Annotated in this window: 179 protein-coding genes and 9 tRNA genes (1 of these 188 running past the window's edge); 125 read left to right on the top strand and 63 right to left on the bottom strand. The window is 34.8% G+C overall.

The annotated features are described in order from the left end of the window. Positions 1-172: 172 nt before the first annotated feature. Both K5R64_RS08800 and K5R64_RS08795 read right to left on the bottom strand, forming a co-directional pair. The gene (locus K5R64_RS08800) at positions 173-376 is read right to left on the bottom strand and encodes a hypothetical protein (protein ID WP_220762720.1); all 204 of its coding nucleotides are present in this window, start codon (positions 374-376) and stop codon (positions 173-175) included. 395 nt (positions 377-771) lie between these two features. Then, a complete protein-coding gene (locus K5R64_RS08795; RefSeq protein ID WP_220762718.1) occupies positions 772-2,022 on the bottom strand; it encodes a 3-deoxy-D-manno-octulosonic acid transferase in 1,251 nt (416 codons plus the stop codon). A gap of 153 nt (positions 2,023-2,175) precedes the next feature. Between K5R64_RS08795 and K5R64_RS08790 the strand changes: the two genes are divergently transcribed. Next, entirely contained in the window at positions 2,176-3,306 is a 1,131-nt protein-coding gene (locus tag K5R64_RS08790) for a DegT/DnrJ/EryC1/StrS aminotransferase family protein (RefSeq protein WP_220762715.1), read from the top strand. Between the two features lie 50 nt (positions 3,307-3,356). On the opposite strand, the gene K5R64_RS08785 is transcribed toward K5R64_RS08790, so the two are convergent. The 8 genes from K5R64_RS08785 to K5R64_RS08750 all read right to left on the bottom strand — a co-directional run bounded on the left by K5R64_RS08785 (position 3,357) and on the right by K5R64_RS08750 (position 8,997). Continuing rightward, entirely contained in the window at positions 3,357-4,469 is a 1,113-nt protein-coding gene (locus K5R64_RS08785; RefSeq protein ID WP_220762714.1) for a T9SS type A sorting domain-containing protein, read from the bottom strand. 6 nt (positions 4,470-4,475) lie between these two features. After that, positions 4,476-5,360: an alpha/beta hydrolase gene (locus K5R64_RS08780; RefSeq protein ID WP_220762712.1), complete on the bottom strand. Its 885-nt coding sequence runs from the start codon at positions 5,358-5,360 to the stop codon at positions 4,476-4,478. 205 nt (positions 5,361-5,565) lie between these two features. Next, entirely contained in the window at positions 5,566-6,438 is an 873-nt protein-coding gene (gene fabD, locus K5R64_RS08775; protein WP_220762710.1) for an ACP S-malonyltransferase, read from the bottom strand. Between the two features lie 119 nt (positions 6,439-6,557). Beyond that, complete coding sequence (locus K5R64_RS08770; protein ID WP_220762708.1) at positions 6,558-6,782, bottom strand: (4Fe-4S)-binding protein; 225 nt, start codon at positions 6,780-6,782, stop codon at positions 6,558-6,560. A gap of 11 nt (positions 6,783-6,793) precedes the next feature. Beyond that, positions 6,794-7,087, bottom strand: a complete 294-nt coding sequence (locus K5R64_RS08765) for a GNAT family N-acetyltransferase (RefSeq protein WP_220762706.1) — start codon at positions 7,085-7,087, stop codon at positions 6,794-6,796. Between the two features lie 9 nt (positions 7,088-7,096). Beyond that, entirely contained in the window at positions 7,097-7,813 is a 717-nt protein-coding gene (locus K5R64_RS08760) for a pirin family protein (RefSeq protein ID WP_220762704.1), read from the bottom strand. Positions 7,814-8,013: 200 nt separating this feature from the next. Continuing rightward, positions 8,014-8,589 (bottom strand): Crp/Fnr family transcriptional regulator, encoded by a 576-nt coding sequence (locus tag K5R64_RS08755; RefSeq protein ID WP_220762702.1) that lies wholly within the window; start codon positions 8,587-8,589, stop codon positions 8,014-8,016. A 45-nt stretch (positions 8,590-8,634) separates the two neighbouring features. After that, on the bottom strand, positions 8,635-8,997 hold the full coding sequence (locus K5R64_RS08750; RefSeq protein ID WP_220762700.1) for a DUF983 domain-containing protein: 363 nt from the start codon (positions 8,995-8,997) through the stop codon (positions 8,635-8,637). A gap of 91 nt (positions 8,998-9,088) precedes the next feature. Here K5R64_RS08750 and K5R64_RS08745 point away from each other — a divergent pair, with 91 nt between their 5' ends. Then, positions 9,089-9,952: a helix-turn-helix transcriptional regulator gene (locus K5R64_RS08745; protein ID WP_220762699.1), complete on the top strand. Its 864-nt coding sequence runs from the start codon at positions 9,089-9,091 to the stop codon at positions 9,950-9,952. A 43-nt stretch (positions 9,953-9,995) separates the two neighbouring features. On the opposite strand, the gene K5R64_RS08740 is transcribed toward K5R64_RS08745, so the two are convergent. Both K5R64_RS08740 and rlmN read right to left on the bottom strand, forming a co-directional pair. Next, positions 9,996-11,870 (bottom strand): U32 family peptidase, encoded by a 1,875-nt coding sequence (locus K5R64_RS08740; RefSeq protein WP_220762698.1) that lies wholly within the window; start codon positions 11,868-11,870, stop codon positions 9,996-9,998. A gap of 205 nt (positions 11,871-12,075) precedes the next feature. Then, on the bottom strand, positions 12,076-13,119 hold the full coding sequence (gene rlmN, locus K5R64_RS08735; protein WP_220762697.1) for a 23S rRNA (adenine(2503)-C(2))-methyltransferase RlmN: 1,044 nt from the start codon (positions 13,117-13,119) through the stop codon (positions 12,076-12,078). 84 nt (positions 13,120-13,203) lie between these two features. On the opposite strand from rlmN, the gene K5R64_RS08730 reads away from it, so the two are divergent. Then, on the top strand, positions 13,204-13,845 hold the full coding sequence (locus K5R64_RS08730) for an O-methyltransferase (protein WP_220762696.1): 642 nt from the start codon (positions 13,204-13,206) through the stop codon (positions 13,843-13,845). Between the two features lie 222 nt (positions 13,846-14,067). Here the strand turns inward: K5R64_RS08730 and K5R64_RS08725 are convergent, their stop codons facing one another. The 3 genes from K5R64_RS08725 to K5R64_RS08715 form a co-directional block, all read right to left on the bottom strand. Continuing rightward, complete coding sequence (locus K5R64_RS08725; protein ID WP_220762695.1) at positions 14,068-14,634, bottom strand: phosphatase PAP2 family protein; 567 nt, start codon at positions 14,632-14,634, stop codon at positions 14,068-14,070. Continuing rightward, positions 14,634-14,960 carry a twin-arginine translocase TatA/TatE family subunit gene (locus K5R64_RS08720; RefSeq protein ID WP_220762694.1) on the bottom strand — a complete coding sequence of 109 codons (327 nt, stop codon included), beginning with the start codon at positions 14,958-14,960 and terminating at the stop codon, positions 14,634-14,636. Before K5R64_RS08720 ends, K5R64_RS08725 begins: the two co-directional genes overlap by 1 nt. A gap of 97 nt (positions 14,961-15,057) precedes the next feature. Beyond that, complete coding sequence (locus K5R64_RS08715) at positions 15,058-15,807, bottom strand: hypothetical protein (protein WP_220762692.1); 750 nt, start codon at positions 15,805-15,807, stop codon at positions 15,058-15,060. A gap of 297 nt (positions 15,808-16,104) precedes the next feature. On the opposite strand from K5R64_RS08715, the gene pepE reads away from it, so the two are divergent. Continuing rightward, entirely contained in the window at positions 16,105-16,812 is a 708-nt protein-coding gene (pepE, locus tag K5R64_RS08710) for a dipeptidase PepE (RefSeq protein WP_220762690.1), read from the top strand. A gap of 43 nt (positions 16,813-16,855) precedes the next feature. On the opposite strand, the gene K5R64_RS08705 is transcribed toward pepE, so the two are convergent. From K5R64_RS08705 to K5R64_RS08695, 3 genes are all read right to left on the bottom strand, one after another. Continuing rightward, a tRNA-Gly gene (locus K5R64_RS08705) sits at positions 16,856-16,928 on the bottom strand. Between the two features lie 35 nt (positions 16,929-16,963). Then, positions 16,964-17,036 (bottom strand) — tRNA-Gly (locus K5R64_RS08700). Positions 17,037-17,206: 170 nt separating this feature from the next. After that, a complete protein-coding gene (locus K5R64_RS08695) occupies positions 17,207-17,929 on the bottom strand; it encodes a murein L,D-transpeptidase catalytic domain family protein (protein ID WP_220762689.1) in 723 nt (240 codons plus the stop codon). 194 nt (positions 17,930-18,123) lie between these two features. On the opposite strand from K5R64_RS08695, the gene K5R64_RS08690 reads away from it, so the two are divergent. The 13 genes from K5R64_RS08690 (at position 18,124) to pruA (ending at position 36,068) form a co-directional block, all read left to right on the top strand. Continuing rightward, positions 18,124-20,529, top strand: a complete 2,406-nt coding sequence (locus K5R64_RS08690) for a DUF5916 domain-containing protein (RefSeq protein ID WP_220762686.1) — start codon at positions 18,124-18,126, stop codon at positions 20,527-20,529. A 123-nt stretch (positions 20,530-20,652) separates the two neighbouring features. Then, the gene (gpmI, locus tag K5R64_RS08685; RefSeq protein ID WP_220762684.1) at positions 20,653-22,170 is read left to right on the top strand and encodes a 2,3-bisphosphoglycerate-independent phosphoglycerate mutase; all 1,518 of its coding nucleotides are present in this window, start codon (positions 20,653-20,655) and stop codon (positions 22,168-22,170) included. A gap of 128 nt (positions 22,171-22,298) precedes the next feature. Then, positions 22,299-22,964: a TetR/AcrR family transcriptional regulator gene (locus K5R64_RS08680; protein ID WP_220762682.1), complete on the top strand. Its 666-nt coding sequence runs from the start codon at positions 22,299-22,301 to the stop codon at positions 22,962-22,964. Between the two features lie 5 nt (positions 22,965-22,969). Further along, positions 22,970-24,628, top strand: coding sequence for a peptidase domain-containing ABC transporter (locus K5R64_RS08675; protein ID WP_220762680.1), 1,659 nt, complete (start codon positions 22,970-22,972; stop codon positions 24,626-24,628). A 4-nt stretch (positions 24,629-24,632) separates the two neighbouring features. After that, positions 24,633-25,988, top strand: a complete 1,356-nt coding sequence (locus tag K5R64_RS08670) for an HlyD family secretion protein (RefSeq protein ID WP_220762678.1) — start codon at positions 24,633-24,635, stop codon at positions 25,986-25,988. Next, entirely contained in the window at positions 25,988-27,397 is a 1,410-nt protein-coding gene (locus K5R64_RS08665) for a TolC family protein (RefSeq protein WP_220762733.1), read from the top strand. Before K5R64_RS08670 ends, K5R64_RS08665 begins: the two co-directional genes overlap by 1 nt. Positions 27,398-27,439: 42 nt before the next feature. Then, complete coding sequence (gene map, locus K5R64_RS08660; RefSeq protein WP_220762676.1) at positions 27,440-28,258, top strand: type I methionyl aminopeptidase; 819 nt, start codon at positions 27,440-27,442, stop codon at positions 28,256-28,258. Between the two features lie 68 nt (positions 28,259-28,326). Continuing rightward, positions 28,327-28,743, top strand: coding sequence for a GxxExxY protein (locus K5R64_RS08655; RefSeq protein WP_255580331.1), 417 nt, complete (start codon positions 28,327-28,329; stop codon positions 28,741-28,743). Positions 28,744-28,793: 50 nt separating this feature from the next. Then, positions 28,794-29,558, top strand: coding sequence for a class I SAM-dependent methyltransferase (locus K5R64_RS08650; RefSeq protein ID WP_220762674.1), 765 nt, complete (start codon positions 28,794-28,796; stop codon positions 29,556-29,558). A 17-nt stretch (positions 29,559-29,575) separates the two neighbouring features. Next, a complete protein-coding gene (locus K5R64_RS08645; RefSeq protein ID WP_220762672.1) occupies positions 29,576-32,473 on the top strand; it encodes a DEAD/DEAH box helicase in 2,898 nt (965 codons plus the stop codon). Between the two features lie 83 nt (positions 32,474-32,556). Next, the gene (locus K5R64_RS08640; protein WP_220762670.1) at positions 32,557-33,816 is read left to right on the top strand and encodes a DUF5103 domain-containing protein; all 1,260 of its coding nucleotides are present in this window, start codon (positions 32,557-32,559) and stop codon (positions 33,814-33,816) included. 84 nt (positions 33,817-33,900) lie between these two features. Further along, the gene (gene apaG / locus K5R64_RS08635; RefSeq protein WP_220762668.1) at positions 33,901-34,287 is read left to right on the top strand and encodes a Co2+/Mg2+ efflux protein ApaG; all 387 of its coding nucleotides are present in this window, start codon (positions 33,901-33,903) and stop codon (positions 34,285-34,287) included. A gap of 152 nt (positions 34,288-34,439) precedes the next feature. Further along, positions 34,440-36,068 (top strand): L-glutamate gamma-semialdehyde dehydrogenase, encoded by a 1,629-nt coding sequence (gene pruA / locus K5R64_RS08630; protein WP_220762666.1) that lies wholly within the window; start codon positions 34,440-34,442, stop codon positions 36,066-36,068. Between the two features lie 181 nt (positions 36,069-36,249). On the opposite strand, the gene rsmG is transcribed toward pruA, so the two are convergent. Next, a complete protein-coding gene (gene rsmG, locus K5R64_RS08625; protein WP_220762664.1) occupies positions 36,250-36,879 on the bottom strand; it encodes a 16S rRNA (guanine(527)-N(7))-methyltransferase RsmG in 630 nt (209 codons plus the stop codon). 112 nt (positions 36,880-36,991) lie between these two features. On the opposite strand from rsmG, the gene K5R64_RS08620 reads away from it, so the two are divergent. The 3 genes from K5R64_RS08620 to K5R64_RS08610 all read left to right on the top strand — a co-directional run bounded on the left by K5R64_RS08620 (position 36,992) and on the right by K5R64_RS08610 (position 40,008). After that, the gene (locus tag K5R64_RS08620; RefSeq protein ID WP_220762662.1) at positions 36,992-38,089 is read left to right on the top strand and encodes an acyl-CoA desaturase; all 1,098 of its coding nucleotides are present in this window, start codon (positions 36,992-36,994) and stop codon (positions 38,087-38,089) included. Positions 38,090-38,158: 69 nt separating this feature from the next. Next, positions 38,159-39,349 carry a pyridoxal phosphate-dependent aminotransferase gene (locus tag K5R64_RS08615; protein ID WP_220762661.1) on the top strand — a complete coding sequence of 397 codons (1,191 nt, stop codon included), beginning with the start codon at positions 38,159-38,161 and terminating at the stop codon, positions 39,347-39,349. 200 nt (positions 39,350-39,549) lie between these two features. After that, complete coding sequence (locus K5R64_RS08610; RefSeq protein ID WP_220762660.1) at positions 39,550-40,008, top strand: PA2169 family four-helix-bundle protein; 459 nt, start codon at positions 39,550-39,552, stop codon at positions 40,006-40,008. A gap of 254 nt (positions 40,009-40,262) precedes the next feature. Here K5R64_RS08610 and K5R64_RS08605 read toward each other — a convergent pair whose 3' ends face one another. Both K5R64_RS08605 and K5R64_RS08600 read right to left on the bottom strand, forming a co-directional pair. After that, positions 40,263-41,027 (bottom strand): carboxypeptidase-like regulatory domain-containing protein, encoded by a 765-nt coding sequence (locus K5R64_RS08605; RefSeq protein WP_220762659.1) that lies wholly within the window; start codon positions 41,025-41,027, stop codon positions 40,263-40,265. Positions 41,028-41,277: 250 nt separating this feature from the next. After that, positions 41,278-42,117: a hypothetical protein gene (locus tag K5R64_RS08600; protein ID WP_220762658.1), complete on the bottom strand. Its 840-nt coding sequence runs from the start codon at positions 42,115-42,117 to the stop codon at positions 41,278-41,280. Between the two features lie 197 nt (positions 42,118-42,314). Between K5R64_RS08600 and K5R64_RS08595 the strand changes: the two genes are divergently transcribed. Continuing rightward, the gene (locus tag K5R64_RS08595) at positions 42,315-43,292 is read left to right on the top strand and encodes a polyprenyl synthetase family protein (RefSeq protein WP_220762657.1); all 978 of its coding nucleotides are present in this window, start codon (positions 42,315-42,317) and stop codon (positions 43,290-43,292) included. 160 nt (positions 43,293-43,452) lie between these two features. Next, positions 43,453-45,423 (top strand): DNA primase, encoded by a 1,971-nt coding sequence (gene dnaG / locus K5R64_RS08590; protein ID WP_220762656.1) that lies wholly within the window; start codon positions 43,453-43,455, stop codon positions 45,421-45,423. Here dnaG and K5R64_RS08585 read toward each other — a convergent pair. Both K5R64_RS08585 and nadE read right to left on the bottom strand, forming a co-directional pair. Then, positions 45,420-46,049 (bottom strand): response regulator transcription factor, encoded by a 630-nt coding sequence (locus tag K5R64_RS08585; protein WP_220762655.1) that lies wholly within the window; start codon positions 46,047-46,049, stop codon positions 45,420-45,422. The genes dnaG and K5R64_RS08585 overlap by 4 nt on opposite strands. 124 nt (positions 46,050-46,173) lie before the next feature. Further along, on the bottom strand, positions 46,174-46,974 hold the full coding sequence (gene nadE / locus K5R64_RS08580; RefSeq protein ID WP_220762654.1) for an NAD(+) synthase: 801 nt from the start codon (positions 46,972-46,974) through the stop codon (positions 46,174-46,176). 101 nt (positions 46,975-47,075) lie between these two features. Here nadE and gldB point away from each other — a divergent pair, with 101 nt between their 5' ends. The 3 genes from gldB (at position 47,076) to K5R64_RS08565 (ending at position 48,943) form a co-directional block, all read left to right on the top strand. Further along, complete coding sequence (gene gldB / locus K5R64_RS08575) at positions 47,076-48,032, top strand: gliding motility lipoprotein GldB (RefSeq protein WP_220762653.1); 957 nt, start codon at positions 47,076-47,078, stop codon at positions 48,030-48,032. Next, the gene (gene gldC, locus K5R64_RS08570; protein ID WP_220762652.1) at positions 48,032-48,373 is read left to right on the top strand and encodes a gliding motility protein GldC; all 342 of its coding nucleotides are present in this window, start codon (positions 48,032-48,034) and stop codon (positions 48,371-48,373) included. Before gldB ends, gldC begins: the two co-directional genes overlap by 1 nt. Before the next feature lie 201 nt (positions 48,374-48,574). After that, entirely contained in the window at positions 48,575-48,943 is a 369-nt protein-coding gene (locus tag K5R64_RS08565; RefSeq protein WP_220762651.1) for a hypothetical protein, read from the top strand. A 95-nt stretch (positions 48,944-49,038) separates the two neighbouring features. On the opposite strand, the gene yihA is transcribed toward K5R64_RS08565, so the two are convergent. Together yihA and K5R64_RS08555 are read right to left on the bottom strand one after the other, a co-directional pair. Then, a complete protein-coding gene (yihA, locus tag K5R64_RS08560; RefSeq protein ID WP_220762650.1) occupies positions 49,039-49,662 on the bottom strand; it encodes a ribosome biogenesis GTP-binding protein YihA/YsxC in 624 nt (207 codons plus the stop codon). A gap of 140 nt (positions 49,663-49,802) precedes the next feature. Then, positions 49,803-50,567 carry an alpha/beta fold hydrolase gene (locus tag K5R64_RS08555; protein WP_220762649.1) on the bottom strand — a complete coding sequence of 255 codons (765 nt, stop codon included), beginning with the start codon at positions 50,565-50,567 and terminating at the stop codon, positions 49,803-49,805. A 377-nt stretch (positions 50,568-50,944) separates the two neighbouring features. Between K5R64_RS08555 and mraZ the strand changes: the two genes are divergently transcribed. The 17 genes from mraZ (at position 50,945) to K5R64_RS08470 (ending at position 69,294) form a co-directional block, all read left to right on the top strand. After that, positions 50,945-51,418 (top strand): division/cell wall cluster transcriptional repressor MraZ, encoded by a 474-nt coding sequence (gene mraZ / locus K5R64_RS08550; protein ID WP_220762731.1) that lies wholly within the window; start codon positions 50,945-50,947, stop codon positions 51,416-51,418. Next, a complete protein-coding gene (rsmH, locus tag K5R64_RS08545; RefSeq protein ID WP_220762647.1) occupies positions 51,393-52,301 on the top strand; it encodes a 16S rRNA (cytosine(1402)-N(4))-methyltransferase RsmH in 909 nt (302 codons plus the stop codon). Before mraZ ends, rsmH begins: the two co-directional genes overlap by 26 nt. Before the next feature lie 14 nt (positions 52,302-52,315). After that, positions 52,316-52,663 carry an FtsL-like putative cell division protein gene (locus tag K5R64_RS08540; RefSeq protein ID WP_220762645.1) on the top strand — a complete coding sequence of 116 codons (348 nt, stop codon included), beginning with the start codon at positions 52,316-52,318 and terminating at the stop codon, positions 52,661-52,663. Next, positions 52,654-54,657, top strand: a complete 2,004-nt coding sequence (locus tag K5R64_RS08535) for a penicillin-binding protein (RefSeq protein ID WP_220762643.1) — start codon at positions 52,654-52,656, stop codon at positions 54,655-54,657. Before K5R64_RS08540 ends, K5R64_RS08535 begins: the two co-directional genes overlap by 10 nt. Positions 54,658-54,693: 36 nt before the next feature. Beyond that, positions 54,694-56,160 (top strand): UDP-N-acetylmuramoyl-L-alanyl-D-glutamate--2,6-diaminopimelate ligase, encoded by a 1,467-nt coding sequence (locus K5R64_RS08530; protein ID WP_220762641.1) that lies wholly within the window; start codon positions 54,694-54,696, stop codon positions 56,158-56,160. 106 nt (positions 56,161-56,266) lie between these two features. Further along, positions 56,267-57,496 carry a phospho-N-acetylmuramoyl-pentapeptide-transferase gene (mraY, locus tag K5R64_RS08525; protein WP_220762639.1) on the top strand — a complete coding sequence of 410 codons (1,230 nt, stop codon included), beginning with the start codon at positions 56,267-56,269 and terminating at the stop codon, positions 57,494-57,496. A 2-nt stretch (positions 57,497-57,498) separates the two neighbouring features. Further along, positions 57,499-58,830, top strand: coding sequence for a UDP-N-acetylmuramoyl-L-alanine--D-glutamate ligase (gene murD / locus K5R64_RS08520; RefSeq protein WP_220762637.1), 1,332 nt, complete (start codon positions 57,499-57,501; stop codon positions 58,828-58,830). An 88-nt stretch (positions 58,831-58,918) separates the two neighbouring features. After that, complete coding sequence (locus tag K5R64_RS08515) at positions 58,919-60,211, top strand: FtsW/RodA/SpoVE family cell cycle protein (RefSeq protein ID WP_220762635.1); 1,293 nt, start codon at positions 58,919-58,921, stop codon at positions 60,209-60,211. A 19-nt stretch (positions 60,212-60,230) separates the two neighbouring features. After that, on the top strand, positions 60,231-61,319 hold the full coding sequence (gene murG / locus K5R64_RS08510; protein ID WP_220762634.1) for an undecaprenyldiphospho-muramoylpentapeptide beta-N-acetylglucosaminyltransferase: 1,089 nt from the start codon (positions 60,231-60,233) through the stop codon (positions 61,317-61,319). 88 nt (positions 61,320-61,407) lie between these two features. Then, positions 61,408-62,760 carry a UDP-N-acetylmuramate--L-alanine ligase gene (murC, locus tag K5R64_RS08505; protein ID WP_220762633.1) on the top strand — a complete coding sequence of 451 codons (1,353 nt, stop codon included), beginning with the start codon at positions 61,408-61,410 and terminating at the stop codon, positions 62,758-62,760. Further along, positions 62,744-63,469: a cell division protein FtsQ/DivIB gene (locus tag K5R64_RS08500; protein ID WP_220762632.1), complete on the top strand. Its 726-nt coding sequence runs from the start codon at positions 62,744-62,746 to the stop codon at positions 63,467-63,469. Before murC ends, K5R64_RS08500 begins: the two co-directional genes overlap by 17 nt. 7 nt (positions 63,470-63,476) lie before the next feature. Next, positions 63,477-64,865 (top strand): cell division protein FtsA, encoded by a 1,389-nt coding sequence (gene ftsA, locus K5R64_RS08495; protein WP_220762631.1) that lies wholly within the window; start codon positions 63,477-63,479, stop codon positions 64,863-64,865. A gap of 54 nt (positions 64,866-64,919) precedes the next feature. After that, positions 64,920-66,878, top strand: coding sequence for a cell division protein FtsZ (gene ftsZ, locus K5R64_RS08490; RefSeq protein ID WP_220762630.1), 1,959 nt, complete (start codon positions 64,920-64,922; stop codon positions 66,876-66,878). A gap of 287 nt (positions 66,879-67,165) precedes the next feature. After that, positions 67,166-67,615 carry a GatB/YqeY domain-containing protein gene (locus K5R64_RS08485; protein WP_220762629.1) on the top strand — a complete coding sequence of 150 codons (450 nt, stop codon included), beginning with the start codon at positions 67,166-67,168 and terminating at the stop codon, positions 67,613-67,615. Positions 67,616-67,780: 165 nt separating this feature from the next. Beyond that, positions 67,781-67,854 (top strand) — tRNA-Arg (locus tag K5R64_RS08480). A 122-nt stretch (positions 67,855-67,976) separates the two neighbouring features. Then, a complete protein-coding gene (locus K5R64_RS08475; protein WP_220762626.1) occupies positions 67,977-68,408 on the top strand; it encodes a CBS domain-containing protein in 432 nt (143 codons plus the stop codon). A 145-nt stretch (positions 68,409-68,553) separates the two neighbouring features. Then, positions 68,554-69,294, top strand: coding sequence for a zinc-dependent peptidase (locus K5R64_RS08470; protein ID WP_220762624.1), 741 nt, complete (start codon positions 68,554-68,556; stop codon positions 69,292-69,294). A 90-nt stretch (positions 69,295-69,384) separates the two neighbouring features. On the opposite strand, the gene K5R64_RS08465 is transcribed toward K5R64_RS08470, so the two are convergent. The 11 genes from K5R64_RS08465 to K5R64_RS08415 all read right to left on the bottom strand — a co-directional run bounded on the left by K5R64_RS08465 (position 69,385) and on the right by K5R64_RS08415 (position 84,011). Beyond that, the gene (locus tag K5R64_RS08465) at positions 69,385-70,305 is read right to left on the bottom strand and encodes a polysaccharide lyase family 7 protein (protein ID WP_220762622.1); all 921 of its coding nucleotides are present in this window, start codon (positions 70,303-70,305) and stop codon (positions 69,385-69,387) included. A gap of 6 nt (positions 70,306-70,311) precedes the next feature. Further along, the gene (locus tag K5R64_RS08460) at positions 70,312-71,271 is read right to left on the bottom strand and encodes a PKD domain-containing protein (RefSeq protein ID WP_220762620.1); all 960 of its coding nucleotides are present in this window, start codon (positions 71,269-71,271) and stop codon (positions 70,312-70,314) included. 20 nt (positions 71,272-71,291) lie between these two features. Beyond that, complete coding sequence (locus K5R64_RS08455) at positions 71,292-72,761, bottom strand: RagB/SusD family nutrient uptake outer membrane protein (protein WP_220762618.1); 1,470 nt, start codon at positions 72,759-72,761, stop codon at positions 71,292-71,294. A gap of 32 nt (positions 72,762-72,793) precedes the next feature. Further along, the gene (locus K5R64_RS08450) at positions 72,794-75,907 is read right to left on the bottom strand and encodes a TonB-dependent receptor (RefSeq protein WP_220762616.1); all 3,114 of its coding nucleotides are present in this window, start codon (positions 75,905-75,907) and stop codon (positions 72,794-72,796) included. A 661-nt stretch (positions 75,908-76,568) separates the two neighbouring features. After that, positions 76,569-77,231 carry a ribulose-phosphate 3-epimerase gene (rpe, locus tag K5R64_RS08445; RefSeq protein ID WP_220762614.1) on the bottom strand — a complete coding sequence of 221 codons (663 nt, stop codon included), beginning with the start codon at positions 77,229-77,231 and terminating at the stop codon, positions 76,569-76,571. 86 nt (positions 77,232-77,317) lie between these two features. Continuing rightward, complete coding sequence (locus K5R64_RS08440; RefSeq protein WP_007804760.1) at positions 77,318-78,181, bottom strand: RNA polymerase sigma factor RpoD/SigA; 864 nt, start codon at positions 78,179-78,181, stop codon at positions 77,318-77,320. Between the two features lie 224 nt (positions 78,182-78,405). Beyond that, on the bottom strand, positions 78,406-78,942 hold the full coding sequence (locus K5R64_RS08435) for a hypothetical protein (protein WP_220762612.1): 537 nt from the start codon (positions 78,940-78,942) through the stop codon (positions 78,406-78,408). Between the two features lie 354 nt (positions 78,943-79,296). Further along, positions 79,297-81,441 carry a polyribonucleotide nucleotidyltransferase gene (locus K5R64_RS08430; RefSeq protein ID WP_220762610.1) on the bottom strand — a complete coding sequence of 715 codons (2,145 nt, stop codon included), beginning with the start codon at positions 81,439-81,441 and terminating at the stop codon, positions 79,297-79,299. A 174-nt stretch (positions 81,442-81,615) separates the two neighbouring features. Further along, entirely contained in the window at positions 81,616-81,885 is a 270-nt protein-coding gene (gene rpsO / locus K5R64_RS08425; RefSeq protein WP_035661095.1) for a 30S ribosomal protein S15, read from the bottom strand. Between the two features lie 161 nt (positions 81,886-82,046). Next, positions 82,047-83,048: an energy transducer TonB gene (locus tag K5R64_RS08420; protein ID WP_220762608.1), complete on the bottom strand. Its 1,002-nt coding sequence runs from the start codon at positions 83,046-83,048 to the stop codon at positions 82,047-82,049. A gap of 33 nt (positions 83,049-83,081) precedes the next feature. After that, on the bottom strand, positions 83,082-84,011 hold the full coding sequence (locus K5R64_RS08415; RefSeq protein ID WP_220762607.1) for an energy transducer TonB: 930 nt from the start codon (positions 84,009-84,011) through the stop codon (positions 83,082-83,084). Positions 84,012-84,202: 191 nt separating this feature from the next. Here K5R64_RS08415 and xrtF point away from each other — a divergent pair, with 191 nt between their 5' ends. The 6 genes from xrtF to K5R64_RS08385 all read left to right on the top strand — a co-directional run bounded on the left by xrtF (position 84,203) and on the right by K5R64_RS08385 (position 89,148). Next, positions 84,203-84,757, top strand: a complete 555-nt coding sequence (gene xrtF, locus K5R64_RS08410; RefSeq protein ID WP_255580329.1) for an exosortase family protein XrtF — start codon at positions 84,203-84,205, stop codon at positions 84,755-84,757. Beyond that, a complete protein-coding gene (locus K5R64_RS08405) occupies positions 84,732-85,175 on the top strand; it encodes an exosortase F system-associated protein (RefSeq protein WP_220762604.1) in 444 nt (147 codons plus the stop codon). The genes xrtF and K5R64_RS08405 overlap by 26 nt, the downstream gene beginning before the upstream one ends. 60 nt (positions 85,176-85,235) lie before the next feature. Next, positions 85,236-86,066, top strand: coding sequence for a restriction endonuclease (locus K5R64_RS08400; protein ID WP_220762602.1), 831 nt, complete (start codon positions 85,236-85,238; stop codon positions 86,064-86,066). A gap of 31 nt (positions 86,067-86,097) precedes the next feature. Next, a complete protein-coding gene (locus tag K5R64_RS08395; protein ID WP_220762600.1) occupies positions 86,098-87,453 on the top strand; it encodes an MBL fold metallo-hydrolase RNA specificity domain-containing protein in 1,356 nt (451 codons plus the stop codon). Between the two features lie 179 nt (positions 87,454-87,632). Then, positions 87,633-88,319: a DedA family protein gene (locus K5R64_RS08390; RefSeq protein ID WP_220762598.1), complete on the top strand. Its 687-nt coding sequence runs from the start codon at positions 87,633-87,635 to the stop codon at positions 88,317-88,319. Positions 88,320-88,392: 73 nt separating this feature from the next. After that, complete coding sequence (locus tag K5R64_RS08385; RefSeq protein WP_220762596.1) at positions 88,393-89,148, top strand: DUF2490 domain-containing protein; 756 nt, start codon at positions 88,393-88,395, stop codon at positions 89,146-89,148. A gap of 184 nt (positions 89,149-89,332) precedes the next feature. On the opposite strand, the gene K5R64_RS08380 is transcribed toward K5R64_RS08385, so the two are convergent. The 9 genes from K5R64_RS08380 to K5R64_RS08340 all read right to left on the bottom strand — a co-directional run bounded on the left by K5R64_RS08380 (position 89,333) and on the right by K5R64_RS08340 (position 100,495). Next, entirely contained in the window at positions 89,333-91,696 is a 2,364-nt protein-coding gene (locus tag K5R64_RS08380) for a hypothetical protein (RefSeq protein WP_220762594.1), read from the bottom strand. A gap of 336 nt (positions 91,697-92,032) precedes the next feature. Further along, complete coding sequence (groL, locus tag K5R64_RS08375; protein ID WP_220762592.1) at positions 92,033-93,661, bottom strand: chaperonin GroEL; 1,629 nt, start codon at positions 93,659-93,661, stop codon at positions 92,033-92,035. Between the two features lie 64 nt (positions 93,662-93,725). Next, a complete protein-coding gene (gene groES / locus K5R64_RS08370; RefSeq protein ID WP_026712295.1) occupies positions 93,726-94,001 on the bottom strand; it encodes a co-chaperone GroES in 276 nt (91 codons plus the stop codon). Between the two features lie 146 nt (positions 94,002-94,147). After that, positions 94,148-94,468 carry a preprotein translocase subunit SecG gene (gene secG, locus K5R64_RS08365; RefSeq protein WP_220762591.1) on the bottom strand — a complete coding sequence of 107 codons (321 nt, stop codon included), beginning with the start codon at positions 94,466-94,468 and terminating at the stop codon, positions 94,148-94,150. A gap of 7 nt (positions 94,469-94,475) precedes the next feature. Continuing rightward, the gene (locus K5R64_RS08360) at positions 94,476-95,333 is read right to left on the bottom strand and encodes a tetratricopeptide repeat protein (RefSeq protein ID WP_220762590.1); all 858 of its coding nucleotides are present in this window, start codon (positions 95,331-95,333) and stop codon (positions 94,476-94,478) included. A gap of 53 nt (positions 95,334-95,386) precedes the next feature. Then, positions 95,387-95,890 carry an LptE family protein gene (locus K5R64_RS08355; protein ID WP_220762589.1) on the bottom strand — a complete coding sequence of 168 codons (504 nt, stop codon included), beginning with the start codon at positions 95,888-95,890 and terminating at the stop codon, positions 95,387-95,389. A 122-nt stretch (positions 95,891-96,012) separates the two neighbouring features. Then, entirely contained in the window at positions 96,013-97,269 is a 1,257-nt protein-coding gene (locus tag K5R64_RS08350) for a sigma 54-interacting transcriptional regulator (RefSeq protein ID WP_220762588.1), read from the bottom strand. Between the two features lie 78 nt (positions 97,270-97,347). Further along, positions 97,348-98,793, bottom strand: coding sequence for a tRNA (N6-isopentenyl adenosine(37)-C2)-methylthiotransferase MiaB (gene miaB / locus K5R64_RS08345; protein WP_220762587.1), 1,446 nt, complete (start codon positions 98,791-98,793; stop codon positions 97,348-97,350). A 127-nt stretch (positions 98,794-98,920) separates the two neighbouring features. Continuing rightward, positions 98,921-100,495, bottom strand: coding sequence for a glycerol-3-phosphate dehydrogenase/oxidase (locus tag K5R64_RS08340; RefSeq protein WP_220762586.1), 1,575 nt, complete (start codon positions 100,493-100,495; stop codon positions 98,921-98,923). Between the two features lie 266 nt (positions 100,496-100,761). Between K5R64_RS08340 and topA the strand changes: the two genes are divergently transcribed. The 7 genes from topA (at position 100,762) to K5R64_RS08305 (ending at position 110,386) form a co-directional block, all read left to right on the top strand. Next, on the top strand, positions 100,762-103,281 hold the full coding sequence (topA, locus tag K5R64_RS08335) for a type I DNA topoisomerase (protein ID WP_220762585.1): 2,520 nt from the start codon (positions 100,762-100,764) through the stop codon (positions 103,279-103,281). A gap of 3 nt (positions 103,282-103,284) precedes the next feature. Then, positions 103,285-104,436 (top strand): formimidoylglutamase, encoded by a 1,152-nt coding sequence (locus K5R64_RS08330; protein ID WP_220762584.1) that lies wholly within the window; start codon positions 103,285-103,287, stop codon positions 104,434-104,436. Between the two features lie 129 nt (positions 104,437-104,565). Next, on the top strand, positions 104,566-105,975 hold the full coding sequence (gene gldK / locus K5R64_RS08325) for a gliding motility lipoprotein GldK (RefSeq protein ID WP_220762583.1): 1,410 nt from the start codon (positions 104,566-104,568) through the stop codon (positions 105,973-105,975). 72 nt (positions 105,976-106,047) lie between these two features. Next, positions 106,048-106,701, top strand: a complete 654-nt coding sequence (gene gldL, locus K5R64_RS08320) for a gliding motility protein GldL (RefSeq protein WP_220762582.1) — start codon at positions 106,048-106,050, stop codon at positions 106,699-106,701. 57 nt (positions 106,702-106,758) lie between these two features. Continuing rightward, positions 106,759-108,306 (top strand): gliding motility protein GldM, encoded by a 1,548-nt coding sequence (gldM, locus tag K5R64_RS08315; RefSeq protein WP_220762581.1) that lies wholly within the window; start codon positions 106,759-106,761, stop codon positions 108,304-108,306. Between the two features lie 42 nt (positions 108,307-108,348). Beyond that, positions 108,349-109,242: a gliding motility protein GldN gene (gene gldN / locus K5R64_RS08310; RefSeq protein ID WP_220762580.1), complete on the top strand. Its 894-nt coding sequence runs from the start codon at positions 108,349-108,351 to the stop codon at positions 109,240-109,242. 91 nt (positions 109,243-109,333) lie between these two features. Next, positions 109,334-110,386, top strand: coding sequence for an FAD-binding oxidoreductase (locus tag K5R64_RS08305; RefSeq protein WP_220762579.1), 1,053 nt, complete (start codon positions 109,334-109,336; stop codon positions 110,384-110,386). On the opposite strand, the gene K5R64_RS08300 is transcribed toward K5R64_RS08305, so the two are convergent. Beyond that, positions 110,387-110,776 carry a DUF983 domain-containing protein gene (locus tag K5R64_RS08300; protein WP_220762578.1) on the bottom strand — a complete coding sequence of 130 codons (390 nt, stop codon included), beginning with the start codon at positions 110,774-110,776 and terminating at the stop codon, positions 110,387-110,389. It lies immediately after the preceding gene. Between the two features lie 65 nt (positions 110,777-110,841). Here K5R64_RS08300 and abc-f point away from each other — a divergent pair, with 65 nt between their 5' ends. Further along, complete coding sequence (gene abc-f / locus K5R64_RS08295) at positions 110,842-112,749, top strand: ribosomal protection-like ABC-F family protein (RefSeq protein WP_220762577.1); 1,908 nt, start codon at positions 110,842-110,844, stop codon at positions 112,747-112,749. Positions 112,750-112,895: 146 nt separating this feature from the next. On the opposite strand, the gene K5R64_RS08290 is transcribed toward abc-f, so the two are convergent. Beyond that, a complete protein-coding gene (locus K5R64_RS08290) occupies positions 112,896-113,864 on the bottom strand; it encodes an App1 family protein (protein ID WP_220762576.1) in 969 nt (322 codons plus the stop codon). A gap of 64 nt (positions 113,865-113,928) precedes the next feature. On the opposite strand from K5R64_RS08290, the gene K5R64_RS08285 reads away from it, so the two are divergent. Then, a complete protein-coding gene (locus K5R64_RS08285) occupies positions 113,929-114,798 on the top strand; it encodes a diacylglycerol kinase family protein (protein ID WP_220762575.1) in 870 nt (289 codons plus the stop codon). 1 nt (position 114,799) lies between these two features. On the opposite strand, the gene K5R64_RS08280 is transcribed toward K5R64_RS08285, so the two are convergent. Further along, entirely contained in the window at positions 114,800-115,948 is a 1,149-nt protein-coding gene (locus K5R64_RS08280; RefSeq protein ID WP_220762574.1) for an 8-amino-7-oxononanoate synthase, read from the bottom strand. A 100-nt stretch (positions 115,949-116,048) separates the two neighbouring features. Here K5R64_RS08280 and K5R64_RS08275 point away from each other — a divergent pair, with 100 nt between their 5' ends. Then, positions 116,049-116,327, top strand: a complete 279-nt coding sequence (locus K5R64_RS08275) for a 4a-hydroxytetrahydrobiopterin dehydratase (RefSeq protein ID WP_220762573.1) — start codon at positions 116,049-116,051, stop codon at positions 116,325-116,327. A 47-nt stretch (positions 116,328-116,374) separates the two neighbouring features. Here K5R64_RS08275 and K5R64_RS08270 read toward each other — a convergent pair whose 3' ends face one another. Next, a complete protein-coding gene (locus K5R64_RS08270) occupies positions 116,375-116,857 on the bottom strand; it encodes a DUF1761 domain-containing protein (protein WP_220762572.1) in 483 nt (160 codons plus the stop codon). Between the two features lie 181 nt (positions 116,858-117,038). Here K5R64_RS08270 and K5R64_RS08265 point away from each other — a divergent pair, with 181 nt between their 5' ends. The 5 genes from K5R64_RS08265 (at position 117,039) to K5R64_RS08245 (ending at position 124,352) form a co-directional block, all read left to right on the top strand. Continuing rightward, positions 117,039-117,899 (top strand): leucine-rich repeat domain-containing protein, encoded by an 861-nt coding sequence (locus K5R64_RS08265; protein WP_220762570.1) that lies wholly within the window; start codon positions 117,039-117,041, stop codon positions 117,897-117,899. 300 nt (positions 117,900-118,199) lie between these two features. After that, positions 118,200-119,645, top strand: a complete 1,446-nt coding sequence (locus K5R64_RS08260; protein WP_220762568.1) for an MFS transporter — start codon at positions 118,200-118,202, stop codon at positions 119,643-119,645. Between the two features lie 198 nt (positions 119,646-119,843). Then, the gene (gene uxaC, locus K5R64_RS08255; RefSeq protein ID WP_220762566.1) at positions 119,844-121,244 is read left to right on the top strand and encodes a glucuronate isomerase; all 1,401 of its coding nucleotides are present in this window, start codon (positions 119,844-119,846) and stop codon (positions 121,242-121,244) included. A 15-nt stretch (positions 121,245-121,259) separates the two neighbouring features. Then, entirely contained in the window at positions 121,260-122,723 is a 1,464-nt protein-coding gene (locus K5R64_RS08250) for a tagaturonate reductase (RefSeq protein ID WP_220762564.1), read from the top strand. Between the two features lie 12 nt (positions 122,724-122,735). Beyond that, positions 122,736-124,352, top strand: a complete 1,617-nt coding sequence (locus tag K5R64_RS08245; RefSeq protein WP_220762562.1) for a UxaA family hydrolase — start codon at positions 122,736-122,738, stop codon at positions 124,350-124,352. A gap of 113 nt (positions 124,353-124,465) precedes the next feature. Here the strand turns inward: K5R64_RS08245 and K5R64_RS08240 are convergent, their stop codons facing one another. Then, a complete protein-coding gene (locus K5R64_RS08240) occupies positions 124,466-125,494 on the bottom strand; it encodes a LacI family DNA-binding transcriptional regulator (RefSeq protein WP_220762560.1) in 1,029 nt (342 codons plus the stop codon). Between the two features lie 310 nt (positions 125,495-125,804). Between K5R64_RS08240 and K5R64_RS08235 the strand changes: the two genes are divergently transcribed. Continuing rightward, positions 125,805-126,338, top strand: a complete 534-nt coding sequence (locus K5R64_RS08235; RefSeq protein WP_220762558.1) for a glycoside hydrolase family 28 protein — start codon at positions 125,805-125,807, stop codon at positions 126,336-126,338. Positions 126,339-126,482: 144 nt separating this feature from the next. Here K5R64_RS08235 and K5R64_RS08230 read toward each other — a convergent pair whose 3' ends face one another. The 4 genes from K5R64_RS08230 to K5R64_RS08215 form a co-directional block, all read right to left on the bottom strand. Continuing rightward, positions 126,483-127,340, bottom strand: a complete 858-nt coding sequence (locus tag K5R64_RS08230) for a fumarylacetoacetate hydrolase family protein (RefSeq protein ID WP_220762557.1) — start codon at positions 127,338-127,340, stop codon at positions 126,483-126,485. A 17-nt stretch (positions 127,341-127,357) separates the two neighbouring features. After that, entirely contained in the window at positions 127,358-128,137 is a 780-nt protein-coding gene (locus K5R64_RS08225; RefSeq protein ID WP_220762556.1) for an SDR family NAD(P)-dependent oxidoreductase, read from the bottom strand. Positions 128,138-128,167: 30 nt separating this feature from the next. Next, positions 128,168-129,829: a UxaA family hydrolase gene (locus tag K5R64_RS08220; protein ID WP_220762555.1), complete on the bottom strand. Its 1,662-nt coding sequence runs from the start codon at positions 129,827-129,829 to the stop codon at positions 128,168-128,170. Positions 129,830-130,010: 181 nt separating this feature from the next. Continuing rightward, on the bottom strand, positions 130,011-130,892 hold the full coding sequence (locus K5R64_RS08215) for an AraC family transcriptional regulator (RefSeq protein ID WP_220762554.1): 882 nt from the start codon (positions 130,890-130,892) through the stop codon (positions 130,011-130,013). Between the two features lie 722 nt (positions 130,893-131,614). On the opposite strand from K5R64_RS08215, the gene K5R64_RS08210 reads away from it, so the two are divergent. The 15 genes from K5R64_RS08210 to K5R64_RS08140 all read left to right on the top strand — a co-directional run bounded on the left by K5R64_RS08210 (position 131,615) and on the right by K5R64_RS08140 (position 153,287). Beyond that, complete coding sequence (locus tag K5R64_RS08210; protein ID WP_220762553.1) at positions 131,615-134,755, top strand: TonB-dependent receptor; 3,141 nt, start codon at positions 131,615-131,617, stop codon at positions 134,753-134,755. 10 nt (positions 134,756-134,765) lie between these two features. After that, positions 134,766-136,571 carry a RagB/SusD family nutrient uptake outer membrane protein gene (locus tag K5R64_RS08205; RefSeq protein WP_220762552.1) on the top strand — a complete coding sequence of 602 codons (1,806 nt, stop codon included), beginning with the start codon at positions 134,766-134,768 and terminating at the stop codon, positions 136,569-136,571. 14 nt (positions 136,572-136,585) lie between these two features. Then, the gene (locus tag K5R64_RS08200) at positions 136,586-137,062 is read left to right on the top strand and encodes a hypothetical protein (RefSeq protein WP_220762551.1); all 477 of its coding nucleotides are present in this window, start codon (positions 136,586-136,588) and stop codon (positions 137,060-137,062) included. A gap of 302 nt (positions 137,063-137,364) precedes the next feature. Next, the gene (locus K5R64_RS08195) at positions 137,365-138,228 is read left to right on the top strand and encodes an AraC family transcriptional regulator (RefSeq protein ID WP_220762549.1); all 864 of its coding nucleotides are present in this window, start codon (positions 137,365-137,367) and stop codon (positions 138,226-138,228) included. A 420-nt stretch (positions 138,229-138,648) separates the two neighbouring features. Further along, positions 138,649-139,593: a family 16 glycosylhydrolase gene (locus K5R64_RS08190; RefSeq protein ID WP_255580328.1), complete on the top strand. Its 945-nt coding sequence runs from the start codon at positions 138,649-138,651 to the stop codon at positions 139,591-139,593. Between the two features lie 29 nt (positions 139,594-139,622). Beyond that, a complete protein-coding gene (locus K5R64_RS08185; RefSeq protein ID WP_220762546.1) occupies positions 139,623-139,979 on the top strand; it encodes a hypothetical protein in 357 nt (118 codons plus the stop codon). A gap of 256 nt (positions 139,980-140,235) precedes the next feature. Next, positions 140,236-141,180, top strand: coding sequence for a 2-dehydro-3-deoxygalactonokinase (locus K5R64_RS08180; protein ID WP_220762545.1), 945 nt, complete (start codon positions 140,236-140,238; stop codon positions 141,178-141,180). A 12-nt stretch (positions 141,181-141,192) separates the two neighbouring features. After that, complete coding sequence (locus tag K5R64_RS08175; RefSeq protein WP_220762544.1) at positions 141,193-141,831, top strand: bifunctional 4-hydroxy-2-oxoglutarate aldolase/2-dehydro-3-deoxy-phosphogluconate aldolase; 639 nt, start codon at positions 141,193-141,195, stop codon at positions 141,829-141,831. Between the two features lie 130 nt (positions 141,832-141,961). After that, positions 141,962-143,119 carry a mandelate racemase/muconate lactonizing enzyme family protein gene (locus K5R64_RS08170; protein WP_220762543.1) on the top strand — a complete coding sequence of 386 codons (1,158 nt, stop codon included), beginning with the start codon at positions 141,962-141,964 and terminating at the stop codon, positions 143,117-143,119. A 9-nt stretch (positions 143,120-143,128) separates the two neighbouring features. Next, positions 143,129-144,583, top strand: coding sequence for an aldehyde dehydrogenase family protein (locus K5R64_RS08165; RefSeq protein ID WP_220762542.1), 1,455 nt, complete (start codon positions 143,129-143,131; stop codon positions 144,581-144,583). 12 nt (positions 144,584-144,595) lie between these two features. Next, a complete protein-coding gene (locus tag K5R64_RS08160; RefSeq protein ID WP_220762541.1) occupies positions 144,596-146,494 on the top strand; it encodes a CRTAC1 family protein in 1,899 nt (632 codons plus the stop codon). Between the two features lie 33 nt (positions 146,495-146,527). Then, positions 146,528-148,093, top strand: a complete 1,566-nt coding sequence (locus K5R64_RS08155) for a sugar porter family MFS transporter (RefSeq protein WP_220762540.1) — start codon at positions 146,528-146,530, stop codon at positions 148,091-148,093. A gap of 41 nt (positions 148,094-148,134) precedes the next feature. Beyond that, positions 148,135-149,619, top strand: a complete 1,485-nt coding sequence (locus K5R64_RS08150; protein ID WP_220762538.1) for a family 16 glycosylhydrolase — start codon at positions 148,135-148,137, stop codon at positions 149,617-149,619. 39 nt (positions 149,620-149,658) lie between these two features. Next, complete coding sequence (locus K5R64_RS08145; RefSeq protein WP_220762536.1) at positions 149,659-151,644, top strand: glycoside hydrolase family 127 protein; 1,986 nt, start codon at positions 149,659-149,661, stop codon at positions 151,642-151,644. Between the two features lie 215 nt (positions 151,645-151,859). Further along, a complete protein-coding gene (locus K5R64_RS08140; RefSeq protein WP_220762534.1) occupies positions 151,860-153,287 on the top strand; it encodes a sulfatase in 1,428 nt (475 codons plus the stop codon). 78 nt (positions 153,288-153,365) lie between these two features. Here the strand turns inward: K5R64_RS08140 and K5R64_RS08135 are convergent, their stop codons facing one another. Further along, positions 153,366-155,012 (bottom strand): sulfatase, encoded by a 1,647-nt coding sequence (locus K5R64_RS08135; protein ID WP_220762532.1) that lies wholly within the window; start codon positions 155,010-155,012, stop codon positions 153,366-153,368. A gap of 264 nt (positions 155,013-155,276) precedes the next feature. Between K5R64_RS08135 and K5R64_RS08130 the strand changes: the two genes are divergently transcribed. The 3 genes from K5R64_RS08130 to K5R64_RS08120 all read left to right on the top strand — a co-directional run bounded on the left by K5R64_RS08130 (position 155,277) and on the right by K5R64_RS08120 (position 160,259). Then, positions 155,277-157,169: a CRTAC1 family protein gene (locus K5R64_RS08130; RefSeq protein ID WP_220762530.1), complete on the top strand. Its 1,893-nt coding sequence runs from the start codon at positions 155,277-155,279 to the stop codon at positions 157,167-157,169. Between the two features lie 187 nt (positions 157,170-157,356). Further along, the gene (locus K5R64_RS08125; protein ID WP_220762528.1) at positions 157,357-158,835 is read left to right on the top strand and encodes a sulfatase-like hydrolase/transferase; all 1,479 of its coding nucleotides are present in this window, start codon (positions 157,357-157,359) and stop codon (positions 158,833-158,835) included. A 194-nt stretch (positions 158,836-159,029) separates the two neighbouring features. Further along, the gene (locus tag K5R64_RS08120; RefSeq protein WP_220762526.1) at positions 159,030-160,259 is read left to right on the top strand and encodes a T9SS type A sorting domain-containing protein; all 1,230 of its coding nucleotides are present in this window, start codon (positions 159,030-159,032) and stop codon (positions 160,257-160,259) included. 70 nt (positions 160,260-160,329) lie between these two features. Here the strand turns inward: K5R64_RS08120 and K5R64_RS08115 are convergent, their stop codons facing one another. From K5R64_RS08115 to K5R64_RS08105, 3 genes are all read right to left on the bottom strand, one after another. Then, positions 160,330-160,587: a GIY-YIG nuclease family protein gene (locus K5R64_RS08115; protein ID WP_220762524.1), complete on the bottom strand. Its 258-nt coding sequence runs from the start codon at positions 160,585-160,587 to the stop codon at positions 160,330-160,332. 57 nt (positions 160,588-160,644) lie between these two features. Next, positions 160,645-160,717 (bottom strand) — tRNA-Met (locus K5R64_RS08110). Positions 160,718-160,751: 34 nt separating this feature from the next. Further along, positions 160,752-160,824 (bottom strand) — tRNA-Met (locus tag K5R64_RS08105). A 121-nt stretch (positions 160,825-160,945) separates the two neighbouring features. Between K5R64_RS08105 and era the strand changes: the two genes are divergently transcribed. From era to K5R64_RS08090, 3 genes are all read left to right on the top strand, one after another. Continuing rightward, positions 160,946-161,827, top strand: coding sequence for a GTPase Era (gene era, locus K5R64_RS08100; protein ID WP_220762522.1), 882 nt, complete (start codon positions 160,946-160,948; stop codon positions 161,825-161,827). A gap of 127 nt (positions 161,828-161,954) precedes the next feature. Then, positions 161,955-163,268, top strand: coding sequence for a ribosome biogenesis GTPase Der (gene der, locus K5R64_RS08095; RefSeq protein WP_220762520.1), 1,314 nt, complete (start codon positions 161,955-161,957; stop codon positions 163,266-163,268). Between the two features lie 127 nt (positions 163,269-163,395). Next, entirely contained in the window at positions 163,396-166,239 is a 2,844-nt protein-coding gene (locus K5R64_RS08090; RefSeq protein ID WP_220762518.1) for an outer membrane beta-barrel protein, read from the top strand. A gap of 36 nt (positions 166,240-166,275) precedes the next feature. On the opposite strand, the gene K5R64_RS08085 is transcribed toward K5R64_RS08090, so the two are convergent. Further along, on the bottom strand, positions 166,276-167,697 hold the full coding sequence (locus tag K5R64_RS08085; RefSeq protein ID WP_220762516.1) for an alginate export family protein: 1,422 nt from the start codon (positions 167,695-167,697) through the stop codon (positions 166,276-166,278). Positions 167,698-167,820: 123 nt separating this feature from the next. Then, positions 167,821-168,234: an Rrf2 family transcriptional regulator gene (locus K5R64_RS08080; protein WP_220762514.1), complete on the bottom strand. Its 414-nt coding sequence runs from the start codon at positions 168,232-168,234 to the stop codon at positions 167,821-167,823. Positions 168,235-168,617: 383 nt separating this feature from the next. Here K5R64_RS08080 and K5R64_RS08075 point away from each other — a divergent pair, with 383 nt between their 5' ends. The 6 genes from K5R64_RS08075 (at position 168,618) to K5R64_RS08050 (ending at position 175,401) form a co-directional block, all read left to right on the top strand. Then, complete coding sequence (locus K5R64_RS08075; protein WP_220762512.1) at positions 168,618-170,231, top strand: PQQ-like beta-propeller repeat protein; 1,614 nt, start codon at positions 168,618-168,620, stop codon at positions 170,229-170,231. 343 nt (positions 170,232-170,574) lie between these two features. Further along, positions 170,575-171,624, top strand: coding sequence for an MFS transporter (locus tag K5R64_RS08070; protein WP_220762510.1), 1,050 nt, complete (start codon positions 170,575-170,577; stop codon positions 171,622-171,624). Between the two features lie 120 nt (positions 171,625-171,744). Then, a complete protein-coding gene (locus tag K5R64_RS08065) occupies positions 171,745-173,961 on the top strand; it encodes a molybdopterin oxidoreductase family protein (RefSeq protein WP_220762508.1) in 2,217 nt (738 codons plus the stop codon). Positions 173,962-173,984: 23 nt separating this feature from the next. Further along, the gene (locus tag K5R64_RS08060) at positions 173,985-174,554 is read left to right on the top strand and encodes a 4Fe-4S dicluster domain-containing protein (protein ID WP_220762506.1); all 570 of its coding nucleotides are present in this window, start codon (positions 173,985-173,987) and stop codon (positions 174,552-174,554) included. Between the two features lie 53 nt (positions 174,555-174,607). Further along, the gene (locus K5R64_RS08055) at positions 174,608-175,120 is read left to right on the top strand and encodes a ubiquinol-cytochrome c reductase iron-sulfur subunit (RefSeq protein ID WP_220762504.1); all 513 of its coding nucleotides are present in this window, start codon (positions 174,608-174,610) and stop codon (positions 175,118-175,120) included. A 17-nt stretch (positions 175,121-175,137) separates the two neighbouring features. Continuing rightward, complete coding sequence (locus K5R64_RS08050; protein ID WP_220762502.1) at positions 175,138-175,401, top strand: DUF6755 family protein; 264 nt, start codon at positions 175,138-175,140, stop codon at positions 175,399-175,401. Positions 175,402-175,478: 77 nt separating this feature from the next. Here the strand turns inward: K5R64_RS08050 and K5R64_RS08045 are convergent, their stop codons facing one another. Both K5R64_RS08045 and lysS read right to left on the bottom strand, forming a co-directional pair. Beyond that, the gene (locus K5R64_RS08045) at positions 175,479-175,949 is read right to left on the bottom strand and encodes a hypothetical protein (protein ID WP_220762500.1); all 471 of its coding nucleotides are present in this window, start codon (positions 175,947-175,949) and stop codon (positions 175,479-175,481) included. 161 nt (positions 175,950-176,110) lie between these two features. After that, positions 176,111-177,814, bottom strand: coding sequence for a lysine--tRNA ligase (lysS, locus tag K5R64_RS08040; protein WP_220762499.1), 1,704 nt, complete (start codon positions 177,812-177,814; stop codon positions 176,111-176,113). Between the two features lie 313 nt (positions 177,815-178,127). On the opposite strand from lysS, the gene K5R64_RS08035 reads away from it, so the two are divergent. From K5R64_RS08035 to lipB, 9 genes are all read left to right on the top strand, one after another. Then, positions 178,128-178,652, top strand: a complete 525-nt coding sequence (locus tag K5R64_RS08035) for a hypothetical protein (RefSeq protein ID WP_220762497.1) — start codon at positions 178,128-178,130, stop codon at positions 178,650-178,652. Between the two features lie 110 nt (positions 178,653-178,762). Then, a complete protein-coding gene (locus K5R64_RS08030; protein WP_220762494.1) occupies positions 178,763-179,311 on the top strand; it encodes an RNA polymerase sigma factor in 549 nt (182 codons plus the stop codon). 19 nt (positions 179,312-179,330) lie between these two features. Next, entirely contained in the window at positions 179,331-179,615 is a 285-nt protein-coding gene (locus K5R64_RS08025; protein WP_220762492.1) for a hypothetical protein, read from the top strand. Then, positions 179,608-180,093 carry a Spy/CpxP family protein refolding chaperone gene (locus K5R64_RS08020; RefSeq protein WP_220762490.1) on the top strand — a complete coding sequence of 162 codons (486 nt, stop codon included), beginning with the start codon at positions 179,608-179,610 and terminating at the stop codon, positions 180,091-180,093. The genes K5R64_RS08025 and K5R64_RS08020 overlap by 8 nt, the downstream gene beginning before the upstream one ends. A gap of 65 nt (positions 180,094-180,158) precedes the next feature. Next, the gene (locus tag K5R64_RS08015; RefSeq protein ID WP_220762487.1) at positions 180,159-180,908 is read left to right on the top strand and encodes a YHYH protein; all 750 of its coding nucleotides are present in this window, start codon (positions 180,159-180,161) and stop codon (positions 180,906-180,908) included. A 71-nt stretch (positions 180,909-180,979) separates the two neighbouring features. Further along, entirely contained in the window at positions 180,980-181,585 is a 606-nt protein-coding gene (locus K5R64_RS08010; protein WP_220762485.1) for a toxin-antitoxin system YwqK family antitoxin, read from the top strand. Next, entirely contained in the window at positions 181,569-182,219 is a 651-nt protein-coding gene (locus K5R64_RS08005) for an SCO family protein (RefSeq protein ID WP_220762483.1), read from the top strand. Before K5R64_RS08010 ends, K5R64_RS08005 begins: the two co-directional genes overlap by 17 nt. A 41-nt stretch (positions 182,220-182,260) precedes the next feature. Continuing rightward, entirely contained in the window at positions 182,261-183,013 is a 753-nt protein-coding gene (locus K5R64_RS08000; protein WP_220762481.1) for a hypothetical protein, read from the top strand. Between the two features lie 5 nt (positions 183,014-183,018). Beyond that, on the top strand, positions 183,019-183,723 hold the full coding sequence (gene lipB, locus K5R64_RS07995; protein ID WP_220762479.1) for a lipoyl(octanoyl) transferase LipB: 705 nt from the start codon (positions 183,019-183,021) through the stop codon (positions 183,721-183,723). Between the two features lie 289 nt (positions 183,724-184,012). Here lipB and K5R64_RS07990 read toward each other — a convergent pair whose 3' ends face one another. Then, complete coding sequence (locus K5R64_RS07990) at positions 184,013-184,711, bottom strand: ribonuclease HII (RefSeq protein ID WP_220762477.1); 699 nt, start codon at positions 184,709-184,711, stop codon at positions 184,013-184,015. A 287-nt stretch (positions 184,712-184,998) separates the two neighbouring features. Between K5R64_RS07990 and K5R64_RS07985 the strand changes: the two genes are divergently transcribed. The 25 genes from K5R64_RS07985 to rpoC form a co-directional block, all read left to right on the top strand. Next, entirely contained in the window at positions 184,999-186,936 is a 1,938-nt protein-coding gene (locus tag K5R64_RS07985; RefSeq protein WP_220762475.1) for a putative porin, read from the top strand. 132 nt (positions 186,937-187,068) lie between these two features. Continuing rightward, positions 187,069-187,551, top strand: a complete 483-nt coding sequence (locus K5R64_RS07980; RefSeq protein ID WP_220762473.1) for a 3'-5' exonuclease — start codon at positions 187,069-187,071, stop codon at positions 187,549-187,551. Positions 187,552-187,623: 72 nt separating this feature from the next. Next, the gene (locus K5R64_RS07975; RefSeq protein WP_220762471.1) at positions 187,624-188,895 is read left to right on the top strand and encodes a DUF2851 family protein; all 1,272 of its coding nucleotides are present in this window, start codon (positions 187,624-187,626) and stop codon (positions 188,893-188,895) included. 207 nt (positions 188,896-189,102) lie between these two features. Further along, positions 189,103-189,333 carry a PspC domain-containing protein gene (locus K5R64_RS07970; RefSeq protein WP_220762469.1) on the top strand — a complete coding sequence of 77 codons (231 nt, stop codon included), beginning with the start codon at positions 189,103-189,105 and terminating at the stop codon, positions 189,331-189,333. Positions 189,334-189,360: 27 nt separating this feature from the next. Then, complete coding sequence (locus K5R64_RS17180) at positions 189,361-190,275, top strand: hypothetical protein (protein WP_255580327.1); 915 nt, start codon at positions 189,361-189,363, stop codon at positions 190,273-190,275. Positions 190,276-190,291: 16 nt separating this feature from the next. Continuing rightward, a complete protein-coding gene (locus K5R64_RS17175; RefSeq protein WP_255580326.1) occupies positions 190,292-191,026 on the top strand; it encodes a hypothetical protein in 735 nt (244 codons plus the stop codon). 32 nt (positions 191,027-191,058) lie between these two features. Continuing rightward, complete coding sequence (locus K5R64_RS07960) at positions 191,059-191,199, top strand: hypothetical protein (protein WP_220762467.1); 141 nt, start codon at positions 191,059-191,061, stop codon at positions 191,197-191,199. A 34-nt stretch (positions 191,200-191,233) separates the two neighbouring features. Continuing rightward, positions 191,234-192,115, top strand: a complete 882-nt coding sequence (locus tag K5R64_RS07955) for a helix-hairpin-helix domain-containing protein (RefSeq protein WP_220762465.1) — start codon at positions 191,234-191,236, stop codon at positions 192,113-192,115. 16 nt (positions 192,116-192,131) lie between these two features. Next, positions 192,132-193,274: an acyl-CoA dehydrogenase family protein gene (locus K5R64_RS07950; protein ID WP_220762463.1), complete on the top strand. Its 1,143-nt coding sequence runs from the start codon at positions 192,132-192,134 to the stop codon at positions 193,272-193,274. A 342-nt stretch (positions 193,275-193,616) separates the two neighbouring features. Further along, positions 193,617-193,811 carry a 30S ribosomal protein S21 gene (gene rpsU / locus K5R64_RS07945; protein WP_220762728.1) on the top strand — a complete coding sequence of 65 codons (195 nt, stop codon included), beginning with the start codon at positions 193,617-193,619 and terminating at the stop codon, positions 193,809-193,811. Positions 193,812-193,883: 72 nt separating this feature from the next. Beyond that, positions 193,884-194,789: a tyrosine-type recombinase/integrase gene (locus K5R64_RS07940; RefSeq protein ID WP_220762461.1), complete on the top strand. Its 906-nt coding sequence runs from the start codon at positions 193,884-193,886 to the stop codon at positions 194,787-194,789. A gap of 26 nt (positions 194,790-194,815) precedes the next feature. After that, positions 194,816-195,118 carry a ribosome hibernation-promoting factor, HPF/YfiA family gene (gene hpf / locus K5R64_RS07935; protein WP_220762458.1) on the top strand — a complete coding sequence of 101 codons (303 nt, stop codon included), beginning with the start codon at positions 194,816-194,818 and terminating at the stop codon, positions 195,116-195,118. 93 nt (positions 195,119-195,211) lie between these two features. Continuing rightward, positions 195,212-195,285: transfer RNA gene (locus K5R64_RS07930), tRNA-Thr, on the top strand. A gap of 44 nt (positions 195,286-195,329) precedes the next feature. Continuing rightward, positions 195,330-195,410 (top strand) — tRNA-Tyr (locus K5R64_RS07925). Between the two features lie 82 nt (positions 195,411-195,492). Further along, positions 195,493-195,564: transfer RNA gene (locus K5R64_RS07920), tRNA-Thr, on the top strand. Between the two features lie 54 nt (positions 195,565-195,618). Further along, positions 195,619-196,806, top strand: coding sequence for an elongation factor Tu (gene tuf, locus K5R64_RS07915; RefSeq protein ID WP_220762456.1), 1,188 nt, complete (start codon positions 195,619-195,621; stop codon positions 196,804-196,806). Between the two features lie 58 nt (positions 196,807-196,864). Next, positions 196,865-196,935: transfer RNA gene (locus tag K5R64_RS07910), tRNA-Trp, on the top strand. Positions 196,936-196,954: 19 nt separating this feature from the next. Beyond that, entirely contained in the window at positions 196,955-197,152 is a 198-nt protein-coding gene (gene secE, locus K5R64_RS07905) for a preprotein translocase subunit SecE (RefSeq protein ID WP_220762455.1), read from the top strand. An 8-nt stretch (positions 197,153-197,160) separates the two neighbouring features. Next, a complete protein-coding gene (gene nusG / locus K5R64_RS07900) occupies positions 197,161-197,712 on the top strand; it encodes a transcription termination/antitermination protein NusG (protein WP_220762454.1) in 552 nt (183 codons plus the stop codon). 66 nt (positions 197,713-197,778) lie between these two features. Further along, on the top strand, positions 197,779-198,216 hold the full coding sequence (gene rplK / locus K5R64_RS07895; protein WP_220762453.1) for a 50S ribosomal protein L11: 438 nt from the start codon (positions 197,779-197,781) through the stop codon (positions 198,214-198,216). A 13-nt stretch (positions 198,217-198,229) separates the two neighbouring features. After that, positions 198,230-198,919: a 50S ribosomal protein L1 gene (gene rplA, locus K5R64_RS07890; RefSeq protein WP_220762452.1), complete on the top strand. Its 690-nt coding sequence runs from the start codon at positions 198,230-198,232 to the stop codon at positions 198,917-198,919. 22 nt (positions 198,920-198,941) lie between these two features. Further along, a complete protein-coding gene (rplJ, locus tag K5R64_RS07885; RefSeq protein ID WP_220762451.1) occupies positions 198,942-199,460 on the top strand; it encodes a 50S ribosomal protein L10 in 519 nt (172 codons plus the stop codon). A gap of 91 nt (positions 199,461-199,551) precedes the next feature. Next, positions 199,552-199,923, top strand: a complete 372-nt coding sequence (gene rplL / locus K5R64_RS07880; protein WP_220762450.1) for a 50S ribosomal protein L7/L12 — start codon at positions 199,552-199,554, stop codon at positions 199,921-199,923. A 269-nt stretch (positions 199,924-200,192) separates the two neighbouring features. After that, positions 200,193-204,005, top strand: coding sequence for a DNA-directed RNA polymerase subunit beta (rpoB, locus tag K5R64_RS07875; protein ID WP_220762449.1), 3,813 nt, complete (start codon positions 200,193-200,195; stop codon positions 204,003-204,005). Between the two features lie 310 nt (positions 204,006-204,315). Continuing rightward, a protein-coding gene (rpoC, locus tag K5R64_RS07870) for a DNA-directed RNA polymerase subunit beta' (RefSeq protein WP_220762448.1) crosses the window boundary here: on the top strand, positions 204,316-205,581 show its 5' portion. The gene runs 3,042 nt beyond the window's last position; the window shows 1,266 of its 4,308 coding nt (coding positions 1-1,266); its start codon is at positions 204,316-204,318; its stop codon lies beyond the right edge, outside the window.

The following is a 205,581-nucleotide window of genomic DNA, read 5'->3' as shown; positions in this document are numbered from 1 at the left end:
TTTTAATAATTCCAGATAGGATTCCACGCTAATTTGTTTTTAGCAAATATCTATATTTTTATTAAATCCTCCCCAAGTTTTGTTCCTGATCCTTTTTTTGTTTTAAATGGAATAGGGATATAAAAAAAGCCATCACTAGGATGGCTTTGATTTTTTTAGAATAAAATTCTGATTAGTGAGCAGCAGGAGCTTCAGCAGCAGGAGCCTCAGCAGCAGCAGAATCAACAGCTACAGCAGCAGTATCAACAGCAACAGTATCAACAGCAACAGCAGTTGAATCAACAGCTACAGCCTCTTCAGCAGGAGCCTCAGCTTTTTTACAAGATACAACAGTTAAAACAGCAACTACAGCTAAACTTAAAAATACTTTTTTCATCTTACTTTAATATAAAAGGTTAATTATTAATTCGAGGCAAAGATATAAAATTTTTGATATGTAAAATATATTTTCATTTTTTTTTTAAAATATTATTAGAATTTTTTGGATTTAGCTTGGTTTTAATACTCAAATGCCTTGTTTAGAGGGCTTAATACCTTCATTTCATGTGGATTCTATTTCTTGGTTTAGAAAGGAAATATGAGTAAAATAGGTTGGTGGTAAAGGTGATTTGGTTGGTTAGATTTAAGTTGAGGCATTTGCAATGGATAGGGTGTTTTTAAGGTAGTTAATAAGGTTGATTCATATAGAAAATTGCTATTGGCAAACAAATACAACTTAAATAGTTTTGGATTTAATTTCTCGATAGTAAGAAGTAGGTTTCCAAGTGATGTTTAATGAATGGTATTCCAATTGTGGTTTATGGTGTTAAGAATACAAGTAGTAGCCCCTTGGTTGTTAGTTATGAATTGACGGCAAATACTTCCTTTCTCTTTTCGTGCCTCTGTATCGATAATGAGATTGTCAAATTGCTTTTTGAGTTCAGTGGAGTTGTGGATAACAAGGCATCCTTTTAAGTTAACCAACGCTATTGCCTCGGCAAAATGACTGTAGTTTTTCCCAATAACAATGGGGACACCAAAGGTAGCAGGCTCCAAAATATTATGAACACCAGGATTACCAAACCCGCCTCCTACATAAGCGATGTCGGCATAACTGTAGATTTTAGTAAGTATCCCAATTGTGTCTATTATGAATACTTCGTATTGTGACAAATCATGATTGTTCTTTTCAGAAAAAAGGATTACTTTTTTAGTAATGGATTGTTGTAATTGTTGTATTTGTTCTGGTTTAATATTGTGAGGCGCAATAATAAATTTTACTTTTTGTGTCGTTGTATTGATGTAGTCAATTAATAGTTCTTCGTCTTTTGGCCAAGAGCTTCCAATTACGATAGTGGTAGTGTTGTTTTTGAATTCTGCAATATAATCTAATGTGTTGTCTTTTTTTACAATAGTTGCCACCCGGTCAAATCGTGTGTCTCCTGATACGAATACATTATTTTTGCCCAATCGTAGAACTAATTGTTTGGAGGATTCGTTTTGAACAAAAAAATAGGTAAAAGCTTCCAATGCCTTTCTGTAAAAACCGCCATACCATTTAAAAAATAATTGGTTTTCTCTGAAAATACCCGAAATTAAATAGGTTGTAGTGTTTCTTTTTTTTAATTCCTTTAGATAATTAATCCAAAATTCATATTTGATAAAAAATACTACCTCAGGATGTGCTAAGTCAAGAAATTGTTTTGCATTGGATACGCTATCTAAAGGGAGGTATAGGGTAAGGTCTGCGATAGTGTTGTTTTTTCTAACTTCATACCCCGAAGGGGAAAAGAAGGTTAAAATGATTTTATGTGAAGGATAGCGTTCTTTTATTTTTTCCATTACAGGTAAACCTTGTTCGTATTCGCCTAAGGAGGCTGCATGGAACCAAATGGTTTTATCTGTGGGTTTTATTTTTTGAGTGAGCGTTTCGAAAACTGTTTTTCTTCCGTCAACAAAGAGTTTCATTTTAGGACTAAAAAACGTTGTTATTTTTAGAAACAACGAGGCAATTGTAAGTGTGATATTGTATAGAAAATGCATCAGTTTGTTTTTTGGGGCTAAAATACATTTTCTTTAGTTTAAAAACATTGGTTTAAAATCAATAATACCTATTTTTGTTGTCGTTTTAGGAGCGTTTGAATGTTTTTTGCTTTAAAAAACAAGCTCGCGTTCTAATTTATAAATCAAATGGAAATGAAGAAAATTCAAATGGTTGACTTAAAAGGTCAATACGATAAAATAGCTGCCACTGTAAATACTTCTATTCAGGAAGTTTTGGATACTACCACTTATATCAATGGTCCTCAAGTACATCAGTTTCAAAAAAATCTCGAAACCTATTTAGGCGTAAAACATGTAATTCCTTGTGCTAATGGAACGGATGCCTTACAAATTGCAATGATGGGGTTGGGGTTGCAACCTGGGGACGAAGTGATTACTGCTGATTTTACTTTTGCTGCTACTGTTGAGGTCATTGCACTATTACAGTTGACTCCTGTTTTAGTCGATGTCGATTTGGAAAATATGAATATTTCCTTGGAGCGAATTAAGGCCGCGATTACACCCAAAACAAAAGCGATTGTTCCTGTTCATTTGTTTGGTCGCGCCGCTAATATGGAGGCAATAATGGAGTTGGCAACTGCACATAATCTCTTTGTGATTGAAGATAATGCACAAGCTATTGGAGCTGATTTTGTTTCAAGTGTAGGTGTGAGTTCAAAACTTGGAACTATAGGACATGTAGGTGCTACCTCTTTCTTTCCATCAAAAAATTTAGGTTGCTATGGCGATGGTGGGGCAATTTTTACCAATGATGATGCTTTGGCACATACCATCAGGGGGATCGTTAATCACGGAATGTATGAGCGCTATCATCATGATGTAGTAGGGGTTAATTCTCGTTTGGATAGTGTTCAAGCCGCTGTTTTAAATGCCAAATTGCCTTTATTGAACGATTATAATCAAGCACGACGTACAGCAGCAGCAAAATATAATGCAGCTTTAGCGGGGCATGTAAATATTGTAACCCCAAGTTTTGATAACGAAAAAAATAATCATGTTTTTCATCAATATACCTTACGTATCTTAAATGCAGATCGAAATGGATTGATGCAGCATCTGTTAGACAAGGGCATTCCGTGTGCGATTTATTATCCGATTCCGTTGCATTCGCAAAAAGCCTATAGGGATGTTCGTTATAAGGAAGAAGATTTTCCAATAACCAATCAATTGGTAAAAGAAGTGATTTCGTTGCCAATGCACACCGAATTGGATGATGAACAAATCCAATTTATTACCGATAGTGTATTGGAATTTTTGAAATAAATCCACTACTTATATATAGAAAATGCCTCGTGAAATTTACGAGGCATTTTTTATTTTTTTAGAAATTGAATGGTTTTGTTAGTTTTATTTTTGTCTACTATTTGGATGAAATAATTACCAGTTTTGAGAGTAGAAACATCGATTTGTTCTGTTTTTATTTCTCCCAATTTAATGGTCTTTCCGTTAATATCAATTATTTTATATTGATTAAAACTTTTTGAAATAGCTTCTGTAAAAGATAATTTGTCATCAACAGGATTTGGGAAAACAGCTATAGTAGTCATTGTGTTTTTAGAGTCATCTAAGCCCAAATTGGTTAGTTCTTCGATGCTGAAATCTGCAAAAAGGAGGTTTTCGTCTTTCATAGTGGAAGGCGATGCAATGCTTCTATATATTCCCCATTTGGGTCTTGCAAAAGTATTGTCAGCTCTAATAGTAACATGAGTGTTGTTGTTGTAGGTGGCGATAGTTGTATTGTCGCTTAATTTTTTTATAATAATGTTGTAAGCACTGGCTGAGGCCGAACCATAAGTGATGGTTTCGGTTATTTCTACCCATTGATTTTCAAACAATGATAGGTCTAAATTTAGGAGTTTATTAGCAGATGAGCTTGCAGGAGGGTAATAATTAAGTTCTAATTTGCTTATTGCAGAAGGGGATGATTTGCGTAGCGTTATTGCAAATATGGGATGTGAATCGTCTCCACCTACAGCCTTTATTTGATGAATATGGGTGAAGTTAGAAGTAGGTATAAATCCTGATGGAATTTTGAGTTTCCACTTGTAGCGTACCGTTTCACCTGAAATTCCTTTTAAATTGGCAGGTGAGGAGGCGTGGGTCTTAATTTCTAAACGTTGTCTATCAGTCGAATTGGTAGAAGTGTCGTTATCTTCGTTGAGATGAATTGTAAAATTGAAAACATGTTTGTTTAATATTGCATCAAAAATTTCGGTAATGTGTTTGCCAAAACTTTTGTGCGTAGCAGTATTGTCTCCATCTAAATCTGGTGTTTCAATGGAGTTAGGTCCAAATGTATTGTTAATTAAAGTGTAGGTGTCAACGCCTTCAGGTCCATCAGCAGAAAGAACAGTTTGTCCGTAATTAAAAAAAGGACTTGTAAATAGGGTGCTGTATAAAAGGATAAAGTAAAAATTGCTTTTCATGAGGCGTTAATTAATTAGGTTGATGTCAGTTAAAAACTGAATAATAGCGTGGTTGATTTCCGAATTTTTTTCTTTATCAAATTTTCCGTGAAGACCACCTGCAACCGTTATGAATTGAGATTTTACACCACATTGTTGGAGTTTTTTGTACAAATCAACTGATTGTTGGTATGGAACAATGGGATCAGCATCACCATGTACAATAAAGGTTGGCGGACTATTTTTGTTTACGTGAGTAATAGGAGAAACTGATTTGATAAAAGCGTCATCAGTAATTTTGCTTCCTAGCCATTGTAAAGCCGATTTGCTTTTTTGTTTTCCAAATGACCAGTCCCATAAATCAGTAATGCCATATTTGTCAATAATAGCAGCGACCTTTACATTGCTAACTCCTTTACAATTGCTGTCAAATCGGGAGTCGTTAGCGAGTAATCCGCCCATTAATGCTAGATGTCCACCTGCACTACCACCCATAATTACAATTTTGTCTGGGTCGATATTCAATTCTTTAGCGTGCTGGATTAAATAAATAATCAGGCATCTAGTGTCTTCTACAGCCGCAGGTGCAGGGGCTTGTTGCGATAATCGATATGCCATATTGGCTACAGCAAAACCAACTTTGAAAAAAGTATTGAAGCTTGTTTGTGATTCTTTTGTTCCTTTGTTCCAACCACCACCGTGAATGTTTATGACTACAGGTGTTGGTTTACTGGCTGTAGGGTTAAAATATAAGTCGGTACGCCCTTCCCAGTTCCCAACTTTGGTGTAAACAACATCAATTTTGGAATTATAATTTGCTGGAAAATCAACAGGTTTATAGGCAGGTGCTTCCTGAGCGAACATGCTTATGGTGAGAAGTACTGTGTGAAATAATATAAATAGTCTTTTCATAAGCTGGGTTTTTGGATTTCCAAATTGGTAAACCAAATATACTGCGTTTTTTGGTAAAAATCTAAAGTATGGTTGCTTAATCACCATTTGAGAAGTTAAAATAAAAAAATCCCCACAAGCTATTGCCTGTGAGGATGGTAAGTAAATTGTGTACCGTCTTGAAATAACGATACACAAAAAGCATCGTTATGGAATTAAAAACTAATTAAGCATTTGCTGTAGCAGCTTCCTTATTGATTTTTCCAATTAATCCAGTCAACACTTTTCCTGGGCCTACTTCGGTAAACAAAGTTGCGCCATCAGCAATCATTTGTTGTACCGACTGTGTCCATTTTACTGGAGCAGTCAATTGGATGATTAAGTTTTTCTTGATTTCGTTAGCATCTGAAACAGCGTTTGCAGTAACATTTTGGTACACAGGGCAAATTGGAGTGGAGAAAGTAGTCGCTTCAATAGCTGCTGCTAATTCTTCACGTGCTGGTTCCATCATAGGGGAATGGAAAGCGCCACCTACAGGCAATAACAAAGCACGTTTAGCTCCTGCTTCTTTCATTTTTTCACAAGCCAATTCAACCGCTTTAAATTCTCCAGAAATTACTAATTGTCCAGGGCAGTTGTAATTAGCAGCAACAACAACTCCGTCAATGGATGCGCAAACTTCCTCGACAACGTTGTCGGCTAAACCTAATACGGCAGCCATTGTTGATGGAGTGATTTCGCACGCTTTTTGCATCGCAAGTGCTCTTTGTGAAACTAATTTTAATCCGTCTTCAAATGACAAAGCTCCATTGGCTACCAAAGCTGAAAACTCTCCTAATGAGTGTCCCGCTACCATTTCGGGTTTGAAATTTTCGAGCGTTTTAGCCAAGATAACCGAGTGTAAAAAAACCGCTGGTTGTGTTACTTTGGTTTCTTTTAACTCTTCTGCGGTTCCTTCAAACATGATATCTGTAATGCGGAAGCCTAATATTTCGTTTGCTTTTTCAAATAAATCTTTGGCCAAAGCCGAGTTTTCGTATAAGTCTTTACCCATACCTGTGAATTGTGCGCCTTGTCCTGGAAATACGTATGCCTTCATATTTTTTTATTTAAAGATTTTTTAGGTGAAGATTGAAAAACAACTTCAATCGGAGGGCAAAAATAATACTTTTTACTATAATGCCATTTGTATCCCTATTTTCTTTGAAACGATTTGAACTATTTGTTCTTATAAAAAGACAAGGCTCCCGAGGGACATTTGTTCACAGTATCAATTATTTTCTCAGTAGTGGAAGCATCCATTGTAATCCAAGGTTGCTCTTTTGGTCTAAAAACATCGGGATTGTTACGAACACAGTTGCCTGAATGAATGCATTTTCCAGCTTGCCATACTACGGTTACTTCTCCGTTAGTATATTCTTTTTTGAGGTCTTTTGGTTCCATAACTAATAATTTTAATTGGTGAATACAATTGAATTCCATTCGGGGTGCTTATCAAAATACGCTTTTGCAAAAGGACAAAGTGGAAGAATTTTTAGAGCGCTTTCTTGGGCAAATGCAATCGCGTTCGAAAGTAATAATTTTCCCAAACCTTGTCCTTTGTATTCTGAATCCACCTCTGTATGAAGAATGATGATTTTTGTTGCGCCAGAAAAACGAAACGTCATTTGTGCTACAGTTTTTCCATTATTATTAATTTCAAAAGCGCCATTATGTTTGTTCTTGTCAATCTGTGTTGTAACGTCCATAAGCTATTTTTAAATTGTCATCGGGATGTCCATAATTAAAAATTTAGCATCCGTTTTTGCACTGATGGTGATTGATTCAAAATCGGTTATTCCGATGGCGTCTCTGCGGTTTAATTCCTGTCCGTCAACATTAAGAGTTCCTGAAATTACGATAAGATAAACACCATTTCCATCTTTTTTAACTGTGTAGTTTTTGCTGTAATCAGCATCAAAATCAGCCAGATAAAACCACGCGTCTTGATGAATCCAAACGCCTTCATCTTCTGGTTTTGGGGATAAAATTTGGGCGAAGTCATTTTTTTGTTTGCTCGCATCCAGCGAGATTTGTTGGTAACGTGGAGTTACGTTTTGTGTTTTTGGGAACAACCAGATTTGGAATAATTTGGTTGGTTGGTCAGCATTAGGATTGAATTCAGAATGTTGAATCCCTGACCCAGCACTCATTACCTGGATATCGCCACTTTTGATGATGGACGAATTACCCATGCTGTCTTTGTGTGCCAAATCACCTTCAAACGGAATGGTGATAATTTCCATATTGTTATGAGGATGCGTACCAAATCCCATGCCTGCGGCAATCGTATCATCATTCAAAACACGCAGTGTACCAAACTGAATTCGATCGGGATGGTACCAATTGGCGAAACTAAAACTGTGATAAGCGTTTAACCAGCCGTGGTCTGCGTGTCCTCTTGTGTCTGCGGTATGTACTACTTTTGTTGCCATAACTATAAATTTAGTGATTATTATAATACAAATTTACAATTGAAGCTACGGTTTAGCACTTAACCTAGATTAAGAAGTGTTCAGTTTTGAAGATTCGGAACTAGTATTCAGTAAACAGAGGAGGAGTGTTCAGCCTTGGAACATAATGAAGGAATACTGTATTTTCTTTTGCGACTGCCTACCAAACAACTGAACACTGATCACTTTTTCAATATTCGGGATTTCATTTTACTAAAAAATTCTGGGGTCACGCCAATAAAAGATGCAATTTGTTTTTGAGGGATTTTGTATTGTAGGTCTTGGTATTTGGCTTGGAATTTTTCAAAACGTTCTTCGGCAGATAAACTTAAATTATCCATCAAACGTTCCTGATTGGCAACCAGAGAATTTTCGATTAAGATTCTGAAAAAGCGTTCTAGTTTTGGGATTTCGCGGTATAAAATTTCTTGGTTTTCTTTCGAAAGAATAACTACTTCGGCATCTTCTAATACTTCGATAAAAAGGTTTCCAGGCTTTTGAGAAAGCAAACTGTACATGTCACTAATCCACCAGCCCGAACAGGCAAAACTCATAATATGTTCGACAATATTATCGTTAATACTAAAACTTCGCAAAATCCCTGAATAGACAAAATAAGAATTCTTGCAAACTGTTCCGCTTTGTTGCAATATTGTTTTGGCTTTAAATTTTTTGACTTCAATTTTTGACAATAACAGTGCTTGCTCTTCAGGTGACAGCGTAATTTGTTTGGCAATATTTTCGAGAATTAACGACATGAAATAAGGTTTCTATCGCTAAGATAGTCGTTTTTAGGGACTTTTTTAAGCGGAATACCCTTTGAACAAATAAATCCATAATAATCTAGAAAAGCGAATATTAAAAGAAGCCATTACTACGATGACCACCGCAATGATAGGAATAATTCGTATATCAAAAGTTTCTTTAAAGAAAATTTGTGCAATGCCGTATGTTGCAATAGATTGTGCTACTGTTAAGCCATAATTCATGTACATTGCTCCAAAAAAATAACCGGGCTCTTTTTCAAATTTAAAATGACAATGAGAACAATGTGAATGCATTGTAGGGAACCCAAGTTTTAAAAAAGGTTTTTTTTCATTGAAAACAGAACCTTTATGACAATTAGGACATTTGTTTTTGAAGAGGTGATATAGAGTGTCTATCATTTCGATTATTTTTAGCAAAGGTATTTTTTATCTATATGTATTTTGTTTTCTATATTCGCTATTTATAGCACAATAAAGACATTTTTGAATAATGAAAAAATATCCAGTTTATTCGATTCAGAATTTTGACTGCAATTCAGTACACAGTGATTTGTATGTGAATACATTTAAAAATCATTTGTTGAGTCATAGTTTTATAGAAAAGCCACATCGACATGATTTCTATGTTTTAGTCTTTTTTACTTCAGGTACAGGAACTCATGTGGTCGATTTTGACCATTTTATAATTCAGTCAGGTAGTGTTTTTGTGTTGCAACCTGGGCAAATGCATCATTGGTGTTTGACTGAAAATACAGATGGGTATATTGTGTTTTTTTCAAAAGAAATCTACAACCTGTATTTTGGACAAAAAGGGATTGACGATTATCCGTTTTATTCCAAAGTGAATAGTTCACCTGAAATCGTTTTGGATAAAGAAGACTTAAAAGTGATTATTCCTTTTTTTGACGCCTTGATAGCGGAAAGTAATCAGAATCAATTACTACAACGCGATAAAATAATGAATTTGTTAGATATTATTCATATTGAATTGGCTAGGAAATATGCGAGTGCTTTTAAGAATGAAGTTCACTCTTATAATAGAAAGTTAACTCTTTTTGCTATTCTTTTGGAGCAAAAATATAAAACAGAAAAAGCCCCTTTTTATTATGCGGAACAACTTCACATTAGTTTGAAACATTTGAATAGAATTACGAAAGAAGTTCTTAATAAAACAACTACTCAGGTTATTACTGATAGAGTGATACTAGAAGCGAAACGTATGTTGATGGAGAAACAATTTTCAGTTAACGAAATCGCTATAACTTTAGGCTACGATGATTGCTCTTATTTTTCTAGGTTGTTCAAGAAAAATACGGGAATGACAGCTACTGAATTTAGGACACAAAAAGTATAAAAAAAAGAAACCGATACTATATAATAAGCATCGGTTTAGTATTTTAATGAAAATGGTCTTCTTCAATTTCAAATTCGGCATCTTTTTCCCAGATTTCCATTTCACAAGGTTTACAGTTGAATTTGAGTTTGTATTCCAATTCGCCTTGTTTTAATACCAAGGGCTCTTTGACTTTTTTGTCCATGTTTTCACGATGGTATTTTGGGCATCTTTCTAATTCGTATTTGATGCAATATTTGGTTGTCATCACACGCGATTTTCCTGGATCCCATTGCAGTTCGAATGCTTTTTCGATTTCGGTTACACCGTGGCGTTCGTAGAATTTTCGAGCCAATTTATTAGACACATTGTACATGAAATCCAATTTGGTTTCTGGGTAAGGATGGTCTGTTTTGACCAATTGGTGTTCTTCACGTTTGTAGTTTGCCAAACGTATTTCCGACAATTGTTCGTAAACCGTTCTACGCATTTCGTTGATTTTCGAAATCGGTAAAAACCAGTTATCCGAGAACATGATTGTGATTTCGTCTGCTTTATAGGGAGTGAATCCTGTTTTGCCTAATTGAGTTTTGATATTTTCCTCAATCGAAAGTCCGTTTTTGGTTTGCTCTTTGGCGTGAGCCAAAGTTACGGTACTTACATAGCCGTCTTCATCCGTAGCGATGAGTTCAAAACCATTTTCGTTTTCGGTCAATAACAAGGTTGTACTAATTTTGCGTACCGCACTGTCTTCACGTTCAACGATTTTGATGAAAGCAGCATCGTTGTTGCGGTAAATAAATGTTCCAGGTTTTATTTCTTTCAAGACATTTGGATACGCCAAACCGTTTTCGACTTTGTTTACGTAAATTCCGTCGGCTTCGTTTTCTTCGTTGATGTAGCAAAGACCGTCTCCATTGTTTAGTAATGCTCCATTTTCAATTTGGTAAGCTCCTCCAACAGTTTGAATGAGTTTTCCAATATATTGTCCTTTTGATTTTGGACTTTCCCAAGAACCAATAGCTTGGTGTCTTTCGTTAACAAAATAATCCGTATAACCACGGTTAAAGCTTTTGTTTAATGCCGAATCAAAGGTGTAGGTGCAGGTTCCTGAAGAAGCTTTAGCGTATTTTTCACTTCCTTCGTTTTCAAGAAAAGCATCTAGTTTTTTACGTAAATACGACACATTGTTTTTTACATAAACCACATCTTTCAAGCGGCCTTCAATTTTGAAAGAGCAAACCCCTGCTTCAATTAAACTCGGAAGTTGGTCTGAAACATCCAAATCTTTTATCGAAAGCAAATGGGAGTTTTTGATCAAAGTATCGCCATTACCATCAATTAAGTTATACGGCAAACGGCAGTTTTGCGCACAAGAACCACGATTAGCCGAGCGCTCTCCATTGGCCACGCTCATATAGCAGTTTCCGCTAAAAGAAACGCACAAAGCTCCAGTAACAAAGAATTCTAATTCTACATCAGCAGTGTCGGCAATTTCTTTGATTTGGTGTAAGTTCAACTCACGAGCTAGAACCACACGTTTCATTCCTGCATCTTTCAAAAACTTGATTTTATGTGGGTCGCGGTTGTTCGCCTGTGTACTAGCGTGAAGTACGATAGGAGGTAAGTCCATTTCCATAATCGCCATATCTTGTACGATTAAAGCATCAACACCAATATCGTACAATTTCCAAATCATCTGTCGACAGGTTTCCAATTCGTTGTCGTATAATATCGTATTGATAACTACAAAAACCTGTGCATGATACAAATGAGCGTATTTTACTAATTCCGCTACATCTTCAATAGAATTGTGAGCGTTTGAACGAGCTCCAAATTGAGGGGCGCCAATATAAACGGCATCGGCACCTGCGTTGATGGCTGCCATTCCATGAATCAAATCTTTGGCAGGAGCTAGTATCTCTATTTTCTTCTTCATCTGTTTAGGGATGGTAATTTGTTAATTTCTAAAACCTTAGCTTTTTTGGAGTAGTGTCCAAAAAGTTTGCAAAGGTCTGATAAATTATCCAAGATTTCTAATTAAAAATGGATTTTTTGAATGAAATGAAAATGATAATTCACACGCTAGTTGTGAAAACAAAAAACGGTTTAATAGTAAGTTCCGTTGGGTTGTTGGAGATTTATTAATTCTCTTTATTGGCCAATTGTCCGCAAGCAGCATCAATGTCTTTCCCTCGGCTACGTCTTACTTTTACCACTATTCCTATGTTTTCTAAACCTTTTATGTAAGCATTAATTGCTTCTTCTGATGCTTGTTGAAATTCACCGTCATCAATAGGGTTGTATTCAATTAGATTGACTTTGCAAGGAACATATTTGCAAAATTTCACCAATGCTTCTACTGATTCCTTGTTGTCATTGATTCCTTTCCACACTACATATTCATAAGAAACTTTTGATTTGGTTTTGCGATACCAATATTCTAAGGCTTCTCGTAATTCAGATAAAGGAAAATTAGAGCTAAAAGGCATGATGCGTGCTCTTATTTCGTCAATTGCAGAGTGTAAGGATACCGCTAATTTGAATTTTACTTCATCGTCAGCGAGTTTCTTGATCATTTTAGGAATTCCAGAAGTGGATACGGTAATGCGTTTTGGGGACATACCTAAGCCTTCTTCAGAAGTTATCATTTCTATGGCTTTGAGGACATTGTTGTAATTCATCAAAGGCTCACCCATTCCCATAAAGACAATATTTGAAAGGGGGTGGTTGTAATAGAGTTTGCTTTCTCGGTCTATGGCAATTACTTGGTCGTAAATTTCAGCTGGCTCAAGGTTTCGCATCCTTTTTAAGCGAGCAGTGGCACAAAAATTACAGTCTAAACTACAACCTACTTGACTAGAGACGCATGCAGTAGTACGAGTTTCGGTTGGAATTAAAACAGATTCTACTACTAATCCGTCGTGTAATCTTACGGCATTTTTTACGGTTCCGTCTTCTGAACGTTGCATATTGTCAACCTTAATGTGATTGATTACAAAATGCACTTTTAACATGGCTCTAGTTTCTTTGGATACATTAGTCATGTCTTCAAAACTATGTGCTCCTTTGCTCCATAGCCATTCATACACTTGATTTCCGCGAAATGATTTGTCGCCATTAGCGACAAAAAACGCACGCAGTTCGTCTTTGCTTAAAGCCCGTATGTCTTTTTTTTCTATTTGCATACTGCAAATTTAATGACTATTTATCGAATTGTTGTTTTGATATTTTAATAACTTTGGAACAAATTGATTCTAAAAAAACGCCCTATGCATTTTCTATCACAAGACTTAGAAGATTATATTGAACAACACTCAGAAAAAGAGCCCGCTTTGTTAGCAGCATTAAACAAAGAAACTTACCAAAAAATACTGCTGCCTAGAATGTTAAGTGGTCATTTTCAGGGGCGTGTTTTGAGTATGTTGTCCAAATTGATTCGTCCGGTAAATATTCTTGAAATCGGGACTTATACAGGGTATTCGGCATTGTGTTTGTGTGAGGGTATGCAGGAAAATGGAGTTTTACATACGATTGATATTAAGGAAGAATTGGTTGATTTTCAACGCAAACATTTTGATAAGTCACCTTGGGGTGCACAAATAATCCAACATCTTGGGGAGGCTGCGGCGATTATCCCAACACTTGAAGAAAAATTTGATTTGGTTTTTATTGATGCTGATAAAGAAAATTATATCAATTATTTTGAGATGATTTTGCCTAAGATGAACAAAGGAGGTGTCATTCTTTCAGATAATGTGTTGTGGAGTGGAAAAGTGTTGGAGGAAATTCATCCTAATGATGTAAGTACTCAAATATTGGTGCAATACAATCAATTATTGCGTGACGACCCTAGAGTGGAAACGGTTTTGCTGCCCATACGTGACGGCTTAACGGTGAGTAGGGTGTTGTAGCAATAAAAAAAACAGAAAGTGTGTTGTGAAATTTGTATTAATCTTAATCGTGTTGTTGCTCTGAATCCTTAGCCCAGACCGTAATGAAAATCCTTAGTGTCAAAAATGGAATTTTTTTCTTGCCAGAAAAGAGCGACTGCAAGAAGCTCCTTTTATGGTGTAGAAAAAACCATTTTTTTGACACTAAGATTGTAATGTAGGGCTGGAAAATGCTCCAAATAATTATCGAACAGGGAAATATTTTTCTTGAATTAAGGTGTAGATTTTATAAAATCCATAACCTGATAGGAGCCCGAATAAAAATCCGCAAAGGATGTCCAAAGGGTAGTGTAAGCCTAGGTAGATCCTGCTATAAGCAAAAATAAATGACCATATAAAAATCAGGTAGGCATGCGTGTAATGTTTTTTTAAGACTTGAAATAAAAACATCATTGTAGCCATGCTATTGGCGGCATGACCTGAGAAAAAACTAAATGACTGACTTGATTTTACGACCCGTATGGTGGTGTTGATGTTGGGGTTACTACAAGGACGTAACCTTTCAAAACTGTACTTGAATAAATTTGTGATTTGGTCTGTCCAAGCGATTAATACGGCTACAAACAACAACAGATAAAGAGTTTGTTTGGGGCCTATTTTTTTGTAAATAAGGTATAAAAAGAACAAAAATAAAGGAGTCCAATGGCTTTGTTTGGTGATAAATAACCAAAGTGCATCGTATTGCTCAGAACCCAAACCGTTAAGGAAAATCAGTAGTTGGGTGTCTAATGAGAGGATTTTTTCAATCATTACATTTGACGCTTTATTGGGCCAGAAACCTCTTCGATGTCTTCTTTGATTTTGTTGGCTTGAGTTACGGTATCTCCAAAGATGTCTTCAGTAGCTTTATTGATTTGAGAATTGATGTTTCCGGACATTTCGGTCAACGACTTTGTGTCAATTCCCTGATTTTCTGCTCCTTTTTGGATTTCGTTTTTGATGTCGTTTGTTGCATTTTTAACTTGTGCAATTGTCTTGCCTAATGTGCGTGCAATTTCAGGTACTTTGTCTGCACCAAAAAGCATTAACACGATAAACATGATAAAAAGTATTTCTCCTCCGCCTATGCCAAACATAATTATTCTGTTTTAAACCACAAAGATATCATTTTTTGATTCCTTGTCTTTTAATTTTTTCATAAAAAAAATGTTGTAGGGAGTGGCACATTGGGGTTTAATTGGCGATGATGCGTTTGAATTCTTTGTTTTTATTGGTGAGGAAATCTAATAATTGAAATTCTAATGCAGGATTCATGTAGGTTCTGGACTTAGAATCATTTTCGCAATAAACAAGAAATAATTTTATTTCGTGGTCTTTTAGTTGTAACGTATTTGCTAAAAAAGAATAATCTACATGGGTGATAACATAGTCTGAAAAGGTGGTGTCTTTGTAAAAATCTTTTTTTTCTGGATATTCCGTTTTTAGGGTCTTTAATACACCTTTAAATATTTTTACAAAATCCATTCCTTTCTCAATACTGCCGTCTGAGGGCATAACAGTGTTTTTTGGAGAGGATTGGGTGTCATCAAAGTATTGTAAATCAACGATTTTTTGCGTGTTGCCGCTTATGGGGTTTATTTGTTTTTTGGATAAAATGACAATTTCAGCTAGTTCATTAGTAAAAACATCCAAAGGCACAATTAATTGGTTTTTTATAAAATCTTTTTCAGTTAAAACCACTCTTTTGGATTTAAATACCAAGCTCGAAAAAACCAATGTGTCATTTATGCTGGCTCTGATTTCAAAAGAGCCAAATGCGTTAACATTTACTCCTGAATGGTCTTTAGTGTTGAATACAATAACGTCTTCAACTGGAATTAAGTTGTTTTTGACTTGGCCTTTGATAAGTTTGCTTTGTTTTATTTGAGCAAAACAAAACGGTGTGATTGATAAAAGTAGTAGGGTTGCTATTTTAGTCTTCATTTGTTTTTGTTTTAATATGAAAAGTTAGGTGACTTTGATGTTGTATTATTGGAGTAAAAGGACATTGCATAAAGTTACGAGTTTAATGCTAAAAATGAAAACAAATCCTACTTAGTTTTGTTTGAGTTATGTAAATGATTTTTTTCTAAATTTTAGTGAACAACCAGGATGTGGGCTGTTGTTGTTTCTGTATTTTTGAATTTTATCTGCTTTATGAGGAATGCCTTGAAAGTAAATTGTAATTTACAAAAGATGATTCTTGTATGAGATGATTTTTTAAATGCTAAAATATAATACATGAAAAATGTGATAATTGCCAGTACTTCTACTTTGCATCGTGAAAAGCCACTGGATTATTTGAGTTCAGCAATCAAAGCGTTGTTTAAGGGGTGCGATGAAATTTTGTTTATTCCTTATGCAAGGCCTAGTGGAATTACACATGAGGAATACACGGAAAAGATGGTTGCGATATTTGGGGAATGGGGAATTGGTGTGAAAGGAATTCATGAATTTGAAAATCCGATAAAGGCATTGCAGGAAGCTTCAGGGATTTTTACTGGGGGAGGGAATACTTTTTTATTGGTTTCTCAATTGTATGCGAACAAAATTATGGCAACCCTATCTGAGGTTGTGAAAAAGGGTACGCCCTATTTAGGAACTAGTGCAGGAAGTAATATTTGTGGATTGACCATGCAAACCACAAATGATATGCCTATTGTTTATCCACCGAGTTTTCAAACTTTGGGTGTTGTGCCTTTTAATATAAATCCACATTTTCAAGATGCAGATCTGTCATCTACTCACATGGGGGAAACTAGAGAAACAAGAATTCATGAATTTCATGCCTTTAATGCAATTCCTGTGTTAGGATTGCGGGAAGGGAGCTGGTTGGAGGTGAATAATAATGCGATTGTGTTAAGGGGAAATTTGTTTGCGCGTCTTTTTCAAAAAGGAAAACAAGCAGAAGAAGTGGCAAGTGGTACAGATTTGACTTTTTTGAAATAAAAAAAAACCGCCATTATATTAATAAAGACGGTTTTTATTGAAGAGCGGAAGACGAGGCTCGAACTCGCGACAACCAGCTTGGAAGGCTGGAGCTCTACCAACTGAGCTACTTCCGCAAAAAAAAATATGTTAACAGTAGTACTGCTCTAAGAGCGGAAGACGAGGCTCGAACTCGCGACAACCAGCTTGGAAGGCTGGAGCTCTACCAACTGAGCTACTTCCGCATTACTGGCGCAAAGATATACAATAAGTTCAATTTGAAACAAATTTTTTTTAATGTTTTTAATAAAAAAATAATGCCTGATGCTAACCTTTTTAAAATTAAAATGTTAGCTTTAGTCTTTTTTTGTTTTTTCTATTTTAGGGTCAATTCTTAAAGTAAAAAATGGAAGTGTTAAGAGATTAAATGCGACATTATTTCTTCGTTGTTTGAAGGGTGATAAATAAACAAGCAAGATTTGTCTTTTATGGTTTCAATTATTTTATTAGTCAATTCGACTGGAATTGCGGGACAGCCTAGGCTTCTTCCTAGTCTCTTGTTGTTTTTTATAAACGAATTAGAAACATAATTAGCACCATGTATAACTACTGCTCTTTGTCGTGCATTGTCGTTTAGGCCTTTTTCTAGTCCGTCTAAGCGAAGTGATTTTCCGTGTTTTCCGATGTATTCCTCGCCAGTGACATAAAATCCTAAACTGCTTTTGAAAGATTCGGCTGTATTGGAAAAGCTAGTTGCAAATTCTTCCCCTGAGTTTCTTCCGTGGGCTACTAAGGAATTGAATAAGACGGTGTTGTTCTCTAAATCAATTACCCAAAGACGTTGCGTATTGGATGAAAGACTAAAGTCAATTAGGGTGAGAATGTTTTTTTGGATTAATCCTTTTTCTTTTAAAAGGTAAAAACCATTTAAGGCTTTGGCAAAAATTGGGAAGTTGGGTAGATCAAATTGGTTTGACTGCAAACTTTCATAAACCCTTTCTTCGTTTGATACGGGATTAATAGAGGCTGTTTTTTTAGGATTAATTTTGGTAGCCTCTTTAGCTTTAATAAAAAATAAACTCCCAATTGGTAATAGGAAAAACAGTAAAAAAAGACGAACGGTAAACTTACAACGCATTGATATAGATTGAATTACAAAATAGAAATGGGATGGCAAATATAAAATATGTTTTCTGATATAACAAACCTATTGCAGTTGTAAATGAATAATTAACAACTTTTTACGTAATTAGTACTATAAAAACTACAGACTTGCATTATATTTGCCATTAGTTAAAATTATGTTATTTTTGTTTGAACAAGGCTACTTTTATGACGCATAAACACCTCTTATTATTGATTATTTGCTGGGTCATAAACAGCAGTGTTTATAGTCAAAAGAAAACACTTCAATCTAAGTTGTTGACTTCGGACATTTCTATAGATGGCAGAATCAATGAGAATGCTTGGTTTAAAAATAGCTCTGTAGCAACTGACTTTGTCATGTATGAGCCTGATAATGGTAAGCCTATCTCGAATGAAAAACGAACTGAAGTAAAGGTTTTACATGATAATACGGCCATATACATTGCGGCCGTTCTATATGATGATGAACCTCATAAAATATTGAGAGAAGTTACTAATCGAGATGTTTTTGGTGCATCAGATCATTTTTCAGTTTTTATTAATGGGTTTAATGATGGGCAACAAGACTATCGTTTTTATGTAAGTGCTGCTGGTGTACAGATGGATTGTCTTGCTACTAAAGATGCCGAAGATTTTACTTGGGATGCTATTTGGGAAAGCAAAGTAAGAATTGCCAGTTTTGGATGGGTTGTCGAGATGAAAATCCCGTATGCAGCATTGCGATTTACTGATACCCAAAAACAAATTTGGGGTGTTAATTTTATGCGTGAAATAAAACGCAATGTTCAAAAATATACTTGGAATTTTATCGATACACGAGTAGGGAATGTGACCAATCAAGCAGGGGTGTTAGAGGGGATTAATGATATTTCGCCTCCTACACGACTATTCTTAATTCCGTACACTTCGGCTTATTACCAACAAGATAAAACTACTTCTGACAGGACAGTGAAAGCGGGGTTGGATATCAAGTATGGTATTAATGCCTCATTTACACTTGATGCTATTTTGATACCCGATTTTGGACAAACAAAATTTGATAATTCCATACTGAATCTTGATCCTTTTGAGCAAAATTTAACTGAAAACAGACCTTTTTTCACAGAAGGTACCAATTTGTTCAGTAAGGGAAATATATTTTATTCCCGAAGAATTGGAGGTAGTCCTGTGGTGGAAAAAGAAACCTTAGAGGGCGAGTTGAATACTAATGAAGAAATTACGAATTATCCTAGTAGTGTGGATTTAATTAATGCTATCAAAATTTCAGGTAGAACCAAAAAAGGATTGGGTATAGGGGTGTTGAACGCAGTAACTGAAAAAACTGTGGCTAAGATTAGTAACAAAGTAACAAATGAAAATCGGGAGAGTGTAATTCAGCCGTTGACTAATTACAATATAGTGGTGTTAGATCAACGTTTTAGGCAAAATTCGTCTGTAACCTTTTTGAATACCAATACTATGCGAAATGGTGCTTTTAGAGATGCCAATGTTTCAGCCTTGTTGTTCGATTTGAACACAAAAGAAAACACCTATAATTTATACGGTGATTTTAAATATAGTACTACTCAAGATGTTGAAAATTTGAACGGAATAAAATCACAGCTTGGTTTTGCAAAAACAAGTGGGCAATATCGATATGCTTTTTTGTCTAAATACGTTTCTAAAGATTATGATTCAAATGATTTAGGACTTCTGTATTTTACCAATTACCATAGTGGGTATGCAGAAGGAAGTTACAGGATTATCAATCCCACTCGCGTGTTCAACACTTTTAAAATAAAAGAGTCTGTAAATGTAGAGTTGGATAACCCCTCTGGTAAATTGCAAAATGCTACCTTAGAAACCGAGTTGAAAGCGACTAATTTAAAGAATGATTACTATGAATTCATTTTGGACATTAATCCCATGAAAACCTATGATTTTTATGAGCCTAGAGTAGTAGGGAGGTATTCTTATATTCCAGCAAATATTTTTTGGCTTTTTAATTATAGTTCTAATGAAAATAGGCCTTTTTCAATTGTACTTCAGCCTTCAACTACATTTTATAAGGAAAAAAATCGCATCAACTACTGGTTTTATTCGGTTCTTAAATACCGTTTCAATACTAGATTGTCTTTGTCCCTTACGTCAGAATACCAAGGGAGAATCAACGACCGAGGTTGGGCGGCTTTTGATAACAATGATATTGTTTACAGCAAAAGAAAACGCCAATTTGTTCAAAATGACCTTATAGGGAAATACGCGATTAATAATAGAATGACATTGAATTTAACGGCTCGTTACTATTGGTCATATTCGGATATTGACGAATTTTCAACTTTGCAGAATAACGGCGAACTTACACCTAATACCAGTTTTTCGATGAACAAAAATCGAAATTTCAACTCTTGGAATTTTGATTTGTCTTATTCTTGGTGGTTTGCTCCAGGTAGTGAAATATCTGTTCTTTATCGTAACTATACTCAATTAGATAGCAATAATGTTGAGCGTAATTTTAGCACTAATTTTAATAATGTTTTTAAAGGGAATATGACGGATATTTTTTCTGTTAGATTGCGTTATTTTATTGATTATAATTCTATTTCCAAATAATCAGGTTGTATTCTGCAACAAAACGCTATAACTTTGTTAGCCCTACTTTAAATCCGTAAGTTTATCCTATTTGCAAGCCTTGTCCATTTTAAAAAATTTTATATTTGCATAAAACTTGACAAAATGAACAAAAAAGTAATCTTAATGATTTTAGACGGCTGGGGGAAATCTCCAGACCCAAAAGTATCTGCAATTGATAATGCCAATGTACCATTTATAAATAGCCTTTACAAAAACTACCCAAGTGCCCAACTTCGCACTGATGGACTACATGTAGGTCTTCCTGAAGGACAAATGGGAAATAGCGAAGTAGGTCACATGAATCTGGGAGCAGGAAGAATTGTGTACCAAGATTTAGCCAAAATTAATTTGGCTGTAGCCAATAATACACTAGCACAAGAGCAAGTTCTTAAAGATGCTTTTCAATACGCCAAAGACAATAATAAAAAAGTTCACTTCCTAGGATTGGTATCTGATGGAGGAGTGCATTCTCATACTTCTCATTTGCGTGGCTTAATTGACGCTAGTCAAGCTTACGGATTAGAAAATGTATTTGTTCACGCTTTTACGGATGGTCGTGATGTGGATCCAAAATCAGGAAAAAAATACATCCAAGATTTACAAAACTACATTTCGAATACACCTGTAAAAATAGCTTCAGTAATTGGACGTTACTATGCCATGGATCGTGATAAAAGGTGGGAAAGAGTAAAATTAGCTTACGATTTAGTTGTAAACGGTGTGGGTACCCCTACGCATGATATAGTTACATCCATTGCTACAAGTTATGGAAATGATGTTACAGACGAATTTATCCAGCCACTTGTAGCTGTTGATAGCAACGAGAAACCTTTGGCTACCATTCAAGAAGACGATGTTGTTATCTTCTTCAATTTCAGAACTGATAGAGGTCGTGAATTAACAGAAGCACTTTCGCAACAAGATTTCCATGAGCAAAACATGCACAAATTAAACTTGTATTATGTTACATTGACTAACTACGACGAAACCTATCAAAATGTTAAAGTAGTTTACAACAAAGATAATATTACCGAAACATTAGGTGAAGTTTTAGAAAAAGCAGGTAAAAAACAAATTCGAATTGCTGAAACTGAGAAATACCCACACGTAACTTTCTTTTTCTCGGGAGGCCGTGAAGAAGCTTTTATAGGTGAAAGCCGTATCCTTAAAAATTCTCCCAAGGTAGCCACGTACGATTTACAACCTGAAATGAGCGCTTATGAACTTGCTGATGCATTAGTTCCTGAAATCGAAAAAGGTGAGGTTGATTTTGTTTGTTTGAACTTTGCCAATGGTGACATGGTTGGACATACTGGAGTAATGGAAGCTGCTATCAAGGCCTGTGAAGCGGTTGATCAATGTGCTGAAAAAGTAATTACTGCAGCTATTGCCAATGATTATAGTGTATTGGTAATTGCAGACCATGGTAACTGTGAAACCATGATTAATCCTGACGGTAGTCCAAATACGGCTCATACTACAAATCCTGTTCCGTTCATTTTGGTTGACAAAGAAATTAAAAAAGTAAATGATGGTGTGTTAGGAGATATAGCTCCTACAATCCTTGATTTGATGGGGGTACCACAACCTGCAGTGATGACACAACATTCGTTGTTGTAATTCATACAATGATATAGTTATTAATAAAAGCTGCCTTTCGGGTGGCTTTTTTTATAAAAAAAAGTTAAAGTCAAAAACTTGATAGTAATACTATTATATTTGCATAAATAACTCTCATTAAACTCTCTATGTTATCTGGATTAAAAATAAAAGTCAATGAGAAAATTTATGTCAAAGACCCTGAAACATCTGTTTTAGGAAAAAAAATTTTGCAAGAAAGTATCTTTCTCATTAACGAAATAGGATTTGATAATTTTACTTTCAAAAAATTAGGAGACAAAATAGGTTCTAATGAAAGTTCTATTTACCGCTATTTTGAAAATAAACACAAATTATTAGTCTATTTATGTTCGTGGTATTGGAGTTGGGTAGAGTATAAAATGGTTTTTAAAATGACCAATATCGATGACCCATTCGAGCGTTTGAAACGTGCCATAACGGTTGTAACAGAAAAAGCCGAAGAAGATTTGTCTATTCCACACATTAACGAATCGGTTTTAAATACCATCATTATTGCTGAATTTACAAAAACATTGCATACCAAAGAAGTAGATGACGAGAATAAAGAGGGCTTTTTTTTAATTTATAAAAGTGTCATCAATCGTCTTATACAACTTATAGAAGAAGTTAACCCAAAGTATCCGTATCCTAAAAGTTTGGCTTCTTCCATCATTGAGGGAGGACTCCATCAGTACTTTTTGAAAGACCATTTAAAAACAATTACGGACTGTAACGAACAGGTTTCGCCTACAGATTTCTATTTGAATCTCATTTCAACTGTTTTAAAAAAATAAACTATATGAAACCATTACAACGATTTTACAATCTCTTAGAATTAGATAAAAAAGATGTTTACCAATTATTCTTTTATGGTATTCTTTCGGGGGTGATAAGCTTGTCTTTGCCATTAGGAATACAAGCCATAACAAATTTTATACAATCTGGGAGGGCTAGTGTTTCTTGGATTGTATTGATTGTATTGGTGGTTTTTGGTGTGGCCTTGGTTGGGATATTGTCCTTTATGCAATTGCGAATTATGGAGAATTTGCAACAAAAAATATTCATCCGTTCTTCTTTTGAGTTTGCTGTACGATTACCAAAAATTAAATTCGAAGAATATTACAACAGTTACCCTCCTGAATTAGCAAATCGTTTTTTTGATACTTTGATGATTCAAAAAGGAACGGCTAAATTATTAGTAGGTTCAACTGCCGCTTTGCTACAAATTATATTTGGAATTATCCTATTATCGCTTTATCATAATTACTTCATCATTTTTGGAATGTTATTAATGGTAATGTTGTATTTCATCTTTAGATTTTCATACAAGCCCGGTCTAGAAACCAGTTTAAAAGAATCTAAATACAAGTACAAAGTAGCAGGATGGTTGCAGGAATTGGCTCGTAACAACTTTAGTTTTAGAAACCAATTGCATCATGAATATGCACTTCATAAAAACGATGGTCTCGTTTCGGATTACTTGTACAACCGCGAAAAGCATTTTACGGTAATTAAGACACAATTTAGCCAATTGGTTATTTTTAAAATAATCATTACTGCTAGTTTGTTGTCAATCGGAGGGTTTTTGGTACTATCCCAACAAATGAATATCGGTCAATTTGTGGCTGCTGAAATTATTATCTTATTGGTTATTAATTCGGTCGAAAAAATTGTTTTAGGATTAGAAACTTTCTATGATGTATTGACTTCTTTAGAAAAAATAGGAACAATTACTGATATGACTTTAGAAGAAGATTTTCCTGTGGATTATAATAATTGTTATACATCCATAACGCTGGATTTGGATCAGGTGAGTTTTCAGTTTCCTGATTCTAAAAAGAAAATACTGGATACAATAACGTTAAAAATTGACCAAGGAGAACGTATTTTTATCGATGGTGAAAATGGTTCTGGGAAAACAACTCTAATGCGTATCTTGTCAGGGTTGATGCAACCTACCCAAGGAAATGTATATATTAATGATGATACTTTTAAAAAGATTAATCTTAACCAATACCGCTCTCAAATCGAAAGTATAGTGTATGGAGAAACACCATTTGAAGGTAGTGTTATTGATAATATTACTTTTAAAAATGAATTCATTAATGATGAAACCTTAAAATGGGCCATTGATGCAGTGCAGTTAAAAGACTTTATTAAGTCCTTGCCACAAGGTTTGTTTACTCCTATTTTTCCCGAAGGAAAACAATTGTCGTCTTCTAATGCTCAAAAAATTCTATTGGCCAGAAGCATTGTGAGCAAGCCAAAAATTTTGTTTTATGAAGACCCAACAGACACAATGGACGAAAAAGTGGCAAATGAAATTATTGATTTTATAACCGATGAAAAACACCAATGGACAATAATTGTTTCCTCTAAAAATCCTTATTGGAAAACAAAATGCAATAGACACATTACGATGCAAAAAGGAAGAATCATTTTAGATACTAAAAAATAATAACATGCTAAATATCTCAAACAACAATAGAGTTGCTCCAGAAAATTTGGATCGTTACAAAACTGTCAAAGAGCTCAAAACAAGGCCTCATTATAGAATCTTAAACCGTATTATAACCATTCTTTCGATATTGGCTTTTGTTGCTTTGTTTCTGCCTTGGACCCAAAATATTTCAGGAAAAGGAGCGGTCACGACGTTAAAACCAAACCAGCGACCACAATCGATACAGAGTGTGATTTCGGGTCGAATTGAAAAATGGTATGTACAAGAAGGAGATTTTGTTAAAAAAGGAGACACCATCTTGTTTATATCCGAAATCAAAGAGGATTATATGGATCCTAATTTGGTAGAAAACACCAAAAACCAACTCGAAGCCAAACAACAGGCATTAGAATCTTATGGGTCAAAAGTAGGCGCTTTGGATAATCAAATTCAAGCGATTCTAAGCGAACAAAAATTAAAATTAGAACAAGCAAACAACAAATTGCAACAAGCGCAATTCAAAATTAAAAGTGATTCTATTGATTTGGTAGCGGTTAAAACCCAACTAAAAATTGCTACTACCCAATACAATCGAGCGGTACAACTTAATAAGGAAGGCTTGAAACCCTTGACAGATGTAGAGGAAAAACGCCTAAAATTACAGGAAGTTGAGGCTAAAATAATTACTCAGGAAAACAAATTGCTAACAAGTAAAAACGAATTAATTAATACAAAAGTAGAACTAAGTCGTATTGATGCTGAATATGGAGAAAAAATAGCAAAGGCTAAAAGCGATCAATTTACTGCTTTAAGTAGTCAATATGATACAGATGCTCAGGTGAATAAATTAAAAAATCAATATGCAAATTACAGTATTCGTAATGGGATGTATTATATTAGAGCGGCACAAAACGGGTACATCAACCGTGCGCTACAAGCGGGTATAGGGGAAACTATAAAGGAAGGAACACCTATAGCGACCATCATGCCATCAGAATACGATATTGCTGTGGAAACTTATGTGAATCCACTTGATTTGCCTTTGATTTCAAAAGGAGCCAAAGTACGAATCTGGTTTGACGGTTGGCCTACCATTGTATTTTCAGGTTGGCCTAATATGTCCTATGGAACTTTTGGGGGGCAAATTGTTGCTGTAGAAAATTTCATTAGTGACAACGGTAAATTCAGAGTCCTTATTGCGCCTGACCCTGATGATTTGCCTTGGCCTAAACAAATTAGCATAGGCTCGGGTGCACAAACTATTGCTTTGTTGAATACCGTACCTGTATGGTTTGAAATATGGAGAATTTTGAACGGTTTCCCTCCAGATTACTACGTAGCCAATGAACAACCGAGTAAATCTAAAGAAAAAAAATGATGAAATATCTCGTACTGTGTTTTCTGCATTTCACTTTCATTCTTCAGGCTCAGGTAATGAACAGTGGTGTTGAAACAAAACAAAAACAGGAATTTACATTTAATGAATACTTGGGGTATGTCAAAAAATTTCATCCCTTAGTAAAGACCGCTAACTTAGAAATCAATAAGGCTCAAGCTAATTTAATGGCTGCAAGAGGTGCCTTTGATCCAAAGATTGAAGTTGATTTTGATAAAAAACAATTTAAAGGCAAAGACTATTATTCGTTACTGAATAGCAGTTTTAAAATTCCTACTTGGTATGGTGTCGAAATCAAAGCGGGTTTCGAACAAAACGAAGGGTATTATTTGAATCCCGAAAATACAGTTCCCAATCCTGGATTAACCTCCATTGGGATTTCTGTTCCTATTGGGCAAGGTTTGTTTATTAACCAACGAATGGCTGATTTACGAAAAGCCAAAATGCAACTCCAATTGAGCCAAGCCGAACGAAAACTATTAGCGGTTGGAATTTTGTACGATGCCTCAGTTGCTTATTTCAATTGGAAAAAAAACTATGAAGAATTCCAAATGTACGCTCAGTACAATACCAATGCACAAACTCGGTTTGACGCTATTAAATCATTGATTCAACAAGGTGACAAAAGAGCGATTGATAGTATTGAAGCGAGTATTAGTTTAAAAAGTCGTCAATTGAGCATGGAGAACTCTCGATTGAAATTGTTAAAATCAAAACTGGAACTTTCTAATTTTCTTTGGTTAGACAATTCTATTCCTATGGAGCTTTCGGATACGCTTTATCCTGAACTGCTGTTAGAGAATACCATTCAAGAAACTTTAAAAACTAACGATTTGCTAGCGCAGGATTTTACGATTGAGAAACATCCTAAAATCAATGCACTTGAAACCAAAATCGATATGCTGGAAGTAGAACGAAAATTAAAAGCCAATTTGCTGCTACCTAAGATTGACCTTTCGTATTCGTATTTATCGGAGCCGCAATACATCGATAGTTATAAATTTGAAAATTATAAAATAGGAGTCAATTTTGCTTATCCTCTCTTTTTGCGAAAAGAAAGAGGTGGGCTAAAATTAGCTGAATTTAAAATTCAAGAGACGACCAATAGCTTACAATTAGAGCGTCAGCAATTGACCAATAAAATTAAAGCGCAAAATGAAGTGATTCAGTCGTTAAATAAACAACGCTTAATGGCCAACGATTTGGTGAGTAGTTACAATACGATGTTGCAATCCGAAGAACGCTTGTTCTCCTTTGGTGAGAGTTCGTTGTTTTTAATCAATAGTCGCGAAAGCAGTTTGATTACAGCCCAACTTACTGCAATTGCTTTGCGTAATGAGTTTTGTGTTTCTAATGCTGAACTCTATAAAATCATGGCAAATCCTGATTAAATCAATTAATATTGTACTTTTGCCAATTCAAAATTTATAATCATGATTATAGTAAAATCTCGTGAAGAAATAGAATTAATGCGCGAAAGTGCCCTAATTGTATCTAAAACATTAGGAATGCTTGCTTCTGAAATAAAAGAAGGAGTAACCACTTTACATTTAGACAAACTAGCCGAAGCTTTCATCCGTGACCATGGAGCAGAGCCTAGTTTTTTAGGGCTGTATGGTTTCCCAAATTCTTTGTGTATGAGTCCAAATGCTCAAGTTGTTCACGGAATTCCAAACAATACCCCCTTAGTGAGTGGTGATATTATTTCTGTTGATTGTGGTGCTTTCAAAAATGGTTTTCACGGTGACCATGCCTATACTTTTGAAGTAGGTGAAGTGGCTCCTGAGACTAAAAAATTACTACAAGTTACTAAGGAATCTCTATATGTTGGAATTCGCGAATTCAAAGCTGGAAACCGAGTTGAAGACGTAGGGAATGCTATTCAAAAATATAATGAGGCTCATGGTTATGGTGTGGTACGAGAATTAGTAGGTCATGGATTAGGAAAAAAAATGCACGAAGACCCGGAAATGCCTAACTATGGAAAAAAAGGAAGAGGTAAACTTTTTGTTGAGGGAATGGTTGTTGCATTAGAGCCAATGATTAATCAAGGAACCCGCAACATCAAGCAACTAAAAGACGGTTGGACCATCCTAACCGCCGACGGAAAACCCTCTGCTCACTTTGAACATGATGTGGCACTTGTAGATGGAAAACCTGAATTACTCTCCACATTCGCTTATATATACAAAGAACTAGGAATCGTTAGCAATGAAGAGGATGAATTTAGAAAAGTACCATTAGTGATTTAAGTTATTACGCTAAGATCCACAAAGACATCACAAAGATTCACAAAGATTTTATTTTTAAATTAGTACCAATGGATAGTGAACAACCAATAGTTACTTCCGAATACATGGAGACTCTTTCTTATAAAATTATAGGTCTTGCAATTGAAGTTCATCGACAGCTAGGTCCTGGACTTTTAGAATCAGCATATCAAGAATGTCTTTTTTACGAAATAAAAAATGCAGGTTTAAACGTCAAAAAGGAAATAACGCTACCCATAACTTATAAAGAAATAGAACTCGATCATGGATATCGAATTGATTTACTAGTTGAAGATCAACTAGTGATTGAATTAAAAACAGTTGAGAACTTTACCTCTGTTCATTTTGCACAAATACTTACCTACTTGAAATTAGGTAAATATCCATTAGGGCTTTTAATGAATTACAATAGTAAAATACTAAAAAACAATATAAAACGATTTATAAACACAACACCTGATTCTTAAAAAAACTTTGTGAATCTTTGTGATGTCTTTGTGAATCTTTGTGAAAGAAAATGAAAAAAGCATTCAAACTTATACTCAATACCATTCCGCGTCCTATCTTGATTCGTTTAAGTTATGTGGTCCGTCCTGTTTTAGCAATGGCTTTAAAAGGAAATACTTATACAGACCCGATTGACGGGAAAAGTTTCAAGAGCTTTTTACCTTATGGATACGGAACGCAGCGTACCAATGTTTTGTCGCCAAGCACCCTTTCCTTAGAAAGACACCGTTTGTTGTGGTTGTATTTGAATGAAGAGACAGATTTTTTCACCGCACCGCTAAAAGTATTGCATTTTGCACCTGAGCAAGCTTTTTATAAGTTGTTTCGAAAGCAAAAAAACCTCGATTATACTACCACTGATTTGTTTTCCCCTTTGGCGGATGTCAAAGCAGATATTTGCAATTTGCCTTTTGAGGACAATCAATATGATGTGATTTTGTGCAACCACGTTTTGGAACACATTCCTGATGATACCAAAGCGATGCAGGAACTATATCGCGTATTAAAACCAGGCGGAATGGCGATTTTACAAATCCCACAAGACTTGAATCGGGAAACTACCTTTGCAGATGATTCGATTACCGACCAAAAAGAGCGTGCTAAAATTTTTGGACAATACGACCATGTGCGTATTTATGGACGTGACTATTTTGACAAACTGCGTTCCATTGGTTTTACTGTAATCGAAGAAGATTATACCAATAAAATCGCCCCAGAATTAGTCGAAAAGTATTGTTTAGCCAAAGGCGAAGTGATTCCTGTCTGTTTTAAATAAATCCTACTTATTGCGTGGTGGAGTATCAATTTTGTTTTGATGTAAGTAGTGATGTAAAAACGGGTTTCTACATTCCTACTGCTTATGTTGTTCGCAAAAACGGACCCATTAACTATGTAGATAAAAAAGCGACAGCCGAAGTCTTACAAGCTCTGAATATCACTAGTTCAGCTTTAGATTCCAATATTCAAAAAGCATTAGCCTTTTGCGAAGCGTTAAAACCAGAAACGTTAATCAAAAAATTCAATGCCAATGGAAAATCCAAAAAAAGCATTGAAGAACTTCTTAAAGATGCCAAAATAGCAGTTGGAATTCAGCATTATTACCAGCTCAAAATGGTGGCTTTTTTAGATTTAATCACCACTTTGAACTACCCATTATCTGTTCAATTAAATAAGGATAAGGATTTTAGAAAAAGCTGTGTAGCTACACAAAACGCCCCACTCGAAGCCAAACTTAAATTTCAAAAAACAGAAGAAGGTATCATCTATACACTTTTTTTGAAGGATGAAACAACTGTCTTTTCGCCATGTGATAAAAACGTTTTGATTCTGTTAACCGAACCAAGTTGGCTGGTTGTTGACCAAAAACTATTTCGCCTCAAAGACATTGATGCTAAGAAAATCAAACCTTTTTTGAATAAAAAAACTATCGCTATTCCTTCGAGAATACTGCCTGAATATTTTGAGAAATTCATCAAAGACATGGTCAAAAAAACGACTATTGAGGCGGAAGGGTTTGAAATCATTCAAAAAAGCAGCATACAAAACTGTGTCATTGAAATAGTTCATGACTTTTTCAAAAACAGCTATTATCTGAATCTGCTTTTTGACTATCAAGGCTGTATTTTTGATGCTTCAAAAGCGAAACTAAGCCATTCCGAAATTGATGTAAGCCAACCCGAACACATCAAAGTCATTCAGTACAAGCGTAATCCAACCAACGAATTCATTTTTGAACAAAAACTAGAGTCAATGGGCTGTGCCAAAACTGAAAATGGCTTTTGGGAAGTTTGTCCAAAAACTGAAAAATCCGAAACTTACCAAACAATACAATGGTTAATTGATCAGCAACAAGAGTTGGTAAAACTGGGATTTACTTTAAGTCATTTGAAAATAGAAGGCAAAAAACTTCAAATTGAAAAGCCAAAAATTCATTTTTCAAACAGCATTGAAAACGACTGGTTTGATTTGAAGATTACCATCAGTTGTGGCGAATTTGAGTTTAGTTTTGCGGATATTATTCCGAATATCAAACAGCAAAACCAAGTTTACATTCTCCCCGATCAAAGTTGTTTTTTGATTCCAAAAGAATGGATGACGCAATATGCCTCTTTGGCAAAATTAGCCAAAGTCAAACAAGGTAATTTACAACTGCCTAAAAGTAATTTTGCCGTTTTACAGAATATCCCTGAACTCAAAATAGAAACGGCACCAACTGAAAAAAAAGAATTTCAGCTTTCGCCTTTAGTCAAAGCAACCTTACGTCCGTATCAAATGGAAGGCGTTCAATGGCTCTTAGAACATTACCACAATCAGCTAGGAGCCTGCTTAGCTGATGATATGGGATTGGGAAAAACACTGCAAACCCTTTCGGCTTTAGTCAGTGTCCAAGAACTATTGGAAGAACAACAAAGAGAGGCGGAACAATTGGATTTATTTGGCAATGTAATACCGCAAGCTAAAGAATATTTGAAAGCACTTATTATTCTTCCGTCTTCCTTAGTTTTTAACTGGTACAATGAAGCTCGAAAATTCACTCCGCACCTTAGACGCATCCAATACGTAGGAAACGAACGAAAACTGATTGCCAAAAAACTAGCGCGTTACGATTTAATTTTTACCAGTTACGCCGTAGCCTCACGGGATATTAGTATTTTAGAAAAATACAATTTTAGATTTTTAATCTTGGACGAAAGTCAATACATTAAAAATAAAAACTCTAAAATATTTAAGGCCATCCAGCAAATTCAAGCCCGCACCCGATTTTCGTTAAGTGGAACGCCTATTGAAAATTCACTTGATGATTTGTGGTCTCAAATGGAATTTATCAATCCTGAAATTCTGGGGAGCTATTCTTTTTTTGTGGAACATTACAAAAATCCAATTGAAAAACAACAAGACCCAATTGTTTTAGCGGAACTAAAAGCATTGATTAGTCCGTTTATTTTAAGGCGTACCAAGGAACAAGTATTGAATGATTTGCCCGAAATGACCGAGCAAATTTATTATTGTGAAATGGAAAAAGAGCAGGAGAAACTATACGAAGAAGAAAAATCCAAAGCACGCAATTCTCTTCTAAAAACGGATGGCTCAAAAACAGACAAAATCAATATCATCAACACCTTGATGCGTTTAAGACAATTGAGCAATCACCCCAAAATGATTGATGCTAAATCCGAATTGGATTCAGGGAAATTCAATGCGGTTACCGATTATTTGACGACTTTGATTCAAGCGAAACAAAAAACGATTGTATTTAGTTCCTTTGTTTCAAATTTAGATTTTTACAAAAAATGGTGTCAACAACACAGCATCAAATTCAAGGAACTCACAGGTAGTACGGCGCAACAAGACAGGGAAAACGCAGTGAATCAATTTCAAGAACAAGATGATGTTTTATTGTTTTTTATTTCCTTAAAAGCGGGAGGTGTGGGACTTAATATTACTAAAGCTTCTTATGTGTTGTTCCTAGACCCTTGGTGGAATCCTTTTGCTGAAAAACAAGGAATAGGACGTGCGCATCGCATGGGGCAATTAAATAAAGTCAATGTGGTTCGGTTTATTACCAAAAACACCGTCGAAGAAAAAATTATTCGTTTGCAAGAAAACAAAAAACTTTTATCTGACTCGCTATTAAATGAAGATAGTGTTAGCATCGAAATTGAAACGCATCTAGATTATATTTTAGAATAAAGAACCTTAGGATTTGCATTATTGCAAAATAATCTAAACTATATTTTGTTATATTTACGCAATAGTCATATCAATCATCGTTTATGTTTTCTAAATTCACTTTCCATTTTATTTTATTATTGGCTGTAGTTTCTAAGTTAACTGCACAAGTTGAAAATGAAGTGGCTCCTCCCTTTAACATCAAGACCATTTCGTTTATTCAAAACAATCAAAATGTGGTTCCTGTTTTCGAACTTGGTTCAGGATTCCAATTGCAGTTTGATGACTTATATGGGAATAATGGAGATTATTTTTACGAAATTGTTCATTGTGATTACAACTGGATACCAACAGATATTCCAAAAAATGAATATATGTTGGGTTTTGATAATCAACGTATTCAAGATATTGTGACATCATTCAATACCTTACAGATTTATTCTCATTTTAAATTATCAATTCCTAATCAGCATACCCAGCGCTTAAAATTAAGTGGAAATTACATTTTAAAGATTTTAAACGAAAATAGAGAAGTTGTTTTTAGTCGAAGATTCATTCTTCATGAAGATCTTGCTTCTGTTCCGGTTCAAATTAAAAGAGCTAGAACCATTCAAAATTTACCCTACAAACACAATTTGGATTTTTCCATAAATTCGAATACGATTACTTTTCAAAACCCCATTAAAAATGTTAAAGTTGCTTTATTTCAAAATGGAGTTTTTAATCAAGCTATCAAAAACATTGTGCCACAATATACGATGGGAAACAATTTGATTTACAAATACGATACGGAAACACAATTTTGGGCGGGAAATGAGTTTCATTATTTTGAAAATAAAAACATCCGATTTCCGTCTAATTTTGTGGCAAAAGTTGATGTGAATACCGCCATTTATAGCAGTTATTTGTTTACGAATGAAGCAAGAGCTAATTTTCCTTATACCTTCTACCAAGATGTGAATGGTAATTTTGTGGTTTTGAATGCCAATGCGGAAAATAACGAGATTGAATCGGATTATTCTTGGGTGTATTTTAGCCTCTCTGTACCCACTTTCAGACTTAAAAAAGACATTTATGTGGTAGGAATGTTTAATAATTATGTGTTAAGTAATGAAAATAAAATGGAGTATAATCCAGAAAAAGGGGTTTATGAGAAGCCTATTCTAATTAAGCAAGGTTTTACTAATTTTAAGTATGTTGTGGCAGATAGCAAAGGTGTAATTGATCATGAAAATGCGGTGGATGGAAATTTTTATCAAACTGAAAACGAATATACTATACTTGTTTACTATCGTGACAACACCGCGAGGTACGATAGAATCATTGGGAAAGGCAAAGCCAGTTCTGTAAATGTGGTGAATTAAAAAAAACCATCAACAAAATCGTCCAAACGAAAGCTTTTTTTTGTATTTTTGTTTCCTAAACACATAACTATTCGCTAGTTCAGTATGGTTTCTCAAATTACAAGAGGTATAAAAATTTCAGTTTTGACTAGTTTTGAAGGTACTTACTTCAAGAACTATAAGATTCATTTTGCCTTTAGTTATGAGATTACTATTGAAAATCACAGTAAAGATTCGGTACAACTTACCTCTCGTCATTGGGAGATTTTTGATTCATTGAACGATCTTGAAGTTGTTGATGGCGAAGGTATAATAGGTAAAAAGCCAGTTCTAAAACCTGGAGAACAACATACCTATAGTTCAGGATGTCTATTGGCTTCTCCTTATGGTGCTATGCAAGGTCATTTTAATATGATTAACTTTAGTAATGCCAAAAACTTCAAGGTTTATATACCTACTTTTAAGCTTTGTGCTCCTTTTGCTTTGAATTAAAAACCTTTATTTCACATCTAAATCCCGTCTTTTCGGATTAAACTACGTATTTTTGTGTTTATCACATTTGGTTTACAATTGGTCTAAATCATTTATTTTCTACAATGTAATTTGTGTCAAAGGATACAAATAGCTTAAAAAAACACACAACTATGTTAAAAGGATTTTTCAAAACACCAAAAGCAATTAATGAACCTGTAAAAGCCTACGCACCCAATTCTCCTGAAAAGAAAGCGGTATTAGAAGCTTATTCTGCTATGTGGCATTCAAAAGTTGAGGTCCCTTTGTATATTGGAAATGAAGAAATAAAAACGGGTACAACTCGAAAGATAACGGCACCACACCAGCATCAGCATTGCGTAGGGATATACCATCTAGCAGAAAAGAAACATGTTGAAAAAGCCATAACTAACGCACTTGAATCGAGAACCAAATGGGTGAGCATGGCTTGGGAACAACGTGCAGCTATTTTTTTAAAAGCCGCTGAACTCATTGCTGGGCCATATCGTGCTAAAATTAACGCAGCTACGATGATTGGGCAATCCAAAAACATCCATCAAGCTGAAATAGACGCTGCTTGTGAGCTGACTGATTTTTTGCGTTTTAATGTAGAATTCATGACGCAAATTTATGCGGATCAACCTCTGTCAGATTCCTCAACTTGGAATCGATTAGAGTATCGTCCTTTGGAAGGATTTGTGTATGCTATTACCCCCTTTAATTTTACGGCAATTGCGGCTAATTTGCCTGCAAGTGCTGCTATGATGGGAAATGTGGTGGTTTGGAAGCCAAGTGATAGTCAGGTGCTATCAGCAAAAGTTATAATTGATGTTTTCAAAGAAGCAGGTGTTCCTGATGGTGTAATTAATGTGGTGTTTGGTGATGCCTTGATGATTACAGACACTGTTTTGGCAAGTCGTGATTTTGCAGGAGTGCACTTTACTGGTTCTACTCATGTTTTTAAAGATATTTGGGCTAAAATTGGAGCTAATATTCATCATTACAAAACCTATCCTAGAATCGTAGGAGAAACAGGCGGTAAAGATTTTATAATAGCACATCCTTCTGCTAATGTCAAACAAGTTACCACTGGAATCATACGTGGAGGATTTGAATTTCAAGGACAAAAATGTTCTGCAGCTTCTAGAGTTTATCTGCCTAAAAGTTTGTGGCCTGCTATCAAAGAACAGCTCACTAAAGACGTGCAATCATTACAAATGGGGTCTCCAGAGGATTTGAATAATTTTATTACAGCAGTTATTCACGAAGGTTCCTTTGATAAATTAGTGCGCTATATTGAGCAAGCCAAAAAAGACGCTGATGCCGAAATTATTCTTGGTGGGAATTACGATAAATCAGTGGGATATTTTGTTGAGCCAACCGTTATTGTTACAACAAATCCTAAATACGAAACAATGGAAACTGAATTGTTTGGTCCTATTGTAACGATTTATATCTATGAAGACGAAAAATGGGAAGAAACCTTGGCTTTGGTGGATACTACATCTGATTATGCTTTAACAGGGGCTATTTTTAGTAAAGACCGTTATGCTATAGAGCAAGCCACTGTCGCTTTACAAAATGCTTCTGGTAATTTGTATATCAATGATAAACCCACTGGTGCTGTGGTGGGGCAACAACCTTTTGGTGGTGCAAGAGCTTCAGGGACTAATGACAAAGCAGGTTCTGCTTTAAATTTATTACGTTGGGTGTCACCAAGAACGATTAAAGAAGTTTTTGTAAGCCCAGAAGATTATAGATATCCTTTTTTGGGAACGTAAATTCCACTATCTCGAAGAGGAAACTAAAAAAAGCCCACAAGATTCAAATTAATGTGAATTTTGTGGACTTTCTATTTTTTGACCGCATAACTATCAAAAACAGAATATCCTTCTGTCAATATGTTAACCGTATTTTCAACTTTAAAGGTTAAACTTTTAAACACTCCAACAATAAAATTTTTTAAACCACAAACTTCAACGGTAAATGCACCACTTTTTTGGTTTCAAAAAATTCATCTTCAAAAAAAGTAGCTAAATCATATAGGGTTGCTTTTGGGAAATCTTTTAATTCTTCAGTCAAATCGCCTCCTTTTAGATAGAGTATTCCATTTTTCAATTCGTGTTTTTGTTGTTTTTTGATTTTGGTTTTTACCCAAGAAACAAAATCTGGCATATTCGTTACGGCTCTGCTTACGATAAAATCAAAATCTCCTTTTACATTTTCGGCTCTAATCTGTTCGGCTTTTACATTTTTTAAGCCCAAAGCATCTGCAACACCTTGTACTACTTTAATTTTTTTTGCAATAACATCAATCAAATAAAAACGAGTTTCAGGAAACAAAATTGCCAATGGAATCCCTGGGAAACCACCTCCTGTTCCTACATCTAAAACATAGGAGCCAGGCTCGAATTTCATAATTTTAGCAATTCCTAATGAGTGTAAAACATGCTTAGTATAAAGGGAATCAATATCTTTTCTTGAAATAACATTAATTTTTTCATTCCAGTCGTGATACAAAAAATCCAACCTTGCAAATTGTTCTTTTTGAACTTCAGTCAAATCAGGAAAATACTTCAAAATCTCGTCCATTATCTTAAATTTTTAACAAAAGTAGTATTTTTAAATCTTAAATAGTAGATGATTTTTGCAAATAGAAAATTTTAATAATTACCTTTGCAAACTATTACAACCTAAACTATTTATGAATTCGAATGCGCCGACTTTTCCACGACATGATGCTTTAAAATTTTTTAAAATTTTAAACTCGCGAGTGAATGAATATTTCAAGGAAAATAACATTAAAAAAACAGGTAACTGGAAATTGTACACAAAGACTGTTGTGATGTTCTCCATCTTATTTGTGCCCTATTTTGTTTTATTATTAACGCCTACAATTCACTTTGGTATCCATATTTTATTGAGTTTTGTTATGGGGATTGGAATGGCAGGCGTAGGAATGAATGTCATGCATGATGGGAATCACGGTTCCTATTCGTCCAAACCCTGGTTGAATAAAATTATGGGGGGAAGCATTTATATATTAGCAGGTAATGTATATAACTGGCAGGTACAGCATAATGTGTTGCATCATACGTATACCAATATCCCAGGTCATGACGAGGATTTAGAAGCAGGACGAATTATTCGTTTTACCAAACACGCTAAATGGTACAGCTTTCACCGTTTTCAACAATATTATGCCATTTTACTTTATGGATTGTTAACAATCAATTGGTGTTTGACAACTGATTTTAAACAGATGAGAGATTATCTAAAAAGAAAGTTGTCTTACGGTGGGCCAGCGAATCCTAAAAAATTATGGACAGGTTTGGTTATTTCTAAAATTATCTATTTTTCTTTCTGGTTGGTGGTACCAATGGTATTTATCACTTGGTGGAAAGTCCTCATTGGTTTTTTTATAATGCATTATACCGCTGGATTAATTTTAAGTGTTGTTTTTCAATTAGCACACGTAGTCGAAGAAACAGACAATCCAACACCAAATGAATTGAATGAAATGGACAATACTTGGGCTATTCATCAATTATATACCACTACTAATTTTGCGCCCAAAAGTTGGTTGCTTAACTATTACACAGGTGGTTTAAATCATCAAATTGAACATCATTTGTATCCTCATATTAGTCATATTCACTATGGTAAAATTGCCGAATTTGTCAAGCAAACAGCCAAAGAATGTAATTTGCCTTATTTTGAATATAAAACCATGTTTAGTGCTGTCATCGCGCACATGAAACATTTGAAGGAGTTGGGGATGCAACCTGAAATATCGCAATAAGAAAACAAAAATAAATCATTAACCGCTTCAATTTCTTTACTGAAATTAGAGCCTTTTAAATCAACTTTAATGAACCATATTCTTTCAGACAGAATTAACAATTTGGCTACTTCGCAAACATTAGCAATGGCAGCATTGGCTCGCGAATTAAAAGCACAAGGCAAAGACATTATCAGTTTAAGTTTAGGAGAACCTGACTTCAATACTCCAGACTTCATCAAAGAAGCTGCTAAAAAAGCAATTGATGAAAACTACAGTACCTATTCACCAGTAGATGGTTATGCTGAGTTAAAAGATGCTATTTGTCGAAAATTTAAAAGAGACAATGACTTAGACTACAAACCAGCAAATATTGTGGTTTCTACAGGGGCAAAACAATCATTATATAACATTGCACAAGTAATGTTAAACGATGGAGATGAAGTTATTTTGCCAGCACCTTACTGGGTTTCTTATTTCGAGATCGTAAAATTATCAGGGGGAGTTCCTGTAGAAGTTCCTACTTCTGTTGAATCAGATTTCAAAATTACTCCTGAGCAATTAGAAGCTGCAATCACACCTAAAACAAAAATGATGTGGTTTTCTTCACCATGTAATCCATCAGGTTCCGTATATAGTCGTGAGGAATTAACTGCTTTAGGTAAAGTATTAGAAAAATACCCAAACATCTATGTTGTTGCGGATGAAATCTATGAGCATATCAATTTTTCTGGAACATTTTGTAGTATTGCCTCAATACCAGGAATGTTTGAAAGAACAATTACCGTAAATGGAGTTGCTAAAGCTTTTGCTATGACAGGTTATAGAATTGGATACATTGGAGCGCCTGAATTCATTGCTAAAGCGTGTACAAAAATTCAAGGTCAAGTAACTTCTGGAGCTAACTCTATTGCGCAACGTGCTACCATTACGGCTGTTGATGCTGATCCTTCCGTGTTGAATCACATGGTACAAGCATTCCATTCTCGTAGAGATTTAGTGGTTGGCTTGTTAAAAGAAATTCCAGGAATTAAAATCAATGTTCCAGAAGGGGCATTCTACGTATTCCCAGATGTTTCTTCTTTCTTTGGAAAAACATTAAAGGGGACTGAAATTAAGGATGCTAATGATGTTTCTATGTACCTTTTGGCTGAGGCCAACGTAGCAACTGTAACTGGTGATGCTTTTGGTAACCCAAACTGTATCCGTTTTTCTTATGCAACCAGTGATGAATTGTTAAAAGAAGCTTTAAGACGAATCAAAGACGCTTTGGCGGGATAGTTGGTAAGGTTAAAAATATGAAGTTAGTGGTTCTAAGGATCACTTACTTTAAATAATAAAAATGCCTCAAGGAAACTTGGGGCAATTTTTTTAGTTAATTGATCAGCAGATAATTCTATAATAAAACCGTAGAATTTTATAAGACAAAAACTTAAGGCAATCTTCATCTTTGTATTATCAAATCAATTAAAAAAAAAGTTATGATACATACAGATGAAACAAGAGAAGAAATAGTTGCGGTATTAAATGGATTAATTTCAATTTTGGAAGATGGTAAATTAGGATATACCTCCGCAGCTGAACAGGTAGAAAGTCCAGCTATTAAATCGGATTTCTTAGAATATGCAAGAGAACGCGCTTTGTATATAGTGGAATTGCAGGACGAAATTAATAGGTTAGGGAAGTCAACGGATACTGCCGGAGGTGGGCCATTGGGCGCCATGCATCGTGCTTGGATAGATATCAAAGCGTCTTTTACCAGTGGCGATACAGAAGCAATCATTAATGCTTGTATTACAGGGGAAGAAGCTGCAATTGAGGAGTATAAAAATGCTTTAGAAAAAGGTCATTTAGAGTTAAATCAAATTGCCATTGTTTCCAAACAATTAAACGGTATTCAAAACACCCTGATGAAAATTAAGTCAAAAAAATTGTCTTAACATTCAGAACCATTTTTATTAAAAACTACTTGGTCAGTAAGCTAAGTAGTTTTTTTATTTCTTTTTATCAGAGTGGTCATGAAATTTTATTTCTAATAAAATTCGATTGAAATCCGATGAAACCTCTTAAGTTGTGATTATTTTGTAACGAAAATGATTTTCATTCCAGTTTGATGGTGTCAATAATAATCTTAAATTTAATTAACGGTCTATTAAGAGCCAATGTTAGAAACTAAATTGGCATTCTAAAAAAGTTACAACTTGGTTTTTCCTTGAATCAGTTGATTGTATTCTAAGGCCAATTTCGTCATCAAAAAATCAATTTGTATCTTATTTTTTGATTTTAAAACGGTCTCATTATTTTTGTCTTCAATCCAGTAATACAGGAAGCCTTTGATGTAGTCTTTTGGAATTTTCAGTCTTTTGGTAAAATAATCTTCGTCGAAAAGCGGGGTTATTTGATTTAAAACTTCCGATTTTTTTTCGACTTGGAACATTCTTTTAATTGATTTAGTTCTGCCATTGATGGCATTCAAAAGGGGATCTATGGCCAAGCATCCTCCTAATAATCCTAAAAGATGAATGGGTTTGAAATCACCTGCTGTTTCCAATTTTCTTTCCATTTGAGTAAAACTTTTTGGTTTTTTTGAAAGTACTCCAGTAGATAGGGCATTTATTTCAGGTTGTTTGTTGATGACAACAGTTTCAAGGTTGTTGACTTTATCCTGCATCTCTATTATCATAACAGCGTCGTTTAAATCTTCTAGTTCGATTAGTTTAGTTTGTTTTTCTAATGCAATGGAAGAGAATATTAACGAGTCGCCTTTTTTTACTTCAATATGAAATTCACCGTTGTTATTGGTTAGAGTGCTTGTTTTGTTTGATAAATTTGTAACGGTTATACCTTCAGTAGCATTCTGATTGGCGATGATTTTTCCATGAACGACTTTATCGTTTCTGTTTTGTCCATAATTTATTTGGATAAAGAAAAATACCCAAATGAAAACCTCTTTGCACATAAAATAGTGTTGCGTTGCTTGTTGTAAATGTAATTCAAGATTACTAGTTGTAGTTGCATTTTAGTAATAAAATCTTGTTAAAAACTGTGTTTTGTGCAACATAGAGTTTGTTTGGTGCCTTATTATGCAGATGTTATATTTTATAAATGAAGTAAAGAGATTGTAATCTCTTAAAATGAAATAGCGTAATTTACTTTAATATTCAAAAGTAAATTACGCTATTTGTGTTAGTGTTTTTAGGAAAAGGCAATTAATTTTTTAATTCAAAAGGAATGGGTATTCCTTTGAATGTGAAGGTGGCTAATTTATCGCAAGAACCATCGCCAAAATCCACTACGCCTTCACTACCGTTTTTAACAATAGTCATGGTGCCTTTTACGGGAAAAACAATTTTACAACTTGCTTTAACAATTAAAGCAGCTGTTATGGTTTTAGTGATTTTAGCGCCTGTAGGTAATGTGGTACTTGTGTTACCAGTAATAGAAAGCACATTGTCTTCCCAGTTGCCAGGAGTGGTATAGCCCTCTGAAAATTCTCTCATGATAGTTCCGGTTCTTGTGTAAACGTTACCATTGGCAAACGTAATTGTCATGTCTAAAGTGTGAGTTACAACTGGTTTGGTAGTGTTTAATTTACTTATAACTAAACTTTTGTTTCCCGTGATTAGATTGCCATTGTGATAAAAATTCTCTAAGGTATAGGCTATTGTTTTTGTTGCATCAGTAGTGCTTTTTGAAAAACTGATTGTGATTTTTCCTTTAATGACATTTCCGTTTTTAAGTGTGCATCCCGTCGTACCAAAATCAATGGTTCGAATGTGAGAGTCATTGGTTGTATTTGTTTTTATCTCAGCACAATCCGGTAGGTATCTAGGAACGACAACACTTGATTTGCTCGTTACAGTTTGCTGTGCGGCATATTGGTCTTCAGCAATGTTTGAAACATCTTCGATAGCTGCATCAATTTTCGTTTCATTTGATAAATCTGCCTCGGTAAGTGGTGTGTTATCAGTTGTTTTGTCATTGGAATCACAACTAATACAAAGACCTATAACAAGCAAGGTCGCTAGGATGATTTTTCTTGTTTTCATGATGGTTTAAAGTTTTAGGTTAAAGTTAAAGATTTGATTGTTAAATTGGTATAAGGTTTAATCTGGGGTGAAATTAAGGGTCTAATGTACAAAAAAAGCAACAAAAAGTATCGTTAAAGGTTAGGGATTTTTTTGGGCGGGAGTATTACAAATTATTTGGTTGTTTTTTTATTAAAAACAGTATATTTGAAATCGAAATGAATGTTACTTCCCAAATAAAACAGCCTATTAATATTGAAATGGAACTTTTTGAAAAAAAGTTTCATGAGTCAATGTCTTCACAAGTAGCTTTACTTAACAGAATTACTTATTATATTGTTAATCGCAAAGGAAAACAAATGCGGCCTATGTTTGTTTTTCTATGTGCAAAAATGGTTTCTAGTGGTATCGTTAATGAGCGCACCTATAGAGGGGCAAGTGTGATAGAATTAATTCATACGGCTACTTTGGTACATGATGACGTAGTGGACGATAGTAATAGACGAAGAGGTTTTTTTTCCATCAATGCGTTGTGGAAAAATAAAATAGCCGTTTTGGTAGGTGATTATTTACTTTCCAAAGGATTGTTGTTGTCCATTGATAATGGGGATTTTGATTTACTTCAAATTATATCGGTTGCAGTAAGGGAGATGAGTGAAGGTGAATTGCTGCAAATAGAAAAAGCTCGACGACTTGATATAACCGAAGAGGTATATTATGAGATTATTCGAAAAAAAACAGCTACCCTCATAGCGGCTTGTTGTGCCTTGGGTGCAAAATCTGTAGTTGATGATGCGATTCAAGTCGAAAATATTAGAAAATTTGGAGAATTAATTGGTATGGCATTTCAAATTAAAGACGATTTATTTGATTATTCAGATGACGCAATTGGTAAGCCTACAGGTATCGATATCAAAGAACAAAAAATGACATTGCCACTTATTCATGTTTTGAATACTTGTACTTCAAAAGAAAAAAGTTGGCTGATCAATTCGATTAAAAATCATAACAAAGACAAGAAGCGTGTCAAAGAAGTGATTGCTTTTGTAAAAGATAATAATGGTTTGGCTTACGCCGAAAATAAAATGATTGCATTTCAACAAGAAGCACTTTCATTAATAGAAAATTACCCTGATTCTGACTATAAAAAATCATTGATTTTAATGGTTAATTATGTGATTGAAAGAAAAAAATAATGCATTTCAATTTTAAAATTTTTTAAGTGATTTTTTGTTACCCTAGCTAATAAAGTTTTTTTTGATTTGTTGAAATTGCATTTGTTGCTCTTGAAATTTCATTAAAATACTTTGTAATTTTGCTTTCTCAAAATTTTTATACTTTATACCTTTTTATAAAATGATTTCTCAAGCTACCATAGATACTGTTTTTGAAACTGCTCGTGTCGAGGAAGTAATTGGTGATTTTGTACAATTAAAAAGAGCGGGAAGTAATTATAAGGGATTAAGTCCATTCTCAGATGAGCGTTCGCCATCGTTTATGGTGTCTCCTGTAAAACAAATTTGGAAAGATTTTAGTTCTGGAAAAGGAGGTAATGCAGTGGCTTTTTTGATGGAGCACGAACATTTTACCTATCCAGAAGCAATTCGGTACTTGGCTAAAAAGTACAATATCGAGATTGAGGAAACTGAACAAACAAATGAAGAGAAAGCCAATTTAGATGCGCGCGAAAGCATGTATTTGGTTTCAGAATTTGCTAAAAATTATTTTCATTCTACTCTATTAAAATCGGAGGAAGGCAAAGCAATTGGTTTGTCCTATTTTAAAGAAAGAGGATTTACCAATGAAACAATTGAAAAGTTTAGTTTAGGATATTCGCCAGAAACTTGGGATGCTTTTACAAAAGAAGCATTAGGTAAGGGGTATCAATTAGAATTTCTTGAAAGTACAGGGCTTACCATACCTAAAGAGGATCGTCCATTTGATCGTTTTAAAGGGCGTGTAATGTTCCCTATTCAAAGTATGTCAGGAAGAACCTTAGGTTTTGGTGGTCGTATTTTAACGAATGATAAAAAAGCTGCAAAATATTTAAATTCACCTGAGAGTGCTATTTATCATAAAAGTAAAGTTTTGTATGGTATTTTCCAAGCCAAACAAGCCATTGCAAAGCTAAACAATTGCTATTTAGTGGAAGGCTATACTGATGTTATTCAATTCCATCAGTCAGGAATCGAAAATGTTGTAGCTTCTTCAGGGACGGCCTTGACTCCAGACCAAATCAGGCTAATAAATCGTTTGACTAAAAACATCACTGTTCTTTTTGATGGTGATGCTGCAGGGTTACGGGCTTCTATTCGAGGAATCGATTTGATTTTGGAAGAAGGGATGAATGTCAAAGTGTGTACGTTTCCAGATGGTGATGACCCAGATAGTTTTGCCAAAAAGACATCTTATGAGGATTTGGTTTTGTATTTAGAAAACAATGCCAAAGATTTTATCCAGTTCAAAGCGTCCTTGTTGATGAATGAAGCTAAGGATGATCCAATAAAAAAAGCGGATTTAATTAGGGATATGGTGCAAAGTATCGCTAAGATTCCTGATCGTATTCAACGTGAAATTTACATTCAGGAATGTTCTCGAATAATGGATATTTCAGAACAAGTCTTACTAAGTACTTTGGCTCAATTGTCTCAAAAAGATATTGCTGAAGTTGAAAAGAAAGCCAAAAAAGAACAAAAATCATTTGAAGTAGTCAAAAATGATACGCCACAATCGCTAGAAAAAGTAGATATTTTATATCGTTTGGAGCGTAAAATTATTGAGATTTTGTTGCTCTATGGTAACAAGGCGGAAGAGTTTGAAGACACCTTTTTGAAAACCAACGAAGAAGGTGAAGTGGTGACAGTGACAGAAAAGAAAGAGTTGAAAGTGTTTCAACGCATTTATTTGAGTCTTCAAGAAGATGAAGTGGAATTAGCTAACCCATTGTTTCGAGGAATTTATAATGATTTGATTAATCATTATCTGCAGAATGAAAATTTCAGTTTAGAACACTATTTAATGCATTTACCAGCTGACTATGCGCAAGAAGTGACGGATATTTTAATGGAAGATGAGAAATTAGTGATGCATAACTGGGAAGGACAGAATATTTTTCCTAAAACAAAAAAGGATACCATTGCACAAAATGTCAATGAGACTATCTTAACATTGAGATGGTATTTAGTAGGTAGTATTATTGAAGAATTAAAAAACTCCATATCATCTGATGCAGATAATACGGAGTCTCTTTCGATGATTATGGATTATAATACCCTCACTAATGCATTTTCAAAAAAATTAGGGAGGGTAATGTCTCGTTTTAATTAGACGATTTCTAATTTCTTAGCTTTTTCCACTAAATCAACTAAGTTGGTAACGTTCAATTTAGTAAGTAGTCTTAATTTGTAAGTACTAATTGTTTTTTCGTTTAATCCTAAAATTTCTGCAATTTCGTGGTTCTTTTTACCGCCACTCAAATAGCGTAGTACTTCCACTTCACGGTTTGAAAGTTTTCTGTACAAACGCTCACTTTTACTTTGTTTAGCAATCAAGGCTAGGTTTTTCTTCACCGTTTCGTTCATGATGATTTTACCTTGGTGAACTTTTACAATAGATTGTCCTAAGGTTTCCAGTTTTTCTTTTTTGTGAACATATCCTGAAACTCCTGCTTTAATTGCATTTGGAGCGTAAATTTGTTCCGAAAGTCCGCTGAAGATGATGATTTTTGTCTTAGGGAAACTCTTTAAAATGGACTTAATTTCAAAGATACTAGCAAGTCCTTCTAATTCTAAGTCTAAGACAAGGACATCAATTTCCTTAGTAAGGAGGATGTCTCGAATCATCAAAAAGCTACCTACATTGGCAACAATTGAAATGTCTGAATGATCTTTGAAGTATGACTTTACTCCAAAATGTACTACGGGTAAGCTATCAGCTATACAAACTTTAATCATGGTATTTAATTTATTTGTGGTATTTAATTTATATTAATTTGTTATCTATTTCTTAATCAAGAAATTAAAAGTGTAATAAATTTAGTAAAAAAAATTGACATTGCAAATTTTTCGGACAAAAAAATTAGATATTGTCTATTTTGCAAACAGGTATTGGGTTCATTTTGTGTTGGTTGGCTTTGTTTAAGCGTTGGTATATTCCAAAAACAATTTTTTCGCGCTCAGAAAAATTGGTTTCTGGGGCATTATTTTCACTTGCAATCATGGCCCATTCTAGTTCATCATAACTCGCGCCAAGTTGTTCTTCGTCTGTTTTTTCATCACCAAATAACCCGTCAGAAGGCTGGGCGTTAAGGATAGAATCAGGAACTTTAAGGTAGGCTGCTAGAGCAAAAACATCTGATTTCATCAAATCAGCTATTGGGCTTAAATCCACACCACCATCTCCGTATTTTGTATAGAATCCCACACCAAAATCTTCCACTTTGTTCCCTGTACCTGCAACAAGTAATCCGTGTACCCCTGCATGATAGTAAAGCGTTGTCATGCGTAATCTTGCTCTTGTGTTGGCAAGGGTGAGTTGTAAGGCTTTGTCGTCAAATTGTGTAGGGACTTCTTTTTTGAAGGATTCAAAGACAGGAGTCAAATCAGTGATGACACTAGAGACATTTGGGAAGCGCTCTTTTAATTGTTTAATGTGTTCTTGGGCACGACTTACGTGGTCCTTATGTTGGTGGATGGGCATTTCTACACACAATACTTTAAGTCCTGTTTGCGCGCACAAGGTAGAAGTTAAGGCGGAATCAACTCCTCCTGAAATCCCAACTACAAATCCGTTTACTTTTGCAACTTCGGCATAATTTTTTAACCAGTTGACAATGTGTGTGTTTACTTTTTCAACTAGTATCGTACTTTTTTTAGTCATATTTGTTTCAGTTTTAAAAAGCAGGAATATGTATATTTGCAATTTATGGCTAATACGAATGCAAATAGTAGTTTATTCGTGACAAATTTAAATAAAATAAAATGAAAATTGGGCTTATTGCGTTACTTCTCAGTCTCTTTTTGATTTCTTGTGATAAAAAAACAAAAACAGAGAAAATTGTTGAAAAAATCCCTGTCGAAATAAAAGTGGAGCGCTTTGATAAAGCTTTCTTTGAAACGGAACCTCAAAATTTGGATCAAGTAAAACAGGCTTATCCTCTTTTTTTTCCAGAAGGGAACGATGATGCTGTTTGGTTAGAAAAAATGCAAAATCCTTTGTGGAGAGAATTGTATCAAGAAGTTCAAAAAAAGTACGGTGATTTTGAGCATGAAAAGCAAGATTTTGAAAAGTTATTCAAACATATTAAGCATTACTTTCCACAAACCAAAACGCCTAAAGTTGTAACAGTAATCGCAGAGATGGACTATACTAATAAAGTTATTTATACGGATAGTTTGGTTATTGTAGCGCTGGAAATGTATTTGGGGAAAGAACATCGCTTTTATGAATTTCCTAAGTATTTAAAACAAAATTTTGAAAGAGACCAAATGATGCCTGATGTGGTTTCGAGCTTTTTTAAATTTAAAGTGCAACCTAATCCTGAAAAAAGTTTCCTTTCAAAAATGATTTATGCTGGTAAAGAGTTGTATTTGAAAGATAAGTTATTGCCTGAAATTCCGGACGAGGTCAAAATAGGATATACTTCTGAGCAATTAGTATGGTGTCAGGAAAATGAACAGTATATGTGGCAATACTTTATTGAAAAACAATTGTTGTATAGTGACGATGCTAAGTTGGCTTCACGATTTGTAAATCCAGCTCCTTTTTCTAAATTTTATTTGGAAATCGACAATGAAAGTCCAGGTCAGGTAGGGGCTTGGTTGGGATGGCAAATCGTGCGTTCATACATGGAACATAATGAAATCTCATTAGAAAATCTTTTTGCAATGAATGCAAAAGAATTATTTGAAAAATCAAAATATAAACCCAAGAAATAATGTCAAATAAAAACAGATCTGAAATAAATTTTTTAGTTGAATTAGACGAGAATCGTATTCCCGAAAAACTAATGTGGTCCGCAAAGGACGGTGGTGTAGAGCTAGAAGAAGCCAAAGCTATTATGTTATCTATTTGGGATAGCAAGGCAAAAGAAAGCATGCGCATTGATTTATGGACCAAAGATATGCCTGTGGATGAAATGAAGGTTTTCTTTCATCAAACCTTAGTGGCTATGTCAGACACTTTTCATCGTGCGACGGGAGACGAAAAAATGTCAGCTACGATGAAGGATTTTTGTGATTATTTTGCTGAAAAATTGGAGTTAGGCGGTCATGAGTAATTCTTGATTTTTCATGCCAATAGTAGATATCACTTTTTTTATGTCTCGAGTTTAATGAGCGTTTTTTTTGGGTGTTAATCAGGTTAGTATTGTTGTGACTTTTTTGATTGTTAGAATTGTATTACGAATTTATTGGTTTAGATTTTTAAGTGTTTCTTTTTTTTTGTAACTTGTTGTTGTTTAACTTAATAATCTGAAATCATGAAAAAATCTAAATTATTTGCATTCGGAGTTATAGTATTAACAATGTTAATGGTCTCTTGTAATAAAAGTCGAAAAAAGTTAGTTGATTCTTGGAAAGTAACTGAAGTGGAAGCCAAAGTTCCCATTTCGGATTCGGTTAAAAATGATATTTTAGCTAAGGGTACGTTGACTTTTACTGATGACGGATATGTAAGTGGGCATTTAGAAAGAGATTTCAATGACGGACTCTATATATTGACCAAAAAAGGAAGGAGTTTAACGATTAAAGACGAAACAGGAACACCTTTTACTTATGAAAGTACTATTGAAAAAGATAAAATGATATTGGAAGATGAGGAAATGAAAATTACACTCTTGAAAGATTAAATTTTTATACATCGCTTAATTGGAGTGATGTGTTTTTTAAATCAAACCCCAAAAGATCGCTTGCTAAATGTTCTTTTGGGGTTTTGTATTTTCTTTTAAATAGGATTGTTGTTGTTCTTAAAAACATCTTGATTGACATCGTCAATAAATTGAAGTAATGCTTCTTTACCTATATTTTCGGTTGAAGAGGTTACAAAATATTGTGGCATTTCGGCCCAATTGTTTGCATACATACTTTTCTTGTAAGCGGCAATATGGGAATCAATTTTCGTTTTACTGATTTTATCGGCTTTGGTAAAAACAATACAAAACGGTATTTCGCTTTCTCCCATATACGACATGAATTCGATGTCAATAGCTTGTGCTTCGTGTCGGATATCAATTAGTACAAAGGCACAAACTAACTGCTGTCGGTTTTCGAAATAATCGGTGATGAATTGTTGAAAAACAGATTTGGTTTTCTTTGAAACTTTGGCGTATCCGTAGCCTGGTAAATCGACCAAAAACCAATTTTTGTTAATCAAAAAATGGTTGATTAATTGTGTCTTTCCTGGTCTTCCTGAGGTTTTTGCCAATTTTTTTTGATTGGTAAGCATATTGATGAGCGAAGATTTGCCTACGTTAGACCTCCCAATGAAAGCATACTCAGGTAAAAAATCTTTTGGACATTTTGAAGCGTCAGAATTACTGACTATAAATTCGGCGGTATTGATTTTCATACTAATGTTGTATTTAATAGGCAACCTGTTGAAGTTTAAAATTAATCAAAAAAATAAACCATTAAGAATTTTAGTTTTATAATCTTACTTTCTCAATGGTTTTAAGGTTGCTTTTTGGTGTCTTAACTGAAGAGAGGGTGTTACAAATTGGTTTTGATTAACCATTCTTCAAGTATTTGATTGAATTCTTCTGGTTGTTCCATCATGGCAGCATGTCCACATTGGTCAATCCAGTATAAGGTAGAATTTGGCAGCAATTGGTTGAATTCAACGGCTACATCAGGAGGTGTTACTTTGTCATTTTTTCCCCAGATGATACATGTTTGAACATGCATTTTAGGCAAATCTTTTGCCATATTGTGACGAATGGCACTCTTGGCAATGGTTAAGGTTTTGATGAGTTTGATGCGGTCGTTTACTGAGGCATATACCTCATCAATTAATTCAGGTGTTGCCACTTTTGGGTCATAAAATACATCTTCGGCTTTCTTTTTAATGTATTCGTAATCCCCTCTTTTTGGATAGCTGTCGCCCATAGCGCTCTCGTATAGTCCTGAACTCCCTGTGATTACAAGTCCAGCTACTTTTTCAGGATACATTTTTGTGTGGTATAAAGCAATGTGACCGCCAAGTGAATTCCCTAATAAAATGACGCGGTCAAAACCTTTGAATGTAATAAAGTCTTTTACGTATTTGGCAAAGCTTTTTACGTTAGTTTTTAGGATGCTTTGTGTGTAAATAGGCAAGTCTGGAATGACAATTTTATATCCTTTCTCCGAGAAGTGGTTAGCGACAGCGTCAAAATTACTTAGTCCACCCATTAGACCGTGTAAAATTACAATGGGAGTGCCCTCCCCAGCTTCATAATAGCTATATCTACCTTCTTTCTTGTAGTGCTTTTCCATGTTATTTATTCCAGATTTCAATTTTCACAAATATAGGATTTAATAAGTAAAAAAGAATTTTTGCTTCTTTTTTTTGGGTAGAATATTTAACACTTGTTTTTTGTTTCCAAATTTCGTTTTTGAGAAGAAAAACCAAGTGTTTTTTGTTGTTAAAAATGAGGTGAATTTGTTAAAACATTAAGGATTGTTTAATGGGTTTTTTTGGTGCTGTTGAATATTCTTACTGCGCTTCTTTTGAATAGCTAATGCGTTGAACCTCCAAAAATTAAGGTCTCAAGGGTAAATGTGGTTAAACTTATTAACAAAGTGGTATTTTGTGGTAAATTGTGGTAATAATTTTTATATTTTTGCTTAAATCAATTCGTAATAAAGAAAATTTGAATACAATTGTAGGGACATATGAGTGTAAAGTTGATGCTAAAGGGCGTGTGATGTTGCCTGCGCCTTTAAAAAAGCAGTTAACTGCCTCTCTTCAAGACGGTTTTGTTTTGAAGCGTTCTGTGTTTCAAACTTGTTTGGAATTGTATCCTATGGAAGAGTGGAATTTAATGATGGCCAAAATCAATAAACTTAACCGCTTTGTTAAAAAAAATAATGACTTCATCAGACGTTTTACTGCCGGAGTTAAGATGGTTGAGATTGATTCTTTAGGGCGATTGTTGGTTCCGAAAGATTTGGTCGTTTTTGCAAATATTTCAAAAGATGTTGTTTTTTCTTCTGCTGTAAATATTGTAGAAATATGGGATAAAGATTTATACGAGCAATCTATCAGTGGAGACGATATTGATTTTGCTGATTTGGCCGAAGATGTAATGGGAAATTTAAATGACGACGACAATGGAATATCATAATCCAGTTTTATTACAAGAATCAGTGGATGGTTTGAATATAAAACCTGATGGGGTTTATGTGGATGTGACTTTTGGAGGAGGAGGGCATTCGAGAGAGATTTTGAGACGATTGGGGCCAAATGGAAAATTGTTTGCGTTTGATCAGGATGAAGATGCATTAGCCAATGCGATTGATGATAATCGTTTTGTTTTGATTAATGAGAATTTCCGTTTTATTAAACGGTTTTTGCGTTTTTATGGAGCTAAGTCGGTTGATGGGATATTAGGGGATTTAGGCGTTTCTTCACATCAATTTGATGTTGCGGCTCGAGGTTTTTCAACTCGTTTTGATGCTGAATTGGATATGAGAATGAGTCAGAAGAACACTTTAAACGCTTATAAAGTGGTTAATGAATACGATGATGCTAATTTAAGACGCGTGTTTTATGATTATGGCGAGTTAAAAAATGCACCAGCACTTTCTCGAACAATTATTGAGGCTCGAACCAATCATCCTATAAAAACTACTGATGAATTGAAAGAAGTTTTGGCTAAGTACTTGCCAGAAAAGGTTCGTAATAAAGTCTTGGCGCAAATTTATCAAGCGATACGTATTGAAGTTAATCAGGAAATGGATGTTTTGAAAGAATTTTTAGAGCAATCATTAGAAATATTAAAACCCGAAGGAAGGCTAAGTGTTATATCGTATCATTCGTTAGAAGATAGATTAGTAAAACGGTTTATGAAGAACGGATTGTTTGAAGGAGAACCTGAGCGTGATTTTTTTGGAAACTTCTCTGTTCCCTTTAGGTCAGTAGGTAAATTGATAATTCCAGATGCAGCTGAGATTAAATTAAACAATAGAGCACGTTCGGCTAAGTTGAGAATTGCTGAAAAGAAATAGAAGCTATTTTAAAGATGAAAAACGGAATATACAGTTTGTTAAAAGCCAAATTTCTAATCGATGAAGATGCGATTAAGAATTGGCGTTTTATCGTTTTTTTGATTTTGTTGGCTATAATAATGATTGCCAATACGCAGCGATACGAACAGAAGGTTTTTAAAATAGCAGCCTTAACAGGAGAGGTTAAAGAATTGCGTTCTGAATTTGTGGACAGACGTTCTCAGTTGATGAAACTACGAATGGAATCCACTGTATCTGTAAAAATGGTTGATAGAGAAATTTATCCATCCACAGTGCCACCAGTTAAAATAAAAGTTAAAAAAGAAGAAGAGAAAAGTTTTTTCAAAAGAATATGGCAGTAGAGGAAAAATACATATCGTATAGAATGTACCTAGTGGCATTTGTCATCTTTTTGATGGCGATTGCTATTGCTGTGAAATTGACTAATATTCAGTGGGTAGAAGGGGAATATTATCGAAGTTTGGCCAAGGAGAGAACGGTTCGAAATTTTGTGATTCCAGCCAATAAAGGAAATATCTATTCTTCTGACGGAAGTTTATTAGCGACTTCTATTCCAAATTATGAAATTCGATTTGATGCATTGGCTCCGAAAGCTGAAGTTTTTGAAAAAAATATAGCGGCCTTATCTGATTCTCTTGCGCTAGTTTTGGGCAAATCGAGTAATTATTTTCAAAACGAACTCCGAAGAGCCAGAGCGACAAATAACAGGTATTATTTGATTTCTCGAAATTTGAGCTATACGCAATACATTCAAATTAAAAATTTCCCTTTGTTTAAATTAGGAGCTTATAAAGGGGGAATAATTGTAGAGCAAAAAACGGTAAGAGAGCATCCAATTGGGAAAATTGCAGAGCGTACAATTGGCTACGAAAGAAAAGTAGGTGAAGGTACTTTTGACGGAAAAGGAATCGAATGGGCGTATAGAGATTATCTTAATGGTAAAGACGGTAAAATTTTAAAACAAAAAATTGCCAAAGGACAATGGAAACCTATTCGAGACATTAATGAAGTTGACCCCCAAGACGGATACGATGTGATATCTACAATTGATGTTTATATTCAAGATATAGCACATCATGCGTTGTTGAAGCAGTTGCAAGAATATGAGGCTGATCACGGTTGTGTGGTTGTGATGGAAACCAAAACAGGTGCTGTTAGGGCGATATCTAATTTAGGAAGAGCTCAAGATGGAACCTATTATGAAACCACAAATTATGCGGTAGCCGAATCCCACGAACCAGGTTCTACTTTTAAATTAGTCGATTTAATGGCTTTGTTAGAAGATAAAGCAGCTGATACAAGTTCTGTGTATGATAGTAAAGGTGGAGAGATTCGGTATTCAGGAAAAGCAGTTAGGGATTCTCATAAAGGAGGTTATGGTAAAATTTCATTGGCTAGGGGTTTTGAGCTTTCTTCTAATACAGTAATGGTTCAAGCAGTTTACGAAGCCTATAAAGACAATCCGTCTCGTTTTGTAAATCATATCAATGCGTATGGTTTAAATAAAAAATTAAATATGGATTTTAAAGGAGAAGGGACGCCCTATATTCCACAACCTTCTAGTAAAAGGTGGTCTAATATCTCTTTGCCTTGGATGGCTTTTGGATATGGGGTCTCGGTAACGCCTATGCAGACTTTAGCGTATTATAATGCTGTAGCTAATAATGGTGTTATGGTGAAACCTCATTTTGTGTCCGAAATTAAGGAATGGAATAAAACCATAAAAAAAATTGAAACTGAAGTGATTAACCCGAAGATTTGTTCTCAGGAAACTATTTTGAAACTAAAAGAAGTTTTGAAAAATGTAGTTAAAAAAGGAACTGGGTCTAAATTATATACGAAAGAGTTTTCGATGGCTGGAAAAACAGGAACGGCTCAGGTTAATTACAGTAAAGATGGAGGTGCTGGAAAATATTATGCCTCTTCTTTTGTTGGATTTTTTCCAGTTGATGAGCCTAAATATTCCTGTATAGTGGTAGTGCATAAACCCAGTACTGTAAATAACAACTATTATGGAGCTGATGTTGCTGGGCCTGTCTTTAAAAGAATAGCTCAAAAGATTTTTACGGATGTTCCTTCAACTAATGAAATAAAAAACATTAATAAAAAAATCCCAAAACAAGAACAGAGTTACAATACCTATTTTGCTACTCTTCAAAAGCAACAAACAAAAATTCCGAATGTAAAAGGGATGCCTGGGATGGACGCGGTTGCTTTATTAGAGAATTTAGGTTTGAAGGTGAGAGCAAAAGGATTAGGTAAAGTTAAGTCGCAGTCCTTGCAAGCAGGACAAACGATTGTCAAGAATACTGCCATTATGTTGGAATTAATGTAGGACCTCTTTTAAGATTTGGAGAAAAATAACCAAGCAATGAATAAATTATTAAAAGACATATTATATAAAGTAGCTATAGAATCGGTCAAAGGAACTACGGATGTTCTTGTCAATAAATTAGAATTTGATTCAAGAAAATTAGAACCTAATGATGTTTTTATAGCCATAAGAGGGACGCAAGCGGATGGGCATGATTTTATCCCAAAAGCAATTGAGTTGGGTGCTAAAGTTATTGTTTGCGATACTCTTCCAGAACAGCTTCAAGCAGGAATTACTTATATAGAAGTTGAGGATACCAACAAAGCTTTGGCATTTATGGCCGCCAATTATTTTGAAAACCCTTCTAAAGATTTAAAGTTAGTAGGAATTACAGGTACAAATGGAAAGACTACAATAGCTTCCTTATTATTTCAGTTGTTTCAAAAGGCAGGATATAAAGTTGGGTTGATTTCGACAGTTAAAATAATGGTAGATGCCCTAGAATATAAAGCGACACACACCACGCCTGATTCTATCACAATCAATCATTATCTGGACGAAATGAGAGCGGCTGGGGTGCAATATTGTTTCATGGAAGTGAGTTCTCATGGAATTCATCAAAAAAGGACAGAAGCCTTGCATTTTGCAGGAGGTGTTTTTACCAATCTATCTCATGACCATTTAGATTATCACGCCACTTTCGCAGAATATAGAGATGTAAAAAAATCTTTTTTTGATCATTTACCTGCGACAGCTTTTTCCATTACCAATATTGATGATAAAAATGGGGCGGTCATGTTGCAAAATACCGTTTCTAAAAAGTGTACCTATGCTTTGAAATCCTACGCAGATTATAGAGCACAAATTTTAGAAAATCAGTTGTCAGGTTTATTGTTAAAGATTAATGATAACGAAGTGTGGGTTAAATTGATTGGAACTTTTAATGCATATAATTTATTGGCAATATATGGTACTGCGATTGAATTAGGTATGGAAAGTCTCGAAACCCTTAGATTGTTGTCGGATTTAGAAAGTGTTTCAGGACGCTTCCAATTTATTGTTTCGGAAGGTAATATTACAGCTATAGTAGATTATGCTCACACTCCTGACGCATTGGAAAATGTGCTAAAAACAATTAATGATATTCGCACCAAAAATGAACAACTATTTACAGTTGTAGGTTGTGGCGGTAATAGGGATAAGGCCAAACGACCGATAATGGCCAGAATTGCCTCTGAGTTGAGTACACAAGTAATTCTTACTTCGGATAATCCGAGAAATGAAGAGCCTGATATGATTATTAGTGAAATGGAACAAGGGGTGGAGGCTCAAAATTATAAAAGAGTATTGTCTGTTACTGATAGAAAACAAGCCATTAAAATTGCTTGTCAATTGGCGCGTCCTAATGATATTATCTTGATTGCTGGTAAGGGACATGAAACTTATCAGGAAATTAAAGGCGTACGTCATCATTTTGATGACATGGTAACGGTAAAAGAATTGTTAAAAGAATTGGGGAAATAAAATTATCATTTATTAAATCCCAAATTCCATTGAAAAATTGGAATTGAGAAGGTAAAATATTGTGGTTTCTGAGTAATCGGAATTTGGATTTTAAAAAAGAACTTATATGTTGTACTATTTTTTTGAATATTTAAACAAAACATTAGATGTTTCTGGAACTGGCGTTTTTCAGTACATCAGTTTTCGTTCAGCTTTAGCCTTTATTTTTTCATTAGGGCTGTCCACTATTTACGGAAAACGCATAATTCTTTTTTTGCGAAAGCAACAAGTGGGAGAAACCGTTAGAGAACTTGGTTTGGCTGGTCAAAATGAAAAAGCGGGAACACCTACTATGGGCGGACTGATTATTATTTTTGCGACCTTACTTCCTGTGTTGCTGTTTGCAAAACTTCAAAATATCTACATTGTATTATTGATAGTTACCACCTTATGGATGGGGACAATTGGTTTTATTGATGATTATATCAAAATTTTTAAGAAAGACAAAGAAGGATTAAAAGGCATCTTCAAGGTTTTTGGTCAAGTAGGTTTGGGTTTGATAGTAGGGTATGTATTGTATTTTAGTCCCGATGTTGTGGTGCGAACCGATACGAGCAAGCGAGATGTTTTCAAAATCCCTACTGAAAATTTGATTTATCCTGCTCCTGTAGAGGAGAAATCGACCGCTACCACCATTCCGTTTTTTAAAAATAATGAATTTGATTATGCCGAAATATTGGCTTGGACTGGTGAAGGATATGAAAAATGGGCTTGGTTGGTTTTTATTCCAGTAGTTATTTTTATTATCACTGCGGTTTCTAATGGTGCCAATTTAACTGATGGAATCGATGGGCTTGCAGCAGGAACTTCAGCCATATCGGTGCTCGCATTAGGCATCTTTACGTTTCTTTCGGGGAATATCATTTTTTCTAATTATCTAAATATAATGTACATCCCTAATTCGGGAGAAATGACTGTCTTTATCTCTGCTTTTGTAGGAGCGTTGATAGGGTTTCTTTGGTATAATTCCTATCCTGCTTCTGTTTTTATGGGAGATACTGGAAGTTTAACTATAGGTGGAATCATTGCTGTTTTGGCCATTGCCGTTCGGAAAGAACTTTTAATTCCCTTGTTGTGTGGGATTTTCTTGGTCGAAAACTTTTCTGTGGTATTGCAAGTGAGTTATTTCAAATACACTAAAAAGAGATTTGGCGAAGGCCGAAGAATATTTTTAATGTCTCCTTTGCACCATCACTATCAAAAGAAAGGGTATCATGAGAGTAAGATTGTGACGCGGTTTTGGGTAGTGGCCATCTTATTAGCCATTTTATCAATTGTTACATTAAAACTAAGATAAAGATGAGGTTAGTAGTTTTAGGCGGCGGCGAAAGTGGCGTTGGTACAGCCCTATTAGGCAAGAAAAAAGGATACGATGTATTTGTATCGGATTTTGGCAAAATAAAAGAAAAGTACAAACAAGTTCTTATAGATAATGAAATTAAATGGGAGGACGAAAAACATACAGAGGATTTAGTTTTAAATGCTGATGTAGTAATGAAAAGTCCCGGAATTCCAGACAAAGCGCCTATTGTCAAAAAAATGGTGGCGCTGGGAATTCCAGTCATTTCAGAGATTGAATTTGCGGCTCCCTTTACAGATGCAGTTACCATAGGTATTACAGGGAGTAATGGTAAAACCACGACCACAATGCTTACTTATCATTTGTTAAAATCGGCAGGTTTGAATGTAGGGTTGGGGGGAAATATAGGGAAGAGTTTTGCGTGGCAGGTAGCGGATGAAAATTACGATTCGTATGTTCTGGAATTAAGTAGTTTTCAATTGGACGGAATTATAAATTATAAGCCCCATATCGCAATTATAACCAATATAAGCCCAGATCATCTAGATCGATACGACTATAAGTACGAGAATTACATAGCAGCAAAGTTTAGGATTACAATGAATCAGACCGAAGACGATTATTTAATCTATGATGCCGATGACGAAGCAATTACCAATTGGTTACAAAACAATAAAACAAAAGCAAAATTAATTCCTTTTTCATTGTCAAAAACATTTACTGAGGGAGCCTTTATACAAAATAATATTATGGAAATTACAATCAACCAAGACGAATTTAAAATGGAAACAGAGACTATTGCATTAGAAGGAAAACACAATATGAAAAATGCAATGGCAGCAGTTTCTGTGGCAAAATTGATGCAAGTAAGAAAAGCAACGATACGTGAAAGTATGTCTAATTTTCAAGGAGTTGAACATCGTCTTGAAAAAGTGTTGAAAATTCAAAGCGTTCAATACATTAATGATTCAAAGGCGACTAACGTAAATGCAGCTTTTTTTGCTTTAGACAGTATGACAACGCCAACAGTTTGGATAGTAGGTGGTGTGGATAAAGGAAATGATTACAATGAATTAATGGCTTTGGTTCGTGAAAAAGTAAAAGCCATTGTATGTTTAGGTGTTGATAATAAGAAAATAATTGATGCTTTTGGGAATGTCGTGGATGTGATGGTTGAAGTTACCTCTATGAAAGAAGCGGTTGTTATGGCGCAACGATTGAGTGAAAAAGGAGATACTGTATTATTGTCTCCAGCCTGTGCAAGTTTTGATTTGTTTGAAAATTATGAAGATAGAGGCAATCAATTCAAACAGGCTGTTCAAAATTTGTAATGACTTTTAACGGTTCAAGTTAGCGTTTGTGTTAGAGTAATTATAATGTAGAACGCCTAACTCATAATATAAACCATAATCTAAAAAAATGAAAGAACTAATAAGCAATTTAAAAGGAGATAAGGGGATTTGGTCCTTTGTGGCCTTATTGGCTTTATTTTCATTTATGCCTGTTTTTAGTGCGAGTAGTAATCTGGCTTATTTAGGTCATGGGACTGGAAATACATTAGGATATTTGCTTAAGCATTTGGGACATGTGGTTTGTGGTTTTGCAATAATTTATGTGTTTCATAAGATTCCTTATCAATATTTTAGGTCTTTTTCTAGGTTCTTATTGCCCGTAGTATGGTTGATTCTCGCCATTACAATGATTAAAGGAACTGTAATTGGTGGTGCTAATGCTAGTAGATGGTTGCAAATTCCGTTCATCGGTATATCGTTCCAGCCTTCGGCCTTAGCGGCCTTAGTTTTATACATTTATGTAGCGCGGTATCTTTCAAAAACCAGAGAAACGCCTATTGACTTTATCGAATCTGTCAAAGAATTGTGGTTGCCTGTTTTTGTGACTTTGATGTTTATTTTGCCATCAAATTTCTCCACCACAGCGCTGATGTTTTCTATGGTGGTCATGTTGGTTTTTATTGGAAGATATCCTTTAAAGTATTTGAGCTATATTATTGGGATGGGTGTCGTATCCTTGTTGTTTTTTGTTTTGTTAGCAAAAGCTTTTCCTGATTCCAAATTTTTTAGTCGTGTGGCGACTTGGGAAAGTAGAATCGAAAATTTTACAACAGACAAACCTGATGAAGATGATTACCAAATTGAAAAAGCAAAAATTGCTATTGCTTCTGGGAGAATTTATGGATTAGGACCAGGTAAGAGTGTGCAAAAGAATTTTTTACCTCAATCCTCCTCTGATTTTATCTATGCCATTATTGTAGAAGAGTATGGTCTTTTGGGAGGTTTTGGAGTTTTATTGTTATATCTCTTATTGTTGTTTCGATTTTTGGTAGCTTCTCATAAAGCAAAAACGACATTCGGAAAATTAGTGGTTATTGGTCTAGGGTTTCCAATGATTTTTCAAGCCATGATTAATATGGCTGTGGCTGTCGAATTATTGCCAGTTACAGGGCAAACCTTACCACTGATAAGTAGCGGTGGTACTTCGATTTGGATGACGTGTATCGCTTTAGGAATAATTATTGGAGTAACGAAAAAAGAGGAAGAAATAGAACAAGAGCAAAAAGAGGCAGCTAAAAGAGAAGAAGCTTTGCAAAGATTGATTGATGAAAAAATCTTAGCAGATGAAGAGGCATTAAATCAAGATTTTTCAATTGAAGATAAAATGTCAAATCCAATGAATGCCGTTTTGAATAAATAAAAATCTAATTGATAGTAAGATGAGACCATATCGATTCATATTGAGCGGAGGTGGAACAGGAGGACATATTTATCCAGCCATTGCCATTGCTAATGAGTTAAAGCTACGTTTTCCTGATGCTGAGTTTCTGTTTGTGGGCGCTGAGGACAAAATGGAAATGCAAAAAGTTCCTCAAGCAGGTTATGCTATCAAAGGATTGTGGATTGCAGGCTTACAGCGAAAAATAACCTTGCAAAACATGATGTTTCCATTCAAGGTAATCGCTAGTTTATTAAAATCAAGAAAAATAATAAAACAATTTAAACCTGATGTGGTGATAGGAACTGGTGGTTTCGCCAGCGGACCTTTATTGCAAATGGCCAATATGTTAGGGATTCCAACAGTCATTCAAGAACAAAATTCGTTTCCCGGGATTACAAATAAATTATTAAGCAAAAAGGCGGATGCTATTTGTGTGGCTTACGAAAATTTAGAACGTTTTTTTCCAAAAGAAAAAATGAAAGTAACAGGTAATCCTGTACGCCAAGACTTAATAGCTATAGAAAACAAACGTGACGAAGCAATTAAGTACCTTCAATTGGATTCCAATAAAAAAACTTTGTTGGTACTTGGTGGAAGTTTAGGTGCTCGAAGGGTAAATCAATTGATTGAAAAAGAATTAGAAAGTATCGTAGCTCAAGGTGTTCAAGTGATATGGCAATGCGGGAAACTTTATTTTGAAGAGTATAAAAAATACAATTCTAGTTCGGTACAAGTTGTGGCCTTTATCGAAAGGATGGATTTGGTTTATGCAGCCGCGGATGTGATTATATCTAGAGCAGGTGCTTCTTCGGTTTCGGAATTATGTATAGTAGGGAAACCTGTGATCTTTATTCCTTCACCTAATGTAGCCGAAGACCATCAAACTAAAAATGCCAAAGCTATCGTTGATAAAAAAGGGGCATTAATGTTGAAAGAACAAGAGTTGGATAGCTTGTTTAGTGTGGTTTTTGAAGCTTTGATGAAAGATCAAGGGAAACAAGCTCAGTTGAGTGAAAACATTAAAGCATTGGCAATGCCTGAGGCAACCAAACTAATTGCTGACGAAATTGTGAAATTGATTAAATAGCAATCAGAATAAGAAGTGTAAATAAGCATAATTAATACAATTACGATGTAGGTTGTTGCTGTACGTGGTGATTGAAAAAGAGAATAAAATGAATTTAAATCAAATACATAACGTTTTTTTTATCGGAATTGGAGGTATTGGCATGAGCGCTTTGGCACGATATTTTAAGAATATCGGAAAGCATGTTTCGGGTTATGATAAAACGCCAACCATTTTAACTTCTGAGTTGATAGCCAATGGAATTGATATTCATTTTGAAGACCAAATTGATTTAATCCCTGAAAATTATTATGTAGAAAATACATTGGTGATTATTACTCCTGCGGTGCCTAAAGCGCATACGCAATGGAATTATTTTTTAGAGCGTAATTACCATGTGAAAAAACGTGCCGAAGTGTTAGGTATTATCACCAAAGATACCTTTTGCTTTGCAGTGGCTGGGACACATGGAAAGACTACTACATCTAGTATTTTAGGACATATTTTATTTCAAAGCGGTGCTGATGTTACAGCTTTTATTGGTGGTATCGTTGAGAATTATAATTCTAATTTAATAGGAGATGGGAAGACGGTAACTGTTGTGGAAGCAGATGAATTTGATCGTTCGTTCTTGCATTTACACCCAAATATCGCTTGTGTGACTTCAATGGACGCAGATCATTTAGATATTTATGGTACTAGTGATGAAATTGAAAAGTCATTTTTGGAATTTGCAAATAAAATTGAGGATAAACAAAATTTGATTGTGACCAATGATTTGCCTCTGAAAGGGGTAACTGTGGCAGTTAATGAACAAGCAATCTACAGTGCAACTAATGTGCGTATTGAAAATAGCAGTTATGTTTTTGATGTTAATACTCCTAAAGGGGTTTTAAAAGATTTTCGTTTTGGACTACCAGGAAGACATAATCTAATGAATGCTTTAATGGCTGTTGCTATGGCGGATATATATGGCACCCCAACCGACGCAATTGCAGCGGCCTTAGCATCATTTAAAGGGATTCGCAGACGATTTTCGTATCAAATAAAAACGGACGATTTTGTTTACATTGATGATTATGCGCACCATCCAACTGAAATTGATGCCGTGCATCAGGCAGTGAGAGAATTGTATCCAGGAAAGAAGGTCTTGGCTATATTTCAGCCACATTTGTTTAGTAGAACTAAAGATTTTGCTGATGATTTCGCAAGAAGTTTGTCTGCTTTTGATGAAACCATATTAATGGAGATTTATCCTGCTAGAGAGTTGCCAATGGAAGGGATTACATCCACTTGGTTAATGAATAAAATGGAGTCCAAAAATAAGAAATTGGTTGCCAAAGATGAATTGATAGATGCTATTTTGGATAGTGATGCGCCAGTTGTTGTAACAATAGGAGCAGGAGATATTGGAGAATTGGTAGGAACAATAAAACAAAAACTAAATGAAAAAATTACTTAGTTGGTCCAACATTCGGTTGATTTTGATTTTTGGGATTGTTATTTCGCTTTATTCTTTTACTTCTCATCGAAATAATAACCGAAAATTAAAAAAATCAGTTGTTGTTTTTGTAGGAGATAATCCTTTGTTTTTAAAAAGAGAAGCGGTTAATAAATTGTTAATAGAAAATAGAAGCAATGCTTCAAGCATTGAAAAAGATAAATTAGATTTGAATAAGCTAGAAAATACCCTAGATGCAAATGATATGATTGAAGAATCGGATGTGTTTGTGAGTATTGATGGTGTGCTCAAGGCTGTAGTGAAACAAAAGACCCCAATAGCAAGGGTTTTGGATGAAAATAGTTCTTTTTATATTGGGTATGAGGGAAGTAAAATGCCTTTGTCGGATAATTTTACAGCTAGAGTTCCGCTGGTTTCTGGTGTGATAAATGAAAAAAATGAGCAAAAATTGATTGCGTTATTTCGTTTTATTTATGACGATGAATTTTTGAAAAAAAACATCATTGCAATTGAAATTAGACCTAACGGAAGCTTAAAAATGCACAATAGGGATTTTGATTATCAAATTGATTTCGGGAGTATCATAAAAGTTGAAGATAAATTTAGGAATTATAAAGCTTTTTATCAAAAAGCCATTTTAGATAGTTCTTTGTATAATTATAAGAAGATAGATCTTCGATTTTCACAACAAGTAGTTTGCACTAAATAATAGATTAATGGAAAAAGAGAACATAGCAGTAGGTCTAGATATTGGGACGACCAAGATTGTTGCCATGATAGGTAAAAAGAACGAGTATGGAAAACTCGAGATTTTAGGAGTAGGGAAATCTAAGAGTTTAGGTGTAGCACGTGGCGTGGTAAATAATATTACACAAACCATACAGTCTATCCAACAAGCAGTACAGGATGCCGAAAATAGTTCAGGGTACAAAATTAAAGATGTGGTGGTGGGGATTGCTGGACAACACATACGCAGTATCCAACATACTGATTACATCAGTAGAAATAATCCTGAAGAAGTAATAGGTGGTGCTGATATTCAAATGTTGATTGATCAGGTGAATAAATTGGCGATGTTGCCAGGAGAAGAGATTATTCACGTATTGCCACAAGAATTTAAGATTGATGGACAATCAGAAATTAAAGAGCCTATAGGAATGTATGGCGGAAGACTAGAATCTAGTTTTCATGTTGTTGTAGGGCAAGCTTCGTCCATTCGTAATGTAGGGCGTTGCATTCAAAGTTCAGGGATTGAGTTGTCAGGATTGACATTAGAACCCTTAGCGTCCTCAGATGCAGTTTTGAGTCAAGAAGAGAAAGAGGCTGGAGTAGCGTTAATTGATATTGGAGGAGGAACCACTGATTTAGCCATTTTTAAAGATGGAATCATTCGTCATACGGCTGTAATTCCTTTTGGAGGAAATGTGATTTCAGATGATATCAAAGAAGGTTGTTCTATTATTGAAAAACAAGCCGAATTGTTAAAAATTAAATTTGGTTCAGCTTGGCCAGGTGAAAATAAAGACAATGAAATCGTTTCTATTCCTGGTTTAAGAGGAAGAGAGCCAAAAGAAATTTCGTTAAAAAACTTATCCAAAATTATTCACGCAAGAGTTGTGGAAATTATTGAGCAAGTATTTACGGAAATCAAAGCCTATGGTCATGAAGATCCTCGTAAAAAATTAATTGCAGGAATTGTTTTGACAGGCGGTGGAGCACAATTAAAGCATATCAAACAGTTGGTGGAATACATCACTGGGATGGATACAAGAATTGGTTATCCTAATGAGCATTTAGCAGGGGATTCTGATGAGGAATTTTCAAGTCCTTTATATGCTACAGCGGTAGGATTAGTAATGAATAGTATTGAAAACAAAACTCAAAGTGCCGTTCGAATTGAGGAAGTGGCGCCGCCAAAAGTGGTTTTTCATAGAGAACCAGCTCCAGTAGTTGATCATTACGAAAGAATGGCTGTAGAGGAAGAAGTGAAAGAAAGAGTGGCTGTTAATTCTAAGAAAGAAGAATCTACAGGAGATAAGATTAAAAGAACGTTTTTTGATCGTTATGTAGATAAAATTAAAGATTTTTTAGATAACGCAGAATAGTTTCTCGTTTAAGAGTACAACAGCAAATAGTATTAATATCAAAAACCAAATAAAATGATGAGCAACTCAGAATTTGGAAGTATTTCATTTGATTTACCAAAAAATCAATCAAATGTTATAAAAGTTATAGGTGTAGGTGGAGGCGGTAGTAACGCAATAAACCACATGTTTAAGCAAGGAATCAAAGGTGTAGATTTCATTGTGTGTAATACGGATTCACAAGCATTACAAAATAGTGCTGTCCCAAATAAAATTCAGTTAGGTGTTAATTTGACTGAAGGGCTTGGAGCTGGAGCTAATCCAGATGTAGGTCAGCAATCAGCTATTGAAAGTATCGCTGACATTGAAAAAATGTTAGACCGCAATACTAAGATGGTTTTTATTACCGCTGGAATGGGTGGAGGAACTGGTACAGGTGCTGCTCCAGTAATTGCGCAATTAGCTAAAGAAAGAGAAATTTTAACAGTAGGTATTGTTACACTTCCATTTTCATTCGAAGGGAAAGTGCGTCAGGAACAAGCCTTAATTGGAATTGAAAAGTTACGCAAACAGGTTGATTCATTGATTGTTATCAATAATAATAAATTAAGAGAAGTATATGGTAATTTAGGTTTCAAAGCGGGATTCTCTAAAGCGGATGAAGTTTTGGCTACTGCTTCACGAGGAATTGCTGAAGTAATTACACATCATTATACACAAAATATCGATTTACGTGACGCTAAGACAGTATTGTCAAATAGCGGAACTGCTATCATGGGTTCGTCAGTTGCTGAAGGGACTAATAGAGCCAAAGAAGCCATTGTTTCGGCTTTAGATTCTCCATTGTTGAACGATAATAAAATCACAGGTGCCAAAAACGTATTGTTGCTCATCGTTTCTGGCTCAAATGAGATTACTTTGGATGAGATTGGCGAAATCAACGATCACATTCAAACTGAAGCCGGTTTTAATGCTAATATTATTATGGGTGTTGGTGAGGATGAAAGTTTAGGTGATGCTATTGCTGTTACCGTTATTGCTACTGGATTTGATATTGAACAGCAAAACGGTATTGTAAATACAGAGCCTAAAAAAATTATTCACACCCTTGAAGACGAACAAAAAAGTGTGTATAATTTGTCGCAAAATACAGTAACCGCTTTTGACTTAACTACTGATGCTCCTATAGCAAATAAGGAAGAAGAAAAAAGAGTTGTTTTTGAATTAATTGAGGACGAAGTAACACCTGAGCCAATTGCTCCTCCTGTAGTAGTTGCTCCAGTTGCAGAAAATGATGATTTGGTATCAATGTCTGAGTTTATTAAAAATTTAGATGTTACTTTTGAAATAGTTTCTCCTATAAAAGACATTGAATACACTTTTACAGCACCAAAAGCTGAAGAGCCAAGAGTATTTCAAACTTCAAAACCAATTGAGAAACAAGAAGAACAAACGAGTATTACTTTTGATCTTCCGTTAGAGAAAAAAGAACCAGTTGCTAAGGTTTCTGAAAACACAATATTTGAACTTACCAATGAAACACGAGATATAAAAGTGAATCAACCTGTTCAATTCGTTCCTGTAACTGAATTGTCAGACAACGGTATTATTAAGTATTCATTAGAAGAATATATGGAGGCTGAGAATGAATTGTTGTCCTCTAAGCCAGCTGCTAAAGTTGTTGAAGAAGTGGTTCCTGAGGAAATGAACATCACGATGAAGCAAGTTGATTTTTCTAAAAAAGAAGAGCCAAAATTCGAAGATATTTCTCCAATGGAAATGACTATTGAAGAAACGCTTAGAATGAGAGCAGATGAAAGAAGAAAAAAATTAAAAGAGTTCAATTATAAGTTTCATAATAATGTCTCTAAGGTAGAAGAATACGAAAAAGAGCCAGCTTATAAAAGATTAGGAATTGATATCTCTAATCAACAAACTAACAATGCTACTTCGAGAATTTCAGTAGCGACGGATAGTAATAATGATGTGCAATTGCGTTCTAATAATTCTTTTTTACATGACAATGTAGATTAATTAGCGTAACAAGAATATTATGCTTAACCCGAAAATTCAATTTAATTTTCGGGTTATTTTTTTTATCTTCGCACCACATTTTTAAAGGCAAGATCTTGTGAAGTTTTGCTTAATGTGACCATTCATGTTGGAAGTTTCAATGCATTTACTTGGTTTTAAAAGTGCTTTTTGAAGCTATTTAATTAAGTAAAATCAAAATACTTTTCTTGTATTGTGTAAAGAAAAGGGGGGTAAAGTCAATTAGAGTGTCACAAAATAAATAGTTACAACATACAAATCATCGATATATGAGTTTAGCCGCAAATATCATGGACGAAATTAAAAACGCCATGAAAGCCAAAGATACTGTTGCTTTAGAAGCTTTAAGAGCCATTAAATCAGAATTGTTATTAGCACAAACTGCATCAGGTTCAAAAGAGGAAATTTCAGCTGAAGAAGAGATAAAGCTCTTACAGCGTCTGGTGAAAACAAGAAAAGAAAGTGCTCGAATTTACACAGAGCAAAACCGACCAGACCTTGCTGAACCAGAATTAGCTCAAGTAGCAGTAATTGAGAAATTCTTACCTGCACAATTAAGTGAAGCTGAAATTGAAGCTATTATCGCTAAAATTATAGCAGATACAGGAGCAACAGGAATTGCTTCAATGGGAAAAGTTATGGGAGTGGCTTCGGGACAATTAGGAGGAGCCGCAGATGGTAAAACCATTTCTACTATTGTGAAAAAATTATTAGTATAAAAGTTTAAATTCTAAACAAAAACGATAATTTGGAATTTTAAAGAATTAAATTTTTATAGTTTGACTGCGTAGTTTTTGCCTGTCGTCAGACAAGCAACTGGATGCCTCTCTGCCAATAGACAGGAGATATCAGATGACGTATCAATTAATTTATCATATAAAAATGGCTGCGTAGTTCAACTGGATAGAATATCAGATTTCGGCTCTGAGGGTTGGGGGTTCGAACCCCTCCGCAGTCACAGATTTTAAAAAGGATGACAAAAAACAGTTAAATGTGGATGTTATCCTTTTTTTATGGAAATTGTTTTGTAATTTTATATATGTAACTAATTGTTTATTAGTTTTTTAATAAAAGTATAAAATGAAAGAGCGAGTCCCAGTGTCAAGTATTATGACCAAAAATATAATTAAATTGAACTTAACAGATGATTTGTCCAAAGCAGAGATTTTGTTTAGAAGCAATAGAATTAAACACATTCCTGTGGTAGATAATTTTAAAATTGTAGGAATGTTAAGTTTAAACGATTTGTTGCGGGTTTCTTGTACGGAGACGGATGATATGGACGATTTGGATTTAGAATCAGTGGTATATAATATGTTTTCAATCAAACAGGCCATGACTAAAAATGTGGTGACAATTAAACCTTATACGACAATCAAAGAAGCTGCTTCTATTTTAGTTGAAAATGATTTTCATGCGCTACCTGTTTGTGATGGTGTTAATTTGGTTGGAATTGTAACCACAACTGATTTGTTAAAATATATGTTGGAGCAATACGAGCTTGCCGTTTGATTTTAAGTTGCCAATTGGCTTTTTCATTTGATTCTTTTTTGTATTTTGTACAGCATTATCTATAGATGTCATAAGATTGTTATTGCCACTCGCTGTTGTACTTTTATTTTTAATACCCTTTATAGCAATCTTTATCTTAAGATTTGTGGAGCCTATTTATGTGCTTATTTATAATCGCCCCCTATATTTATATTGTTATCCTTTTCCTAAAAAAATTTCATTAGTACAAAAGAAAATTTTAGAAACTGATTTTCATTTCTATTCCAAATTATCAGTTACTAAGAAAAAATATTTTGAGCATCGTTTACAAGAATTTTTACTCAAATATGAATTTATAGGTAAAGATATTCAAGTGACAGATCAAATGAGGGTTCTTATTGGAGCGACCTATGTGATGTTGACATTTGGGATGAGGCACTATTTGATTTCAATGTTTTCAAGAATCATTATCTATCCTTCGGCTTATTATTCTACTTCAGGGGAAATATACCATAAAGGCGAATTTAATCCACGGTTCAAAACAATTGTTTTTTCATGGGAAGATTTTTTATTAGGACATCATACGGCCAATGATAATGTTAATTTAGGCTTACATGAATTTACCCATGCATTGCATTTTTATTGTCTTAAGAGTAGGCAAACTAGTGCCCTCATTTTTCAAGATGAATTTGTAAATGTATTAAGTTATTTCAAAAATGAAGAGAAGCTTCAAGGATTGATTCAAAGAGGTTATTTTAGGTTGTATGCCTATAGTAACCCGTTTGAATTTTTAGCAGTTGTCTTGGAGCACTTTTTTGAAACGCCTAATTTGTTTAAAGAGGCGCATCCTGACCTGTATTCTTCTGTAGCAAGGATGATCAATATTAATCAAAAGTATTTTTCTTAACTAAAAAAACTTCCAAATAGCTAGTTGCTTTTTGGAAGTGGTTTAAAGTTTTTTATTGTATTTATGATATATAATAGCGTCGTTTTGTTGTCAATGACTTACTTCTAATTCGTAATATTTAACTTTTGCATAAGCACCTTGGTCTCTTGATTGAAAATAATTTCCAGCTTTGAAATAATTTTCGAATATTCCCCATTTTCGAATATGGATGCTGTCATATACTTTGTATTCGCTGTCATTCAATATGATGACCATTTTGCCATCAGAAACTTGAACTTCTAATGTGAATTTCCCGAAACCAACTTCTTGTTCGAAATTAAAGCCATCATCATCATCCCAAGCATCCTCATGCAAAAGTTCGTTCCCAGTTGCATTTAAGTTTTTTAAGATTTTGGTTTTGACTCTTATTTTACCGTTTTGCCAGTAAATTTTTAAAATGGGAGGTGCATTATTGTCTTTTTGACCCATCAAATCACGTTGCTCATCAGTCAATATACCATGTATTTGCATGATAATTACTTTATGGTATTTTCCATTGGCATCTTTAGATACTTCACCCATGGCAAGTTTTCCTTTCATTTTTGCTCCTTGTGCAAAAGTCCAATTGACTTTGTTGTTACCTGGGACTAATTGCTCTCTTAGTTCACAACGGGTGTATTTTGTATTTGCTGTCTTGGCCTCACTTGGGAATGAATAAAAGACTAAAGCACCACTAGTGGAATCATTATACATATATGGTAAGAGTCTTTGGTCAGTTGCGTAATTCAAAATTTCCGGTGGTTGTACGCTTAGGGCACTCCCTTTTTTATTTAATTCGGGTGTTGTAACACTCCAATGACTCAAATCAATTTTAGGTAGTTTGTATCTTTTTTTCTTCTTCTTTTTTTTAGCTTTCTTTTCAATCTTAGAACTTGAATCTGTAACACTACCTGCCTTATCTTGGCAAGTAGCGTTTACAGAAACAAATAATAGTAATAAAATTGGAAATAAGCTTTTTAGTGTGTTTCTCATGCGGTTTTAATTTGCGGGATACACTTTTACGTTATCAACGTAAGCATCAACATCTGTTACTCCATAGATTAAAATCGAGACTTGTCCAGTGGCGTTTGATGTAAATACTTTGGTGACTTTGGTGAAGGTAGTTTTACCAAGAACTTGATCTCCAACGTGCTTTGTTAAAGGTGCAGCATTAGAACTAAGGATGGCATCGGCTCCATCAGAAAAGTGACCATTCAAAATTTCTCCAATAATTCGGTTACCACCTGGGGCAACTCCTGATTGTTCTGCTTCCGTTTTAATGGCGTATTCAAACTCTAAAATATAGGGTGTGTTAGGAGTAACTACAATTGCTTGGTAAGCGTATCTGGTAGAGCTACTAACATACGCTCCAGCAGAAGTTGATTTTGTCCATTTGGCACCAGCGGTTTTTGAACCATTGTCTGAACCGTCATAGTTTAACCAAGATCCATCACTACTAGTATTGTAAGGACTAGTCGTACCTCCTGAAAAACTGCTGAATTTCCAATTGTTTTGACCGTCTGAAAAATCGCCATTCAAAATTTCGGGGATAATTGCTGGCGGAATTTCGGGTTTAACTACTGTAATTGTTGCGGAAAATGTACTGGTTTTTCCTAATTTGTCCATGGCTGTCAAAGTTACGGTATAGGTACCTTCTCCAGGGAAAGTATTGATTCCGTCTTTTTCAATACTCATATTACCATCACCATAATTCCAGCTATAATCAGTTGCACTGGAAGAGGTGTTAGAAAAAGTATAGGTTAAATAGTCGGTAGTTTCAGTTGCTACAAAGTTTGCTACTGGAGGTTTTAAATCGGCTTTAGAATTGGCTTCGGGCAAGTCAAATGCCAAGGCGTCAATAGTAGGGTCGCATGATGTTAAGGAAAAACAAGCGAGGAGCGCGAGGACACTCGTACTTATTTTTACTATTCGGTCTTTTATACTGCTAATTTTTTTCATAATTATATTTTTTATTTATCTTAATTATAGCCTGGATTTTGTTTCATTGCACCTTTACTAAGGTTGATTTCATTTTGAGGAATCGGTAATAGTAAATCAGTAGATTCAAATTTAAAATCATTGGCTAAGGCAAAGGCTCTAAGCACAGATTCGGCTTCACCAAAACGAACTAAATCAAAAAAGCGATGATTTTCAAAAGCAAATTCTACACGTCTTTCTAAAAGTAAATCTTGTTTTTTGATTGTGCTTGGGGTTGTTAAATTGGCTCTATCTCGTACTTCTTTAAAAGAAGCTATAGCGGTAGAAGCAGAGGTTTCATCAGCACCTGCCATAATTGCTTCGACATGCATTAAGAGGACATCAGCATAACGTAATACAATCCAGTCATTACCTGCAAGTCTAGGTAAGCCAGTAAAGGTTTTACCATCACTTCCGCCAGTTTCACCATTAGGGAAGTACTTGGCTACTTGATACCTGATAGTACCTGTTGAAATAGGATCTTCACGATAAGAATCGGCTTTTCTAGTTCCGCCATGGGCATCAATAGCCGCAACAACATCGGTAGTGGCATAATTCACTCCACTAGTTCTACCTACAGCATTCATCCATTCTGACGAAAACAATTGGCTATTGTTTTGTACTCCATTTTCATATCCTATGGCAAAAATAATTTCAGAGTTGAGTTCGCTATAAAACACATCATGAAAATTATTTCGCAAAGAGTATTTTTTACTATTGATAATTTCTTCACATAATAATTGTGCTTTGGTGTAAGATTCAGGTGTTCCAATTGTCAAATGTACTTTGGCCAATAAAGCTTGAGCTGCTGCTTTAGAAGCTCTTGTTTTGTAAGTGGGAAAGCCTGTAATTTCAGGGTCTAAACCTGTAACAGCTGTATTTAAGTCGGCTACAATAAAATCGTATATAGTTGCAGTAGCTACTCTAGTATATTGGATGTTAGTTTCAGCGGGGGAGATAACTCGATTTACTAATGGAAGGTCTCCAAAAAGACGTACTAAATTAAAATAAGCATAAGCTCTTAAAAATTTGGCTTCACCTTCTAGTGCAGCGGCTTTTTTGGCATCGGAGACTACAGCTAGATTTTCTAAAATGACATTAGCTCTGTAAATAACTTGAAAATAACTAGAATAGTAATTCAGTACAAAGCTATTAGTCGGTAAAATACTAAAGCTTTCCAATTGACCAGCATCTGAGGCGTCTTCAGAGTCAGGACTTTTGGTACTAGTATTGTCACTTCGCATTTCCGTTACATAAAATTCGTATTGAACCCCGTGATTGTTGTCTTTGTCGTAATCATTAATTCCTTTTACAGCGGCATACGCACCGATTAGTCCAGTTTCTAATTCAGCTGCATTAGTGTAATAGTTACTAGATGTAATACTCGAACTTGGAACGGGTTCTAAGAAATCGCTACAAGAAACAAATACACTTACTGTTAAGATTACAGTGATATATTTTATATATTTCATAATATTATTCGTTTATTCGTTTAAAAAAATCATTAAAAGTCTAAATTTAACCCCAGAGAAACCGTACTGTAAATAGGGGAACCACCTCTTTGATATCCATATTGAGTTGGACTGGTTTTATCTAAGGCTTCAGGATTCCAACCGGTATAGTTCGAGGCTGTTTTATACATTAAATTTTGACCTGTCGCATAAATTTTTAAACCAGAAATTCCCATTTTATTTAAAAGGTCTTTTGGGAAATTGTATCCAATACTTACATTTCTTAAAGCAATATATGAGGCATCCTGAACAATACTGCTGGTGAAAAATTTATCTACTAAGAATTCAGTATTAGTAGCGCTGTCTAAGTAAGTTCTGTTGTTGTTGTTACTGAATAAATAGTGGTCAGCAATATTTCGAACCTCGGCACCGTGTGAGCCTTGGAACATAAAAGACACATCTACATTTCCGATACTAAATTCATTGGTAATACTCCAAATAAGTTCTGGATAAGGGTTTCCTAAAACAGTTTTGTCTTCGTCATCTAGTACACCATCACCATTTAAATCTTTAACATATACTAATCCTGCTTGGGCTCCTACGTGTCTCCATGGTCTGTCACGGTCTTCAAAAGCTAATTCTTTATCGACCACATATCCATAAAATAAGGAAATAGGTTGTCCTTCAAGATTAATCCATTCAGCTGGTCTGTTAGGGTCTAAACTGGTGATTTGACCATTAGAATCTGCGAAATCAATTAAAGTATTGTTATTAGTTGTTCCAATGAAAGTTGTAGACCATTTGAATTTTTCGGAGCTAATATTTCTAGTTCTCAACTCAAATTCCCAACCAGTATTTTTAACTTTTCCTAGATTTACCAATGCATTGTTAAAACCAGTGGTATTAGATATAGGATTAGGTAATAATAATTGATCACTTGTTCTTTGGTACCAATCGATAGACCCTGTAATTTTGTTGTTTAAAATCCCAAAATCCAAACCAGGATTAAACTCAATTAAACGTTCCCATTTCAATTCAGGATTTGCAATATTTGCTGGAGATAACCCTGCTTGCACTCCTCCGTCAACACTGTAACTAGAACCGTCAGCAGTTAACAATGCGAGATGAGGATAGTAATCTACAAGAATATTTCCTGTACTTAATGTAGAGGTACTTCCTTGTGCATCTGGATCTACTGCACCTGTATTTAAACGGTCGTTACCAGTAACCCCGTAACTGGCTCTAAGTTTAAGGTTTTTAATAAAATTACTTTCTAGTAAGAAATCTTCTTTTCCTATGTTCCAACCTATAGAAGCTGCTGGGAAATTACCATACTTGTATTTGGTACCAAAGATGGAACTACCATCTCTTCTCATACTAACAGAGGCGAGGTATTTATTGTTGTAAGCATAATTCACTCTCGATACGTACGAAATTCCTCTTTTTTGCCATTCAAATGCATCCGCATCCGAAATAATAGTGGCATTGGTGATTTGTTGTACGACATCATTTGTATATCCTGTTCCGGTAACTGTTGAGAAGAAATAATTTCTACTCTCAATGGATGTACCTGCTGTAATTCCTATATCGTGTTTTCCAAATGATTTGTTGTAATTGAAGAAGTTGTCAAAAATCATGTAGTTTTCTTTTTGAGCAATCTCGGTCATATAAGCGTCGGTAGGGCTTTCTTTTCCTAGTGTTCCTAGGTAATCTGTTCTTTTGGTATCGTCATACGATCCTGCCAAAGTCGATTTGAATGATAAGTCTTTTGTGATATTGTATTGGCCGTAAAAACTACCGTATAATTGGAATTTTTTGTCACTTCTGTTTCGTTCCGCTACTCTTGCATAAGGGTTTTGGTTGTTACTGTTTCCTATATTGGTCAGTCTGTCATTAATTTGTCCGTCACCATCTAGGTCAAAGATTTCAAAATGTACCATTCGAGCATAATCTCCTGGTTGAAGTCCCGCATAAACACCATTTGGGTCAATAAAACGTAGGGTTTCTTCAGTATGGTAAATAGGTAGCCAAGGTTGGTGTCTCGCAACATTATGAATGTTTTCAGAGAATCTTCTTCTGTTAGTATAGGAAGGGCTAAAATTACCTCCAATGGTAAATTTATCACTAATTTTACTGTCTAATTTTAGACGGGCACCGTATTTTTTAAAATTGTCTAATAATAAAACTCCTTCGTCATTAGTGTAGTTTAAACTGGTAGTAAATTTGGTTTTGTCATTACCACCTCTTAACGAAATAGCGTGATTGGTAATTACGCCAGTTTCAAAAAATACATCTTGCCAAGAACGATCTGTTCCTATTTGTAATTGCGCTACCGTATAAGGGGAAAGTGTCAAGCCTTTATCAGTTTGTTGTTTAGCCCAGTCAGCGGTAGTGTAACCGTAAGCATCACTTTTTCGTGGGCTTTTGATACCAGTAAAAGTGCTGTAGTTAATTTTTGTTTTTCCTGCTACACCAGATTTCATTGTAATCATGATGATACCATTGGAACCTTTGGAACCATAGATTGAAGAAGAGGCCGCATCTTTTAAAATTTCAAAAGACTCTACATTATTCATGTTTAATGAACCTAAGAAGCTGGAATCAACAATAATTCCGTCCACTACAATTAATGGAGTGGAGTCACCAGCCATTGAACCAACACCTCTAATGGTAATGGTAGGGGCAGCACCTGCTTCTCCGTCAGTAGCTTGAATGTTAACTCCTGAAACTTGACCTACCAAGGCATCATCAACTCTGGATACTGCTATCTGATCCAAGTCATCATTGACTACCTTAGAGATGGAACCAGTTAGATGAGATTTTTTTTGTGTTCCATAACCTATTACTACTACATCATCAAGTACATTGGCATTTTCTTTTAAGGCTATATTAAGTTTTTTTTGGTTATCAATAATTTGTACTTCCGTCTTAAAACCAATGTAAGAAAACTGAAGAACGTCTCCTTTTTTAACTTCAATTGTATAATTACCATCAAAATCTGTAGCAACCCCTTTTTTGGATTTTAAAATATTCACATTTGCTCCAGGAATGGGGAGATTGTCAGATGCTGATGTCACGGTACCGGTCAGTTTATAGCTGTTTTGAGCTATTCCTATTGTACTATAGAGTACAACGACCAGTAACGATAATTTAATTTTTAGATTCATAATAGATTATGTTTTGATTAATAATTTCAAACGAACCAATCTGGAATATTAGATTGGTTTACCAGTTGTAGATTTTGCAATATACACATATTTTTGCGTTAATAAAAATTTTAAAGCCATTTATATGATTTTAATTTCTTTTTTAGGTCTAAAAACTATTAAAAAATGATTAATTATCAATTTTGAAAAACAACAGTTTTGAAAGAAAAATGTGTAAGAATTTGAGGGCGTTGCCGCTCTAGTCTTTAGCTGAGAATTTATTTTATCGAAATCGTTGGAATGTACTTAAACAAAAGAGGTTAGCTAACTTTGTTAAACAAAAATGAACTTTTGTTTCTGGTTTTAAAAAAAGTAAGAATCGATAAGTTATCGTTTGAAAAAGTAAATTGTGATTTTAGTATGAGGAAACGAAAAAAAGAAAAGTAAAATAAAATGTGATTTTTATGGTTGTTGGGGTCAAAAAAAGGGGTGTTTTGGCGATAAATTTTAAATAAAAAACATTTTTTTAAGGTTGTAAAACGTTTAAAAAGGCGTAAAAATAAATTCTCTTGAATAAAAAGGATGCTTTTTTTAAAATTGGTTTCTTAGAAAAGGGTAAAAAAAAAACGTCCTTACAACAGCAATTACTGTTGTAAGGACGTTTGATGTGTTAATGGTTTTTTTATAAGGCAGTCAATTGCTTCAAATCAGCAACAGTTGCAATTGGATCAGTAGCACCAAAAACATAACTACCTGCTACTAGAACATCAGCTCCAGCTTCGGCTAGTTGTTTTGCGTTTTTATTAGTAACGCCACCGTCAATTTCAATGATAGTCGAAGCGCCTTTTTTGTTGATTAACGCTTTTAACTTTCTTACTTTATCATAAGTATTTTCAATAAATGATTGACCTCCAAAACCTGGATTCACACTCATAATACAAACTAGGTCGATATCATTGATGACGTCTTCTAGTAAATCCACGTTGGTATGTGGGTTTAAGGCTACTCCTGCTTTCATGCCTTCGGCTTTGATGGCTTGTAGTGTTCTGTGTAAATGAGTGCAAGCTTCTAGGTGTACAGTCAATACATCAGCGCCTAATTTCTTGAAAGTCGAAATGTAACGGTCAGGGTCCACAATCATCAAGTGTACGTCGATAGTTTTAGTTGCATGTCTTTTGATGGCTTCTAAAACAGGCATTCCAAAAGAAATATTAGGAACAAAAACACCATCCATAATGTCGATGTGAAACCAATCAGCTTCACTGCTATTAATCATTTTAATGTCTCGTTCTAGGTTGGCAAAATCAGCAGCTAATACTGAAGGTGCGATAAGAGTATTTTTCATTATTGTTGTGTTGTGGATTTTTTTTTTGCAAAGGTACAAAAAAACTCCAGTGTAGTACTGGAGTTTTAAAGGAGTTAATACGTTGATTAACCTAAATATGTTTTTAATATTTTACTTCTAGAAGTGTGTTTTAATCTTCGGATGGCTTTCTCTTTAATCTGACGTACACGCTCACGAGTCAAGTCAAAAGTTTCTCCAATTTCTTCTAGCGTCATTGGGTGTTGGTCACCAAGGCCAAAATACAAACGAACCACATCGGCCTCACGTGGAGTCAATGTTTCTAGAGAACGCTCAATTTCGGTACGTAATGATTCATGGATTAGTTCTCTGTCAGGATTTGGAGATTCACCGGAACGCAAAACGTCATACAGGTTAGAATCTTCTCCTTCAACAAGAGGCGCATCCATGGATAAGTGACGACCAGAGTTTTTCATAGACTCCTTAACATCATTTACCGTCATATCCAGTTCCTTAGCAATTTCCTCAGCAGAAGGTGGACGCTCATTAGATTGTTCTAATAAAGCATACATTTTGTTGATTTTATTGATAGAACCAATTTTGTTTAATGGCAAACGAACGATACGAGATTGTTCAGCCAAAGCTTGTAGGATCGATTGACGAATCCACCAAACAGCATACGAGATAAATTTAAAACCACGAGTTTCATCAAAACGTTGTGCGGCTTTAATCAAACCTAAGTTTCCTTCATTAATCAAATCGGGAAGGGTTAAACCTTGATTTTGGTATTGTTTTGCTACCGAAACCACGAAACGTAAATTAGCTTTAGTCAATTTTTCCAAAGCACGTTGGTCTCCGGCTTTAATGCGTTGTGCTAATTCAACCTCTTCGTCAGCAGTAATAAGATCAACTTTACCTATTTCTTGTAAATATTTGTCTAATGATGCGGTTTCACGATTAGTAACCTGTTTGGTAATTTTAAGTTGTCTCATGTTTTTATCTCCTCAAATTTTAAAGTGTACAAGTAGTTATACGTATAGAGTTCCAAAAAAGTTACAAAAAGGATAAAAAAAAATATTTTATTTTCAATGAGAAGGTAAATTAGGGCATTCCTCGCCAGGAATCCCGCAGTTTCGGGAGGCGAGTCGGGCTGTCCGCACTCGCTTTATTGTTTCGTTTCTCTCCACAATAAGAGGGCAAACAATTGCTCCCATCCCTAATGCGGTGCTGTAGTGAATGGTAGTTTTTTAGGAAACAGTTGCAGTTTTTTAGTTTTTTGTGTTTTAATTTCAAAGGAATTGTAAGGGTCGTAAGGAATCGCTGTTACTGTTAGGTGTTCTTTTTTGCCATCGTCATCTATGTCTCTGTCTATAGCATAAATAAAATGAGTTTCTGTCAAAGAAATTACTTCAAATTTATCAACTTTAGCGGTTCCGAAATAAAAATCAATATGGTTGCCAATAGGTTCCCAACGTAGATTAAGATGGCGCCCAGAGCAATAAGTGCTTGTAAAATAGGTTTGTTCAAACTGATAAGGCTGAGTTTCATTGTTTCTGAATCCAAAGAAATCTTTATAACAATCGGGGTTGTGGTCATATTCATAAACTTGTTCGTTCCAAACTATGGTGTCGTAGGACCAGCCTCTTAGCAATAAATTTGGATCAAAAGTTTGTTGTTCTGCTGTTGGAATTTCGTCTTTATTACAAGAGATAAATAACAGCATTATAAAAATTAGAAGACCAGTTCTTTTCATATCCTAACGGATTTTACATTTTGTTTAAAACAAGTATAAATGTAAGAGAAGCGTTGATAAAAACAAATTGCTTTTGCGAAATTTTGAGTTTTGTTAATGTAAGTACTTGTAAGTTATTGCTTTGGTTTTTTAATTTTAAAAGGATAAATCTTCCTTTTAGCCCCGATAGGAACGAAAATCCTTGTGGTGGTAGGCCTTTATGCCACCACAAGATTGTAGTGGATAGCGGGAACAATCATTCCTACAACTGCGGAATCGTTCTGCTTCTAAAACGAAGAACTATTATAAACAAAAATCCCGTCTCAAATAAATGAAACGGGATTAATAATAAACCTTATAGTAAACTAAGATGGATTACTCTTGTTTTGCCTCACGAGGAGGGCGAGCGATAAGTGCTTTTCTAGACACTTTTTCTTTTTTAGTTTTTGGGTCAACTCCTAAGTATTTCACTTGGAATACATCGCCCATATTAACAACATCGGTAACGTTTTCAGTACGTTCCCATGCTAATTCAGATACGTGTAATAAAACTTCATTTCCTGGAGCTTCAGTATATTCTACTACTGCACCAAAATCGAGCATTTTTATTACTTTAACTTCGTAAGCTTCACCCACTTGTGGTTTGAAAGTGATGGATTTAATTTTAGCTAATACGGCCTCAATTCCAGCAGGATCAGTACCTAAAATTTCGATTACACCTTGCTCATCTACTTCGTTGATTACGATAGTAGTTCCTGTAGCTTTTTGTAATTCTTGAATCACTTTTCCACCAGGTCCAATTAAGGCTCCAATGTAGTTTCCAGGAATAGTTCTAGTAATGATTTTTGGAGAGTGTGCTTTTACGTCTGTTCTAGGAGTAGCAATGGTTTCAGTCAATTTGCCTAAAATGTGCAAACGTCCATCACGTGCTTGACTCAAGGCTTGTTCCATGATGTCATAACGCAAACCGTCAATTTTGATATCCATTTGACAAGCAGTGATTCCGTCAGCGGTACCTGTTACTTTAAAGTCCATATCGCCTAAATGATCTTCATCACCTAAGATATCTGAAAGTACTGCAAATTTTTCACCATCAGTGATTAATCCCATCGCAATTCCAGAAACTGGTTTTGTCATTTGAACTCCCGCATCCATTAACGCCATTGTTCCAGCACATACGGTAGCCATAGAGGAAGAACCGTTAGATTCTAATACTTCAGAGACCACACGAATAGTGTAAGGGCAATCAGCAGGAATCATGTTTTTCAAAGCACGTTGTGCTAAGTTTCCGTGACCTACTTCTCTTCTTGAAGTTCCTCTTAGAGGACGTGCTTCACCAGTTGAGAAAGGAGGGAAGTTGTAGTGTAAGTAGAATTTTTCTTCTCCTTGTTCAGATGGAGAGTCAATTTGGTTAGCTTCTCTAGAAGTTCCTAAAGTTACTGTTGCCAATGCTTGTGTTTCTCCACGTGTAAATAATGATGAACCGTGTACAGATGGTAAATAATCAGTTTCACACCAGATAGGTCTGATTTCGGTTGTTTTACGTCCGTCTAAACGAATTCCTTGTTCAAGGATCACATTACGAACCGCTTCTTTATTTGTTTTGTAGAAATATTTCCCTACTAATCCAGCTAAATCTGCATTTTCAGCATATTCTTCTTCTGTGAAAAGGGCTTTTACTTCTTCTTTTACAGCTGCAAATTTTTCGCCTCTTTCACTTTTTCCAGATGCTTCGGCTGCAATAGCGTAACATTTGTCATAAGCAGCAGCTTTTACTTTAGCATAAACCGCTTCGTCTTCAACTTCACCTTCATACGTTCTGTACTCTGGGTTTCCAACAGCCGCTCTTAAGCGTTGTTGTGCTTGAATTTGAACTTTGATAGCTTCGTGCGCAAACTTAATCGCTTCAATCATTTCAGCTTCTGAGATTTCTTTCATCTCACCTTCAACCATCGCAACAGAATCCATAGACGCACCAATCATCATATCGATGTCTGATTGTGCTAATTCTTCTCTGCTTGGGTTAATTACTAATTTTCCGTCGATACGTGCTACACGTACTTCTGAAATTAAGTTGTAAAATGGAATGTCAGAAACAGCTAAAGCCGCTGAAGCTGCTAAACCAGCTAAGGCGTCTGGCATAACATTTTCGTCGTGAGACATTAACTGAATCATAACTTGAGTTTCAGCGTGGTAGTCGTCTGGGAAAAGAGGACGCAATACGCGGTCCACTAAACGCATTGTTAATACTTCACTGTCACTAGGACGTGCTTCTCTCTTGAAGAATCCTCCAGGGAAACGTCCTGCCGCTGCAAATTTTTCACGGTAATCTACCGTTAATGGTAAAAAGTCAACACCAGGGTTTGATGTTCTTGCTGATACTGCTGTTGCAAGCAACATACAGTTTCCTAAACGAACAACTACAGAACCATCAGCTTGTTTGGCTAATTTACCAGTTTCGATTGAGATGCTTCTTCCATCTCCTAAATCGATAATTTCTTGTTTTACTTGTGGAATCATAAATTTTTCCTTCTTTTGGTTATAAAAATGGGTAACTAGTTGTGTTGTAGTTGCTGCGCGTAGTTACTGCGTAAAACCCAATGAAAAACCAAAACTTTTTTATTACTTTTTCCCTTTGTGTTAGGGATTTTAAAAAACAAAAAGAGGTACTTGCGCACCTCTTTTATATATTGACTATTTTCTGATACCCAATACTTTGATAATTTCACGATATCTGTTGATATCTTTCTTTTTCAAGTAGTCAAGTAAAGATCTTCTTTTACCTACTAATTTCACAAGTGAACGCTCTGTGTTGTAATCGTGACGATTTTTTTTCAAGTGTTCAGTCAAGTGGTTGATTCTGAATGAGAACAAAGCGATTTGCCCTTCTGCTGATCCTGTGTTTTCAGCTTTTCCTCCGTGTTGAGCGAAAATTTCCGCTTTTCCTTCTTTAGTTAAATACATGCTAATATTTTTTTAAATGATTTTTATGTATGTCATACAGTTGACTGTAAGACGGGCGCAAAGATAGTATTTATTTTTTGAAGTACAAGTGTTTGTCTTAAATGTCTTTGCGTTTTTAAATACTATTTCATTAACTATGTTTTTTTTAAAATTTATGGCGCTTATTTTTTAAGTGTAGAATTAATTGTGATGGGTATTGAGAAGAAGGTTTCTATAAGTTGTCCTCTGGTTTTAGCGGGTGTCCACTTTGGACAATTTTTAATGACTTCAATGGCTTCTTCATCAAGTCCATATCCTAAACCTCTTAGTATTTTAATGTTGCCTAGTTTTCCGTCTTTTTTAACGATGAAAGTGGCATATATTTTCCCGTTTATTGAATTGCTTATGGCTTCAGAGGTGATTCGGAAGTTTCGACCAATGTATTGATAGAAATCTGCTATTCCATCTTTGAAGGAGGCTTTTTCTTCGATTTGACTGTATTTTTTTTGAACTCCTAAAGAGTCTGTAGAAATACCTTGAATTAATTTTCCATCTTTATAGTTTTCAACAAATGTTAATTTTAGATTTGGGAATGAGCCCTTCCATTCTCCACTTTTTTTGGTGTTTTCAAATCGACCGTACGTCACTCCTTTTCCTAATTCAATACTTTTTTTTGTCTTCAAAGTGTCAATTAAGGGCAGTTGAATGTTTTCCTCATATTCTCCCGTTCCATCGATTAAGGTTTGTTTGTTGGCTTTGTTCCAGTAATTCAGTACTACAAATTCACTTTTTTTTCCTTTTTCGGCAATGTAATTGCCCTCTTGTTTTTTATTGCCGTTTTCATACCATTCTTCGTACTTGCCACTTAAGTTAGAGGAAACGTAATGTTGTACTTCTCTTTTGTTACCATTTTCGTAGTAGTAAGTGAATGCTCCTTCTTTAGTGAATTTTTTCAGATCTGTAACGAAGCCTTCCATGTATAATGCTCCGCTTTTGTAATAGTCGAGGATAGTATAATTTCCTTTGTTTAAATCAAAATCTTGTATGATGCGATAATAAGTGTGATTCCCTTCTTTGGTTGTTTTCCATTTGGAATCATAAAAAATTTTCTTGTTATTTTGATTTTGTGCATACATAGAGATACATGCAAAAAACAGGACGTAAAGAGTGAGTCTTATTTTCATAGTTGTTGTTTATTAATAGTTTTTAATTTTTGATTATAGGGTAGTAATGGGTATAGTGTATAAGACTTTGACATATAATCCTCTTACTTTTCCAGGAATCCATTTTGAGTAACTTGAAATTACTCTAATTGCTTCTTGGTCAAGGATAGGGTGTAACGATTTAAGGATTATTGGTTCGGTAATTTCACCTTCTTTGTTTACTATAAATTGGACATAAATTTTGCCTTTTATGGTTTCAAGTTCCTTAGGCTTTTTAAAGTTTTTGGAAATGTATTGGTAAAAATCTTGTAATCCTTTCTTAGGTTCAGGCTTGCTTTCTAGGGTATTGTATTTGTATTGTACATTATTCCTGTCTGTATTTGTACCTGAAACGAGTTTTCCGTTTTTGTAATTTTCGATATAACTTGATTTACTTTTATGAAATTCGCCTTTCCAGACACCATCTTTTAAGCCGTTTTTTATATTACCCGATTCCGAAAATTTCTCGGTATTAGATTCATAAGAGCCATCGCCATTTATCACTGTTTGTGTTCCGTCAGGATTCCAATATTGGTAAAGTTTGAAACTATTTGTTTGGCCTTCTTCGGGTTGAAAATACTCACCAACAGATTTTTTAGAGCCATCCTCATACCATTCTAAGCAATTTCCAATGAGTCTCTTGTCGTAATGTTCTTTTCTTTTTTTGTTGCCATTTTCATAATAATAAATGAAATCTCCTCTTTTTATGAGATCTTGCTTTGATATGGAACTGCCTTCCATCTGAAGTGCTCCAGATTTATAATAATCCTTTACATCATAAAGTTCATTGACCAATAATTCTTTAATTACTCTATAGTAGGTGTGATTTTCTTTGGTGGTTTTTTTCCAATCGGCATCATAATAGATGCTATCAATATTGGGGTTTTGTGCATAATTTATACTCGATAAAAGCACAAATAAAGAAAGTGTTGTTTTTTGGAACATAGTATTTGGTTAGTTGTCAATGAGTAAAGCGAAAGTAAGTGTAATAATACAATTAAGCAATAGGCAGACAAATTAAAATGATAAAAGAAAGTAGGGTGTTTTTTTATTATCAGTAAGAAGGTTGCGGAATCTGAAAACTATTTGAATGAAGACTTTAAAAAAATAGTAAATTTGGTTTTTTGTAAATTTTTATGTTGAAGAAATACTTAACGCGTTATAAACCATTTTTGCTTTTTTTGTCAAAATTCTTTTTGACTTATTTAGTATTAACACTGATTTATCAAACCTATTTACAGCGTTTTGGAAATCATGAAATCGACGGAATAACAAAGCTTGTAGCTTATCATACTGAGCAGTTAGTACATGTATTTGGAGCCGATTTTAGCATTAAGAGCCATAATTCTAATTTTGATATCCAATTGTTTTACAATCAAAAGTATGTTGCGCGCATGGTGGAAGGTTGTAATGCAGTTAGTATTATGGTGTTATTTGTTGCTTTTGTAATTTCGTTTTCAAAAAGATTTTGGGCCACCACATTTTATGTGCTTTTTGGGATAGCGGCTATTTATGTATTGAATGTTGTGCGTGTGGCTGTTTTGTGTGCTTTGTTGTCTAAATATCCTGAATACGAAGCGGTCTTGCATCGCGTGTTTTTTCCTCTTTTTATCTACGGTTTTGTCTTTGTTTTATGGGTGATATGGATTAATAATTTCTTTTTGGATGCTAAAAAAAATACTAAAATATAAAATTCGATTTTTATTAGGAGGGCTTTTAGTCTTTCTGCTAGTTTTAGTTCGTGTGTTCGAAAAAGACTTATTTTATGACCCTTTTCTAATCTATTTTGAGGGTGATTTTAAAAATTTACCGTTACCCGCATACCATCCCGTGCCACTTTTTTTAGGTTTAATGTTTCGGTATGGACTTAATATGGTTATTTCTTTAGCGTTGCTTTATGTCTTGTTTAGAAAAATAGATATGGTAAAGTTTTCCTTTTTTCTTTACATTTTGTTTTTTGTCGTTTTGATCATTGGTTTTTTTGGAGTGATTTATTTGTATGGCGCACAAAACAATTTGATGCTTTTTTATGTTCGAAGATTTTTGATTCAACCATTATTTGTCTTGTTGTTTATTCCAGGCTTTTATTATCAAAGTAAGAATAAATAGCTTTTTTTTCAGTATCTTTAAGGGAATTCATTGTGTTCTATAATTTAATTCTTTTAAAAGATGAAAGTGAAAAGACAGTCTGGAGATAGTGTTGATTTTGATCCTGAAAAATTAAAAAGGTCTTTGTTGAGTTCAGGTGCTAGTATGTCTGCCGTAGAAGAGATTCTGCATAAGATGACTAATGAAGTTTATGAAGGTATTACCACACGCAACATTTATAAAAAAGCCTATAGTCTGTTGAAAAAAAACGCCAATTTTCATGCAGCAAGATACAATCTAAAGACCGCCATTCATTTACTTGGGCCTACAGGTTTTTATTTTGAACAATATATAGCTAGAATTTTTGAGTCCGAAAAATACGAAACCAAAACGAATGAAGTTCTTCAAGGGCGATGTGTCTCGCATGAAGTGGATGTCATTGTGAAGAAAAATGATAGAATTGCGATGGTTGAATGTAAATTTCATGGAAGCCAAGATGCAGCTTCGGATGTAAAAGTTCCTATGTATATTTTGTCAAGGTATAATGATTTAAACCAAGTTACCCACAAGATTTTTTCTCAAAAAGACCAAATAACTGAATGTTGGATTGCCACGAATAATAGGTTTACAACGGATGCCATTGATTTTGCGCTGTGTTCGGGTATAAAGTTATTGAGTTGGGATTATCCAAAAGACAATAGTATCAAAGTAAAAAACTATAGAGATTGTCTTTATCCTGTGACTTGTTTGACTACCCTTACGTTGTCTGAAAAAGAAAAATTATTACCATTAGGAGTTATTCTAGCAAGAGATTTAATGGGAAATCCTCAAAAGCTGGCAGAAATTAAAATAAGCCCTAAGCGTATAAAAAATATTATAAAAGAAGTTACCGAACTGTGTAAATGTTTTTGAAAAAGTAGGTTTGTAATTTAAGTTTAAAAAGATGAAAGTAAAATTTATAGGTGGAGCAGGGACGGTTACAGGCTCAAAGACTGTTATTGAAACAACGACAATGGTTGTTTTAATTGACTGCGGACTTTTTCAAGGTATCAAGCCATTGAGGGAACTTAATTGGGAGCCATTTCCTATGGACGCTTCTTTGATTGATGCGGTGTTATTAACTCACGGACATTTAGATCATTGTGGTTGGTTGCCCCGATTAGTCCAAGAGGGTTTTCAAGGGAAGATTTATTGTACAAGTCCTACCAAGGCGGTGGCTAAGCTAATCATTATGGATAGTGCTAAAATTCAGGAAGAAGAGGCTGAGAAAGCCATGAAAGAAAAATATTCTATCCACGAAGTGCCTGAGCCTCTTTATACAGTAGAGCAAGCTAAAAAAGTTTTTTCCCTTTTTAAAGTTGTGAAACCCTCTGAAAGGATTGCAATAGGAGAGGGAGTTGAGGTAATTTTTGACCCTGTAGGTCACATTATAGGAGCTTGTAGTATTACTGTGGTCGCTGATGGTAAAACATTGGTTTTTTCAGGTGATATAGGACGTGATAATGACGTGTTGTTGTATCCTCCTATGAAACCAAAAGAAGCTGATTATGTTTTTCTCGAAAGCACTTATGGTGACAGATTACATCCTGATACAGACGTTAAACTAGAATTAGAAACCTATATAACCACAACTTTTCATAAAGGAGGCACCGTTATTATTCCGAGTTTTGCTGTAGAACGTGCTCAAACAGTAATGTATTTGTTGTGGCAATTAAAGAAAGAAGGGCGTATTCCAACCATGCCCTATATTGTGGATTCTCCCATGGGTATTGGAGCTTTTGAAGTTTTTTTACAAAATACAAGTTGGCATAAATTAACTCCTGAAATATGCCAGTCTATGAGAGATATGTTTATTATCAATTCAGATTATGAAGAAACGCTACAAGCTATTTACGATAAAGGTCCTAAAGTGGTTATCGCAGCAAGTGGAATGGTCACCGGAGGAAGGGTTTTAAGTTATCTTGAATATTATATTGGGATTCCAGAAACAACTATTATAATTGTAGGGTATCAAGCAGAAGGAACTCGGGGGCGAAAATTATTAGAAGGAGCAAAAGCTATAAAAATTTATGGAAATTATTATACCGTAAGGGCAAACGTTCTAGAAATTCAAGGACTATCGGCTCATGGAGATCAAATGGATTTAGTAGATTGGTTGTCTGATTTAAAAGCGAAGCCTAAAAAGATTTTTTTAGTTCATGGTGAAAATGAACCAGCAGATGCATTGCGAATAAAAATTAAAGAAGTTTATGGTTACCCTTGTACTATTCCGTTGATGGGTCAGGAAAGAAAGTTGTAATTTACTGATTATCAGTGTTATTTTTTTGTAGTCTTGGTTTTGTGTTTTTCTGTTCTTAAATGAATTATACAGTTAATTAGTATTATTCGTTAATAAAGTTTTAAAAAGGCATAATAAATTGTTGTTAAAATAAATTATACTTACTTTCACGGCAAATTATAGTTTAAAATAAACAAACAATGAGCAGCTTTGATTGGAAGAATTTAGTAGATCCGCTTTTTTATATCCATTTTGATATAAACGGAATAAAATTAGGTATTTATATTGTTTTGTTTATTGTTTTTGCAGAAACGGGTCTTTTTGCGGGGTTCTTTTTACCAGGAGATAGTTTGCTTTTCTTAGCTGGAATTTACAACAGAGAATTAGTTGAAAATATTCTTTTTATCGAAAGTGATTTTCTAAATGTATTCCTATTGGCTTTTTTAATTGGAATTGCAGGGATTTTAGGAAATATTGTAGGGTATTGGTTTGGGGCCAAAAGTGGTTATTATTTATACAACAAAGAAGATAGCTTTTGGTTCAAGAAACATTACTTAATTCAATCCAAAGATTTTTTTGAAAGACACGGTGGTCGTGCGATAATTTTTGCGCGTTTTCTTCCTATTTTTAGAACTTTTGCGCCTATAGTCGCTGGAATTGTTACCATGGATAAAAGAAAATTCATGTTTTATAATGTGGTTAGTTCGTTCCTTTGGACTTTTACGTTGATTTTTGCGGGTCATTATTTGTACGGTTTCTTATTAGAAAAATTCCAAATAGATTTAAAAAATCATATTGAGGTTATTATCATTGGGCTAGTTGTGTTGACACTTTCGCCTGTTATCTTAAAGTTGACCAAAAAGAAAAAAGACAATCCAGAAGTTTAGATTGAGGTCTTTTTTGAGCTACATCTAACGGTGTTTTTTGGTTTTTTGAATATTCATTTTTTAATACTCATACATGAAAAAAACTATAGTTTCTCTATTTGTGGGAATATTTGCTGTTGTTCAGCAAAATTATGGCCAACAACAAACAGGTAGTAATAACATTTGGTTGCATTATGTAGGGAAAAATGGGTTGACATCAAAAACATCCGTTACACTAGAAGCGTCTATGCGGTATGCTGATGGTTTTAATCAAAAGCAACAATGGTTCGTAAGACCCAGTTTAGACTATCAATTTTCTAAAAAAATTGTGGGAAGTATTGGTTTTACTCAGTACAATACTTATGTGTATGGTGATGTACCTTTGAATAAAATAAACACTCCTGAGTCTCATGTATGGGTGCAAGGTATTTACACTCATACCCAAGGCAATTTTAAGTTCGTTCATCGTTTACGAGATGAAAATCGATTTGTAGGAGTTGCAGTTAAAAATGATGTTTCTAATGAGTATGAAATTAGCCGTCACGATTATAGAAATCGAGTACGTTATATGTTTTTAGTAAATTATGCTTTAATGAAATCGAATGCCCAAACTAAGCTTTTTGCTGTTGTAGGTGATGAGGCTTTCCTGAACGTAGGGTCAAATGCTGGGAAAACGTTATTTAATCAAAATAGAGTTATAGCGGGACTAGGATATAATGTGAATTCTCATCATCAAGTTCAGCTAAATTATATTCATCAACAAATTTGGAATTTTGGAAATACTATTGTAGAATCCAATCCTACCCTTAGGTTGAGTTATATTACTTCTTTAGATTTTTATAAAAAGTAAAATGTCAATTATATAATGAGAGATGTGGCGCATAAGCCAAACGAATTTCAATAAAATTTCGGAAACATCATATTTTATAATGCCTTAGGGTGTTTTTACCAACTATTTTTGACCACATTACCCCAATAAAAAATCCTTTATAGTTTTGTGCTACAAAGGATTTTTTTTAGGAGTTATAGATGAGTTATTCTACTGGAATGGTTTGGTATTCAGAGATTAATTGGCCATCATTAGTAAATCCTTCTACCAGAACTTTAATTTCTTTTTGTCCCACTTTAGGGAATTTTAATTCGTATTCAGATTTTTCCTTTAGAGATATGGAAGGTGTCCAATTAAGAGTTCCAAAATAGAAATATTCTTTTTGTGTTTCAAAAGTAGCATTTTTAAAGTCAATATTTTTGCTAAAACCATTTGTAACAACAAGTGAGCTGTGTTTAACTTTGAAATAGGCATTGTTAGCGCCTTCTTTCAAGAAGATTTTAATCGTTCCAGTTCCTCCAGTTCCTCCTATTCCTGTCATCGCATCAGAAAAACCAGTTTTATCAATATACATTTCGTCCACTTGACTCATGTCAATACCGTATAGCATATTCAAATCAAATAAGAAGGCGTTATCAAGGTAAACTGCAGGTGAGCCTTCTGCAAATAGATCTCTTGGATTGCGTATAAATACAGTGTTGGTTTCTGGGTCAAGTCCCGTACGGAAACCTTTTCGAGTTAAGTAATCGAGTATGCTACCGTATTCATCAACTATTTTATACCCATCAGCAGTTAAACCCATTTCGTTTTGGTATTTTAAATTGTTTTTAAAATCGTTTTGAATGGTTACTCCTTCCAGGTTAATTATACTGTTGCCGAGAGCTGGTTTGGTAAATACAAAGTTATTTTCAGGTTTTTTCTCAATTGGACAAAGGTTTTTTTCTAAACGTAATGGGAACATGAATTTGGATTCATTAGCGCTTACTCTTGCTAGTATTTCCGTTTGTTTGATGATGTTTTTATCATTTTTCATTTGTAAAATAAAAACGGTAGAATCTTGTGCATAGAAATTTTCAAATTTAAAATTGCTGTTTTTGTCAATTGTTGTGTCTTCAAAAACATTGTCTTTTAGAGAAATAAGAGAGATTTTAAATTTAGAATTGACTTCTGGACTTTTATTAACCGTACCATTTATAGTTACTCCTTTGTTAAAATTGTATTTGATTGTTGGAGGGTTTTCTTTGATGTTAGTCCATGTATATTTGCTGCTTTTTTGGTTAAGCATTAAGAGTTCCATGTCTTGTTTTTGTGTCTTGTTTTCATTGTCATAGTACACAAAGTTGTTGTTCTCAGGAGTTGCTAAAAATGGATTAAGATAAAAACTTCCTTGAATGCATTTTTTTTGATGGCTATTGATATTGTCTTTGGGAAGCACGCTGATACTGATGTTTGAGTTAGTAGCATTTGTTTTTCCGTATAATGCAATACTATCGTTAGCAATTGCTTTGGCTACAAGTGTTGTTTCTGGTTTTGCAGAACCATAGTGATAAACTAATCTTTCAGTTACTTCATTTAGATTTTCGTCGATAAGGCGAATGCTGTTTACGCCATTGGAAAGGAATTTTTTGTCAAAAAGTAACACCGTTTCATTTTCGTCCTCTTTGAGTGTGAATTCTTTTTGAACCGAGTTAATGTTTTGGTGTAATAACAAAATGAATTTTTTTCCTTTGTATAGCTGTAATCCTTTATCATTTGTTTTTACAGCAACTGCAAGGATGCTTTTAGGTAGGTTGTTGTTGTATGAAAGGGTTAAGCCTGTCTCGTCAATTTTGGGTAAAGGTTGGTTTACGTTTAGTTTGTCTGTTTTTATTTTTAAAGTGTATGTTTCATTTAGACTAGGAATAAAATAAAAGCTCCCATTCCCCATTTTGTTAGTATCAAAACGGGTAATTTCATTGGATTTTGAATCAACAATAAGTATGTCTTTGGCTTCAATCGGTTTTTGATTGCAGTCGGTTAATTTTACCCCTACTGTATTATTAATGCCGTCAATAATAATGTTGCCTTCTGGGAAAAAAGTTGCTGTTGCGGTTTTCCAATTTGGCTCGGTAGGTTTAATATTGTAAACTTCATTTTTGTCAATGATTTCAATTTTTTCAGTAAAAGAATAATCTTCGTTGAAATTATTCATCCAATTAGTGTAAAAATGAAAGTGGTAATTGCCTGATTTGAATTTGTCGTTTAAGTGGATACCACCCGAAAACACCCCTTTTTCAGTGAATAGAAGCTGTTTCTGGATGATTTGTTCTTGGTCATCATAGATAACCAATTGGACATTAGTAGTATGTGTGTTGGGTTTGCCTTCTTTTGTGCTTAGAACATAACCTTTGAAGGCAATGTCTTCATTATTGACATAGGTATCTTTATTGAATTGAACGTGAATATTTTCACGATCTAGTTGAAAATAAGTTTCGATATACTTCCCTATTTTCTGAGAATTACTACTCGGTGTTTGTGAAAACAACTGGGTAAAAAAAAGTAAACCTAAGATAGTGCTTTTTAATCTCATTTGAGAACTGGTTTTAAAGGTTGGTTTTAAAGTTTTTTCGTTTTCTGTTTTGTGTAAATTTAGTTACAAAAAAAATGATTTTATATAAATTATTGCTCATTATTTGTAAATAAAGTACGAATTTTTGTTTGTTTAAGATTGTGCAAGCGTGTATGTAATAGCAATCGAATAGTAGGACTTTATTTTGTGTCAATAGTTTAAACGGAGATTGAAAAGATGGGAATAGAATTTTATTTTAAAAAAAGTTTTAAATGCCATCTAATAGTAGATACATACTTTAAAAAAAAATCCGTTCGGTTAGGAACGGATTTTTGTGAGAGTTATAGCTATTTAGTATTACATCATTCCTGGCATACCACCGCCGTGGGCGTGAGCAGCAGGGCCTTCCTCTTTGATGTCCACTAAAGCACATTCTGTAGTTAGAATCATTCCAGAAACTGAAGCGGCATTTTCTAAAGCCACACGAGTTACTTTTTTAGGGTCAATGATTCCTGCTTTCAACATGTCTAAATATTCATTTGTTTTGGCATTGTACCCAAAGTCACCTTCACCTTCGGCTACTTTTGCTACAACTACAGAACCTTCAAGGCCTGCATTTTCAACGATAGTACGCAATGGAGCTTCAACAGCACGTGATACAATTTGGATTCCTGTAGCCTCGTCAGCGTTTTCGGCTTTGATATCTTTTAATGCATTTTTAGCTCTTAATAAAGCAACGCCACCTCCAGCTACAATACCTTCTTCAACAGCAGCACGAGTAGCGTGTAAAGCATCATCAACACGGTCTTTTTTCTCTTTCATCTCCACTTCAGAAGCAGCACCTACATAAAGTACAGCTACACCACCTGCTAATTTAGCCAAACGCTCTTGTAGCTTTTCTTTGTCATAGTCAGAAGTAGTTACTTCCATTTGACCTTTGATTTGGTTCACACGGTTTTTAATCATTTCCGCATCACCAGCACCACTTACGATAGTAGTATTGTCTTTATCAATAGTAACTTTGGCACAAGAACCTAACATTTCTAAGGTAGTGTTCTCCAATGTATATCCTCTTTCTTCAGAGATTACAGTACCACCTGTTAGGATAGCGATATCTTCTAACATGGCTTTTCTTCTGTCTCCAAAACCAGGTGCTTTTACAGCAGCGATTTTTAAGGCTCCACGTAATTTGTTTACTACAAGTGTTGATAAAGCCTCACCATCAACATCTTCAGCGATAATTAATAATGGTTTTCCTGATTGAGCAACAGGCTCTAATACTGGTAATAATTCTTTTAATGAAGAAACTTTTTTGTCATATAATAGGATGTAAGGAGACTCTAAGTCCACTTCCATTTTTTCTGAGTTGGTTACAAAGTAAGGAGAAAGATATCCTCTGTCAAACTGCATTCCTTCTACAACATCAACAAAAGTATCTGTTCCTTTAGCTTCCTCAACGGTGATTACACCTTCTTTTCCAACTTTGGCAAATGCAGTGGCAATCAATTCACCAATTACATCATCATTGTTTGCAGAAATAGAAGCGATTTGTTTGATTTTATCTGAATCAGAACCTACAACTTTAGCTTGTTTTGATAAATCAGCTACAATAGCTTCAACAGCTTTGTCGATTCCTCTTTTTAAGTCCATAGGATTGGCACCAGCTGCTACGTTTTTCAAACCTTCTTTTACAATAGCTTGAGCAAGAACAGTAGCCGTTGTAGTTCCGTCACCTGCTAAGTCATTGGTTTTAGAAGCTACTTCTTTAACCATTTGAGCTCCCATGTTTTCCAACGCATCTTTCAATTCGATTTCTTTAGCTACTGAAACACCGTCTTTGGTTACTGTAGGGCCACCAAACGATTTTCCAATAATTACGTTACGACCTTTAGGTCCTAGAGTTACTTTTACTGCATTTGCTAATGCATCAACACCACGCTTTAGTCCGTCACGTGCTTCAATATCAAATTTTATGTCTTTTGCCATTTTGATTCTTTTTTAATAATTGTTTTAAAAATTCTAATACTTTGTACTTAATTCTTAATACTTCTTAGATTATAGCAAGGATATCGTCCTCTCTCATAATCAAATAGTCAGTACCTTCTAGTTTTAATTCGGTACCAGCATATTTTCCGTAAAGTACAGTATCACCTACTTTTACGGTCATTTCATGATCTTTTGTGCCATTTCCTACGGCTACAACAGTTCCTTTTTGTGGTTTTTCCTTGGCAGTATCTGGAATAAAAATCCCTGACGCTGTCTTAGTTTCAGCTGCAACTGGTTCAATCAGAACACGGTCTGAAAGTGGTTTAATGTTTAATGTCATGATTTTTTATTTTAAGTTAATATTGTTTATTTTGCCTTTCGCTATTCAGAAATTATGCCAGTCCATTTTGACTGACAATTTTTCTTAAAAAAAATGCCAGCTTTGACAGGCTGGCATTTTTTGTGTGTTTTGGTAATGCAAATGGATTATTTTGCAGGACTTGCTGGAGCATTTTGAACCGGTGCTGGAGCAGCAGCCTCTGTATTGTCAATGATTTTAGAATCAGAATCACTTAAGCTTCCTGTGAAACTTAAACTAGATAATAGGATTAATGCAATTAAGATTGTTGCTAATGTCCAAGTTGATTTGTCTAAAAAGTCAGTTGTTTTTTGAACGCCTCCTAACATTTGAGAACCACCTACTGCAGAGGATAAACCTCCGCCTTTAGGATTTTGAACCATGATAACTACAATCAATAGAAAGCAAACTATTGTGATTAAAACTAAAAAAATTGAAAATGTGCTCATTGTATGTTTAATTATTTTGTTGTAAAATTTTAATATCCGAAATACGGTCTGCAAAGAAACTACTTTTTTCTGGATATTTCAAAATTAATATTTCGTAGGCTTGAATCGCTTTTTGATATTTTTTTTGTTCCAAATAAACCCTAGCTAATGTCTCGGTCATCAAATAGGTGTGGTCCTCTTTATTAATGTCAATTTGTACGGCAGGACTTGTGCCTGGTTTGACGGGTGAAATCTTTGGACTTGTTTCGATGAACTTGTCAATCAATTCGGCTTTTTTTCTTTTTTCATCTGAAATTTCAAGCGAAGTAACGTTATTGTTTTCTTCTTTTTCACTCTTTTCTGGCTCTCTAACGATAGGCTGAATTCTTGACAGTTGAAGCCATTCTTGAAACGAATGTTTTTCGGTTTTAGAAAAATCTAATGGTGTACCCAATTCTAGTTTTTCAGCAGCTAATTGAGCGTTGGCACTTGTCTCTTTGGGAACGGCTTCCTTAATTGAAGTTAAAATCGATTCTTCAAGGCTATTAGTGGGCTGTTTTTTTTCTGTTACAATTGTTTCATGATCGACAACGGTAATGTTCAATAAGGCGTTGGCTTTTTTCTCAAAAAGCTCACGTTGTATTGAGGTGAAAGAATCCGAAGTGATAAAATCAAATAGTACAGCTCGGTCCGTTGTATGTGCGGCGGTTACTTTTAAGGCATAATTATATTTAAAACTATTTTGGTTATATAATCCTTTTAGTCGTAAGGCGCGTGCACTTTGGAAAAAAGGAAATTCATCCAGAACATTTTCCAAAGCCGAGGTGTGTTTCTCGGTAATGGAATTGGGTTTGTTTAATAAATAAGTATAATCAATAATGTTCATAGGGTGCTATTCTTTCGCTTTTAGGTCAAACGAATTATTACGTAAAGAATCATTTACCATTTAGCCAATGATTCGTTGAAAATGTCTTGTGTTATTCTTTCAAATATATCTTTTAAAGCAGTATCGAGTGTAGCGCCTGTTAACTGTTGTGTGGCAGGATAATCATAGAAAAACTCAAAAGATTTTTCAAAATTATCTTTTTCTTTCTTTTTATTGATAAAACGTACGTTGACTCTAATTTTTAATCGGTTTTGAGCGGCTTGTTGATCAGCAGTAGCAGTCATTGGGCTAATTCTGTAATCTACAATTTCGCCTTCATAAGTTAAATCACCACCATTTTTAACAAGATTCAAATTGGTTTGATTCATGATTAAGTCTTGTAAAGCAAGAGTAAATCGACGATCAATTCCTGGTTCAACTAGATCTGCATTGTTGGGGAAAAAGTTAACTTGGAAGGTCTTGGCGTCAATTTTTCCTGTTCCTGTGAAATTATATACTGAGCAACTGCTGGCTGAGAATGCTAAGATGAGTAATAAAAGAGGATATATTTTTTTCATAGAATTTTATGGTGAAACCTACATTCTAAAATCTCCATTCTCAATTTTGTAGTGTTGACTATATTTTTTCAAATATAATAAATTGGATGTGGTAATTTTGAAGTTGGTGTTTATTTGTTTTTTTATAAATCAAATTGTTTTATTTTTCGATACAGTGTACGTTCTGAAATTCCAAGTTCTTCGGCTGCTGCTTTGCGTTTTCCTTTGTTTTTTTCTAATGACTTTTTAATCATTTCAATTTCTTTTTGTTCTAATCGCAAAATTTCTTCTTCTTCAATAGTCTCGGCAAAGAGATAGTTGTCCTCTGGTTCTTGGTATTGATTTTCGCTCTTAGGGGTGCTAATCAAGGCCGTGTTAGGTCGCTCCTCAAAGTCAATTTCGCTTTCGTTTTCCTGAGAACCATAAATTTTTTGAATCAAATTAGGATTAATGTCTTGCGTTTTGGCTGCGCCGTTTTTCATTAATTCTAAGGTGAGTTTTTTCAAGTCGTTCAAATCGCTTTTCATGTCAAAAAGCACTTTATATAAAATGTCTCTTTCTGTACTAAAATCACTTTCCGCTTTTTTGTCACTAATAACTGACGGGAGATTGTTTCCTTCAGAGGGGAGGTAGGATTGAAGCGTAAGGGCGTTAATGTCACGATTGGTTTCTAAAACTGAAATTTGTTCAGCAACATTTCGTAACTGACGTACGTTACCGCTCCATCTAAATTTTTGTAAAACATCAACAGCGCCATCGTCTAATTTTATAGGAGGCATTTTGTATTTATGAGCGAAGTCAGCAGCAAATTTTCTAAAAAGTAAATGAATGTCGTCTTTTCGGTCGCGTAAAGGTGGTAAGGTAATGTCAACCGTACTTAAACGATAATACAAATCTTCACGGAATTTTCCTTTTCCAATGGCGTCAAAAAGATTAACATTGGTGGCCGCCACAATGCGTACATCTGTTTTTTGAACTTGTGATGATCCTACTTTTAAAAATTCTCCATTTTCTAGAATTCTTAATAAACGTACTTGTGTGGTTAAAGGAAGTTCGCCTACTTCATCCAAAAAGATAGTGCCTCCATTAGCTACTTCAAAATAACCTTCTCGGGTGCTTGTTGCTCCTGTAAAAGCTCCTTTTTCGTGGCCAAAAAGTTCACTGTCAATCGTTCCCTCTGGAATGGCTCCACAGTTGACTGCTATGTATTTTCCGTGCTTGCGATGCGACAGGGAATGTATGATTTTAGGAATACTTTCTTTACCTACACCACTTTCTCCCACGACCAAAACAGAAATGTCAGTAGGGGCTACTTGTATTGCTTTTTCAATAGCGCGATTGAGCTTTGGTTCATTACCTATAATCTCAAATCGTTGTTTTATATTTTGAACTGATTCCATCAAATAATTGTTTAAAGTTTTTATTAGTTTAAGGTTAAAGATTGAGAAGAACTTGAATCCTTAAATTTTTATACTTTTTTAATTCATCTGTGAGTAACCTACTGCTTGACCTTTCAAAGTTCCGCTGGTGCAACTGTTGATTTTTACGTTAACAAAATCACCAATTTTATAATTTTCCTTAGGGAAAACAACGGTTGTGTTTTGAGAATTACGTCCTGAGAATTCTTCTTTTGATTTTTTAGAAATTTTTTCAATTAAAACTTCAACTGTTTTGCCAATGAATTCTTCTGAGCGAAACCAAGCATGTTTTTGTTGTAAATCGACAATTTCTTGCAAACGTCTTCCTTTGGTTTCTTCCGGAACATCATCGGTCATTTTTCGACCCGCCAATGTGCCTGGACGTTCTGAGTAAGCATACATATATCCATGATTGTATTTTACATATTCCATCAAACTAATGGTGTCTTGATGGTCAGTTTCTGTTTCCGTTGGGAAACCAGCAATCAAGTCTTGGCTAATGGCACAGTCGGGGATGATGGATCTGATTTTGTCAATTAAGGCCATATATTCTTCGCGTGTATGCAAGCGATTCATTTCTTTCAAAATGCGATTGCTTCCGGATTGAACTGGCAAGTGGATGTGCTTGCAGATGTTAGGGTATTTAGCAATTACATGCAGTACGCTTTCGTGCATGTCTTGTGGGTTTGAAGTTGAAAATCGTATGCGCATTTTAGGAAAAGCTGTAGCAACCATTTCGAGTAATTGGTCAAAATGGACGGCTGTTGCCTTCTGGATTTCAGAAGCATTGATAAAATCTTTTTTCAGCCCACCGCCATACCATAGGTAACTGTCCACGTTTTGTCCTAAAAGTGTAATTTCCTTAAAACCTTTACTCCATAAATCTTGTATTTCAGTCATAATGCTTTGAGGTTCACGACTTCGTTCTCGTCCGCGAGTAAAAGGAACTACACAAAAAGTACACATGTTATCACAGCCTCTGGTGATAGAAACCAAAGCGGTTATGCCATTACTCATTAATCTAACAGGGGAAATGTCACCATAGGTTTCTTCTTTTGATAAAATCACATTAATGGCATCTCGTCCTTCTTCAACTTCGTTTAGTAAATTAGGCAAATCCTTGTATGCATCAGGGCCTACAACAAGGTCAACAATTTTTTCTTCTTCTAGAAATTGACTTTTTAAACGTTCAGCCATACACCCTAAAACACCTACTTTCATTTTAGTGTTTTTACGTTTTACAGCATTGTATTTTTCTAAGCGCTTGCGTATGGTTTGCTCTGCTTTGTCTCTAATCGAGCAGGTATTTACCAATACCAAGTCAGCTTCTTCAAGTATTTGAGTAGTATTATATCCGTTATCCGATAAGATGGCAGCAACTACTTCACTATCGGAAAAGTTCATGGCGCAACCGTAACTTTCAATAAATAGTTTTTTTGTGTTCTCGGGTTTATTTTCTAAAACAAGGCGTTCTCCTTGTTTGTTTTCATCAATACTCTTTTCCATAAGTCACTTTACAAAGTGTGTTTTAATAAGAGGACAAATGTACGATTATTTGAATATATATGACAAGTTGTCAGATTAAGAATTAACAGTATTTTGTGTTTTTTTATTTTAAAATAATTTAGGTCTTTTAGGATTCTGAAAGGAGGTAATTCTTTGCTATACTATGAAACCGTTCTATTTCCTCTTCTATCCATTTGTTGTCTTTGTGTAATTCAACTGATAATAGGGAGGCCACTTTTTCTGTTGATTCAATAGCAGCTTGTGTGTCTAAAAATAAAAGGCGTACTCTGCGGGCAAGAATATCATCAACGGTTCTAGCCATTTCATGTCGAATTGCCCAGAGTACTTCGGCTAGTGTAAAATCATACTGAGGATGTAATTTTTCTTTAAGTTCAGGATGATTTTCTTGTAAAGCGATAATATTCTTGGTATCTGTACCATAGATATACAAATGATTTAGTCTTTCTGTCTCTGAGGTTTGTTTGTTACCGTGAATGGGGAGGTGTGTGGTGAGGCATTTTCTTTTAGGGATTTTTTTTGTGCTTATTGCCTTATCCACGGCATCTTGAGCCATTTTTCTGTAAGTGGTCCATTTTCCTCCCGTAATGGTGATTAGTCCTGTTTCAGAAAGTAAAATTTTATGGCTTCTTGAGATTTCTTTGGTTTTTTGATTTTGTTCTGTTGGGGCGGTCAATGGACGTAAACCTGCAAAAACAGTTAGTACATCTTTGCGTTGAGGCTTGTTTTCTAAATAATGTTGTGCATTTTTGAGGATGAATTCAATTTCAGATTCTAATGCTATAGGATCAAGACTATGACTTTTAATTAAAGTGTCGGTGGTGCCTATAAGGATTTTATTGTGCCAAGGGACAACAAACAGTACTCTACCGTCGGTAGTTTTGGGAATCATTAACGCTGTTGCCGTAGGGGAAAAGACATTGTCTAAAACCAAATGGACACCTTGACTGGGAACAACATATTTCTTATAGGTCAAATCGTTGAGCTTCATAATCGAGTTGGTGAAAACACCTGTTGCATTGATGATGATTTTGCCTTTTATGGTGAAAATTTCTTGGGTTTCTTGGTTAAGAACTTGAACTCCCTCCAATTTGTTTTGCTTGTCTTTTAATAATTGGATGACTTTGAAATAATTTAAAACACAAGCTTTATTGTCAATAGCAGTTTGCGCTAGATTAATGGCTAATCGTGCGTCATCAAATTGACCATCATGATAGATAACACCATTCTTAAGATTTTCTTTTTTAATATTTGGAAAAATTGCAATGGTTTTTGCTTTCGAAATCAACTTTGATTTGCCTAAACTTCGATTTCCTGCAAGTATATCATATAAAGTAAGGCCTAATGCGTAAAAATAGCCAAGCCATCTATTATATATAGGTATAACAAATGAAATGTTTTGGGTCAAATGTTTTGCGTTTTCGAGTAAGCGTCCTCTTTCTTTTAGCGCTTCGATAACTAAAAGGAGTTGGCCTTGGGCTAGATAGCGTACACCTCCATGCACGAGTTTGGTACTACGGCTTGAAGTGCCTTTTCCAAAATCTACAGCTTCAAATAATACGGTTTTGTAGCCACGACTCGCTGCATCTACAGCGGTGCCCAATCCGCTGGCTCCTCCGCCAATAATTATGATGTCCCATTCGGGAGTGGACTTTAGTTGGGCTATTTGAATTTGTCTTGACATGGTGCTAGGCGATTGACTTTGTCGTGAAAATACTAAACCAGAATGAATTTTGCTTTTAAAAAAAGAAAAACTTATGTTTTTTTAAAAAGAATCCAATATTTAGGTTCTGGTATAAAAATCAGTTCATTGTCTCTCAAGAATGTGTTGTTGCGAATTCTTTTTTAGGCGATTTGGTAAAAAGTATGTAATAGGTTTTGTGTTTTAAAAATTAGCAAAAGTTTAATATTTAAAAAAAACTTATACTTTTGTCTCAGAAAAATAGAGCAATGGCAAAGAATTTAGTTATAGTAGAGTCACCTGCAAAGGCGAAAACAATCGAGAAATTTTTAGGTAGTGATTTTCAAGTAGAGTCAAGTTATGGGCACATTGCCGACTTGCCTTCAAAGGAAATAGGAGTGGATGTAGAGAATGGTTTTAAACCTAAATACGAAGTTTCTTCAGATAAAAAAGCTTTGGTGAGTAAGCTAAAAGCCTTGTCAAAAAAAGCAGAAATGGTTTGGTTAGCAAGTGATGAGGACCGTGAAGGAGAGGCAATTTCCTGGCACTTGGCTGAAGAATTAAAATTAGATTCTAAAAAAACCAAAAGAATTGTTTTTCATGAAATCACTAAAAATGCGATTCTAAAAGCAATTGAAAATCCTCGCGAAATAGATTATAATTTAGTTAACGCACAACAAGCACGTAGGGTACTCGACCGATTAGTAGGGTATGAGTTGTCACCCGTACTTTGGCGAAAAATTAAAGGAGGGCTTTCTGCGGGTCGTGTACAATCAGTATCTGTTCGTTTAATTGTTGAGAGAGAACGCGAAATCCAAGATTTTAAAGCCGTAGCAACTTATTCAGTTGTAGCCGAGTTTACAAATGAAGCAGGGAAGACTTTTAAAGCTAAATTGCCTAAAAACTTTACTACCAAGAAAGAAGCCGAAGATTTCTTAAATAAAAATAATGGTTCGACTTACAAAGTTTCTGATTTAGAAACAAAGCCAACTAAAAAAACTCCTGCTGCTCCCTTTACAACTTCGACCTTACAACAGGAAGCAGCTCGTAAGTTATATTTGCCAGTAGGAATCACCATGCAATTAGCACAACGTTTGTACGAGGCGGGATTAATCACTTACATGAGAACCGATAGCGTGAATTTGTCAAAAGAGGCGATGGATGCAGCTCAAGCTGAAATTATTAACTCTTATGGCAAGGAGTTTTCATACCCTAGAACATTTGCTAATAAAAATAAAGGAGCACAAGAAGCCCACGAAGCTATTAGGCCTACTGATATGTCTCGTCATACTGTGAATATAGATCGTGATCAGGCTCGCTTATATGATTTGATTTGGAAAAGAACATTAGCTTCACAAATGAGTGATGCTCAATTAGAACGTACAAATGTTAAAATACAAGCCAATAATCATAACGAATTATTTACGGCTTCAGGAGAAGTATTGCTTTTTGAAGGCTTTTTGAAAGTGTATTTGGAGGGGCATGATGACGATGAAGAAGAACAAGAAGGGATGTTGCCAGCCTTAAAAGTGAATGAGTCATTGTTGAATAATTTTATTTCGGCAACAGAGCGCTATTCAAGACCTCCAGCACGCTATACGGAAGCGTCATTAGTTAAAAAGTTGGAAGAACTAGGAATCGGACGACCTTCAACTTATGCCCCTACGATTTCTACCATCATCAATAGAAATTATGTGGAAAAAGGAAATTTGGAGGGAACGGAGCGTAAATATACGCAGTTGATGTTGCAGTCAGGAAAGCTAACGGAAAAAGAATTAAAAGAAAATACAGGTTCAGATAAAGGAAAGTTAGTTCCAACGGATATAGGTACTATAGTTACTGATTTTCTAGTGAAGAATTTCGGTAATATATTAGATTACAATTTTACGGCAAAAGTAGAACAAGATTTTGACGAGATTGCTGAGGGGAATGTAGATTGGGCAATTATGATGAAGGAGTTTTACGATAGATTTCATCCTAATGTGAAAGATGTAGAAGCTAATGCAGACAGAGAAAGTGGTGAACGAATTTTAGGAAAAGATCCTAAAACGGGAAAACCTGTTTCGGTGCGTTTAGGGAAGTTTGGTCCTATGGCGCAAATAGGTGATGCTGAAGATGAAGAAAAGAAGTTTGCAAGCTTGATGAAAGACCAAAACATTGGGAATATTACACTTGAAGAGGCCTTGAATCTGTTTTTGTTACCAAAAGATTTAGGTGTTTATAAAGGGGAAGAAGTTGAAGTTAATAATGGCCGATTTGGACCTTATGTGCGACATGGAAGCGTTTTTATATCATTGCCTAAAGGTGAAGATCCATTAGCGGTTACTAAAGAAAGAGCTCAAGAATTAATTGATGAAAAAATCAAAGCAGATGCCCCTATTGCGACTTATAAAGGAGAAGGTGTTCAAAAAGGAGTAGGGCGTTTTGGTCCATTTATCAAATGGAATGGATTGTTTATTAATGTAAGTAAAAAATACGATTTTGATAATTTGTCACAGGCTGATATTGAGGCGTTGATTGAAGATAAATTGCAAAAAAATATTGATAAAGTACTTCATAATTGGGAGGAAGAAGGTATTGTAGTTGAAAAAGCAAGATGGGGACGTTCAGTTATCTTGAAAGGAAAAATTAAAATCGAATTAGGTAAAGATATTGATGCTGCAAACTTAACATTAGCAGAGGTTCAGGAAATAATTGAGCAAAAAGCACCTGCTAAAAAGACAACTGCAAAAAAGACGACTGCTAAGAAAGAAACAGTAAAAAAAACGACTCCTAAAAAGAAAAGTTAATTTATGGAATTTGAATTTTTAACCCCTTTGAATAAAAATTTTGTTGAGGAATTAAATGGGTTTTCAAATCAACAATTAGGAAGTAAGGTGGTTTTTCATACTAAAGATGCATTTCCATCCATTGAAAAAATTAACATTGCCATAATTGGAGTTTTGGATAATAGAGGTGATAAATCAGCGATTTATGATGTTGATTTGGATTTTATTAGAAAGCAACTTTATGGAATGTATCCAGGAAATTGGCATGCTTCTATTGCGGATTTAGGAGATATAATGGCGGGAGAACGTATTGAAGATACCTATTTTGCGTTGCGTAAAGTGGTAGCCACGTTAATCAAAAACAAAGTAATTCCCATAGTTATAGGAGGTTCTCAGGATTTGACGTATGCATTGTATCGTGCCTATGATGATTTAGAGCAAATGGTTAATTTGGTTGCGATTGATAATAAATTTGATTTTGGAAAGGAAGATGAGGCAATTTTAGCTTCTTCTTATTTGACTAAAATAATTATTGACGAGCCTAATAATCTCTTTAATTACTGCAATATTGGGTATCAAACCTATTATAATCCCCAAGAAGAAATTGATTTAATCGAAAAACTCTTTTTTGATGCATATCGATTAGGTGAAATTTCAAATAATATCGCTCTTGCTGAACCTGTTTTTAGGGATGCAGATATTGTAAGTTTAGATTTAAATTCAGTTAAGTCAGCAGATTCAGGGAATTTTGTTTCTTTTGAACCCAATGGATTTGATGGTAAAGAAATTTGTGCTTTGTCAAGATATGCTGGTATAAGTGATAAAGTATCAATGTTTGGAGTGTTTAATCATGGTAATTCAGCGCAAGAATCTAAATTAATTGCTCAAATAATTTGGTATTTTATAGAAGGATACCATTATCGTTCTAATGAGTATCCTTTTGGTAGCCGAGAAAGTTATATCAAGTTTATAGTACCTATAGAAGAAGAAACCTTAATTTTTTATAAAAGCGATAAAACAGATCGTTGGTGGATAGAAATACCATTTGTTGTAAATGGGAACAATAAATTAAAGAGGAATACGTTATTACCTTGTTCTTATGAGGAGTATTTGGGGGCTTGCAATCAAGAATTACCAGAAAGATGGTGGAAAGCACTACGTAAAAACATCGTCTAAGTTTAGTTTTGGTAGTTCGTTTTTTGTATTTTTAAAAAAATAATTTGTTTTAGTAAAATAATTGTTTTTTAAAAAAATAATAAATACGTTTACACATTGAAAAATAATGAATATATAACCCTATTTTATATGAAGAATTTCATTGCATTTATGGCAATTGTAATGCTGTTAGTTAGCTGTGGTAAATCAGGTGATAAAGGTGAATTAGTGGGTGTTAAAGGAGCAAAATGGCATCCTGAAAAGCCTTATGGTATGACATTGGTTCCTGGAGGTTCATTCATCATGGGTAAATCTGATGAAGATGTGGCTGGAATTCAAGATGCACCAACCAAAACAGTAACTGTTCGATCATTTTATATGGATGAGACAGAAATTACGAATAGTGAGTACCGTCAGTTTGTAGAGTGGGTTAAGGATTCTACTATTAGAGTGCGATTGGCAATTCTTGCTGATGAAATGGGGATTAAGCCTGGTTCAGGAAAGAATGGTAAAACAGGTAGTATAGGGGATTTTGCATTCAATGATACTGATCCAGCTAAAATGACTGCATATGATAAGTATATGTATGACAATTATTACAGTATAGGTACAGATGATGATCCCTACGCAGGACGAAAACTTAATAGAAAAGTAAAATTAATTAAGGATCCACAAAAATACCCAGACGAATATTATGTTGAGGTAATGGATTCAATGTATTTGCCTATAGAGGCTTCTTATAACGGTTTGAGAAGCATCGATGTTGATAAACTTAAATTTCGTTATTCTTGGATGGATATTCAAGCTGCTGCCAAAGCAAAAGTAGGGAAGCGTAAGGATTTTATTAAAACTGAAGAAGTAAAAGTATATCCAGACACGACAGTTTGGATTAAAGATTTTTCATATTCCTACAACGAACCGATGCACAATGATTATTTTTGGCATAAAGCTTATGGAGACTATCCTGTGGTAGGGGTTAAGTGGACGCAAGCAAAAGCTTTTTGTGCTTGGAGAACATTAAATAAAAATTCATATATCAAATCAAAAACGAAAGGCAGAGATTTGATTAATTCTTTCCGTTTGCCAACAGAAGCTGAGTGGGAATATTCTGCTAGAGGAGGGTTGCAATCAGCTACTTACCCTTGGGGAGGTCCTTATACTAAAAATGATAGAGGATGTTTTTTAGCTAATTTCAAACCAAGTAGAGGTGACTATGCGGCCGATCAAGCCTTATATACGGTTGAGGCAAAATCCTATGAGCCTAATGCTTACAATTTGTATAATATGGCTGGAAATGTTTCTGAATGGACAGATTCTTCCTATGATCCAAATGCTTATGAATATGTGTCTTCTATGAACCCAAATGTTTTGGACTTGTCTAACAAGCGAAAAGTAGTTCGTGGAGGGTCTTGGAAAGATGTTGCTTACTTCTTACAGGTGAGTACAAGAGACTATGAATATGCTGATTCGGCAAGAAGTTACATTGGTTTCCGTACAGTTCAAGATTATATGGGGACTGAAGTTACTGGGAATGGTACGACAAATAGAAGAAATAGATAATAATTTACTGATTTAAACCTCAAATTTAAACCAAATTCAAAACCAAATATTAAACTCTAAAAAACACAATTTATGGCATTACTAAGTAAAAAAGCAATGAACTTTGCTTATGGTATGGGAGCTGCGGTAGTTATCGTAGGAGCATTATTCAAAATTACACACATTGAGTTAGGACCTATTACAGGAAATTTAATGTTGACTATTGGTTTATTAGTGGAGGCCTTAATTTTTGCGCTTTCAGCTTTTGAACCTGTTGATGAGGAGTTGGATTGGACATTGGTTTATCCAGAATTGGCTAATGGTAAGGCCCAAAAAAGAGAAGCAAAACCAAAACAAGAGAACCCAATAGAAGCTCAAGGACTATTGTCACAAAAATTAGATGCTATGTTGAAAGATGCTAAAATTGATGGGGAATTAATGGCAAGTTTAGGAAATAGTATCAAAAACTTTGAATCTGCTGCTAAAGGTATAGCGCCAACAGTTGATTCAATCGCTTCTACAAAAAAATACAGTGAAGAGTTAACGTTAGCAGCTGCTCAAATGGAGTCGTTGAATAGTTTGTATAAAGTACAATTACAAAGTGCATCTAGAAATGCTCAAATTAATGAAGAAGTACTTGAAAATAATGTGAAATTAAAGGAACAAATGCAATCATTAACAGCAAACTTGTCTTCTTTAAACAACGTTTATGGTGGTATGCTTACTGCAATGAATAATAAAGGATAATTAGTTTCATGACCCTTAACAAAAAGAATTAATTAAACTAATTAGAAAATAACAACTATGGCAGGAGGAAAACTAACCCCTAGACAGAAGATGATTAACCTGATGTATCTGGTTTTCATTGCGATGTTAGCATTAAATATGTCCAAAGAAGTATTATCAGCCTTTGGAATTTTAAATTTAAAGATTGTTGAATCAAATTTAATCTCGGACACTCGTAACGAGTCTTCTTTTCAACAATTAGCTCAAAAAGCAATTGACCAACCTGGTCAATTTGGTGAGAAAAAAGCAAAAGTTGACAAAATTAGAGCTGTTTCTAAAGAGTTGAATGATTATATTGAAAACATAAAAGTTTCTGTTACAAAAAATTTTGAAAGAGACGAAGAAGGAAATCTACCTTATGAACAAATGGATAAAGGGGATTTAATCGACAATATGTTTTTTACTGGAGATAAATTGTCTCCTAAAGGGAAAGAGTTTTTGGAGAAAATAAACAATTATCCGGCTCAAATCAAACAAATTGGAGGTAGTTCTATTGCTGAATCTGAGATTAAAAAAATTGAAAATAGATTTGCTACAAAACCTATTTTTTCTAAAAAAGCAGGAGCGACTTTACCTTGGATGGATTACAATTATAAAGGGTTTCCTTTAATTGCAACTATTACTAAGTTGTCTCAAATCCAAGCGGATATTAAAACGACCGAAAGCGATGTGATGACAGGTATGTTTCAAACTGATTTGGTTGCAGCAGCTTCTCTTACAGCTTATCAGCCAATAGTAGTTTTAGATAAATCAGTTTTCTTTCAAGGTGAAGCCGTTTCAGGAAAAATTATTTTAGGAAAATTTGATCCGTCGTTAAAAGCAAAATCTGTAATTGTAAATGGTTCAAGCATCCAAGCGATGGCTGGTCAGGCTAAGTTTTCATTTGGTGCGGGTAATATAGGTGAACATGCGATTGCTGGATCTTTTAATTTTGATGAAAATGGTAAAGTAGTGAGCTTGCCAATTAAAGACAAATATGTAGTAGTTGCTAGACCTAAATCAGCAACAATTTCTGCTGATAAGATGAATGTGGTTTATAGAGGCGTTGTGAATCCAATGACTATTTCTTTTGCGGGTATTCCTGCTGATAAGGTTTCGGCTTCAGCTCCGGGATTGAGTTCTGCTGGGGGAGGGAAATTCAATATGAGTCCTACAACAGGTAATCAAGTGGTAATAAACGTAACAGGAACTTTGTCCGACGGTTCTAAAGTTTCTGATAGCAAAACGTTCAGAATTAAAGGTATCCCTGGTCCAACTGGTACAATTCGTGGTGAATCAGGTGTGGTAAAAGGACCAAAATCAAATTTAGAAATAGCTACAATTGGAGCTAAGCTTGAAGATTTTGATTTTGACGTAGACTTGGATGTAGTAGGATTTAATTTAAAAATAACAGGACAACCTACAGTTGTTGTTCAGGGTAATAAATTAAATGCACAATGTAAATCAGTGCTTTCAAAGGCAGTAAGAGGAGATCAAGTTACAATATCTGAGATAAAAACGAAATTAGTTGGAGCAGGCAGTTATTTGTTGCCTAGAACAGCTCCTGTTATCTTTGAAATTCAGTAATGCTTGGTAATAAGGAGTGTGTTAAAAATATATAATGACATCATGAAGAATGTAAAAAAAGTTTTATTGGTAATGTGTTCTGTACTTTTGACTGTGTCGTCTTACGGCCAATCAAACTTGCTAAATGCAAAAACACCATCGCAAATCGGACTTAAAACGGCTGCTCAATTGATATCAGATAATGATAAGCCTTTGGCTTATGGTTATGTTCATGATAGAGATATCCTGATGGGTAAAACAGTTTGGGAGATTATTGATTTGAGCGAAAGGATAAATTTTCCTTTGTATTTTCCAATAGACGAAAACATCGGTTCTGACAGGCGTTCATTATATACTGTTTTAACTACAGCTATTAAAAATGGAAAGATCACTGAAGTGTATTCAGACAGTTATTTCAATACTAAAAAGTCATACAAAGATATTGAAGCTTCTCTATCTCGTATAGATACTACTGATGCGGGTAGAGAGCAAATTAACTCAGGTATGAAACGTGTTTCTCCTGAATATATTTTGCGTTCTGATTTAACCGCACAAGATGTAACGCAATATAAAATTAAAGGGTTTTGGTATTTTGACAAGCGTCAGAGTGAATTGAAATACCGTTTGTTAGGTATTTGTCCTGTAACTCCTGATGTGTACACAATGAATAGTGATGAGAAAGATTATATCGAATTGTTTTGGATATTCTTTCCTTCTGCTCGAAATGTTTTGCACGAAGCAAAAGCTTTCAATGATAAAAACTCTTCGATGCCCATTTCATTTGACCAAATCTTGAATTCAAGACGTTTTAATAGTGTTATTTATAAAGAAGAAAATGTGTACGGCGATCGTGAAATCAAAGAATACATGAAAGAGAATGCGCAAAAACAATTGTTAGAATCTGAAAGAATTAAAGAGAAGATTCGTAATTTTGAACAAGACATGTGGAATTATTAATTCAATTTTTTCGATTTGATATATTAAAACTAACTCTTACTACCTAGTAAGAGTTTTTTATTTGTGGTAGGTAGTTTTAAAGATTTGTATTATGATAGACTATTTGATTGTTGGGTCAGGTTTAGCGGGGATTTCATTTTCGGAAACAGCATTGTTACATGGTAAAACCGTACTGGTTATGGATGATAATTCTCAAAACTCCTCTAAAATAGCTGGAGGGCTTTATAATCCGGTTATCTTAAAACGTTTTAGTGAAGTTTGGCATGCGAAAGAACAATTGGAATTAATGACAAGTTTTTATTCAAGATTAGAGTCAAAATTACACACTCAATTTGATTTTAAAAAACCTATTTTAAGAAAGTTTTTTTCAATTGAAGAACAAAACAATTGGTTTGCTGCATCGGATAAACCTAATTTGTCTCCTTTTTTATCACTAAACTTAATAACTAAAAAATATAACGGAATTGATTCACCTTTTGATTACGGTGAAGTTTTGCATACTGGTTATGTCGATACAGCCAAGTTGGTTGCTGCTTACCAAACCTATTTAAAGGATAATAATTGGTTTATGGATGTCCGCTTCAATTATAGCGAATTGGTTGTTAAGGACGATGGTGTTCTTTATGAAGGTATTAAAGCTAAAAATATTGTTTTTGCAGAAGGCTTTGGGATGCATGCAAATCCTTTTTTTAAACATTTGCCTTTGGACGGAACCAAAGGAGAGTTGTTTATCATAAAGGCTCCAGACTTAGAACTAGACGTAATTGTAAATACAAGTGTCTTTATATTGCCACTTGGAGATGGATTGTTTAAAGTAGGGGCGACTTATAATTGGAAAGATAAAACAGCAACTCCTACCGAAGACGGTAAAATAGAATTGGTAGAACGAATTCAAGAAATTATCAATTGTCCCTTTGAAATCATAGCTCATTTTGCCGGCATACGGCCTACAGTTAGAGACAGACGTCCTTTAGTTGGAACACATCCACAATACAAATGTGTTCATCTTTTAAACGGACTGGGAACCCGAGGGGTGATGTTAGGCCCAGAAATGGCAATGGCCTTATTTAATGCAATTGAAAACCAAATTCCACTTGATAGAGAAGTTGATTTTAATCGCATTAAGCCCAAAAACTTTAGGTAATTATGGTTTGTTATTCTTACCAGGAGGTTCGTAGGAAATAAACATATTAATGTAAATGTTTCTCGACCATCTAAGTACAAAAGGGAATAAGATAATCAAAGTCGTAATGATAGCTATAAAAGATGTTTCTAAACTGCTTTTTAAAAAGATAAATGAAACTATAAAAGCAGCAATACCAATGGCAACATTTAAACCGTAACTTACATACATAGCACCGTAAAAAAATGATGGTTCAATTTGGTAACGCAAACCACAATGACTACAAGTTTCGTTCATTTTAAGGATAGAAGTAATATGATACGGGTTTTTGTTCACATACATGCTTTCATTTTGGCATTTTGGACAACTTCCTGTTAAAATACTATTTAGTTTGGATCCTTTTTTTAACATTTGCAAAAATTTTAAACAAAGGTACACTTTTAGTGGTGTTGCCTTAGTAACTTTAGTCACAAAATATGCTAAATATTCACAATTTATCCGTTTCATTCGGGGGTACCTATTTATTTGAAGAAGTAACTTTTAGATTAGGAGCTGGAGACAGAGTAGGTCTTGTAGGAAAGAATGGTGCTGGAAAATCAACCATGCTCAAAATGCTCGCAGGAGATTTTAAACCTGATTCAGGGGTTATTTCTCAAGAAAAAGATATCCGTTTAGGATTCTTGCGTCAAGACATCGATTTTGAACGTGGGCGTACGGTGCTTGAAGAAGCTTATGAGGCATTTACTGAAATAAAAATTGTCGAAAAAAAATTAGAAGAAATCAATCATCAACTCGTAACACGTACCGATTATGAGAGTGAAGCCTACAGTCAAATAATCGAAGATTTATCGGATTACACCCATCGTTTTGAACTTTTAGGAGGTTACAATTATGTCGGTGATACCGAAAAAATTCTTTTGGGTCTTGGTTTCAAAAGGGAGGTTTTTGACAACCAAACAGAAACGTTCTCAGGAGGCTGGCGAATGCGAATTGAATTAGCTAAATTATTGTTGCAATCTAATGATGTACTGCTGTTAGATGAGCCTACTAACCACTTAGATATTGAAAGTATCATTTGGTTAGAGAATTTTTTACGAAATTATCCAGGAGTAGTGGTTATAGTATCGCATGATAAAATGTTCTTGGATAATGTAACCAATCGAACAATAGAAATTTCACTTGGAAAAGCCTATGATTTTAATAAACCTTACTCACAATATTTAGAATTACGTCATGAGATAAGGGAAAAACAATTGGCTACTCAAAAAAATCAAGCCAAGAAAATTGAAGAAACAGAAAAACTCATTGAAAAATTCCGTGCTAAAGCTTCTAAAGCTTCGATGGCGCAATCTCTTATAAAAAAACTGGATAAGGTAGAACGCATCGAGGTAGATGAAGACGACAACTCAGTTATGAATATATCCTTTCCTGTGTCTAAAGAACCAGGAAGAGTGGTAATTGAAGCCGAGAAAGTGACTAAAAGCTATGGCGATAAAACCATCTTGAAAGATATTAATTTACTTGTAGAAAGAGGAAGTAAAATAGCTTTTGTAGGACAAAATGGTCAAGGAAAATCCACCTTTATCAAAGCAATTGTTAATGAATTTGAATACGAAGGCAATATAAAATTAGGTCACAATGTGCAGTTAGGTTATTTTGCTCAAAATCAAGCCGAATATCTAGATGGCGAACTCACCTTACTTCAAACGATGGAAGAGGCCGCAACTGATACCAACAGAAGTAAAGTTCGAGATATGTTGGGTTCATTTCTGTTTAGGGGTGACGATGTGGAGAAAAAAGTCAAAGTACTTTCAGGGGGAGAACGCAATCGTTTGGCCTTGTGCAAATTGCTTTTGCAACCCATCAATGTTTTGTTAATGGACGAACCTACCAATCATTTGGATATCAAATCCAAGAATGTATTGAAGGCAGCCTTGCAAAAATTTGGAGGAACACTCCTTTTAGTTTCGCATGACCGTGATTTTTTACAAGGAATGTCAAATATCGTTTATGAATTCAAAGACCAAAAAATCAAAGAATATTTAGGGGACATCAATTTCTTCTTGGAACAACGCAATCTCGAAAACATGCGTGAAGTTGAGAAAAAAGAGGTTCAAAAAACAATAGCGCCAAAAGAAAGTAAAAAGACTTCTTACGAGGACCAAAAGAAAAACAAAGCACTCCATAATAAGTTGAGCAAAATTGAAAGTCAAATCAAACAACTTGAAATAGATATTCAACACGACGACAAAATGTTAATGTCTAATTATGACAAGCATATCGAAGATGCCTCTTTCTTTAAAGCTTATAACAAGAAAAAAGAAGAATTAGACCAATTGTTATTGGATTGGGAAATTGTTCAAGAAGAGATTGATAATTTGTAGCTATTCCAGCTGTTCATTTCAATCTTTTACTCAAAACACTTTTTTTGCTAGCTTGTGGCAGGAGCTTCCGTTGGTCGCTCTGCCACAAGCGCAAAAAAAACTAGTGTTTTTCATAAAAGGATTTTCATTGCCATCTGGGCTATTGCTTAATCGATAATCCCTATTGCCTTTGAATGTTCAATCGCTTGAGAACTGTGTTCAAAATAGTACGCCGCAACATCTAGAGTCATAATATTTTCAATAGCTTTAATAACCTCATTTTTTGGAGAACGTCCAGTCTGTCTGATGTAAACGGCACGTACACTCAAGGGAAAAATTTTGCAAATTGCTTCATATAAAAAAGCATCTTCCTGCGTATCATCACCTAATAGAACATATTGCAAGTGAGGATAAAATTCTAAAATGTGTTTTATTTTCTCAAATTTATGGTTGTGTTTTTCAGGATTTAATGACCAGAAAAACTGTCTCAAATTAGTTTTAATGTCTTTTAGTAACAACACTGCTTTTGGGAGTTGATGGATTTCAGTAAACTTAATAATAAAACGGTAAAGATTCCATTCACTACTAGAGACATAAAAAAAAGTATTGCGCTCTTTTTGGTTTTCTCTACCCGCTTGGCTTAGGGCTTGGTAATGCAATACTACATCTTCGAAAATTTGTCTGCTAGTTACGTTTTTAAAGAGGAGGTGGTAGATTTTTTTTATTGGATTTTTAGTATAGGACACCAAAAAAGTGTCGTCAATATCTGAGATGATACCTAAGTCACCTTGTTTAGGACGGTTGTAACTTTCATGACTTTCTATTTTTTGATTTTTATAAATGATACTTACTTTATAGTCGATCCAGCCATATTCATTTTCCATCAAAGGAATGCAAAATTTAAAGTAGCCGTCATTCAATGTTTTGGTATGAATTTTGGTATTGTTGTGCTCAAGATATACATCAGCATTTGCTTGTGTTTTGATGCGAAACATGTTGATGGTTGCCTTTGCGTTTTTAAACTTTTTAGATAAAAAGTCATAATCTTTTTTGTTAGTAGGTTTAAAAACGTGTCCCATAACAATCAATTCTTGTTCGTTAGCGTAACCACGGTATAATTTTAAAATAGGCTTCATAATTAGGAATATTTTGAAGTACAATGAAATTTAGTTATTTTTAAGCAATTATAGTATAGAAATAGTGAAAAAGTATGTTTTAATGGTTGTAAATCCGGTTTCTGGAGGTGTTGATAAAGAACAATTTATTGAAGCAGTAACAGATTTTGCTAAGTCAAAGGAAAATCACATTGTAGTTTACAAAACCACAGGAACTGACGATAAGGCTAAAATAATAGCGTTATATAAAGAACACAAACCCGAACGAATTATTGTTGCAGGGGGTGACGGTACCATCAAAATGGTAGGCGAAGCAATGGCTAATGAAAATGTTTTATTTGGAATTTTACCTGTTGGCTCAGCCAATGGATTGGCAGTAGAATTGGATTTGCTGAAAACATTAGAAGAAAACATTCAAATTGCTTTTAGTGACCAGTTTGTCGAAATTGACATGGTGGTTATTAACGGTAAAAAAAGCCTCCATTTGAGCGATATTGGACTCAATGCCTTGCTGATAAAAAATTACAAAGCCAGTAAAATTCATGGGAAATGGGGTTACGCCTTACAAATTATAAATACTTTATGGCATTCAAAAGGAAAGTTTAAAGCAAAAATTAGTTCAAAGACACATCATTTAGAGTGCGATGCCAAGATGATAGTGATTGCTAATGCTCAAAAATATGGTACGGGTGTAGTTATCAATCCGCTGGGAGTTATTAATGACGGAAAATTTGAATTAGTTGTTTTGAAAAATCTCAATTTAACCGTTTTTACTAAAATAGTTTTAGGAAATATGCCTTTAAATTATAGTGATGTGGAAATCATTTCCACAGATGCGGCTCAGATACAAATTGACAAGCCGTATAGTTTTCAAATCGATGGGGAATATGTGGGAGAATTAACGGATTTAGAAATTTCTATTTCTACGGAGAAAATGAAAGTGGCAATTGCATAATTTATTTAAATGGCTTGCGTTGTTGCCAAATTGTTTTGGGTTCAAAGTATGCAAAACTTTTAGCCATAAGTAAATTTAAAAAGTAATTTTCATGTTTGATTAATCCAAACATTTCTACTGGAGTTGCGCCTACTGAACTTTTAATTTCGAGTGCTGTACGAGCAAAAATGATTCTTTTGAATTTTTTCTTGATGGAGTAGCCTATCATGTCATACAACATGTTTAGGTATAGCATTTTCTCCTTTTGAAAACTTTCATCATATCCCAAGAAATAGGTATCAAAATCTTCGTGGTTTTTAATCAATGTGTTGAAACCTATTAACTCTTCTTCAAGAAAATAGCCGTAAAATAAAAATTGTTCTTTTAATTGAGATTTAAATGTTTCAAAATGATTTTCGGACAAATAAAAAGTGTTGAATGGAGCATTACGCGCTACATGGTGATACAATTGATAGATGCGTTGATGATAATGTTCAATTTCAGTAAGTGACAGTTTTCTTTTAGTAATTCCATCTGATTTTTTCTGGGCGCGTTTGTATTGGTCCCGGTATTTTTTGGTTAGGTCACCTATATAATCGTTAATGGTGTGCCAAGAAGATTTTATTTCAAATATCATATTAGGTTGCGTATTGAAGCGATAATAGGAATTGAAGGTAGGTTGATCAAAAAGGGAAGCATTGGCTAACAAGAAATCTTTAAACACCGTGAGGTGAATTTTTTTATTTTCTTTTTTCAACTGTGATTTTAAGGCAATTGCAGCTTGATTAAGTTGGGTGATTCCTTCGGATGGGCTTATTTTGGAACTAAATTGAAAGCAATTTTGCCCAGTAAGCATATTGTTTCCAATGATTAAAACATTTGAAATGAGTCTTTTAAAAATAAAATTTTTTAATAGCGTTTTAAAACAATGATCTCGTTCGCCGAGTGAATTTACTTCGGTCAAATTAATGTATTGTGCCAATGAAACGCCAACTAAATCTTGGTTTTTAAAAATTCCTATAAAATAACATTTCATATTGATAGGTGCGGCTTTATCAAGAACGGTCAAATAATCTTTGCTTAAAAAAAGGTTATGGGATGCCACAGTGTCCCATTCAACAGGAATATTTTTTGTTGAGGAATAAATGTGAAAAGTCAGATTTGATTTCAAGATGATGTCCCTAATTTGTAGAGGTCTAAAGTACTATTAAAAGTTAATATAGTTACGTAATCGTTTAATTTTAACTAATTTTATAGATAAAAAAAAAGATATGACTACGTATAACGAAACCACCGCTCAATCACAATTAGCAAATTTAAAAGATTGGAAATATGATACTAACGGAATAGTTAAGGATTTTGTATTTAAGAATTTTAATGAAGCGCTTGCTTTTATTGTTCAAGTAGGATTACTGGCAGAAAAAGTAAATCATCATCCTGAAGTTTTTAATGTGTATAATAAAGTCCATTTGAGATTGTCCACACATGATGCAAACGGGCTAACGGATAAAGATTTTAACTTAGCCAAAATGATTAATTTATTAGGATAAAATTGGTCTTCTGGAAGTTAATTTCCAGAAGACCTTTTAATAACTATTTATGCCCAAGCACAAATAATACCACCCATTATCATAAAACTTACTGTCCAGTAGCCTGCTGAAATTAGAGTGTATTTCCAACTTTTTCTTTCGTATAAAGCATTGGTTCCTACAATTGGTAACGCCATGAATATCCCGGTTAAAGCGCCATGAAACACACCATGTTTAAAGGTTCTAAATGAACTGCCATAATCCGCCATAAATGCTTCAAATGAAGGTTTAGCAGTTGACGGGTCTCCCCCCACCATGCTGACGGCTCCCCATTGATGTATGGTAAGCATCTGGAGAACCATAGCAATTAAAAAGGCATAAAAAACAGAGGTGATAAAAATGAGGGCCATATTAGCACCTTTCATTTTTTCTTCGGTCATGCCCGATTCTTTCATCCATATAGTTCCAAATACTTTGGGATTGTACCAAATGAATCCTGTAACAAGAGTAGAAGCAGCCGCTACTAATAAAGTAATAAAATTAATTTCCATTTGTATAAAGGTTAAAGATTAGTATATCAAATATAGTTTTTTTATGGTTACAATTTAGTATTACTTTTATGTAAGAAAAATATATTTAATTTACCTAAAATGTGTATTTCGTCGATTTTTTTATGTATTTTATCTTGTTTCTAACTACATTTGATAGTGAATTAGAAATAAATCAAAGGTCATGAAAAACATATACTTATTTATTTTAACTGCTTTATTTTCAGTTGTAATGCAAGCAGAGGTTTCTGTAGCAGATAAAGCAGCATTAGTTGACTTATACCATGCTACTAATGGAGCTAATTGGAATACAAAATGGAATTTGTCCGCTCCCGTGGATTCTTGGTATGGAGTAAAGGTTGTTGGAAATAAAGTAATTGCTATTCATTTAAAAAATAATAATCTGGAAGGCCAAATACCTTCATCTATTGTTGCTTTAACAGATTTGCAAGAATTAAATTTGCACAAAAATAAGCTTTCTGGTGAAATTCCTACTGCTCTAGGAAATTTAAAACAATTACAAGTTTTGGATTTATCTTTTAATAAATTATCGGGTACTATTCCAGCTTCATTGACAGAAAATGTTAACCTTGTTACAGTAAGTTTGTACATGAATCGTTTGTCAGGTGAATTACCTCAAGGAATTGGAAATTTAAAAAGGCTTGAAGTTTTATCTGTTTTTAATAACGAAATTCAAGGTGAAATTCCAGTTTCTCTTTATACAATGAATAACTTAAAAGTATTGTTGCTTAATAGTAACCAAATGTCAGGTAATTTAAGTCCACGAATAGCAGAATTAACAGCACTTGAAAACTTGAGTTTGTTTGAAAATAATTTCAAAGGACAAATACCTTTCGAATTAGAGAAATTGAATCAGTTGAAGGAAATGAACTTATCTTATAATTCTTTTAGTGGTTTTACTTCTAGAAAATTAGCTTCTTTAGATACTTTAAATATGACGATGTTCAATGATAAAGGAGTTGCTGTTTTGTTGAATGTAGGAGGAAATATGAATATCAGTACTTCAATTGTTTCTGAAGAGTAAAAATGTTTTTTCATAATGTTAGTAAATAAATTTAGTTGAAAAAGCTGCCTTTCTAAGGCAGCTTTTTTTTTGCTTTGTTGTATGTATTTTTCTGTGTTGTTCCTCTCTTTTTTTTTAAAATATTGATAAAATCTTCGAGAATTTTCTTGACTTTTTATGGGTTTAATATAAAATAGTGGGCAATTAATTTGTATAACCAATAATTAACCATATATTTGTGCAATCGATTACATTTATTCTGTGTGTTACTATTAATAAAATCGATTTAAAAAGAGAAGACAATATTTTAACTATTTAACTATGAACCAGAATACTAAGAAAATTGGAAACTATCGTTGGACCATTTGTTCTTTGTTGTTTTTCGCTACCACTATAAATTATTTGGATAGACAAGTGCTTTCATTAACTTGGAAAGATTTTATTGCTCCTGAATTTCATTGGACTAATAATGATTATGGTAATATCACTGCTTTGTTTTCCATATTTTATGCAGTGTCTTTATTGTTTGCGGGTAGGTTTGTAGATTGGCTAGATACTAAAAAAGGTTTTTTGTGGGCCATTGGTATTTGGTCTGTTGGGGCTTGTTTACATGCCTTTTGTGGCATTGCAACTTCAGGTTTGTTGACTGGAAATTGGTTTGTAGGTTTTGATGGTGCCAAAGAAGCCTTAGCAACTGTGGATGATGTAGGAAAAGTAATTGCTGTAAGTGTAAGTCTGTTTATTGTAGCTCGTTTTGTTTTGGCATTGGGCGAAGCAGGTAATTTTCCAGCAGCTATTAAAACGACAGCTGAATATTTTCCAAAAAAAGACAGAGCATTTTCTACTAGTATTTTTAATGCAGGCGCTACAGTAGGTGCATTAGCGGCTCCAATTACTATTCCTTTTATTGCAAAGTGGTACGGTTGGGAAATGTCCTTTATTATCATTGGTGCTTTGGGGTTTGTATGGATGGGATTCTGGATTTTTATGTATGAAAAACCAGAAAAACACCCTAAAGTTAGTTTAGCGGAATTGGAATATATTCAGCAAGATAGTATAGCCGATAGTAAAATTGTAGGTTATGTACCTGAAAATACCGACAAAGTGTCATTAAAAGATTGTTTGAGGTACAATCAAACATGGGCTTTTGCTTTTGGTAAATTTATGACTGATGGGGTTTGGTGGTTTTTCTTGTTTTGGACACCGGCTTATTTGAGTTCGGTATATGATATGGATTCAGCTGAAGCAGCCTTTCCTTTATTTATTTTATATATGATAACGTTGTTGTCCATCATAGGAGGATGGTTGCCAACTTATTTTGTTGAAAAAAAAGGGATGAATCCATATGAAGGGCGAATGCGTTCCATGTTAATTTTTGCCTTCTTTCCTTTACTTGCTTTAGTTGCACAACCATTGGGGCATATTAGTTATTGGTTACCAGTAATTATTATTGGTATTGCAGGAGCTGCGCACCAAGCTTGGTCTGCAAATATTTTTACAACAGTAGGTGATATGTTTCCCAAAAAAGCAATTGCGACTATCACTGGTATTGGGGGATTGGCGGGCGGAATTGGCTCCACTTTAATCAATAAAGGGTCAGGAATGTTGTTTGATTATTCAAAAGAAACTAATATGGTTTTTATGGGATTTGAAGGAATCGAATCAGGATATTTTATCATCTTTTCTATTTGCGCAGTGTGTTATTTAATAGGCTGGACAGTGATGAAAATGTTGGTGCCAAAATACAGACCAATTACAGATTTATAATTTTTTTAATGAATTGATACTGTCATATTTTCAATTGTGGGTTGTGAATTTTTTTGATTGTTCTTTTATTGTAATCGATTGCATTTTAAATGATAGATTTTAAGTATTTAGAATAATGAATCACAAGGTAAACATAGAAATGTTTTAAATATAGAGTGAGAACTTTTAAAGTGAAAATAAATTTTTAAGAATAGTGGAATGAGTACAACATTTATTAGCGACAATTTTTTGTTAGAAAATAAATATGCTGAAGAGTTATATCATAATTACTCCAAAAATCAGCCTATTATAGATTATCATAATCATTTGAGTCCTCAGTTTATTGCCGAAGATAAAATTTTTGACAATATAACTAAAGTATGGATTGATGGTGACCATTATAAATGGCGAGCGATGCGTACATTGGGAATCAATGAGCAGTTTATCACGGGAAATGGTTCTGATAAGGATAAGTTTTTAAATTGGGCAAAAACGGTTCCGTACACGATGCGTAATCCATTGTATCATTGGACGCATTTAGAATTAGCACGCTATTTTGATATTTATGATTTATTAAATGAAAAATCAGCGGAGAAGATTTACATAGAAACTTCTGAAAAAATGAATTCGGCAGCTTATAGTACTCAAAATCTTCTCAGAAAAGTAAATGCCGAGTTTGTGTGCACAACAGAAGATCCTATTGATAACCTAGCGTATCATCAACAATTAGCCAAAAGCAACTACGAAATAAAAGTAAGTACCGCTTTTAGACCTGATAAAGCAATTTTGATTTCTAATGATGGTTATAATGATTATATCAATACCTTAAGTGAAGTCGCAGAGATTACTATTGCAAGCTATGCTGATTTGTGTGCTGCTCTACGAAAAAGAATAGAGTATTTTGATACAAAAGGTTGCAAGTTGTGTGATCATGGTTTAGATCAAATTTACTATGAAAACTACACAGAAAATGAAGTGGTTGCTATTTTTAAGAAAAAAAGAGAAGGTAAGGAGTTAAGTCACGAGGAGACCTTGAAATTTCAAAGTGCATTGCTCGTGTTTTTATGTGAAACTTATCATGAGTTTGGTTGGGTACAACAATTTCATTTAGGGGCACTCCGAAATAACAATGCTCGTATGCATCGCATTTTAGGGCCTGATACAGGATGGGATTCAATTGGAGATTATCCTCAAGCCCAAAAATTATCAGCATTTTTAAACGGTTTAGACAGTAAAGATAAATTGACCAAAACTATTATTTACAATTTAAATCCTGCTGATAATGAAGTAATGGCAACCATGATTGGTAATTTTAATGATGGAAGTGTCAAAGGAAAAGTTCAATTTGGGTCTGGGTGGTGGTTTTTAGACCAGAAAGACGGAATGACGAAACAGCTTAATGCACTTTCTAATATGGGTTTAATTAGTTGTTTTGTAGGGATGCTAACAGATTCTCGTAGCTTTTTGTCTTTCCCAAGGCATGAATATTTTAGACGTATTCTTTGTAATCTTTTGGGTGACGAAATGAAAAGAGGGGAATTGCCTAATGATATGGAGTGGATAGGTAAAATGGTAGCTGATATAAGCTATCATAATGCTAAAGAATATTTTAAATTTTAATTCAGTGTGCTAAAGATGAAAAAGTTAAATAGAAAAAATACAGGATTGGAAAAGGTAAATCCAATTAAAATAGTACAATTTGGAGAAGGTAACTTCTTGAGAGCTTTCGTTAATTATGCCTTTCAGGAGTTAAATAAAAAAGCAGATTTTAATGCGGGAATTGCCGTTGTCCAACCTATTGAGCAGGGGATGATAAACATGTTAAACGAACAAGATGGTTTGTACACTTTGTTTATTAAGGGGCTTGTTAAAGGACAGGAAATTCAAGAAAAGGAATTAATAACGAATATAGTAAAGGGGATTAACCCTTATGTTAATTACGAAGATTATTTAGCTTTAGCTAAAGAAGAATCTTTAGAGTTTGTCATCTCAAATACTACTGAGTCTGGGATTGCTTACGTAGCTACTGATGCTCCGCAAATGCAACCACCTTTGTCATTTCCTGCCAAATTAACGGTGTTGTTACACGAAAGATTTAAGCATTTTAACGGTGATTCATCCAAAGGATTAACTATAATACCTTGTGAGTTAATCAATCATAATTCGGAAGCACTCAAGGAGATCATACTTACTTATATTGATAACTGGAAACTGGGCGATGAATTTAAAAATTGGATTTTGAATCACAATTCTTTCCACAGTACTCTAGTGGATAGAATTGTTCCAGGTTATCCAAAAGATGAAATTGAGGCTTATAATAGAGAGTTAGATTATAGTGATAATTTGATTGTTACGGCTGAAAAATTCTTTTTATGGGTAATTGAAGGAGATGATAAATTGAAAGCCAAGTTGCCTTTTGAGAAAACGGATTTGGATGTGAAAATTGTACCCGACATGCAAATGTATCGTACTCGTAAAGTGCGTATTTTGAATGGTGTACACACTGCGATGGTTCCTTTTTCATTGATGTATGGGAATGAAACGGTAAAAGAATCGGTTGATGGCAATTTTACTGGCAAATTCATCAACGAAGGAATTTTTAAAGAAATTATTGAGACAATCGATATGGATAGAGCAGAATTAGAAGAATTTGCTGAAGCGGTACTAGACCGTTTTCGTAATCCATTCGTAAAACACATGCTTGCTTCAATTGCCTTAAACTCAATATCTAAATTCAAAGTACGAGTATTGCCAAGCGTTTTACAATATTGTAAAAGTCAGGGCAAGATTCCGGCTCATTTAACATTTGCATTCGCTTGTTTGATTCGTTTTTACAAGGGAGAATGGAATAACATCACATTGCCTATACAAGATAGTGAGGATATTACCACAGCATTTTTAAAAATTTGGCAAGCTAAAACCACTGAAGAAGTAGTAAGATTGACCTTGTCAAATACTGTATTTTGGGACCAAGATTTAAGTGAGATGACGGGACTTACAGAAGCGTTGGTTTTGGCTTTGAATGAAATTGAATCGAAGGGAGTTGAAAAAGGATTTTTACAATTCACAAATGCTATTAAAAATAGTCAAACAGTATAAAATAACAGTGTTATGCAAAAGAAATTAATAAAGGTTGATCCTTCGGATAATGTGGCTGTAGCATTAGTGAATTTAGCAGCTGGTGAAAAAATCCCTTTTGAAGGAGAAGGTGTTTTGGTATTGTCTGATACTAAAATGAAGCATAAGATTGCAATGAAGGATTTTGAGTCTGGAGATAAAATCATTATGTACGGGGTCATCGTAGGGAAAGCGAGTCAAAAAATTGCCAAAGGGGATGTAATTACTACCAGTAATGTAAAACACGAAAGCGCAAAAGTTACGGGTAAAACGGAAACGATTGGTTGGAATGTTCCCAATGTTGATAAATGGAAAGATAAAACTTTTTTGGGTTACCAACGTGAAGATGGACAGGTAGGGACTGAAAATGTTTGGTTATTTTTTCCTTTGGTTTTTTGTGAAAATAGAAATATTGAAATATTAAAAGATATTTTTGAGAAAGAATTAATGAAACCAAAAGTTAACGATTATCAATTGTTATTGCGTTCATTAGTTAAATCAGAAAGTGGTCAAGAAGGTGCTGTAGCTGAAGCAAATGATGATGATTTGTTTAAAAATATTGAAGTTAAATTTATAACTCATCAAGGAGGCTGTGGTGGTATTCGTCAGGATGCTCATAGTTTAGCTAAATTATTAGCAGGATATGTTAATAATCCTAATGTAGCTGGAGCAACTGTTTTGAGTTTGGGATGTCAAAATTTGCAAATTCAAATCTTTAAGGATGCTTTAGATGCAATTAATCCAAATAATAAAAAACCAGTATTGATTTACGACCAACAATCAATTGGTACTATTGAAGCCATGTTGAGTAGTGTGGTCAAAGATTCATTTGAAGCTATTAAAAAAGCGAATGAATTACAAAGAACACCCGCACCTTTGTCTAAATTAAGAATTGGTTTAGAATGTGGTGGTTCAGATGGATTTTCAGGAATTTCAGCGAATCCTACTTTGGGGGTTTTGTCTGATAAGTTAGCTGCCTTGGGGGGAACCACAATTCTTTCTGAGTTTCCTGAATTGTGTGGGGTAGAACAAGAATTGGTAAATCGTTGTGTGAACGATGAGGATGGAAAACGTTTCTTAGAATTGATGAAATGGTATGAAAAAACGGTAGTTGATGCAGGCTCAGGATTTGATATGAATCCCTCTCCCGGAAATATCAAAGACGGTTTGATTACCGATGCTATGAAATCGGCTGGCGCTGCTAAAAAAGGCGGAACATCACCTATTGCAGGAGTTTATGACTACGGTGAGTATATTAATGAACCAGGATTAACATTGTTGTGTACACCAGGAAATGATGTGGAATGTACCACAGCTATGGTAGGTTCGGGCGCTAATATGGTTTTGTTTACAACTGGATTAGGAACACCTACAGGAAATCCAATTGCCCCAGTTGTAAAAGTGTCTTCCAACTCTGAGTTAGCTGCAAAAATGGATGATATTATTGATATTGATACAGGGGGTATTATTAAAGGAAATAAAACTATTGAGGAAATGGCAGACGAAATGTTGGATTTTATTATTGATGTAGCTAGTGGGAAAATTAAAACCAAAGCTGCTATTTTAAACCAAAACGATTTTATTCCTTGGAAAAGAGGAGTTTCGTTATAGTATATTTTTAAGAGGTAGCTGCTTAGGTCGGTTACCTATATAAAAACAACAAAGGAGAAATTTCATGTAATGTATCATGAATTTCTCCTTTTGTTATTTAGGTTGTCCTTTTTTTATTCTTTGATTCGAGAACTAGATTTTCGAATATGTAAAATCGGATTTAAAACAATTTTTTTCTCGATAGTAACATCCTCTTTGTTTTGAATTTGTTCTAAAAATACTTTTGCAGCCATTTTACCCATCTCAAGAGGAGATTGGTCTATGGTTGTAATAGATAATTCCATGAATTTAGTAAATGGTTCATTTCCAAATCCCATTACACAGATGTCTTCGGGAATTTTGAATCCCTGTTTTTTTATTACCTTGATGGCTCCTAATGCAGCAAAATCACTGGCAGAGAAGATAGCATCGGGTGGATTGGGTAATTTTAATAATTTTTTGGTAACAGTAGCCCCATCTTCTTGATTACTTCGAGCTCGTAAAACATAATCCTCATTAAATTCTAAACCGTTGTCTTCAAGTGCTTTTTTATACCCTTTGAAACGATTTTCATAGATTTCCAATGCTTGATCACCACACAAATGAGCAATTCGGGTACAACCTTGGTCGATTAAATGTTGAGTAGCGATATAACCCGCATTAAAGTCATCAATTGATACCGAACTTACACCATTGATGTTTTTCTTTCTATCAAAAAAGATTAAAGGCACTTTTTTTTGTAAAACCCGTTGAATGATTTTTTCATTCTTCTTAGATTCATTAGTAATAGAAATCATTATTCCATCGACTTGTGCATCTAGTAGCGTATTGATGTTTTCAATTTCTCTGTTTTCATCCTCATGGGTTTGACAAATAATAACATTGTATTTGTTGGGATGTAATTCTTCTTCAATACCCCGTATGGTCGAACCAAAAAAGTTTGTATTTACTCTGGGTACAATCACACCTATCATACCACTTCTTCCACTTTTTAGTGCTAGTGCCAGTCGGTTCTGCTTGTAATTCATTTTCTCAGCAGTTTCCATCACCAATTTGATGGTGCTTTCGCTTATTTTTGGATTTTTATTTAAAGCCCTAGAGACAGTAGCGGCGGATATATCCAACTTTTTTGCTATGTCATAAATGGTTGTTTTTTCGCTCATTATGGAGTTCCGTATTTTATGGTGCGTAAAAGTAGTTTTTTTTGTTGAATTTAGGAAGTACAATCATTGTTATCGATTGCTTTGATTTTTAAAGCAGAATAGTAAACTAATAAATTTCTTTCTTTTAATGTGTGTATGTTTCCTTTTTAGAGTCAAAATTGTTATAAAAATAAGTCTTTTTTTATGTTGAAGCTAAAAAAAGTGGTTTTTTTTTGGATTTAAGTTATTTTATTTCTACGTTTGTGTAATCGATTGCATTAGATGGTGTTTTGTTGTTTTGGAATAGTTGAAAAACATTAAAAAAAGTAAAATGAAATTTAAAATAAGATGTATTTTGTTTTTTTCGCTTATCGTTGCGTCTAAATCTACACAAGCCCAAGATGCTGGAGCTTCTCCATGGTCCCAAATGAAATCAATTGAAGCTTCTATTGTAGTTCCTGTTTTTAAAAACAAAAGCTATAATGTGCTTGATTATGGAGCAATTCCTGATGGGGAAACGGATAATACAAAGGTGCTTAATAAAGTCATTTGGATGTGTTCCAATGCAGGAGGAGGAAGAGTAATAGTTCCAGCCGGAAAATATTTATCAGGCCCGATTAATTTACAAAATAATGTCAATTTGCATTTGGCGGAAGGAGTGGAAATTCTTTTCAGTACAAATCCTAAGGATTATCCGATAGTACATACTTCTTTTGAAGGAACCGAAGTGATGAACTTTTCACCTTTGGTATATGCCTATCAAAAAAAAAATGTGGCCTTGACTGGTAAAGGAGTTTTAAATGGTCAAGCGACTAATGAAAACTGGTGGTTTTATTCTAAAATTGGAATCATAGTAAAAAGATAAGGGTGTCTGAAAAGAGAAGTCCATATTTAATTGCTGTCTAAAAGTAAACTTTTGCAAAATAGAAATAGTTCTTTTATTACAGCAACCAATGATGGTATTCTTTACAGACACCCCCATTTAGAGAGATACTAATTTAAAATTGTATTATCCTTGGTAAGCAACAACATTTTGTTTAGCAACACCAAGTCCGTCAATTCCTAATTCGATTACATCACCTGGTTTTAAATAAGTAGGAGGAGTAAGTCCAAGTCCTACACCAAAAGGTGTTCCTGTTGAGATGATATCACCTGGTAATAAAGTCATAAATTGGCTGATGTGACTTACTACTTTTTGAACATTAAAAATAAAGTCAGAAGTAGTACTGTTTTGCATCATTTTTCCATTTAATTTTAACCATAAATTTAAATTATTTGGATCTTTAATTTCGTCAGTAGTTGCAATAAATGGGCCAATTGGTGCAAAAGTATCACAACTTTTTCCTTTAACCCATTGTCCAGAACGCTCTAATTGAAAAGCACGTTCGCTTACATCATTGTGCAATACATAACCAGCAATGTGATTGAAAACATCTTGTTCTTCAACATAAGAAGCTTTTTTACCAATTACAATAGAAAGTTCTACTTCCCAGTCTGTTTTTGTACTTCCTTTAGGGATGATAATATCGTCATTAGGACCTACAATAGCAGTTGTAGATTTGAAGAATAAAACAGGTTCTTTTGGGATTTCCATACCACTTTCAGCAGCGTGTTGCGCATAGTTCAATCCCACACAAACAATTTTGGATGGGCGAGTCAAAGGCGCTCCTAAACGAACGGAATCAGCTACTACAGGACAGTTGCTTTGATTGTCTTTTAACCAAGCACTTAGTTTTTCAATTCCTCCATTACCAAAGAAGTCTTCATTATAGTCAGAGCCAAAAGCAGATACATCAATTCGGGTACCATCAGCTAATTGTACTCCTGGTTTTTCTTCGTTTACTGCTCCAAATCGTATTAGTTTCATAGTGTATTTTTTTTGTGTTATTTTCCGTTTAGTGTAACAAAACCTCCATCAATAGCATAGTTAGAACCTGTAATAAATGCAGCTTCATCAGAACATAAGAACAAGGCTAAATCAGCAATTTCTTGTGTACTTCCCATTCTACCAATCGGTTGTGTTTTTGATAATTTTTCGAACATTTCGGCTTCTTGCCCTGGATAATTTTTACTGATAAAACCATCTACAAAAGGCGTATGAACTCTTCCTGGTGCAATACAGTTGCAACGTATTCCTTCATTGATGTAATCTTTAGCGATAGAGTAGGTCATTGTAAGTACCGCTCCTTTACTCATAGAATAAGCAAATCGATCGTAGATTCCAACGGATGAAGCAATTGAAGCCATATTTAAAATGACGCCACCCCCTTTTTTCATAGAAGGTAAGGCTGCTTTTATGCAATTGTAAACTCCTTTTACATTTACATTATAAAGACGGTCTAAGTCCGCTTCAGCAACTGCTTCAATATTGCCTACATGCGCAATACCAGCATTGTTGATTAAGATGTCTATTTTTTCAGTTTCAGTGATTTTAGCTATGATTGCTTCTACATTTGCTTGATTAGAAACATCACATTGATGTGCTTCAGCTTGATTGCCTAGTGCTTTAATTTCAGAAACAGTTTCATGTGCTGATTCGATATTAAAATCTAAAATATGAACTTTAGCGCCTTGTTCAGCAAAAGTAAGTGAAATGGCTTTTCCTATTCCGCTTCCTCCTCCTGTAACAAGGGCAACTTTATTATTTAAACTAAATTTACTCATTCTATAAAATTAATGGTTTAAAATGATTTTTTATAATGACATTCCTCTTTTCCAAGGAATAAAGTCGTCTTGTCTTAATTTTCTAGCTTTTGTTTGTTTACCGCTAGCCACTTCGATTACATAATCTAATAAAGCTTCACCTGTTTGTTCGATTGACGCTTTTCCTTCAATGATGGTTCCGGTGTTAAAATCAATGATGTCATTCATTTTTTCATACAATTTGGTATTGGATGAAACTTTAATAACAGGTGTAATTGGGTTTCCTGTAGGTGTTCCTAAACCAGTTGTAAACAAAATAACATTACAGCCAGAACCTGCTAATGCGGTGGTGGATTCAACATCATTTCCAGGAGTACATAACAAGTTTAAACCAGGATTTACTACTTGCTCAGTATAATCTAGTACATCTTCTACTGGTGAAGTTCCTCCTTTTTTGGCCGCTCCAGCTGATTTAATAGCATCTGTTATCAAACCATCTTTGATGTTACCCGGTGAAGGATTGGCGTAAAATCCAGAACCTAGAGCATCCGCTTTGGCATTATATGTGGACATTAAATGAGAGAATTTTTCAGCTTTTTCAGTTTTTGAACAACGGTTAATCAACTCTTGCTCTACACCATTCAATTCAGGAAATTCAGATAAGACAGTAGCTCCTTTTAATCCTACAATTAAATCAGATACATAACCCAAAGTTGGATTGGCAGAAATTCCTGAAAAACCATCCGAACCTCCACATTCTAGTCCAATTACCAGTTTGTCTAAACCAGCTGGTTTTCTTTCACATTTGTTAGCTTCAATTAATCCAACAAAAGTCTTTTTGACAGCTTCAGCAAGTAATTCTTTTTCAGAAGTACTTTTTTGTTGTTCTAAAATGTAAACGGGTTTTTGAAGGTTTGGTGCCATTTCTTCTAAGGCCTTTGTTAAAATGGCCGCTTGTGCATGTTGGCAACCTAAACTTAATACCGTCGCTCCAGCAACATTGGGATTGTTGATGTAACCAGCTAACAAATGACATAATGCAACTGCATCAGAGGTAGCTCCACCACAACCGCCGTCATGAGTTAAAAAATGAATCCCATCCACATTTGGGAATAAAGGATTTTTATGGTAATCGTTACCGTCTTTTATAATGTTTTGTTCTAAAAGGGATTCTGGGGTAGCTCCTGAATTGTAAGCTTCAATCAAACTTTCAACATTAAAACCTAAATGTTGTTTTTTTCCGAAACCTAATTTTTCAACCAGAGCTTCTTTAAGTACTTCCACATTTCTATTTTGACAGAATACTAATGGAATGATGATCCAGTTGTTTTCGGTTCCTACTTTACCATCAGCTCTATGATATCCTAAGAAGGTTTTGTTTGCAAATTTAGAAATATCAGGTGCTGACCATTTTGATTGTTGTTGCGAGCTAGATACACCATATTTTTCAGTATCGTGTACCAGATTTGAAGTGCTGATTAATTCACCTTTTACAATTTTGTTTTTAGCTCTTCCTACAAGTACGCCATACATATAAACCGCGCCACCCTCATCGAGGTCTTCGGTTACAAATTTATGTTTAGCAGCAATGTCATTTTGAATTTCATAGGTGTTCGATTCAAAAGTAACCGTGGTACCTTTTGGTAAGTCGGTTAAAGCGACAAGGACATTGTCTTTAGGGTGTATTTTAAGTACTTTTTGTTGCGTGTCCATTTTGTTTTAGTTTAGAGGAAATAAATAGGGTACAATATTACAAGGAATCTAAAAACAAATCTGCCTATATTTTGATTAAAAGTGATATTATTTTTGCATTTGGATGTTGTATAGCAGTTAATAGGCAATTTATTTATTGAGACTAGATTTTTGTAAATATAATCAATTTAAAATCAATTGATTATATGTCTTGTGTGGTTTCGGATTTATGTCTTTTGACATATTCTGTTGGGGTGCAATCCATGATGAGTTTGAATTGTCTGTTGAAATTAGAAATGTTATTGAATCCCGCCTCGTAACAGATGGTAGCTACATTTGATTTGTCTTCGAGTAATCGCTTACAAGCATATCCTATTCGGATTTCGGCAAGATAATTAGAAAATGTTTTTCGATTTACCCGTTTAAAAAAGCGGCTAAAAGCGGAGGCATTCATGTGAGCAATTTGCGCTACTTCTTCTAAGGTGATGGTCTTGTTGAAATTTTTGAAAATATAAGCTTGAACTTTGTCTTTGATTTCGTTTTTGGTTTCTTTAAATGAATTGACAAAACCTTGACTGGCAAGTGTTTTTGTTTTTTTATGCTTGGCTAATTGGTCCAAAATTTTTAAAAACGAAATGGTTTTTTCAAATCCTTTTTGTTTCATCATGGCTTGAATTTCAGCAATGATTTTTTTATTGATGTTCAAGAATTTGATGCCTAGGCGTGCTCTGTTAAAAAGTTCGCCTATGTGAGTCATTTCAGGTGTTTCAAAGAAAACGGAACCTAAATAATTTTTTTTAAAATGAATAGCGATTGCTTCGGCTGTTTTATTGGTATTTTGTTGAAAATAATCCTCATCATTCAACCACATGTGAGGGAGGTTTTCTCCAATTAAAATAATATCTCCTACTTCAAATTTTTCGATGCTATCTCCCACAAAACAACTGCCTTCGCTTTTTAAAATAACGACCAATTCTAACTCAGGATGGTAATGCCATATTTTTAAAAAATAAGGATAGTCATTGAGTTTCGTGGTAAACGAACTGTTGTTAAGGCTACTTCGGTCTAATAAATGCAGCTTCATTGGGTTAGCTCTTTTTAAGTGATAGGATATGATTCGGTGTTTGTAGTTTAGGAATCACTACTGCAAAAATAGTATCATTTTTTTAATTGATTGTGGTTTTGGGGCTAATAAAATGATGAACTATAAGAATTGTAAGAGATGTTGTTTAAGCAGTTAATGTGTAAGGTATAAAAACTACTTAGCCAAAGGAAATGATTTAGTACATGCTTCAATTAAATTTGAAATAGGTTAATGAAGATAAGGTAACTGTGAAATATAGTAATAACGCAATTTGAGTTTAATTATCTAATGTGAATAAGTGTAACTTTTCCGTTTTACCTACTGTTTTATCTCAAAATAGTAAATGTTTACCGGTTTTGAGGTAAAAAAGTGTAGCTATAGGGTAATTTTAATAAAACAGCTAGCTTCATAATTTATTTAATTTGTATAATCATTTGTAGATAAAATTATCTATATGATAAAAAAGAGTTCTTTTTTTTAAAGTATATTATTTTTTGACTCATGGTTTTGGTTTTATTGAGAGCGAATTTTAATCCTGTTTTTTAGCTTGAATAGACCAATGAATCAATGATGTTATACTAATGAAACGTTTACTAGGACCATTAATAAGAAATAATTGGTGAGCTATGAAAGTATATTCCAATATGATGTGTTACTTCCGTTAAGTACCAAAACCAAAATAGCATAGGATTAAAGCAATAACAACAACTAAAATTAACCAAATGAAAATTAGAAAAATGAACAAACAAAAAAGTACGTTAGAACATTTTTTGTTTCTTACCCTATTTGCATTATTTTTTAATGCAATTGCATATGGTCAAACTGGTGTGATCCAAGGGAAAGTAATAGGTGAAGATGACGGTTTTCCCATACCAGGTGTCTCCATTATAATCAAAGGACAAACCAAAGGAACGGCGACAGATTTTGATGGTAAATTTGCTATTAAAGCGAATGAAGGTGATGTTTTGATTTTTACCTATATAGGAATGAGGACAGTAAATGCCAAGGCGATAAATGGAATGACGGTCAAAATGAAATCTGTAGCCCAAGACCTTTCGGAAGTTGTCGTAATTGGTTATGGTAAAGTAACAAAAAAGGAATTGACGGGGGCTGTTGCTAGTGTTAAAGCCGAAGACTTATCTAACCAAGTAACCTCTGACCTTGGGAATGCTTTGCAAGGGCAAATATCTGGTGTAAACGTGGTGAGCTCAGGAGAACCGGGTAGCAATTCTGAAATTTTAATTCGCGGAGTCACATCAATATCGGGTTCTAATACACCATTATATGTTGTTGATGGAATTCCGCAACTAGGTGATCCAGGAATTAGTCCTAACGAAATTGAAACAATAGATGTATTAAAAGACGCGGCTTCAGCAGCTATTTATGGAACACGTGGTGCTTCGGGGGTCATTATGATTACCACTAAAAAAGGAAAAACCGGAGCTTTAAGTGTCAAAGTTGATGCCAGCAAAGGTTTTGAAACATTAGGAGATGGTCAAAAATTACTAAATGCTGTTGGTCAAACCTATGTAGATATGCTTTTGGCACGTAACGTAGCTGGTACCGCAGATAACTTGACTAATTTGGCTCCTTTATCAAATGCTCCTGATCGTTTTCAATATGATAATGATATTTCCAGAATGCTTTTTGTTGACAATGCAGGGACTCAAAACTATAGTGTGAATTTGAGCGGAGGAAGTAATGATTTGAAATATTCATTTGTCGGAGGTTTCTTTGATAAAAAAGGAATCATCTCAAGATCTAGTTTTCAACGATTTAACACTCGTTCTAATGTGAATTATAAAAAGAATAAATTTTCAGTAAACATTGGGCTGGGAATGATTAAAGAGTTTACAGATAGAGGAGCCGCTAATACCATTAGTCAATTGCTTCGATACCAACCTACACAACCTATTTTATCAATAGAAGCGGATGCGTTAGACTTATTTGGGGGTAATGACTTTAATACCAATGTGTCCTTATTAACCAGTCTTAATTCATTGGATGAGGCTAAATCTACGAGAGCTTTTACCAATATCGAATTAGGGTATGAAATTATCAAAGGATTGAACCTAAGTACTCGTTTCGGAATAAATGATTTGAATTACGGGCGAATGAGATTCAGACCTCGTCAATCTACTTATGATGTGCAAAGATTGGTAGATGTTGTGCAACCTAGTTCGATTTCTGAATACATTCAAAGACAATCGGCTATAACTTGGGACGCCACACTTAATTATCAAACGACAATTGCTGAAAATCACAAATTGACATTGACAGGAGCTTTGTCTTCTGAGAAATTTATCAATGAAGAATTTATTGTGACTAAAACTGATATTTCAGATAATGATATTACCGTATTAAATAGCGCTACAGGTGTTGCTTCAGCCTTTTCAGGTTTTGATTATACCAATAGAATAGCGGGTATGATTGGTAGATTGCAATACGATTACAAAGGAAAATATTTGATTAGCTCTAGTATTCGTAGAGACGGTTCTTCTCGATTTGCAAAACAAAACCGTTGGGGATTGTTTCCATCAGTATCTGCGGCTTGGAATATCTCTGATGAGAATTTTTTCAAACCTCTTAGTGGTGTGGTGAATAATTTCAAATTACGATTGAGTAGTGGAACTGTAGGGAATCAAAACTTTCAAGATTATTCGTATGGAACTGCCATTTATAGAGATTTAGTGTATGCTTTTGGTGACGGGAATTTAGCTAGTTCAGCAATTCAAACGACTATAGGAAACCCTGATGTAAAATGGGAAACTTCTATCCAGAAAAATATAGGTGTTGATTTGGCTTTTTTCAAAAATAAATTGACTGTAACAGCTGAATATTATCAAACGGACAAAGAAGATATGTTGTTTAGTTTAACAATGCCTCCAAGTGTTGGTTTGGATGATTCTTCATTTGGTGGAGGCGCTCCTAATTCAATTCGAAACTTGAATAACAACAATCAAGTAGTATTAAATATTGGGAACATGACCAATTCAGGTTTTGAATTGGCTGTGGGCTATCGTGATAAAATTGGAAAATTAAGATATAGAATGAATGGTACTTTTAGTACGAATCAAAATAGAATTACTAAAATTACAGATGGATTTAACGGGCCTATATTGACTAGCGATACTGGAATTGTACCTAATGGGAATGCATCCACAAGTCAAATCACAGCATTAGCAAAGGGGTATGAAGCAGGAGCGTATTTTGTATTTGCGACTGATGGAATTGCTAATACACCTGAAAAATTAGCTCAGGCTAACACTTATTTTTCTAACCATCAATTCAAAATGGGGGATTTAATTTATAAAGATGTAGATGGGGACGGAGTCTTTCAATCAGTTGGGGATCGTGTCTATGCTGGTAGTGGATTGCCAAAATACGAGATAGGATACAACTTGAGTTTGGATTATCGCAATTTTGATTTGTATGTCAATATGTATTCTGCATTGGGGCATGAAATTGTTAATGGAGCGAGAGCTACTGCAATTGGATTTGGAAGAAGCCAAGAAATATTAAATTCCTATTCTGATGTGAATCCAAATGGAACACTTCCTGCTTACAGAGGTATTTTTTCTGCTCATCCCAATTACCAACCCAATACAGCCTTGTTTATTGAAGATGGTTCGTATTTGAGAATTCGTAATATCACCTTAGGATACAATTTGCCTAAGAAAACCACTTCGGCATTAGGAATTGAAAAATTCAGGATTTTCTTGACGGGTCAAAATTTATTCACCTTTACAAAATATACGGGGTACAATCCTGAAGTAGGAGGGAATGTTAATTCTAAAGGATTGGACAAAGGAAACTACCCTTTGACAAAAATGTACTTGGTAGGTTTGAATTTTAACTTTTAATATTTTAAAAATGAAAAAATATATTTATAAATGCATTTCTGGATTTTTAATACTAGGACTATTGAGTTCTTGTAATCCAGATTTGACTGAGAACAACCCAAACTACACTGATTCTAGTCAATTTTGGAAAAACTTAAATGATACCAATAGTGGTTTAACAGCTGCTTACGCTACATTACTTTCTCCTTACATCTTTAATCTGAGAGAAGAAATGGTGCGTTCGGATATGGGATGGTATTCAAATGTTAGACCTGTTCCTTTTTTAACAGGGGATTTGGCTTATACGTTTTGGTTTCAAAACTATACTAATAACAATCAGTTTATCGATCGGCATTGGGCAGCTTGTTACAGAGGGATTTTTAGAACCAATCAAGTAATTGAGGCACTTGAAAGAATTAAATCGACCACAACCGATATGGATAAATGGACGTATCAAATGGCTCAAGCGCGTTTTCTAAGAGGTTTGTATCATTTTTATTTGCATACTTCTTTCAATAAGGGTAAAATTATTATTGAAGATCATACTCCTGTTACTCCGGATGATTTTTTTAAATCAGTTTCTTCGTCTGAAGATGTTCTAAAATTTTTTAGAGCTGATTTACAATACGCATACGAAAATTTACCTGCAACAAAACCAGCAGAAAAAGGACGTGCTACTAAGGCTGCTGCTGCTACGGTTTTAGGGACTAGTTATTTGTATGAAGGAGAGCATGCGCTAGCTGAACCGTATTTTGCAAATGTGATTTCAAATACTAATTATAGTTTATTTGGAACTGCTGGTTCAGGAAAAGATCCAATCACGCTATTTTATACTGCAAATGAATTCAATAGCGAATCTATTTTTGAAGTAAACTTTGACGGCGCTTTTAGACCTGAATTAGGGAACTTTGATGAAGAAAGCACTACTAATCGATTGGCATTTGTAAGCTTTTCTCAAAATTTATGTTTTACAGCTCCAGCTTGGGTAGCTTATTCTTATAAATCTGAGCCAATGGATGCTTTGGATGCAAGAAACCATGTCGGAGGTGTGATTACAAATCCGTTGAGAGCCGTTCCGTTAAGAGCTTCGGCGATGGTTACTTTGCCAGAAGATCTTCACACTCCTGCTTACGGAGTGCCAGCGGTTATTGATGCTTCGGCTGGGTTGACCTTTGGAGCTGTGAATGCCACCGCTCAACCACGAGTTTTTGCTTATTATAAAAAATATTTGAATGTAGATTTGTTTACAGCTGAAAGTGCAAATCCATTAGGAGCACAAAAATCTTCTAAAAACTTTATTGTTCACAGATTGTCTGAGGTGTATTTGATGCAGGCAGAGTGCTTGATTAAAAGAGGAGCGATCAATGAAGCTTTGACACTCATCAACAAAGTGCGTGCGCGTTGGGGGCTTGTTTTATACGGCTCACCAGCAGAATTTGCAGGTACACGCACCTATGATGGTGTGGTTTATAACGCTACCACGCTTATGAATAAAATTATGTATGTGGACAAGCCGTTAGAAACATCAGCTGAAGGTCATGCCACTCGTTTTACTGATTTAAGAAGATGGGGGATATTGAAATCTAATTTTGTAGCATTATCAGCTACAACCTATTATACCAATGATTTTAAATATGCAAAAACTGTAAATCCAAATATTGGTACTCAAGTAACTAGATTTAAAACTTCTGTGGTAAATGAAGCCAATAAAGTAAGCACAAGTTTACCTATACCAAATGAATTTACCATTCCAGCACAAAATTTCGTTGAGGGAACACATGAATATTTGCCATTGCCAAGTAATGAAGTAGGTAGAAATCCTAATTTATCTAAATAATAAAAAAGTAGAAGATGAAAAATATAGTAATAATATTGTTTTTAGGTTTGTTTTTTACAAGTTGTGAAAAAGAAACCTTAACACCTGATCCCAATTTCTCTGATGTAACTTGGTATGCGAGTACTCCTTTGAATGTAAGTGCTCCCATTATGCTTCCTGCAGGTAGAGCACTGTCTATCTATGATTTGTCACAGGGTCTTTTAACTCATGAATGGAAAATTGTACAAGGCTCACATTTTTTAAAACCAGGTTTTACAAATGTATTAGCGGCTCCTTATCCTGATTTAACTCCATTTATTGATACGTCAAAGGGTTTGTCAACTACGGATGCAACCGTATTTATCTATTTTCCCACAGCAGGGAATTATACCGTGACCTTAAAAAATACCTATAAAGACAAAGTCACGTACAAAGGTACCACTCCTGTCGAAGCGGTCTTAGTAGATGGAGTTTGGGTATTTGAACAAGTTTTCCAAATAACAGTTTTTTAATTAATAGTTTTTTGTAGTTAGTTTGTGAGGCTATTGCATCTTTTTGGATGGATAGCCTCATTTTTTTGTACTAGACAAATTTTTATTGGTCATATTTTTTTCAATTAATTTTATGTCCTATCAGTTTTAATGTTTCTAATGTTTAGAGAATGTTAAATTGATGTAAAATCACGAACTAAAATCATTATATTTGTAACTACCTAATTTGCAGATAAAAGGAGAAAAACCTCTTTTTTCGGGTAAAATAGGATAGGTTTGTGTAACGCTATATCTTTTTTAGTGTAGTATTTGTTCCGAATAATATGAAATTAGTATTAAAGAACCCAGAAAATTTTGCTAGTCAAAGGATTAATATCTTTAAGAAAGAAGTCCCTTGTTTGGATACAGCTTGGCATTACCATCCCGAGTATGAATTGTTATATATTTCTCAAAGTACTGGTATTCGTTTTGTAGGCGATAATGTGTCTCATTTTTATCCTGGCGAATTGGTCTTGGTAGGATCTTATTTGCCTCATTTGTGGCGCAATGATGAAGCCTATTATGAGTCTGATGGAAATTTGATGGTGAAAACCATTGTATTGAAATTTACTTCTAATTTTATTGGAGAAGGTACTTTTGATAATACTGAATTTATCGGAATTAAAAATCTGTTGGAACAATCAAATTTTGGAGTAAGTTTTGACAAATCCATTAGTGAGGAACTGCATAATGAACTTTTGGAAATTACTGAACTCCCAAAAGGAAAACAAACCATCAATCTCTTAAATATTTTATACCGTTTGTCGCTTTGTAAGGAAGAGGAGAAAACCATTTTGTCCTCAACCGATATGAGGCAGTTTTCTAATGAAAATCCCGACAGGTTGGATAATGTGATTCGCTACATTTCAGATAATTATAAATCAGATATTTCATTAAAAGATGTTTCGGATATAGCCTGTATGACTACGAATTCGTTTTGTCGGTTTTTTAAAAAAATGACCAATAAATCCTTTACTGAATTCTTAAATGAGATTCGTATTCGGAATGCTTCACGCATGTTAATTCAAGAAAACACCCCTATATCTGAAATATGTTATAATGTGGGTTATAAATCTATACCCAATTTCAATAAACAGTTTAAATCGGTGATGGGAGATACACCGAAAAATTACAGATATAAATTGTAATTCACTCCTTTTTATCATTAAAAAAACTTCTTCTTTTAGTAGTTAAGTTCGCTTTGTTATTCGAGTGAAAGATAACTTTTTGTTCTCTAAAAAAAACAATGGTTGTACCTCAAGCATGATGAATAGCGTACCATTTTCTAAAATTATTTTCATAGCATTTTATACTGAAATTCTTATTAGCTAATTTATTATGGTAAATTAGGTTAGTAACAGGGTAAGTTTGGCTTAATTTTAATTTCAAAAACCAACTTACTTTGTGATGAGCTATCTTTTAGAAAGGACTTTGAGCTGCTTTCTATTTTATAAGTTGGGTCGCAAAAAAAAATAAAATTCTCCAAAATGATTTTTTTAAACAAACTATTTTCGCTTGTTGCATTTGTATTAGTGCTATCACTAAGTTTTAGTTGTTCTAGTCAAACAGTGTCAAAAAACAAAAATAGCAGCAACGCAAAAGTGCTTCCTTTTTCTGATCCAGCGAATGAAGGAAAATGGATTTTGAATACAGAGGTCAGTGATGAATTTGACGAAAAGACAATTGATGAAAACAAATGGTATATCGTAGGGAAATTTGAAAATGGCAAACCCTTTTACAAACATCCTGATAAACCCAATAAAAAAGTTTGGAAAGGGCGCGCTCCTTCGCAATTTTCTGGACGCAATTATAGATTGGAAGACGGGAAACTCATTCTTGAAACACGCTGGGAACCTGATTTTCCATTTTCGGATGAAATTGTTAAACCTGTATTTGGTGAATCACTTCCGTATGAAAATATTACAACCGCCTGTTTGATTGGGCGAAAAGAATTTAAATATGGCTATATAGAAATCAAAAGCAAAGCAGCCGATGCTCCTGTATCAAGTGCTTTTTGGGCGATGGGCGAAATGCTTGAGATTGATTTTTACGAATTATACGGAGGTACTTTGAATCCCAAAAAAGAACATTTAGACCGTGAATTGTGGTGGTCTATTAGAGACTGGAACAAGCCTATGACGGGAAAACCTACTTACACAGAAAAGAAAGATGTTGGTTTTAGAGTGGCAGATGATTTTCATATTTGGGGTGTAGAGTGGGATGAAAAAGGAGTTAAATATTATATTGACGGAAAATTGTTTTCTTCAGTTACGGCTGAAGAAGCTACCAAATGGGTCAAAGAAAACCAAAAAGAAGTGAAATTACCCGAAGATTACAATGGATATGTGGCAACAAAACCAATTAGTTTGTGGCTTGACCAAGAAATTTTTCCTTGGCACGACATTCCTAAAACTAAGGAAGAATTAGAGCATCATAGTCCAAAAGAGAAACAACAAGACGGTGTAGTCGATTTTGAAATCGAATATGTACGTGTGTGGCAAAAAAAACAATAAATAACTATAATTAACTTAAATTCTAAAAAATGATGAAAAAAATTGTATTCGCAATGATGATGATGTTGGTGTTTTCAGGAGCATTTGCTCAAAACAAAACACAAGAAAAAAAGATTAAATATTTTGTCGAAGCAGCAACAAAAGAGTTTAGCTTGGATGCAGCTCAGTCCAAACAGCTTTTAGATGCTAGAAATGCTTACATTACGGGTTATATGGATGTAATGAGTAAAGTGAAAAATGAAGGTTTATCTGATGAGGATAAGAAAAATCAATTGAATGAGGTTAACAAAGACTTTAATAATGCATTTTCTAAAATCACAGGAAAACCGTTATCAGAGCTTCAACCCTTTTTTGCTAGAATGCGTGATGAATTGAATAAAATTTAAATCCAATTGAAAATAAAAAGGCAATCGCTTAATCCACTCCAACCAGAGTGGATTTTTTTATGGTAATTATTAGCATCCTAATCAACCTAAAGAGAATTAATCATAGCGCTATGATGGTGTTTTTTAATAATAAGAATGGATGTGAAATCAATAATTAGGGTAAATACGGATTAGTAGTTGATAATTTGAAACCACAACCACTCACAGGCTTCCTTTAAATTTGTAAGAATCTATTAATTACAATTAAATGATGCGTATGAAGACTTTTGTGAGTGTCGATTGGGGTACTACTAATTTGCGATTAAGATTAGTGGCAACGCCTCATTTGACTATTCTGGAAGAAGTGGTTTCTCCTAAAGGGATTAAAACTATTTATGATGAATGGTTGGCTTTTGGAGGAGAAAAAGAAAACTATTTCTTGACTTTTTTACAACAACAACTAGCCCTTTTTACAACAACAATAAGTGAGGAAGTGACAATTGTTATTTCGGGGATGGCTTCTTCTAGTATTGGGTTAAGAGAACTTCCTTATGCTAGTTTACCTTTCACCACTGATGGAAAGACTTTGCTGGTGGAAAAGATATCTTCGGCAATAATTCCCAATCTGATTCAATTGATTTCAGGTGTCAAATCGGATTCTGATGTGATTCGCGGCGAAGAAGTGGAAATTATAGGATTGATTAATGAGGAGGATAAAAAACAGGCTGTTGTATTTGTTACCCCAGGAACTCATAGTAAGCATGTACTATGTGAAAAAGGAACGATTACAAATTTTTTCACCTATATGACAGGCGAAATGTTTAGTGTAATTGCGGAACACACGCTACTAAAGAATTCTATTGAAAAAATGCCTTTGGAAGCCGCTTACCTAGCCTCTTTTGAACAAGGGGTACAAAAAACAATGGAGGGAAAATCAATTTTGAATACGCTTTTCAAAGTACGAACCAATACGTTGTTTAGGGAAAAAACAAATGCTGAAAACTTCTATTATTTAAGTGGTCTTTTGATTGGTGAAGAATTGAAAAGCCTTAAAAAGTTGCCTTGTGATACGATTAAATTATGCGCAGGCGGACAACTTTTTGAATTATACCATCGAGCTATTCATGTTTTAGGTTTAGAATCCAAAACACAAATAGTAGAAAAAAGGGAAGTAGATAGAGCTGTTGTTAAAGGACAGTGGAAAATAATTGAAAACAACTAAAGCAAAAGTAAAATGACAACAAACTACAAAGCAGAATTGTTTGAGAAAATGCCTGTGGTAGGGATTTTGCGTAATATTTCGTTAGAAGTGATTCAAGAAATACTGCCTTACTATAAAAAAGCAGGTTTCACTACACTTGAAATCACGATGAATTCTGCCAATGCAGCTACCATCATCCAAACGCTTTCAAATGAACATACGGATATGAATATTGGTGCGGGAACCGTATGCACCCTCGATGATTTAAAGGAGGCTTTAGCAGCAGGCGCTTCATTTATTGTAACGCCTATTATGGATGTTGAGGTAATGCGTTATTGCAAAGAAAATAACGTTCCAATTTTTCCCGGAGCATTTACTCCATTAGAAATTTATACTGCTAATAAATTAGGAGCTACGGCAGTCAAAATCTTTCCCGCCACACAGTTAGGAGCAGGCTATGTTAAAGATGTACTTGCCCCCTTAAATACCATCAAATTATTACCTACAGGAGGTGTTGATGTTAACAATATTCAGTCCTTTTTTCAAGCCGGAGCTGTTGGAGTAGGGATGGGTGGTTCCTTATTCGATAAAAAGTGGATTGATAGTAAAGATTATGATTCATTGTATGAGCACTTTAAAGCAATAAGCGATAAGATAACAGCAATAAGATAACAATGGTTTATCAAAAGGTAATTTTAGTACTATTTAGCGATAAGAGTTGGGCTAACTTTACTTTTAGAAAAAGTAAAATCAAATTTAAAACATAGTAAAGCGGTGAGCTGCTTATAAATTCAAGAGAAAAATGGTAATTGAAAAAATTGAAACGTTTGTATTAAAAGATGTCCTTTCAAAAAGCTTTTTCTTTTCGCAATGGGAATATGCTGAAAGATGTATTTGTGTAGTCAAAGTAACCTGTTCTGATGGGACACATGGTTGGGGAGAAGGTTATGGTCCTGCCACGGTCATAGAAGCGGGAATAAAATTTCTAGAACCAATGGTTATAGGTAAAAATCCTCTAGAGAACGAAGTAATATGGAACGATATGTACCGTAGAACATTGGATTACGCTCGAAGAGGAATTCTAGTAGCTTCTATGAGTGCCATTGATATTGCCATTTGGGATTTGAAAGGTAAAATTTTAGGACTTCCAGTTTCTACTTTATTAGGTGGAGCTCATAGAACTAAAATTCAGCCTTATGCTACGGGATTGTATTTTACAGACCATGCAAATCCATCTAAAGATTTTGAAGAAGAGGTGATTTTATACAAATCTCAAGGTTTTAAAGCCATCAAAATGAAAGTAGGTTTAGGAATTAAAGAGGATTTTGAGAATGTAAAACGCATGCGTGAATTGATGGGTGATGATATGCAATTGATGATTGATTCAAACCATGCTTATAATCTAAGAGAAGCGGTAGAATTGTGTAGAAAAGTAGAACCTTTTAACATTTCATGGTTCGAAGAGCCTTTGTCTCCAGAATATTATGACCAGTACAGAGAATTACGAAGTAAAACTTCAATCCCTATTTCAGGAGGAGAATGTGAGTATTTGCGATTTGGATTTCAACAATTGCTAAAAAGTAATTCAGTAGATATTATTCAGCCTGATATTTGTTCAACAGGAGGATTAACGGAAACCAAACGAATCGCAACTCTTGCCAGTACCTACGGTGTAGATATTATACCACACACTTGGGGTACTTCAATAGGAATTCACGTGGCACTTCATTTTATTTCAAATATTGAAATTATGCCGGGTAGAATGAAAAAACCTAATTTGTTGATGGAATTTGATCAAACAGAAAATGGATTAAGAGAGCGTTTGACCTTTCCAAAAATCCAAATGGTTGATGGTATGATTGATGTGCCTAATCGTCCTGGTTTAGGAATCGATGTGGATGAAGAGGTTCTCGAAGAATATGCTATATATAAAAAGAATAAAAATACTATATTTAAATAAAAATAAGAGATGCAAACTCAAAATTTTGGATATAAAAAATTATATATCGACGGAGCATTAGTTGATGCTGTAAGCGGCGAAAAAGCAGATGTAATTTGTCCTGCAACAGGTGAATCCATTGCTCAGGTGGCACTGGCAGGAAAAGCCGATGCTGAAAAAGCATTAGCAGCAGCTCAAAAAGGATTTCAATATTGGTCTAAATTATCTTTGGCTGAAAGAACGGCTTGGATGACTAAATTAAGAACAGCGATTCTGGAAAGAGAAGCAGAATTGCGTTCGGCGATGGTACACGAAATGGGTAAAACCTATGCAGGGTCTGCCGAAGATATCGAGGCGATTACCAATGCCTTAGAATGGTATCCAGCGGCAATGAAAAACCGTAGAGAAGAGCAAATTCCAGATTATGAAAACACCCATACGCACAAAATTGTAGAACAACCTGCGGGTGTGGCAGTAGCTTATTTGGCTTGGAATTTTCCCTTATTGAATGTCGGATTCAAATTAGGCCCAGCCTTAGCAGCAGGATGCTCCTTAATTATTAAGCCATCTGAATATTCGCCTTTGTCAACCTATTTGATTGGCGAAATTTTAAGCGAAATTAATTTTCCTGCGGGTGTGGTGAATATTTTGGCAGGTCCTTCGGCTGAAGTGGCTACTACGATGACAACCAGTACTATTCCAGCCGTTTTAACGATGATTGGTTCTACTGCTACTGGTAAAAGAATCATCGCCGATAGCACCACTTCTATCAAGAAATTAGGAATGGAATTAGGTGGAAATGCGCCCTTTATTGTGTTTGAAGATGCTGATTTTGATACTGCTCTAAATTTGGCCATCGGATTAAAATTTGGAAACAGCGGTCAAATTTGTGTAGCGGCTAACCGAATTTTTGTTCACAAAAGCATTTATGATAAATTCCTTGCGGCTTATATCGATAGGGCTTCTAAATTGAAATTAGGTTTTAGTACCGATGAAAATGAAACGGTAGATATGGGACCTGTTGTGAGTCGTAAAGACAGAGATAGAATGTTTGATTTAGTTCAGGATGCCGTAAGCAAAGGGGCGAAACTAGAATATGGTGGAAAAATCCCTGCTGGATTCCCTGAAAACGGAAACTGGATTGAGCCAACGGTAGTTTCAGGAATCAACACGGATTGTCGTTTGTTTAGAGATGAAACTTTTGGACCTGTGGCAGGAATTATGTCATTTGAAACTGATGATGAGGTTTTAGCATTGGCCAATGATACTGAATACGGATTGGCTTCGTATATTTTTACCAATAACCACAAAAGAATTCAACGTTTTACGGAAGAATTGCAGTTTGGAGAAATTCAAATTAACGGGGTGAAATACGCTATTTATTTGCCTCATGGCGGAATCAAAAATAGCGGAATAGGTCATGACTGTTCGCACTTAGCTTTAGAAGATTATTTGGTTAAGAAACGTGTTTCGACAGCAATCTAATTAAAGGCAAAAATGATTTTAAAAGAATACAATAGGCTGTCATTATTTTTGGTTGCAAGTATTTTTTGTTTTGGCCTGCCTATTTGCGTTGTTGGACAGACACCGAGTTCTAAAAAAGGAAAAGATGCTTTTGTCGAGATTATAAAAGATTTTCCACGACAAGAAAAGAATTTAAGAAAATGGGACGCTCCAGTGGTGGCTGATTTAGATCAAGACGGTTATCCTGATTTGCTAATCAATGACCATGGCTACGGGCTGCAAGTATGCTGGAACAATAAAGGGAAATTTGATAAACCGTTTGATATTATCATTGGTGATATTCATGGCGTTTCGGTAGGGGATATTGACAAAGATGGACAATTAGAAATTATCGTTTCTCGTGGTGGAGGTTCTGGAAGTAATGCAAGGAATTCAAAAATTTTCAAAGTAAATAGAAAAAGAGAATTTACGGAAGTTCCAGATTTTGATATGCCTTTAGAAATGATGAGAGGTCGTACAGTCAAATTTGTTGATTTAGATAAGGATGGTGATTTAGATCTGTTAAACTTTGCCTTTCCAGATGCTGATAAAAAAGGAGCAACGGAGAATTATGTATATGAAAACAACGGCAAAGGTGAATTGATTTTAAAGTCAACATTGCCAGCGATTAAAGTCGATGGTCAAAAAACCTTGGTGACGGATTTTAATGGAGATCAATATATCGATATTTTGATGTATGGCAACGGAAATGTGAAAGCCTATCAAGGAAAAGGGGATTTGACTTTTGAAGATGTTACGGATAAAATTTTCCCGTATAAGATTTCAGATGTAACCTCCATAAGTGAAATTGATTTCGATAATGACGGTGATTTCGATCTTTATTTTACACGCAGTAAAGAATTTGAAATAGGAGAAACTTTTTTTGATAAAAATTCTAAAATATGGGGGTTTTATACCAAAAGAGGCAAGTTTAAGTTTGAAGATTTAGAGGTAGGTGATGTGTTGAATTTAGAAAATTTTCAGTCCCAATGGCCTAACGCTGATACGTATTTTATAGGTGAATCGGGTTACGATTATAAATTTTCGGGCGAAACACATTCGGGTAAAGACATCAAATTGGTTAACAGTAATGCGCTTGGTTATCCTGATAATTATTCTGATAAGTCGGGTTTTTATATTGGGTTTGTTGGTAATGATAAATGGAGAATTGCAGGAAGTCTCAATGCACCATCAACAGGAATTGTACACGGTGTGAAAAGCTATCCTGACTACAAACATCCAAAACCACCCTCAGCTATCCTGCTTGAAAATAAAGGAGGTAAATTTTTAAACATAACCAAAAAAACAAATTTGTTCTTAGAAGAGTTTACCGAGGGAGCTACCGTAGCTGATGTGGATAATAATGGTTATCAAGATTTGGTAATTGTTAAACGTGGTGATTTAATTCACGCAAACGAATCTATCATTTACTTGAATAAAGGCAAAGCCGGTTATGAACTATTAAAAGGACACAACATCGTTTCACCAGAATTGGGTGCTATAGGAATTGCAGTAGAAAGTTTTGATTATAATCTAGATGGAAAGGTAGATGTGGTCATAGGAAACGAAAGAGGAAAATGGCATTTGTTTAAAAACGAATTAGAACAGGCTAGTAAAAATAATTATTTGACCCTTGAAATAGGGAATTCTAAATCAGGAAAAGCAACAGCATTGGGCGCATTAGTAGAAGTGCAATCCTGCGGTGCAAAACAAGTGAAACGTGTTGGGGCAACTGGCGCAGCTTATTCTTTAAGTTTTAATAATTTGGTTCCCTTTGGTTTGGGTTCTTGTGATAAAAACCTAAAGATAAAAGTAACCTGGACGAATGGTGAAACTGCCGAGATAACGACTAATTCTATAAATAGCAAAATAACAATAGGAACAGAAAACTAACCCAATAACCAAACTTTTAATACATAAATTAACATGAGTTCATATAAAATCAATGCATTTACTTATGCCTTAATTGTAGCCCTTGGTGGTTTCATTTTTGGACTTGATGCGGCTTTAATTTCCGGTACAGTGAAATTTATTACCGAAGAATTCAACCTGAATTCGATGCAACTCGGTATTGTCGTGGGTTCACCTAGTATCGGAGTGTTACTCGCTTTGTTTTTTACAGGTTCCGCTTGTAATAGTTTAGGCAGAAGAAAAACACTGCAAATAATTGCCTCATTGTATTTGATTTCTGCAATTGCATCGGCTTTGGCACCAAGCTATTGGTCCTTAGTAGCTGCTCGTTTTTTAGGTGGATTGGCCTTTAGCTCAATCTCTGTAGCTTCGATGTACATTGGTGAAATTGCCCCTCCACAATGGCGTGGAAAATTAGTGTCCATGACACAAATCAATATTGTATTGGGATTGTCAGCAGCTTATTTTATCAACTATTCTATCATTCAACTCACTAGTTCTGATGCTGCTTGGGTTACTAGTTTAGGGATAAAACAATATACTTGGAGATGGATGCTTGGTTCTGAAATTGTACCTGCTTTTTTGTGGCTCATCCTACTGTTTTTTATTCCAAGAAGCCCTTCTTGGTTAGTGTATAACGGTAAAACTGAGGAAGCTAAAAACACCTTACGAAAAATAATTCCAGAAGCTGAAATCAATGTTCAAATTGAAGAAATGATTCAAAGTATGCAATCTGGTAATCAAGATCAGTCTCTTGTTTCGCAACTAAAGCAAATTTTCAGCAAGCCGATGCGAAATACGTTTATCATAGCGATGACTATTGCGATTGCTCAGCAAGCTACGGGTATTAATGCCATATTATTTTATGCACCTACGGTTTTTGAACAAATTGGAGGAGGAACTGATGCCGCTTTTGTACAATCTATTTGGGTGGGATTAACTAGTATTGTGTTTACCGTTTTAGGTTTGGTACTAGTGGATAAATTAGGTCGAAGACCTCTTATTATTTGGGGAATGGCATGGATTATATTGAGTTTGGGAATTTGTTTTTACGGATTCAAGACAGCACGATATACGTTAACTCCAACTTCAATAACTGAATTAACTTCAATAAATAATGCCGAAAGATTGCAAACCATTGCTGGTAAAGAATACGGAAGTGATATTGAATTCAAAAAAGCGTTAGAAGAGAGTTTAGGCGAAGCGGATGCTCGTAAATATTCGAGTCAATTGATACAAAAGGCAGCCGACATTAACGCCGTATTAATTTTATTTGGGATACTTAGTTTTATTGCGGCTTTTCACTTTTCAGTTGGCCCCGTTATGTGGGTACTTTTTTCAGAGATTTTCCCAATTGCGATTAGGGGGATAGCGATTCCGTTTTTTACCTTAATTACCAGTATCGTAAGTATGTTAGTCCAAGTGTTTTTTCCAGAACAACTCGCTACTATGGGAATCAGTTATACTTTGTTGTTTTATGCCATCACAGTAGCAATAGGACTCGTTATCTTGTACTATTACCTTATTGAAACTAAAAACATGACCATTGAAGAGATTCAATTAAAACTTCAAAAAAAGTAATCGTTGAGAATGATTTACGATTTAACTATAAAAAAATAAGAATGAAATATATTAAAATAGGGGTGCTGTTTCTGTTGAGTTTAGCATTGTTTTCAAATGTAAGTTGCGCCCAAAGAAGAAGTACAGAAACGACTGTCGAGAATAAAGGAAGCGCTAAGGTGTATCCTTTTTCAGATTTAAAAAACAAAGAAGGTTGGGTATTAAATACCGAAATCTCAGATGAATTTGAAGGAACACATATTGACTCTTCCAAATGGTTTGTTGAAGGTCAAAACGGGGAATATTATATCTGGAAAGGACGTGCTCCTTCACAATTTGCGCCCCACAATGTACGCGTGGAAGACGGAAAATTAAAATTAAGAACCGCATGGGAACCTGATTATCCTTTTTTCAAAGAGAGTTATACGGATGGTAATATGGGTACTGCTAAATATGGTGAATATGAAGGGAAACCAATGCCAGTTACTACCGCGGGTGTGATTTCTAAAAAACGTTTCTTAAACGGCTATATGGAGGTGAAATCTAAGGTAGGTAATGCTGCCATTACAGGAGCTTTTTGGGCTTTGGGCTATGAGCAGGAGTTGGATGTTTATGAGTTAATGGGGAAACCAAAAAAACAGGGTAATATTCGAGAAGACTCATATTTAGCGACAGCGCACGATTGGAGTCCTCCGGCACAACGTCCAACAAACGTTTTCCAGCATACCGAAAATTTGCCTTTTAGAACGGCTGATGATTTTCATGTGTATGGAGCTGAATGGGGTGAAGATTACCTAAAATTATTCATTGATGGACGATTGGTACATCATTTTACCCAGAACGATGTGGGCTTGGATTGGGTATTGAATAATCCTATGGAAATTTGGTTGGATTCTGAAATATTTTTTTGGTTGGGTATGCCTCACAAAGAGGAATTACCTGTTGATTTCGAAATTGAATACGTAAGAGTTTGGCAAAAACCGTCCGATAATTTATTGGCAAAACACAAAGCATTCTATGGTTTTGAAGGGCCTATTTTATTCGAAGAAAATCCTCGTCCGTTAATGATGGTTCCTGAAGACTCTAAACCAAATGACTATCAAAAATTTTGGATTATAGATAAGCCTTCTGCCAAATACCTAGAAATTGTTGAGGGTGATTATGCATCAGGAGTAAATAGTTTGCGATTTTCTGGTTATGGAAAAAATGAACACCTTGAAGTGGATAAAGTGACAGCCATAACACCCGAAGGAGCGATTAATCTTCCTGCTGGAAAATATAAATTATCAATGAAAGTATGGCTAGATCAAGGGAGAATTGCAGATAAAATTCACCTGAGTTTACAAAACCCAAAAGTGGAGGTTGTATTTAAAGATTTGCCGAAATTACCTCGTCGTCAATGGGTTACTGTCGAAGCTGAGATTAATAAAACAGCTACTTCAGCTAAAAATGATCAGTTAAAAATTGAGATAAGAAAAGAAGATTTGCCTAAAGACAAGGCACCAAAATTATTTATAGACGATATAGCAATTAAGAAAATAAAATAAATAGGTTTTTCTACCTAAAATATAATTAATACGAAGAAGATGAGTACTATTTCAAACTTTCATACAAAAGCGATTACGAATAATTCTGAGAGTCCTTTTGTAAAATTAAAGAGCATCAATTTTGGAGACTGTAAATGGGATGCAGGTTTTTGGGCTGAAAAAGTAAAAACGGCTGAGGAAAAAATGCTTCCGTACATGGGAGATTTATTATGTGGAGATATTGGACACGGATTAAATAATTTCAAAATTGCTGCGGGTTTAAAAGAAGGGGTACATAAAGGTTTTTATTGGCATGATGGGGATTTCTATAAATTTATGGAAGCCAAAACCTATGTGTATGGACTTACCAAAAACGAATCTTTGTTAAAAGAATTGGATGAGTACATTGACATTATTGCTCAGGCGCAAGAAGAAGACGGATACATTCACACTCATATCCAAATTACCGAAGGTGCAGACCGATTTGAAAATAGAAAATACCACGAAATGTACAATTTTGGGCATTTGTTTATTGCAGCTTCTGTTCATTACCGTATTACAGGACAGAAAAACTTCTTGGATATTGCTGTTAAAATGGCTGATTTATTGTGTGTTTATTTCATGCCTGAAACCAAGCATTATCAACGTTTTGGTTTCAACCAAACTCAAATTATGGGATTGGTGGAATTGTACAGAACTGTAAAAAATGAAAAATACTTAGCACTTGCTGAAAAGTTCATCAACCGAAGAGGGACTTATGAAATCAAGCATGATTCCACGACCGTAGGATATCCTATTGGTGATATGGTGCAAGAGCGCACTCCGTTAAGAGAAGCAAATGAAGCCGTAGGACATGCGGTACTTGCCTTGTATTATTATGCAGGTGCAGCAGATGTTTATGCTGAAACAGGTGAAAAAGCCCTTATTGATGCTCTTGACAGATTATGGGAAAATGTTACTGATAAAAAAATGTATGTTACCGGAGCAGTAGGTCAGGCACATTATGGTGCGTCTTCTAATAGAGAAATGATTGAAGAGGGATTCATAGATGCGTATATGATGCCTAATATGACTGCCTATAATGAAACTTGTGCTAACCTTTGTAATGCTATGTTCAGCAATCGAATGTTAGGTATCAAAGAAGATGCTAAATATGCTGACATCATCGAGTTGGTACTGTATAATAGTGGTTTGTCAGGAATCAGTTTAGAAGGAAAAGAGTATTTCTATTCTAATCCGTTGCGAATGGTAAACAACGCTCGTGATTACGAAGCGCATAAAGATGTTACCGAAAGTCCTGTAAGACAACCTTATTTAGAGTGTTTTTGTTGTCCTCCAAACCTAGTGAGAACCATTTGCAACAGTTCAGGATGGGCGTATAACCTGTCTGAAAATGGTGTGGCAGTGATTTTATTTGGTGGAAATATGTTGGATACAACGCTCTTGGATGGTAGTCCAATTAAACTATCACAGGACACTGAGTACCCTTGGAAAGGTTTAGTGAAAATTACAGTAGAAGCATGTAAAAACACTGCTTTTGATATTAAAGTAAGAATCCCAAAATGGGCTAAGGGAAGTACCTTAACCGTTAATGGTGAAGCGGTAACTGTAGCCGTAAATCCAGGTTCATTTGCTACAATCAACCGAGTTTGGCAAGCTGGTGATGTAATTACTTTAGACATGCCAATGGAAGTAACTTTGGTAGAAGGTCACGACCGAATTGAAGAAGTAAGAAATCAAGTGGCTGTTAAAAGAGGGCCTATAGTATATTGTGTGGAAACGCCAGATTTACCAACAGAAGCTTCAATCTTAGATGTATATATTAACGGAAACAGCCCACTGGTAGCTGAACATAAAGCCGATTTCTTAGGCGGAATAACGGTTGTCAACGCGGAACTTTTGATTAGAGAAGGTAAAACAGATGAGATGTACCAAGTGGTTTCTAAACCTCAGTTCAAATCGTTTAAAACGCAATTGGTTCCTTATTATGCTTGGAGCAACAGAGGACAAGCAGAGATGACTGTTTTCATGCCGATTGTTTGGTAGTAAATCCATTACCTATTGAATGAAAGCTGAAAATTAGGCACCTCTTTTTGGAGTGTCTAATTTTTGGCTTTTTTGTTTAACAACACCAAAATAAAAAGCTTTTTAGCTCAATGAGTAGTATGTTTTATCGATTCACTGTAAAGTAGTAGAAATAGTCGCAGTGTCTTTCTGTATAAATGGTATAGGTTAAAAAATGATATTTAAAATTAATAAAAATGAAAAAAACACTTTTGTTGCTAATCCTTATCGGGTCAACTATAACGGTTAAGGCCCAAAAACGACCCAATATTATATTCTTATTTTCAGATGATGCGGGTTATGCTGATTTTGGATTCCAAGGCAGTACCGTAATGAAAACCCCAAACCTAGACCAAATGGCTAAGGATGGAGTCATTTTCAGTCAAGGTTATGTTACAGATGCGACCTGCGCCCCTTCAAGAGCCGGATTGATGACGGGAAAATACCAACAACGTTTTGGGTATGAAGAAATCAATGTACCGGGTTTTATGAGTGAAAGTTCTAAATTTCTTGGTGATGATATGGGATTGCCTTTAGACCAAGTAACTATGGCTGATTATCTAAAAAAATTAGGATACACCAATGCGATGATAGGAAAATGGCACTTGGGCGATGCAGACAGGTACCATCCGTTAAAACGAGGTTTTGATGAGTTTTATGGATTTAGAGGAGGAGATAGAAGCTATTATGCTTACAAAGATATTCCAAAAGGGCATTTGGATAAGTTGATGGAGAGTGGCTTTGGTAATTTTGAAGAACCAAAAGCCTACGCTACGGATGTATTTGCAGACAAGGCGGTGTCTTTTATCGAAAGAAATCAGGACAAACCTTTTTTTATTTATTTAGCTTTTAACGCCGTGCATACTCCGATGGAAGCAACTCCCGAAGATTTAGCTCAGTTTCCTAACTTAAAGGGAACTCGTAAAGAAGTTGCCGCAATGACATTGGCCTTAGACCGTGCTTGCGGAAAAGTTTTTGACAAACTAAAAGCATTAGGCTTGTATGAGAATACCATTATTGTGTTTTCCAATGATAATGGAGGGCCTACCGATAAAAATGCATCAAGCAATTTGCCTTTGAGCGGAACCAAGTCCAATCATTTAGAAGGAGGATTGCGAGTACCTTTTGTAATGAGTTGGCCAGCGAAATTAAAAGGAAACCAACGCTATCAATATCCCGTAAGTACGATGGATTTACTACCTACTTTTTACGCTTCTGCAGGAGGAAAACTTTCGGATTTAAAAGATATTGATGGGGTGAATTTATTGCCTTATGTAAAAGGAGAGCTTGCATCAAGACCGCACGAAACGCTGTTTTGGAAAAAAGAAAATAGAGGGGTTTACAGAGAAGGTGATTGGAAATTTATCCGTTTCCCAGACAGACCAGCAGAGTTGTATGATTTATCCAAAGACATTGCAGAACAAAACGATTTGGCTACAAAATACCCACAACGAGTTCGTGAAATGTATAAAAAACTATTTCAATGGGAGTTAACCTTAGAGCGTCCGTTGTGGATGTTGAAACGGGAATACGAAAAGTATGATTTAGATCGAATGGATCGTTATAGAACCCCCGAATTAGTCAAAAAAGAGTTGTTACAATATAATGTTTCAGCCAAAAAGTAGTTTGGTAGATAAGCTCAAAAAAAAATCCAGTGTAGTTTTTTAACTGCGCTGGATTTTTTTTATGGGGCAAATAAGGGATTAGTATTTTTTATCTAATAATGCCATTAGTTCTTTTACTTTTTTAGGGTTTTGAGCCGCAATATTTACGGTTTCGTTTGGGTCGTTGACATGGTCAAATAATTCTACAAATAGCGGTTCGTTAGTAGGAAACCTTCGGTCTTTCCATACAATTAGACGATAATCTTCGGTACGCATGGCATAACCCATTACAAATTTCTCAAAAGTTTTTCTGTTCCATTTGTCACCCATCTGTTTTTCAATTCGGTTTTCGATTTTCTCAATCAAAGGCATGAAAAAAGTCGTTCTGAAAGGCGGTGTAAACGGACGCGCTGCCCATTCGCGTAAAGCGGGAGTAGGGAATACGCTAAAAGCAGGTTTTTTGGACTTTTCAGTTGGTTTTTTCAAAATAGGAACTAAACTATGTCCTTCAAGGTTATTGGGTTTTTTAAATCCTGTCAAATCACAAAGCGTTGGGAATACATCAATAAGTTCTACCATAGCGTTTGATTGCTGTCCTTTTACTTTATCTGTAACCCCTGGAGCCACGATGATAAAAGGCACACGAGTAGCAAGTTCGTAATTAGTTGCCTTACCCCAATATCCCATTTCCCCAAGGTTGAACCCATGGTCTGACCATAATACAATAATAGTGTTGTCATAGGTTCCTGTATCTTTTAAGGCTTGTATCATTTTGCCTATTTGTGCATCAATATAGCTTACACAGGCATAATAGCCATGACGTAGTTTGCGTTGTAATTCTGGTGAAAATTCCCCTGTTTTAGGCACATCGGCTCCCACACGTACTTCCAAGGATTCAGACAATCCCATGGCAGCACCATCTTTTGGAGGATTTACTTGGGTCGCAATAGGAAGGCTGGCCTGGTCATACAAATCCCAATATTTTTTTGGAGCTATCCAATCCAAATGCGGTTTTTTTAATCCTAAACCTAAAAACCAGGGCTTATCACCTTTATTTACCATCTCCTTAAGTGTGGCGATGGCCGATAAGGTATTGTAGCCATCGTCATAGGTTTCATCTGGTACATCGGCACATTCGGTTTCTGGGCCTTTTGCTAACCAATTTTCACGAATGATTTTCTCGCCATATTTTTCTTCAAGAGCAATTTTGTTTTTTAGATACAACAATTGGTTTTCGGCAAGCGCATAACCTCCTTCGGTTTTTGGTACATCAGGGCCTACTTTTACTTTTACAGGTTTGCGACTCCAAGATAGTTCTTCGTCAGAGTAGCCAGGGTGAAATATTTTTCCAGTATAAACAGTTTCGTACCCGTTATTTCTGAAAAATTGAGGGATAGTAACGATACTTGGAACATTTTCTCTAAAATCTTGAAACAAATCAATCACATTAATCGTTTCGGTTCGTGCTCCTGTCATGATACTCGCTCTCGAAGGACCGCATATAGCCTGTTGGCAGTAGGCACGGTTAAATTGAATACCCTCACTGGCTAGTTTGTCAATATGGGGAGACTTAACAATAGTTGATCCGTAAGTTCCTAATTCGTTTCGTAAATCATCTACAGCAATAAATAAAATATTGGGTTGCTTTTTGTTTTGTCCAAATGCCTGAAAGGGAATTATAATAGACCAAATAAAAAGACCAAATAATGGTTTGAATTGCTTAGAAAAAGTGCTTAGGTAATTCATTTCGATTATAGTTATGTTAATTGTATACTACAAAATACCTAAATAGGCGTCAATAAAACATGCTAAACTTTACCTCTTAATTTAGGTATTTTACCCAAAATTGAAAACTGATTTTAGTTTACTGCAAATTTTTGATTTAAAAAGGATTGTGGTAAAAAAATAGAAACGATGGATAAGATACAACTACTTAACGGAATAATTATGTGGTTAATTAGCAATTAGTAAAAAAGTATCCATAGTATAATTAAAAAAACTAAATCTTAAATGTTTCAAAAAATAAAAAAAATAGCTTTAACCCTCACTGCATTTGCACTATCCAGTTATCTTATTGCACAAGATAAAGGCCAGTCATTTCTAAAGTCTAGTGTGCAATTTAGTGAGGCTTCCGAAAATAGCATTCCACTAGAGCAACGCAATCGCCGTAAATTTGATAATGCGCTCATTGCTGACCTTGACCAAGATGGGTACTTAGATTTGTTTCTTATTGAACATTCACGCAGGGTAGAATTGTATTGGAACAACAAAGGAACCTATGTACAAGGAAAACCTTTTATATTAGGTGATACACACGGTATGGCTGTATGCGACTATAACAATGACGGAATAGTCGATCTTTTGGTTCAGCCAGGTGGCGGTGGCGGAAAAAAACCAAGTAGGACTTTATTATATCAAATTACGAAAGACCGAAAAATTTCTGGCGGAAATGCCTTCGAAAACTTTGAAAGCAGTCGAGGTAGAGCCGTAAAATTTATAGATGCTGATACTAATGGACAGTTGGATTTGGTGACCTCTTCTTTTCCTCCAAACGACGCTGTTAATCGGGCTCATTTTTTATATGAAAAAAGTGAAAATTCCCAGTTTAAGTTTGTTAATTTTCTTCCTCATGGAGATCGTTTTAATATGCGTACGCTGATTACTGATTTCAATAATGACGGGATTTCAGATATCGTTTTTTACGGAGGCGCTAAAATGGTTTTTGTGCAAGGTTTGGGGAAAATGGAGTTCAAAGATGTCACGCAAGAGCTGTTAGGCAAAAACATCAATTGGAGTGATGTGTCGAGTATTTCTGAAATTGATTTTGATAATGATGGTGATTTGGATTTGTTTCTTACCCGTTGTAAAGAACCTTTTGATACGGAAAAAGAGTACGATGAAAAGACCAAAACGTTTTATTTTTTTATTAGAAATAAAGCGGTTCAGTTAGAAGATATCCATATCGACGGAAACTTTAAATTGGAAAATTTACAAATGGCTTATCCTGATTTTGATGTATTTATTGGTGCTAATAAACGCTTATTCGAACGTAAAAAAGACAAACACGGTGACCATGCTTTTGAATTAACTCCAAATGAAGCGCAAGGATGGCCTGAAGATACGTCACAAAAAGGGTTGTATATAGGCTATGTAGGCGATGGTTTGTGGCGAATTAAAGCTGATACCGAATCAGGTACTTCGGCAGTGATTCACAATGTCGTCAAAAAACCAAATACAATTGCTCTTGAGGAAATGCCAGCCGTACTTTTAGAAAATAACAAAGGAAATTTTAGGGAAGTGACAGTTAGGTTAGGTATCAATGCATCAGAGCAGACAGCGAGTGCAGCTGTGGGAGATTTTAACAACGACGGATGGGCTGATATTTTTGTTGTGCGTTATGGTAAATCCGCTTCGGTAGTCGAGCAATTGATGTATCTAAATGACAAAGGCAAGTATTTTAATCCGGTTCATGACCACGGAATTATCCGAAAAGAGTTGGGAGCAACAGGTATGGGTGCCGATGCCTTTGATTATGATAATGACGGCGATTTGGATATTGTGTATTGTAACGAAAGAGGGCAATGGCATGTGTTCACTAATGCCACTCAAACGGATAATAATTTTATCGTTGTGAATGTGGGGAATTCACCGTCAAAAAAAGTGTCGGCTATGGGGGCTGTCCTGACATTTAGCGCATGTGGAAATCAATACAAGCGCGTGGTAGGTGCTACATCCTCACCCTATTCTCAAAGTTTCAACACATTCCTGCATGCAGGTTTAGGAAAATGCAAATCGGTTGAAAATGTAACCATCACTTGGAGCAATGGCGAAAAGCAACAATTGAAAATTAAGGATTTAAATACCATTTATAAAGTGGGTAAAGAGATTGTAGTTGCAAAATAACATCTTTAGTAATTTTCGAAACAAAAGAGTGGTAGAGAAGTTTTATTCAAAATAATTACAATTGCTGTTAAAGGTAATTTAAAGTAGGTAAAGGATAATATCTTGTATTCATATTGGTGCTTTTACGAATTAACTTTGTTTATTGCATTTTCAAAATAACAAATCAATTAACCGTTTTTTTTAAATTATGACTAAAAAGAATTTATACAGTAGTCTTGTTGTTGCAACCGTATTGCTATTGTTGGCTTGTTCAGGGATGAAAAGTCAATCAGTAAAAACCAGTGATGCGAAAAACACCAAACCAAATATTATTTTAATTGTAGCCGATGATTTGGGCTATGCTGATGTGGGCTTTAATGGTTCAAAAGATATTATCACGCCTGAACTGGATAAGTTGGCTAAAGCAGGAACGGTTTGTTCTTCGGCTTATGTAGCGCATCCTTTTTGTGGGCCGAGTAGAGCAGGTTTGTTGACAGGGAGATACCCACACGAATTTGGTTCTCAATTCAATCTACCAGCGAACAGTGAAAAAAGTGTAGGACAAGGAATTCCGTTGAGCGAGAAATTTTTAAGTGCTACATTGAAAGAATCAGGATACTATACAGGAATTATTGGGAAATGGCATTTAGGTGCTGTAGCGGGTTATGAACCAAAAGACAGAGGTTTTGATGACTTTTATGGATTCTTAGGTGGTGGACATAATTATTTCCCTGAAGATTATCAAGCCAAATACAAGCAACAACTAGCTGCAGGAAACAAAAACATTTGGGAATACCTTATACCATTGCAACACAATGGCGCGCCTACCCAAGAAAAAGATTATTTAACTGATGCGTTGTCAGATGGAGCAGTACGTTTTGTGAATGAAGCTAGCAAAAAACAAAAGCCCTTTTTCTTGTACTTAGCCTATAATGCACCGCATACGCCTTTAGAAGCTAAAGAAGAAGACATGCAAAAATTTAGCAACATCAAAGATAAAGCGAGACGCACCTATGCGGGAATGGTTTATGCACTAGATCGTGGTGTGGGTGAATTGGTGGCGGCTTTAAAAGCGACTAATCAGTATGATAATACACTTATTGTGTTTTTAAGTGATAATGGAGGACGTACTGACCAAGGAGCAAACAATTTTCCATTAAGAGGAGTTAAAGGGGATACGTTCGAAGGCGGTTTCAGGGTTCCGATGTTTTTTCATTGGCCAAACCATATTCCGGCAGGAAAAACCTATAGTCATCCAGTGACTGCCTTAGATTTCTATCCTACTTTTGCTGATTTAGCCAAAGCGGCTATTCCAAAAAACAAGAAATTGGATGGTAAAAATATCTGGAAAAATTTAGTAAATGGTAGCGATTCTCGTAAAGGCGAAATGATTTTTGCAATGCGTCACCGTTCTGGATTTTCAGATGTAGGAGTAAGACAAGACGAATGGAAAGCCACTAAAGGCTACAACAGTTCTTGGAAACTTTACAATATCAATGAAGATATGGGAGAAAAAAATGATTTGAGTCAAAAATATCCTGAACAATTAAAGTTGATGGTTCTTGAGGCAGAAAAATGGAGTAAAAAACACACCGAGCCACTCTGGTTTGATCCAGAGGAGCTAAGTAAAGTTTGGAAAGAAAAAGACATGGCTAGTTTTCCTAATACATTCAAAATAGCGAACTAAGTACTCGTATTGATATAATTTAATTTGGGCTGGAATAAAGTAATTTCCAGCCCATTTTTTTATGGGTTTTTATGATTTGTTGTTTGATAAAGCAATACAAACAAGGTAAAATTTATTTGACTAAGGGTAAAAAAGTGGAAATCATTTATCGCTTTCTAATTTAAATTTACTTATTCTAATCAAACTATAAACTAATGAAAAATAGCTACTTATATAAGATTTTGGTAGGTCATGATTTTAAATGGAATTCGCTGCTCAGTTTGTTCTTATTTTCTGTTTCCACTTTATATGCACAAGTATATCCATTGACTGACCCCGTAAATGCAGGAGGTTGGGTTTTGAATACGGAGGTAAGCGATGAATTTGAAGCAACACAATTGGATGAAACCAAATGGTTGGTGCAGGGTAGGGATGGCGTTTTTCAATCCAATCACAGAGGGAGAGCCCCTTCGCAGTTTTCGGTGAATAACTTTCGATTAGAAAATGGAAAATTAAAACTGGAAACCCGTTGGGAGCCTGATTATCCTTTTTCGCCATTGACAGATGCTAATGGAGTTAAATATGAAAACATTACCACGGCGGCCGTTATCACTAAAAAAACCTTTTTATATGGCTATTTAGAGATAAAATGTAAAGCTGCTGATGCCGAGATATCGAGTACCTTTTGGGGAACAGGGAGTAATACCGAACTGGATTTCTTCGAGTTTTTTGGTGACCACAGACAAACAAATAAATTGTGGAAAGACAGAGAGCTCTGGTGGTCAATCCATGATTGGACTTCGGCAGGTGGTGGAAGAACAACCTATACTGAAAGTCATGATTTAGGTTTTAGAGTTGCCGATGCTTTCCATGTTTATGGATTTGACTGGAGTGCCGATGGATTGAAGATATACATAGACGGAGTCTTGTACCGCAATGTACCTAAAGCGACTATCAATGCCTATGATGATGTTACTTTACAAAATGGCGGAAATGGAGCTAATGAAAATTATGTGGTGACCAAACCTTTAAAATTATGGTTGAGTCAGGCGACCTTTCCTTGGCATGGTGTGCCTGATAGTAAAGCCGATTTAGAATTAAATAGTCCTATTGGTCAAAAAGATGACGGAATTGTAGATTATGAGATTGAGTATGTGAGAGTTTGGCAAAAAGGAAATCTTAGTGTGGACGATAAAACTTTTGGCAAAAAAGAAAGTAAAATATATCCTAATCCGCTAAACAAAGCTACGTTTGCAAATCTGTATGTTTCAGCTATTGAGGGTACTCATATTACGATTTTTAATCTGCTGGGTAAGGAAGTGATTTCTATTGAAAAGACCCAAGAGCCTTTTCCGGTATCTGTTTCTAATTTAACTCCAGGGGTGTATTTAGTAGAGATTCAATCGGGTACTACTAAAGAAACTAAAAAGTTAATTGTTAATTAATAGTTTTTTAAAATCCCTCCCTAATTAAGGTGTTTTTAGTAGTACGCAGCGGCGGATAAGAGCTCTCCCCTTATTGTGAATTTTGAATCAAATTTTTAATAAACTCTCTTCCGACACCTGTTTTTAGATATTTTTCTCTTTTCATGGCTTCAGATTTTGAGTTAAAAAATTCTACATGAATTACTTTCCAAGGTCTGAATTTTAAAGTATAACCTTTAGAACTGAGTTCGTTGTGAGATTTGAAGCGTTCAATTAGGTTGGATGTAAATCCAGAGTAATTTTTATTGAATTTTTCAGAATAAATAATGTAAACAACAAATTCTTCCATATAAAAAAGTGTTATAAACAAAAAAACACCAGCTTTAAAAGTGGTGTTTTTCTATAGTAGCGGGAACAGGACTCGAACCTGTGACCTTCGGGTTATGAGCCCGACGAGCTGCCTACTGCTCTATCCCGCGATGTGCGTTTGTAATCTCAATAAAATTAACTTAGTAGCGGGAACAGGACTCGAACCTGTGACCTTCGGGTTATGAGCCCGACGAGCTGCCTACTGCTCTATCCCGCGTTGTTTCGGGTGCAAAGATACACATAAATCTTAGATTTACAATGCGTAATTTTAAAAAATGTTTTATTTCCTCTATTGACTTGATATGACTACCTTTGTGCCATCATAAAATCAAATGAAAATGGCACATAAAGCAGGTTTTGTAAATATTATTGGGAATCCGAATGTAGGGAAGTCCACGCTGATGAATGCATTTGTGGGAGAACGATTGTCTATTATTACTTCAAAAGCACAAACGACACGTCATAGAATCCTTGGAATTGTCAATGGAGAAGATTTTCAAATGGTGTTGTCTGATACTCCAGGAATAATTAAGCCTGCTTATGAAATGCAAGAGTCGATGATGAATTTTGTTAAATCCGCTTTTGAGGATGCTGATGTTTTAGTTTATATGGTAGAAATAGGAGAACAGGATTTAAAAGATGAAGATTTTTTTAAAAAAATCATTCATGCTAAAATTCCAGTACTGTTATTATTGAATAAAATTGATAATTCGAATCAAGAGCAATTGGAGCAACAAGTAGCATTTTGGGCTGAAAAAGTTCCTAATGCTGAAATTTTCCCGATTTCGGCTTTGCAAAATTTTAATGTGCCAGAAGTTTTTGGGCGAATTTTAGAATTATTGCCAGAATCACCACCATATTACCCTAAAGATCAATTGACCGATAAACCGGAACGTTTTTTTGTAAATGAAACTATTCGTGAAAAAATCTTGTTGAATTACAGCAAAGAAATTCCGTATGCCGTAGAGATTGTTACTGAAGAATTCAAAGAGACGGATGATATTATCAAAATCCGTTCGTTGATTATGGTGGAGCGTGATACCCAAAAAGGAATTATCATCGGACATAAAGGAGCAGCTTTGAAAAAAGTAGGTATGGAATCACGTGAAGATTTGGAAAAATTCTTTGGGAAACAAATTCATATCGAATTGTATGTAAAAGTGAACAAAAATTGGCGCAGTAATGCGAATATGTTGAAACGTTTCGGGTATAATCAGTAAAGGTTTTGTTTAAAAGTTTAACGTTTAAGGTTTAAAAGAGTTATATTAATTAGAAGACTAACTTTAAACTTAAAACTAAAATAACCTTAAACAAAAAATGTACCTTTGCAAAAAAGTTAAAATAAGCATGACAAATAATATTGTTGCCATAGTAGGAAGACCAAACGTAGGGAAATCGACGCTTTTTAATCGTTTGATTCAAAGAAGAGAAGCGATCGTAGATTCTGTTTCAGGGGTGACTCGTGATAGAAATTACGGAAAAAGTGAGTGGAATGGAAAAGAATTCTCAGTAATTGACACAGGAGGTTATGTGCGTGGCTCAGATGATGTTTTTGAAGGCGAAATCCGTAAACAAGTAGAGTTGGCTATTGATGAAGCCGATGTAATTGTGTTTGTGGTTGATGTTGAGGAAGGTATTACACCAATGGATGAAACAGTGGCGAAGTTGTTGCGAAAAGTAACCAAGCCTGTTTTATTAGCTGTAAACAAAGTAGATAATGCCATGCGTGAAAAAGACGCAGTAGAGTTTTACAATCTAGGATTAGGTGATTATTATACATTTGCTAGTATATCAGGAAGTGGGACGGGTGATTTATTGGATGCTTTGATTGAAGCTTTTCCTGAAAAACCAGAACCTGTTAAAGAAGAGGTGGTGTTGCCACGTTTTGCGGTTGTAGGGCGTCCTAATGCCGGAAAATCAAGTTTTATCAATGCTTTAATTGGTAAAGACCGATTTATGGTAACGGATATTGCGGGTACTACTCGTGATGCGATTGATACTAAGTTTGATCGTTTTGGGTTCGAGTTTAATTTAGTGGACACAGCGGGTATTCGTCGTAAAGCTAAGGTAAAAGAGGATTTAGAGTTTTATTCGGTAATGCGTTCAGTTCGTGCCATAGAGCATGCTGATATTTGTATTTTAGTAATTGATGCTACTCGTGGTTTTGAGAGTCAAGACCAAAATATTTTTTGGTTAGCAGTTAAAAACCGTAAAGGAGTAGTGATATTGGTGAATAAATGGGATTTGGTTGAAAAAGATACTATGTCAACCCGTGATTATACAGAACAAATCCAAAAAGAATTACTTCCTTTTACTGATGTGCCTATCCTTTTTGTTTCTGCATTGACCAAACAACGTTTGTTAAAAGCTTTGGAAACATCGGTTCAGGTTTTTGAAAGCAGACAACAACGTATTGCTACTTCAAAATTCAATGAATATATGTTGAAAGTGATTGAAGCTTATCCACCCCCTGCAACTAAAGGGAAATATGTAAAAATTAAATATTGTATGCAATTGCCTTCGCCAACGCCTCAGTTTGTGTTTTTTGCGAATTTGCCTCAATATGTAAAAGAACCTTATAAGCGTTACCTTGAGAATAAAATAAGAGAAAATTGGGATTTTTCAGGAGTACCTATAGATATTTATATCAGAGAAAAATAAACCTAATTTTTAGGATAATAACTTACCCTCAAATTTTTTTTGAGGGTATTTTTTTTGTTTTTTTTAATCAGTAATTAAACCTTTCAAGGATTATAAGGTCATAATGTACTATTTATAACAATAAATCATGTTCAAACTTCAATATCTAGTTTTATTTTTCTTCCTCTCATTTGTTACTTATGCCCAAGATAGTTATTATGTTCAAGGTCAAGTTTTGGATATTAATACGCAACAACCTTTAGAGTCGGCTAATGTTTTATTTTCGGTGGTTAAGGACTCGTTGAAATTAGGGAGTACGACCACAGATAAGTCAGGTTTGTTTAAGCTTAGATTGAAAAAATCAGATAACCCAGTTGTGTTGAATGTATCTTACATAGGTCATGAAATTTATAAAGATGAATTAGCAGGAATTTCCGAAAACAGGGATCTTGGAACGATTTACTTGTTCAGTTCCGAAAATATGTTGAAAGACGTAGTGATTACGTCAGGGTCACCGCCTATAGTGGTGAAGCAAGATACGTTAGAATATAATGCAGCGTCTTTTAAATTACGTCCTGATGATAATGTTGATGCCTTGTTGAAAGAATTGCCTGGATTTGTAGTTGATGATGATGGGAAAATATCTGTAAATGGTAAAGAAGTTTCTCAGGTTTTGGTGAATGGTAAAGCTTTTTTTGGAAAAGATGGAGCGGTTGCTTTACAAAATTTGCCAGCAGAAATTATAAACAAAATCCAAGTTTCAGATTTTAAAACAAAGAAAGAGGAATTGGCAGGTGATGATGCCGCATCTGATTTTTTAAGCGTCAATTTGACTATTGACGAAAAGAAAAATAAAGGATATTTTGGAAAATTCTTGGGAGGATATGGTACAGATGATCGGTACGAAGGAAGTTTTTTGGTCAATCAGTTTGATAATAAACAACGAATAAGCGCTGTTGGATCTATTAATAATATCAATTTATCAGGTTTTTCAATTGATGAAGCTTTTGGGGACGATGATACTCAAAGAGGGAGTAGTAGAGGAACAACTTCGAATGGACCAACTATTTCTCGAAAAGGAATTACGCAAACGAATTTAGTGGGTTTGAATTATTTTAACGAATGGTCAGATACCTTTGATAGTACAGGAGATTATTCATTTAATAATAGTGTGAATAATAATGCTAAAAAATCTACGCTACAACGTTTTTTGCCAACCGGAAATCTTGTTACAGATTCAGATTCAGAGGCAAGAAGTGAAAATAACAGTCATAAAGTCAATTTAGAATTGAATTATAAGCCAACTAAATTTACTCAGATTTCGATTGAGCCTAAGTTTCGAAAAACAAATTACGAAAACAATGGAAATTCGTCTAGTTTTACTAAGGATGAAAATGGAGATTTATTGAACGAAAATATTGGAACTAGTATGCGTACTAGTGATGGTTTTAATTTTGATAACCAGATTAATTTAAATAAGAATTTCCAAAAAAAATCTAGGAATTTAAATTTTTCTGTAACCAACAACAATTCGGATAATGAGAACATGGCTTTAAATAATTCTAGGACAGTTTCTTATGTTAAAAACGAAACGATTATTCGTAATCAAGTAAATAACAATCAAGTAAAAAGAGATAATTATTATTTAGGAGCTGAATTCACCGAGCCAGTATCAAAAGTACTCCGTTTAAGAGTTGGGGTTGATTACCGTTGGGAAAATATTGTGACTGACGAAAAAACATTCAATTTTGACGATGCTTCGCAGTCCTATTCGCAATTAGTAGATACCCAATCTAGCTTTGTAGTTTCCAAACAATATGCGTTAGCTCCTAAAATGGGGGTTTATTTTGATAACAAAGTTTTTTCATTTAATGTAAGAAATAGTACTTTTTTAGTAAATTACGATAACCATTCTTTGTATAGGGGAAATGTAACAAACTTGAAATCCAATTATATTATTCCAGAGTGGCATTCTCAATTAAAATACAGAATAGACCGGTCTAATTATGCTTTATTAAAATACGATTACAGAGTAACACTGCCTAATGCCTTTCAATTGTTACCTGTAGTGGATATAAGTAGTACGGTAAATACCATCGTAGGTAATCCTGATTTAGAGCCAATAAAAAAACACAGTATCAACTTTAGTTTTAGAAACTATAATATAAAGGATCGCTCAGGATATAGTATTTATATGAGAGGTGATGTTATTGATACTGATGTTGTAACTACTAGAGTGTATGCCGAGGACGGAACGTCTAATACAACCTACCAAAACATTCACAATACTTATAATGCATCGCTAAGTGCTTATTGGAATAAAAGTATTAAGAATGAAGGAAATAGTTTTCGTTATGGATTAGGCTTGCAAACAGCCTATGGATTGGATAGAGGTTTTATTAACAATGTTTTTTATGATGCGAATGTTTTATCGCTCAGTCCGCGCCTTTATTTTTCATACAATTACGGCCAGTTTTTAACGATTTCTCCCTCTTATAACTTTTCATATAATGAGTCTCGATATGAAAATTTTTCCATAAATGCTCGATCAAATGTAGTGCATAGAGCAAGTTTGAAAACAACTAATTTTTTTGGAGAAAAATTGGTTTTAAGTAATGATTTTGGGTATAGTTATAATTCGAATTCTAGTGGAGGTGCTTACAATAATGCTTTTTATTTATGGAATGCGAGTTTGGGTTATACTTTCTTGAATAAAACATTGACCGCGCGATTAAAAGTGTACGATATTTTAAATCAAAATCAAGGATACACTCGTTCGATTACTGATACTTCAATTCGAGACGAGGAGAATACTGTTTTGAAGCGTTATGGTATGATATCTTTAATTTATAAAATTAAAAATTTCGGAGGTATGAAACCACCAGAACCTAAATCCGAAGGAAACAGAGATTCTGATAGAGGCTCTGGAAGAAAATCTGATAGAAGTGATAGAGGAGATAGAGGGGATAGGAGTGACAATTCCGATTTCTAATCCTTATGACTCCTATCCTTATCTAATGCAAGTGGTTCATTTGAATTGGGTCTTGAATAAAACAGGAGTAACTCTGATTTGTATATACGCCCATTTTCCTATTTTATCAGAATCACCAAAATTTTTAATTTGAGTCATCGTATCGGTAGGTACAACAAAGGCAAATCCTCCTTCAATAAAAGTAAATCCATTTGGTTTGTAAGTGCACACAAAATCATGTTCGTTTCCCATAAATTTAGCTAGGTTTGGATTAGTGGTCGTTGTGTAGCTTCGTTGGGTATAAAACAGATGATGATTCGTCTGTAATTCAATTTTTGGTGTGATTTTTTTACTAAAGAAAGCATAAGGATTGAATAGTCCTGCTGAATGAACATCGTTTGGGAATTTGGTAAACAAATCCATAAATCCATTAAATCGATGTGCTACACCGTACAGGGGGACAAAATTATGGTCCACGTTTCCTATGGTTCCATTGTCTCCACTAATTATCTCAGCCCCTAATCGTATGGTAAAATTGTCTTTGTCTGAATATTTTATTTCAGGTTGAATGTACCAAGCATTGATGGTTTTTCCGGTGCTATTACGTCCTGATTGTAAAAAAGAATTAGTCGTTGCATACCATTTTTTATGTTTTAATTCGATACGTCCTCCATAAGTAAAGCGCCAGTAATTTTGTTCTTTTATGACCGCATCTTGATAGGCATCGGCAGCTACTATTGTGGTTGCAGTACTCTTTGGTGAAATCTCATATTTTAAATAGTGTACCGCAAGTGCCTTGTAGTTTGTCCAGGTGGAGGCAGTGGTAGTTGCAGGTGTAATGCTTAATTCAGCAGGGGTATAATCGGTACCAAAAAGACGTTCACCTGTTTGATTAAAAGCACCTATTAATTCAGAATTTAGCTTTTTGTTTTCGTAAATAAAATTGATGGCATCATGACTGGCGCCATTAATTCTCCAATCATTTTCGGCAAATAATCGTTGATTATCTAAAGCAATACGTTGACGTCCTATTCGGATAGAAAAATGGGGTGTAATATACGGTTCAAGATATCCTTCAAATAATTGAATTGTTCCGTTTAACCCTTTAGGGTCGTGTGAACCCCAAACTCTAGCATCTTGTAAAGAGACTACGGTTTTAAGTTTTTGTTCGTGATGGTATAGTAGGTTTAATCGGGTTCTTTGATTGACAAAGGTCGCCGGATGGCTATTTTCTTCAGGAATATTTCCATAGCCGTTTCGGTATTCCGTACGGTTCTTTAGTTGTAAGTTTACTGAGAACGATTTGTCTTTTTCTTCTTCTGTCTGTTTTGTAGATGTGCGTAATCTTATAGAATCAACTTCGGATTTTGAAATTAATTTTCTTTGTAAAAGTAAATTTAAAACATCTTCTGTGTTTTGAGCCTTATTTTTGCTAGTCCATAAGAGTAGTAAAAGGAGTAAAAAAGATTTTGTTCTCATTGGTTACGTGGTATTTGTTTTGTGTTTAGGAGATTAGTATCTGAATCGTTTTAACTTCAATACTCATTTCGGGTTCAAATATACAAATCCTATGTAATTAGTAGGGTATTAATCTAATTTTTTTTAATTTTTTATTAAAGAGGCAATAGTTATGCCTTCCATGGCTTTAAGGGTCTCTTCTCGGATAGTAATTAAACTGTGGCGTAAGGTGCATTGGGTTTCGTCTTTGCAATCAGCACAAGGTTCGTAAAAGTTGAGTGAGGCACAGGGTAGTAATGCAATAGCGCCATCAAAAAGCCGGTGAATATCGGCAAGAGTAATTTCGTTAACATGTTTTAAAAGATAGTATCCGCCGTATTTACCTTGTTTACTGCCTACAAAATGGGCGCGCTTTAAGTCTAATAAAATTTGCTCTAAAAATTTTTTAGGAATACAAGCCTCTTCTGCTATTTCAATCGTACGAGCAATATGGCCCGCCTCTTTTTCAGCGAGAAATAATAACGCTTTAAGCGCATATTTGGTTTTATGTGAAAGCATGGGTCAAGTATTTTTACAAAGATAGAAGTAAATGGATACCAACCAAAAAAATGCGATAAGTACCTCTCTTAATTTCGTCTAGTTTATGGGCTATGCATGGCAGATGTTTGAAGTGTTCGAAAGTCGATTTTTTCAACATCATTTGAGTTGAAGTATAACGTTAATTTGGGATAATTATAAAAGATAACGTTTATCGGGATTAAGAATTAAGTTGAGTTTATGTTTCAATTTTAAACCATTTATAACGATTAAATGCTAAAAAATTCGGTAAAATGCATTTTTTTTATTTATTTGAAATAAAAAAACTACTAATATATTGTTAAATAGTATTTCCGTTTCATTACAAATTGTAGCTTTGCTATTAAATAAAAAAACAAAGTTTTATGAAAAAAATTATTCTTGCTTTATCCGTTTGTGGTTTGTTTTTTGTTCAAAGTTGTCAAAACGATGATGGTCTTGGTGAGGATCCAAATGCTAAAGTTGTTTTGGATACCAACGCAAGTAATTTAAATAAAAGAATCAATCTATCTGGCTCAGGAGTATTGGATTTGGTTACTTCAGGGGCATTAACTGGTAAATTAACAGAAACTGCTGCGGGGAATTTCCCTATGTCACTTTTGGCCGAAGTCACCTCTCCAGTTTATCAGGGAAAGGTTTTAAAAGCTACTCATGTGGATGTAAAAGACCATTATGTATATGTGTCTTATAATACGCCCGGTGAAACCTATTTAGGAGGTATTGATGTAATTGATATTTCGAGTCCTAATAATCCAAAATTAGTTGTTCAGGCAATTTTACCAAATGTTGATATCAGCACAGTTTTGTATGATGGAGGCAAATTATATATTGCAGGAGCAATAGATGTAGATTTTAATTCTCCAGCGGAGACACCTGCTTTTGTAGCCCAAATGCCATTACAATCAGGTTTGTTAACTACAGATTATTTATTGAATCCATTAGCTAGTTATGTAACAACGGGTGTTGCGGTAGCTGAATCAAGTTATTATGCAGTGTCAGGAAATAATGGGGTTTTAGCGAAGTTTAATAAAGCAACCAATGTGCTAGAAACTTCAATTGCTATTCAAGATTTAAGAGCAATGGGTAAAATAGATAACAAAATAGTAGTTTTAAGTGGAACTCAAGGTGTGAAAGTTTACAATGAAGGAAGCTTAAGTCTAGTGTCATCAATTGCTACTTCAAAAGATGTGGCTGATGCCAAAAGAACGATTGATTTTCAAGGGGCTAATTTGTTAGTTGCTGAGGGATATCAAGGTCTTAAGATGTATAATTTAAGTGGGGGTAATTTATTGCAAACGATTGCTGTACCTACTGCCTCAGTCGATTTGGATCCTAATGATGTTGTGACGAATGCGGTTTCTGTCAATGGGGATTACGTATATGTGGCTAACGGTGCAGCAGGGATTTATGTGTACAAAACAATTAATGGACAGTTACAGTTGCAAGGATCGGTGGCATTGTCGGGTTCTTCTAACTATGTAAAAAGCGTTGGTGATTACATCTTTGTTGCAAGCGGTAATGGTGGGCTAAAAATTATCAAAAAAGTAACAGTGCCTACTATTGATTGTTCAAATTTTCCAACCTATACTGGAAACCAAAATTTGAACGTGAATTCTAATGAGGATTTGAAGTATCAAGGTTCGGCTTCATTAAAAACAGTTAATGTAAATGCTAATTTAACTTTCTGTGGGTCGTTATCCATTTCTCAAGGGATAAATATAAACAGTAACGGTGTTTTTGTAATGAAAGGTTCAATGGCTCAAGGACAATACAATAGTAATAGTTCAAATTTTAATGTTAATGGAACTTTAAAAATTGAAGGTAGTGTAGTAATTTATGGCAATTTAGTCTTGAATAATGGTGCTAAATTAGAATTTGTGGGTGCTGATTCTGAAATTACTATTTACGGAAAAGTGACAAAAAATAACGGCGTAACCATTACAGGTACGTATAAAGATACGTTTGGAAATTTGAAATAAATGCAATAATACGTATAGAATTAACTTAGAAAAGGAATCCTTAAAAAGGGATTCCTTTTTTTTATGTCATTTTTTAGATAGTTGTAAAAGTGGTTTGAATGTAGAGATGGATTTGTTTAATGGTTTGATTATGAGTTGATATAGATTTTTTTTGTGGCAATGCTTATCAGTTGAAATGATGTGAAAAAGATATTTATAACATATTTGATTGTTTTTGTTGGCTGAAATATACGTAGGTATTTTTACTTAGAAGTTCTTTTGATTAGTTTTACTGCCGAAAAAATGAAATGACTTTTTGAGATTAATAAGAGGATTTTTTATAAAGTGTTTTAATCAAAAACATATGAAAAATAGGACGTATAATATAAAAGCTTTACTCATCGCAACCTTGACATCAGTAATAATGATTGTTTTGGTTTTTTATGGTTCAAGAGAATTACAAAATTTTGATGCTGCCTTAATTACCTATTTGTTTGGAACGGTATTCGCTTTTTTTGGAATTGTTTATCGTTATACGGTTTGGTTACAAAGGCCGCCTACATGGATTTATTTTAAACGAGGCATTTGTTTTTTATTTACGGGAAAAGTATTCTCTCATTTTTGGTTTGCTTCCAAAGAGTCAATAGAAAATATTGCATTTCAAAAATTCATTTATCCAAGAGGGAAATACCGCTGGATGGCCCATTTCATGATTGCCATAGGATGCACATCGGCTTTTATGATAACCATTCCGCTCACCTTTGGTTGGATTCATTTTACGATGGCTCCCAATTCAATTTCGGTTTATGAAGCTCATTTTTTTGGGTTCAAAGTCATGGATTTTGAGTTGGATTCCATCATGGCATTCCTCACGTTTCATGCACTTAATTGGTCTTCGTATTTGGTAATATTCGGTTCTGTGTATTATTTAAGAAGACGATTGACAAATCCAGGATTGATTGCGACACAAACTTTTGAAGGTGATTTACTTCCTCTAATTTTATTGATTGCCATTTCCTTTACTGGATTAGGTCTTACGTATTCATACCAATACATGAAAGGTTTTGCTTTTGATTTCTTAGCGGTATTGCATGCCGTTACAGTAATTATGTTTTTGATATGGATTCCATTTGGTAAATTTTTTCATATCATCCAACGTCCCGCACAAATAGGCGCTCATATTTACAAAAAACAAGGTATGAAACAAGGTATGGCTGTTTGTGAGCATACGGGTGAGGAGTTTACAACTAATTTGCATATAAAAGACCTCAAACATGTAACAAAACAATTGGGGTTTAATTTTGATAGAGAAGATGGAACTTCTCATTTGGATTTAAGCCCCGAAGGGAAAAGAGCTCGTTTGGCACAAGCGCATCTAAAGGCAAGAAGTGAAGGGGGAAATTTATTTGGTTAAAAAACATTGTAAAACATATATCGCAAACCTAATTGCGATTTATAATTTTCAAAAAAAAGAAAAAAAATATTGCTAATAGAATGGGGACTTAGCGCCTTAGCAATTAAAAAAATAAAAATAATGGCAAAATTACCTGTTTCAGTCGAAAATATCATAGCGCAATTTGGACCACATAAAAATTATAGTCCCAAAGAAGGTTATGAAGGAAGAGATGAACCTGATGCATTAGTAAAAACACATTGCTGTTTCTGTGGGATGCAATGTGGGATTCAATTGTCTGTAAAAGAGAATAAGGTCGTTGGCTTTGAGCCTTGGATGGAATTTCCATTTAACGAAGGGAGGTTGTGTCCCAAGGGTGTACAAAGGTATCTTCAAAACAATCATCCAGACCGCTTGCTTCATCCATTAAAGAGGATAGAAGGCCAAGGCTTTGTTCCAACATCATGGGACGATGCAATGACTAAAACGGTTGACGAAATTAAACGCATTCAGGAAAAATATGGAAAAGATGCTTTTTCCATGTTATCAGGAGTTTCTTTAACTAATGAAAAAAGTTATTTGGTAGGGAAATTTGCTCGTGTAGCTTTAAAAACAAAAAACCTTGATTATAACGGCCGACTGTGTATGGTAAGTGCAGGAGCGGGAAATAAAAAAGCTTTTGGCCTAGATAGGGGGTCAAATAATTATGCGGATTTAGAATATGCTGAAGTGATTATTGTGGCAGGTGCCAATATTAGTGAAACCTTTCCAACATTAACCCATTGGATTTGGAAAGCCCGAGATAGGGGAGCCAAATTAATTGTTATAGATCCACGTATGATTCCATTAGCTAGAACGGCTGATATTCATTTGGAAGTACGACCTGGAACTGATTCTGCTTTGTATGGAGCCATGTTGAAATATTTGGTCGATCATGATATGTTAGACCATGATTTTATTGCAAATCATACATCGGGATTTCAAGAAACCTTAGACGCTGTAAAGGATTATACCCTAGAGTGGGCTGAAGAAATCACAGGTATTGATAAGGAGAAAATAAGAATGGCTGCTCAATTATGGGGTAAGGCCAATACTAGTTTCTTGTTGCATGCGCGCGGTATTGAACATCATTCTAAAGGGGTGGACAATGTAGTGGGTTGTATCAACTTGGTTTTGGCTACTGGGCGCATTGGGAAACCCTATTGCGGTTATGCCACCATTACAGGACAAGGGAATGGACAAGGAGGAAGAGAGCATGGTCATAAATGTGACCAATTACCAGGAAATAGAGACATAGAGAATCCTGAGCACCGTAAATACATAGCAGATGTTTGGGGAATTGACGAAAAAGATTTACCTGGTAAAGGATTGTCCGCTTTTGAAATAATTGAGGCTATCCATCGCGGCGAAATAAAAGGGTTGTTGTCGATTTGTTTTAATCCGTTGGTGTCTTTGCCTAATAGCAATTACGTTCGAGAAGCTTTAGAAAAATTAGAATATTATGTATGTATTGACTTTTTCTTAAATGAAACCGCTCGACATGCTGATGTTGTCTTAGCCGGTTCGTTACAAGAAGAAGAAGAGGGGACGACCACTTCGGCAGAGGGACGTGTGATTCGAATTCGACAAGCGGTAACTCCGCCAGAAGACGCAAGAACAGATACGTCTATTTTATTAGAGTTAGCCAAACGATTGGGGGTTGAGGATAAATTTACGTATGAAAATTGTGAAGCTATTTTTAATGAGTTGCGAGTGGCTTCAAAAGGCGGTACCGCCGATTATTACGGAATTACCTATAAGCGTATTGAAGATGAAATGGGTGTTTTTTGGCCTTGTCCTTCCGAAGGGCATCCGGGAACGCCACGTTTGTGGGAAGACCGTAAGTTTAAAACTCCTGACGGTAAAGCTCATTTTAATCCAGCTCCTTATAAATTACCTGGCGAAAGTCCAGATGCTGATTTTCCTGTGATATTAACCACAGGGCGTGTGGTTTCGCAATATTTAAGTGGAACGCAAACCCGTAGAATTGGGAAATTAGTAGACCAATATCCAGAGCCGTTAGTGGAAATACATCCAAAATTGGCACAACAATATGGCATTAAGCAAAGAGAATTAGTGCGAGTTTTTACCCGAAGAGGCGAAGGTGTTTTTCCTGCCAATATCGTTGAAACGATACGAGAAGATACTGTTTTTATACCGTACCATTGGTCAGGAAAAAAATCGGCGAATCAATTGACAGCAGGTACTTTGGATCCTATTTCTAAAATCCCTGAGTTTAAAGTATGTGCTTGTCAACTAGAACCGCTGGGGAAAATTGCGGCTCCATCAAATGAATCTACAGCTTACGCTAGTGTTTAATTTACAAAAAATGAAGTAAGGATATGAATTATACTGGTTTTAATCAACAGGAAGAGTTTTTTGTAGATATGCAACGTTGTATTGGTTGTAAGGCTTGTGAATTGGCTTGCGCCGAATGTGAAACCAATGGACAAGAATCAATGATTCATGTTAATTATGTGGATCGTGCTTCGACTGTGCAAACAACGGTACAGGTTTGTATGCATTGTGAAGATCCTGTATGTGCTAATGTTTGTCCTGCAGATGCCATTTCGAAAGATGAGTTTGGAATTGTTCATACAGCCAATACCGAAAGATGCATTGGGTGTTCTAATTGCGTTATAGCATGTCCCTTTGGAGTACCAAAAAAAGAGGAATCCTATGATTTGATGATGAAATGTACCATGTGCTATGATCGTACGAGCATTGGTAAAAAACCGATGTGTGCTACTGTATGTCCTAGCGGTGCCTTGTTCTTTGGAACCAAAGAAGAAATTACCGAAATGCGTCCCAATAGTACTCCTGTAAATACATTTGTGTTTGGACAAGAAATAGTAAACACTAAGGTGAATATTATGATGCCCAAAGGAAGTACCGAATTGGTTATATTTTAATTGTTTATAAGTTATTGTAGCAACTGCAAACCCAAAATTTTAAATTTTGAAACATGTCCAAAGAAGAAAATTTAAATAAAAATTGGAAAAAAGATTTTCCTATTGAAAAGCAACAAGCTACTAATGTGAGTCGTCGTGATTTTGCTAAATTCTTGACTTTAGTCTCTGGCGGATTAATGGTAGGAAGTGGTTTAGTAGCTGCCAAAGCGCATCTTTGTCCTAAAGAAGAAGTTCAAGGAGAGCATTTTGTATGCAAAAAGACAGAGGTGCCACTGGGAGGAACTCGTGGTTTTGTCATTGAAGGAAGTACTATCCCATATATATTAATTCATCTGGAATCTGGCGAGTTTAAAGCTTATGAACAAAAATGTACCCACCTTTCTTGTTCTGTTTTTTACAAGCCAGGAACCGGAATGATACATTGTCCCTGTCATGAAGGCTTGTTTGATGCTTCGTCAGGGGAAGTCATTGCAGGTCCTCCACCTAGAGCGTTGCCTCAATTAGAAGTTTTTTTTAAAGGAGATGCTGTTTTTGTGAAAGCAGTACAGCTGGAAAAAATAGGATAATTTAAAAATGGAGTAGTATGAGTAATTTTAGAAGAGGACAAAACCAATCCAATCCCAATAAATTGAATGCGATTTTTTCGACATTGATTTTTATATTAATTCTCAACGTAACCATCCAAATTTGGTTGTTGTATGCGGCTTTGAATAATGCTTTGGATAATAATAAAGAAATTCTAGTGCCTGCTTTTATCGCTTCGCTAATTTTGTTTTTAATTGGGTTATTGCTGTTGTATTATATGCCTACTGGAAATGTTAATTCTGCAAAATATAAATCTCGTTAACATTCATTATATTATAAAGTAAAAGACTATTTCAATAGGATGAAATAGCCTTTTGTGCTCTAAATTGTTCGGAAAAATTACTCTTTAGGTTGAGCATCTTTTTTTCTCATGTCTTTTTTCATCATGTGGTGACCATGATTTTTCATCTCTTGGTGACGTTGTTTTTTAGTTTCATCCCATTTTTTAAATTGTTCAGGAGAGAGAATTTTTTTCATTTTGCCATTCATTGCAATTTGTTCATCTAACATTTTACTTTTCATTTGGAACATTTCATCCGAACTAGGTTTTTCGGTCTTCTCTTTATGATTTTTCATGAAAGCTTCTCTTTTTGCACTTTGCTCAGCAATTACTTTGCTCATTTCCTTTTGTTGAGAGGCATTTAAATCAAGTTCCAAAGTCATTTTTTTTAACATCAATTCGTTGCGTTGTTCTGGCGTGAATTTTTCCATGGGATTCCCTTGATGTTTACGAGGTCTTTCTTTTCTCTCTTGTGCGTAGGTGGATAATCCAAGAACGGCTATCAGAGCCATAGTGATTAATTTTTTCATAATAAAAGTAGTTTTAGTGTTTGTAAATAGGACTCTAAACAACTCACAAAGTTTAATCATTAAGAAAGAATTAGGATTTTGGGGTTTGTAGCGACATTAAAAAAGGAACTTCAACTCGAAGTTCCTTTTTTAATTAATTTGCCTAATTAGTTTTTTTACATTTATTCTACTAATTCAACTACTTTGCTTTCACCTTCCACAGCTACTTTTGTTAAACCGTTTTTTGCCAAACCTTTCATAGCGGCATCCCATTTTTTTCCGCTTAAGTCGGCTTTTATTTTCAGCAAACCTAAATCCATTTTAGAATCATTACCTTTCAATAAATCAAGAATAAGCTTCTCTTCATTAGTCAATTCAATTTGGATTTGTTTTTTCTCAGGTCTCATTTGAGGGAACAACAATACCTCTTGGATAGAAGCATTATTCGTCAAGAACATCATCAAACGATCCATTCCAATTCCCAAACCAGAAGTAGGAGGCATACCATATTCCAATGCTCTTAAGAAATCTTCATCGATAATTCCGTTGGCCTCATCATCTCCTTTTTCAGATAAGCGCATTTGGTCCTCAAAACGACCTCGTTGGTCAATAGGGTCATTTAATTCAGAGTATGCATTGGCTACCTCTTTTCCGCAAACCATCAATTCAAAACGTTCAGTTAAATCCGGGTTGTCGCGGTGTTCTTTACAAAGTGGTGACATTTCTTTTGGGTAATCTGTAATAAAAGTAGGTTGGATGTAATTTCCTTCACATTTGGACCCAAAGATTTCATCAATTAATTTTCCTTTCCCCATGGTTTCATCCACTTCAATTCCCATACCTTTAGCGGCTTCATATAATTCGGCTTCGTTTTTGCCAGAGATATCAAAACCTGTAAAATGTTTGATGGCATCGGTCATGGTAACACGAGCAAAAGGTGCCTTGAAACTGATGGTGTGTTCTCCAAAAGTTACATCGCTTGTTCCATTAACAGCAATCGCACAGTGTTCTAATAACCTTTCGGTAAAGTCCATCATCCAATTGTAGTCTTTGTAAGCTACATATATTTCCATAGCGGTAAATTCGGGGTTATGGGTTCTATCCATCCCTTCATTACGGAAGTTTTTCGAAAACTCATACACCCCGTCAAATCCACCAACAATTAATCTTTTTAGGTATAATTCATTGGCAATACGCATATAAAGCGGAATGTCTAACGAATTATGGTGTGTGATAAATGGACGTGCGGCAGCACCTCCAGGAATCGCCTGTAAAACTGGAGTTTCTACTTCAAGATACCCTGCGTCATTAAAGAAACCACGCATGGCATTAAACAATTTGGTACGTTTAATAAAGGTTTCCTTTACCGTTGGATTTACAGTCAAATCTACATAACGCATACGGTAACGCAATTCAGCATCTGTAAAGGCGTCAAATACGTTTCCTTCTTCATCTACTTTTGGCAAAGGCAACGGACGTAATGTTTTGCTCAAAAAAGTAAAACCATCCACGCGAATGCATTGTGCTCCTACTTTAGTAGTAAACAATTCTCCTTCGATACCAATAAAGTCTCCTAAATCTGTTAATTTTTTAAACACTTGATTGTAAAGTGTTTTGTCATCACCTTCACATAGTACATCACGGTTCACATACAACTGGATACGTCCTTCACTATCTTGCAATTCAGCAAAGCAAGCCTTACCTTGGTCACGTACACTCATCAATCGTCCTGCAACAATCACGCGTTTTCCCTCTTCAAAAGTCTCTTTAATTTGCTTCGATGTATGATTTACAGGAAAAAGATTAGCAGGATAAGGGTTAATCCCTAAGTTGCGTAAGTTTTGCAGTTTTTCTCTACGGATGATTTCTTGTTCAGATAATGCCATTATATTCAGATTTTAAGAGCGCAAAGATAACAAATTGATTGCAGATAAAAGAATGTCAATTTTAGATTTTTAGAATACTAATTTCAATTTTTGATTGTATTTTACGCAAATCTTATTTTAGATACATTCTCAAAAAACATAAGATTAAGATAATAATTTGTCGTCTTCTCTCCTGTAAATTTTTTATTACTAAATACCAAAAATATTTCTCATTCTGTTTTTTATTCTTTTTATATTTGAAAAAATATCTCACATAAAATATTTTAGAAAAAAAACTCCTTCGTGTTTTTAATTCCAATTTAAAAAAAATCTTATGCTAAAAAAAGTAATTATTATAGTGTTTTTCTTGTTTTCAAATTATTCTTTTTCACAATTTCATCATTATTATTTTGCCAATTCCAAGGGGTCAATAGCAGGAATAAAATATCAAGATAAATATTATAGTTCAAGTTCAAGTGGATTGAAGAAATTTATTAATGAGACTGAAATGCCTGATGAACTAAAAAACAATTTAAATGAACAAGCACGAAGAATTGCTACAAAAAATATAGTTTCAGGAATATTAGTGTATGGCGGATTTGCTCTTGGGGGAGGGATAATGTTTAATGAAGTAGTCAACAAAAAAGATGGTGAAAATCCAGAGTCAGCGACTCTTTTTAAAGGCCTTGGAATTGCAGTCCTTGGAGGTGTTTTTAATTTTATCATTAGTCCAAAAAGAAAAGATTATTTTAATTTTATAAATACTTTTAATGAAAATCAAAATGGGGACAAACTAAAAGTTAGTTTAAAAATTGATTATTCAAAACAATTGAATTATGGCATTTCTATGTCCTTTTAATTAATTGAGATGTCCCTAGAAAATAAATAATTTTATTTTTTTTAAAATCGGGAGCATTCATTTAAACTTTTACCCATTTGTAACAGTCTAAAAAAATAATCCTACCCAATATGATTTTAAATCAGGAATCTTTTCCAGAATTATATGCTCAACACAAATCTCTCGTATATAACGTGGCGCTGAGTTATGTTCAAAATGTAGAAGATGCCGAAGAAATTACACAAGATGTTTTTGTTAAACTTTTTCAATCTATTGATACTTTTAAACAGCAATCGTCGTTAAAAACTTGGATTTACCGCATTACCATAAATAAAAGTTTGGATTTTTTAAAACATAAAAAAAGTCAAAAACGTTTCTTTATTTTTGGTAAACGGTCTGAAAACGAATATGAAATTGAAAATGTTTCCAATTTTGAGCATCCTGGTGTTTTATTGGAAAACAAAGAAAAATCCAAATTGCTTTTTGAAGTTGTCAATGAATTAGGCGAAAACCAAAAAACGGCTTTCATTTTGTCAAAAATGGACGGGCTAAGTAATCCTGAAATTGCAACGATTATGGAAATGAGTATTTCGTCTGTAGAATCTTTACTTTTTAGAGCCAAAGACAATTTGAGAAAAAAGTTAGGAAATAAATTCGAGGAATACCGCAAGAAAAAATAAATAATGTAGTCTAAAAGATATGGAGAAAGAAAAATGGATAAACGAGATTATAGACAGTACGAATCATATCGTAAAAGTCCTTCCTAGTGATGGATTGTATGCTAAAATTCAGACCCAAATGAATGTGCAAAAAACAATCGATATCAAATGGGTTTGGCTTGTTGCGGCTTCTATATTAATTTTAGCCAGTATTAATATTAAGGTTGTTTTGAATGAAATACAATCTGTAAAGGAAACCGAAAAAACGGCCTTAGTTGCTTCACTCTCTGATACCAATCAATTTTATAAAAACTATCATGAATAAGATTAAAGTATTAACCATTGCCGTTATTGCACTCGTTATGCTCAATTTGAGTATGATTGTTTTTTTTATGGTTATTAAACCCAAAGAGTTTAGAGACCGTCGCAATGGACCTCGAAAATTGATCATCGAAAAATTGCACTTTGATGCCCAACAACAAGCACAATTTGAAGTCTTAGTTGACAATCACATTCATAAAGTCAAATCTTTTGATAAACAAATCCAACAAACCAAAGAAAGTTTGTATGCACAATTGAGTTTGCCCAAAGTGGATATAAGAACCAAAGACAGCTTAATTAATGTGTTGGCTGATTTGCAAAAACAAATTGAAACCGCCCGATTCAACCACTTTAAAAAAATTAGAAAAATCTGTAATACTCCTGAACAAAAAGAGGATTTTAAAGAATTAACTGTTGAATTGTCTAAGATGTTTTCTCATAGAAGATCCCTTCAGCAAAATGATGTTAAAAAAAATAATTAGGAGGTCAAGCACACGAAATAAATAAAACGCTCGTCCAAAAGAAAATTAAACGAAACTTAACTGTCATGAAAAAATCTTTTTTTTTAATTATTCCTATTCTAGGTGTTTTATTGTTTTTAGCTTGTAGCAATTCTGATAATGACAATTCAGGAGAGGTTACTATTGCTGTTCCAGAAGTGTATAAAAAAATATATGGAGCCACGAGCATTACAACGGATGGGACTTATGTAATTATTAAAACGACAGGACAACCAGATCATAAGAGTGTTTACTATCCATCTACACATGCGAAATATGAAAATTTTAGTGGGACCACTTTTGGGAATAACACTTTTCACAAAAATCCTAATACAATAAGTTTAACAAACGCTTATACTTTTAAAATTCCGTTGCATCCAGCAGTGGCCGCTACACATAATGCAACTCCAATGGGGCCTATAGGAGTGGCAATAAATGGTGTACCTTTATTTAATCAATATGCCGCAGGAGGTTCTCCATTGACAAATGAGGTTGCTTCTTTTGATCAATATTGGGGGCATCCTACAGGAACAAGCATGTATCACTACCATGTAGAACCCCTTTATTTAACACAAACTAAAGGAAAAGAAGCGCTAATGGGTTTCTTATTAGACGGCTTTCCCGTTTATGGTCCAGAAGAAAATGGCGCTGCTGTTATGGGTTTAGATGCCTACCATGGTCATACCGGAGTTACTGCTGATTATCCTAATGGAATCTACCACTATCATATCACCAACACTGACCCGTACATTAATGGAAATGGGTTTTATGGAACTGCTGGAACTTATTCAAGATAGTTTTTTGAGGGACTAACTCCGGTTGGTTATTTCAAAAAATGCTGTATAACTCGTGTAATTTGTGTTGAAAAATGAATGTACATTTTAATAAAACGTTGGGAGTGTTCTTCTTGCTGCTGTGTTTGTTTTTTGGTTGTAACCAAAAACAAGAAGAAGCAACAACAGCACGACAAGCACAAAAAACACCTTTGATATACAAATTAGCATCAGATTCAGCTTTTAATTTCAAACAAGACACGTTATATTTCAAAACCGAAAAATATTCTGGAAAGCAATATGAATTGTATCCTAGTAAAGACACCGTATTTGTAAAGTCCTATTTGAATGGTATGCTTGAGGGAGTTCAAAAGCAATGGTACGATAACCGAGTTTTAACCGAAGAACGCTTGTATATTGCCAACAAAAAAGAAGGTTTGCATCAAGGTTGGTGGGAAAATGGAAAGCCAAAATACCAATATCATTTTTACAACGATGAGTTTCACGGTGAAGTGCTTGAATGGTATCAAACGGGCCAGTTGTTCAAGCGTTTTCATTACAACAATGGATATGAGGAAGGAAGCGAAAGATTATGGTACGAAGACGGAAGTGTGCGTGCCAATTATGTAATTAAAGATGGAAAAAAATACGGACTAATCGGAATTAAACTTTGTAAAAATCCTTATGAAACTAACAACTAATTTCATTGTATTATCCTTAATTTTTTGCGTGTTTTTTTCTTGTGACAAATCTAAGAAAGAAGAGGGTTTGCCATTTATCAATTCAGCGGAATTTACCCCAGAGTGGATTAGTCCAGATAGTCCCAATTATCCAGAAATTCATACGATTCCCCCTTTTAATTTCACCAACCAAGACGGCCAATCGGTAACCGAAAAAACGGTGGAAGGAAAAATTTATGTGGCTAATTTTATGTTTACCAGTTGTGGTAGCATTTGCCCCAAAATGACGGACAATATGAAAATTTTACAAGACAAATATAGTGATGATGACGCTGTTATACTGCTGTCTCATTCTGTAATGCCCGAAACCGATAATGTGGCTGTTTTAAAACAATATGCTGTCGAGAAAGGTTGTCTATCGGGCAAATGGCATTTATTGACAGGCAATAAAGACCAAATTTATTCGATTGCCAAAAGACAGTATTTTGCAGGAGATTCTATTGGATATTACGGCAAACTGAATGACTTCTTGCATACTGAAAACTTTATTTTAGTGGATGGGAAACGTCGTATACGTGGTGTGTACAATGGTACTTTGCCTATCGAGATGGAACGTATTATTGAGGATATTACTACCCTCAAAAAAGAAAACTAGTTTTGATTAAGAGTTTGTATCTTTGAAAAAAATATACATTCATGAATTTTTTCAAAAAACTAGTATTAGTTAGCCTAATCCTGCTTATTGTAAGTTGTAATTTTGTTGAAAACATCAATGTGAATCCTGACGGTACAGGCGATTTTTCTGTTGAAGTTGATGGTTCTGGTTTGATGGCAATGGCTGGAGACAAAATGGGCGAAAAACTGGGTTCCAAAAACAAAAAAAGCATCGACTCTACTTTTTCATTCAAGCAACTTTTTGAACAAAAAAAAGACAGTATCGCCAAACTTTCCGCAGAAGAACAAGCAGCCTTAAAGAAAATGGAAAATTTTGTCATGCACATGAAAATGAATGCCGAGACAAAAGAACTACTGTTTTCCATGAACACCCCTTTTAAAAAGGTGTCCGAACTTCAAGACATGATGAGTGGCATGAAAACCTTGAATGATTTAAATCAAAAATCTAAAAAACAAACGCCAAATCCATTTTCTAATGGATTCAACAACAATTCAAAACTCAATTTTTCATACAACGGTAAAAATTTTACTCGTACTGCTATTATTGATAAAGAAGCATTAAACAAAATCAAAAAAGACTCAACAGGAATGGCAAAAATGATTTTTGGTTCTTCCAAATACACCTTGAAATACCATTTTCCAAAACCAGTTAAAACCGTTTCTAATCCTGATGCGCTCTTTAGTGCTGATAGAAAAACCATCACGATTCAATACCCTTTTACAGATTATATGGATAATCCTGAAAAGATGAATCTTACTATAGCGTTTGATTAACACAAATGAATAAAACCATCCAACTTCAAGATTTAGGTAGCAAAGACTACAAAACTTCGTGGGAATACCAAGAAGAATTGTTCAAAGGTATTGTGGATTTAAAAATCCAAAACCGACGAGAAGAAACCCATTTGCAAACGCCTAATTACTTTTTGTTTGTAGAGCATCCCCATGTTTATACTTTAGGGAAAAGTGGTGATTTCGAAAATTTACTACTTTCAGAAAAACAATTAGAAGCCAAAGGAGCTACATTTTACAAAATCAATCGTGGGGGCGACATCACCTATCATGGCCCTGGACAGATTGTGGGTTATCCTATTTTGGATCTTGAAAACTTCTTTACCGATATTCACAAGTACTTACGCCTACTCGAAGAATCGATTATTCTCACCTTACAAGAATACGGTTTAGAATGCGGACGCAGTGAGGGTGAAACAGGAGTTTGGCTTGGAGTAGGAACACCTTTTGCTCGAAAAATATGTGCTATGGGCGTACGGGCTTCACGTTGGGTCACCATGCACGGTTTTGCTCTAAATGTAAATGCAGATTTGGGCTATTTTGACAACATTATTCCATGTGGGATTCGAGGTAAAGCAGTGACTTCCTTAAACGTGGAATTAGGGGTTGAAAAAGTAGATGAAGCCGAGGTAAAAAATAAAATACTAAAACATTTCGCAGTCCTTTTTGAAGCTTCATTTATAGGTCTTTAAAGGTATTTAAACACAAAGGGCACAAAGAAAGCACTAAGAACACAAAGCTTTTCTTTAACCACTAAGTCGCTGAGACGCAAAGAATCGTATAAATAATTCCTAATTTATGTTCGCAAGAACACGAATCAAATCCGTAAAAATCTAACATTAGCTTTAGCTAATCTGTTTTATCTAAATAAAGACAGCGTATATAAAAAATTCGTTTTTATCCGCCTCCCATAACGCAAGCCAAGAAAAACTTAGCGAGCTTTGTGCTTTCTTTGTGCCCTTTGTGGTTACATTTTCATAGTTAAATATCTAATTTCAACTGCTCGGGCAGCAATCGAAAACTCATTCTGTGGTATTTTGAAGGGCCATATTTCCGGATTGCCTCGCGGTGTTCTTTCGTAGGGTAGCCTTTGTTTTTTTTCCAATTGTACATGGGGAATTCTTCATGAATTTTATCCATATACGCATCGCGATAGGTTTTGGCCAAAACGGAAGCAGCAGCAATACTCATAAACTTAGCATCACCTTTTACAATACTTTGATTTGGGATGGATTTCAATAATTCGATTTCCTCAATGGTGAACTGTTTTCCAGTAGTGTTTTTGAGTCCCAATTTGGCATTCAAACTGCGATTGCCATCGACAATAATAAATTCTGGGACAACATTCAATTTTAAAACTGATTCTTGCATTCCCTTCATCGAAGCATTGAGAATATTGATTTCGTCAATCTCTGAAGGAAACAAATGCGTAACTGCAAAACTCAGTACTTGTTCTTCAATAATAGGTCTTAATCTTTCACGTACTTTTTCGGTCAATTGTTTTGAATCATTCAGTAAATCTATCAGTAATTTTGCTGATTCTGTATCGGCTTCCGCACCTTTTGAAAGCGCTGGAGATAAGATAATAGCTGCTGCTGTCACAGGCCCAGCTAGACAGCCTCTGCCTGCTTCATCGGTGCCTGCTTCAAAGATAAAATTCGAATATTGACTGGAAAGCATACTTTGAAATTTAAAAAAAAACAAAGATTACAAAATTTTAATTAGTTTCATTCGTTAATCAATTATTTAATGAAAATAAACGTTTGAGATAAAAAAGAATAAGATACGGAATGCTATTACAATAAGAGTGTATCAATTGTTGAATTCATGGTTTATCGTGGTCATTCGTTAATCCATATATTGCGCTCTGTAATCATCTGCAATAAGATGTTTTTTTATAGCTTTTTATCAATTACCTTTGCCCAAATTAATTGTCAATGCATTCATTGCTTAATCAGTTGCGCCTAATGAGAATTCTTTTCCAGTTATACCTACTAATGGTACCCGTACTACTTTTTTCTCAAGAAAAACCTCAAGAAAAACCATCACTTAGAAGAGACGAAAGCGAAGAGACCGCTAAGAAAGAAAAAGTAGCGACCATTGATATGTATCGCATTATTTCATTGGAACGCGACACCACATATATTGATACTTCCTTAACCATTCAAAGAGAATATAGCCACAATTATTTGCGAAGAGATACTTTTGGACTTCTTGCTTTTCCTAACGAGGGACAAACCTATAATACCTTACAATACAGTTTAAGCGATTTTTCACCTTATCCAGAGATGGGACTCAAAGGGAAACATTTTAGTTTTATGGAAGCAGGAACCATACGTTATGCATCTGTGGCTACTCCTGTGACCGAACTATTTTTTAAATCCATCATAAGCAAGGGGCAGTTAGTGGATTCCTATTTTACGCTCAACATTCACCCGCGACTTAATTTCTCACTGGCTTACAAAGGAATGCGCTCAGAGGGTAAATACATTAATCATTTTGCAAATTCAGGACATTTTCGATTTACCACTAGTTATAGCACTAAAAACTTGCGTTATGTAGCTAATGCTCATTATGTTTCGCAAGACATATTAAATGAGGAAAACGGAGGAATAACTACTCTTAATGATTTTGAGAGTGGTGATCCTAATTTTAGTAACAGACAAAGTTTGGAGGTATATTTAACTGATGCTGAATCTTTTTTGAAAGGGAAACGCTTTTTTATAGACCATAGTTTTAGAGTAAACCCAACTAAAGGGAATAACAATCTCTATGTGAATCATCAGTTCAATTATGAAAATAAGTTTTTCGAATACAAGCAACCTACTATAGCCTCAACGGTAGGTTCAACAACCGTTAACCGTTTTGGGGATGCCTTTGTTAGTAGCGACCTTAAAGATCAAATACATTATAACAAAATGTACAACAAGGCGGGGGTCATCTACGAAAATACAACCCTAGGAAATTTTCAATTTTTTGTAGATGATTTCAGAAGTAATTTTTATTATTACAAAATCCTTGTGCAACAAGATGGAACGGTGATTCCAGCTTCAATTAGTCGAAATATTAACGCAGCAGGAGGACAATACGATTACCAAAAAAAGAAGTGGACAGGAAAATTTATTTATTCCAGATCCCTTTCTAATCAATCTTTGTCTCATCTTGATGCTAAGATGCGATTGGATTGGAATGAGGATTTTCAGTTTGATTTTCAATACCAGAATTTGAATAAATTACCTAGCGATAATTATAATTTGTACCAAAGCGGGTTTGTAGAATACAACTGGGTGAATGATTTTAAGAACGAAAAAATCAATCGTTTAGCAGCTACTGCTCAAACACCATGGCTAAATGCGTCACTGAATTTAATAACTCTCGATGATCATTTGTATTTTGAAAATGTGGCTGCCAGTAGTGCACAGCAAATTATTGCCCCTAATCAATACGGAAAAACCATTAATTATCTTTCCTTAAAGCTAAATAAAGAAATCAAGTTTGGAAATTTTGGATTTGATAATACCCTTTTGTATCAGAAAGTAGAGCAACAAGATGCCATCCTCAATGTACCTGAATTAGTGACGCGAAACACCTTGTATTATACGAATTATTTTTTCAAAAAAGCACTTTTTATTCAAACCGGAATCGTCTTGAATTATTTTACAAAATATTATGCCAATGATTACAATGGTGTGACTGGTGAGTTTTTTGTACAAAACCAAAAACAAATCGGTAATTACCCTAATCTAGATTTTTTTATCAACGCTAAAATTCAACGCACCCGAATTTTTATCAAAGCTGAGCATTTCAACTCGTCATTGACAGGAAACAACTTCTTTTCAGCGCCTAATACTCCTTTTCGTGATATGGCCATCCGTTTTGGTTTAGTTTGGAATTTCTTCAATTAATTGTAGGAGCACAGCCTAAATTATTTTATTCACTATTTTTCTACAATACTTTATTTTTGAAATGTTACCTAAATCATTACTCATTTAGAAATGCCAATTCCTAAATTAAAAAATCCTTAATTCAAAATTTCCTTGACTTTCACCGCTATAGATTTCGAAACTGCTACTGCATACCATCCTTGCTCTGTTGGGATTGTAACCGTTGAGAATGGTATTATTGTAGATGAGTTTGTGACTTTGATACAACCGCCTAATAATTTATATAGTCCGTTTACGATACAAGTTCACGGAATTTACCCTCATCATACTGTTAATGCCAAAAACTTTGTACAAGTATTTCCCGAAATCAAAAAAAGATTGCAAAACCGAGTTGTGGTGGCACATAACGAAAGTTTTGACCGCAATGTACTAGCTAAATCGATGGCTCTTTATGGATTGGATTATAACGAACTCAATATTGCACCCCGTTGGGAATGCACGGTAAAAATCTACAAGGCCAAAGGACTTAAACCTACAAAACTTAGCGATTGTTGTCGAGCAATGAATATTGAGCTGAACCATCACGAAGCCCTTTCGGATGCGCGTGCTTGTGCCAAATTATATCTTTTGAAATAGTTGTTTGTGGTTTAAGATTTTTCCTTACATTAGCTCTTGTTGTAGTGTATTTAGTACTTAAAAGCTATCGTAATGAAAGAAGATTTTCTACATTATCTCTGGAAGTTTCAAAAGTTGGATGTTCGCAACTTACAAACTACAAATCAGGATTCGCTTATCATTCACCAGCAAGGACAATATTTAAAACTAGCCGGTCCAGATTTTTTCAATGCTCAAATTAGTATTGGCAATCAAAAATGGGCAGGAAATGTTGAAATCCATTTGAAGTCTTCTGATTGGTATTTGCATCATCACGAACGTGATGCCGCTTATGAAAATGTGATACTTCATGTGGTTTGGGAGCATGACACTGCCGTTTTTAGACAGGACAATACCGAGATTCCAGTGTTAGAACTTCAATCTTATGTGGATAAACTAACGTTGCAAACGTATCAGTCGTTAATCAAACCAAAATCTTGGATTTTTTGCGAGAAAGATTTAAAAAATATAGAAGGTTTTTTGTTGCAAAACTGGCAAGAACGGTTGTTTTTTGAACGATTGGAACGCAAATCTCAATTTATTTATGACTTATTAGCTGAAACAAATAATGATTGGGAGGCTGTATTGTTTTGTTTGTTGGCTAAAAATTTTGGACTTAATACTAACGGAGATAGTTTTCTACAATTAGCTCAATCCATACCGTTTTCAATTATTCGGAAAGAAAGCTTTGAGGTCGAAAATTTAGAAAGTCTTTTTTTTGGAAATGCAGGTTTGTTGGATGGAGAAAAAGAAGATAATTATTTTAAAGACCTAAAGTTTCGATATTTTTATTTGCTTCATAAATACCAATTAGATAAAGCTACGGTTTTTCCAGTACAATTTTTCAAACACCGACCAGATAATTTTCCTACGATTCGATTGTCGCAATTGGCAAATTTGTATCATTTGCATCAAAATTTGTTTTCCAAAATTCAGGAATTACGTATAGTTGAAGATTTTTATCAATTATTTCAGGTAACTACTTCTCTTTATTGGCAAAACCATTATCAGTTTGATAAACAAAGTCCTAAAAAGAACAAGCGACTTTCGTCTTCATTTATTGATTTGTTAATTATCAATACTATAATTCCTTTGCAATTTGCCTATGCAAAAAGCAAAGGAGAGGATGTAACCGAACAATTGATCTACTTACTTTCTCAGGTAGAGCCCGAAAAAAACAGCGTGATGGATAAATTTGTTTTTCATGGGATTAAACCTCTAAATGCTTTTGAAACCCAAGCTTTGCTACAGCTCAAAAATGAATATTGTGCCAAAAGCAAATGCATGGATTGCTCCATTGGAATGGAGTTGCTAAAAACAAAATAACCTTGGAAAAGAGTTATTTATTTTTTTGTAGTTTTACCCATTGAGTAAAAATGGATAATTTTATGCAAATTTCACTATGAGTAGATACCTTAGGTAGACTAATGGTATTAATAATACTCCTTTTGAGTAAATTAGTAAAAAAAGGATTGTGTTTTATTCAGTTGACTGAATTAAAAACTTAAATTAGTAACGCAAAGTATATAACAGATGTTTCCAGCAGTACTCAAACTTAAATTTTTTTTAGAAAAACATGGTTTTCATGTTTCTTCACGTTTGGCAGATAAATTGGGAATGCGAGCCAATAGTGTTCGTCTCTTTTTTATCTATATTTCATTTGTAACTGTAGGATTGGGCTTTGGGATTTACTTGATATTGGCTTTTTGGATTCGGTTAAAAGACTTAATCCGTGCCAAACGCACTTCGGTATTTGACTTGTAAAATAGTACTAATCATAAACATAATATTTTGACCGTAAAATCAGATTCTTGGGGTTCACGTGTAGGTTTAATTTTAGCAATGGCAGGTAATGCCGTTGGGTTGGGTAATTTCTTACGATTTCCAGTTCAGGCAGTTCAAAACGGTGGTGGCGCTTTTATCATTCCTTATTTGGTTTGTTTTCTATTGATGGGAATACCATTGTTATTTATAGAATGGTCCTCTGGTCGTTATGGAGGTAAGTTTGGGAATCATAGTACACCATATATACTAGATTCAATGGTCAAAGGGAGACTTTTGAAATACATAGGTGTTTTCGGGATTTTTACCAATATTGCTGTTGCTGCTTATTATTGTTATATAGAGTCTTGGACCATGTCGTATGTGTATCATTCTATTATTGGTACTTTTAACGGAATGAGTCAGGCTGATGTAGCTGGTTTTTTTGGGAATTACATTGATATTGGACATTCGACGACGGGAATACCCTATGAAGCGGTTATTTTTTACATAATCTGTTTGCTTATCAATACGTATATACTATCAAAAGGATTAAAAGGAATTGAAAAGGTGGCAAAAGTAGGGATGCCTTTGTTGATATTGTTTGGTGCAATCTTGGCGATAAAAGGATTAACCCTAGGGACTTCAGGTGCATCTGAGGTTTTTCCAGATGCAAATGCATGGGATGGTCTTAATTTTCTTTGGACTCCGCAATATAATTCCTTATTGGATTTAAAAGTATGGATGGCGGCAGCGGGACAAATTTTCTTCACCTTGTCAGTGGGTATGGGAACGGTACATTGCTATGCTGCTTATTTGGATGAGAAAGATGATATCGCCTTGAATGCTGTTTCAGCAGGTTTTATGAATGAATTTGTTGAAGTAGTTTTAGGAAGTTTAATTGTGATTCCTATTGCCGCTGGATATTTAGGATTGGGTTATTGAAAACGCTGGATTTGGTATGGCATTTCAAACCATGCCTTATTTATTTCAACAATGGGGAAGTGTGATTGCTGTTTTTGCTGGAGTATTGTGGTTTGGGCTGTTGTTTTTTGCTGGAATTACCTCTTCATTAGCAATGGGAACTCCTTGGATAGGTTTTATGCGTGACGAATTTGGATGGAATCAAAAAAAGGGGGCTTGGTCTTTTGGGACTATCGCCTTAATTTTAGGATTGCCTACGGTAGTGTTTTTTCAAGAAGGTGTTTTTGATGAATATGATTATTGGGCTGGAACGGTGAGTTTGGTCCTTTTTGCCATGTTTGAAACCATTTTGTTTTCATGGATTTTTGGAATGGAAAAGGGATGGCGAGCAATTACCAGTGGTGCTGATATTAAAGTACCTGAAATCTTTAAGTACATTATAAAATACATTACCCCAGTAATGTTGATTGTAATTTTTATGGGGTCTGTTTTTAAGCCACAAAATAATGACTGGTCCACAAACATCCATAATTTGGTTTCTGGAAAATCATGGGTGTTAGATAATGGGTCGATTGTTAAAACCATTACCCACGCAGGACTTAAAGAACAAATAGCTGCTACTACTGATCCAGAAGTATTGATGCAATTAGAGGATAAGATGTTTTATCTCAATTTCGCCCGTTTGTTGTTGGTAGGATTGTTTGTTTTTATTAGTGCTTTAGTCTATTTAGCGTTCCAAAAAAGAAGAAGAGAAGGACGTAATACTTTGTAGTCTTCTAATGTGTAATTTAAAATAAGAGTTGTATGAATACAGAAGCGTTAATTACCATGTTGCTTACACAAGGAATAGTAGTGTTTTTTGCGGTTTATTTCTTCTATAAAGTCTTGACTATTAAGCCTAAGCAAGAGCCTGATTCGTTTTCTGAAAATGATAACGAACAATAGAGACAGTAATATTGCTAATCGTTAATTTTTGACCATGAAAGCGTTAAAATCCTATTTCCTATTTTCCAAAGAACAACGAAACGGGATTTTTTTATTATTGGTTTTGATTTTTTTTATTCAAATAAGCTGGTTTGTTTGTAAAAGTTATGATACATTCGAAAATGATTCAGAAGCCGCGAAAAAATGGTTGGCTTTACAGTCAGAAATAGACAAGTTAAAAGCATCTTCTCCAGAGTATAAATACGAACTGAAACCGTTTAACCCTAATTTCATAACCGATTATAAAGGATATAAATTAGGTATGTCAGTACATGAAATTGACCGTCTTTTAGCTTTTAGAAAAACGAATCAATATGTAAATTCGGCTCAAGAGTTTCAAAAAGTAACTCAAGTATCAGATTCGTTGTTAGCTGTTCTTTCGCCTTATTTTAAGTTTCCTGATTGGGTAACGAAAAAAAGAGCATCACGGGCGTATGCTTCATATACAAAACCTGACTATACAAAAAAGACAAACATCGCCATTCTTGATGTCAATACGGCTACACAAGAGGATTTGATGGCTATAAACGGAATCGGACAAGGGTATTCCGAGCGAATTTTGAAATTTAGAGAAAGCTTAGGTGGTTTCGTTTCAATGCAACAAATGGAAGATGTTTGGGGGCTACCACCTGATGTAGTGGGTAAATTGCAAAAAAGTTTTAAAGTTGGCTCAACTGCCCAAATAATGAAATTGGATATTAATAATGCATCAGTAAAAGAGTTGGCTCAATTTCCTTATTTTAGATATGCATTAGCAAAAGAAATCGTGATGTGTAGGAGTATGAATGGTGATTTTAAATCGGCTACTGATTTAACAAAAATTAAAGGGTTGTCTATTGAAAAAGCTAATATTATAGCCTTATATTTGACCTTTTAAAAACAATAGCTTTAAGATGAACTTTGATTATAATGAAACGCAGTCAATGATTGCGCAGTCCATAAGAGATTTTGCAGAGAAAAACATTCGTCCTTACATCATGGAATGGGATGAAAATCAGACTTTTCCAGTTTCTTTATTTAGAGAATTAGGAGCCATGGGGTTTATGGGTGTTTTAGTTCCTGAATCTTTAGGAGGTTCTGGTTTAGGATATCATGAATACATCACTATTGTAGAAGAAATTTCAAAAGTAGATCCTTCTATAGGATTGTCAGTTGCTGCGCATAATTCGTTATGTACTAATCATATTTTAACTTTTGGAACTGAAGCGCAAAAGGAAAAGTGGATTCCAAAATTAGCCACTGGTGAACATATTGGTGCATGGGGATTAACAGAACATAATACAGGTTCTGATGCAGCTGGTATGAATACCACTGCTAAAAAAGACGGGGATTACTGGGTTGTTAATGGTGCTAAAAATTTTATTACTCATGGTATTTCAGGTGATATTGCTGTGGTAATCGTAAGGACTGGTGAAAAAGGAGATTCTCACGGAATGACAGCTTTTGTTTTTGAGAAAGGTATGCTTGGTTTTTCTTCAGGTAAAAAAGAAAACAAATTAGGAATGCGTGCTAGTGAAACTGCTGAGTTGGTTTTTGATAATTGTCGTATTCCAGACGCTAATAGATTAGGAGAAGTGGGAGATGGATTTATTCAAGCGATGAAAATCCTTGATGGAGGTCGAATATCGATTGGAGCTCTTTCTTTAGGAATAGCAAAGGGAGCTTATGAAGCAGCATTAAAGTATTCAAAAGAACGCCATCAGTTTGGGAAACCTATTAGTAGTTTTCAAGGGATTTCTTTTAAATTAGCGGATATGGCGACTGAAATTGAAGCTTCGGAGCTGTTGTTGCATAAAGCTGCTTTTTTGAAACAGCAACACAAGCCTGTGACTACACTTGGGGCAATGGCTAAAATGTACGCTTCTGAAGTGTGTTGCAAAGTGGCCAATGAAGCTGTTCAAATACACGGAGGCTATGGTTATACTAAAGATTTTCCTGTAGAAAAATTTTATCGAGATGCTAAACTATGTACTATTGGAGAGGGAACTACTGAAATACAGAAAGTCGTAATTGCTCGAAATTTACTCAAAAATTAAATTGCAAATAAAAAAAAGAATAAAGGCTCTGAGTTTAAATCTTGGAGCCTTATTTTTTTGAATTCTTTTTTACTCCCAATTACGCTGTAGACTTCGTAAGGGAAAGAAATATTTTAATAAATCAAGGTGCTAACGGAAATTTTTTAAGAAAGAATAGTAAACTATTTACTTCGTCAGTTTGAGCAGAGCTCTCGGTTCATGATTAAAAATAGATGAAGTAGCTGAATTTGAAGAGAAATAAAGGTGAGTAGATTTTTACTTCGCAATTTGGGTTTAAGAATGTTTGGTAACTCAAAATTAATTGTTACATTTGCAGCCTTAACGAGAGGAGGTGTCAATATTATGTTAATTATACCAATTAAAGACGGAGAAAATATCGATAGAGCATTAAAGCGCTATAAAAGAAAATTTGATAAAACAGGAACTGTTCGTCAATTAAGAGCACGTCAAGCTTTTATTAAACCGTCTGTGAAAAACAGAATGAAAATTCAAAAAGCGGCTTACATTCAAACATTGAAAGATAGTTTAGAGAGTTAGTAGGTTTCTTTAATAGAAAATAATTACCGTTAGTATTTAAAGTTTAGTAACTTTGATGCTAACGGTTTTTTTATGGCTACAACTATTGAATCATTTAAGGGTTATCTTTTGAAAGAAAAAAAATATTCTGTTCATACCGTAACTGCGTATGAAAAGGATGTTGTGGAATTTCAATTGTTTAATAAAGAATATTTTCAGCAAGATACAATTGAACAAGTGAATTATAGTCAGATACGGAGTTGGTTAGTGAGTTTGGTTGAGGGCGGTTTGGTAGCGATTTCGGTGAACAGGAAAGTGGCTTCGTTGAAAGCTTTTTACAAATTTTTGCTGAAAACAAAGCAAATAAACGTAAACCCATTGTTGAAGCACAAATCATTAAAAGTTTCTAGGGCGATTCAGATTCCGTTTTCTGAGAAAGAGGTGGGTCGGGTTTTGCAGGATGCTAATGAAGGTGATGATTTTGAAACGGTGCGGAATCGATTGATAATTGAATTATTGTACAGTACTGGGATGAGGCGAGCCGAGTTGATTCAGTTAAAGATGCAAGATGTAGATTTGGCAAAAGGCGTGCTGAAAGTTCTTGGGAAAAGAAATAAAGAACGTTTGATTCCGATTTTACCATTAGTGAAACAAAAAGTACTTTTTTATGTTAGTAAAAGAGCTGATATAGAAGGTGTTGGGAGTTATGAATATTTTTTTATAACAAAAAATGGAATTATGTTAAATAATTCGCTTGTTTATCGTTTGGTAAATTCGTACTTTGGTAAAGCTTCAGAGAAGGTAAAAAAGAGTCCGCATGTCTTACGGCATACATTTGCGACCCATTTGCTTAATAACGGGGCGGATTTGAATTCAGTAAAAGAGTTATTAGGGCATTCTAGTTTGGCATCGACACAAGTATATACACATACTAGTTTGATGGAGCTTAAAAAAGTATATAAAAAAGCGCATCCTAGGAATAATGATAATGACAATTAAGTTTAACCATTAAATAAGTATTGATTATGAAGGTAAGTATTCATGCAGTTAACTTTAATGTTGACGGGAAGTTAGTTAATTTTGTTCAAGAGAGAATGGATAAATTGGAAAAATATTACGATAAAGTAGTGTCATCTGATGTGTATTTGAAAGTGGAGAAAACGAGTGAAAAAGAAAATAAAATTGTAGAGGTCAAGATAAATGTACCAGGAGATGGGTTTTTGGTGAAAAAACAATGCAAGTCTTTTGAGGAAGCAGTGGAGTTGTCAGCTGAATCTTTAGAGCGATTATTGGTGAAAAGAAAGGAAAAAATAAGAGCTCATGCATAAATTTGAAATTTTTTAAAAAAAATGTTTTGTTTGAGAGATAAAATCTATACATTTGCAGTCCGTTAGAAATAGCGGACTTTTTTTGTTCAAATTGCCAGCGTAGCTCAGTCGGCTAGAGCAGCTGATTTGTAATCAGCAGGTCGTGGGTTCGAGTCCCTCCGCCGGCTCAATTAAAACTTTGGTTTTGAAAATTAATTGAAACAAAAAAAGAGGGGAGATACTCAAGCGGCCAACGAGGGCAGACTGTAAATCTGCTGTGAAAACTTCGCAGGTTCGAATCCTGCTCTCCCCACAAAAAAAGTTTAAAGGTTTGGGGAGTTTAAAGTTTTGACTTGTTTTGAAAACTTTAAACTTTAAACAGAAAAAACTTTACCGCCGGTGTAGCTCAGGGGTAGAGTGCTTCCTTGGTAAGGAAGAGGTCTCGGGTTCAAATCCCGACATTGGCTCATAAGAAAAATTTTGAACACTAATAAATTAATAAAGATTAAAATCTAAGTAAAATGGCAAAAGAAACCTTTAACCGTTCGAAACCACACTTAAACATAGGTACAATCGGACACGTAGATCACGGAAAAACTACATTAACTGCTGCAATAACTAAAGTGTTATCTGATGCTGGTTACTGTCAAGCGAAATCTTTTGATCAAATTGATAATGCTCCTGAGGAGAAAGAAAGAGGTATTACAATTAATACTTCTCACGTAGAGTATGAAACTGCTAACCGTCACTACGCTCACGTTGACTGTCCAGGTCACGCGGATTACGTAAAGAACATGGTTACTGGTGCTGCTCAAATGGATGGAGCTATCCTTGTTGTAGCTGCAACTGATGGACCAATGCCACAAACTCGTGAGCACATCCTTTTAGGACGTCAAGTAGGTATTCCACGTATCGTTGTTTTCATGAACAAAGTGGATATGGTTGATGATGCTGAGTTGTTGGAATTAGTTGAGATGGAAATTAGAGATTTATTATCTTTCTATGAGTATGATGGTGACAACTGTCCAGTTATTCAAGGTTCTGCTTTAGGAGGATTGAATAATGATGCTGCTTGGGTTCCTAAAATTTTAGAATTGATGGATGCTGTAGATGCTTGGATCGAGGAGCCAGAAAGAGATGTTAACAAACCATTCTTGATGCCAGTTGAGGACGTATTTACAATTACTGGTCGTGGAACTGTTGCTACAGGTCGTATCGAAACGGGAGTTGCTAATACAGGAGATCCAGTTGAAATTATTGGTATGGGAGCTGAGAAATTGACTTCTACAATTACAGGGGTTGAGATGTTCCGTAAAATCCTTGATAGAGGTGAAGCTGGAGATAACGTAGGTTTATTGTTGAGAGGTATTGATAAAGCTGATATCAAACGTGGTATGGTTATCATCAAGCCAGGTTCTGTTAAACCACACAAAACTTTCAAAGCTGAGGTGTATATCTTGAAAAAAGAAGAAGGTGGACGTCACACTCCATTCCACAATAACTACCGTCCACAGTTCTACGTACGTACAACTGACGTAACTGGAGTTATTTCTTTACCAGCAGGTGTAGAGATGGTTATGCCAGGTGATAACTTAACTATTAATGTTGAGTTGTTAAGCCCAATTGCAATGAACGTAGGTTTACGTTTCGCTATCCGTGAGGGTGGTAGAACAGTTGGTGCTGGTCAGGTAACTGAAATTCTAGAGTAATTTAGAAACACATAAATTTTGAAACCAGTAAGGTTTTAATATCTTACTGGTTTTTTATACGGGCGTAGTTCAAGGGTAGAATAGCGGTCTCCAAAACCGTTGATGGGGGTTCGAATCCCTCCGCCCGTGCAATAAAAACATAAATCTAATGGCAAAAATTGGTAATTACATTTCAGAAGCATTTGAAGAATTAAAATCAAATGTAACTTGGCCAGAGTGGGCTGAGGTGCAGCGACTAACGATTGTTGTGGCTGTTTTTTCAGTATTATTTGCTTTGGCAACATGGGGAGTTGATGAAGTTTTTGCAAAAGCATTAGCAGGATTTTTTAATTGGATTAAAGCTTAATAATTGACATGACAGATAATAATTTAAAAAAATGGTATGTCGTTAGAGCTGTAAGTGGTCAGGAAAACAAAGTAAAAGCCTATATCGAAACGGAGATTTCAAGATTAGGTATGGAGGATTTTGTTTCTCAAATTCTTGTTCCTACAGAGAAAGTTGTTACTGTAAAAGACGGGAAAAAATTAGTTAAAGAAAAAGTTTTTTTTCCAGGTTATGTAATGATAGAAGCTAATCTAGTGGGTGAAGTTCCTCATATTATTAAATCAATCACTTCTGTTATTGGTTTTCTAGGTGAAACAAAAGGCGGGGAACCGGTTCCATTGAGAACTTCTGAAGTAAATAGAATGTTAGGTAAAGTGGATGAATTAGCGGTTAATACTGATAATCACGCAATACCATTTAATCTTGGAGAGACTATTAAAGTTATTGATGGTCCATTTAATGGCTTCAACGGAACGGTTGAAAAAATTAATGAAGAGAAGCGTAAGCTTGAGGTAATGGTGAAAATTTTTGGAAGAAAGACACCATTGGAATTGAGTTTTATGCAAGTAGAAAAAGTATAATATTGTTACACTATAATAAGTCACTTCAATTGCTTCTATAAATTGTTGTGTTAAATTTTTTAAAAAATGGCTAAAGAAATTAGTAAGGTAGTTAAACTACAAGTTAAGGGAGGTGCTGCGAATCCGTCGCCACCGGTTGGACCTGCTTTAGGAGCTGCTGGGGTTAATATCATGGAGTTCTGTAAGCAGTTCAATGCTAGAACACAAGATAAACCTGGCAAAATATGCCCAGTACAAATTACTGTGTATAAAGACAAATCATTTGATTTTGTTGTTAAGACTCCTCCTGCAGCAGTTCAGTTATTGGAAGCTGCAAAGCTAAAATCTGGTTCAGGTGAGCCTAATCGTAAAAAAGTAGCTAGTGTTACTTGGGAACAAATTAGAGCTATTGCTGAAGACAAGATGCCAGACTTAAATGCATTCACTATGGAGTCTGCAATGAGTATGGTTGCTGGAACAGCTAGATCTATGGGTATAACTGTATCAGGAGACGCTCCTTTTTAATTAAGAGAAAGACATGGCAAAATTGACAAAAAAGCAAAAAGAGGCTGCTTCAAAAATTGAAAAGAACAAATTATATACTTTGAAAGATGCTGCTGCATTGATTAAAGTGGTTGCTTCTGCAAAATTTGATGAGTCTGTTGATATCGCAGTAAAATTGGGTGTTGATCCAAGAAAAGCGAATCAAATGGTAAGAGGGGTTGTAACATTACCTCACGGAACTGGTAAAGATGTAAAAGTATTAGCATTAGTTACTCCAGATAAAGAAGCAGAAGCTAAAGAAGCGGGTGCTGATTTCGTAGGATTGGATGAGTACTTACAAAAAATTAAAGACGGTTGGACGGATGTTGATGTAATCATCACGATGCCAGCTGTAATGGGTAAATTAGGTCCATTAGGTCGTATTTTAGGGCCTAGAGGTTTAATGCCAAACCCTAAAACAGGTACAGTAACTATGGATGTTGCTAAAGCTGTTGCTGAGGTTAAAGCTGGTAAAATTGACTTTAAAGTTGATAAAACTGGTATCGTACATGCAGGAATTGGTAAAGTTTCTTTTGGAGCTGAGCAAATTTATGACAATGCACACGAAATTATTCAAACATTAATCAAACTTAAGCCAACTGCTGCTAAAGGTACCTATATTAAAGGAATTCACCTTACAAGCACAATGAGTCCAGCTATTGCATTGGATCCAAAAGCAGTATAATTGGTAGTTAAAAATTTTTAGGATGACTAGAGAAGAAAAATCAATCGCGATTGAAGATTTAACTGCACAGTTAGCTGGTACAAATATTGTTTATGTAGCAGATATTTCTGGACTTAATGCAGAAACTACTTCAAACTTGAGAAGAGCTTGTTTTAAAGCAGGTGTTAAATTAGAAGTTGTAAAAAATACATTACTTGCTAAAGCAATGGAAACTTCTGAGAATAGTTATGGTGAGTTACCTTCTGTATTGGTAGGTAATACAGCTATCTTTATTTCAGATGTAGCTAACGCTCCAGGTAAAATCATTAAGGATTTCCGTAAAAAATCAGATAAGCCTGTTTTAAAAGGTGCTTATGTGAATGCTGAGATTTATATTGGAGACAATCAGTTAGATATGTTATCTACTATTAAATCTAAGGAAGAATTACTTGGAGAACTTATCGGATTACTTCAATCACCAGCTCAAAGAATTATTTCTGCACTTCAAAACAAATTTGCAGGAGAAGAGCAAGCTGAAGAAGTTCAAGCTCAAGAGGCTTAATACTATCGGAGATATTCTCTTTGAGTATTACATACTAAGCGCATAATAAACAAAATATAATTTACAAAATCATTTTAAAACGATAGAAAAAATGGCAGATTTGAAACAATTCGCAGAACAATTAGTTAACTTAACTGTAAAAGAAGTTACTGATTTAGCAACAATATTAAAAGATGAGTACGGTATCGAACCAGCTGCTGCAGCTGTAGTAGTTGCTGCAGGTGGTGGTGAAGGTGCTGCTGAAGAAGCTCAAACTGAATTTACAGTTGTATTGAAAGAGGCTGGTGCTTCTAAATTAGCTGTAGTGAAGTTAGTAAAAGAATTAACTGGATTAGGTCTTAAAGAGGCTAAAGATGTAGTTGATAGCGCACCATCTACTGTTAAAGAAGGTGTTTCTAAAGAAGAGGCAGAAGGTCTTAAAAAATCTTTAGAAGAAGCTGGAGCTGTAGTTGAGCTTAAATAAGTTTAATCAGTTTTAAGAACTAGGTTTAGGTCTTGAGTTAATCACTCAAAGCCTAAACCATTTTTCGTATAATAAAATAGTTCAAGTTTTATTATAATATTACGTTTAAAATACGAAAAAGTTTTTGTTCAATACGAAGACAAAAAATTAATCTAAATGATATTAGTTTAGTTTTTAAAGATGTATTGATTACAAAAAGGGAGTATATATTAAACAATGTGTTTTACACAAAAAAAACTACTTTTTTTTAATCAAAATTTTGTCCATTGATGATAACAAATCAGACTGAAAGATTGAATTTTGCCTCTACAAAAAATATACCTCAGTATCCAGACTTTTTGGATGTTCAGGTGAAATCTTTTCAAGATTTTTTTCAATTAGAAACTAAATCAGATGAAAGAGGCAACGAAGGTTTATACAATACCTTCATGGAAAACTTTCCAATTACAGATACAAGAAACAACTTTGTATTGGAATTCCTTGACTACTTTGTAGATCCACCACGTTACACTATTCAAGAATGTATTGAAAGAGGTCTAACGCATAGTGTGCCTTTAAAAGCAAGGTTGAAACTATATTGTACAGACCCAGAACATGAAGATTTTGAAACTATTGTTCAAGATGTTTATCTTGGTACAATTCCTTACATGACACCAAGTGGTACTTTTGTTATCAATGGTGCAGAACGTGTTGTAGTTTCTCAATTACATAGATCTCCAGGGGTTTTCTTTGGACAGTCTTTCCACGCTAATGGGACAAAATTATATTCTGCCAGAGTAATTCCTTTTAAAGGTTCTTGGATAGAATTTTCAACAGATATTAACAGCGTGATGTACGCGTATATCGACAGAAAGAAAAAATTACCTGTAACTACTTTATTCCGCGCTATTGGTTTTGAAAGAGATAAGGATATCCTTGAGATTTTCGACTTAGCTGAAGAAATTAAAGTTTCGAAAACAGGTCTTAAAAAATATATCGGTAGAAAATTAGCTGCTCGTGTATTGAATACATGGCATGAAGATTTCGTAGATGAGGATACTGGAGAGGTAGTTTCTATCGAACGTAACGAGATTATTCTTGACCGTGACACGATTATCGATAAAGATAATGTGGAAGAGATTATCGAGTCTAACGTAAAATCTATTTTGTTACACAAAGAGGATGCTAATCAAGCCGATTATGCCATCATTCATAATACGTTACAAAAAGACCCAACAAACTCTGAAAAAGAAGCTGTTGAGCATATCTACAGACAATTGCGTAACGCAGAACCGCCTGATGAAGAAACTGCTCGTGGTATTATAGATAAATTGTTCTTCTCTGACCAACGTTACAACTTAGGTGAAGTAGGTCGTTACAGAATGAACAAAAAACTTGGTTTAGATATCCCAATGGAAAAGCAAGTACTTACCAAAGAAGATATCATTACTATCGTGAAGTATTTAATTGAGTTGATAAACGCAAAAGCGGATATCGATGATATTGACCACTTATCAAACCGTCGTGTTCGTACAGTTGGTGAACAATTGTCACAACAATTCGGTGTTGGTTTAGCACGTATGGCGAGAACTATTCGTGAGAGAATGAACGTTAGAGATAACGAGGTGTTTACACCAATTGATTTGATTAATGCGAAAACATTATCATCAGTTATCAACTCTTTCTTTGGTACGAACCAGTTGTCTCAATTTATGGATCAAACGAATCCATTAGCTGAGATTACGCACAAAAGAAGATTATCTGCACTTGGACCAGGTGGACTTTCAAGAGAGAGAGCTGGATTTGAGGTTCGTGACGTTCACTATACACACTACGGACGTTTATGTCCTATTGAAACTCCAGAGGGACCAAACATCGGTTTGATTTCATCTCTAGGTGTGTATGCTAAAGTAAACGGAATGGGATTCATTGAAACACCTTATCGTAAAGTAACTGAAGGTGTTGTTGATTTAGTTTCTGAGCCTACTTACTTAAGTGCTGAGGAAGAAGAAGGTATGATGATTGCTCAAGCAAACATCGAGATGGATAATTCAGGTAAAATTACTGCTGATAATGTAATTGCTCGTGAAGAGGGAGATTTCCCAGTTGTTTCTCCATCTCAAGTGCATTATACTGACGTGGCACCTAACCAAATTGCTTCGATTTCTGCCTCTTTGATTCCTTTCTTGGAGCATGATGATGCGAACCGTGCATTGATGGGATCTAACATGATGCGTCAGGCCGTTCCATTGATACGTCCAGAAGCTCCAATTGTAGGTACTGGTTTAGAGCGTCAAGTAGCTTCTGACTCTAGAGTATTAATCAATGCTGAAGGGCATGGTACTGTAGAATATGTAGATGCTAATATCATTACTATCAAATACGATCGTTCTGAGGAAGAAAGAATGGTAAGTTTTGATGCTGATGAAAAGACATATAATTTAATTAAATTCAGAAAAACAAACCAAGGAACAAGTATCAACTTGAAGCCTATCGTAAGAAAAGGGGATAGAGTAGTTCCAGGACAAGTATTGTCAGAAGGGTATGCGACTGAGAATGGTGAATTGGCTTTAGGTAGAAACCTTAAAGTTGCGTTCATGCCATGGAAAGGATACAACTTCGAGGATGCGATTGTAATTTCTGAAAAAGTAGTTCGTGATGATATCTTTACTTCAATCCACGTTGACGATTACTCATTAGAAGTAAGAGATACGAAATTGGGTAACGAAGAATTAACGAATGATATTCCTAACGTTTCAGAAGAGGCTACTAAAGACTTGGATGAAAATGGTATGATTAGAATTGGTGCTGAGGTTAAACCTGGCGATATTTTGATTGGTAAAATTACACCTAAAGGAGAATCTGATCCTACTCCAGAAGAGAAACTTTTAAGAGCCATCTTTGGGGATAAAGCAGGTGATGTGAAAGATGCTTCATTGAAAGCTTCTCCATCTTTACACGGTGTGGTTTTAGATAAAAAATTATTTGCAAGAGCTGTAAAAGACAAACGCAAACGTACTCAAGATAAAGATGCTTTAGGAGCATTGGAAATGGAGTTTGAAGTTAAATTTACAGAGTTAAAAGATAAGTTAATTGAAAAACTTTTCTTAATCGTAAACGGAAAAACATCACAAGGTGTAATGAACGATTTGGGTGAAGAAGTTTTACCAAAAGGTAAAAAATATACTCAAAAAATGCTTTACGCTGTCGAAGATTTTGCTCACTTAAGCAAAGGACAATGGGTAGCTGATGATGCAACTAATAAAATGGTTAATGATTTGATTCATAACTATAAAATTAAGTTGAACGATTTACAAGGAGCGTTAAGAAGAGAGAAATTCACGATTACTGTTGGAGACGAATTGCCTTCAGGTATCTTGAAATTAGCTAAAGTATATATTGCTAAGAAACGTAAGTTAAAAGTAGGGGATAAGATGGCTGGACGTCACGGTAACAAAGGTATTGTTGCAAGAATCGTTCGTCACGAAGATATGCCTTTCTTAGAAGACGGAACACCAGTAGATATCGTATTGAATCCACTAGGGGTACCATCTCGTATGAACATTGGTCAGATTTATGAAACGGTTCTTGGATGGGCTGGTCAAAAATTAGGTAAAAAGTTTGCTACGCCAATTTTTGATGGAGCTACATTAGACCAAATTAATGAATTGACTGATGAAGCAGGAATCCCAAGATTTGGACATACGTACTTATATGACGGAGGAACAGGAGAGCGTTTCCATCAGCCAGCAACCGTTGGAGTTATCTATATGTTGAAACTAGGACACATGGTTGATGATAAGATGCACGCACGTTCTATTGGTCCATACTCGTTGATTACACAACAACCACTTGGAGGTAAAGCTCAATTTGGAGGTCAACGTTTTGGAGAGATGGAGGTTTGGGCATTGGAGGCTTATGGAGCTTCTAGTACACTTCGTGAAATCTTAACAGTAAAATCTGATGATGTTATTGGTAGAGCTAAAACATACGAAGCTATCGTAAAAGGTGAAACGATGCCAGAACCAGGATTGCCAGAATCATTCAATGTATTGATGCATGAATTGAAAGGTCTAGGTTTAGATATCAGATTAGAAGAATAAGACTTAGTATTCAGTGTTCAGTTTTTAGTGTTCAGTTCTTAACTGAAAACTCAAAAACAGAATACTGAACACTTTTTTATAATTAGTTTTCAAGATTTATACCCGTAAACCGTTCCGATTTTTTATACAAACCAAGAGGTTTTATAACTAGCACTTTAACGGGATGTTAAAGTTTAGAGAAGTAATTCGAGGATAGAGATGTTGCATTGCAACGTCTGTACAGATCGCAAAGCAACTTCAATAGAGATTAAGCAATGTAACGTCTGTACAAAATCAATTTTTAATTGCAAATAAATCAATAGTAAAAACTATGATGAATAATAGAAACAATAAAGAGAAAAACCAAGTAAAAAGGTTTGACAAAATTTCGATAGGATTAGCGTCTCCTGAATCTATCTTGAAAGAATCAAGAGGTGAGGTGTTGAAACCTGAAACTATCAATTATAGAACGCACAAACCAGAACGTGACGGTCTTTTCTGCGAAAGAATTTTTGGTCCAGTAAAAGATTTTGAATGTGCTTGTGGAAAATACAAAAGAATCCGTTACAAAGGAATCATTTGTGATAGATGTGGGGTAGAAGTTACTGAGAAAAAAGTACGTAGAGATAGAGTAGGTCACATCAACTTGGTAGTGCCAATTGCACACATTTGGTATTTCCGTTCTCTTCCTAATAAAATTGGTTACATTTTAGGTCTTCCGTCTAAGAAATTAGACATGATTATCTATTATGAAAGATATGTAGTAATTCAACCAGGTATTGCTAAAAATGCTGATGGTGAGCCAATCCAACGATTGGATTTCCTAACTGAAGAGGAGTACTTGAATATCTTGGATACACTTCCTCAAGATAATCAATATTTGGATGATTTTGATCCTAATAAATTTGTTGCCAAAATGGGAGCAGAATGTATTATGGATTTATTGGCAAGAATTGATTTGGATGCTTTGTCATACGAATTAAGACATAGTGCTAACAACGAAACATCTAAACAACGTAAAACAGAAGCGTTAAAGAGACTACAAGTGGTGGAATCTTTCCGTGAGTCTAACGAAAACCGCGAAAACCGTCCTGAGTGGATGATTATGAAAGTGGTTCCAGTTATTCCACCTGAATTACGTCCGCTTGTGCCACTTGATGGTGGTCGTTTCGCTACTTCAGATTTGAATGACTTATACCGTCGTGTAATCATCCGTAACAACCGTTTAAAAAGATTGATGGAGATTAAAGCTCCTGAAGTAATCTTGAGAAACGAAAAACGTATGTTGCAAGAATCGGTAGATTCATTATTTGATAACACGCGTAAAGCTTCTGCTGTTAAAACAGAATCTAACAGGCCCTTAAAATCATTATCGGATTCCTTAAAAGGTAAGCAAGGACGTTTCCGTCAAAACTTACTTGGAAAACGTGTGGATTATTCTGCTCGTTCGGTAATTGTCGTTGGACCAGAACTAAAATTATTCGAATGCGGATTGCCAAAAGATATGGCAGCTGAATTATACAAACCTTTTGTTATTCGTAAATTAATCGAAAGAGGAATTGTTAAAACAGTTAAATCGGCTAAGAAAATCATCGAT

Origin of the sequence: Flavobacterium sp. UMI-01, from assembly GCF_019656315.1 — a bacterium.
Taxonomy (GTDB): domain Bacteria; phylum Bacteroidota; class Bacteroidia; order Flavobacteriales; family Flavobacteriaceae; genus Flavobacterium.
Note: the sequence above shows the minus strand (reverse complement) of the source record. Positions and strands in the feature narration are given on the sequence as shown.

What these genes read in the sequence shown, in the direction of transcription:
- K5R64_RS08800 (WP_220762720.1), bottom strand. Translation starts at nt 376, where the DNA reads ATGAAAAAAGTATTTTTAAGTTTAGCTGTAGTTGCTGTTTTAACTGTT.
- K5R64_RS08795 (WP_220762718.1), bottom strand. Translation starts at nt 2,022, where the DNA reads ATGCATTTTCTATACAATATCACACTTACAATTGCCTCGTTGTTTCTA.
- K5R64_RS08790 (WP_220762715.1), top strand. Translation starts at nt 2,176, where the DNA reads ATGAAGAAAATTCAAATGGTTGACTTAAAAGGTCAATACGATAAAATA.
- K5R64_RS08785 (WP_220762714.1), bottom strand. Translation starts at nt 4,469, where the DNA reads ATGAAAAGCAATTTTTACTTTATCCTTTTATACAGCACCCTATTTACA.
- K5R64_RS08780 (WP_220762712.1), bottom strand. Translation starts at nt 5,360, where the DNA reads ATGAAAAGACTATTTATATTATTTCACACAGTACTTCTCACCATAAGC.
- fabD (WP_220762710.1), bottom strand. Translation starts at nt 6,438, where the DNA reads ATGAAGGCATACGTATTTCCAGGACAAGGCGCACAATTCACAGGTATG.
- K5R64_RS08770 (WP_220762708.1), bottom strand. Translation starts at nt 6,782, where the DNA reads ATGGAACCAAAAGACCTCAAAAAAGAATATACTAACGGAGAAGTAACC.
- K5R64_RS08765 (WP_220762706.1), bottom strand. Translation starts at nt 7,087, where the DNA reads ATGGACGTTACAACACAGATTGACAAGAACAAACATAATGGCGCTTTT.
- K5R64_RS08760 (WP_220762704.1), bottom strand. Translation starts at nt 7,813, where the DNA reads ATGGCAACAAAAGTAGTACATACCGCAGACACAAGAGGACACGCAGAC.
- K5R64_RS08755 (WP_220762702.1), bottom strand. Translation starts at nt 8,589, where the DNA reads ATGTCGTTAATTCTCGAAAATATTGCCAAACAAATTACGCTGTCACCT.
- K5R64_RS08750 (WP_220762700.1), bottom strand. Translation starts at nt 8,997, where the DNA reads ATGATAGACACTCTATATCACCTCTTCAAAAACAAATGTCCTAATTGT.
- K5R64_RS08745 (WP_220762699.1), top strand. Translation starts at nt 9,089, where the DNA reads ATGAAAAAATATCCAGTTTATTCGATTCAGAATTTTGACTGCAATTCA.
- K5R64_RS08740 (WP_220762698.1), bottom strand. Translation starts at nt 11,870, where the DNA reads ATGAAGAAGAAAATAGAGATACTAGCTCCTGCCAAAGATTTGATTCAT.
- rlmN (WP_220762697.1), bottom strand. Translation starts at nt 13,119, where the DNA reads ATGCAAATAGAAAAAAAAGACATACGGGCTTTAAGCAAAGACGAACTG.
- K5R64_RS08730 (WP_220762696.1), top strand. Translation starts at nt 13,204, where the DNA reads ATGCATTTTCTATCACAAGACTTAGAAGATTATATTGAACAACACTCA.
- K5R64_RS08725 (WP_220762695.1), bottom strand. Translation starts at nt 14,634, where the DNA reads ATGATTGAAAAAATCCTCTCATTAGACACCCAACTACTGATTTTCCTT.
- K5R64_RS08720 (WP_220762694.1), bottom strand. Translation starts at nt 14,960, where the DNA reads ATGTTTGGCATAGGCGGAGGAGAAATACTTTTTATCATGTTTATCGTG.
- K5R64_RS08715 (WP_220762692.1), bottom strand. Translation starts at nt 15,807, where the DNA reads ATGAAGACTAAAATAGCAACCCTACTACTTTTATCAATCACACCGTTT.
- pepE (WP_220762690.1), top strand. Translation starts at nt 16,105, where the DNA reads ATGAAAAATGTGATAATTGCCAGTACTTCTACTTTGCATCGTGAAAAG.
- K5R64_RS08695 (WP_220762689.1), bottom strand. Translation starts at nt 17,929, where the DNA reads ATGCGTTGTAAGTTTACCGTTCGTCTTTTTTTACTGTTTTTCCTATTA.
- K5R64_RS08690 (WP_220762686.1), top strand. Translation starts at nt 18,124, where the DNA reads ATGACGCATAAACACCTCTTATTATTGATTATTTGCTGGGTCATAAAC.
- gpmI (WP_220762684.1), top strand. Translation starts at nt 20,653, where the DNA reads ATGAACAAAAAAGTAATCTTAATGATTTTAGACGGCTGGGGGAAATCT.
- K5R64_RS08680 (WP_220762682.1), top strand. Translation starts at nt 22,299, where the DNA reads ATGTTATCTGGATTAAAAATAAAAGTCAATGAGAAAATTTATGTCAAA.
- K5R64_RS08675 (WP_220762680.1), top strand. Translation starts at nt 22,970, where the DNA reads ATGAAACCATTACAACGATTTTACAATCTCTTAGAATTAGATAAAAAA.
- K5R64_RS08670 (WP_220762678.1), top strand. Translation starts at nt 24,633, where the DNA reads ATGCTAAATATCTCAAACAACAATAGAGTTGCTCCAGAAAATTTGGAT.
- K5R64_RS08665 (WP_220762733.1), top strand. Translation starts at nt 25,988, where the DNA reads ATGAAATATCTCGTACTGTGTTTTCTGCATTTCACTTTCATTCTTCAG.
- map (WP_220762676.1), top strand. Translation starts at nt 27,440, where the DNA reads ATGATTATAGTAAAATCTCGTGAAGAAATAGAATTAATGCGCGAAAGT.
- K5R64_RS08655 (WP_255580331.1), top strand. Translation starts at nt 28,327, where the DNA reads ATGGATAGTGAACAACCAATAGTTACTTCCGAATACATGGAGACTCTT.
- K5R64_RS08650 (WP_220762674.1), top strand. Translation starts at nt 28,794, where the DNA reads ATGAAAAAAGCATTCAAACTTATACTCAATACCATTCCGCGTCCTATC.
- K5R64_RS08640 (WP_220762670.1), top strand. Translation starts at nt 32,557, where the DNA reads ATGTTTTCTAAATTCACTTTCCATTTTATTTTATTATTGGCTGTAGTT.
- apaG (WP_220762668.1), top strand. Translation starts at nt 33,901, where the DNA reads ATGGTTTCTCAAATTACAAGAGGTATAAAAATTTCAGTTTTGACTAGT.
- pruA (WP_220762666.1), top strand. Translation starts at nt 34,440, where the DNA reads ATGTTAAAAGGATTTTTCAAAACACCAAAAGCAATTAATGAACCTGTA.
- rsmG (WP_220762664.1), bottom strand. Translation starts at nt 36,879, where the DNA reads ATGGACGAGATTTTGAAGTATTTTCCTGATTTGACTGAAGTTCAAAAA.
- K5R64_RS08620 (WP_220762662.1), top strand. Translation starts at nt 36,992, where the DNA reads ATGAATTCGAATGCGCCGACTTTTCCACGACATGATGCTTTAAAATTT.
- K5R64_RS08615 (WP_220762661.1), top strand. Translation starts at nt 38,159, where the DNA reads ATGAACCATATTCTTTCAGACAGAATTAACAATTTGGCTACTTCGCAA.
- K5R64_RS08610 (WP_220762660.1), top strand. Translation starts at nt 39,550, where the DNA reads ATGATACATACAGATGAAACAAGAGAAGAAATAGTTGCGGTATTAAAT.
- K5R64_RS08605 (WP_220762659.1), bottom strand. Translation starts at nt 41,027, where the DNA reads ATGTGCAAAGAGGTTTTCATTTGGGTATTTTTCTTTATCCAAATAAAT.
- K5R64_RS08600 (WP_220762658.1), bottom strand. Translation starts at nt 42,117, where the DNA reads ATGAAAACAAGAAAAATCATCCTAGCGACCTTGCTTGTTATAGGTCTT.
- K5R64_RS08595 (WP_220762657.1), top strand. Translation starts at nt 42,315, where the DNA reads ATGAATGTTACTTCCCAAATAAAACAGCCTATTAATATTGAAATGGAA.
- dnaG (WP_220762656.1), top strand. Translation starts at nt 43,453, where the DNA reads ATGATTTCTCAAGCTACCATAGATACTGTTTTTGAAACTGCTCGTGTC.
- K5R64_RS08585 (WP_220762655.1), bottom strand. Translation starts at nt 46,049, where the DNA reads ATGATTAAAGTTTGTATAGCTGATAGCTTACCCGTAGTACATTTTGGA.
- nadE (WP_220762654.1), bottom strand. Translation starts at nt 46,974, where the DNA reads ATGACTAAAAAAAGTACGATACTAGTTGAAAAAGTAAACACACACATT.
- gldB (WP_220762653.1), top strand. Translation starts at nt 47,076, where the DNA reads ATGAAAATTGGGCTTATTGCGTTACTTCTCAGTCTCTTTTTGATTTCT.
- gldC (WP_220762652.1), top strand. Translation starts at nt 48,032, where the DNA reads ATGTCAAATAAAAACAGATCTGAAATAAATTTTTTAGTTGAATTAGAC.
- K5R64_RS08565 (WP_220762651.1), top strand. Translation starts at nt 48,575, where the DNA reads ATGAAAAAATCTAAATTATTTGCATTCGGAGTTATAGTATTAACAATG.
- yihA (WP_220762650.1), bottom strand. Translation starts at nt 49,662, where the DNA reads ATGAAAATCAATACCGCCGAATTTATAGTCAGTAATTCTGACGCTTCA.
- K5R64_RS08555 (WP_220762649.1), bottom strand. Translation starts at nt 50,567, where the DNA reads ATGGAAAAGCACTACAAGAAAGAAGGTAGATATAGCTATTATGAAGCT.
- rsmH (WP_220762647.1), top strand. Translation starts at nt 51,393, where the DNA reads ATGACGACGACAATGGAATATCATAATCCAGTTTTATTACAAGAATCA.
- K5R64_RS08540 (WP_220762645.1), top strand. Translation starts at nt 52,316, where the DNA reads ATGAAAAACGGAATATACAGTTTGTTAAAAGCCAAATTTCTAATCGAT.
- K5R64_RS08535 (WP_220762643.1), top strand. Translation starts at nt 52,654, where the DNA reads ATGGCAGTAGAGGAAAAATACATATCGTATAGAATGTACCTAGTGGCA.
- K5R64_RS08530 (WP_220762641.1), top strand. Translation starts at nt 54,694, where the DNA reads ATGAATAAATTATTAAAAGACATATTATATAAAGTAGCTATAGAATCG.
- mraY (WP_220762639.1), top strand. Translation starts at nt 56,267, where the DNA reads ATGTTGTACTATTTTTTTGAATATTTAAACAAAACATTAGATGTTTCT.
- murD (WP_220762637.1), top strand. Translation starts at nt 57,499, where the DNA reads ATGAGGTTAGTAGTTTTAGGCGGCGGCGAAAGTGGCGTTGGTACAGCC.
- K5R64_RS08515 (WP_220762635.1), top strand. Translation starts at nt 58,919, where the DNA reads ATGAAAGAACTAATAAGCAATTTAAAAGGAGATAAGGGGATTTGGTCC.
- murG (WP_220762634.1), top strand. Translation starts at nt 60,231, where the DNA reads ATGAGACCATATCGATTCATATTGAGCGGAGGTGGAACAGGAGGACAT.
- murC (WP_220762633.1), top strand. Translation starts at nt 61,408, where the DNA reads ATGAATTTAAATCAAATACATAACGTTTTTTTTATCGGAATTGGAGGT.
- K5R64_RS08500 (WP_220762632.1), top strand. Translation starts at nt 62,744, where the DNA reads ATGAAAAAATTACTTAGTTGGTCCAACATTCGGTTGATTTTGATTTTT.
- ftsA (WP_220762631.1), top strand. Translation starts at nt 63,477, where the DNA reads ATGGAAAAAGAGAACATAGCAGTAGGTCTAGATATTGGGACGACCAAG.
- ftsZ (WP_220762630.1), top strand. Translation starts at nt 64,920, where the DNA reads ATGATGAGCAACTCAGAATTTGGAAGTATTTCATTTGATTTACCAAAA.
- K5R64_RS08485 (WP_220762629.1), top strand. Translation starts at nt 67,166, where the DNA reads ATGAGTTTAGCCGCAAATATCATGGACGAAATTAAAAACGCCATGAAA.
- K5R64_RS08475 (WP_220762626.1), top strand. Translation starts at nt 67,977, where the DNA reads ATGAAAGAGCGAGTCCCAGTGTCAAGTATTATGACCAAAAATATAATT.
- K5R64_RS08465 (WP_220762622.1), bottom strand. Translation starts at nt 70,305, where the DNA reads ATGAGAAACACACTAAAAAGCTTATTTCCAATTTTATTACTATTATTT.
- K5R64_RS08460 (WP_220762620.1), bottom strand. Translation starts at nt 71,271, where the DNA reads ATGAAAAAAATTAGCAGTATAAAAGACCGAATAGTAAAAATAAGTACG.
- K5R64_RS08455 (WP_220762618.1), bottom strand. Translation starts at nt 72,761, where the DNA reads ATGAAATATATAAAATATATCACTGTAATCTTAACAGTAAGTGTATTT.
- K5R64_RS08450 (WP_220762616.1), bottom strand. Translation starts at nt 75,907, where the DNA reads ATGAATCTAAAAATTAAATTATCGTTACTGGTCGTTGTACTCTATAGT.
- rpe (WP_220762614.1), bottom strand. Translation starts at nt 77,231, where the DNA reads ATGAAAAATACTCTTATCGCACCTTCAGTATTAGCTGCTGATTTTGCC.
- K5R64_RS08440 (WP_007804760.1), bottom strand. Translation starts at nt 78,181, where the DNA reads ATGAGACAACTTAAAATTACCAAACAGGTTACTAATCGTGAAACCGCA.
- K5R64_RS08435 (WP_220762612.1), bottom strand. Translation starts at nt 78,942, where the DNA reads ATGAAAAGAACTGGTCTTCTAATTTTTATAATGCTGTTATTTATCTCT.
- K5R64_RS08430 (WP_220762610.1), bottom strand. Translation starts at nt 81,441, where the DNA reads ATGATTCCACAAGTAAAACAAGAAATTATCGATTTAGGAGATGGAAGA.
- rpsO (WP_035661095.1), bottom strand. Translation starts at nt 81,885, where the DNA reads ATGTATTTAACTAAAGAAGGAAAAGCGGAAATTTTCGCTCAACACGGA.
- K5R64_RS08420 (WP_220762608.1), bottom strand. Translation starts at nt 83,048, where the DNA reads ATGAAAATAAGACTCACTCTTTACGTCCTGTTTTTTGCATGTATCTCT.
- K5R64_RS08415 (WP_220762607.1), bottom strand. Translation starts at nt 84,011, where the DNA reads ATGTTCCAAAAAACAACACTTTCTTTATTTGTGCTTTTATCGAGTATA.
- xrtF (WP_255580329.1), top strand. Translation starts at nt 84,203, where the DNA reads ATGTTGAAGAAATACTTAACGCGTTATAAACCATTTTTGCTTTTTTTG.
- K5R64_RS08405 (WP_220762604.1), top strand. Translation starts at nt 84,732, where the DNA reads ATGCTAAAAAAAATACTAAAATATAAAATTCGATTTTTATTAGGAGGG.
- K5R64_RS08400 (WP_220762602.1), top strand. Translation starts at nt 85,236, where the DNA reads ATGAAAGTGAAAAGACAGTCTGGAGATAGTGTTGATTTTGATCCTGAA.
- K5R64_RS08395 (WP_220762600.1), top strand. Translation starts at nt 86,098, where the DNA reads ATGAAAGTAAAATTTATAGGTGGAGCAGGGACGGTTACAGGCTCAAAG.
- K5R64_RS08390 (WP_220762598.1), top strand. Translation starts at nt 87,633, where the DNA reads ATGAGCAGCTTTGATTGGAAGAATTTAGTAGATCCGCTTTTTTATATC.
- K5R64_RS08385 (WP_220762596.1), top strand. Translation starts at nt 88,393, where the DNA reads ATGAAAAAAACTATAGTTTCTCTATTTGTGGGAATATTTGCTGTTGTT.
- K5R64_RS08380 (WP_220762594.1), bottom strand. Translation starts at nt 91,696, where the DNA reads ATGAGATTAAAAAGCACTATCTTAGGTTTACTTTTTTTTACCCAGTTG.
- groL (WP_220762592.1), bottom strand. Translation starts at nt 93,661, where the DNA reads ATGGCAAAAGACATAAAATTTGATATTGAAGCACGTGACGGACTAAAG.
- groES (WP_026712295.1), bottom strand. Translation starts at nt 94,001, where the DNA reads ATGACATTAAACATTAAACCACTTTCAGACCGTGTTCTGATTGAACCA.
- secG (WP_220762591.1), bottom strand. Translation starts at nt 94,468, where the DNA reads ATGAGCACATTTTCAATTTTTTTAGTTTTAATCACAATAGTTTGCTTT.
- K5R64_RS08360 (WP_220762590.1), bottom strand. Translation starts at nt 95,333, where the DNA reads ATGAACATTATTGATTATACTTATTTATTAAACAAACCCAATTCCATT.
- K5R64_RS08355 (WP_220762589.1), bottom strand. Translation starts at nt 95,890, where the DNA reads ATGAAAAAAATATATCCTCTTTTATTACTCATCTTAGCATTCTCAGCC.
- K5R64_RS08350 (WP_220762588.1), bottom strand. Translation starts at nt 97,269, where the DNA reads ATGGAATCAGTTCAAAATATAAAACAACGATTTGAGATTATAGGTAAT.
- miaB (WP_220762587.1), bottom strand. Translation starts at nt 98,793, where the DNA reads ATGGAAAAGAGTATTGATGAAAACAAACAAGGAGAACGCCTTGTTTTA.
- K5R64_RS08340 (WP_220762586.1), bottom strand. Translation starts at nt 100,495, where the DNA reads ATGTCAAGACAAATTCAAATAGCCCAACTAAAGTCCACTCCCGAATGG.
- topA (WP_220762585.1), top strand. Translation starts at nt 100,762, where the DNA reads ATGGCAAAGAATTTAGTTATAGTAGAGTCACCTGCAAAGGCGAAAACA.
- K5R64_RS08330 (WP_220762584.1), top strand. Translation starts at nt 103,285, where the DNA reads ATGGAATTTGAATTTTTAACCCCTTTGAATAAAAATTTTGTTGAGGAA.
- gldK (WP_220762583.1), top strand. Translation starts at nt 104,566, where the DNA reads ATGAAGAATTTCATTGCATTTATGGCAATTGTAATGCTGTTAGTTAGC.
- gldL (WP_220762582.1), top strand. Translation starts at nt 106,048, where the DNA reads ATGGCATTACTAAGTAAAAAAGCAATGAACTTTGCTTATGGTATGGGA.
- gldM (WP_220762581.1), top strand. Translation starts at nt 106,759, where the DNA reads ATGGCAGGAGGAAAACTAACCCCTAGACAGAAGATGATTAACCTGATG.
- gldN (WP_220762580.1), top strand. Translation starts at nt 108,349, where the DNA reads ATGAAGAATGTAAAAAAAGTTTTATTGGTAATGTGTTCTGTACTTTTG.
- K5R64_RS08305 (WP_220762579.1), top strand. Translation starts at nt 109,334, where the DNA reads ATGATAGACTATTTGATTGTTGGGTCAGGTTTAGCGGGGATTTCATTT.
- K5R64_RS08300 (WP_220762578.1), bottom strand. Translation starts at nt 110,776, where the DNA reads ATGTTAAAAAAAGGATCCAAACTAAATAGTATTTTAACAGGAAGTTGT.
- abc-f (WP_220762577.1), top strand. Translation starts at nt 110,842, where the DNA reads ATGCTAAATATTCACAATTTATCCGTTTCATTCGGGGGTACCTATTTA.
- K5R64_RS08290 (WP_220762576.1), bottom strand. Translation starts at nt 113,864, where the DNA reads ATGAAGCCTATTTTAAAATTATACCGTGGTTACGCTAACGAACAAGAA.
- K5R64_RS08275 (WP_220762573.1), top strand. Translation starts at nt 116,049, where the DNA reads ATGACTACGTATAACGAAACCACCGCTCAATCACAATTAGCAAATTTA.
- K5R64_RS08270 (WP_220762572.1), bottom strand. Translation starts at nt 116,857, where the DNA reads ATGGAAATTAATTTTATTACTTTATTAGTAGCGGCTGCTTCTACTCTT.
- K5R64_RS08265 (WP_220762570.1), top strand. Translation starts at nt 117,039, where the DNA reads ATGAAAAACATATACTTATTTATTTTAACTGCTTTATTTTCAGTTGTA.
- K5R64_RS08260 (WP_220762568.1), top strand. Translation starts at nt 118,200, where the DNA reads ATGAACCAGAATACTAAGAAAATTGGAAACTATCGTTGGACCATTTGT.
- uxaC (WP_220762566.1), top strand. Translation starts at nt 119,844, where the DNA reads ATGAGTACAACATTTATTAGCGACAATTTTTTGTTAGAAAATAAATAT.
- K5R64_RS08250 (WP_220762564.1), top strand. Translation starts at nt 121,260, where the DNA reads ATGAAAAAGTTAAATAGAAAAAATACAGGATTGGAAAAGGTAAATCCA.
- K5R64_RS08245 (WP_220762562.1), top strand. Translation starts at nt 122,736, where the DNA reads ATGCAAAAGAAATTAATAAAGGTTGATCCTTCGGATAATGTGGCTGTA.
- K5R64_RS08240 (WP_220762560.1), bottom strand. Translation starts at nt 125,494, where the DNA reads ATGAGCGAAAAAACAACCATTTATGACATAGCAAAAAAGTTGGATATA.
- K5R64_RS08235 (WP_220762558.1), top strand. Translation starts at nt 125,805, where the DNA reads ATGAAATTTAAAATAAGATGTATTTTGTTTTTTTCGCTTATCGTTGCG.
- K5R64_RS08230 (WP_220762557.1), bottom strand. Translation starts at nt 127,340, where the DNA reads ATGAAACTAATACGATTTGGAGCAGTAAACGAAGAAAAACCAGGAGTA.
- K5R64_RS08225 (WP_220762556.1), bottom strand. Translation starts at nt 128,137, where the DNA reads ATGAGTAAATTTAGTTTAAATAATAAAGTTGCCCTTGTTACAGGAGGA.
- K5R64_RS08220 (WP_220762555.1), bottom strand. Translation starts at nt 129,829, where the DNA reads ATGGACACGCAACAAAAAGTACTTAAAATACACCCTAAAGACAATGTC.
- K5R64_RS08215 (WP_220762554.1), bottom strand. Translation starts at nt 130,892, where the DNA reads ATGAAGCTGCATTTATTAGACCGAAGTAGCCTTAACAACAGTTCGTTT.
- K5R64_RS08210 (WP_220762553.1), top strand. Translation starts at nt 131,615, where the DNA reads ATGAAAATTAGAAAAATGAACAAACAAAAAAGTACGTTAGAACATTTT.
- K5R64_RS08205 (WP_220762552.1), top strand. Translation starts at nt 134,766, where the DNA reads ATGAAAAAATATATTTATAAATGCATTTCTGGATTTTTAATACTAGGA.
- K5R64_RS08200 (WP_220762551.1), top strand. Translation starts at nt 136,586, where the DNA reads ATGAAAAATATAGTAATAATATTGTTTTTAGGTTTGTTTTTTACAAGT.
- K5R64_RS08195 (WP_220762549.1), top strand. Translation starts at nt 137,365, where the DNA reads ATGAAATTAGTATTAAAGAACCCAGAAAATTTTGCTAGTCAAAGGATT.
- K5R64_RS08185 (WP_220762546.1), top strand. Translation starts at nt 139,623, where the DNA reads ATGATGAAAAAAATTGTATTCGCAATGATGATGATGTTGGTGTTTTCA.
- K5R64_RS08180 (WP_220762545.1), top strand. Translation starts at nt 140,236, where the DNA reads ATGAAGACTTTTGTGAGTGTCGATTGGGGTACTACTAATTTGCGATTA.
- K5R64_RS08175 (WP_220762544.1), top strand. Translation starts at nt 141,193, where the DNA reads ATGACAACAAACTACAAAGCAGAATTGTTTGAGAAAATGCCTGTGGTA.
- K5R64_RS08170 (WP_220762543.1), top strand. Translation starts at nt 141,962, where the DNA reads ATGGTAATTGAAAAAATTGAAACGTTTGTATTAAAAGATGTCCTTTCA.
- K5R64_RS08165 (WP_220762542.1), top strand. Translation starts at nt 143,129, where the DNA reads ATGCAAACTCAAAATTTTGGATATAAAAAATTATATATCGACGGAGCA.
- K5R64_RS08160 (WP_220762541.1), top strand. Translation starts at nt 144,596, where the DNA reads ATGATTTTAAAAGAATACAATAGGCTGTCATTATTTTTGGTTGCAAGT.
- K5R64_RS08155 (WP_220762540.1), top strand. Translation starts at nt 146,528, where the DNA reads ATGAGTTCATATAAAATCAATGCATTTACTTATGCCTTAATTGTAGCC.
- K5R64_RS08150 (WP_220762538.1), top strand. Translation starts at nt 148,135, where the DNA reads ATGAAATATATTAAAATAGGGGTGCTGTTTCTGTTGAGTTTAGCATTG.
- K5R64_RS08145 (WP_220762536.1), top strand. Translation starts at nt 149,659, where the DNA reads ATGAGTACTATTTCAAACTTTCATACAAAAGCGATTACGAATAATTCT.
- K5R64_RS08140 (WP_220762534.1), top strand. Translation starts at nt 151,860, where the DNA reads ATGAAAAAAACACTTTTGTTGCTAATCCTTATCGGGTCAACTATAACG.
- K5R64_RS08135 (WP_220762532.1), bottom strand. Translation starts at nt 155,012, where the DNA reads ATGAATTACCTAAGCACTTTTTCTAAGCAATTCAAACCATTATTTGGT.
- K5R64_RS08130 (WP_220762530.1), top strand. Translation starts at nt 155,277, where the DNA reads ATGTTTCAAAAAATAAAAAAAATAGCTTTAACCCTCACTGCATTTGCA.
- K5R64_RS08125 (WP_220762528.1), top strand. Translation starts at nt 157,357, where the DNA reads ATGACTAAAAAGAATTTATACAGTAGTCTTGTTGTTGCAACCGTATTG.
- K5R64_RS08120 (WP_220762526.1), top strand. Translation starts at nt 159,030, where the DNA reads ATGAAAAATAGCTACTTATATAAGATTTTGGTAGGTCATGATTTTAAA.
- K5R64_RS08115 (WP_220762524.1), bottom strand. Translation starts at nt 160,587, where the DNA reads ATGGAAGAATTTGTTGTTTACATTATTTATTCTGAAAAATTCAATAAA.
- era (WP_220762522.1), top strand. Translation starts at nt 160,946, where the DNA reads ATGGCACATAAAGCAGGTTTTGTAAATATTATTGGGAATCCGAATGTA.
- der (WP_220762520.1), top strand. Translation starts at nt 161,955, where the DNA reads ATGACAAATAATATTGTTGCCATAGTAGGAAGACCAAACGTAGGGAAA.
- K5R64_RS08090 (WP_220762518.1), top strand. Translation starts at nt 163,396, where the DNA reads ATGTTCAAACTTCAATATCTAGTTTTATTTTTCTTCCTCTCATTTGTT.
- K5R64_RS08085 (WP_220762516.1), bottom strand. Translation starts at nt 167,697, where the DNA reads ATGAGAACAAAATCTTTTTTACTCCTTTTACTACTCTTATGGACTAGC.
- K5R64_RS08080 (WP_220762514.1), bottom strand. Translation starts at nt 168,234, where the DNA reads ATGCTTTCACATAAAACCAAATATGCGCTTAAAGCGTTATTATTTCTC.
- K5R64_RS08075 (WP_220762512.1), top strand. Translation starts at nt 168,618, where the DNA reads ATGAAAAAAATTATTCTTGCTTTATCCGTTTGTGGTTTGTTTTTTGTT.
- K5R64_RS08070 (WP_220762510.1), top strand. Translation starts at nt 170,575, where the DNA reads ATGAAAAATAGGACGTATAATATAAAAGCTTTACTCATCGCAACCTTG.
- K5R64_RS08065 (WP_220762508.1), top strand. Translation starts at nt 171,745, where the DNA reads ATGGCAAAATTACCTGTTTCAGTCGAAAATATCATAGCGCAATTTGGA.
- K5R64_RS08060 (WP_220762506.1), top strand. Translation starts at nt 173,985, where the DNA reads ATGAATTATACTGGTTTTAATCAACAGGAAGAGTTTTTTGTAGATATG.
- K5R64_RS08055 (WP_220762504.1), top strand. Translation starts at nt 174,608, where the DNA reads ATGTCCAAAGAAGAAAATTTAAATAAAAATTGGAAAAAAGATTTTCCT.
- K5R64_RS08050 (WP_220762502.1), top strand. Translation starts at nt 175,138, where the DNA reads ATGAGTAATTTTAGAAGAGGACAAAACCAATCCAATCCCAATAAATTG.
- K5R64_RS08045 (WP_220762500.1), bottom strand. Translation starts at nt 175,949, where the DNA reads ATGAAAAAATTAATCACTATGGCTCTGATAGCCGTTCTTGGATTATCC.
- lysS (WP_220762499.1), bottom strand. Translation starts at nt 177,814, where the DNA reads ATGGCATTATCTGAACAAGAAATCATCCGTAGAGAAAAACTGCAAAAC.
- K5R64_RS08035 (WP_220762497.1), top strand. Translation starts at nt 178,128, where the DNA reads ATGCTAAAAAAAGTAATTATTATAGTGTTTTTCTTGTTTTCAAATTAT.
- K5R64_RS08030 (WP_220762494.1), top strand. Translation starts at nt 178,763, where the DNA reads ATGATTTTAAATCAGGAATCTTTTCCAGAATTATATGCTCAACACAAA.
- K5R64_RS08025 (WP_220762492.1), top strand. Translation starts at nt 179,331, where the DNA reads ATGGAGAAAGAAAAATGGATAAACGAGATTATAGACAGTACGAATCAT.
- K5R64_RS08020 (WP_220762490.1), top strand. Translation starts at nt 179,608, where the DNA reads ATGAATAAGATTAAAGTATTAACCATTGCCGTTATTGCACTCGTTATG.
- K5R64_RS08015 (WP_220762487.1), top strand. Translation starts at nt 180,159, where the DNA reads ATGAAAAAATCTTTTTTTTTAATTATTCCTATTCTAGGTGTTTTATTG.
- K5R64_RS08010 (WP_220762485.1), top strand. Translation starts at nt 180,980, where the DNA reads ATGAATGTACATTTTAATAAAACGTTGGGAGTGTTCTTCTTGCTGCTG.
- K5R64_RS08005 (WP_220762483.1), top strand. Translation starts at nt 181,569, where the DNA reads ATGAAACTAACAACTAATTTCATTGTATTATCCTTAATTTTTTGCGTG.
- K5R64_RS08000 (WP_220762481.1), top strand. Translation starts at nt 182,261, where the DNA reads ATGAATTTTTTCAAAAAACTAGTATTAGTTAGCCTAATCCTGCTTATT.
- lipB (WP_220762479.1), top strand. Translation starts at nt 183,019, where the DNA reads ATGAATAAAACCATCCAACTTCAAGATTTAGGTAGCAAAGACTACAAA.
- K5R64_RS07990 (WP_220762477.1), bottom strand. Translation starts at nt 184,711, where the DNA reads ATGCTTTCCAGTCAATATTCGAATTTTATCTTTGAAGCAGGCACCGAT.
- K5R64_RS07985 (WP_220762475.1), top strand. Translation starts at nt 184,999, where the DNA reads ATGAGAATTCTTTTCCAGTTATACCTACTAATGGTACCCGTACTACTT.
- K5R64_RS07975 (WP_220762471.1), top strand. Translation starts at nt 187,624, where the DNA reads ATGAAAGAAGATTTTCTACATTATCTCTGGAAGTTTCAAAAGTTGGAT.
- K5R64_RS07970 (WP_220762469.1), top strand. Translation starts at nt 189,103, where the DNA reads ATGTTTCCAGCAGTACTCAAACTTAAATTTTTTTTAGAAAAACATGGT.
- K5R64_RS17175 (WP_255580326.1), top strand. Translation starts at nt 190,292, where the DNA reads ATGGCATTTCAAACCATGCCTTATTTATTTCAACAATGGGGAAGTGTG.
- K5R64_RS07960 (WP_220762467.1), top strand. Translation starts at nt 191,059, where the DNA reads ATGAATACAGAAGCGTTAATTACCATGTTGCTTACACAAGGAATAGTA.
- K5R64_RS07955 (WP_220762465.1), top strand. Translation starts at nt 191,234, where the DNA reads ATGAAAGCGTTAAAATCCTATTTCCTATTTTCCAAAGAACAACGAAAC.
- K5R64_RS07950 (WP_220762463.1), top strand. Translation starts at nt 192,132, where the DNA reads ATGAACTTTGATTATAATGAAACGCAGTCAATGATTGCGCAGTCCATA.
- rpsU (WP_220762728.1), top strand. Translation starts at nt 193,617, where the DNA reads ATGTTAATTATACCAATTAAAGACGGAGAAAATATCGATAGAGCATTA.
- K5R64_RS07940 (WP_220762461.1), top strand. Translation starts at nt 193,884, where the DNA reads ATGGCTACAACTATTGAATCATTTAAGGGTTATCTTTTGAAAGAAAAA.
- hpf (WP_220762458.1), top strand. Translation starts at nt 194,816, where the DNA reads ATGAAGGTAAGTATTCATGCAGTTAACTTTAATGTTGACGGGAAGTTA.
- tuf (WP_220762456.1), top strand. Translation starts at nt 195,619, where the DNA reads ATGGCAAAAGAAACCTTTAACCGTTCGAAACCACACTTAAACATAGGT.
- secE (WP_220762455.1), top strand. Translation starts at nt 196,955, where the DNA reads ATGGCAAAAATTGGTAATTACATTTCAGAAGCATTTGAAGAATTAAAA.
- nusG (WP_220762454.1), top strand. Translation starts at nt 197,161, where the DNA reads ATGACAGATAATAATTTAAAAAAATGGTATGTCGTTAGAGCTGTAAGT.
- rplK (WP_220762453.1), top strand. Translation starts at nt 197,779, where the DNA reads ATGGCTAAAGAAATTAGTAAGGTAGTTAAACTACAAGTTAAGGGAGGT.
- rplA (WP_220762452.1), top strand. Translation starts at nt 198,230, where the DNA reads ATGGCAAAATTGACAAAAAAGCAAAAAGAGGCTGCTTCAAAAATTGAA.
- rplJ (WP_220762451.1), top strand. Translation starts at nt 198,942, where the DNA reads ATGACTAGAGAAGAAAAATCAATCGCGATTGAAGATTTAACTGCACAG.
- rplL (WP_220762450.1), top strand. Translation starts at nt 199,552, where the DNA reads ATGGCAGATTTGAAACAATTCGCAGAACAATTAGTTAACTTAACTGTA.
- rpoB (WP_220762449.1), top strand. Translation starts at nt 200,193, where the DNA reads ATGATAACAAATCAGACTGAAAGATTGAATTTTGCCTCTACAAAAAAT.